The sequence below is a fragment of the Isoptericola sediminis genome, from assembly GCF_013085345.1.
GTDB classification, from domain to species: Bacteria; Actinomycetota; Actinomycetes; order Actinomycetales; family Cellulomonadaceae; genus Isoptericola; species Isoptericola sediminis.
On sequence record NZ_JABFAJ010000024.1, the window covers coordinates 1 to 228,896 of the forward strand.

The 228,896-nt window shown below is 72.9% G+C and carries 210 protein-coding genes, 4 tRNA genes, 1 other RNA gene and 4 pseudogenes (1 of these 219 running past the window's edge); 126 read left to right on the plus strand and 93 right to left on the minus strand.

The features are described from left to right. From HLI28_RS12420 to HLI28_RS12435, 4 genes and pseudogenes are all read left to right on the plus strand, one after another. Positions 1-1,019 (plus strand): annotated as a pseudogene (locus HLI28_RS12420) (hypothetical protein); the annotation flags it as partial. Next, positions 1,016-1,459, plus strand: a complete 444-nt coding sequence (gene rsfS, locus HLI28_RS12425; protein ID WP_171247890.1) for a ribosome silencing factor — start codon at positions 1,016-1,018, stop codon at positions 1,457-1,459. The pseudogene HLI28_RS12420 and the gene rsfS, both read left to right, overlap by 4 nt. Before the next feature lie 4 nt (positions 1,460-1,463). Then, positions 1,464-2,150, plus strand: a complete 687-nt coding sequence (locus HLI28_RS12430; RefSeq protein WP_171247891.1) for a histidine phosphatase family protein — start codon at positions 1,464-1,466, stop codon at positions 2,148-2,150. 66 nt (positions 2,151-2,216) lie between these two features. Continuing rightward, positions 2,217-2,289: transfer RNA gene (locus tag HLI28_RS12435), tRNA-Ala, on the plus strand. 170 nt (positions 2,290-2,459) lie between these two features. Here the strand turns inward: HLI28_RS12435 and paaZ are convergent. From paaZ to paaA, 11 genes are all read right to left on the minus strand, one after another. Further along, complete coding sequence (gene paaZ, locus HLI28_RS12440; RefSeq protein WP_171247892.1) at positions 2,460-4,493, minus strand: phenylacetic acid degradation bifunctional protein PaaZ; 2,034 nt, start codon at positions 4,491-4,493, stop codon at positions 2,460-2,462. A gap of 30 nt (positions 4,494-4,523) precedes the next feature. After that, entirely contained in the window at positions 4,524-5,417 is an 894-nt protein-coding gene (locus tag HLI28_RS12445) for a 3-hydroxyacyl-CoA dehydrogenase family protein (RefSeq protein WP_171247893.1), read from the minus strand. Continuing rightward, on the minus strand, positions 5,414-6,184 hold the full coding sequence (locus HLI28_RS12450) for an enoyl-CoA hydratase/isomerase family protein (protein ID WP_343035823.1): 771 nt from the start codon (positions 6,182-6,184) through the stop codon (positions 5,414-5,416). Before HLI28_RS12450 ends, HLI28_RS12445 begins: the two co-directional genes overlap by 4 nt. After that, positions 6,181-7,386 carry a thiolase family protein gene (locus tag HLI28_RS12455; RefSeq protein WP_171247894.1) on the minus strand — a complete coding sequence of 402 codons (1,206 nt, stop codon included), beginning with the start codon at positions 7,384-7,386 and terminating at the stop codon, positions 6,181-6,183. The genes HLI28_RS12450 and HLI28_RS12455 overlap by 4 nt, the downstream gene beginning before the upstream one ends. A gap of 90 nt (positions 7,387-7,476) precedes the next feature. Further along, a complete protein-coding gene (locus HLI28_RS12460) occupies positions 7,477-7,923 on the minus strand; it encodes a PaaI family thioesterase (RefSeq protein WP_171247895.1) in 447 nt (148 codons plus the stop codon). Continuing rightward, complete coding sequence (locus HLI28_RS12465; RefSeq protein WP_171247896.1) at positions 7,920-8,708, minus strand: enoyl-CoA hydratase/isomerase family protein; 789 nt, start codon at positions 8,706-8,708, stop codon at positions 7,920-7,922. The genes HLI28_RS12460 and HLI28_RS12465 overlap by 4 nt, the downstream gene beginning before the upstream one ends. 24 nt (positions 8,709-8,732) lie before the next feature. Beyond that, positions 8,733-9,842 (minus strand): 1,2-phenylacetyl-CoA epoxidase subunit PaaE, encoded by a 1,110-nt coding sequence (paaE, locus tag HLI28_RS12470; RefSeq protein WP_171247897.1) that lies wholly within the window; start codon positions 9,840-9,842, stop codon positions 8,733-8,735. Between the two features lie 27 nt (positions 9,843-9,869). Then, positions 9,870-10,379, minus strand: a complete 510-nt coding sequence (gene paaD, locus HLI28_RS12475) for a 1,2-phenylacetyl-CoA epoxidase subunit PaaD (RefSeq protein ID WP_171247898.1) — start codon at positions 10,377-10,379, stop codon at positions 9,870-9,872. Then, positions 10,376-11,200: a 1,2-phenylacetyl-CoA epoxidase subunit PaaC gene (gene paaC, locus HLI28_RS12480; protein WP_171247899.1), complete on the minus strand. Its 825-nt coding sequence runs from the start codon at positions 11,198-11,200 to the stop codon at positions 10,376-10,378. Before paaC ends, paaD begins: the two co-directional genes overlap by 4 nt. After that, the gene (gene paaB, locus HLI28_RS12485; RefSeq protein ID WP_171247900.1) at positions 11,197-11,502 is read right to left on the minus strand and encodes a 1,2-phenylacetyl-CoA epoxidase subunit PaaB; all 306 of its coding nucleotides are present in this window, start codon (positions 11,500-11,502) and stop codon (positions 11,197-11,199) included. The genes paaC and paaB overlap by 4 nt, the downstream gene beginning before the upstream one ends. A gap of 40 nt (positions 11,503-11,542) precedes the next feature. Next, complete coding sequence (gene paaA / locus HLI28_RS12490) at positions 11,543-12,511, minus strand: 1,2-phenylacetyl-CoA epoxidase subunit PaaA (protein ID WP_171247901.1); 969 nt, start codon at positions 12,509-12,511, stop codon at positions 11,543-11,545. Between the two features lie 186 nt (positions 12,512-12,697). Between paaA and paaI the strand changes: the two genes are divergently transcribed. The 9 genes from paaI (at position 12,698) to pntB (ending at position 22,964) form a co-directional block, all read left to right on the plus strand. Beyond that, positions 12,698-13,168 carry a hydroxyphenylacetyl-CoA thioesterase PaaI gene (gene paaI, locus HLI28_RS12495; protein WP_216077724.1) on the plus strand — a complete coding sequence of 157 codons (471 nt, stop codon included), beginning with the start codon at positions 12,698-12,700 and terminating at the stop codon, positions 13,166-13,168. A gap of 46 nt (positions 13,169-13,214) precedes the next feature. Beyond that, positions 13,215-14,519 (plus strand): AMP-binding protein, encoded by a 1,305-nt coding sequence (locus tag HLI28_RS12500; protein ID WP_171247902.1) that lies wholly within the window; start codon positions 13,215-13,217, stop codon positions 14,517-14,519. Positions 14,520-14,587: 68 nt separating this feature from the next. Next, complete coding sequence (locus HLI28_RS12505; protein WP_171247903.1) at positions 14,588-15,211, plus strand: TetR-type transcription factor C-terminal domain-containing protein; 624 nt, start codon at positions 14,588-14,590, stop codon at positions 15,209-15,211. A 248-nt stretch (positions 15,212-15,459) separates the two neighbouring features. Next, positions 15,460-16,704, plus strand: a complete 1,245-nt coding sequence (locus tag HLI28_RS12510; RefSeq protein WP_171247904.1) for an aspartate aminotransferase family protein — start codon at positions 15,460-15,462, stop codon at positions 16,702-16,704. A 17-nt stretch (positions 16,705-16,721) separates the two neighbouring features. Continuing rightward, positions 16,722-17,975, plus strand: a complete 1,254-nt coding sequence (gene doeA, locus HLI28_RS12515) for an ectoine hydrolase (protein ID WP_171247905.1) — start codon at positions 16,722-16,724, stop codon at positions 17,973-17,975. An 11-nt stretch (positions 17,976-17,986) separates the two neighbouring features. Next, positions 17,987-19,357 (plus strand): NAD-dependent succinate-semialdehyde dehydrogenase, encoded by a 1,371-nt coding sequence (locus tag HLI28_RS12520; protein ID WP_171247906.1) that lies wholly within the window; start codon positions 17,987-17,989, stop codon positions 19,355-19,357. Positions 19,358-19,361: 4 nt separating this feature from the next. Further along, on the plus strand, positions 19,362-19,799 hold the full coding sequence (locus HLI28_RS12525) for a DUF1801 domain-containing protein (RefSeq protein ID WP_171247907.1): 438 nt from the start codon (positions 19,362-19,364) through the stop codon (positions 19,797-19,799). A 160-nt stretch (positions 19,800-19,959) separates the two neighbouring features. Further along, entirely contained in the window at positions 19,960-21,561 is a 1,602-nt protein-coding gene (locus tag HLI28_RS12530) for a Re/Si-specific NAD(P)(+) transhydrogenase subunit alpha (protein WP_171247908.1), read from the plus strand. Continuing rightward, positions 21,558-22,964, plus strand: a complete 1,407-nt coding sequence (gene pntB / locus HLI28_RS12535) for a Re/Si-specific NAD(P)(+) transhydrogenase subunit beta (RefSeq protein ID WP_171247909.1) — start codon at positions 21,558-21,560, stop codon at positions 22,962-22,964. Before HLI28_RS12530 ends, pntB begins: the two co-directional genes overlap by 4 nt. 61 nt (positions 22,965-23,025) lie before the next feature. Here the strand turns inward: pntB and mqo are convergent, their stop codons facing one another. Both mqo and HLI28_RS12545 read right to left on the minus strand, forming a co-directional pair. After that, positions 23,026-24,594 carry a malate dehydrogenase (quinone) gene (gene mqo, locus HLI28_RS12540; protein WP_171247910.1) on the minus strand — a complete coding sequence of 523 codons (1,569 nt, stop codon included), beginning with the start codon at positions 24,592-24,594 and terminating at the stop codon, positions 23,026-23,028. 129 nt (positions 24,595-24,723) lie between these two features. Then, a complete protein-coding gene (locus HLI28_RS12545) occupies positions 24,724-25,389 on the minus strand; it encodes a pyridoxal 5'-phosphate synthase (RefSeq protein WP_171247911.1) in 666 nt (221 codons plus the stop codon). A gap of 140 nt (positions 25,390-25,529) precedes the next feature. On the opposite strand from HLI28_RS12545, the gene HLI28_RS12550 reads away from it, so the two are divergent. Beyond that, positions 25,530-26,255 carry a hypothetical protein gene (locus tag HLI28_RS12550; RefSeq protein WP_171247912.1) on the plus strand — a complete coding sequence of 242 codons (726 nt, stop codon included), beginning with the start codon at positions 25,530-25,532 and terminating at the stop codon, positions 26,253-26,255. A 4-nt stretch (positions 26,256-26,259) separates the two neighbouring features. Here the strand turns inward: HLI28_RS12550 and HLI28_RS12555 are convergent, their stop codons facing one another. Next, positions 26,260-27,477: a GNAT family N-acetyltransferase gene (locus HLI28_RS12555; RefSeq protein ID WP_171247913.1), complete on the minus strand. Its 1,218-nt coding sequence runs from the start codon at positions 27,475-27,477 to the stop codon at positions 26,260-26,262. Between the two features lie 37 nt (positions 27,478-27,514). Between HLI28_RS12555 and HLI28_RS12560 the strand changes: the two genes are divergently transcribed. Together HLI28_RS12560 and HLI28_RS12565 are read left to right on the plus strand one after the other, a co-directional pair. Next, positions 27,515-28,864 (plus strand): MFS transporter, encoded by a 1,350-nt coding sequence (locus tag HLI28_RS12560; RefSeq protein WP_304604333.1) that lies wholly within the window; start codon positions 27,515-27,517, stop codon positions 28,862-28,864. Positions 28,865-28,866: 2 nt separating this feature from the next. Then, positions 28,867-29,889: a Rossmann-fold NAD(P)-binding domain-containing protein gene (locus tag HLI28_RS12565; RefSeq protein ID WP_216077756.1), complete on the plus strand. Its 1,023-nt coding sequence runs from the start codon at positions 28,867-28,869 to the stop codon at positions 29,887-29,889. Positions 29,890-29,947: 58 nt separating this feature from the next. Here the strand turns inward: HLI28_RS12565 and HLI28_RS15990 are convergent, their stop codons facing one another. Both HLI28_RS15990 and HLI28_RS12575 read right to left on the minus strand, forming a co-directional pair. Then, the gene (locus HLI28_RS15990) at positions 29,948-30,757 is read right to left on the minus strand and encodes a DUF2599 domain-containing protein (protein WP_216077727.1); all 810 of its coding nucleotides are present in this window, start codon (positions 30,755-30,757) and stop codon (positions 29,948-29,950) included. A 121-nt stretch (positions 30,758-30,878) separates the two neighbouring features. After that, positions 30,879-31,802, minus strand: a complete 924-nt coding sequence (locus HLI28_RS12575; protein ID WP_171247915.1) for an NADP-dependent oxidoreductase — start codon at positions 31,800-31,802, stop codon at positions 30,879-30,881. A gap of 139 nt (positions 31,803-31,941) precedes the next feature. Here HLI28_RS12575 and HLI28_RS12580 point away from each other — a divergent pair, with 139 nt between their 5' ends. Together HLI28_RS12580 and HLI28_RS12585 are read left to right on the plus strand one after the other, a co-directional pair. Next, a complete protein-coding gene (locus tag HLI28_RS12580) occupies positions 31,942-32,730 on the plus strand; it encodes a hypothetical protein (protein WP_171247916.1) in 789 nt (262 codons plus the stop codon). Further along, positions 32,730-33,416, plus strand: a complete 687-nt coding sequence (locus tag HLI28_RS12585) for a class F sortase (RefSeq protein ID WP_171247917.1) — start codon at positions 32,730-32,732, stop codon at positions 33,414-33,416. The genes HLI28_RS12580 and HLI28_RS12585 overlap by 1 nt, the downstream gene beginning before the upstream one ends. A gap of 2 nt (positions 33,417-33,418) precedes the next feature. Here HLI28_RS12585 and HLI28_RS12590 read toward each other — a convergent pair whose 3' ends face one another. Then, complete coding sequence (locus HLI28_RS12590; RefSeq protein ID WP_171247918.1) at positions 33,419-35,959, minus strand: ATP-dependent DNA ligase; 2,541 nt, start codon at positions 35,957-35,959, stop codon at positions 33,419-33,421. A 116-nt stretch (positions 35,960-36,075) separates the two neighbouring features. On the opposite strand from HLI28_RS12590, the gene HLI28_RS12595 reads away from it, so the two are divergent. From HLI28_RS12595 to ku, 3 genes are all read left to right on the plus strand, one after another. Continuing rightward, entirely contained in the window at positions 36,076-36,942 is an 867-nt protein-coding gene (locus HLI28_RS12595) for an SGNH/GDSL hydrolase family protein (protein ID WP_171247919.1), read from the plus strand. 69 nt (positions 36,943-37,011) lie between these two features. Beyond that, complete coding sequence (locus HLI28_RS12600) at positions 37,012-37,233, plus strand: SCO4848 family membrane protein (protein WP_171247920.1); 222 nt, start codon at positions 37,012-37,014, stop codon at positions 37,231-37,233. Positions 37,234-37,272: 39 nt separating this feature from the next. Continuing rightward, a complete protein-coding gene (ku, locus tag HLI28_RS12605; RefSeq protein WP_171247921.1) occupies positions 37,273-38,064 on the plus strand; it encodes a non-homologous end joining protein Ku in 792 nt (263 codons plus the stop codon). Positions 38,065-38,073: 9 nt separating this feature from the next. Here the strand turns inward: ku and HLI28_RS12610 are convergent, their stop codons facing one another. Continuing rightward, entirely contained in the window at positions 38,074-38,604 is a 531-nt protein-coding gene (locus tag HLI28_RS12610) for a TetR/AcrR family transcriptional regulator (protein ID WP_171247922.1), read from the minus strand. A 103-nt stretch (positions 38,605-38,707) separates the two neighbouring features. Between HLI28_RS12610 and HLI28_RS12615 the strand changes: the two genes are divergently transcribed. The 9 genes from HLI28_RS12615 (at position 38,708) to HLI28_RS12655 (ending at position 53,354) form a co-directional block, all read left to right on the plus strand. Continuing rightward, the gene (locus HLI28_RS12615; protein ID WP_171247923.1) at positions 38,708-40,258 is read left to right on the plus strand and encodes an MFS transporter; all 1,551 of its coding nucleotides are present in this window, start codon (positions 38,708-38,710) and stop codon (positions 40,256-40,258) included. 57 nt (positions 40,259-40,315) lie between these two features. After that, positions 40,316-42,022, plus strand: coding sequence for a metallophosphoesterase family protein (locus HLI28_RS15810; protein WP_216077728.1), 1,707 nt, complete (start codon positions 40,316-40,318; stop codon positions 42,020-42,022). A 21-nt stretch (positions 42,023-42,043) separates the two neighbouring features. After that, a complete protein-coding gene (locus HLI28_RS12625; protein WP_171247924.1) occupies positions 42,044-42,742 on the plus strand; it encodes a metal-dependent transcriptional regulator in 699 nt (232 codons plus the stop codon). Positions 42,743-42,817: 75 nt separating this feature from the next. After that, on the plus strand, positions 42,818-44,023 hold the full coding sequence (locus tag HLI28_RS12630) for an MFS transporter (RefSeq protein WP_343035824.1): 1,206 nt from the start codon (positions 42,818-42,820) through the stop codon (positions 44,021-44,023). A gap of 14 nt (positions 44,024-44,037) precedes the next feature. Beyond that, entirely contained in the window at positions 44,038-44,694 is a 657-nt protein-coding gene (locus HLI28_RS12635) for a vitamin K epoxide reductase family protein (RefSeq protein ID WP_343035825.1), read from the plus strand. A 112-nt stretch (positions 44,695-44,806) separates the two neighbouring features. Then, positions 44,807-47,770, plus strand: a complete 2,964-nt coding sequence (leuS, locus tag HLI28_RS12640) for a leucine--tRNA ligase (protein ID WP_171248307.1) — start codon at positions 44,807-44,809, stop codon at positions 47,768-47,770. Then, positions 47,757-49,289 carry a DUF3375 domain-containing protein gene (locus HLI28_RS12645; RefSeq protein ID WP_171247926.1) on the plus strand — a complete coding sequence of 511 codons (1,533 nt, stop codon included), beginning with the start codon at positions 47,757-47,759 and terminating at the stop codon, positions 49,287-49,289. Before leuS ends, HLI28_RS12645 begins: the two co-directional genes overlap by 14 nt. Continuing rightward, complete coding sequence (locus tag HLI28_RS12650) at positions 49,282-49,989, plus strand: DUF4194 domain-containing protein (protein ID WP_171247927.1); 708 nt, start codon at positions 49,282-49,284, stop codon at positions 49,987-49,989. Before HLI28_RS12645 ends, HLI28_RS12650 begins: the two co-directional genes overlap by 8 nt. Continuing rightward, positions 49,986-53,354, plus strand: a complete 3,369-nt coding sequence (locus tag HLI28_RS12655; protein ID WP_343035826.1) for an ATP-binding protein — start codon at positions 49,986-49,988, stop codon at positions 53,352-53,354. Before HLI28_RS12650 ends, HLI28_RS12655 begins: the two co-directional genes overlap by 4 nt. A 16-nt stretch (positions 53,355-53,370) precedes the next feature. Here the strand turns inward: HLI28_RS12655 and HLI28_RS12660 are convergent, their stop codons facing one another. Next, on the minus strand, positions 53,371-54,159 hold the full coding sequence (locus HLI28_RS12660; RefSeq protein WP_171247928.1) for a hypothetical protein: 789 nt from the start codon (positions 54,157-54,159) through the stop codon (positions 53,371-53,373). Positions 54,160-54,323: 164 nt separating this feature from the next. Here HLI28_RS12660 and HLI28_RS12665 point away from each other — a divergent pair, with 164 nt between their 5' ends. From HLI28_RS12665 to HLI28_RS12680, 4 genes are all read left to right on the plus strand, one after another. Further along, positions 54,324-56,801 carry a glycogen/starch/alpha-glucan phosphorylase gene (locus HLI28_RS12665; protein ID WP_304604316.1) on the plus strand — a complete coding sequence of 826 codons (2,478 nt, stop codon included), beginning with the start codon at positions 54,324-54,326 and terminating at the stop codon, positions 56,799-56,801. Positions 56,802-56,969: 168 nt separating this feature from the next. Beyond that, a complete protein-coding gene (locus tag HLI28_RS12670) occupies positions 56,970-57,854 on the plus strand; it encodes a DegV family protein (RefSeq protein WP_343035827.1) in 885 nt (294 codons plus the stop codon). 89 nt (positions 57,855-57,943) lie between these two features. After that, a complete protein-coding gene (locus HLI28_RS12675) occupies positions 57,944-58,816 on the plus strand; it encodes a helix-hairpin-helix domain-containing protein (protein ID WP_343035828.1) in 873 nt (290 codons plus the stop codon). Then, the gene (locus HLI28_RS12680; protein WP_171247931.1) at positions 58,813-61,224 is read left to right on the plus strand and encodes a ComEC/Rec2 family competence protein; all 2,412 of its coding nucleotides are present in this window, start codon (positions 58,813-58,815) and stop codon (positions 61,222-61,224) included. Before HLI28_RS12675 ends, HLI28_RS12680 begins: the two co-directional genes overlap by 4 nt. 16 nt (positions 61,225-61,240) lie before the next feature. Here HLI28_RS12680 and HLI28_RS12685 read toward each other — a convergent pair whose 3' ends face one another. Further along, positions 61,241-62,380: a glycosyltransferase gene (locus HLI28_RS12685; RefSeq protein ID WP_171247932.1), complete on the minus strand. Its 1,140-nt coding sequence runs from the start codon at positions 62,378-62,380 to the stop codon at positions 61,241-61,243. Between the two features lie 68 nt (positions 62,381-62,448). Between HLI28_RS12685 and holA the strand changes: the two genes are divergently transcribed. Further along, entirely contained in the window at positions 62,449-63,471 is a 1,023-nt protein-coding gene (holA, locus tag HLI28_RS12690) for a DNA polymerase III subunit delta (RefSeq protein WP_171247933.1), read from the plus strand. Positions 63,472-63,555: 84 nt separating this feature from the next. Here holA and rpsT read toward each other — a convergent pair whose 3' ends face one another. The 3 genes from rpsT to HLI28_RS12705 all read right to left on the minus strand — a co-directional run bounded on the left by rpsT (position 63,556) and on the right by HLI28_RS12705 (position 65,376). Next, the gene (gene rpsT / locus HLI28_RS12695) at positions 63,556-63,816 is read right to left on the minus strand and encodes a 30S ribosomal protein S20 (protein WP_171247934.1); all 261 of its coding nucleotides are present in this window, start codon (positions 63,814-63,816) and stop codon (positions 63,556-63,558) included. Between the two features lie 190 nt (positions 63,817-64,006). After that, positions 64,007-64,537, minus strand: coding sequence for a type II toxin-antitoxin system PemK/MazF family toxin (locus HLI28_RS12700; protein ID WP_171247935.1), 531 nt, complete (start codon positions 64,535-64,537; stop codon positions 64,007-64,009). Between the two features lie 65 nt (positions 64,538-64,602). Next, positions 64,603-65,376 carry a maleylpyruvate isomerase N-terminal domain-containing protein gene (locus tag HLI28_RS12705; RefSeq protein ID WP_171247936.1) on the minus strand — a complete coding sequence of 258 codons (774 nt, stop codon included), beginning with the start codon at positions 65,374-65,376 and terminating at the stop codon, positions 64,603-64,605. Between the two features lie 135 nt (positions 65,377-65,511). Here HLI28_RS12705 and lepA point away from each other — a divergent pair, with 135 nt between their 5' ends. Both lepA and hemW read left to right on the plus strand, forming a co-directional pair. Then, the gene (lepA, locus tag HLI28_RS12710) at positions 65,512-67,389 is read left to right on the plus strand and encodes a translation elongation factor 4 (protein WP_369810815.1); all 1,878 of its coding nucleotides are present in this window, start codon (positions 65,512-65,514) and stop codon (positions 67,387-67,389) included. After that, positions 67,389-68,669: a radical SAM family heme chaperone HemW gene (gene hemW, locus HLI28_RS12715; protein ID WP_171247938.1), complete on the plus strand. Its 1,281-nt coding sequence runs from the start codon at positions 67,389-67,391 to the stop codon at positions 68,667-68,669. The genes lepA and hemW overlap by 1 nt, the downstream gene beginning before the upstream one ends. A 45-nt stretch (positions 68,670-68,714) precedes the next feature. On the opposite strand, the gene HLI28_RS12720 is transcribed toward hemW, so the two are convergent. Together HLI28_RS12720 and HLI28_RS12725 are read right to left on the minus strand one after the other, a co-directional pair. Next, a complete protein-coding gene (locus HLI28_RS12720; protein WP_171247939.1) occupies positions 68,715-69,206 on the minus strand; it encodes a DUF4870 domain-containing protein in 492 nt (163 codons plus the stop codon). Positions 69,207-69,320: 114 nt separating this feature from the next. Continuing rightward, entirely contained in the window at positions 69,321-69,716 is a 396-nt protein-coding gene (locus HLI28_RS12725) for a DUF4870 domain-containing protein (RefSeq protein ID WP_171247940.1), read from the minus strand. A 128-nt stretch (positions 69,717-69,844) separates the two neighbouring features. On the opposite strand from HLI28_RS12725, the gene HLI28_RS12730 reads away from it, so the two are divergent. Next, on the plus strand, positions 69,845-70,339 hold the full coding sequence (locus HLI28_RS12730; protein WP_171247941.1) for a DUF4282 domain-containing protein: 495 nt from the start codon (positions 69,845-69,847) through the stop codon (positions 70,337-70,339). Here HLI28_RS12730 and HLI28_RS12735 read toward each other — a convergent pair whose 3' ends face one another. From HLI28_RS12735 to HLI28_RS12750, 4 genes are all read right to left on the minus strand, one after another. Next, positions 70,340-71,209, minus strand: a complete 870-nt coding sequence (locus tag HLI28_RS12735; RefSeq protein ID WP_171247942.1) for a DUF3097 domain-containing protein — start codon at positions 71,207-71,209, stop codon at positions 70,340-70,342. It lies immediately after the preceding gene. 196 nt (positions 71,210-71,405) lie between these two features. After that, positions 71,406-74,249, minus strand: a complete 2,844-nt coding sequence (locus HLI28_RS15815; protein ID WP_171247943.1) for a helix-turn-helix transcriptional regulator — start codon at positions 74,247-74,249, stop codon at positions 71,406-71,408. A gap of 34 nt (positions 74,250-74,283) precedes the next feature. Continuing rightward, complete coding sequence (locus HLI28_RS12745; protein WP_171247944.1) at positions 74,284-74,490, minus strand: hypothetical protein; 207 nt, start codon at positions 74,488-74,490, stop codon at positions 74,284-74,286. A gap of 169 nt (positions 74,491-74,659) precedes the next feature. After that, the gene (locus HLI28_RS12750; RefSeq protein ID WP_171247945.1) at positions 74,660-77,506 is read right to left on the minus strand and encodes a helix-turn-helix transcriptional regulator; all 2,847 of its coding nucleotides are present in this window, start codon (positions 77,504-77,506) and stop codon (positions 74,660-74,662) included. A 243-nt stretch (positions 77,507-77,749) separates the two neighbouring features. Here HLI28_RS12750 and hrcA point away from each other — a divergent pair, with 243 nt between their 5' ends. The 15 genes and pseudogenes from hrcA to HLI28_RS12815 all read left to right on the plus strand — a co-directional run bounded on the left by hrcA (position 77,750) and on the right by HLI28_RS12815 (position 93,243). Continuing rightward, the gene (gene hrcA / locus HLI28_RS12755) at positions 77,750-78,790 is read left to right on the plus strand and encodes a heat-inducible transcriptional repressor HrcA (protein ID WP_171247946.1); all 1,041 of its coding nucleotides are present in this window, start codon (positions 77,750-77,752) and stop codon (positions 78,788-78,790) included. Positions 78,791-78,839: 49 nt separating this feature from the next. Continuing rightward, the gene (dnaJ, locus tag HLI28_RS12760) at positions 78,840-79,961 is read left to right on the plus strand and encodes a molecular chaperone DnaJ (RefSeq protein ID WP_171247947.1); all 1,122 of its coding nucleotides are present in this window, start codon (positions 78,840-78,842) and stop codon (positions 79,959-79,961) included. A 10-nt stretch (positions 79,962-79,971) separates the two neighbouring features. Next, the gene (locus HLI28_RS12765) at positions 79,972-80,748 is read left to right on the plus strand and encodes a 16S rRNA (uracil(1498)-N(3))-methyltransferase (protein WP_171247948.1); all 777 of its coding nucleotides are present in this window, start codon (positions 79,972-79,974) and stop codon (positions 80,746-80,748) included. 9 nt (positions 80,749-80,757) lie between these two features. Beyond that, positions 80,758-81,111 (plus strand): histidine triad nucleotide-binding protein, encoded by a 354-nt coding sequence (locus HLI28_RS12770; RefSeq protein ID WP_171247949.1) that lies wholly within the window; start codon positions 80,758-80,760, stop codon positions 81,109-81,111. A 2-nt stretch (positions 81,112-81,113) separates the two neighbouring features. Further along, positions 81,114-81,830, plus strand: a pseudogene (locus tag HLI28_RS15615) (PhoH family protein); the annotation flags it as partial. Positions 81,831-82,199: 369 nt separating this feature from the next. Continuing rightward, a pseudogene (locus tag HLI28_RS15620) lies at positions 82,200-82,637 on the plus strand (LAGLIDADG family homing endonuclease); the annotation flags it as partial. Positions 82,638-82,901: 264 nt separating this feature from the next. Further along, positions 82,902-83,240 (plus strand): annotated as a pseudogene (locus HLI28_RS15625) (PhoH family protein); the annotation flags it as partial. Beyond that, positions 83,237-83,689: an rRNA maturation RNase YbeY gene (ybeY, locus tag HLI28_RS12780; protein WP_171247951.1), complete on the plus strand. Its 453-nt coding sequence runs from the start codon at positions 83,237-83,239 to the stop codon at positions 83,687-83,689. The pseudogene HLI28_RS15625 and the gene ybeY, both read left to right, overlap by 4 nt. Before the next feature lie 8 nt (positions 83,690-83,697). Next, positions 83,698-85,017: a CBS domain-containing protein gene (locus HLI28_RS12785; RefSeq protein WP_171247952.1), complete on the plus strand. Its 1,320-nt coding sequence runs from the start codon at positions 83,698-83,700 to the stop codon at positions 85,015-85,017. Next, entirely contained in the window at positions 85,014-85,982 is a 969-nt protein-coding gene (era, locus tag HLI28_RS12790) for a GTPase Era (RefSeq protein ID WP_171247953.1), read from the plus strand. Before HLI28_RS12785 ends, era begins: the two co-directional genes overlap by 4 nt. A gap of 60 nt (positions 85,983-86,042) precedes the next feature. Next, entirely contained in the window at positions 86,043-87,623 is a 1,581-nt protein-coding gene (locus HLI28_RS12795) for an alpha/beta hydrolase family protein (protein ID WP_171247954.1), read from the plus strand. Between the two features lie 106 nt (positions 87,624-87,729). Next, positions 87,730-89,589, plus strand: coding sequence for a DUF7937 domain-containing protein (locus HLI28_RS12800; protein ID WP_171247955.1), 1,860 nt, complete (start codon positions 87,730-87,732; stop codon positions 89,587-89,589). A gap of 294 nt (positions 89,590-89,883) precedes the next feature. Then, complete coding sequence (gene leuA / locus HLI28_RS12805) at positions 89,884-91,674, plus strand: 2-isopropylmalate synthase (protein ID WP_171247956.1); 1,791 nt, start codon at positions 89,884-89,886, stop codon at positions 91,672-91,674. Positions 91,675-91,711: 37 nt separating this feature from the next. Continuing rightward, entirely contained in the window at positions 91,712-92,446 is a 735-nt protein-coding gene (gene recO, locus HLI28_RS12810) for a DNA repair protein RecO (RefSeq protein WP_171247957.1), read from the plus strand. Beyond that, on the plus strand, positions 92,446-93,243 hold the full coding sequence (locus HLI28_RS12815) for an isoprenyl transferase (protein ID WP_171247958.1): 798 nt from the start codon (positions 92,446-92,448) through the stop codon (positions 93,241-93,243). The genes recO and HLI28_RS12815 overlap by 1 nt, the downstream gene beginning before the upstream one ends. Positions 93,244-93,358: 115 nt before the next feature. On the opposite strand, the gene HLI28_RS12820 is transcribed toward HLI28_RS12815, so the two are convergent. The 9 genes from HLI28_RS12820 to HLI28_RS12860 all read right to left on the minus strand — a co-directional run bounded on the left by HLI28_RS12820 (position 93,359) and on the right by HLI28_RS12860 (position 101,174). Next, positions 93,359-94,429 (minus strand): ABC transporter substrate-binding protein, encoded by a 1,071-nt coding sequence (locus HLI28_RS12820; RefSeq protein WP_171247959.1) that lies wholly within the window; start codon positions 94,427-94,429, stop codon positions 93,359-93,361. 61 nt (positions 94,430-94,490) lie between these two features. Then, positions 94,491-95,360 (minus strand): ABC transporter ATP-binding protein, encoded by an 870-nt coding sequence (locus HLI28_RS12825; protein WP_171247960.1) that lies wholly within the window; start codon positions 95,358-95,360, stop codon positions 94,491-94,493. Further along, positions 95,357-96,418 carry a FecCD family ABC transporter permease gene (locus HLI28_RS12830; RefSeq protein WP_171247961.1) on the minus strand — a complete coding sequence of 354 codons (1,062 nt, stop codon included), beginning with the start codon at positions 96,416-96,418 and terminating at the stop codon, positions 95,357-95,359. The genes HLI28_RS12825 and HLI28_RS12830 overlap by 4 nt, the downstream gene beginning before the upstream one ends. A gap of 1 nt (position 96,419) precedes the next feature. After that, positions 96,420-97,454: a FecCD family ABC transporter permease gene (locus HLI28_RS12835; RefSeq protein WP_171247962.1), complete on the minus strand. Its 1,035-nt coding sequence runs from the start codon at positions 97,452-97,454 to the stop codon at positions 96,420-96,422. Continuing rightward, positions 97,454-97,999 (minus strand): DedA family protein, encoded by a 546-nt coding sequence (locus HLI28_RS12840; RefSeq protein WP_171247963.1) that lies wholly within the window; start codon positions 97,997-97,999, stop codon positions 97,454-97,456. Before HLI28_RS12840 ends, HLI28_RS12835 begins: the two co-directional genes overlap by 1 nt. Before the next feature lie 46 nt (positions 98,000-98,045). Beyond that, positions 98,046-98,441 (minus strand): Fur family transcriptional regulator, encoded by a 396-nt coding sequence (locus HLI28_RS12845; RefSeq protein WP_171247964.1) that lies wholly within the window; start codon positions 98,439-98,441, stop codon positions 98,046-98,048. Then, positions 98,438-99,346, minus strand: coding sequence for a metal ABC transporter permease (locus tag HLI28_RS12850; RefSeq protein ID WP_171248310.1), 909 nt, complete (start codon positions 99,344-99,346; stop codon positions 98,438-98,440). The genes HLI28_RS12845 and HLI28_RS12850 overlap by 4 nt, the downstream gene beginning before the upstream one ends. Positions 99,347-99,360: 14 nt before the next feature. Continuing rightward, a complete protein-coding gene (locus HLI28_RS12855; protein WP_171247965.1) occupies positions 99,361-100,164 on the minus strand; it encodes a metal ABC transporter ATP-binding protein in 804 nt (267 codons plus the stop codon). Beyond that, the gene (locus HLI28_RS12860; RefSeq protein ID WP_171247966.1) at positions 100,161-101,174 is read right to left on the minus strand and encodes a metal ABC transporter solute-binding protein, Zn/Mn family; all 1,014 of its coding nucleotides are present in this window, start codon (positions 101,172-101,174) and stop codon (positions 100,161-100,163) included. The genes HLI28_RS12855 and HLI28_RS12860 overlap by 4 nt, the downstream gene beginning before the upstream one ends. Before the next feature lie 272 nt (positions 101,175-101,446). Here HLI28_RS12860 and HLI28_RS12865 point away from each other — a divergent pair, with 272 nt between their 5' ends. The 5 genes from HLI28_RS12865 (at position 101,447) to HLI28_RS12885 (ending at position 113,123) form a co-directional block, all read left to right on the plus strand. Next, a complete protein-coding gene (locus tag HLI28_RS12865) occupies positions 101,447-102,052 on the plus strand; it encodes a hypothetical protein (protein ID WP_171247967.1) in 606 nt (201 codons plus the stop codon). Between the two features lie 57 nt (positions 102,053-102,109). Continuing rightward, positions 102,110-104,425: a LamG-like jellyroll fold domain-containing protein gene (locus tag HLI28_RS12870; protein ID WP_171247968.1), complete on the plus strand. Its 2,316-nt coding sequence runs from the start codon at positions 102,110-102,112 to the stop codon at positions 104,423-104,425. Between the two features lie 84 nt (positions 104,426-104,509). Further along, positions 104,510-110,875 carry an RHS repeat-associated core domain-containing protein gene (locus HLI28_RS12875; RefSeq protein ID WP_171247969.1) on the plus strand — a complete coding sequence of 2,122 codons (6,366 nt, stop codon included), beginning with the start codon at positions 104,510-104,512 and terminating at the stop codon, positions 110,873-110,875. Continuing rightward, positions 110,872-111,270 (plus strand): hypothetical protein, encoded by a 399-nt coding sequence (locus HLI28_RS12880; protein WP_171247970.1) that lies wholly within the window; start codon positions 110,872-110,874, stop codon positions 111,268-111,270. The genes HLI28_RS12875 and HLI28_RS12880 overlap by 4 nt, the downstream gene beginning before the upstream one ends. Positions 111,271-111,728: 458 nt before the next feature. Then, positions 111,729-113,123 (plus strand): glycine--tRNA ligase, encoded by a 1,395-nt coding sequence (locus HLI28_RS12885; protein WP_171247971.1) that lies wholly within the window; start codon positions 111,729-111,731, stop codon positions 113,121-113,123. A gap of 102 nt (positions 113,124-113,225) precedes the next feature. Here HLI28_RS12885 and HLI28_RS12890 read toward each other — a convergent pair whose 3' ends face one another. Both HLI28_RS12890 and HLI28_RS12895 read right to left on the minus strand, forming a co-directional pair. Next, positions 113,226-113,372: a hypothetical protein gene (locus HLI28_RS12890; protein ID WP_171247972.1), complete on the minus strand. Its 147-nt coding sequence runs from the start codon at positions 113,370-113,372 to the stop codon at positions 113,226-113,228. A gap of 115 nt (positions 113,373-113,487) precedes the next feature. Further along, positions 113,488-113,643: a hypothetical protein gene (locus HLI28_RS12895; RefSeq protein WP_171247973.1), complete on the minus strand. Its 156-nt coding sequence runs from the start codon at positions 113,641-113,643 to the stop codon at positions 113,488-113,490. Positions 113,644-113,794: 151 nt separating this feature from the next. Here HLI28_RS12895 and dusB point away from each other — a divergent pair, with 151 nt between their 5' ends. After that, complete coding sequence (dusB, locus tag HLI28_RS12900; RefSeq protein ID WP_171247974.1) at positions 113,795-115,045, plus strand: tRNA dihydrouridine synthase DusB; 1,251 nt, start codon at positions 113,795-113,797, stop codon at positions 115,043-115,045. Between the two features lie 78 nt (positions 115,046-115,123). On the opposite strand, the gene HLI28_RS12905 is transcribed toward dusB, so the two are convergent. The 5 genes from HLI28_RS12905 to HLI28_RS12925 all read right to left on the minus strand — a co-directional run bounded on the left by HLI28_RS12905 (position 115,124) and on the right by HLI28_RS12925 (position 120,680). Next, a complete protein-coding gene (locus HLI28_RS12905) occupies positions 115,124-116,350 on the minus strand; it encodes a Dyp-type peroxidase (protein ID WP_171247975.1) in 1,227 nt (408 codons plus the stop codon). Then, positions 116,350-116,886: a copper chaperone PCu(A)C domain-containing protein gene (locus HLI28_RS12910; protein WP_171247976.1), complete on the minus strand. Its 537-nt coding sequence runs from the start codon at positions 116,884-116,886 to the stop codon at positions 116,350-116,352. The genes HLI28_RS12905 and HLI28_RS12910 overlap by 1 nt, the downstream gene beginning before the upstream one ends. Before the next feature lie 106 nt (positions 116,887-116,992). After that, a complete protein-coding gene (locus HLI28_RS12915; RefSeq protein WP_171247977.1) occupies positions 116,993-117,616 on the minus strand; it encodes a hypothetical protein in 624 nt (207 codons plus the stop codon). A 111-nt stretch (positions 117,617-117,727) separates the two neighbouring features. Beyond that, positions 117,728-119,497 (minus strand): glycoside hydrolase family 13 protein, encoded by a 1,770-nt coding sequence (locus tag HLI28_RS12920; protein ID WP_171247978.1) that lies wholly within the window; start codon positions 119,495-119,497, stop codon positions 117,728-117,730. A 160-nt stretch (positions 119,498-119,657) separates the two neighbouring features. Further along, positions 119,658-120,680: a LacI family DNA-binding transcriptional regulator gene (locus HLI28_RS12925; protein WP_343035830.1), complete on the minus strand. Its 1,023-nt coding sequence runs from the start codon at positions 120,678-120,680 to the stop codon at positions 119,658-119,660. Positions 120,681-120,880: 200 nt separating this feature from the next. Here HLI28_RS12925 and HLI28_RS12930 point away from each other — a divergent pair, with 200 nt between their 5' ends. From HLI28_RS12930 to HLI28_RS12955, 6 genes are all read left to right on the plus strand, one after another. Continuing rightward, complete coding sequence (locus HLI28_RS12930) at positions 120,881-122,119, plus strand: sugar ABC transporter substrate-binding protein (protein ID WP_171248311.1); 1,239 nt, start codon at positions 120,881-120,883, stop codon at positions 122,117-122,119. A gap of 68 nt (positions 122,120-122,187) precedes the next feature. Then, positions 122,188-123,834: an ABC transporter permease subunit gene (locus tag HLI28_RS12935; protein ID WP_171247980.1), complete on the plus strand. Its 1,647-nt coding sequence runs from the start codon at positions 122,188-122,190 to the stop codon at positions 123,832-123,834. Between the two features lies 1 nt (position 123,835). Next, the gene (locus HLI28_RS12940) at positions 123,836-124,741 is read left to right on the plus strand and encodes a sugar ABC transporter permease (protein ID WP_171247981.1); all 906 of its coding nucleotides are present in this window, start codon (positions 123,836-123,838) and stop codon (positions 124,739-124,741) included. A 55-nt stretch (positions 124,742-124,796) separates the two neighbouring features. Then, entirely contained in the window at positions 124,797-125,219 is a 423-nt protein-coding gene (locus HLI28_RS12945; protein WP_171247982.1) for a spore germination protein GerW family protein, read from the plus strand. A 44-nt stretch (positions 125,220-125,263) separates the two neighbouring features. Beyond that, complete coding sequence (locus tag HLI28_RS12950) at positions 125,264-127,159, plus strand: glycoside hydrolase family 13 protein (RefSeq protein WP_171247983.1); 1,896 nt, start codon at positions 125,264-125,266, stop codon at positions 127,157-127,159. Between the two features lie 158 nt (positions 127,160-127,317). After that, positions 127,318-127,830: a mycothiol transferase gene (locus HLI28_RS12955; RefSeq protein WP_171247984.1), complete on the plus strand. Its 513-nt coding sequence runs from the start codon at positions 127,318-127,320 to the stop codon at positions 127,828-127,830. Here HLI28_RS12955 and HLI28_RS12960 read toward each other — a convergent pair. Then, positions 127,827-128,657 carry a MerR family transcriptional regulator gene (locus HLI28_RS12960; protein ID WP_171247985.1) on the minus strand — a complete coding sequence of 277 codons (831 nt, stop codon included), beginning with the start codon at positions 128,655-128,657 and terminating at the stop codon, positions 127,827-127,829. The two genes, HLI28_RS12955 and HLI28_RS12960, sit on opposite strands and share 4 nt — an antisense overlap. Then, positions 128,654-129,145, minus strand: a complete 492-nt coding sequence (locus HLI28_RS12965; protein ID WP_171247986.1) for a GyrI-like domain-containing protein — start codon at positions 129,143-129,145, stop codon at positions 128,654-128,656. The genes HLI28_RS12960 and HLI28_RS12965 overlap by 4 nt, the downstream gene beginning before the upstream one ends. Before the next feature lie 79 nt (positions 129,146-129,224). Between HLI28_RS12965 and HLI28_RS12970 the strand changes: the two genes are divergently transcribed. From HLI28_RS12970 to HLI28_RS12985, 4 genes are all read left to right on the plus strand, one after another. Continuing rightward, entirely contained in the window at positions 129,225-130,022 is a 798-nt protein-coding gene (locus tag HLI28_RS12970) for a metallophosphoesterase family protein (protein ID WP_343035831.1), read from the plus strand. Positions 130,023-130,032: 10 nt separating this feature from the next. Beyond that, on the plus strand, positions 130,033-131,367 hold the full coding sequence (locus HLI28_RS12975) for a deoxyguanosinetriphosphate triphosphohydrolase (RefSeq protein ID WP_171247987.1): 1,335 nt from the start codon (positions 130,033-130,035) through the stop codon (positions 131,365-131,367). Positions 131,368-131,491: 124 nt separating this feature from the next. Further along, positions 131,492-133,447 carry a DNA primase gene (gene dnaG / locus HLI28_RS12980; protein WP_171247988.1) on the plus strand — a complete coding sequence of 652 codons (1,956 nt, stop codon included), beginning with the start codon at positions 131,492-131,494 and terminating at the stop codon, positions 133,445-133,447. Positions 133,448-133,563: 116 nt separating this feature from the next. After that, a complete protein-coding gene (locus tag HLI28_RS12985) occupies positions 133,564-134,550 on the plus strand; it encodes a S1 family peptidase (protein WP_216077729.1) in 987 nt (328 codons plus the stop codon). Between the two features lie 33 nt (positions 134,551-134,583). Here the strand turns inward: HLI28_RS12985 and HLI28_RS12990 are convergent, their stop codons facing one another. Further along, entirely contained in the window at positions 134,584-134,832 is a 249-nt protein-coding gene (locus tag HLI28_RS12990; RefSeq protein WP_171247989.1) for a hypothetical protein, read from the minus strand. Between the two features lie 86 nt (positions 134,833-134,918). Here HLI28_RS12990 and HLI28_RS12995 point away from each other — a divergent pair, with 86 nt between their 5' ends. The 5 genes from HLI28_RS12995 to HLI28_RS13015 all read left to right on the plus strand — a co-directional run bounded on the left by HLI28_RS12995 (position 134,919) and on the right by HLI28_RS13015 (position 138,576). Next, a complete protein-coding gene (locus tag HLI28_RS12995) occupies positions 134,919-135,494 on the plus strand; it encodes a Dps family protein (protein ID WP_171247990.1) in 576 nt (191 codons plus the stop codon). 598 nt (positions 135,495-136,092) lie between these two features. Beyond that, the gene (locus HLI28_RS13000; protein ID WP_171247991.1) at positions 136,093-136,944 is read left to right on the plus strand and encodes a hypothetical protein; all 852 of its coding nucleotides are present in this window, start codon (positions 136,093-136,095) and stop codon (positions 136,942-136,944) included. Between the two features lie 22 nt (positions 136,945-136,966). Next, positions 136,967-137,452: a hypothetical protein gene (locus HLI28_RS13005; RefSeq protein ID WP_171247992.1), complete on the plus strand. Its 486-nt coding sequence runs from the start codon at positions 136,967-136,969 to the stop codon at positions 137,450-137,452. A 450-nt stretch (positions 137,453-137,902) separates the two neighbouring features. Then, the gene (locus HLI28_RS13010; protein ID WP_171247993.1) at positions 137,903-138,406 is read left to right on the plus strand and encodes a hypothetical protein; all 504 of its coding nucleotides are present in this window, start codon (positions 137,903-137,905) and stop codon (positions 138,404-138,406) included. 32 nt (positions 138,407-138,438) lie between these two features. Continuing rightward, on the plus strand, positions 138,439-138,576 hold the full coding sequence (locus HLI28_RS13015; RefSeq protein ID WP_171247994.1) for a hypothetical protein: 138 nt from the start codon (positions 138,439-138,441) through the stop codon (positions 138,574-138,576). A gap of 45 nt (positions 138,577-138,621) precedes the next feature. Here HLI28_RS13015 and HLI28_RS13020 read toward each other — a convergent pair whose 3' ends face one another. The 6 genes from HLI28_RS13020 to HLI28_RS13045 form a co-directional block, all read right to left on the minus strand. Further along, entirely contained in the window at positions 138,622-139,485 is an 864-nt protein-coding gene (locus HLI28_RS13020; RefSeq protein ID WP_171247995.1) for a hypothetical protein, read from the minus strand. Continuing rightward, positions 139,485-139,856 (minus strand): hypothetical protein, encoded by a 372-nt coding sequence (locus HLI28_RS13025; RefSeq protein WP_171247996.1) that lies wholly within the window; start codon positions 139,854-139,856, stop codon positions 139,485-139,487. The genes HLI28_RS13020 and HLI28_RS13025 overlap by 1 nt, the downstream gene beginning before the upstream one ends. Before the next feature lie 118 nt (positions 139,857-139,974). Then, positions 139,975-141,273, minus strand: coding sequence for an AAA family ATPase (locus HLI28_RS13030; RefSeq protein ID WP_171247997.1), 1,299 nt, complete (start codon positions 141,271-141,273; stop codon positions 139,975-139,977). Next, the gene (locus HLI28_RS13035) at positions 141,270-141,491 is read right to left on the minus strand and encodes a hypothetical protein (protein WP_171247998.1); all 222 of its coding nucleotides are present in this window, start codon (positions 141,489-141,491) and stop codon (positions 141,270-141,272) included. The genes HLI28_RS13030 and HLI28_RS13035 overlap by 4 nt, the downstream gene beginning before the upstream one ends. A gap of 2 nt (positions 141,492-141,493) precedes the next feature. Further along, entirely contained in the window at positions 141,494-141,739 is a 246-nt protein-coding gene (locus HLI28_RS13040) for an ATP-grasp domain-containing protein (protein ID WP_171247999.1), read from the minus strand. After that, positions 141,736-142,062 carry a hypothetical protein gene (locus HLI28_RS13045; RefSeq protein ID WP_171247888.1) on the minus strand — a complete coding sequence of 109 codons (327 nt, stop codon included), beginning with the start codon at positions 142,060-142,062 and terminating at the stop codon, positions 141,736-141,738. The genes HLI28_RS13040 and HLI28_RS13045 overlap by 4 nt, the downstream gene beginning before the upstream one ends. 53 nt (positions 142,063-142,115) lie before the next feature. On the opposite strand from HLI28_RS13045, the gene HLI28_RS13050 reads away from it, so the two are divergent. Beyond that, a complete protein-coding gene (locus tag HLI28_RS13050; protein ID WP_171248000.1) occupies positions 142,116-142,778 on the plus strand; it encodes a hypothetical protein in 663 nt (220 codons plus the stop codon). Between the two features lie 26 nt (positions 142,779-142,804). Beyond that, a complete protein-coding gene (locus HLI28_RS13055) occupies positions 142,805-144,013 on the plus strand; it encodes a tyrosine-type recombinase/integrase (protein WP_171248001.1) in 1,209 nt (402 codons plus the stop codon). Between the two features lie 75 nt (positions 144,014-144,088). On the opposite strand, the gene HLI28_RS13060 is transcribed toward HLI28_RS13055, so the two are convergent. Together HLI28_RS13060 and HLI28_RS13065 are read right to left on the minus strand one after the other, a co-directional pair. Then, a tRNA-Asn gene (locus HLI28_RS13060) sits at positions 144,089-144,161 on the minus strand. A 53-nt stretch (positions 144,162-144,214) separates the two neighbouring features. Next, a complete protein-coding gene (locus tag HLI28_RS13065; RefSeq protein ID WP_171248002.1) occupies positions 144,215-144,733 on the minus strand; it encodes a hypothetical protein in 519 nt (172 codons plus the stop codon). Between the two features lie 123 nt (positions 144,734-144,856). On the opposite strand from HLI28_RS13065, the gene HLI28_RS13070 reads away from it, so the two are divergent. Continuing rightward, the gene (locus tag HLI28_RS13070) at positions 144,857-145,030 is read left to right on the plus strand and encodes a CsbD family protein (RefSeq protein WP_171248003.1); all 174 of its coding nucleotides are present in this window, start codon (positions 144,857-144,859) and stop codon (positions 145,028-145,030) included. Between the two features lie 8 nt (positions 145,031-145,038). Here the strand turns inward: HLI28_RS13070 and HLI28_RS13075 are convergent, their stop codons facing one another. Together HLI28_RS13075 and HLI28_RS13080 are read right to left on the minus strand one after the other, a co-directional pair. Further along, positions 145,039-145,401, minus strand: coding sequence for a hypothetical protein (locus tag HLI28_RS13075; protein WP_171248004.1), 363 nt, complete (start codon positions 145,399-145,401; stop codon positions 145,039-145,041). A gap of 153 nt (positions 145,402-145,554) precedes the next feature. Next, a tRNA-Ile gene (locus HLI28_RS13080) sits at positions 145,555-145,628 on the minus strand. 106 nt (positions 145,629-145,734) lie between these two features. Here HLI28_RS13080 and def point away from each other — a divergent pair. Together def and HLI28_RS13090 are read left to right on the plus strand one after the other, a co-directional pair. Beyond that, complete coding sequence (gene def, locus HLI28_RS13085) at positions 145,735-146,220, plus strand: peptide deformylase (protein WP_171248005.1); 486 nt, start codon at positions 145,735-145,737, stop codon at positions 146,218-146,220. 159 nt (positions 146,221-146,379) lie between these two features. After that, positions 146,380-146,880, plus strand: a complete 501-nt coding sequence (locus HLI28_RS13090) for a DUF3145 domain-containing protein (RefSeq protein ID WP_171248006.1) — start codon at positions 146,380-146,382, stop codon at positions 146,878-146,880. A gap of 100 nt (positions 146,881-146,980) precedes the next feature. Here the strand turns inward: HLI28_RS13090 and HLI28_RS13095 are convergent, their stop codons facing one another. From HLI28_RS13095 to HLI28_RS13115, 5 genes are all read right to left on the minus strand, one after another. Next, a complete protein-coding gene (locus tag HLI28_RS13095; protein ID WP_171248007.1) occupies positions 146,981-148,231 on the minus strand; it encodes a beta-ketoacyl-[acyl-carrier-protein] synthase family protein in 1,251 nt (416 codons plus the stop codon). 91 nt (positions 148,232-148,322) lie between these two features. Further along, a complete protein-coding gene (locus tag HLI28_RS13100) occupies positions 148,323-148,571 on the minus strand; it encodes an acyl carrier protein (protein ID WP_171248008.1) in 249 nt (82 codons plus the stop codon). Positions 148,572-148,676: 105 nt separating this feature from the next. Next, on the minus strand, positions 148,677-149,684 hold the full coding sequence (locus HLI28_RS13105) for a beta-ketoacyl-ACP synthase III (RefSeq protein WP_171248009.1): 1,008 nt from the start codon (positions 149,682-149,684) through the stop codon (positions 148,677-148,679). Beyond that, entirely contained in the window at positions 149,681-150,652 is a 972-nt protein-coding gene (locus HLI28_RS13110) for an acyltransferase domain-containing protein (protein ID WP_171248010.1), read from the minus strand. Before HLI28_RS13110 ends, HLI28_RS13105 begins: the two co-directional genes overlap by 4 nt. Before the next feature lie 83 nt (positions 150,653-150,735). Then, positions 150,736-151,899, minus strand: coding sequence for a PucR family transcriptional regulator (locus HLI28_RS13115; protein WP_171248011.1), 1,164 nt, complete (start codon positions 151,897-151,899; stop codon positions 150,736-150,738). Between the two features lie 210 nt (positions 151,900-152,109). On the opposite strand from HLI28_RS13115, the gene HLI28_RS13120 reads away from it, so the two are divergent. Next, positions 152,110-152,691, plus strand: coding sequence for a hypothetical protein (locus HLI28_RS13120; protein ID WP_343035833.1), 582 nt, complete (start codon positions 152,110-152,112; stop codon positions 152,689-152,691). An 82-nt stretch (positions 152,692-152,773) separates the two neighbouring features. On the opposite strand, the gene aceE is transcribed toward HLI28_RS13120, so the two are convergent. Further along, a complete protein-coding gene (gene aceE / locus HLI28_RS13125; protein WP_171248013.1) occupies positions 152,774-155,521 on the minus strand; it encodes a pyruvate dehydrogenase (acetyl-transferring), homodimeric type in 2,748 nt (915 codons plus the stop codon). A 338-nt stretch (positions 155,522-155,859) separates the two neighbouring features. Between aceE and HLI28_RS13130 the strand changes: the two genes are divergently transcribed. From HLI28_RS13130 to HLI28_RS13145, 4 genes are all read left to right on the plus strand, one after another. Continuing rightward, positions 155,860-156,264: a DUF3052 family protein gene (locus tag HLI28_RS13130; protein ID WP_171248014.1), complete on the plus strand. Its 405-nt coding sequence runs from the start codon at positions 155,860-155,862 to the stop codon at positions 156,262-156,264. Between the two features lie 4 nt (positions 156,265-156,268). Continuing rightward, the gene (locus tag HLI28_RS13135; protein WP_171248015.1) at positions 156,269-156,736 is read left to right on the plus strand and encodes a peroxiredoxin; all 468 of its coding nucleotides are present in this window, start codon (positions 156,269-156,271) and stop codon (positions 156,734-156,736) included. A gap of 58 nt (positions 156,737-156,794) precedes the next feature. Next, positions 156,795-156,871: transfer RNA gene (locus HLI28_RS13140), tRNA-Val, on the plus strand. Positions 156,872-156,978: 107 nt separating this feature from the next. After that, positions 156,979-158,010 carry a sodium:calcium antiporter gene (locus HLI28_RS13145; protein ID WP_216077732.1) on the plus strand — a complete coding sequence of 344 codons (1,032 nt, stop codon included), beginning with the start codon at positions 156,979-156,981 and terminating at the stop codon, positions 158,008-158,010. On the opposite strand, the gene HLI28_RS13150 is transcribed toward HLI28_RS13145, so the two are convergent. Then, positions 158,011-158,841: a CPBP family intramembrane glutamic endopeptidase gene (locus HLI28_RS13150; protein WP_171248016.1), complete on the minus strand. Its 831-nt coding sequence runs from the start codon at positions 158,839-158,841 to the stop codon at positions 158,011-158,013. A 170-nt stretch (positions 158,842-159,011) separates the two neighbouring features. Here HLI28_RS13150 and HLI28_RS13155 point away from each other — a divergent pair, with 170 nt between their 5' ends. The 4 genes from HLI28_RS13155 to HLI28_RS13170 all read left to right on the plus strand — a co-directional run bounded on the left by HLI28_RS13155 (position 159,012) and on the right by HLI28_RS13170 (position 164,275). Beyond that, entirely contained in the window at positions 159,012-160,394 is a 1,383-nt protein-coding gene (locus HLI28_RS13155; protein ID WP_171248017.1) for an MBL fold metallo-hydrolase RNA specificity domain-containing protein, read from the plus strand. 157 nt (positions 160,395-160,551) lie between these two features. Then, on the plus strand, positions 160,552-161,058 hold the full coding sequence (locus tag HLI28_RS13160) for a GyrI-like domain-containing protein (RefSeq protein ID WP_171248018.1): 507 nt from the start codon (positions 160,552-160,554) through the stop codon (positions 161,056-161,058). A 30-nt stretch (positions 161,059-161,088) separates the two neighbouring features. Beyond that, positions 161,089-161,613, plus strand: coding sequence for a flavodoxin family protein (locus tag HLI28_RS13165; protein WP_171248019.1), 525 nt, complete (start codon positions 161,089-161,091; stop codon positions 161,611-161,613). Position 161,614: 1 nt separating this feature from the next. Next, the gene (locus HLI28_RS13170; protein ID WP_171248020.1) at positions 161,615-164,275 is read left to right on the plus strand and encodes an HAD-IC family P-type ATPase; all 2,661 of its coding nucleotides are present in this window, start codon (positions 161,615-161,617) and stop codon (positions 164,273-164,275) included. On the opposite strand, the gene HLI28_RS13175 is transcribed toward HLI28_RS13170, so the two are convergent. From HLI28_RS13175 to HLI28_RS13185, 3 genes are read right to left on the minus strand one after another with little or no spacing between them, the layout of a single operon-like run. After that, positions 164,199-165,188 carry a zinc-dependent alcohol dehydrogenase family protein gene (locus tag HLI28_RS13175; RefSeq protein WP_171248021.1) on the minus strand — a complete coding sequence of 330 codons (990 nt, stop codon included), beginning with the start codon at positions 165,186-165,188 and terminating at the stop codon, positions 164,199-164,201. The genes HLI28_RS13170 and HLI28_RS13175 overlap by 77 nt on opposite strands. An 8-nt stretch (positions 165,189-165,196) precedes the next feature. Next, the gene (locus tag HLI28_RS13180) at positions 165,197-166,081 is read right to left on the minus strand and encodes a universal stress protein (protein WP_171248022.1); all 885 of its coding nucleotides are present in this window, start codon (positions 166,079-166,081) and stop codon (positions 165,197-165,199) included. A gap of 11 nt (positions 166,082-166,092) precedes the next feature. Next, positions 166,093-167,508, minus strand: coding sequence for an FAD-binding oxidoreductase (locus tag HLI28_RS13185; protein WP_171248023.1), 1,416 nt, complete (start codon positions 167,506-167,508; stop codon positions 166,093-166,095). Positions 167,509-167,748: 240 nt separating this feature from the next. Between HLI28_RS13185 and HLI28_RS13190 the strand changes: the two genes are divergently transcribed. Then, the gene (locus HLI28_RS13190; RefSeq protein ID WP_425483394.1) at positions 167,749-168,213 is read left to right on the plus strand and encodes a CBS domain-containing protein; all 465 of its coding nucleotides are present in this window, start codon (positions 167,749-167,751) and stop codon (positions 168,211-168,213) included. A 56-nt stretch (positions 168,214-168,269) separates the two neighbouring features. Here the strand turns inward: HLI28_RS13190 and HLI28_RS13195 are convergent, their stop codons facing one another. Then, positions 168,270-170,045 (minus strand): protein kinase domain-containing protein, encoded by a 1,776-nt coding sequence (locus HLI28_RS13195; RefSeq protein ID WP_171248024.1) that lies wholly within the window; start codon positions 170,043-170,045, stop codon positions 168,270-168,272. 213 nt (positions 170,046-170,258) lie between these two features. Here HLI28_RS13195 and HLI28_RS13200 point away from each other — a divergent pair, with 213 nt between their 5' ends. The 5 genes from HLI28_RS13200 to HLI28_RS13220 all read left to right on the plus strand — a co-directional run bounded on the left by HLI28_RS13200 (position 170,259) and on the right by HLI28_RS13220 (position 175,885). Continuing rightward, positions 170,259-172,028 (plus strand): bifunctional 3'-5' exonuclease/DNA polymerase, encoded by a 1,770-nt coding sequence (locus HLI28_RS13200; protein WP_171248025.1) that lies wholly within the window; start codon positions 170,259-170,261, stop codon positions 172,026-172,028. A gap of 79 nt (positions 172,029-172,107) precedes the next feature. Next, complete coding sequence (locus HLI28_RS13205; RefSeq protein ID WP_171248026.1) at positions 172,108-173,526, plus strand: sugar porter family MFS transporter; 1,419 nt, start codon at positions 172,108-172,110, stop codon at positions 173,524-173,526. A 24-nt stretch (positions 173,527-173,550) separates the two neighbouring features. Further along, positions 173,551-174,423, plus strand: coding sequence for a Nif3-like dinuclear metal center hexameric protein (locus HLI28_RS13210; protein WP_171248027.1), 873 nt, complete (start codon positions 173,551-173,553; stop codon positions 174,421-174,423). A gap of 35 nt (positions 174,424-174,458) precedes the next feature. Continuing rightward, on the plus strand, positions 174,459-175,199 hold the full coding sequence (locus HLI28_RS13215) for a zinc ribbon domain-containing protein (protein WP_171248028.1): 741 nt from the start codon (positions 174,459-174,461) through the stop codon (positions 175,197-175,199). Beyond that, positions 175,199-175,885, plus strand: coding sequence for a histidine phosphatase family protein (locus tag HLI28_RS13220; protein ID WP_171248029.1), 687 nt, complete (start codon positions 175,199-175,201; stop codon positions 175,883-175,885). Before HLI28_RS13215 ends, HLI28_RS13220 begins: the two co-directional genes overlap by 1 nt. A 7-nt stretch (positions 175,886-175,892) precedes the next feature. Here the strand turns inward: HLI28_RS13220 and HLI28_RS13225 are convergent, their stop codons facing one another. Beyond that, positions 175,893-176,219: a TfoX/Sxy family protein gene (locus HLI28_RS13225; RefSeq protein WP_171248030.1), complete on the minus strand. Its 327-nt coding sequence runs from the start codon at positions 176,217-176,219 to the stop codon at positions 175,893-175,895. A 45-nt stretch (positions 176,220-176,264) separates the two neighbouring features. Continuing rightward, positions 176,265-177,098 carry a peroxide stress protein YaaA gene (locus HLI28_RS13230; protein ID WP_171248031.1) on the minus strand — a complete coding sequence of 278 codons (834 nt, stop codon included), beginning with the start codon at positions 177,096-177,098 and terminating at the stop codon, positions 176,265-176,267. Between the two features lie 35 nt (positions 177,099-177,133). Between HLI28_RS13230 and HLI28_RS13235 the strand changes: the two genes are divergently transcribed. The 5 genes from HLI28_RS13235 to HLI28_RS13255 all read left to right on the plus strand — a co-directional run bounded on the left by HLI28_RS13235 (position 177,134) and on the right by HLI28_RS13255 (position 179,594). Then, entirely contained in the window at positions 177,134-177,601 is a 468-nt protein-coding gene (locus tag HLI28_RS13235) for a nucleoside deaminase (protein ID WP_171248032.1), read from the plus strand. A gap of 29 nt (positions 177,602-177,630) precedes the next feature. Beyond that, the gene (locus tag HLI28_RS13240) at positions 177,631-178,014 is read left to right on the plus strand and encodes a tautomerase family protein (RefSeq protein ID WP_171248033.1); all 384 of its coding nucleotides are present in this window, start codon (positions 177,631-177,633) and stop codon (positions 178,012-178,014) included. Positions 178,015-178,037: 23 nt separating this feature from the next. Then, an RNA gene (gene rnpB, locus HLI28_RS13245) (RNase P RNA component class A) lies at positions 178,038-178,419 on the plus strand. Positions 178,420-178,484: 65 nt separating this feature from the next. Continuing rightward, positions 178,485-179,081: a GNAT family N-acetyltransferase gene (locus tag HLI28_RS13250; protein ID WP_171248034.1), complete on the plus strand. Its 597-nt coding sequence runs from the start codon at positions 178,485-178,487 to the stop codon at positions 179,079-179,081. A gap of 228 nt (positions 179,082-179,309) precedes the next feature. Continuing rightward, positions 179,310-179,594: an STAS domain-containing protein gene (locus HLI28_RS13255; protein WP_246246732.1), complete on the plus strand. Its 285-nt coding sequence runs from the start codon at positions 179,310-179,312 to the stop codon at positions 179,592-179,594. Between the two features lie 61 nt (positions 179,595-179,655). Here HLI28_RS13255 and ppgK read toward each other — a convergent pair whose 3' ends face one another. Beyond that, positions 179,656-180,420 carry a polyphosphate--glucose phosphotransferase gene (ppgK, locus tag HLI28_RS13260; protein ID WP_171248036.1) on the minus strand — a complete coding sequence of 255 codons (765 nt, stop codon included), beginning with the start codon at positions 180,418-180,420 and terminating at the stop codon, positions 179,656-179,658. A gap of 28 nt (positions 180,421-180,448) precedes the next feature. Between ppgK and HLI28_RS13265 the strand changes: the two genes are divergently transcribed. Next, positions 180,449-180,643, plus strand: a complete 195-nt coding sequence (locus HLI28_RS13265; RefSeq protein ID WP_171248037.1) for an SPOR domain-containing protein — start codon at positions 180,449-180,451, stop codon at positions 180,641-180,643. Between the two features lie 25 nt (positions 180,644-180,668). Here the strand turns inward: HLI28_RS13265 and panB are convergent, their stop codons facing one another. Next, positions 180,669-181,565 (minus strand): 3-methyl-2-oxobutanoate hydroxymethyltransferase, encoded by an 897-nt coding sequence (gene panB, locus HLI28_RS13270; RefSeq protein WP_171248038.1) that lies wholly within the window; start codon positions 181,563-181,565, stop codon positions 180,669-180,671. A 108-nt stretch (positions 181,566-181,673) separates the two neighbouring features. Between panB and glnA (HLI28_RS13275) the strand changes: the two genes are divergently transcribed. From glnA (HLI28_RS13275) to HLI28_RS13290, 4 genes are all read left to right on the plus strand, one after another. Continuing rightward, on the plus strand, positions 181,674-183,011 hold the full coding sequence (gene glnA / locus HLI28_RS13275) for a type I glutamate--ammonia ligase (protein ID WP_171248039.1): 1,338 nt from the start codon (positions 181,674-181,676) through the stop codon (positions 183,009-183,011). Positions 183,012-183,057: 46 nt separating this feature from the next. After that, positions 183,058-186,204 carry a bifunctional [glutamine synthetase] adenylyltransferase/[glutamine synthetase]-adenylyl-L-tyrosine phosphorylase gene (locus HLI28_RS13280; RefSeq protein WP_171248040.1) on the plus strand — a complete coding sequence of 1,049 codons (3,147 nt, stop codon included), beginning with the start codon at positions 183,058-183,060 and terminating at the stop codon, positions 186,202-186,204. 101 nt (positions 186,205-186,305) lie between these two features. Next, positions 186,306-187,364, plus strand: coding sequence for a DUF808 family protein (locus HLI28_RS13285; protein WP_171248041.1), 1,059 nt, complete (start codon positions 186,306-186,308; stop codon positions 187,362-187,364). Positions 187,365-187,418: 54 nt separating this feature from the next. Then, complete coding sequence (locus HLI28_RS13290; RefSeq protein WP_171248042.1) at positions 187,419-188,102, plus strand: haloacid dehalogenase type II; 684 nt, start codon at positions 187,419-187,421, stop codon at positions 188,100-188,102. A 39-nt stretch (positions 188,103-188,141) separates the two neighbouring features. On the opposite strand, the gene HLI28_RS13295 is transcribed toward HLI28_RS13290, so the two are convergent. Beyond that, complete coding sequence (locus HLI28_RS13295) at positions 188,142-188,873, minus strand: DUF429 domain-containing protein (RefSeq protein ID WP_171248043.1); 732 nt, start codon at positions 188,871-188,873, stop codon at positions 188,142-188,144. Positions 188,874-188,897: 24 nt separating this feature from the next. After that, positions 188,898-189,233: a YciI family protein gene (locus HLI28_RS13300; RefSeq protein WP_171248044.1), complete on the minus strand. Its 336-nt coding sequence runs from the start codon at positions 189,231-189,233 to the stop codon at positions 188,898-188,900. 169 nt (positions 189,234-189,402) lie between these two features. Between HLI28_RS13300 and HLI28_RS13305 the strand changes: the two genes are divergently transcribed. Then, positions 189,403-190,020, plus strand: a complete 618-nt coding sequence (locus HLI28_RS13305; protein WP_171248045.1) for a TetR/AcrR family transcriptional regulator — start codon at positions 189,403-189,405, stop codon at positions 190,018-190,020. A 64-nt stretch (positions 190,021-190,084) separates the two neighbouring features. Here HLI28_RS13305 and HLI28_RS13310 read toward each other — a convergent pair whose 3' ends face one another. Then, complete coding sequence (locus tag HLI28_RS13310) at positions 190,085-191,245, minus strand: acyl-CoA dehydrogenase family protein (protein ID WP_171248046.1); 1,161 nt, start codon at positions 191,243-191,245, stop codon at positions 190,085-190,087. Between the two features lie 160 nt (positions 191,246-191,405). Between HLI28_RS13310 and HLI28_RS13315 the strand changes: the two genes are divergently transcribed. The 3 genes from HLI28_RS13315 (at position 191,406) to HLI28_RS13325 (ending at position 194,508) form a co-directional block, all read left to right on the plus strand. Then, positions 191,406-192,182 (plus strand): electron transfer flavoprotein subunit beta/FixA family protein, encoded by a 777-nt coding sequence (locus HLI28_RS13315; protein WP_171248047.1) that lies wholly within the window; start codon positions 191,406-191,408, stop codon positions 192,180-192,182. A 14-nt stretch (positions 192,183-192,196) separates the two neighbouring features. Beyond that, the gene (locus tag HLI28_RS13320) at positions 192,197-193,177 is read left to right on the plus strand and encodes an electron transfer flavoprotein subunit alpha/FixB family protein (protein WP_171248048.1); all 981 of its coding nucleotides are present in this window, start codon (positions 192,197-192,199) and stop codon (positions 193,175-193,177) included. Positions 193,178-193,374: 197 nt separating this feature from the next. Then, a complete protein-coding gene (locus HLI28_RS13325; protein ID WP_343035834.1) occupies positions 193,375-194,508 on the plus strand; it encodes a cytochrome b/b6 domain-containing protein in 1,134 nt (377 codons plus the stop codon). Here the strand turns inward: HLI28_RS13325 and HLI28_RS13330 are convergent. Together HLI28_RS13330 and HLI28_RS13335 are read right to left on the minus strand one after the other, a co-directional pair. Further along, positions 194,495-195,007 (minus strand): TlpA family protein disulfide reductase, encoded by a 513-nt coding sequence (locus HLI28_RS13330; RefSeq protein ID WP_171248050.1) that lies wholly within the window; start codon positions 195,005-195,007, stop codon positions 194,495-194,497. The two genes, HLI28_RS13325 and HLI28_RS13330, sit on opposite strands and share 14 nt — an antisense overlap. A gap of 58 nt (positions 195,008-195,065) precedes the next feature. Beyond that, positions 195,066-197,525 (minus strand): plasma-membrane proton-efflux P-type ATPase, encoded by a 2,460-nt coding sequence (locus HLI28_RS13335; protein WP_216077734.1) that lies wholly within the window; start codon positions 197,523-197,525, stop codon positions 195,066-195,068. A gap of 121 nt (positions 197,526-197,646) precedes the next feature. On the opposite strand from HLI28_RS13335, the gene HLI28_RS13340 reads away from it, so the two are divergent. Beyond that, positions 197,647-198,117, plus strand: a complete 471-nt coding sequence (locus HLI28_RS13340) for an HIT family protein (protein ID WP_171248317.1) — start codon at positions 197,647-197,649, stop codon at positions 198,115-198,117. Next, on the plus strand, positions 198,114-198,923 hold the full coding sequence (locus HLI28_RS13345) for a crotonase/enoyl-CoA hydratase family protein (RefSeq protein ID WP_171248051.1): 810 nt from the start codon (positions 198,114-198,116) through the stop codon (positions 198,921-198,923). Before HLI28_RS13340 ends, HLI28_RS13345 begins: the two co-directional genes overlap by 4 nt. Before the next feature lie 121 nt (positions 198,924-199,044). On the opposite strand, the gene glnA (HLI28_RS13350) is transcribed toward HLI28_RS13345, so the two are convergent. Next, positions 199,045-200,469 (minus strand): type I glutamate--ammonia ligase, encoded by a 1,425-nt coding sequence (gene glnA, locus HLI28_RS13350; protein WP_171248052.1) that lies wholly within the window; start codon positions 200,467-200,469, stop codon positions 199,045-199,047. A gap of 134 nt (positions 200,470-200,603) precedes the next feature. Between glnA (HLI28_RS13350) and HLI28_RS13355 the strand changes: the two genes are divergently transcribed. Beyond that, entirely contained in the window at positions 200,604-201,050 is a 447-nt protein-coding gene (locus tag HLI28_RS13355; RefSeq protein WP_171248053.1) for an RDD family protein, read from the plus strand. 36 nt (positions 201,051-201,086) lie between these two features. Here the strand turns inward: HLI28_RS13355 and HLI28_RS13360 are convergent, their stop codons facing one another. The 4 genes from HLI28_RS13360 to HLI28_RS15630 are packed head-to-tail and all read right to left on the minus strand — an operon-like array spanning position 201,087 to position 204,076. Further along, the gene (locus HLI28_RS13360; RefSeq protein WP_171248054.1) at positions 201,087-201,821 is read right to left on the minus strand and encodes a DUF4191 domain-containing protein; all 735 of its coding nucleotides are present in this window, start codon (positions 201,819-201,821) and stop codon (positions 201,087-201,089) included. Between the two features lie 11 nt (positions 201,822-201,832). After that, entirely contained in the window at positions 201,833-202,843 is a 1,011-nt protein-coding gene (gene lipA, locus HLI28_RS13365) for a lipoyl synthase (RefSeq protein WP_171248055.1), read from the minus strand. A 27-nt stretch (positions 202,844-202,870) separates the two neighbouring features. Then, positions 202,871-203,578, minus strand: coding sequence for a lipoyl(octanoyl) transferase LipB (gene lipB / locus HLI28_RS13370; RefSeq protein ID WP_171248056.1), 708 nt, complete (start codon positions 203,576-203,578; stop codon positions 202,871-202,873). Between the two features lie 9 nt (positions 203,579-203,587). After that, positions 203,588-204,076, minus strand: a complete 489-nt coding sequence (locus HLI28_RS15630) for a MarR family winged helix-turn-helix transcriptional regulator (protein WP_171248057.1) — start codon at positions 204,074-204,076, stop codon at positions 203,588-203,590. A 36-nt stretch (positions 204,077-204,112) separates the two neighbouring features. Between HLI28_RS15630 and HLI28_RS13380 the strand changes: the two genes are divergently transcribed. The 3 genes from HLI28_RS13380 to HLI28_RS13390 all read left to right on the plus strand — a co-directional run bounded on the left by HLI28_RS13380 (position 204,113) and on the right by HLI28_RS13390 (position 208,915). After that, the gene (locus tag HLI28_RS13380) at positions 204,113-206,443 is read left to right on the plus strand and encodes an MMPL family transporter (RefSeq protein WP_171248058.1); all 2,331 of its coding nucleotides are present in this window, start codon (positions 204,113-204,115) and stop codon (positions 206,441-206,443) included. Then, positions 206,440-207,480, plus strand: a complete 1,041-nt coding sequence (locus HLI28_RS13385) for a Gfo/Idh/MocA family protein (RefSeq protein ID WP_171248059.1) — start codon at positions 206,440-206,442, stop codon at positions 207,478-207,480. The genes HLI28_RS13380 and HLI28_RS13385 overlap by 4 nt, the downstream gene beginning before the upstream one ends. Before the next feature lie 82 nt (positions 207,481-207,562). Next, complete coding sequence (locus HLI28_RS13390; RefSeq protein WP_171248060.1) at positions 207,563-208,915, plus strand: hypothetical protein; 1,353 nt, start codon at positions 207,563-207,565, stop codon at positions 208,913-208,915. 89 nt (positions 208,916-209,004) lie between these two features. Here HLI28_RS13390 and sucB read toward each other — a convergent pair whose 3' ends face one another. Next, positions 209,005-210,810 carry a 2-oxoglutarate dehydrogenase, E2 component, dihydrolipoamide succinyltransferase gene (sucB, locus tag HLI28_RS13395; RefSeq protein WP_171248061.1) on the minus strand — a complete coding sequence of 602 codons (1,806 nt, stop codon included), beginning with the start codon at positions 210,808-210,810 and terminating at the stop codon, positions 209,005-209,007. A 292-nt stretch (positions 210,811-211,102) separates the two neighbouring features. Between sucB and HLI28_RS13400 the strand changes: the two genes are divergently transcribed. Then, positions 211,103-211,453 (plus strand): oxidoreductase, encoded by a 351-nt coding sequence (locus HLI28_RS13400; protein ID WP_171248062.1) that lies wholly within the window; start codon positions 211,103-211,105, stop codon positions 211,451-211,453. 140 nt (positions 211,454-211,593) lie between these two features. On the opposite strand, the gene HLI28_RS13405 is transcribed toward HLI28_RS13400, so the two are convergent. Then, positions 211,594-213,099, minus strand: a complete 1,506-nt coding sequence (locus tag HLI28_RS13405) for a leucyl aminopeptidase (RefSeq protein ID WP_171248063.1) — start codon at positions 213,097-213,099, stop codon at positions 211,594-211,596. Between the two features lie 58 nt (positions 213,100-213,157). Here HLI28_RS13405 and HLI28_RS13410 point away from each other — a divergent pair, with 58 nt between their 5' ends. The 4 genes from HLI28_RS13410 to HLI28_RS13425 are packed head-to-tail and all read left to right on the plus strand — an operon-like array spanning position 213,158 to position 215,248. After that, a complete protein-coding gene (locus tag HLI28_RS13410; protein ID WP_171248064.1) occupies positions 213,158-213,517 on the plus strand; it encodes a hypothetical protein in 360 nt (119 codons plus the stop codon). Continuing rightward, entirely contained in the window at positions 213,514-213,963 is a 450-nt protein-coding gene (locus tag HLI28_RS13415) for a hypothetical protein (protein WP_171248065.1), read from the plus strand. The genes HLI28_RS13410 and HLI28_RS13415 overlap by 4 nt, the downstream gene beginning before the upstream one ends. Further along, positions 213,963-215,042 (plus strand): quinone-dependent dihydroorotate dehydrogenase, encoded by a 1,080-nt coding sequence (locus HLI28_RS13420; protein WP_171248066.1) that lies wholly within the window; start codon positions 213,963-213,965, stop codon positions 215,040-215,042. The genes HLI28_RS13415 and HLI28_RS13420 overlap by 1 nt, the downstream gene beginning before the upstream one ends. After that, positions 215,039-215,248 carry a hypothetical protein gene (locus tag HLI28_RS13425; RefSeq protein ID WP_171248067.1) on the plus strand — a complete coding sequence of 70 codons (210 nt, stop codon included), beginning with the start codon at positions 215,039-215,041 and terminating at the stop codon, positions 215,246-215,248. The genes HLI28_RS13420 and HLI28_RS13425 overlap by 4 nt, the downstream gene beginning before the upstream one ends. Positions 215,249-215,284: 36 nt before the next feature. Here the strand turns inward: HLI28_RS13425 and yczR are convergent, their stop codons facing one another. Continuing rightward, the gene (gene yczR, locus HLI28_RS13430) at positions 215,285-216,736 is read right to left on the minus strand and encodes a MocR-like transcription factor YczR (protein WP_171248068.1); all 1,452 of its coding nucleotides are present in this window, start codon (positions 216,734-216,736) and stop codon (positions 215,285-215,287) included. Between the two features lie 168 nt (positions 216,737-216,904). On the opposite strand from yczR, the gene yczE reads away from it, so the two are divergent. Then, a complete protein-coding gene (gene yczE / locus HLI28_RS13435) occupies positions 216,905-217,642 on the plus strand; it encodes a membrane protein YczE (RefSeq protein WP_246246767.1) in 738 nt (245 codons plus the stop codon). A 79-nt stretch (positions 217,643-217,721) separates the two neighbouring features. Here yczE and HLI28_RS13440 read toward each other — a convergent pair whose 3' ends face one another. Continuing rightward, entirely contained in the window at positions 217,722-218,735 is a 1,014-nt protein-coding gene (locus HLI28_RS13440; protein ID WP_171248069.1) for an aldo/keto reductase family protein, read from the minus strand. A 17-nt stretch (positions 218,736-218,752) separates the two neighbouring features. After that, positions 218,753-219,418, minus strand: coding sequence for a DUF3043 domain-containing protein (locus HLI28_RS13445; RefSeq protein ID WP_171248070.1), 666 nt, complete (start codon positions 219,416-219,418; stop codon positions 218,753-218,755). 56 nt (positions 219,419-219,474) lie between these two features. Between HLI28_RS13445 and HLI28_RS13450 the strand changes: the two genes are divergently transcribed. Next, complete coding sequence (locus tag HLI28_RS13450) at positions 219,475-220,854, plus strand: dipeptidase (protein WP_171248071.1); 1,380 nt, start codon at positions 219,475-219,477, stop codon at positions 220,852-220,854. Between the two features lie 4 nt (positions 220,855-220,858). Here HLI28_RS13450 and HLI28_RS13455 read toward each other — a convergent pair whose 3' ends face one another. From HLI28_RS13455 to nadA, 3 genes are read right to left on the minus strand one after another with little or no spacing between them, the layout of a single operon-like run. After that, positions 220,859-221,407: an acyl-CoA thioesterase gene (locus tag HLI28_RS13455; RefSeq protein WP_171248072.1), complete on the minus strand. Its 549-nt coding sequence runs from the start codon at positions 221,405-221,407 to the stop codon at positions 220,859-220,861. A 30-nt stretch (positions 221,408-221,437) separates the two neighbouring features. Further along, positions 221,438-222,034, minus strand: a complete 597-nt coding sequence (locus HLI28_RS13460) for a DJ-1/PfpI family protein (protein WP_171248073.1) — start codon at positions 222,032-222,034, stop codon at positions 221,438-221,440. 25 nt (positions 222,035-222,059) lie between these two features. After that, positions 222,060-223,262: a quinolinate synthase NadA gene (gene nadA / locus HLI28_RS13465; RefSeq protein ID WP_171248074.1), complete on the minus strand. Its 1,203-nt coding sequence runs from the start codon at positions 223,260-223,262 to the stop codon at positions 222,060-222,062. Positions 223,263-223,306: 44 nt separating this feature from the next. On the opposite strand from nadA, the gene HLI28_RS13470 reads away from it, so the two are divergent. Further along, a complete protein-coding gene (locus tag HLI28_RS13470) occupies positions 223,307-223,831 on the plus strand; it encodes a hypothetical protein (protein WP_171248075.1) in 525 nt (174 codons plus the stop codon). Positions 223,832-223,910: 79 nt separating this feature from the next. Beyond that, positions 223,911-224,261: a HesB/IscA family protein gene (locus tag HLI28_RS13475; protein WP_171248076.1), complete on the plus strand. Its 351-nt coding sequence runs from the start codon at positions 223,911-223,913 to the stop codon at positions 224,259-224,261. Between the two features lie 25 nt (positions 224,262-224,286). Here the strand turns inward: HLI28_RS13475 and HLI28_RS13480 are convergent, their stop codons facing one another. Both HLI28_RS13480 and HLI28_RS13485 read right to left on the minus strand, forming a co-directional pair. Continuing rightward, entirely contained in the window at positions 224,287-224,544 is a 258-nt protein-coding gene (locus tag HLI28_RS13480; protein ID WP_171248077.1) for a sulfurtransferase TusA family protein, read from the minus strand. Further along, the gene (locus tag HLI28_RS13485; protein ID WP_171248078.1) at positions 224,541-225,704 is read right to left on the minus strand and encodes an aminotransferase class V-fold PLP-dependent enzyme; all 1,164 of its coding nucleotides are present in this window, start codon (positions 225,702-225,704) and stop codon (positions 224,541-224,543) included. Before HLI28_RS13485 ends, HLI28_RS13480 begins: the two co-directional genes overlap by 4 nt. A 272-nt stretch (positions 225,705-225,976) precedes the next feature. Here HLI28_RS13485 and ctaC point away from each other — a divergent pair, with 272 nt between their 5' ends. The 3 genes in view from ctaC to HLI28_RS13500 are tightly spaced (each overlapping or abutting the next) and all read left to right on the plus strand, a layout consistent with a single transcriptional unit that may run on beyond the window. Further along, a complete protein-coding gene (gene ctaC, locus HLI28_RS13490; RefSeq protein ID WP_246246733.1) occupies positions 225,977-226,900 on the plus strand; it encodes an aa3-type cytochrome oxidase subunit II in 924 nt (307 codons plus the stop codon). Further along, positions 226,900-228,738 carry an aa3-type cytochrome oxidase subunit I gene (ctaD, locus tag HLI28_RS13495; RefSeq protein WP_171248079.1) on the plus strand — a complete coding sequence of 613 codons (1,839 nt, stop codon included), beginning with the start codon at positions 226,900-226,902 and terminating at the stop codon, positions 228,736-228,738. Before ctaC ends, ctaD begins: the two co-directional genes overlap by 1 nt. Next, a protein-coding gene (locus tag HLI28_RS13500; RefSeq protein ID WP_171248080.1) for a cytochrome c oxidase subunit 4 crosses the window boundary here: on the plus strand, positions 228,735-228,896 show its beginning. Its footprint extends 240 nt past the window's final position; only the first 162 of its 402 coding nucleotides appear in the window; the start codon lies at positions 228,735-228,737; its stop codon lies beyond the right edge, outside the window. The genes ctaD and HLI28_RS13500 overlap by 4 nt, the downstream gene beginning before the upstream one ends.

Sequence of the window (228,896 nt, forward strand, 5' to 3'; positions counted from 1 at the left end):
CGTCGCCGGGGCCGGCGCCTGCCCCCGCCACGGGCGACGCGCCGACGCCCCCGCGCGCCGCACCGACGCCGCCCCCGTCCCGCCGGGCGATGCGGGAACGCTCCTCGGCCTCCCCGGCGCCGGCCCCCGCGCCCACCGTCCGCCCGCCGAGCTCGTCCGGCGGTGTGCGCGGTCTGGACGAGACCGGTCGGCTGGCGCCCGTGCAGCGCAACGACGCCGCGCCCCCGCGCGACGGCTCGTCCGCCGCACCCTCGGCGGGCTTCCCGCCCTCCGGTGCGCAGGGCGGTTCGGCCACGGCCCGCCGCGCCTCGACCCGGGCGTTCGGGCAGCCTCCGGAGTCCCGGTCGGCCACCCCGCCCACGCCGGGTCCCGCGCCGTCGGCGCCGCGGAACGACACCCCGCCGACGTCGGCGCCGCCCGCGTCGACCCCGCCCGCGTCCACGCCGCCCTCCCCGTTCGGCCCCGGCCCGTCCGCCGGGGCGGCGTCCGGCTCCTCGCCGGCCCCGGCCCCGTCCGAGGGGACGACGCCCGGGCGCCGGTCGGCCTTCGGCGCCGGCTCTCCCTTCGGGGCGCCCGGCCGGAGCGAGACGCAGGCCGGCACCACGCCTCCGCCCGCCTGGCCCAGCGCCTCCCCGGGACCGGGTGGTGCCTCGCGGCAGGCGCCGGGCACGGACGGGCCCGCGCTGCCGTGGGGCTCGCCGTCGTCGGGGACCGGCGCCGCGCCGGCCTCCGTCCCACCGACCACCGGTTCGCCGTTCGGCGGGCTCGCGGCCCAGCCCCCGGGTCCGGCCGGTCCCCGGTACCTCGAGGACGACGAGGAGGACTGGGACGACGAGCACGAGCCCTCCTACACGTGGCTGCACTACATCATCCTGGTCGTCGTCGCGTTCGTCTTGGGGCTGCTGATCTGGAACCTCGTGCTCAGCCCGCCGGACGACTTCGCCCCGGAGGAGGCGTCCGCGCCGGTGCCGCCGACCCCCGTGGCGACCGCCACGACCGATCTGGGAGGACGTCGATGACCGCGACCGACCGTGCCGTCGAGCTGGCCGTGGTCGCGGCGCGAGCCGCGTCCGAGCGCAAGGCGCAGGAGATCATCGCGCTCGACGTGAGCGAGCAGCTGGTGCTCACCGACGTGTTCCTCATCGCCACCGGGACCAACGAGCGCCAGGTGGTGGCCGTCGTCGACGCCGTCGAGGAGGCCATGCACAAGGCGGGGGCCAAGCTGCTGCGGCGGGAGGGCAAGTCCGAGGCGCGCTGGGTCCTGCTCGACTTCGGCGAGGTCGTGGTGCACGTGCAGCACGCCGAGGACCGGGTCTACTACGCGCTCGAGCGGCTCTGGAAGGACTGCCCGTCCGTGGACCTGCCGCCGGACGCCCGCGGGGGCGACGGCGCCGCGGCCCGCGCCGAGTTCGGGGACGACGGCGCGGACGGTGCGATCCGTCTGCACGGCGGGATGTGAGGCGATGACCGCCCGCACCGTCGTCCTGCTGCGGCACGGTCGGACCGCCTACAACGCCACGATGCGGCTGCAGGGCCAGGTCGACATCCCGCTGGACGAGGTCGGCCGCTGGCAGGCCGAGCAGGGTGCGACCGCGCTGGCGACCTCGCACCGTGCCGCGCGGGTCGTGTCCTCGGACCTCGAACGGGCCGCCGACACCGCGGCCGCCTACGCCGAGCTGATGGGCCTGCCGGTCGAGACCGACCCGCGGCTGCGCGAACGGTCCTTCGGCCAGTGGGAGGGTCTGACCCAGGACGAGATCGTCGACCGCTGGCCCCAGGAGTACGCGACGTGGCGGCGCGGCGGGGAACCCCGCGGCGTGGACGCCGAGACGAAGGCCGAGGTCGCCGCGCGGACGACCGCGGCGGTCCGGGACCACGCCGACCTGCTCGACGGTGACGAGTGTCTCGTCGTGGTCTCGCACGGGGCGGCCATCTCGCTGGCCATCACCGGGCTGCTCGACCTGGACGCGACGGCGTGGCGCGGGATCTCCGGCATGCACAACGTGCACTGGTCCCACCTGCACCGATCCGCGCCCGGAGCGGTCCCGGGGTGGCGGCTGGTGGCGCACAACGTCGGTGCCGGCTACCCGCTGGACCGCTGGCAGGCGGGCCCGCACGCGGATTTGGAACCTGAGCCGAAGTCTGCCTAAGATAACGACGTTCCCGAGGGGGCAAGCCCCCCGGAACTCCACGAATCAGACCTTCGGTCGGTTCACGGGGCTGTGGCGCAGCTGGTAGCGCATCTGCATGGCATGCAGAGGGTCAGGGGTTCGAGTCCCCTCAGCTCCACGTCGCACGAGGCCGGTCCACCATCACGGTGGGCCGGCCTTCGTCGTTCCCGGGGTGCGCCGCCGCGCCCGTCGCAGCGGGGCCCGAAGGGTGGGGACGACCGCCGGCAGGACGTGGACGGGCCCCGGCAGAGCTGGTCTCCGCCGGGGCCCGTCGTGCGCCGTGCCGCGTTATCCCGCGTGGGCGTCCTTGCTGACCAGCGTGAGCACGTCGTAGGTGGCGACGGTCTCGTCGTCCTGGTTGGTCAGCACGGCGTCCCAGTGCACCTCGCCGTAGTCGTCGGTCTCGCGGGGGATGATCTGCTTGGCGGTGAGCGCCACGCGGATCCTGTCACCCGGGGACACCGGCGTCGTGAAACGCAGGTTCTCCAGTCCGTAGTTCGCGAGCACGGGGCCGGGCTCGGGCGAGACGAACAGGCCTGCCGCGAAGGAGAGCAGCAGGTAGCCGTGGGCCACCCGCCCGGGGAAGAACGGGTTCGCGGCCGCCGCCTCCTCGTCGGTGTGCGCGTAGAAGGTGTCGCCCGTGAACTCGGCGAAGTGGGTGATGTCGTCGAGGGTGACCTCGCGCTCCTCCGACACCACCTGGTCGCCCACGCGGAGCTCGTCCAGCGACTTCCGGAACGGGTGCGCGTCGCCGCGGGTCGCCGCGCCCGGGTGCCACACGCCGGTGATCGCCGTGAGCATCTCGGGGCTGCCCTGGATCGCCGTGCGCTGCATGTAGTGGAAGACGCTGCGCACGCCGCCGAGCTCCTCGCTGCCACCGGCACGTCCGGGCCCGCCGTGCACGAGCATCGGCAGGGGAGAGCCGTGCCCCGTGGAGGAGCGTGCCGCGGCGGCGTCGAGCACGAGGATCCGGCCGTTGGCGGAGGCCGCTCGCCGCGTCAGCGTCGCGACGAACCCGGGGTCGGCCGAGGCGACGCTCGTGACGAGCGAGCCACCGCCGCGCACGACGAGCTCCGCGGCCTGCTCGGGGGTGTCGTAGGCGATCACGGAGGACACCGGGCCGAACGCCTCGGTGTCGTGCACCCGCGGGGCCTCCGCGTCCTCGAAGCGCAGCAGGATCGGGGAGAGGAAGGCGCTGTCACGACCCTCCTCCTGCTGGTCACCGACCACGATCTTCCCCCCGCCGTCGGCGAGCCTGCGCACCTGGCGCAGGACCTCGTCGCGCTGGTCGACCGACACCAGCGGGCCCATCGTGACGCCTTCGTCGCGGGGGTCGCCCACGACGACCTTCGCCTCGAGACGCCGTCGCACGGCCTCGACCACGGCATCGGCGCTCGCCGTGGGGACGATCGCGCGGCGGATCGCGGTGCACTTCTGCCCCGACTTCGCGGTCATCTCGGTGACGAGCTGACGCACGTAGGCGTCGAACTCGGCGGTGCCCTCCACCGCATCGGGGCCGAGCACGGAGGCGTTGATCGAGTCGGTCTCGGCGCCGAAGATGACGCCGCCGGACCTGACGGCGTCGTGGCGCCGGAGCAGGTCGGCCGTCGACGCCGAGCCGGTGAAGGCCACGACGTCGCCGAGCCGGGCATGGTCGAGGACGTCTCGGACGGAGCCGGAGACGAGCTGGAGCGAACCCGGGGGCAGCAGACCCGACTCGACGAGGATCCGCACCATGTGCTCGGTCAGGTACGCGCCGGGTGTGGCGGGCTTGACGATCGTCGGCATGCCCGCGAGGAAGGCCGGGGCGAACTTCTCGAGCGGACCCCAGACGGGGAAGTTGAACGCGTTGATCTGCACGACGACGCCCGGCAGGGTCGTGCGGACGTGGCGTCCCAGGAACGACCCGTCCTTCGAGAGCGGCTCGAGCGGCCCGTCGAGCTGCACGGTCGAGTTCGGGAGCTCGCGCCTGCCCTTCCCGGAGTAGGTGAACAGCACCCCGATGCCGCCGTCGACGTCGATCCACGAGTCGGACTTCGTCGCGCCCGTGCGGGAGGACAGCTCGTAGAGCTCGGCCTTGCGCTCGGTGAGGACGAGCGCGAGCTTCTTCAGCAGCACCGCGCGCTGGTGGAACGTGAGCCGGCCGAGGCTCGCCTGGCCGACGGTGCGGGCGTGCTCCATCGCGCCGGCGAGGTCGAGGCCCTCGCTGGAGACGATCGCGACCGGTTCGCCGGTGGCGGCATCGCGCACCTCGGTGCCGGTCGCGCTCGTGGCGGGGCTCCACCAGGTGTCCTCGACATAGCTCTGCAACGTGCGCGTCATCAGTCCTCCGTTCGTGCGGCCGAGCCGCGGTCAGCTGTCGTTCCAGTCGTAGAAGCCGCGGCCGCTCTTGCGGCCGAGCGTGCCCGCGGCCACCATGTCGCGGAGCAGCTGCGGCGGTGCGAAGCGAGCACCGAGGTCCCGCTCCAGCTGCTCGGCGATGCCGAGGCGGACGTCGAGGCCCACGAGGTCGGTGGTGCGGAGCGGGCCGGTCGGGTGCCGGTAGCCGAGCTCCATGGCGAGGTCGATGTCCTGCGCGCTCGCGACGCCCTGCTCCACCATCCGGATGGCCTCGAGCGCGAGCGCGACGCCCAGCCGGCTCGAGGCGAAGCCCGGCGCGTCCGTGACGGTGATCGGGGTCTTGCCGAGCGCGTGCACCCAGCCGCGCGCCAGGTCTGGCAGGCCGGGTCCGCTGCGCCCGTGGACGACGACCTCGACCAGCGTCGAGGCCGGCACCGGGTTGAAGAAGTGCAGTCCGATGAACTGCTCGGGCCGCTCCAGCCCGTCGGCGAGCTGGGCGAGCGGGATCGAGGAGGTGTTCGAGGCGATCACGGCGTCGGCCGGCAGCTGTCGCTCGATCTCGCGGAGGGCCTCGAGCTTGAGGTCGAGCGACTCCGGTACCGCCTCGAGCACGAGCCGGCAGGCGCCGAAGGCACCGATGTCCGGGGCGACGGTGAGGGCTCGCCGCAGTGCCGCGGCGTCTCCGTCGAAGCCGCGTGCGAGGGAGGTGTCGATGCTCCTCTCGATGCGTGCTCGTGCGCCCGCCGCCGACTCGACGTCGCGCTCGACGACGGTGACCGAGGCCCCCGCGAGGAGGAAGGCGTGGGCGATCCCGCCGCCCATGCGGCCACCGCCGAGCACGCCGACGCGCGCGGGGACCGTGCCGTCCGGGCGGGACCGGGGTGCGGGGCGAGGTGCGCTCGTCATCTGCTCTGCTGCTTCCGCTCGAGGAACTCGGTCATGCGGCGCGTCTTCTCGGGGCTCTCGAAGAGGATCGCCTGCTCCGCGAGATCCACCTGGGGGTGCTCGCTCCGCGGGGCTCGCAGCGCACGCTTGGACGCCTGGAGCGCTGCGGGGTCGAGTCTCGCGATCCGGTCGGCCATGCCCGCGGCCGCCACGAGCGCGGCGGCGCCGTCGTCGTGCAGCTGGGTGACCAGCCCGGCGGCGAACGCCTCGGCACCGTCGAGGACACGCCCTGTCAGGAGCATCTCGGCCGCCAGGGGTTCACCGACGAGCTCCGGCAGGCGCCACGTCGCCCCGGCCGCGGCGATGATGCCGAGGCCGGTCTCGGGGTTGCCGATCCGCAGGGAGCGGGTGCCGATGCGGACGTCGGCCGCGTAGGCGAGCTCCGCGCCGCCGCCGAGCGCGAAACCGTCGAGCACGGCGATCACGGGCATCGGGAGGGCACGGACACGCAGGAAGGCGTGGGTGTTGATGCCGGCACGAGCATCTGCCGCTCGTCGGTCTCTCAGCTGCGCGATGTCGGCGCCCGCGGCGAAGTCGCCGCCCTCGCCGCGCAGCACGAGCGTGCGCGGTTCCTCCTCGAGGTCGGCGCACAGCGCGTGCAGGGCGTCGACCAGCTCCTGGTCGATCGCGTTGCGCTTCTCGGGGCGGTCGAGGCTCGCGAGCACGTGGGTCCCGCGGTCCTCGATCCTGAGGGGAGCCGTGCTCCTCACGTCCGTCGCTCGGCTCACGGATCGATCCTCTCGACGACGGTGGCGGACCCCTGGCCGACGCCGACGCACAGGGTGGCGAGGCCGTAGCGCGACCCCTCACGCTCCATGCGGCCGAGCAGGGTCACGAGCAGTCGCGACCCCGAGGAGCCCAGGGGATGGCCCAACGCGATCGCGCCGCCGTCGACGTTGACGGTGGCCGGGTCGAGACCGAGCCGGCGGATCGTGGCGAGCGACTGGGTGGCGAAGGCCTCGTTGAGCTCGACCGCGCCGATGTCGGCGACCGACAGCCCCGTGCGCTCGAGCGCCTTCTGCGTCGCGGGCACGGGGCCGAGGCCCATGATCTCGGGGGCGAGGGCGGCCGACACGCTCGTGAGGATGCGCGCCCGCGGCCGGAGCCCGTACCTGTCGACGGCGTCGCCGCTCGCGACGACGAGTGCCGAGGCGCCGTCGTTGAGGGACGACGAGTTGCCCGCGGTGACGACGCTCCCGCCGGCGACGACGGGCGGCAGGCCCGCCAGCACCTCCGTGGTCGTGCCGGGGCGAGGGCCCTCGTCGGTGTCCACGAGCCGGGCCTCCCTACGGCCGTGCGGAGCCTTGACCGGGACGATCTCGTCGGCGAAGCGGCCGGCGTCGATCGCGGCGATCGCGCGGCGGTGACTCTCCGCGGCGAAGGCGTCCGCGTCGGCACGGCTGATGCCGTCGACGCGGGCGACCTCCTCCGCGGTCTCCGGCATCGAGTAGGTCGCCTTGTCGCGCCGCAGGAGCACGGGGTTGGGGAAGCGCCAGCCGATCGAGGTGTCGAACTGTGCGCCCGGCTTGCCCCAGGCCCGGGCGGGCTTCTCCTGCACCCAGGGCGCGCGGGTCATCGACTCGACACCGCCCGCGACGACGAGGTCGGCGTCACCCGCACGAACGGCCTGCGAGGCGTTGGCGACGGCGGTCATGCCCGACGCGCACAGACGGTTGACGGTGTACCCGGGCACGGAGTCGGGCAGTCCGGCGAGCAGCACCGCCATGCGGGCGACGTTGCGGTTGTCCTCGCCGGCCTGGTTGGCCGCGCCGAGGACGACCTCGTCGACCGCGTCCGCGGGGACGCCCGACCGCTCGAGGACCGTGCCGACCACCAGCGCGGCCAGGTCGTCCGGGCGGACGCCGGCGAGCACTCCGCCGTACCGGCCGACCGGTGTGCGGACCCCGTCGACGAGATATGCCTCGGGCATGGGGATGGACCTTCCTGTCTGCGCGGTGTCACCCCGCGGGGGCGACCGAGCGTTTCGGTGAGGGGGACGAGCGGGCCGTGCGGCGGACCGCTACGGGCCGGGCGCGTCCTTGACGAGATTGGTGATGCGCATCGTGCAGCAGCGCCGGCCGTCGTCGTCGGTGACGACGATCTCGTGCACGGTGAGGGAACGCCCCAGGTGGACGGGCGTGCACACGCCCGTGACGTAGCCCTCCGTCGCCGATCGCGTGTGCGTCGCGTTGACGTCGACACCCACGGCGAGGCGTCCCGCGCCGGCATGGAGGTTGGCGGCCATCGACCCGAGCGACTCGCCGAGGACGACGAACGCCCCGCCGTGCAGGTAGCCCACCGTCTGGCGGTTGCCGCGCACGGGCATCCGCCCGACGGTCCGCTCGACCGTGTACTCGAGGAACTCGATGCCCATCATGTCGGCGAGCTCGCCCGAGCCGTTCTGCGCGACCCAGTTGCCGGCGCCGACCGGAGCGGTCCCGGGGTCCGTCACCCTCGCCGTGCTCATGCGACACCGCCGCGCTCGCCGCCGGTGAACACCGGTGTCCGCTTCTCCTGGAACGCGGCGAAGCCCTCGCGGTAGTCGTCGGTGTCGCACAGGGCGGCCTGCGCGCGGTTCTCCGCGGACATCGACTCCCACAGGCCGACGCGGCGGTCGCGCAGGTCGCGCACGAGCGCCTTCGACGCGAGGAACGCCTGCGTCGCCCCGCGGGCGGCTGTCGCGGCCGCGGCACGCGTGGTGTCGAGCACCTCGTCGGCGGGCATCGCGCGGGAGAACAGGCCCGCCGCCACGGCCTCGGACCCCGACATCAGCCGTCCGGTGTAGACGAGGTCGAGCGTGCGGTGCGCCCCGAGCCGCTCGTGGAACAGCGCGTGACCGCCGGAGTCGAGCGTCGCGCCGAGGTTCGCGAACGGACTGCCGATCTTGGCCGTGTCGGCGACGTACACGACGTCGCTCGCGACGAGCAGTCCCAGACCGACGCCGAGGCAGGCTCCGTGGGCGGCGGCGAAGGTGGGGGCGGGGAACGCGCTCATCTGCTCGAGCAGCGGCTGGATCAGCCCCTCCAGGTACCCGAGCACGTCGTCCTCCCGGGGGTCGACCCCCGAGATGTCCCGGCCCGCGCAGAACGCGCGGCCCTCGCCACGCAGGACCAGCGCGCGCACGCCCGCCTCCGCCGCCTGCGTGTAGGCGGCGGAGAGCTCGCGCACGTCGTCGGGCCCGAGTGCGTTGAGGCGGGTGGGTGCGTCGAGGACGACCTCGGCCACGTCGTCGGCGATCGACAGGGTGATCATGATCGGTCGGTACCTTCTCTCGGGTCAGGCGTCGTAGTCGACGGCCACGTGGTCGGACTGCGGGTGCGACTGGCAGGTGAGGACGTAGCCGTTCTCGACCTCGTCGGGCTCGAGCGCGTAGTTCTCGGTCATCGTCACGGACCCCTCCAGGACGCGGGCCCGGCACGTGCCGCACACCCCGCCCGTGCAGGCGAAGGGTGCGTCCGGTCGCACGCGGAGCGCCGCGTTGAGGATCGTCTCGTTCGCGCTGAGGGGGCTCTCGACCGACGCCGAGGTCCCGTCGAGGTTGATGTCGACGGTGACCGTCCTCTCGCCGGCCCGGACCTCGACGGGACGCGGGCGCGTGGACGGGGCGCCGGGCTCGCCGGTCGTGAACAGCTCGTAGCGCACGTGCGCGGCGTCCACCCCGTACCCGTCGAGGAGGTCGCGACACAGCTGGACGAGCTCGAAGGGGCCGCACAGCACCCATTCGTCCGCCATCTCGACGGGCACGACCGAGGTCAGGATCCTGCGCAGCCGCTCCTCGTCGAGACGTCCCGACATGATCGGGGCCGAGCGCTGCTCGCGCGAGAGCACGTGGTGGATCGCGAAGCGCCGGGGGTACCGGTCCTTGAGGTCGGCGAGCTCCTCGACGAACATCACGTCGTGGGACGAGCGGTTCGTGAACAGCAGGTCGAAGCGGCTCGTCGCGCTGTGCTGCAGCACCTGGTGCGCCATCGTGATGACGGGTGTGATGCCCGACCCCGCCGCGATCCCGACCACGTGCCGCCCCTCGAGCTCCGTGAGGTTCGAGGTGAACGCACCCTGCGGGGTCATCACCTGCAGCGTGTCGCCGGCGCGGAGCTCGTCGTTGGCCCAGGTGGAGAAGAGCCCGCCGTGGTCGCGCTTGACGGCCACGGAGATGCGGCCGTCGGCGGGTGGCCGGCAGATGGAGTAGGAGCGGCGCACGTCCTCGCCCTCGATCGTCGTGCGCAGGGCGAGGTACTGCCCGGCGAGGTAGCGGTACGCGTCAGCGAGCTCCTCGGGCACCTCGAAGGTGACCTCCACGCTCGTCCCGGTGAGGCGCCGCACCTCGGCGACACGGAGCTCGTGGAACGTCGCGCGCTTCTTCGCACCGACGGTGGTGGTGGCCATGGTTTCCCTTCCGGGACTCGTGCGAGATCAGTGGACCTTGAAGTAGTCGAACGGTTCGAGGCAGTCGAGGCACTCGTGGAGCGCCTTGCACGACGTCGAGCCGAAGCGGGCGACCTCACGGGTGCGGGTCGAGCCGCAGCGCGGGCACCTGACCGAGAGCTGCACGAGAACCGGGCCCCTGCGCGAGGCGGCGCGGAAGTCCGGTGGCGCGATCCCGTAGTCGGCGAGCTTGCGCTTGCCGGCCTCGCTCATCCAGTCGGTCGACCAGGCCGGGGCGAGGGTGTACTCGACCACGACCTGCTCGTAGCCCGCGGCCCGGAGCCGGGAGCGGACGTCGTCGCGCATCTGGTCGATCGCGGGGCAGCCCGAGTACGTGGGGGTGAGCACGACCCGGACGGCCCCTCGCTCGTCGGCCTCGGCCGTCCTGAGCACCCCGAGGTCCTCGATCGTCAGGACGGGCACCTCCGGGTCCAGGACCTCCGCGGCGATGTCCCACACGCGGGCCGCGGCGGGCTCGTGAGGTCGGGTGCCCGTCACCAGGTGGCTCCCGGGTGGCGGCGGGCCAGCCACTGCATCTCCGCGAGGAGGTAGCCCATCGACGCCGTGTGCCCGCCACGGCGCCCGTCCCCGCGAGCCGGCTTCACCGCGGGAGTCTCCAGGTCTGCCTCCGCCAGCACGGAGGCCACGGTGCGGTCGAAGCCGGCTCGCAGCGAGGAGGGTCGCGGTGCGACACCGGCGAGACGGTCGGTGAGCTCGTCGTCCTCGAAGAGCTCGTCCACGTACGGGTACAGGTCGCCCAGCGACACGGTGATCCTGCCCCGCGACTCCTCCGTGCCGCCCGCGAGCCGCAGCATCCACTGCGCGGCGTGGTCGAGGTGGTACGCCACCTCGCGCTCGGCCTTGCCGGCGATCGCGCCGAGCGACGGGTCGGTGCTCGTCGCCAGCGCCTGGTAGAGCTCGACCTGGTAGGCCGAGAAGAGGAACTGTCGGGCGATCGTGTCGCCGAAGTGGCCGTTGGGCTGTTCCACCAGCCAGCAGCTGCGGAACTCGGGCTCGTCGCGCCAGAACGCGAGGTCGTCCTCCGAGCGGTCCGACGCCGTGCCGGCGTAGCGCAGCAGCGCGCGCGCATGGCCGATGAGGTCGAGCGCGATGTTGCCGAGCGCCAGGTCCTCCTCGAGCTCGGGCGCGCGCGAGATCCACCCGCCGAGCTGCTGGGAGAGGATCAGGGCGTCGTCCCCCAGCCGCATCGCGTACTCCGCCACCGGGGGCGTCGCCGTGGTGCCGGAGCCCAGCAGCTCCTCGGCAAGGGTCAGCTCGTCGACGCTCACGTCACCGTGCGCCCCGCTGTGCTCGCTCACAGGTGCTTCACCCCCTCCGCGCGGGTGTAGTAGACCGCGTGGCGGTAGTTCTTCCCGGCCGGCGACTCGAAGAAGGCGCCCTTCGCGTCGGGGTCGCTCGTGGTGATCGCGGCGGCGGGCACCACCCAGATCGACACCCCTTCGCTGCGCCGCGTGTACAGGTCGCGGGCGTTGCGCAGCGCCATCGCCTCGTCGGGCGCGTGCAGCGACCCGGCGTGGACGTGGCTCAGCCCGCGGTTCGCGCGGACGAACACCTCCCACAGGGGCCATGCCTCGGTTCCCGTCTCACCCGGTGTCGGCATCCTCGTCTCCTTCGGTGTCCATGGGGCGGGCGGTCGCTGCTCAGACCGCGACGCGCTCGCTGTCATGCTGCTTGCGGGCGTACTCGGCGGCCGCCTCGCGGACCCACGCTCCGTCGTCGTGCGCCTCCCGGCGGTGACGCAGCCGTGCGGCGTTCGCCGGGCCGCGGCCGTCGAGCACGGCGGCGAACTCGTCCCAGTCGATCTCGCCGGTGATCCAGGTGCCGGTCTCCTCGTCGTAGCGGAGGTCCTTGTCCGGGCACTCGAGGCCGAGGGCCTCGAACTGGGGGACGCACATCCCGACGAAGCGCTGGCGCAGCTCGTCGTTGGAGAACCGCTTGATGTTCCAGGCCATCGACTGCGCCGAGTTCGGGGAGGCGTCGTCGCTGGGGCCGAACATCATGAGCGACGGCCAGTACCAGCGGTCCACCGCGTCCTGCGCCATCTGCTTCTGCTCGGGTGTGCCGTGGGAGAGCTCGTAGAGGATCTCGAAGCCCTGACGCTGGTGGAACGACTCCTCCTTGCAGATGCGCACCATCGCCCGGCCGTAGGGCCCGTAGGAGGCGCGGCAGAGCGGCACCTGGTTGCAGATGGCGGCGCCGTCGACGAGCCATCCGATCGCCCCCATGTCCGCCCACGTCGGCGTGTGGTAGTTGAAGATCGAGGAGTAGCGGGCCCGGCCCTCGATCAGCTGCGCGGTCATCTCCTCGCGCGAGATGCCGAGCGTCTGGGCCGCCGCGTAGAGGTACAGCCCGTGCCCGGCCTCGTCCTGGACCTTCGCCATGAGGATCGCCTTGCGCTTGAGGCTCGGCGCGCGGGTGATCCAGTTCGCCTCCGGCTGCATGCCGATGATCTCGGAGTGGGCGTGCTGCGAGATCTGCCGGACGAGGGTCCTGCGGTACTTGTCCGGCATCCAGTCGCGCGGCTCGATGCGCTGGTCCGCCGCGATGAGCGCGTCGAAGCGAGCCCGTCCGTCCTCGTCCTCGGCGAGCTCGGCCGTGGTCGTGACCATCTGCTGCCTCCTTGCGTCAGGGTCCCCGGGGGCCGTCGTCGGCCCTCTCCCGCCGGTGGGGAGGGGTGGTACGGTTCCGGCCAGGAATTACTTACCGACCGTTCATTGAGCATAGCCACGGATCGGGCGGGGCCGCAACGAAGCAGGACGGCGGGCTCCCACCGCGGCCCACGCAACGGAGCGCAGATGAGTTCGACGACGAACCCCCCGACGAGCGGACGTGCCGACGACGCGATCGAGGTCGATCCCACGTGGTCGGCGACGGCGATGTTCCAGGACGACCCCGCGAAGGACGCCCTCGGCATCCGTGTCGAGGTGCTCGAGCGCGGCCGCGTGGTGCTGTCCATGCGCGTCGGCCAGGGGATGGTGAACGGGTTCGGGATCACGCACGGCGGCATGGTCTTCGCCCTCGCGGACACGGCGTTCGCCTATGCCTGCAACGAGGGGGCGACGCCGGTCGTCGCCGCGGGGGCCGACATCGTCTTCACGAGGGCGAGCCGGTCCGGTGACGTGCTCACCGCCACCGCCGAGCGGCGCTGGCTCCGGGGGCGCAACGGCCTCTACGACGTCACCGTGGCCGACCAGCGCGGCGACGTGGTCGCCGAGTTCCGCGGTCGGTCCTTCGCCACCGATCGCCCCGCGCCGCCGGCCTCCTGACCGGTCCTGCCGTCGCCCGACCCGACCGACCCTGCGAGGAAGACCCATGCCCGCGATCCAGAGCCTCACCGACCAGGTGGGACTGCACGCCGAGGAACGCCTCGACCGCGCCGAGCTGGAGGCGCTGCAGCTCGAGCGCCTCCGATGGACGGTGCGCCACGCCTACGAGAACGTGCCCTTCTACCGGCGCAAGCTCGACGAGGCCGGCGTCGCCCCCGGCGACGTCCGCGAGCTCGGCGACGTCGTGAAGCTGCCCGTCACGACGAAGGACGACCTGCGCGACCACTACCCGTTCGGACTCTTCGCCGTGCCGAGGGACCAGGTGCGCCGCGTCCATGCGTCGTCCGGCACGACCGGGAGGATGACCGTCGTCGGCTACACCGAGAACGACCTGGAGCACTGGGCGAACCTCGTCGCGCGCTCGCTGTACGCCTCGGGCGTGCGTCCCGGGTGGACGGTGCACAACGCGTACGGCTACGGGCTGTTCACGGGCGGTCTCGGTGCTCACGCCGGCATCGAGAGGCTCGGCTGCACGGTGGTCCCGATGTCGGGCGGCCAGACGGAGAAGCAGGTGCAGCTCATCCGCGACTTCGAACCGGACGCGATCATGTGCACCCCCAGCTACCTGCTGACGATCGCCGACGCCTTCGAGGAGGCCGGGCTCGACCCGCGGGACACCAGCCTCAAGGTCGCGATCTGTGGCGCCGAGCCGTGGACCGACTCGATGCGGCGCCAGCTCGAGGATCGCCTGGACCTCACGGCCGTCGACATCTACGGACTCTCCGAGATCCTCGGACCGGGCGTCGGCAACGAGTGTGCCGAGACGCAGGACGGGCCGCACCTCTGGGAGGACCACGTCCTGCCCGAGGTGCTCGACGAGAACCTGCGGCCCCTGCCCGACGGGGCGACGGGGGAGCTCGTCCTCACGACGCTGACCAAGGAAGCCTTCCCGATGATCCGCTACCGGACGCGGGACCTCACGTCGCTGCACCCCGGCACCGCGCGACCCGCGCACCGGAGGATCGCGCGGATCACCGGCCGGAACGACGACATGATCATCCTGCGAGGGGTCAATCTCTTCCCCACGCAGGTCGAGGAGATCGTCTGCGAGATCCCGGACCTCACCTCCCACTTCGTCCTCGAGCTCACGACGAGGGGGAGGATGGACCACCTCACGGTGAAGATCGAGGCACGGGACGGGGCCGCGCCGCGGGAGGCCGAGGAGGGGTTGCTGCTGCTCCAGCAGCGGATCAAGGACCGGGTCGGGACGACGCTCGGGGTGGAGCTGGTCGGGACCGGGACGTTGCCGCGCTCCCAGGGCAAGCTCAAGCGGCTGTACGACCTGCGGTAACGTGGGCGACCGGCGCCGGCCCGGTCCGTCAGGGTGCCGCGAAGCGCGCGGAAGGGGAGGTTCGCCAGGTGGAGACCGCCGACGTGCGCGGAGCGCCCCGCCGGGGGAGGCCCGGCCACGACCGGAACAGCATGCTCGAGGTCATCGTGCAGGTGTTCACCGACCACGGCTACGACGCCTCGTCGCTCGAGATGATCGCGAGACGGCTCGGGCTCTCGAAGTCGGCGGTGTACTACCACTTCTCGTCGAAGGCGGAGATGCTGGAGATCGCCCTGGAGCGAGCCCTGGGCGAGCTCGAGCGGGTGTTCGACGAGGCCGAGTCCCAGCCGGGCGACGCGGTGTCCCGGATCGGCTACATCGTGCGGCACGCGGTGCTCGTCGCCTGCGAACGACGGCAGTACCTCACGCTGCTGCTCCGCCTGCACGGCAACTCCGACGTGGAGCTGAGGGCGCTGGAGCGCCGGCGTGTCCTCACGGCGCGGCTCCGGGGGACGTTCGAGGCCGCGCGTGACGAGGGGTCGCTCCGCGACGACCTCGATCCCGGTCTCGCGGCACGTTTCACCTTCGGCCTCGTCAACTCTCTCGTCGAGTGGTACCGGCCGGACGGGCCGATCGATCCCGAGGCGTTGGCCGACGCGTTGCTCTCCTACGTGCGCACGGGTCTGCGCCTGGACGAGACGGACTTCCGATGACCATCCGTGCCCGACACGTCGGGACGGTGCGGGAGCGGGCGTGATCGCGCCGGCCGACAACGCGCGGCCGCGCTCGACGGGCCGGGGCGGACCCGGCCTCGGTGGCGAGGTCGACGGCGCCGGTCGCACCCCTGCGGGCGCCGGGAGCCCGACGGTCGACGACCCCGCGAATCCGGCGGAAACAGAGTTGTTACCCGGCGGACTTCGGACCTCTTGACACCCCCTGGGGGGTCGCGTAGAGATGGTCCATGGAGGCGTTCGAGAAGTGGGAATCCGAGATCCGTGGCTACAGCCGGGCATACCCGACTGTTTTTGCCTCGGCATCCAATGCGCGTCAGGTCGACGAATCGGGACGTAGTTATCTCGATTTCTTCGCGGGCGCCGGCGTGCTCAACTTCGGGCACAACAACCCGCGCATGAAGCGCGCGATGATCGATTTCCTCGAGGCGGACGGCGTCGCGCACAGCCTCGACATGGCGACCACGACCAAGCGGGACTTCATCGAGAAGTTCGCCGCCACGGTGCTCGCCCCGCGCGACATGACCATGAAGATGCAGTTCATGGGGCCGACGGGCACCAACGCCGTCGAGGCCGCGCTCAAGCTCGCGCGACGCGTGACCGGACGCCGCGACGTGGTGGCGTTCAGCAACGGCTTCCACGGCATGACGCTCGGCTCCCTGGCGCTGACCGCCAACGACTACTTCCGCGCCGCGGCGGGGGTGCCGCTCGAGAACGTCGTGCGGCTGCCGTTCGAGACGGCGCCCGGCGGCGGCGTCCAGCAGCTCGCCGACTTCCGTGCGCTCCTGGAGGACTCCTCGAGCGGCCTGCTCCCGCCGGCGGCCTTCGTCGTCGAGACGATCCAGGCCGAGGGCGGTGTGCACGTCGCGAGCGCGGAGTGGCTGCGCGAGGTCCAGCGCCTCGCCCACGACATGGGCGCCCTGTTCATCGTGGACGACATCCAGACCGGCTGCGGCCGGACCGGCAGCTACTTCAGCTTCGACGGCATGGGGCTCGACCCGGACATCATCACGCTGGCGAAGGGCCTCGGCGGGTACGGGACCCCGATCGCCATGAACCTCAACAAGCCCGAGCTCGACGCCCACTGGTCACCCGGTGAGCACACGGGCACGTTCCGCGGCCAGGGGCTCTCCTTCGTGGCGGGCAGGGTCGCGCTGGAGTACTTCGACGACGACGAGCTGATGAACCAGGTGGCGGCCAAGCGCGAGACCATGACGGCTGTCCTGGACGACCTCGCCGCAGGCTCGGACGGACGCTTCGAGGTCCGCGGCCGCGGCATGATGCAGGGTCTCGACATCGGTGACGGCGCGCTCGCCAAGGCCATCGCCAAGAAGTGCTTCGACGACGGACTGCTCATCGGTCCCTGCGGGACCGGGGGACGCGTGCTCAAGCTCATCCCGCCGTTGACGATCCCGGACGCCGACCTGGACGAGGGCCTCGAGGTCCTCGCCAAGGCCGTCCACAGCACCATCTGACCACCCTGGAGGCCGGTGTGAAGCAGCGCGACGACATGACGTTCCCGTTCGAGGAGTACGAGCGGCGCCTGGGTGACCTGCGCCGACGGATGGCCGACCGGCTCCTGGACGCCGTCGTGATCACCGATCCCGAGAACCTGATGTATCTCACCGACTATCAGACGACGGGGTATTCGTTCTTCCAGGCGCTCGTGGTCCCGTTGACCGAGGAACCCTTCATGATCACGCGGAGCATGGAGGAGTCGAACGTCTATGCGCGCACGTGGGTCGAGCTGACCCGCCCTTATCCGGACACCGGCGACGCGATTCAGAGCCTCGTGCAGTCGCTGCGGGAATTCGGGTTGCACACCAAGGACATCGGGTACGAACGCAACAGCTACTATTTCCCGGCCTATCACCAGGACTACATCCACACCTCGCTCACCGAGGGGCGCCTGCTCGACTGCTTCGGCATCGTCGAGGAGGGTCGCGTGACCAAGTCCCCGGCCGAGATCGAGATCATGAGGAAGGCCGCCCGGGCCACCGAGGTCGGCATGCAGGCCGGGCTGGAGGCCTGCGCGCCCGGGGTGACGGAGAACGAGATCGCCGCGGAGATCAGCGCCGCGATGTTCCGTGCCGGGGGCGAGTTCCCCGCCGTCATGCCGTACGTCGCCTCCGGACCGCGCAGCATGATCGGCCACGCCACCTGGGAGGGCCGCGTCGTCCAGCCGGGCGAGCACGTCTTCCTCGAGGTCGGCGGCTGCTTCCGGCGCTACCACACGGCCATGATGCGCACGGCTGTGCTCGACGACCTCTCACCGTCGTTGGCGGCGGCGCAGCACCGGATGAAGACGGCGCTGGCGGAGGTCAAGAAGGCGATCCGTCCGGGGATCACGGTCTCCGACGCGGACAACATCGTGCGCAGCGTGATCACGGACAACCACGTCGGGGCCCGCCTCATCACCCGCTCCGGGTACTCCATCGGGATCGCGTTCCCGCCGAGCTGGGACGAGGGCTACATCGCCAGCCTCAACCAGGGCAACCCGACGATCCTGCGCGAGGGCATGACCTTCCACATCATCCCGTGGATGTGGGGCGTCGACGGGGACAAGACCGTCGGCATCTCGGACACCGTCTACGTCACCGACCGGGGGTGCGAGTCCTTCTTCACCCTCGACGAGGACTTCACCGTGAAGCCCGACCGGGGAGCCGGAGCCCGCGACGCCGAGTCCGGCGAGGAACGGTCCGACGCCCTGGACAACACCACCCCGATCCGACCCGAAGTCGCCTGAGAGGAGTCTCGATGCTCACTGCGATCGACCCGAGCACGGGCAAGGTCATCCGCGAGGTCGAGCCGGCCGGCCCCGAGAAGGTGGAGGAGATCCTCGCCGCGGCCGCGGACGCCGCCGTCGGGTGGGGACGGTTGACCTTCGACCGGCGGGCGGAGGTCCTGCACGCCGTGGCGACCTACCTGCGTCAGCACGTCGACGAGCTGGCGCCCCTCATGACCGAGGAGATGGGCAAGCCCGTCGGCGAGGCACGCGGCGAGGTCGCCAAGGCGGCGCTGTGCTTCGACCACTACGCCGACCACGGGGCCGACTACCTGGCGGACGAGATGCTCCCCTCGGACGCCAGCACGAGCTACGTGCAGCACCTGCCGCTCGGCACCGTGCTCGGCGTGCTGCCGTGGAACGCGCCCTTCTGGCTGTGGTCCCGGTTCGCCGCCCCGGCGCTCATGGCCGGCAACACCTGCGTGATGAAGCACGACCCGCACGTCCCGGGCTGCGCGGCCGCGATCGCGGACGTGTTCACGCAGGTCGGTGCCCCGGACGGTGTCTTCCAGAACCTGCCGCTGGAGACCCCGCAGGTGGAGGCGGTCATCCGCGACCCGCGCGTGCACGCCGTGTCCTTCACCGGGTCGGCCCGCGGCGGGGCCGCGGTCGCGAGCACGGCGGCGGCGGAGATCAAGCCGACGGTGCTGGAGCTGGGCGGTTCGGACCCCTGCCTGGTGCTCGCGGACGCCGACCTGGACGCCGCGGCGGACACGGTGGCGCTGTCCCGGATCATCAACGCCGGGCAGTCCTGCATCGCCGCGAAGCGCATCATCGTGGAGAGCGCGGTGTACCCGCAGATGGTCGACAAGCTGCGCGAGCGGCTGGCACGGCTCACCGTCGGGGACCCGGCCGAGGAGTCCACCGACGTCGGGCCCATCGCCCGCGAGGACCTGCGCGAGACGCTGCACCGCCAGGTGACGGAGACCGTCGACGCCGGGGCGCGGCTGCTGCTCGGCGGCGAGCTGCCCGAGGGGGACGGCTGGTTCTACCCCGTGACGATGCTGGCCGACGTCACCGAGGGCATGACCGCCTGCCGCGAGGAGACCTTCGGGCCGGTGATGGTGGTCATGGAGGCCCCGGACGCGGAGGAGGCGCTGGCGATGGCCAACCGCACCGAGTACGGGCTGGCCGCCAGCGTCTGGTCGACGGCGGAGCGCGGCGTGGCGATGGCCCGGCGGATCGAGGCCGGACAGGTCGCGGTCAACGGCATCGTCAAGACGGATCCACGGCTGCCCAGCGGAGGCGTCAAGCGGTCGGGCTACGGGCGCGAGCTCGGCCCGCACGGCATCCGGGAGTTCGTCAACGTCCAGCAGGTGTGGGTGGGGCCGCGGCAGGACTGAGCCCGTGCGCCGCAGCACCGAGGACGTCGACGCGTACCTGCACGGCGACGACGTGGCCCCTGACCTGGCACGCACCGACGCCGTCGTGCGGGACGTGCTGCCCGGGCTCTCCCGGTCCCTGTGGCGGGGCGTGTTCTGGGGCGGCACCGAGCAGGTGATCATCGGCTACGGCGACATCGTCCAGCCGCGCCCGCGCGGTGCGGACGTCGAGTGGTTCCTGGTCGGCCTCGCCCAGCAGAAGCGGCACCTGAGCCTGTACGTCAACGCCGTCGAGGACGGCGCCTACCTGGGTCGGCGCTACGCCGACCGCCTCGGGCGCGCCAGGGTCGGCGCGGCGAGCATCTCGTTCGCCCGTCTCGACGACCTCGACGAGGCGGTGCTGCGCGAGATGCTCGCGCACGCCGGGCGCACGCTCGACGAGGGGACGCCGCCGACGGCGTGACGTCCGTGCGGGGTCCGGGACGCCGAGCCGTCGGGCGCACGCCGCCCCGGGTGCGTGCCGGTCGGTGGGCGCGGTGTCTCGCTCCGTGGGTGGTCCCTCGTGGTCAGGCCTCAGACCCGGTAGGTTGCTCGTGTCCTCGACCAAAGGAGGTTCGAGCCTCGTGCAGATCGGTGTCCCTCGGGAGTCGCGCGACGGTGAACGGCTGGTCGCCGCCACCCCCGCGACCGTCCAGCGTCTGACCGCGCTCGGCTACGACGTGCTCGTCGAGTCCGGAGCCGGCGAGCGGGCGAGCATGCCCACCCGCGCCTACGTCGAGTCCGGTGCGCGCATCGCCGGCCGGGAGGAGGTCTGGGGGTCCGACGTCGTCACCTGCGTCAACGCGCCGTCCCCGCCGGAGCTGGAGCTGCTGCGTCCCGGCGCCGTGCTGATCTCCCAGATCGGACCGGCCACGCATCCGGAGCTCGTGGACGCGCTCGCCGAACGGCACGTGACCGCTCTCGCCCTGGACGCCGTCCCGCGCATCTCGCGGGCCCAGGCGCTCGACGTGCTCTCCGCGCAGTCCAACGTGGCCGGCTACCGGTCCGTGGTGGAGGCCGCCGAGGAGTTCGGGGGCATGTTCACCGGACAGGTGACCGCCGCCGGGACCACGCCGCCGGCGACGGTCTTCGTCATCGGCGCAGGCGTCGCGGGTCTGGCGGCCATCGGTACCGCCTCCTCGCTGGGCGCCAAGGTGCGCGCCTTCGACGTCCGTCCCGAGGTCGGCGAGCAGATCGAGTCGCTCGGCGCGACGTTCGTCCAGGCCGAGGGCACCGCGCAGGAGGTCAGCAGCGACGGGTACGCCCGCGAGCTGACCTCCGACCAGGAGGCCGCGACGCAGGCGATGTACGCCGCGGAGTCCGCGGGCGCCGACGTCGTCATCACCACCGCGCTGGTGCGCGGGACGGCGCCGACCACCATCACGGCGGCGATGGTCGCCGCCATGAAGCCCGGCTCGGTGATCGTCGACCTCGCCGCGCCGGGCGGCGGCAACTGCGAGCTCACGGTGCCGGGGGAGCGGGTCGTCAGCGACAACGGCGTGATCGTCCTGGGCTACACCGACCTGCCCGGCCGGATGCCGCAGCACACGTCCCAGCTCATCGGCACGAACATCGTCAACCTGCTGACGTTGATGACCCCCGCCAAGGACGGCCGCCCGGTGGTCGACCTCGAGGACGTCGTCATCCGGGGCATGACGGTGTGCCGCGAGGGCGAGGTGCTCTGGCCACCACCGCCCGTCCAGGTCTCGGCGGCACCGGCGGCGCCCGCCGGACCGCCCGCCCCCGAGCCCGCTCCCGGGCCCGACCCGGAGGAGCTGGCCGCCCAGCGCCGTCGCCGCCGGGTCCGGCGCACCGCGCTGGCCGGGCTCGGTGCCGTCGTCGGCGGTCTCGCGATCGCCGCCTCGCCGCCGGAGTCCGTGGGCCACTTCACGGTGTTCGCGCTGGCGGTCGTGGTGGGCTTCTACGTGATCTCGGCGGTCACGCACGCCCTGCACACCCCGCTGATGGCGCAGACGAACGCCATCAGCGGCATCATCCTCGTCGGCGCCCTGCTGCAGATCGGCACGGACGACTGGCTCGTCACCGGCCTGGCGGTCGTGGCCGCCGCCGTCGCGAGCATCAACGTGTTCGGCGGCTTCCTCGTCGCGAACCGGATGATCCGGATGTTCCGCAAGGGGGCGCCCGCCCCGCACGTGACCACGCCGACCGGGGAGGCGACCCGATGACCGTGCTCTCGGCCGTGCAGGCCACCTACGTCGTCGCCGGCGTGCTGTTCATCCTCTCCCTGGCGGGGCTGTCGCAGCAGGAGTCGGCGCGCCGGGGCAACGTCCTGGGCATGATCGGGATGGCCCTGGCGCTGGTCGCCACCATCGCCCTCGCGCTGGAGACCTCCGCCCGACCCTGGCAGGTCACCGCCGGGCTCATCCTGGCGGTGCTCGTCGTCGGGGCCGCCGTCGGCACCTGGCGGGTCCGCCGGGTCGAGATGACCCAGATGCCGGAGCTCATCGCGCTGCTGCACTCCTTCGTCGGGCTCGCCGCGGTGCTCGTGGGCTTCGGTTCGTACCTGTCCGAGCCGCAGTCCGACACCGTGCACCTCGTCGAGGTCTTCCTCGGGGTGCTCATCGGTGCGGTGACCTTCACAGGGTCCATCGTCGCCAACCTCAAGCTGTCGGCGCGGATCCGGTCGGCCCCGCTGATGCTCCCGGGCCGGCACTGGCTCAACCTGCTGATGGTGGTCACCTCCGCCGGGCTGCTCGCGTGGTTCCTCATCGCCTCGGGCGCCGGCGCCGACGGTGCGGCCCTCACCGCGCTGGTCCTCATGACCGTCGTCGCCCTGGCCCTCGGCTGGCACCTGGTCGCCTCGATCGGCGGCGGCGACATGCCCGTCGTGGTCTCGATGCTCAACTCGTACTCGGGCTGGGCGGCCGCGGCGGCGGGTTTCATGCTGGGCAACGACCTGCTGATCATCACCGGCGCCCTGGTGGGGTCCTCCGGTGCGATCCTGTCCTACATCATGTGCCGGGCGATGAACCGGTCGTTCGTCTCCGTCATCCTCGGCGGCTTCGGCGCCGAGCCGGGCAGCCCGGCGGCCGCCGGGGTCGAGGGCGAGCACCGGGAGACGTACGCGGCGGACGTCGCCCAGCAGCTGACGAACGCGACCTCCGTGGTCATCGTGCCGGGGTACGGCATGGCCGTGGCCAAGGCCCAGTACCCGGTGGCGGACCTGACCGACAAGCTGCGGGACCGTGGGGTGAACGTCCGGTTCGGTGTGCACCCCGTCGCGGGCCGTCTGCCCGGCCACATGAACGTGCTGCTGGCCGAGGCCAAGGTGCCCTACGATGTGGTCCTGAGCATGGAGGAGATCAACAGCGACTTCACCACGACCGACGTGGTGCTGGTCATCGGCGCCAACGACACCGTCAACCCGGCCGCGCAGGAGGACCCGGGCTCGCCGATCGCCGGCATGCCGGTGCTCGAGGTGTGGCAGGCGCGTGACGTCGTGGTGTTCAAGCGCTCGATGGCCACCGGGTACGCCGGGGTGCAGAACCCGTTGTTCTTCCGGGAGAACACGGCGATGATCTTCGGCGACGCCAAGGAGCAGGTCGAGCGGATCATCCAGGCGCTGTGAACGACGACGGCCCGGTGCCGCCCCGTCAGGGGGCAGGCACCGGGCCGTCGGGCGACCGCCGTCAGAAGCGGGAGTCCGCCCGGGACTCGTAGACGCTGGCGGGCAGCACGCCGTCGACCGGCTCCGGCAGCCCGGCCGCCGGCTCGTCCGCGGCGCTGGCCGTGGTGTCGATCTCGCGGGCGTCGGCGGGGACCCCGTCGAGGCTGGGCATCATCGCGGCGAGCTGCTGGCGCCAGGAGGGGAACTCCTCCGGGAAGCAGCGGTCGAGCACGTCGACCATCGCCGAGACCGCCGTGGAGGCGCCCGGCGATGCACCGAGCAGACCGGCGATGGAGCCGTCCGCGGCGGCGACGACCTCGGTGCCGAACTGCAGGACGCCCTTGCCGTCGGCGTCGCGCTTGATCACCTGGACGCGCTGGCCCGCGGTGATCTTCTCCCAGTCCTTGGGGTGCGCGGTCGGCATGAACTGCTGCAGGGAGTGGAACTTCGACTCCGGTGCGGCGGCGAGCTGGCCGAGCAGGTACTGGGTCAGGTCGATGTTCTTCAGGCCGGCGCCGAGCATCGAGGTGATGTTGTGCGCGCGCAGCGAGGTGATCAGCCCGAGGTACTTGCCCTTCTTGAGGTACTTCGGGCTGAAGCCGGCGTAGGGACCGAACATCAGGTAGCTCTTGCCGTCGACCACGCGGGTGTCGAGGTGCGGCACGGACATCGGCGGGGCGCCGACGTCGGCCTTGCCGTAGACCTTGGCGTGGTGGCGGGCGACGATCTCGGGGTTGTCGGTGCGCAGGAACTCCCCGGAGATCGGGAACCCGCCGAAGCCCTTGATCTCGGGGATGCCCGCGGACTGGAGCAGGGGGAGAGCCCCGCCGCCGGCGCCCACGAAGACGAACCGGGCGGTCACGGTGGAGGTGCGGCGCGGGGCGTTCCACGACCGGTCCTTGACCTTGAGCCGCCAGCGACGGTCCTTGGTCCGCTTCAGGGAGGTCACCTCGTGCTGCCGCTGCAGCTCGGCGCCGTGGCGCACCAGGTTGTCGACGAGCTGGCGGGTGAGGTTGCCGAAGTCCACGTCGGTCCCGGCCACGGACCGGGTGGCGGCGACGGGCTCGTCGGCGTCGCGGCCCTCGGTCAGCAGCGGGGTCCAGCGGGCGATCTCGGCGCGGTCGGTGGAGAACTCCATGTCGCGGAACAGCGGGTGCGCGGTCATGGTCGCGTGCCGCCGGCGCAGGAACTCCACGTTCTCGGCCCCGCGCACGAAGGTCATGTGCGGGGTGCGCTGGATGAAGGACTGGTCGGCGAGCTGGCCGGTGGCGAGCAGGTGCTGCCAGAGCTCGCGGGAGGTCTCGAACTGCTCGTTGATCTGCACCGCCTTGGAGATGTCGACGGTGCCGTCGGGCTTCTCCGAGGTGTAGTTCAGCTCGCACAGGGCGGCGTGGCCGGTACCCGCGTTGTTCCACGGGTTCGACGACTCCAGCGCCACGTCGTCGAGCCGCTCGATGATGCGGATCGACCAGGTCGGCTCGAGCTGCTGGATCAGGGTTCCGAGGGTGGCGCTCATGATGCCGCCGCCGACGAGGACGACGTCGACGGCGTCCGAGGGCCGCTGGCGGGGGGCTGTTTCGCGCGAAGTCACCGGGCCATGCTAGGTCGTTGGTGAAAACTGTCACAAAGAATGTGAACAACGTCACAAGGCGTCTGACCTGCAGTGATGCACGTCACACCGGGTCGGTCTCGTTCCCGCAGGTCAGGGGCGTGCGGTGCGTCAGGGCCACAGGAGCTCCGTGGTCCAGGCCTCCTCCTGCCCGCCGCGGCGGTACCGCACCCGCGTCTGTCCCGTGCCGCCGCCCGAGCGCCAGAACTCGACGGTCGTCGGCGCCAGGCACCATGCCGTCCACGTCGGCACCACCAGCTCCGGGTCCGCGCGCACCTCCGCCAGTGCGGCGGACCAGGCCTCGCGGTGGTCGGCCAGGTCGTCGAGGACCTCGCTCTGGTGGTCCACCAGCGCCGTGGCGCGGGACCCGGCCGACCGGCTCCGGAAGTCGGCGGCACCGGCCTCCGGGTGCGACGTCACGGCGCCGGTCACCCGGACCTGGCGCCCGACCCCCTGCCAGAGGAAGGTCAGGGCCGCGTGGGGGTTCGCGGCCAGGTCGCGGCCCTTGGGGCTGGTGGCGTGGCCGGCGAACCACCAGCCCGCGGAGCTGAGGTCCGTCAGCAGCACCGTCCGCGCGGCGACGGTGCCGTCGGCACCGGCCGTCGAGAGCGTCATCGCGTGCGGGGCGTGCAGTCCCGCGGCGGCGGCCTCGTCGAACCAGGTCTCGAACAGCTCGTGCGGGGTGCCCGGCAGGACCGAGATGTCGGTGAGCTCCCAGCCGGACAGGCCGTCGGGGAGGACCTGCAGGTCACGGAGTCGCGCGCGGAAGCTCGTCACTCCCTCACCGTAGCGACCGGAGGACCTCCGAGCGGGTGATCCTGCGTCCTTTTCCGCCCGTTGTGCGGTGTTCACTCTTGTGCACGGGTGCGGGACGGGCGACGATGAGGGCAGACCGTGCTGCTGCGCGAAGGAGAGCGATGACGTATCCACCGGGAGCCGTGGGCCGCCCCGAGGGTGGCGGGCGCATCGCGCGCCGCCGTCTCGAGCCGGGCAGCGGTGCCATGACGTCGGTCGCGACCCTCCTGCCTGCCGAACCGCCTCCGGCCCCGGGTCCGACCGGACCGGTCCCCGCCCGCGGCGCAGGTGTCAACGTGCAGATGGTCCTCGTGGCCGCGGCCCTGGTGATCGCCCTCGTGGCCACCGTCGGGGTCGCGATGCTCTGGTCGGCGAACCGCAAGCTCGCGTCCGAGGTGGACGCGGCCGTCGCCCAGTCCGAGCTGGCCGAGGCCGAGTCCGCCCGGCTGCGCGTCGCGCTCGAGGAGGCGCCGGACACGGCGACGGTCGAGGCGCTGGCCGGGCGGGTCGACGGTGTCGAGTCGTGGACCGGGATGCCTCAGGAGCTCGACGGCATGGACGACCTCCAGACGCGGCTGGTCGAGGTGTCCAACGGCATCGACAGCCTCGAGACGAACCTGGAGGACGGTCTGGGCGGGGTGCGCAACGACCTCGCGACGGTGCGCAACGACCTCTCCAGCGGCCCGCAACCGCCGTCCGCGGCGGACGTCGACGCCCTGCGGGGCGAGGTCGGCGCGCTCCGCGGCGACCTCAGCGCGCTGCGGTCCTCGATCGAGGGGATCCGGCAGGACGTCGGGGTGCTGTGCTGGGCGCTGGGCTACCGCAAGGACGTCTCCGCCTCCTGCTGAGCGCTCAGAAGTAGTCGCGCACGTGCACCGGGCGGCCGGTCCACAGCGCGTCCCAGACGGCGTCGTGGCCGTCGGGACCGTGCAGCTGCCCGGCCAGCCGGAGGTTCGCGCACGTCTGCGACCCGGCGTACGACTGCGCGAGACCGCCCGCGGTGAAGACCGGCCGGTCGGCCGGCGTGCGCGGGGCGGCGTCGTCGGGGTCCACCCGCACCGCACCGCCGGAGACGCGCAGGACCCAGGACCCCTCGAGGTCCGGCGTGCGCGGGTCGACCACCGCGAACGGCACCTCGGCGGTCCACGGCGCGAGCCGGGCCGAGCCGAGGGCGCCGGGGACGTCCAGCAGCCGCAGCATGTAGGGGCGTGACGTCGCCGTGGCGGCGTGGTCGGGCAGGACCAGACGGCTCACGTCGGCACCGGACCAGGCGCCCGAGGTCGAGATCCGGGCCGAGCCGACGACGGTGCCGAACGACGCCAGCACGAACCAGAGCGCACGGGCGGCGTCGGGGGAGAGCGCCACCAGGTCGTCGACCTCGAGCACGCCCGCGCGGTCGTACCCGGCGCCGCGGGTCCAGCTCACGAAACCCAGCACGCCGCCGTCGGCCGCGTCGACGGCCAGCGTGACACCGGTGTAGTCGGCGTCGGGGCCGACCAGGTCCTCGGCCTCCACGGCGAACGGTGCCTCGGTCCGGGTCAGCGGGCCGTTCTGCGCCGCGGCCCACCGTTCGTAGACCGCGCGGACCGCGGGGACGTCGGCCTCGGCTGCGCGCCGGGTCCGTACCCCCGGCGGCCGGCGCAGCGCGGCGAGCGCGGAGAGGGGCACGGTGATCTCGTCGTAGGACCCCACGATCTCGTACCCGAGGCCGCGGTAGACGCCCGGCGCGGACGGGTACAGCGTGGAGACCACCTCGCCGTGCTCCCGCGCCTCGGCCAGCGCCGCCGCCACGAGGGGACGCAGCAGCCCCGTCCCGCGGTGCTCCGCGGCGACCGTGACGCCGCCGAGGCCCGCGGTCGGCACCCGTGCGCCGTGGAACCAGGAGGTGAAGGACCGCACGGTGGCGCGGGCGGCGAGCCCGCCGTCCACCCACGCGCCCCACGGCCTCGACCCCGCCGGCGGCCATCCGTCGGCGTCCGGCACCGGGGCCGCGCCGCCGAAGGCCTCCTGCTGGAGCCGGCGGGAGGCCTCGGCATCGGCGAAGGGCAGCCGGCGGACGTCATGGCTCACATCACGACGATAGCCGGGCAGGCGTAGCGTGACGCTCGTGGACACGGCTGTGCAGCGACGCGTGCTGGTCGTCGCGATCCTCGCCTCGTTCGTCTCGTTCCTCGACGGGACCGTCGTCAACGTCGCCCTGCCCGCGATCGCGGACGAGCTCGGCGGTCCGGGCGAGGCCGGGCTCACGCTGCAGCAGTGGGTCGTCGACGGCTACCTCGTGACCCTGGGGTCGTTCATCCTGCTGGCCGGCTCGCTGTCCGACGTGCACGGTCGGCGGCGCGTCCTCCTCGTCGGGCTCATCGGCTTCGCCGCCGCCTCGGTCCTGTGCGCCGTCGCCCCCACCGGCCCGGTGCTGGTGGTGGCGCGGCTGCTGCAGGGCGTCGCCGGGGCCCTGCTGGTCCCGAGCTCGCTGGCGCTGATCATCTCGACGTTCGACGGTCCCGCGCAGGGGAGGGCGATCGGACGCTGGACGGCCTGGACCGGGACCGCGATGATCGTCGGCCCCTTCGTCGGCGGCGGGCTCGTCGACCTCATCTCGTGGCGGTGGGTGTTCTGGATCAACGTCCCCGTCGTCGTCGTCAACCTGGTGCTGCTCCGGCGCGTGCCGGAGGCCGAGGCCACGGTGCGGCGCCGGATCGACGTCCCCGGTGCCGCCCTGGCCGCGCTCGGGCTGGCCGCCGCCGTGCTCGGACTCATCGAGGAGTGGTGGCCCGTCGTGATCGTCGGCGCGGTGCTCCTGGCCGCCTTCGTCGTGGTCGAGCGGCGCGCCCCGGACCCGATGCTCCCGCCGCGCCTGTTCCGGTCGCGGACCTTCGCCTGGGGCAACGTGGCGACGTTCGCCGTGTACGGGGCGCTGGCCTTCGGCGGGTTCGTGCTGACGCTGTTCCTGCAGCAGGTCGCCGGGTACTCGGCCACCGCCGCCGGCGTCGCCCAGCTGCCGACGACCTTCGCGATGCTGGCGCTGTCGACCCTGTTCGGCACCCTGGCCGGGCGGTACGGCGCCCGCTGGTTCATGACGGTCGGGCCGATCGTCGCGGGCGGCGGGTTCCTGCTGATGCTGGGCATGGACGCGGAGGCCACCTACCTCACCCAGGTGCTGCCGGGCATCCTCGTGTTCGGCCTGGGACTGGCGATCACGGTCGCCCCGCTGACCTCGGCGATCCTCGGCGCGGTCCCGAGGGCCGACGCCGGGATCGCCTCGGCCGTCAACAACGCGGTCTCCCGGGTGGCCGGGCTGGTCGTCATCGCCTTCGCCGGTGTCATCCTCGGTGGCGTGCTCGACGTCGAGTCCTTCCACCGGGCGCTGCTGGTGACCGCGGGGCTGCTCGTCGCGGGCGGTCTGGTGAGCATGGTCGGGATCCGGGACACCCGGACCGCCCCGGAGGAGGTCACGTGAGGATGCTCGTGCTCGGCGGCACCGTGTTCCTGTCACGCGCCGTCGCCGCCTTCGCCGTCGCCCGCGGCCACGAGGTCGTCGCGGTGCACCGCGGCCGCTCCGGCACGGTGCCTGACGGCGTGCGCCAGGTCGTGCACGACCGTGCGGACCCGTTCCCGGCGGAGCTCGCGGGCGAGCCGTTCGACGCCGTCGTCGACGTCTCGCGCACCCCGTCGCACGTGCGGCGCGCCGTCGCGGCGTGGCCGGACGCGCACTGGGTGCTCGTGTCGACGATCAGCGTCTACGCGGACGTCGCCGACCCCGGTGGCCCGGGCGTCGGCCGGCTCGTCGAGGCCCAGCCGGAGGACGTCGACCTCGCCGCGGACCCCGCCGCGTACGGGCCGATGAAGGTCGCCTGCGAGGACGCGGTGCGCGACGGTGCGGCGAGCGCCACCGTCGTGCGGCCGGGACTCGTCGTGGGACCCGGCGACCCGTCCGGACGGTTCGCCTACTGGCCCGCCCGGATGCGGCGGGTGCTCGACGCCGGCCCCGACGACCCCGCGGCCGCGGACGTGCTGGCACCCGGGGACCCCGCCGACCGCGTCCAGGTGATCGACGTCCGCGACCTGGCCGTCTGGATCGTCGACCTGGCCGAGCACCGGGCGGTGGGGACGTTCGACGCCGTCGCACCGGCCGTACCGATCGGCGAGCTGCTGGCGGACGTCGCCCGCGGCTGCGGGGCCGCACCGCGCTGGCGCTGGGTGGACGGCGACCGCCTCACCGCGCTCGGTGTCCGCCCGTGGGCCGGGGAGCGGTCGCTGCCGCTGTGGCTGCCCCGCCCCGGGTACGACGGCATGGTGACCCACGCCGCGGACCCGGCGCTGCTGGCGGGTCTGTCCGTCCGACCGGTCGAGGAGACCGCTGCCGACGTGCTCGACTGGTTGCGCGCCGACCCCGAGGCCGCGGTGACCGGGCTGACCGCGGCGCAGGAGGCGGACGTGCTGGCCCGGTCGGGAGCCGACGAACCGGGCGCCCCGCACCGCTGACCGGGCACAGGAGCATCGCCTGCGCGCGCACCTGAGCGCCGCGACGGCCGGCGGTCGCTCAGGAACCCTCCACGGGGTTGCACCGGGCGGCCAGCACTGCGACCAGCCCGACGTCGGGTCGCCACGGCTCCAGGTTCCACGTGTCCTTGTCGGGGGCGCCGAGGGCGTGGCAGCGCAGCTGGTCGTGCATCGTGGCGGTGTCCGCCTCCGGGTCGGCGGCCGCGAGCTCCGCCCGCACGAGCTCGACGCCCGCCACCCCCGCCGACCGGGCCCACGCCGTCGGGTCGACGGCCAGGGACCGCCCGCCCTCGCGCTCGCCCCACGTCGCGTCGACGAGACCCCTGGTGCCCACCGTGGTGCTCACGTCGCCGGGATCGGACGTCCCGCCGTCGCCGGTCCGCACCAGCTCCACGTGCCGGGTGTCGACCTGCCGGAACACGGCGGGCCCGTCGGGCGCGCTCAGCCCGGCGACCGGCGTGCCGCCGTCGGGCGCGCCCAGCACGCCGACGCTGCCGTCCGCGTGCCGGACGAAGCCGCCCTCCGGCAGGGCGAAGGTCAGCGGGAGCGCGCCGGACGGGACGGTGAGCGCCGTCGTCGTGCCGGAGCCCTCGGGACGCGGTGCCGTGGAGTCCGTCCAGCGGCCCGCGAGCTCCAGCGGGAGCTCGCCGACCACGAGCTCGAGACGTGCCACGGGCGAGGGCGACGAGGGACTCGGCGCGGGCGGTGTGCTGCTCGTCGCGGGCGGTGAGGCCCGGGCGCCGTCGTCCTCCGGCCCGCCGTCGTTCCCCGGCGCGCACGACGTCAGCAGCAGGGCGAGGACGGCCGTCGCGGCCACGGGGCCGGGGACACCGCCGGGGGAGAGGCGCACGGTGCCAGTGTGCGGGGTCGTTCGCCCGACCTCGCGCCGACCGGCGGGTCGTGGCTCCGGACGCACGACGGCCCGGGGACGCACTGTGGCGTCCCCGGGCCGTCCGCGGGTGGTCGGGAGATCAGACCTTCACGACGATCTTGCCGCGCACGTGGCCGGTCTCGCTGGCCCGGTGCGCCGCGGCGGCGTCCGCCAGCTCGTAGATCTCGGCGACCTCGACGCCGACGGTGCCCTCGTCGATCAGCGCACCGAGCTCGGCGAGGTCCTCCGTCGAGGGACGGACCCACACGTACTGACCGCCGTGCTCGTCGCGGGCGGCCGGGTCGGCGATCGAGGAGATGGTGCCGCCGGGGGCGAGCACGTCCGCGCTGATCGCCACCGCGTCGCCGCCGACGTAGTCCAGCGCGACGTCGACGCCCTCGGGGGCCAGGGCCCGGACGCGGTCGGCCAGGCCGTCGCCGTACGTCACGGGCTCGGCACCGAGCGACCGCAGGAAGTCGTGGTTGCCCTCGCTCGCGGTGCCGATCACGCGGGCCCCGCGGGCCTTCGCGATCTGGACGGCGAACGAGCCGACGCCACCGGCCGCGGCGTGCACGAGCACCGTCTGGCCGGAGGTGACGCCGGCGCGCCGGATCGTCTGCAGCGCCGTCAGGCCGGTCAGCGGCACCGCGGCCGCCTCCTCGAAGCTGAGGGTCGACGGCTTCGGCGCCAGGGTGCGCACCGGAGCGGCGACCTTCTCGGCGAAGGTCCCGCCGTGCACCCAGTCCTTGCGGACGTAGCCGTAGACCTCGTCGCCCACGGAGTACTCGGGGGTGTCCAGGCCGACCTGCTCGACCACGCCGGCCACGTCCCAGCCCGGGACGACCGGGAACTGGGTGTCCAGCAGACCGTCGAGGTAGCCCTCGCGGACCTTCCAGTCGACGGGGTTGACCGAGGCCGCCTTCACGCGGACGACCACGACGTCCGCACCCGGGTGCGGGTCGGGCTGCTCGGTGAGCTCGAGGACGTCGGCGCTTCCGTACTGGGCATAGGTGATGGCTCGCATGTCACGGGCAACCGGGCACCTGCCGCGAGCATTCCGTGGCCTCGCGCACACCGGTCCGGATCCGGACCCATCCGCGGCGCGGGGTGCTCCGAACCCTCGACAGGTCGCGAACGCCGCGACCCGGACGAAGGGATTGATCATGAAGGCACGTACCCGCGCAGCGCTCGTCGCGCCCACCCTCTCGCTCGCCGGCCTGCTGGCCGTGACCGGACCGGCCGCCGCGGCTGACGGCACCGCCTCCGGCGACCTCACGCCGGTGCCGCTGAACGGCGTCGACGGCGGCGGCGACGCGATGGTCTGGGTCGACGGCACGACGCTCACGGTCGAGTTCGCGGCCTCGGGTCTGCTCGCCGGCAGCCCGCACGCCGCGCACCTGCACTACGGCGAGGACGCCGCGAACCAGTGCCCGACCGAGGCCGACGACGCCGACGGCTCGGGCACCATCACCACCACCGAGGGCGTGCCGTCCTACGGCTCCGTCCAGGTGTCCCTGACCACCGAGGGCGACACCTCCGGCGACTCGGCGCTCGCCGTCGACCGCTTCGACACCGCCGCGGGCGGCAGCATCGACTACCAACGCGGTGAGATCGAGGTCTCGCCGGACCTCGCCGACGACATCCTCGCCGGTGACGTGGCCCTGGTCGTCCACGGCGTCGACCACGACGGCAGCGGTGCCTACGACGGCGACACCCCCTCGGACCTCGACCCGTCGCTGCCGGCCGAGGCCACCGACCCGGCCCTGTGCGGCATCCTGGCCGCCTCGCAGATGGACGAGATGCCCGCCGGCGGCGTGCAGACCGGGACCGGCAGCACCGCCGGGACCGGGAACGCCGCCCTGATCGCCGGCGGTGGCGTCGCGCTGCTCGCCGGTGCGGGCGTGGGTGCCGGTCTGGTGGCCCGCCGTCGTCGCACGGCGCAGGACTCCTGATGCGTCGCCGACGCGTGGCCGTCGTCCTCGCCGCCGGGCTGGTGCTCGGCGGCGGGACGGCGGTCGCCGTCGGGTTCGGCGTCCAGGACGGGGAACCGGCCCCGGGCCCGGCCGCGGCGCCCGGCACGGCGGTCGCGGCGTCCCCGGACCCGGTCACGTCGTCTCGAGCGGTCCCTGCCCCGACGTCCGCGGCCCCGTCCGCGGCGTCGCCGTCGGCCGAGCCGCCACCGCAGGAGCGTGCCGCGCTGCCGGAGCGGGTGCGGATCCCGGCCGTCGGCGTCGACTCGGACCTGCTGTACCTGGGGCTGAACGACGACGGCACGATCGAGGTCCCCGCCGGGGACGACATCGACCGCGCCGCGTGGTTCGACGGTTCACCGCGCCCGGGCGAGGACGGCCCCGCCGTCATCGAGGGGCACGTCGACAGCCCGAACGGGCCGTCGGTCTTCTACCGGCTCGCGGAGCTGGAACCCGGCCAGGAGATCCACGTCGACCGCCGGGACGGCTCCACGGCGACGTTCGTCGTCGACCGGGTGGAGCAGTACCCCAAGAAGCAGTTCCCGACGCGCGCGGTGTACGCCAACACCGACGGGGCCGAGCTGCGGGTCATCACCTGCGGCGGGGCCTGGGACGCGGACTGGGGGCACTACGTGGACAACACGGTGGTCTACGCCCACGAGGTGTGAGCTCACTCGACCCGCACCGCGCGCGGGTCCTTGTCGCCGCGGATCCCGCGCCACACGGCGTGGCGCAGGCTCCCCTCGCCGGGGGCGTCGCCCGTCCAGCCCGTGTGGCGCACCTCGACGACCACGTCGGGGGAGACCCACCGGGCGCCGGCGGCGTCGATCGCCGGGACGTCGCCGACCGGCGCCGTCGGGCGCTCCTGCCCGGCGAGCCGGTCGGCGAGCTCGCGGCGCACGCGGTCGGAGAACCCGGTGCCCACCCGGCCCACGTACCGCCACCCGTCGTCCTCGACGGGCAGGGCCAGCAGCAGGCCACCCACGGAGCGGGGGTCCTCGGTGGGCGTGCCGACCCGCAGCGGACGCCAGCCGATCACCACGGCCTCCTGGGTCGGCGTGTGCTTGATCTTGAGCCATTCCCGCGACCGGTGTCCGGCCGTGTAGCCGGCGTGGCGCCGCTTGGCGACCAGGCCTTCCAGGCCGAGCCGGCGGGACTCGGCCAGGGCCTCCTCGGCCGTGCCCTCCAGCGCCGTCGGCACGTGGACGGGGGAGCGGGGGGAGACGACCCGTGCCAGGGCGGCGCGCCGCTCGTCGTAGGGGTGGTCCGTGATGTCGACCCCCGCGACCCGCAGCGCGTCGAAGAGCACCAGGTCGACGCCGACCCGCCGTCGCGCCCGGTCGACCTCGCGGGGCTTCGCGAGGTTGGCACGCTGCTGCAGACGACGGAAGCTCGGTCGCCCGTCGGGGTCCAGGGCGACGACCTCGCCGTCCAGGACGAGCGGGAGGTCCTCGGCGCGGACCATGCCCCCCACCGCCTGCAGCTCGGGGAAGGTCGGGGTCAGGTCCCGGCCCGACCGGGAGGTCAGCCGCACCCGCATTGGTGGTGCCCCGTGCCCGGCTGACGCCTCGTCCTCGGCCGACGCACGGTCCCCGTGCTGTGCGGACGCCTCGGGCGGCAGCACCTCGACGATCGTGCGGAAACCGTCCCACTTGGCCTCGAACGCCCAGTCGTCCGGGGTCAGCCGGGCCAGCTCCGCCTCGCTCGCGCTCGTCGCGAGCATCGGACGGGGCGCGGCCAGGGGTGCGGCCGACGGCGGCGGTGCGGCGGCGGACCCGCCGTCGGACGTCACCGGTGCGGCGTCGCCGGGCTGGGCCTTGGTGCGGTGGATCAGCCACGACTTCTCGTCGGCCCCGCCGCGTCCGCCGGTGCGGATCAGCGCGAGCCGCCGCGACCCGCGGCGCTCGCTGTGGAGGGTGACGATGACCTCGGCGCCCTCGCGCCACTTCTCCAGGTCGTAGGTCCCGGCGTCCCAGATCGTCACCTCCCCGGCGCCGTACTCGCCGGCCGGGATCGTGCCCTCGAAGTCGCCGTAGGCCAGGGGGTGGTCCTCGGTCTGCACGGCGAGATGGTTCTGCGCGGGGTCGGTGGGTTCCCCCTTCGGCAGCGCCCAGCTCACCAGGACACCCTCGTGCTCGAGCCGGAAGTCCCAGTGCAGACGGCGGGCGTGGTGCTCCTGGACGACGAACCTTGGCGGCGCGTCGGCGGGGCGGTCGGTGTCGCTGTCGAACGGTTCCGGGGTACGTCCCGGGTCACGTTTGGCGCGGTAGGTCTCCAGCCGCTCGAACGACGCCAGGTGCTCCGGCGTCGGCTCGAGGCGGTCCAGGTGACCGGCCAGCAGCGGGGCCAGCAGGTCACCGTCGCGGTCGACGCGCTCCAGCACCTCGGGGTAGGTGAGCTGGCCGAGGTCCGGGTCGTCGAGCTCGTCCCAGGTGCGGGGCGCGGCGACGGTCGGGCGTTCCCGGCCGCGCAGCGAGTACGGCGTGATGGTGGTCTTGGACCCGTTGTTCTGCGACCAGTCGACGAACACCTTGCCGGCCCGCAGCGACCGCTTCATCTCGGCGACCACGTGGTCGGGGTGCTCGGTGGCGAGGTGCTGCGCGAGCTCCTTGGCGACGGCGGAGACGTCGTCGCTGGTGAGGTGACCGTGCGGTCCGGTGAGCGGTGCGTACAGGTGCAGGCCCTTGGACCCGCTGGTCACGGGCAGCAGCTCCAGGCCCATGCCGGCGAGGATGTCGCGGGCCCACCGGGCGACCCGGGCGCACTCGGGCAGCCCGACGCCGGGACCCGGGTCGAGGTCCAGCACCAGGCGGTCCGGGGGCAGCGGGTCACCGGTGCGCCCGAACCGCCACTGCGGGACGTGGATCTCCAAGGTGGCGGTCTGGCCCAGCCAGGTGAGCGTGGCCAGGTCGTCGACGAGCACGTAGTCGTTGACGGAGTGCCGGTGCCGGATGGTGCGCCGCGGCACCCAGTCGGGGGTGGAGGCGTCGAGGTTCTTCTGGAAGAACGACTGGCCCTCGACGCCGTCGGGCCACCTCTTGCGGGTGGCCGGCCGGTGCGCCGCGTGCGGGACGAGGACGTCCGCGACCCGGGCGAGGTACTGCAGCACCTCGCCCTTGGTGGTGCCGGTGGCGGGGTACAGCACCTTGTCCAGGTTCGTCAGGGTCAGGCTGCGCCCCTCCACCGACACGCGCTGGGGCTGCCGGCTCACGTGTTCATCCTGGCCATGGATCTGCCGCGATGCCTTGTGGACGGAGTCGCAGATCGTGATACTCGGTACCGGTGCTCACCGTCGAGCGCCGGACGAAACAACGAAGGAGTTGTCTCATGCCCCTCGCCCCCCGTCGACGGTTGGCCGCCGCGCTCGCGTCCGCCACCGTCCTCGTCGCCGGCTGCCTCGTCCCGGCGGCCGCGGCCGCCCCGCCCCCCGAGGAGTACGTCGCCCTCGGCGACTCCTACTCGGCCGGGTCCGGCATCCTGCCGCTGGCCCCCGACGCCCGACCGGTCTGCCTGCAGAGCACCCGCAACTACCCGCACCTGGTGGCCGACCGGATCGGTGCGGACCTGACGGACGTGAGCTGCTCTGGTGCCGAGACGGGGGACCTCTACCGGAACCAGCACCTGTTCGTGCCCGCCCAGCTCGACGCGCTCACCTCCAAGACCGACGTCGTCACGCTGACCATCGGCGGCAACGACAACAGCACGTTCATCAGCGCCATCCTCAAGTGCGGGTCGCTGGGCGCGCTCACGGTGGGCTTCGGCAGCCCGTGCAAGAACACCTACGGGAGCCACTTCACCGACCAGGTCGAGCAGGTCACCTACCCCGCCGTGCGGCAGGCCCTGCTGGACATCCAGGAGCGCGCGCCGAAGGCCGAGGTCGCCATCGTGGGCTACCCCTGGATCGTGCCGGCGGAGAAGGGGTGCTTCGCCAAGATGTCGATCGCGCAGGGTGACATCCCCTACCTGCGCGACCTGCAGGCCACCCTCAACGGCGTGATCGAGCAGGCCGCCGCCGAGACGGGGGCGACGTTCGTCGACATGGCGGAGCGCAGCGAGGGCCGTGACGCCTGCGCGCCGTACGGGGAGCGCTGGATCGAGCCGATCCTGTTCGGCACCAACGTCGTGCCGGTGCACCCGAACGCGCTCGGCGAGGCGGGGATGGCCGAGGCCGTCCTCGCGACGCTCGGGCGCTGAGGAACCGCGGGGCGGCGCGCTCACCGGCGCGTCGCCCCGCGCCCTGCCCCGGGTGGGATACTCGTCGCCGTGGAGATCCCCGTCGCCTGGTCGCTCGTGCTCGTCGTCGCCGCCGTGTGGAACCTCGTGGTGTGGCCGCCGTTCTGGAAGCGGGTCACGCGCGACCCGCGGGCCCGTGACGACGCCGGGCGGCCCACCCGCTTCTACACCGTCCACGCCGTGCTGGTGGGGATCTCCCTGCTCCTGGGTGTCCTCGTCGGTGTCGTGGGGGTCCTCGGCCTGCTCGGCTGACCGGTCGCGTCCGGTGACCGCCCGCGTGACCATGGGGTGATGAGGGCGATCTGGAAGGGCGCCGTGACGTTCGGGCTCGTGAACGTCCCGGTGAAGATCTACAGCGCCACCGAGGACCACGACGTGTCGCTGCACCAGGTGCACGACGCCGACGGCGGCCGCATCCGCTACCGGCGCGTGTGCGAGGTGTGCGGCGAGACGGTGCCGTACGAGCACATCGACAAGGCCTACGACGACGGCGAGCACGTCGTGGTGCTGACCCGGGCGGACTTCGCCGCGCTACCGGCGGAGTCGAACCGCGAGATCGAGGTCGTCGAGTTCGTCCCCAGCGACCAGGTCGACCCGATCCTGCTCGACCGGTCCTACTACCTCGAGCCGGACTCGAAGAGCCCGAAGGCCTACGTGCTGCTGCGCCGCACGCTCGAGGAGACCGACCGCACCGCGATCGTGAAGTTCGCGCTGCGTCAGCGCACCCGGCTGGCGGCGCTGCGCGTGCGCGAGGAGGTGCTCACGCTGCAGACGCTGCTGTGGGCCGACGAGATCCGGGCGGCGGAGTTCCCCGCGCTCGACGGGTCGACGTCGGTGAGCGACAAGGAGCTGGCGATGTCCGCCCAGCTCGTGTCGGCCTACGAGGCGGACTTCGCGCCCGAGGAGTACACCGACGAGTATCAGGCCCAGCTGCGGCAGCTCATCGACGCGAAGATCGAGCAGGGCGACACGATGGACGCCGCCGAGACCTTCGGCGAGCAGCCGGAGGGTGAGGGGGCCGAGGTCGTCGACCTGATGGAGGCGCTGCGCCGCTCGGTCGAGGCCCAGCGCCGGACGGGCTGACGGCCGGCGTCAGCCCGTGGTCGTCCGACGCAGGCTGTCGACGAGGGTGAGCAGCTCCTCCAGCGGCGGCGGTGCGGCGCCCAGCGACGTGCGGTGGTAGATCCCGTCGGACAGCAGCACGACCGCCCGGGCGACGGCGGGGTCACCGACCTCCTCGACGACGGCGTCGGTCCACGCCTGCTCGGCCGCGTCCAGCGCCCCGCGGGCCCGGGGGTACGCACCGCGGGCCAGCTCGGCGACCGCGAGGTAGGCACGGTCGAACTCGTGGCCGACGTCGGAGGAGGTGCGCAGCAGGTAGTGCACCGGGCCCTCGCGATCCGCGCGCATCGCGGCCGCGTCGGCGGCGATGAGGTCGGTGAGATGCTCGACGAGCCCGTCGACCAGGGCGTCCTTGGACCCGAAGTGGTAGAGCAGGCCGCCCTTGGAGACGCCGGCGTGGTCGGCGACCGCGTCGAGGGTGGCGGACCGTTCCCCGGAGGTGACGAGGAGGTCGGTGAACGCCTCGAGCACCTTTGCTCGAGCTGCGGGAGGGGGAGGCATGGTTGCACCCTACCGGCGGAATCGTTACTGTACCGACTAGACGGTGCAGAAGTCCGACGCGACGCGTCGCCCTGGCCGTCCCGTGCTCGTGAAAGGCCTCCCCATGGCTCAGATCCTCACGGCACCGGCCTCCTCGACGACGACCCCCGCCACCGTTCCCGCGGCCACCCCGGCCGCCCCGGTGCGGCGGTGGGTCGCGCTCGCCGTGCTCATGCTGCCGGTGCTCCTCGTGTCCATCGACAACACCGTCCTCAGCTTCGCGCTGCCGCAGATCTCGGCCGCGCTCGAACCCGGCGGCACCCAGCTGCTGTGGATCGTCGACGTCTACTCGCTCGTGCTGGCCGGCCTGCTCGTCCCCCTGGGCTCCGTCGCCGACCGCGTGGGCCGCCGCCGCCTGCTGCTGACCGGGGCCGCCGGCTTCGCCGCCGTGTCCGCCCTGGCCGCCTTCGCGCCCAGCGCCGGAGCGCTCCTGGTCGCCCGGGCGGGCCTCGGGTTCTTCGGCGCCATGCTCATGCCCTCGGTGCTGTCGCTGCTGCGCAACGTCTTCACCGACCGCACCGAGCGCCGGCTCGCCGTCGCCGTCTTCGCGTCCACGTTCACCGTGGGGTCCGCCGTCGGCCCGATCGTCGGTGGCGTGCTGCTCGAGCACTTCTGGTGGGGCTCGGTCTTCCTGCTCGCGGTGCCGGTGCTCGCGCTGCTGGTCGTCCTGGCACCCGTGTTCGTGCCCGAGTCCCGCGACCCGGCGCCCGGCCGCGTCGACCCGGTGTCCATCGCGCTCGTCATGGCCGCGATGCTGACGGTCGTGCTCGGGATCAAGACGCTGGCCAAGGGCGACCTCCTCGGTCTCGCGGAGCTCACCGTGGGCCTGGGTGTCGGGGCGGTGTTCGTCCGTCGCCAGCTCCGGCGGCCGGACCCGATGCTCGACGTGCGGCTGTTCGCCCACACCGCGTTCACCGGCAGCGTGCTGGTCAACCTGCTGTCCGTCTTCGCGCTCGTGGGATTCCTCTTCTTCGTCTCCCAGGACCTGCAGCTCGTCCTCGGTCTGTCCCCGGTCCAGGCCGGGCTCGTCCTCGTGCCGGGCACGGTGACCACGGTCGCGGCGGGGCTGTCGGTGGTGCGTCTCGTGCGGCGTGTCCGGCCCGCGGTGATCGTCGCCTCCGGGCTCGCGGTGTCGGCCACCGGCTACCTCGTGACCGCTCTGGTCGCGGGGCGCGGCGAGGCGGGCTGGATCGCGCTGGCGTTCGTGGTGCTCGCGCTCGGTGTCGGGATGGCCGAGACGATCTCGAACGACCTCATCGTCTCCAGCGTCCCGGCCGAGAAGGCCGGCGCCGCCTCGGCGATCTCCGAGACGGCGTACGAGCTGGGCGCGGTGCTCGGCACGGCCGTGCTCGGCGGAATCCTCACGGCCTCGTACCAGGCGGGCGTCCGGGTGCCCGACGGCGTGGCGCCCGGCGCCGCGGCGCGGGCGACCGAGACGCTCGGCGGGGCGACGAACGTCGCGGCGACGCTGCCCCCCGGCCAGGCCCGTGCCCTGCTCGACTCGGCGCACGCCGCCTTCGGCAGCGGGGTCGTGACGACCTCGGTCATCGGCCTCGTCGCGGTGCTCGCCGCCGCCGGCGTCGCCCTGGTGACGTTGCGGCGCGCCACCGCCTGACCGGCCGGCGGGGCCGTGGACGGAACGCCGCGGGATCGGTGTCAGGATGGTGGCACGATGACCGATCGCCGTGAACCGCCCCGCTGGCTGCGTTGGACCCTGGTGGCCTCCGCGGCCGTCCTCGCCTGCCTCGTCTACGGGGTCACGACCGCGTCGGCCGAGCTCAACCTCGGCCCGCACGAGGCCCTCTACGAGGTCGACACCGACGGCCTGGTGGTGACCGACCTGGGCCCGCTGGGCACCCTCGAGATCGACTCGCCCCTGCCGCTCGGCCTGGGGGCGGACATCACGGTCAAGGAGATCCCGGCGGACCTCACGGCCGTCGACCAGGCCTCGACGCTGGACCGCCTGGTCGGCGACCTCGACCGCTACCTGCAGTTCTACGACAGCCCCGAGATCACCATCGACGCCGCCACCCGGGCGCTCGTGGCCTCGGCGATCCGCCGGTCCGTGGCGGCGCTCGTCGTCGTGGGGCTGGCCGGGTGGGGCCTGAGCGCCCTGCTGGGCCGACGCCGTCGGAAGGAGCTCTCGGCGGTGCTGGTGCCGCGGACCTGGCAGCTCACCGCCGGGGTGGTCGTCGTGGCGGTCGTGGGGGCGACGGTCGTGTCCGGCGACGAGGCACCCGTGCGGTCCGGTCGTCCGGCGTCCGAGGTGTTCGCCGGGACGGCGCTGGAGGGCGCGCGCATCACCGGGCGGCTGGCGTCCGTGGTCGACACCTACGGCGGCCAGCTCCTGGAGCTGTACGACGACAACGAGGCCTTCTACGCCGCCGCCGACGACGACCTGCACCAGGCGTGGCGGTCCTGGCTGATCCGGGACGCGGTGCGGACCAACCTCGGCGACGTGGCCGCGCCCGGCGACGAGGTGGTGACGATGCTCGTGGTCTCCGACCTGCACTGCAACACCGGCATGTCGACCCTGATCAACTCCGCCGCGACGCTGGCCGGCGCCGACGTCGTGCTCAACGCCGGGGACACCACGATGAACGGCACGGCCGTCGAGAAGGCGTGCGTCGACTCGTTCGCCGCGGCGGTCCCGGACGGCGTGCCGATGATCGTCGCGGACGGCAACCACGACTCGGTCCTGACCTCCGAGCAGGAGGCCGCGCACGGCCAGACGGTGCTCGACGGGTCCGTCGTCGAGGTGGCGGGCGTGCGCATCCTGGGCGACCGCGACGCGCTGGAGACCCGCATCGGCGAGGGGACGTCGGTCGCGCGCGAGCGGACCCCGGCGGAGCAGGCGGAGGACCTGGCCGAGACGGCGTGCGAGGACGGTGACGTCGACCTGCTGCTGGTGCACACGCCGGTGGTGGGGACCCCCGCCCTGGAGTCCGGCTGCGTGCCGTTCCAGGTCTCGGGGCACACGCACCGTCGGGCCGGTCCGGAGCAGGTGGGGCAGGGGATGCGGTACGTGTCCGCCAGCACGGCGGGCGCCGCGTCGGGCCAGGCGACCGTCGGGCCGCTGCGCGGGACGGCCGAGATGACGCTGCTGCGCGTCGATCCCGAGGAGGGTCGCGTGATCGACGTCCAGGTCATCACGGTGGACCCGGACGGCCAGGCCACGGTGCACGACCGGGAACCGGTGCCGCCCGTGGTGCCCGCCGTGGGCCAGCTCGACCGCACGACGCCGTCGGAGGGTCCGTTCGACACGTCGCAGGACGACGCCTCGTCCTCCCCGGACCCGACGGAGACGGGCGGCGCGACCGGGGACGACGAGGTGCGGCCCTCGCCCTCGGCGAGCCCGGTCGGCCCGATCGCGCCGTAGGCCACCACGTAGGCTGCGGGTGTGAACGACACCGACACCGCCGGCCCGGCCGACCTGACGCCGGTGGCGCAGGACTACCTCAAGGCGATCTGGTCCGCGCAGGAGTGGACCGACGACAAGGTCACGACCGGCCTGCTCGCCGACCGCCTCGGTGTCGGGCCGTCCACCGTCTCCGAGACCGTCCGCCGCCTGACGGCGCAGGGGCTGCTCGGCCACGAGCCCTACGGCGGTGTCTGGCTCACCGAGGAGGGGAGCCGCCACGCGTTGACGATGGTCCGGCGTCACCGGTTGCTCGAGACCTGGCTGGTCCGTGAGCTCGGCTACGGCTGGGACGAGGTGCACGACGAGGCCGAGGTCCTCGAGCACGCGGTCTCCGACCGCCTGGTCGAGCGGATCGACGCCCGGCTGGGCCACCCCGTCCGTGACCCGCACGGCGACCCGATCCCGACCGCGGACGGGCGCGTGGTGCGCCCCGACGCCGTCCCTCTGGCGGACCTGGCCGAGGGGGAGCGGGGTGCGGTGGCCCGGATCTCGGACGCCGACCCGGACGCGCTGCGCTACCTCGCCGGCCTCGGCCTGGAGCTCGACGTCGAGGTCACGGTCGAGCGACGCCGTGACTACGCCGGGACGCTCTCCCTGACCTGGACCGGTCCGGACGGGCCGGTGGCGGTGGACCTGGGTCACCTCGCGGCCTCGCGCGTCCGGGTGGTCCGCGCGTAGGCTGGTCGGCATCCCCGACGACGTGCACCCCGTGAGGCGTGCGGCGTCGTCGAATCGTTTCGAGAGGATGTGATCGTGACCGTCGCACCGCCCCGCAGCCCCACTCGCGGTTCGGTCCAGGGCGCCGGCTGGGCCCTGTTCGCGCTGGCCCTCGGTGGCTTCACCATCGGCACCACCGAGTTCGCCACGATGGGTCTGCTGCCGCAGATCGGGTCCGACCTGCAGGCCAGCGACCCCGTCGTCGGGCACGCCATCACCGCCTACGCGGTCGGCGTCGTGGTCGGCGCACCGCTGCTCACGGTGGCCGCGGCACGGATGTCCCGCCGTCGGCTCCTGCTGCTGCTCATGGGGTCGTACACGGTGGCGAACGTGCTGTCCGCCGCCGCCCCGAGCATCGAGTGGCTGGTGGCCGGGCGGTTCCTCGCCGGACTTCCGCACGGCGCCTTCTTCGGCGTCGGGGCCGCCGTCGGGTCCGCGGTCGCGGGGCCGGGCCGCCGGGGACGCGCGGTGGCGATGATGATGACGGGACTCACCGTGGCGAACGTCGTCGGGGTGCCGATCTCCACCGCCGTCGGCCAGGCGTTCGGCTGGCGCGTGGCGTTCGTGCTCATCGGCGTCCTCGGCGGGATCACGCTGCTGGGGCTGTGGCGGTTCGTGCCGGAGCAGGGGCCGGTCGAGAGCAGCGTCCGCCAGGAGCTGGGCGCGCTGGCCAACGGCCCGCTGTGGGTCGCGTTCGTCGGTGGGGCCGTGGGGTTCGGCGGGCTGTTCGCGGTCTACACCTACGTCGCACCCACCGTGACCCGCGTGGCGGGCATGAGCGAGAGCTCCGTGCCGTGGGTGCTCGCCGTCATGGGCGTGGGGATGACCGTCGGCACCCTGCTCGGCGGCCGGCTCGCCGACCGGTCCGTGGTGGGCACCGTGCTGGGCGGCTTCGTCAGCACCGGGTTGTCGCTGGTGCTGTTCGCGCTCACCGCGACGAGCCCGGTCGGGGCCGTGGCCGGGCTCTTCCTGCTCGGGGTCACCTCGCAGGTGCTGGGGCTGGCCATGCAGACCCGGTTGATGGACCTCTCGCCGCGAGCGCAGTCCCTGGGCGCGGCGCTGTGCCACTCGGCCCTCAACGTCGGCAACGCCGGCGGTGCGTTCGTCGGCGGGCTGGTCATCGCCGGCGGCTGGGGGTACGTGGCGCCCGCGTGGGCCGGCCTGGGGCTGACCGTCGTCGGTCTGGCCGTCGTCCTGGTCTCGCTGCGCACGCCCCGCCCGGCTCCGGCCCGCACCGTGTGAGGTACCGTCACCTCGTGACCGAGATCTCCGCGGACGCGACGGGCGGCAGCCCGGGCGCCGACGACGCCGCGGCTCCCGCGACGGGGCCGCGCCCGCTGGCCACCCGCACCTACGCCCTGCTCCTCGTGGTGCTCGGGGCGGTCGGCTTCGGCGGAGCGCTCTGGCTGGCCATCGAGCGGATCCTCAAGCTGCAGGACCCCGACCGGGTGACCTCCTGCTCGATCAACCTGTTCCTCGACTGCGGCGTCGCCATGGAGTCGTGGCAGGGGTCCCTGCTCGGGTTCCCCAACCCCTTCATCGGCGTGGCGGCGTTCCCCGTGGTGATCACGACCGGTGTCGTGCTGCTCACCGGTGCCCGGCTGCCGCGCTGGTACCACCTGTGGCTGCTCGGCGGCACCGTGCTCGGCCAGCTGCTCGTGTTCTTCCTCATGTGGACGAGCTTCTACGTGCTCGTGGCGCTCTGCCCGGCCTGCATGGTCGTGTGGACCGCCATGTGGCCGCTGCTGTGGTTCCAGGTCGTGCGGGCCGTCCAGGAGGGGGACCTCCGGGTGGGGGACGGGCTGCGCCGCATCGTCGTGGGCAACCGCGGCGTGATCCTCGTCATCGGCTACGTCGTGGCGGTCGCCTGGCTGCTCGTCGCCGTCGGCGCCGCGCTGGTCGCCTCGTTCTGAGCCGGGCCGCCGCCCGAGGGCGAGGTCCGGACCGGCGAAAAGGCCGCGGGTCCCGGACGGCCCGGCCGGTAGACTCGCCCGGGTGAGCACGCCGAACGCCGACACCACGGACATGCCCGTCACCCCGCAGCGCCCGGACGAGCCGGTGCACCGGTACACCCCCGCCCTCGCGCAGGAGATCGAGCTGCGCTGGCAGGACCGGTGGGACGAGCGCGGCACCTTCCACGCCGCGAACCCGACCGGAGACCTCACGGGGGCGGGCGGTGCCCGGCCGTCGGGTCGGCCGTTCTTCATCATGGACATGTTCCCGTACCCCTCGGGCGCGGGTCTGCACGTCGGCCACCCCCTGGGGTTCATCGCCACCGACGTCGTGGGCCGCTTCCGCATGATGTGCGGCGACAACGTGCTGCATGCCATGGGCTTCGACGCCTTCGGGCTGCCCGCCGAGCAGTACGCGGTGCAGACCGGTGAGCACCCCCGCCTGGTCACCGAGCGCAACATGGTCACCTACCGGCGTCAGCTGCGCCGGATGGGCCTGGGGCACGACCCGCGGCGCAGCTTCGCCACCATCGACGACGACTACGTGCGCTGGACCCAGTGGATCTTCCTGGAGATCTTCGACTCCTGGTACGACGCCGACGCCGAGCCGGTCGACGGCGGCACGCAGCGCGGCCGCGCGCGGCGGATCGCCGAGCTGCGCGACGAGCTGGCCGCCGGCGCGCGTCCCGTGCCCGGCCACGACGGCGACAACACGGGCGGTGCCGTGTGGTCCGCGCTGGACGCGAACGCGCAGCGCGACGTGCTGGACTCCCAGCGGCTCGCCTACGTCGACTCCTCCCCGGTCAACTGGTGCCCCGGCCTGGGCACCGTGCTGGCCAACGAGGAGGTCACGGCCGACGGCCGCTCCGAGCGCGGCAACTTCCCGGTGTTCACCAAGAACCTGCGCCAGTGGAAGATGCGGATCACCGCCTACGCCGACCGCCTCGTCGACGACCTGGACCTGATCGACTGGCCGGACAAGGTCAAGGCGATGCAGCGTAACTGGATCGGCCGCTCGACGGGCGCCAACGTGACCTTCCACGTGGTCGGCGCCGGGGACGCGGACGCCGACGCCGCGGGCGCCGGCGGCGCGATCGAGGTCTTCACCACCCGCCCCGACACCCTGTTCGGCGCGACCTTCATGGTCGTCTCCCCCGAGCACCCGCTGCTGGACGAGGTGCCGGCCACCTGGCCCGACGGCACCCGCGAGGTCTGGACCGGCGGGCACTCGTCCCCGGTCGAGGCCGTCGCCGCCTACCGCCGCCAGGCAGCGGCCAAGACCGCCGTCGAGCGCCAGGCGGACGCCGGCAAGAAGACCGGCGTGTTCACCGGTCACCTGGCGGTCAACCCGGTCAACGGCGAGACGGTCCCCGTCTTCACCGCCGACTACGTGCTCATGGGGTACGGCACCGGCGCCATCATGGCCGTCCCGGGCGGTGACGACCGTGACTTCGCGTTCGCGACGGCCTTCGAGCTGCCCGTCGTGCACACCGTCGAGCCCGCGGGCGGTCTGCCCGAGGGGCACGAGGGCGCGTGGACCGGCGACGGCGTCACGGTGCGCTCGGCCAACGACGAGATCTCCCTGGACGGGCTGGGCGTCGCCGACGCCAAGGCGCGCATCATCGCCTGGCTCGAGGAGAAGGGCACCGGCCGCGGCACCACCACCTACCGCCTGAACGACTGGCTGTTCAGCCGGCAGCGGTACTGGGGCGAGCCGTTCCCGATCCTGTGGGACGCCGAGGACCGCCCGGTCGCCATCCCCACCGACCGGCTGCCCGTGAGCCTGCCCGAGGTGCCGGACTACGCCCCCCGCACGTTCGACCCGGACGACCGCGACTCCGAGCCGGAGGCGCCGCTGGGCCGCAACGACGACTGGGTGCACGTCACCCTCGACCTGGGCGACGGCCCGCAGCGGTACCGCCGTGACACGAACACCATGCCCAACTGGGCCGGCTCGTGCTGGTACTACCTGCGGTACCTGGACCCCACGTGGGGCTCCGACGACCGTGCCGACGGCAGCCGCCCCGTGGTCGACCCGGCCCTGGAGGAGTACTGGATGGGGCCGCGGCACAACGACACCACCGGCCCGGCCGGCGGCGTCGACCTGTACGTCGGCGGCGTGGAGCACGCGGTGCTGCACCTGCTGTACGCCCGGTTCTGGCACAAGGTCCTGCACGACCTGGGCCACGTCAGCTCGATCGAGCCGTTCGGCAAGCTGTTCAACCAGGGCTACATCCAGGCCTACGCCTTCACCGACGCCCGCGGCGCCTACGTGCCCGCCGCCGACGTCGACGGCGACGAGCAGGAGGGGTGGACCTACGAGGGCCGCCCCGTCGAGCGCGAGTACGGCAAGATGGGCAAGTCGCTGAAGAACGTCGTCACCCCCGACGACATGTACGCCGAGTACGGGGCGGACACCTTCCGCGTCTACGAGATGGCGATGGGCCCGCTGGACCTGTCCCGTCCGTGGAACACCCGTGACGTCGTCGGGTCCCAGCGGTTCCTGCAGCGGCTGTGGCGCAACGTCGTCGACGAGACCGACGGCTCCCTGGTGGTCACCGACGACGAGCCGGACCGGGAGACGCTGAGGGCGCTGCACCGCACCATCGCGGACGTCCGCCTCGAGATGGAGCAGATGCGCCCCAACACGGCCATCGCCAAGCTCATCACCTACAACAACCACCTCACCGGGCTGGACTCCGTGCCGCGGGCCGCCGTGGAGCCGCTGGTCCTCATGGTGGCGCCCATCGCGCCGCACATCGCCGAGGAGCTGTGGGAGCGGCTGGGGCACCCCGACTCGCTGGCGCGGGAGCCCTTCCCGACGGCGCAGGACGAGTACCTGGTCGCGGACACCGTCACCTGCGTGGTCCAGGTCAAGGGCAAGGTGCGCGGCCGCATCGAGGTCTCGCCCTCGATCTCGGACGACGACCTGACGGCGGCGGCGCTGGCCGAGCCCAACGTCATGCGGGCGATCGACGGTGCCGAGATCCGCAAGGTGATCGTCCGGGCGCCGAAGCTGGTGAATGTCGTCGTCTGAGGTGGCGTCGGCACCGGGATCACGGCTGGCCGGGGCGCTCGCAGGGGTCGAGCGCGCCTTCGCCGCGCCCACCCTCGGGCTGCTGCACAAGGCCGAGGCGCCCCTGGTGGTCGCCGTGCTGCGCTGCGTCTTCACGCCGGACCGTCCCACCGTGGGCACCGAGCAGCTGCACGTGGAGGTGGACGACCTGCTCGCGGGGTTCCGGGCCGAGGCGGGGCCGCAGGCTCCCCGGGTGCCCGGCGATCCGGCGCGCGTGGTCTGCACGCGCTGGGTGCGCGAACGCTGGCTGGTGCGGGCGCTCGACGACGACGGGACCGAGCGCTACCAGCTGTCGAGCTACGCCACCGAGGCGCTCGACGTCGTCGCGCGCACCCAGGGCGGCCGGGGCCTGGTCAGCGAGTCGCGGATCCGCACCCTGCTGGTCGCGCTCGACGACCTGGCCCGGGACGCCTACCCGGACCGCGAGGCGCAGATGCGCCGGCTGCGCGCCCGGATCGACGAGGCGCAGGGCGAGCTCGCGCGGCTCAAGGCCGGGGGAGAGGTCGAACCCGTCCCCGACGAGCGCCTCGGCGAGCAGTACGACCACCTGCTGTTCCTCGTGCGGGAGCTGCCGACGGACTTCGCCCGCGTCGTGGAGTCGCTGTCGGTGCTGCAGCGCGACCTGGTGACCCGGCTGCGCCAGGACGAACGGTCCACGGGCGTGGTCGTCGCCGAGTACCTGGACGCCTCGGAGAACCTCCTCGACGGCACGCCGGAGGGACGCGCCTTCGCCGGGGCCATGGAGCTGCTCGGTGACCCCGAGCTCCTGGACTCGCTCGAGCAGCGTGTCCGGCAGATCCTCGAGCACCCGTTCGCCGCCGAGCTCCCGGCAGCGCAGCGCGTCGCCCTGCAGGGGCTGCGCGCCCAGCTCGTCTCGGCGATCGAGGTGGTCCTGGCGGCCCAGGCCCGGGTCTCGCGCACGGTCACCGCCCAGATCCGCCACCACAACCCGCTGCGGGACCGGGAGGTCGACACCGCGCTGCGGGAGGCGACCGCCGCCATGGCGGACTGGTTCCCGGCCAGCGCGCGCGCCGCCCGCGTCGAGCCGTTGCGCTGGTTCGAGCGTGCCGTGCCCGGCCGGCTGCGTACCACGCTGCACGACCTGCGACCCGAGACGCCGCCCGAGGAGCTCGACCCCGGGGCCGCCGACGACGTCGGCGACACCGACGGGGCGATCGACGACCTGCGGGCCATGGGCGGCCCGCACCACCTCGACCTCGCCGCCCGGCTGGCCGCCCTGACGGCACCGAGCACGGTCGGGGCGGTCTTCGCGCAGGGGCCGGCCGCCCTGCGGCGCCCGGTGGAGCTGCTCGGCTACCTGGACCTCGTCGCCGCGGACGGCGACGCCGACGCGACCGCAGGAGCCGGCACCGGCGACGTCCCCGCGGCCGACCTCGAACGCGTCACCGCCACCCGCGCCGACGGCACCACCCGCGACTTCGTGCTGCCCCGTACCCCGATCAGGAGGACCGATGACTGACGTCGCCGAGACCGAGGTGCCGCCGTCGGGCACGGGCGCCGACGAGCCCTTCGTGGAGGCCTGTGCGATCGAGGACGAGGACACCGCGCTGTTCGCCGGCGACACCGGTGTGCTGCCGTTCGAGGCCCGCCGCGTCCTGGCGCTCGTCATGCAGCGGCGGTACCTGTCGGCGGCCGAGCACCCGGCCGAGTGGACGGCGCTGCTGACCCACCAGCAGGTGCTGTCGTCCCGCCTGCACGACCTCTTCGTCGAGCTGGTCGTGGACCGCGACTACGAGATCGCGTACAAGCGCCAGGTGCGCCCGGACGGCCTCGCGGTCCCGGTGCTGCTGCGGGACGAGCCCTTCAAGCGGGTCGAGACGTTGCTCATGCTCTACGTGCGCAACCGGTACCACCAGGAGCAGGGCGCCGGGCACCCGGCCGCCTACGTCGACGCCGAGGAGATGACCGACTACGCGCTCGGGTTCCTCGCCCACGACGAGACCAACCTGGCGGCTCGGCACCGGGAGATCGACAACGCCGTCGCCGCCCTGGTGCGCGAACGCGTGCTGGAGGAGGTCGCGACCGGGCGCTACCGTGTCGGACCGGTCGTGGAGATCCTGCTGCCGGTCGACCGGCTGCGCGAGCTGACGGCCTGGCTGAGCGGTCAGGACGGAGCCGACCGGCACGACGGCACGGCGGGGACGGGGGAGGACGCGTGACCACCACGACGACGGTCCGCATGAACGACTCGCTGTTCGGGCTGATCCCCGCGGCCTCGGACGGGCGCCAGTGGACGGCCACCTCGATGCAGCTCGTCAACTGGGGCGGCTACCACGGGCACCACGAGGTGCGCTTCTCCCCGCGGGCGACGCTGCTGTCCGGGGCGTCGGGCTCGGGCAAGTCGACGCTGCTGGACGCCTACATCGCCCTGATGATGAGCCACACCACCCCGTTCAACGGGGCGTCCAACGGTGCGGCCGCGGGGCGGGCCCGCGGGCGCGAGCAGCGCAACGTCCTGTCGTACGCCCGCGGCAAGCAGGACGAGTCCCGGGCGGACGGCGCCACCAGCCGCGAGCAGGTGCTGCGCGGCGACGGCGTCGACACGTGGACGGCGATCGCGATGTCGTGGACGGACCAGTCCGGGGAGGTCTACACCGCGTTGCGTGCCTGGTACGTGCCGCGCGGCGCGACGCGCAACGAGGAGTGCGTCGTCGTGCGGGCCACCGCCGACGGCGCGTTCGACCTGCGGGACCTGGAGGCCCTGGCGCCGGGGCGGTTCGCGCGCCCCGGGCTGGCGGAGGCCGGGCTCACGCCGTTCGACACCGACATCGCCTTCGCCACCCGGCTGCACGCCGCGCTCGGGATCGGGGCGGCCGGGGACGGGCACCGGGCGATGCAGCTGCTCGGACGCATCCAGGCCGGACAGGCGATCACCACCGTCGACGCCCTGTACAAGGCGATGGTGCTCACCGAGCCGGAGACGCTCGAGGTGGCCGACCGCGCCGTGGAGCACTTCGACGAGCTGAGCGCCGTGCGCACCGAGATGCTCACCGCCACCCGCCAGGTCGAGGTGCTGCGTCCGATGCGCGAGCTGCGCGAACGCGTCGACGAGGCCGAGGAGTCGGTGGCGCTGCTGGACACGCTCGGGGTGCCGGGCTCCGGCGCCGAGGCCACCACGACGCCGTTCAGCGTGTGGCGCGACCGCCGCCGGCTCGCGCTCGTCCGTGCCGAGGAGGAGGTCAACCGGGCCGCGCACCGTGCCGCCGAGGAACGCCGCACCGCCGCCGCCGCGCGGATCGCCACCGCCGAGTCCGACCTCGAGGAGACCCGGGCCGCGCTGCGACGCCAGGGTGGTGACGCCATCGAGGCGGCGGAGCGGGAGATCCGCCGCCGGTCCGAGGAGCTGGCGCAGGTGCGCACGGCCCGCGCCGGCCTGGAGACGCAGCTCGCCGTGCTCGAGGAGTCGGTGGGCTCCCGCCGTGACTTCGACCGTGTCCGGCGTGCCGCGCACGACCTGGTCGAGCACCGCGCCGAGCGGTCCGCCGAGCTCGAGGACGCGGTCTACGGCGCCCGTCGTGCGGTCACGGACGCCGAGCAGCGGCTGGCCCGGCTGGAGCAGGAGGCGGCCTCGCTGTCCCGGCGTCGCGGCAACGTCTCCGCGGAGGACCACGCCGCCCGGGTCGCGCTCGCCGAGGCGGCCGGCCTCGACGCCGACGAGCTGCCGTTCGTCGGCGAGCTGCTCGAGGTCCGCGGCGAGTACGAGCCGTGGCGTGACGCCATCGGTCTGGCCCTGGGCGGCTTCGCCACCACGCTGCTCGTCGACGCCGAGCGCCTGGCGGACTTCCGGTCCGCGATCGACCGCGTCCCGCTGCGCCGCCGGTTGCGCTTCGAGGGCGTCCCCACGCACCGGCCCATGGGGGAGGACGCCGACCCGCGCACCCTGCCGGGACGGCTCGAGATCAAGGCCGGACCGTTCGGCGGATGGCTCGCCGACCGGCTCGCGGACCGGTTCGACCACGTCTGCGTCGACGACCCGTCGGAGCTGCGCGAGCACCGCCGGGCCCTGACCCGCACGGGACAGATCGCCGACGGCAGCCGGGGTGCCCACGGCGGCAGCCCGCGGGGTTCCGTGCTCGGGTTCTCCAACGCGCGACGTCGTGACCGGCTGGCCGTCGACATCGAGTCCGCACGCACCGCGCTGCACGACGCCGGCGCGGCGCTGGAGGGGGCACGGCTGCGGCAGGCGGCGCACACCGACGAGTTCGTCGCCGCCGGCCAGCTCCTGCGGCTGAGCTGGGAGGACGTCGACGTCGACGGGGCCGAGGAGGCCCTGGCCGTGCGGCAGGCGCGTCTCGCGTCGTTGCGCGACGGGTCCGACGTCGTGCGCGCCCTCGGCGACGACGAGCAGGAGCTGCGGGCCCGGCTGACCGCGCTGTACCGCGAGCGCGCCGACGCCGAGAACCGTGTCCGCGAGCTCGCCGAGCAGTGGGCGGCCATCACCGACCTCGTCGACCAGGTCACCGACGCCGTCGAGGGGGCCGAGGAGTCGGGCGTGGGGTGCACTGAGGTGCAGGAGCGCCGGCTCGAGTCGGCACTGACGGCGGTGGCGCCCGGCGACCCCGACCGGCTGCCGCTGGCCGCGCTGGACCAGGCGACCACCGCCGTGGCCCGCGAGCTGGTCCGCGACCGGGAGGCCTCCGTCGCGGCCGCGGAGGCCGCCCGGGCGGGTCTGCGCGGCGTGTTCGAACGGTTCTGCGACGCCTGGCCGCACCCCGACCTGGGGACGGACCCGGACGCGTCCTACGACGACTTCGCCCGGATCCTCGCCGAGATCGAGGACCAGCGGCTCTACGAGCTGACCGAACGGTGGTCGCGGACCCTGGGGCGGCTCAGCGGCCACGACCTGACCCTGCTCGGCAACGTGATGAGCCGTTCCGTCGCCCAGATCCGCGAGCGCATGGAACCGGTCAACCAGATCCTGGCGACCCTGCCGTTCCGCGACGACGCCCACCGGCTGCGCATCACCGCGCAGGTGACCGAGGCGCGGGACGTCGTGTCCTTCAGGCGTCGCCTGCGCGAGCTGGCCGCGGACCCGGGGGAGCAGACCCCCGCCGAGCGGCAGCGGCGCTACGAACGGATGGCACGGCTCGTCGACCGTATCCGCCCCGACTCCCCGGAGCGGCGGAGGCTCGTGGACGTGCGCGAGCACGTGCGGATCAGCGCCGAGTGCGTCGACCTCGACGGGAACCACGTCTCGGTGTACGACCACATCGCCGGCAAGTCCGGCGGGGAGTCGCAGGAGCTCGTGGCGTTCATCGTGGGCGCGGCCCTGCGGTACCAGCTCGGTGACGCCGGGGCCGAGCGCCCCCGGTACGCGCCGGTGTTCCTCGACGAGGCGTTCATCAAGGCCGACGCCCGGTTCGCCGGACGCGCGGTCGGGGCCTGGCAGGGGCTGGGATTCCAGCTCGTCATCGGCGCGCCGCTGGACAAGGTCAGTGCGCTGGAGCCGCACGTGGACGTGGTGCTGCAGGCGGTCAAGGACCCGGTGGGCCGCTCCCGGCTGGTCACGCTCGTGGGGGCGTGACCGGCCGCGGACCGGGTCAGCGGCCGATCGGCCAGACAAACCGGATCTTGACCGGGGCCTCGGTGCGGGGCACGAACCGGATGCGGCCGGTGCGGGCGTCCTCCGCGGGCACGCGGATCGTGATCGTGCGCCACCGACCGGTCGAGGACCGGGCGTCGATCGTCCCGAGGCGCCGGCTGCCGACGTAGACCGTGGCGCGCCCGGCCTTCGGGCCGGTGCGCACCCGCAGGCGGACGCCGCGGACGTCCGTGAACCTGTCCTCGGTCTTCGTCGGGCCGCCCCACGTGGTGGTGAGGTAGGCGTACGGGTGGGTGAGTGCGCCGTCGTCCTTCACCAGGGTCGTGTCGACGAAGTCCATCAGGGGTGTCAGCGGCGCGGTGGTGCAACGGCGCTTCGACCCCCGGCTGACGTTCCCGGCGGCGTCGCGGGCGCGGACGCGCAGGCAGTCCTGCTCACCGGGCTCGAGCAGGAGCCGGTACCTCAGCCTGTCGGGCGACCTCCACGTGGTGGAGCCGGGCGTGTGCCAGTGGCTGCCGGGGTGCCGCACCTGGACCTGGTAGCCGGTGACCCCGCTGTCGTCCCGGGACGCCGTCCACGTGGCCCGCGGCTTCCACCACCAGATGCCGGAGAAGTCGGGCTCCTTCGGCGGGAGCCACCGCTTCAGCGTGACCTGGGGAGTCGTGGGCGGGGTGTCGTCGGCCGCCGTCGCGGCGGGCGCCGCGACCAGCGTCCCGGAGAGCGCCACGACGACGCTGAGGAGCACGCCGAGCAGGCGTCGGCGAACAGGACGGGGACCGGCGGCCATGGCTGCTCCGAGGGGCGCGACATCAGGATGAGCAGGACTATAGCGACATCCGTCACGACCACCGCCGAGCGGATGTGTCGGGCATGGTTCGCGGACGTGACGATCCGGGGTCCGCCGAGCACCACCCGAGGACAGCGCGCGGACGCGTAGGTAGTGTCACCCGTGTGACCGAATCGACCCCGCTGATCGCCAGCCCCGAGCCCTCCGTCGAGGGGTTCGTGCGGGAGTACCTGCGCGAGCTCAACTTCACCCAGGGCACGGTCCTGGAACGCGCCAGCACGAACGACAAGTACCTGGCCCTGGCCCGTACCGTCCGCCACTACCTGATGGCGAGCTGGATGCGGACCACGAGCGAGCACCTGCGCACCCAGCCCAAGGCCGTGGCCTACCTGTCCGCGGAGTACCTGCTGGGCAGGCAGCTCGACAACGCCCTCATCGCGGCCGACCTCACCGACATCGCCTCCGAGGCGCTCGCCTCCCTGGGCATCGACGTGGCCGAGCTGCGCGAGGCCGAGGTCGAGCCGGGGCTCGGCAACGGCGGCCTCGGCCGGCTGGCGGCGTGCTTCATCGACTCGCTGGCCACGATGGCGATCCCGGCGATCGGCTACGGGATCCGCTACGAGTACGGCATCTTCCGGCAGAAGTTCGAGGACGGGTGGCAGGTCGAGAAGCCCGACCGCTGGCTCGACAACGGCTCGCCCTGGGAGTTCGCCCACCCCGAGCACGAGGTCACCGTCAGCTTCGGCGGTCACGTCGAGACGGTCTCCGAGGGGGAGGGTGCCGACGCCGTCGAGACGTCGCGCTGGGTGCCCGGCTGGGAGGTCCTCGGCGTGCCCTACAACTACATGGTCCCCGGCTACCGCAACGGGTGCGTCAACACGCTGCGGCTGTGGAGCGCCCGGGCCACGCACGCCTTCAACCTGGAGACCTTCAACTACGGCGACTACGCCGAGGCGGTGCGCGCCCAGACGTTCGCCGAGAACATCTCCAAGGTGCTCTACCCGGAGGACTCGACACCGCAGGGCAAGGAGCTGCGGCTGCAGCAGCAGTACTTCTTCGTGGCCTGCTCCCTGCGGGACTTCATCGACCAGCTCCTGCCGCAGGGGTTCGACCTGCACCGGCTGCCGGAGCGGGTCTGCTTCCAGCTCAACGACACGCACCCGGTCATCGCGGTGCCCGAGCTCATGCGGATCCTCGTCGACGAGGAGGGCTTCGCCTGGGACGAGGCGTGGGAGGTCACGCAGGGCTGCTTCGCCTACACCTGCCACACCCTGCTGCCCGAGGCGCTCGAGGTCTGGCCCGTCGACCTGCTCGGTCGGCTGCTGCCCCGGCACCTGGAGATCATCTACCGCATCAACGACGAGTTCCTCGAGGAGGTCCGCGAGGCCTCCGGCGACGACGCGGTCCTCGTGCGGCGGATGTCGATCATCGCCGAGCACCCCGGACGGGCCGTGCGCATGGCGCACCTGGCCACGGTGGCCGCGACGAAGGTCAACGGCGTCGCCGAGCTCCACTCGCAGCTGCTCCGCGACAAGGTGCTGGCGGACTTCGCCCGGCTGTGGCCGGAGAAGTTCACCAACGTCACCAACGGCGTGACCCCGCGCCGCTTCGTGCGGATGGCCAACCCGCGGCTGTCGGAGCTCATCACCGAGGCGATCGGTGACGGCTGGGTCACCGACCTCGACCGCCTGCGCGAGCTGGAGCCGCTGGCCGACGACCCGGAGTTCCGGCGTCGGTTCCGTGAGGTCAAGTCGGCGAACAAGGAGCGGCTCGCCGACTTCCTCGCACGGCGCGACGGGATCGAGGTCCCGGTCGACACGATGCTCGACGTCATGGTCAAGCGTCTGCACGAGTACAAGCGCCAGACGCTGCAGATCCTGCACGTCATCACCCTCTACGACGGGATCGTCTCCGGCCGCCTCGCGCTCGAGGACGTGGTGCCGCGCACCGTCGTCTTCGGTGCCAAGGCCGCCCCGGGGTACGCCATGGCCAAGCAGATCATCGGGCTGATCAACCACGTCGCGGCGGTGGTCAACAACCATCCGGAGGTCTCCCGCGTGCTGCGCGTGGCCTTCCCGGCGAACTACAACGTCACGGTGGCGGAGACGCTCATCCCGGCCGCCGACCTGTCGGAGCAGATCTCGCTGGCCGGCAAGGAGGCCTCGGGCACCGGCAACATGAAGTTCGCGCTCAACGGTGCGCTCACGATCGGCACCGACGACGGGGCGAACGTCGAGATCCGCCAGCTCGTGGGGGACGACCACTTCTTCCTGTTCGGTCTGACGGAGCCCGAGGCCGCCGCCGTCGCCGAGGCCGGCTACCGGCCGGCCACGTACTACGAGGAGAACGCGACGCTGCGGCGGGCGCTCGACCTGATCGCCCGCGGCGAGTTCTCCGGCGGGGACCGGCAGACGTTCGAGCCGATCGTGTCCAACCTGCTCGGCGAGGACCGCTTCATGGTCCTGGCGGACTACCAGTCGTACCTGGACGCCCAGCAGCGCGTCGAGGCCGCCTACCGCGACCCGGACGCCTGGAGCCGGTCCGCGGTGCTCAACGTCGCGCGGTCGGGTTTCTTCTCCTCGGACCGGTCGATGCGCGACTACCTCGACCGGATCTGGCACGCGGAGCCGCTGGAGTCCTGAGCGCCGCCTCCCCGTCGGGCACCGGTGCGTCACCGGTGCCCGACGGCGGACCCGGCCCGCGCGGGCGGGGAAGAGACCCCGCAGGTCCACGGCCCGGCCCGGCGCGACCCCACGGGTGCCTGTGGCTACACTCGTGGCGACATGCGTGACCTACCGGCCGTCCGCGTCGTGACCGACTCGACCGCCTGCCTGCCCGGCCCAGGAGACCCGCCCACCGACTCGTTGCTGCCCGCAGAGCTGGCGCCCGTCGTCGTCCCCCTGCACGTGGTGACGGACGACACGGACCTGCGCGAGGGCGTCGACGTCCGCGCCGCCGAGGTCGCGGCGCGGATCGCCGAGGGAGAGCGGCTGACGACCTCGCAGCCCAGCACGGCCGAGTTCACCTCGGTCTACGGGGACCTCGCCGCCCAGGGCGCCCGCGCGGTGGTGTCGGTGCACCTGTCCGGCAAGCTGTCGGGCACCGCCGGGACCGCCGAGCGTGCCGGGCAGCGGGCGATGCTCCCCGTGCGCGTCGTGGACTCGCGCACCGCCGCGATGGGGCTCGGGTTCGCCGCGGACGAGGCGGCCCGCTGCGCGGCCGCGGGCTGCGACGCGAGCCACGTGGCACGGCGGGCGGCCGAGGTCGCCGCCTCCGCGCGGACGACGTTCCTCGTGGACTCCCTCGACCACCTGCGTCGTGGCGGACGGCTCTCCGCCCCGGCCGCCGCTCTCGGCACCGCCCTGGGCGTCCGGCCCATCCTCACCCTGGACGACGGCGCGATTGAGCTGACCCAGCGGGTGCGGACCCGCCGGGCCTCGGTGGCCCGGCTCGTCGGGCTGGCGCTGGAGCAGGTCCGTGCGGCCTCGCGGCCCGCCGTGGCGGTGCACCACCTCGGAGCACCCGAGCAGGCGGCCGAGGTCGCCGCCGCGCTCGCCGACCGGCTCGGGTTCCTGCCGGTCGTCACCCCCGTCAGCGCGGTCCTCGGTGCGCACGTGGGGCCGGGAGCGCTGGCCGTGGTGGTCGTCGACCGCGGCGGCCACGTGCACGACCTGGAGCCCGGCGGCCCCTGGTAGCGGGCGCCGCGGCTATCCACACCCACGCCCGTCCACAGCAGCGGGTCGGTGAGCGTCGGCAACACCGGAGGCGGCCCTAGCGTCGCGCCGTGACCACGGCACCTCCCGATCTCCCCGACGACCGGTTCGACCCGGCGGCGGGCCGCCGCGAGGCGTTGCGCGCGGCGCTCGCCACCCCGCCCGACACCGCTGCACCCGACGAGCTTGTCGAACGACTGCGCTCCCGGCGCTCGGCCGGCCACGTCGCCGCCGCCTACAGCGCCGCCCACGGGCACCCGGTCGACTTCGAACCCGCCCCCGGGCGGAGCCGCTGGGCGCTCGCCGGGCCCGCCGGGACCGCGGCAGCCGCCGTCCTGCTCCTCGTCGCCCTGATCGCGGGCGCCGTCGCGCTGTGGCCCCGCGAGACCCTCGAACCGCTGCCCGTGCCGGCCGCGACCGCGACCCCCACCGCACCGGCCGCCGCCGGTGGCGACGGCTCGTCGGACCGGACCGTGCCGGCGGTCGCGCCTCCGCCGGGTGCCGACGACCCGGGACCGGCCGTCGTCGTGCACGTCATCGGGCAGGTCGCCGCACCCGGGCTGGTCACCGTGCCGGCGGGATCACGGGTCGCCGACGCCGTGGAGGCCGCGGGCGGTGCCGGTCCGGAGGCGGACCTCACCGCGCTCAACCTGGCCCGTCCGGTCGTGGACGGCGAGCAGGTGCACGTGCCGGCGCCGGGGGAGGAGCCGCTCGTGGCCGACCCGCCGGCCGGCGGGTCCGGCGCGGACGCCGGGCCGGTTCCGCTCAACACCGCCGACGCCGTGGCCCTGACCGCTCTGCCCGGCGTCGGACCCGTGCTGGCCGACCGGATCGTCGCCTGGCGTGACGAGCACGGGCCCTTCTCCCGGCTGGACGAGCTCACGGAGGTGTCGGGGATCGGCCCGGTGCTCCTCGAGGGACTGCGCGACCGCGTGGTGCTGTGACGCGGGACCTGCGGCTCGCGCCGGTGCTGGCCGCGGCGTGGGTCGCCTCCTGGGCCCTGACGGGGACGTCGTCGGCGTGGGCCGGACCGGTGGTCGCCGTCGGCGCGGCGGTGCTGCTCGCGATCGGCGCGGCGCTCGCGGCCGACGACGCCCGGCGGCGTGGGCGCCCGGTCGTGACCCGCCCGGCGGTGACGCGCCCGGTCGTGACGCACGGCGTGCTCGTGACGGCGTGCCTGGTCGCCGTGGCCTCCTCGGTGGCGGTCCAGAGCGACGCCCGCGGTCCGCTGAGCGGGCTCGCCGCGGACGGCGCGGTCGTGACGCTGCACGGCGAGGTGGTCTCGTCGGCCCGTCCCGCCGCTCGCGGTGACGGCGAGCGGTGGGTGCTGGCCGTCGACGAGGTGATGACCCGCGACGTGCTCGTCCCGGCGGTGGGGCACGTCATGGTGACCGCTCCGGGGCCGGCGCCGCGCGTCGGCGCCACCGTGCGCCCCCGGGGCCGCCTGGCACCGCCCGCGTTCGGTGCCGGGGTGGTGGCGGCCGCGCAGGTCCCGTCCGCGGTGCCCGAGACGGCAGCGCCCGGACCGGTCGGGCGGCTGACGGACCGGCTGCGTTCCGAGCTGCTCGTCGTCACCGGGGGGCTGTCGCCGCAGGCCCGCGGTCTGGTGCCCGGGGCCGCGGTCGGGGACACCTCGCGGGTGCCCGCCCCGATCGACGAGGCGATGCGCGTGACCGGTCTGACCCACGTCACCGCCGTGTCGGGCAGCCACTTCGCGATCGTCCTGGCGGTCGCCGGTGCCGGGTGCGTGGCGCTGCGGATCCCCCGGGGCGCCCGGGTGCTGCTGCTGGCGCTCGTGGCGGTCGGCTTCGTGCTGCTCGTCCGTCCCGAACCCAGCGTCCTGCGGGCGGCCTGGACGTGTGCCGTCGCGCTGCTCGCCCTCGCGCTGGGACGGCCCTCGGCGGGCTTCTCGGCGCTGGCGACGGCCGCCACCGTGCTGCTCGTCGTCGACCCGTGGCAGGCACGCTCCTTCGGTTTCGCGCTGTCGTGCGCGGCCACCGCGGGGATCGTCCTGCTGACCGGACCCCTCGCCCGGCGGATGGCGCCGTGGTGCGGCCGTGGACCCGCCTTCGCGGTCGCGGTGCCCGTCGCCGCCCAGGCGGCCTGCGGGCCGGTGCTGATCCTGCTCGACCCGGTGGTCCCGACCACCGCCGTCGTGGCCAACCTGCTCGTGGCGCCGGCCGTGGTGCCCGCCACGGTGCTCGGGCTGGCGGCCACGCTGACGGCCCCCTGGGCCCCGGGGCTCGCCGGGGGGCTGGCCTGGCTGGCCGGGCTGGCGACGGGATGGATCGCCTCCGTCGCCACCGCGGCCGCTGCGGTGCCGGGGGCCGGTGTGCCGTGGCCGGCTGGCCCGGCCGGCGCCGCGCTGCTCGCGCTGGCGACGGCCGCCGCCCTCCTGGCGGTGCTGCGACGTCCGCCCGGGCGCGGCTGGCCGGCGGGCCGGGACCCGGCGTCCTGGGTGGCGCGAGCCCGGCGCCGGGCGCGACCGGGCCGGAGGACGGTCACGGTGGGGCTCCTCGGGTGCGCGGCCGGCACGGTCGTGCTCGTCGTGCTGCTGGTGCTGGTCCGACCCGTCGGCACGGGGGCCCCGGCGGACTGGCAGGTCGTGGCCTGCGACGTGGGGCAGGGCGACACCCTGGTGGTGCGCAGCGGGCAGCGCGCCGCGGTCGTCGTCGACGTGGGTCCGCCGGGGCAGGACGCGGCCCGCTGCCTGGACCGCCTCGGGGTCGACCGGGTCGACCTGCTGGTCCTGAGCCACTTCCACGCCGACCACGTCGGTGGCCTGCCCGCCGTCCTCGCGGGCCGTGCGGTGACGGCGGCGCTGGTGTCCCCGGTCGACGACCCGCCGGAGGGTGCCGAGCGGACCAGGGCGACCCTCGAGCTCGCCGGCGTGCCGGTGGAGGTGGCCGGGCGCGGCCGGCACGGGACCGCCGGTGACGTGACCTGGACCGTGCTGGGCGCCGACGTGACCGCTACGTCCGCGAACGACGGCAGCGTCGCGCTCGCCCTGCGCACGGCGGGCGGCGTGGACGTCGTCGCGCTCGGCGATCTCGAGGTGCCGGGGCAGCAGCGGCTCGTCGCCGACCTCGCGTCGACCGGGTACCCGGCCGACCCCGTCGAGGTGGTCAAGATGGCGCACCACGGGTCCGCCGCGCAGTCGGCCGAGCTCGCCCGGCTGCTCGACCCCGCCGTCGCCCTGGTCTCCGTCGGGCGCAACGACTACGGGCACCCGACCGACACGGCGACGCAGATGTACCGCCGGGTCGGCGCGCGCGTGGTGCGCACGGACCGCTGCGGCGCGACCTCGCTGGTCGTGCGGGACGGTGCGCCGGCCCTGGTGTGCGAGCGGTGACGCCAGGGCCGCGGCGTCAGTGCGCGAGCAGTCCCCGGAGGATCTCGAACCGCTGGTCCCACGTCCAGGCACCCTCGACCCAGGCGGGCCCGGCCGCCCCCATCCGGGCCCGTCGTGCGGGGTCCTGCAGGAGCTCGAGGAGGCGGGCGGCGACGTCACCGGGGTCGGTGCCGTCCACGACGAACCCGGTCACACCGTCGTCCACGGCGTCGGGGGCGCCGCCGGAGTCGCCGACGACGACGGGCAGCCCGGCCGCCTGCGCCTCCAGGTAGACGATGCCGAGACCTTCGACCTCGAGACCGCCCCGTCGCGTCCTCGAGGGACCCGCGAAGACGTCCGCGGCACTGTAGAAGGCGGGCATCGCGGTGTGCGGGTGGCCGCCGCCGAGGACGACGCGGTCCCCGAGGCCGTGCGCGTCGACGAGCCGCCGCACGCGGTCGGCGTAGGGGCCGTCGCCCACCAGGAGCAGGTGCGCGTCCGGCACGGCACGCAGGACCTCCGGCATGGCCCGCACGAGGGTGTCCTGCCCCTTGCGCTCCACGATCCGTGCGGCGCAGAGCACGACGGGTGCGTCCGACGGGATCCCGTAGCGGTCGCGCACCGCACGGCCCCCGGCCGGGTCGGTACCGGCGAAGGCCGACGGGTCCACGCCGGGCGAGAGCCGCACGGCGCGGGACGCGACCTCGGGCCCGACGGCCGCGGCCAGGACGTCGACCGTCCGGTCCGACAGGTAGGTGAGGTGGTCGACCGAGCGACCGATGCGCCGCAGCGCCGCCCGGGTGCCGGGCACCCGCGCCCACCACAGCTCGTGGCCGTGGGTCGTGGCGACGAGGCGCCGGACGTCGGTCCGCCGGCGCAGCGTCGGTGCCATGAGGCCCAGCGGGGCCGCCGCCCCGAACCAGACGGCGTCGCACCGGTACTCCTGCACGAGGCGGACGACCTCCCGGGTCCGCGCCGGGGTCGGCAGCAGCATCCGCGTGCGCGCCCGGACCACCGGGTGGGGCAATGTGCGGTCGTACTCCTCCTGGCCCGGCGTCGAGGACGTGTGGACGACCACCTCGTCGGGGTCGAAGCGGGAGGTCATCGCGTGGACGAACGTCTCGATGCCGCCCTGGCGGGGAGGGAAGTCGTTGGTCACGACGAGGGTCCGGGGCACCGGGCCAGGCTACCGGGCACCTCACCGGACCGGGACGCCGTGTCGGTCGGGTCTGGCAGGCTGTCCCCGTGCCCTCCACCAACCGGTCCCGCTCGTCCCGCCGCTCGGGGGCGTCGGCGAGCACGCGCCCCTGGAACGACCCGACGCTCGCGCCGGTGATCGTCGTCCGGGGCCCGGAGGACCTGCTCGCCGAGCGCGCGGTGGACGGCGTCCTGGCGCTCGCGCGCGAACAGGACCCCGCGGTGGAGAAGGCCGAGCTGGACGCGCCCACCTATGCGGCCGGCCAGCTCACCGTGGCGGCCAGTCCGTCACTGTTCGGCGAGGCCAAGGCCGTGGTGGTGCGCGGTGCCGAGGCGTGCACCGAGGACCTCGTGGCCGACGTCGTCGACTACGTGGCCGCCCCGGACCCGGAGACGATCGTCGTCGTGGTGCACCGCGGTGGCAACCGCGGCAAGAAGATGCTCGACGCGATCGTGGCCACCGGGGCGCCGGTGCTGCAGTGCGACGCGATCACCAAGGACGCGGACAAGGTCGCGTTCGTCGCCGGGGAGTTCCGGGCGGCCCGGCGACGGGCCGAGCAGGCGGCGGTGCGGGCGCTGGTCGACGCGCTCGGGAACGACCTGCGCGAGCTGGCGGCCGCGTGCTCCCAGCTGGTGGCGGACACCGCCGGGACGATCTCCGCCGAGACCGTCGACCGGTACTACGGCGGTCGCGTCGAGGCCACGGGCTTCAAGGTGGCCGACGCCGCGGTGGCCGGCGACGCCGGCGCGGCGGTGGCCCTGCTGCGGCACGCCCTCGCCACCGGGGCGGACCCGGTGCCCGTGGTGGCGGCCCTGGCGCTGCGCCTGCGCACCCTGGCCCGCGTGGCCGCGATCCGGGGCGGGTCGACGACGGCGCGGGAGCTCGGTCTGCAGGACTGGCAGGTGCGCAACGCCCAGCGGGACCTGTCCCGGTGGACGCCGGAGGGACTGGCCGCCGCGATCTCGGCGGTGGCCCAGGCGGACGCGGACGTCAAGGGCGGCGGCCGGGACCCGGTCTACGCGGTCGAGCGGGCGGTCCTGACGATCGCCCGGTCCGGCGGGCGGTCCTAGCCCCGGGCACGAGAACGCCCCCGCACCCGACGGGGGTGCAGGGGCGTTCGGCGGCCAGCGGTCGCGCGGGGCGACCGGGCGGCGTCAGAGCTTGTCGACGGCCTTGGCCAGCGCCGACTTGCGGTTCGCAGCCTGGTTGGGGTGGATGACACCCTTCGAGACAGCCTTGTCGAGCTTGCGCGAGGCGTCGCGGAGCGCCGAGGTGGCGGCGTCCTTGTCACCGGCGGCGACGGCCTTGCGGACCTTGCGGACGTACGTCTTGAGCTCCGACTTCACGGAGCGGTTCCGCAGGCGCGCCTTCTCGTTCTGCAGGTTGCGCTTGATCTGAGACTTGATGTTTGCCACGAGAGAACTTCCTGGTGTGTTCGCCTGTCGGCGAGCGGATAGGTCGTAGAGGGCGGCCGCACTTCCGGGACTGGGGGTGGGGAACCCGTGGAGAGGAACTGCGGCGGTGTCCGCCGACCTGGGCGGACACGCAAGGATCTACGGTACCAGCCGGGATCGGGACGTGGTAACCGGTGTGACCGACGCCGCGTCAGCGGCGGGCGCGTCCCATCGTGTCGACCACCTGGCGGAACGTCGCGGCGTCCAGGACCGCGCCCTCGCGGCGCACGTCGTCCGGTGCCACCCGCACGACGCGGTTGACCCGGACCTCGCTCGGCCGGCCCCGGGCGTCCCACGGACCCGACCCGATGTCCATCCACAACCGCCCGAACCGGGCCTCCTGGGCCGCGTCGCGGTCGTGGTTCTTGCTGGTCAGCTGCAGACCGAGCAGCCAGGGTCCGTCGTGGCCGACCAGCAGCACGGGGCGGTCCTTGCCGCGGGTGTGGTCCTCCTCGAACGGCACCCAGGTCCACACGATCTCGCCGGGGTCCGGGGCGCCGTCCGGGTGCGGGGAGTACACGGGGCGCACGACGCCGGTGAAGTCACCCGGGTAGGAGGGCGCCCGCTCCGGTCGCCCGGGGGCGGGACGTCCCGCAGGCGGGCGGCGTCGGGCACGCCCGAGGACCGCCGCGAGGGCGCGGCCCGCGTCGCGCAGGAGTCTCGTCCACCGGTGGCTCGCCATGACGGACAGCCTACGGCGCGACACACGGAGGAGACCTCGGCGGAACACGCCGGACGGGCGCCGGGTCAGGGCACGAGACGCGCCGCGAGCAGGTCGGCCACCAGCCGGGCGTCGCCGTCGATCTGCGCGCCCGCCTCGACGGGAGTGAGCCGGCGCCAGAGCACCAGCGCCAGCTCGCGGGCGGGCGCCTGCAGCACGGCGGCAGGTCCGGGTGCCTCCGGTCCCAGGTCCCAGGACCAGCCGAGGTCCGTGGCGGTCAGGCGCACGGGGGCGGCCGGCGCCGTCATCCGTCCGAGCTGGACCTGCCGCGGGGCGAACATCCGCACGACCTCGTCCACGGCGTCGGCCCACACCGGCGGGCCGGCGTCGATCGGGCGCTCGGGCGCGACGAGCCGCCCCGATCCCAGCACGGACGCCCGCAGGTCGTGCAGGTGGACCAAGGTCTCGTGCGCCTGCCGGCGGTGCCAGAACGACACCGGGCCGGTACCGAGCAGCGTCCACGACGGCGTGTCCGGGGGCAGGTCGGCCAGCGTGCTCCGCAGCTCGGCGGCCTGCGCGGCGTAGAAGGGCGCGAGGTCGAAGGGGCCGCGCCCGAGCGGCGTCTCCTGGTGTCGACGCGCCTGGCCGGCGGCCCAGTGGTGGATCCTGCCCACGTGGGTGACCAGCTGCGCGACGGTCCAGCGGCCGCAGGCCGGGACGTGCGCGCGGGGGTCGGCGCCCGGCACGTCCGCGAGGAACGCCTCCTGCAGCGCGGCGAGGTGGTCGAGGTGGTCGAGGTCCGCTCCGCCGTCGGTGCGGCGTCCGGAGCCCGGGTCGACGACGGGTGTCGGGCTGGTCATGACGGGCAACGTAGCGTGCCGGGGACGTGACGGGCAGGGGTCCGGGGCGACGGGTGCCGCCGGGGTCCGCCGGGGCGCCGTCGGGCTCGTGGGACAATGACGAGGCCCGCAGTCCAGCCTCGACCCGACGGAGACGTGTTGCCCATCCCGTCCGCCGCCCTGAGCGAACGCATCCAGCCGAACGCGACCCCGCCCGAGCTGATCCGCAACTTCTGCATCATCGCGCACATCGACCACGGCAAGTCGACGCTGGCGGACCGCATGCTCCAGCTCACCGGTGTGGTGCAGCCGCGTGACGCCCGTGCGCAGTACCTCGACCGGATGGACATCGAGCGGGAGCGGGGCATCACGATCAAGTCCCAGGCCGTGCGCATGCCGTGGCAGCGCGGCGAGGAGCCCTACGCCCTCAACATGATCGACACCCCGGGCCACGTGGACTTCACCTACGAGGTGTCCCGGTCGCTGGCGGCCTGCGAGGGCGCGATCCTGCTCGTCGACGCCGCGCAGGGCATCGAGGCCCAGACCCTCGCCAACCTGTACCTGGCGATGGAGCACGACCTGGAGATCATCCCGGTCCTGAACAAGATCGACCTGCCGGCCGCGCAGCCCGAGAAGTACGCGGCCGAGCTGGCCGGTCTGGTCGGCGGAGAGCCGGAGGACGTGCTGCGGGTCTCCGGCAAGACCGGTGACGGCGTCACCGAGCTGCTCGACCTCATCGTCGACCGCGTCCCCGCGCCCGTGGGAGACCCGGACGCCCCGGCGCGCGCGATGATCTTCGACTCCGTCTACGACACCTACCGCGGCGTGGTCACCTACGTGCGGGCGGTCGACGGCGACCTCAACCCGCGCGAGCGGATCGAGATGATGTCGACCAAGGCCACCCACGAGCTGCTCGAGATCGGTGTCATCTCGCCGGAACCGATCAAGACCAAGGGTCTCGGCGTGGGGGAGGTCGGCTACCTCATCACCGGCGTGAAGGACGTGCGCCAGTCGAAGGTCGGCGACACGGTGACGAGCGCGCAGCACCCCGCCGCCGAACCGCTGGGCGGCTACGACGACCCCAAGCCGATGGTGTTCTCCGGCCTCTACCCGATCGACGGGTCGGACTACCCCACGCTGCGCGACGCGCTGGACAAGCTCAAGCTCAACGACGCCGCCCTGAACTACGAGCCGGAGACCTCCGTGGCGCTCGGGTTCGGGTTCCGCGTCGGGTTCCTCGGCCTGCTGCACCTGGAGATCGTGCGCGAGCGCCTCGAGCGCGAGTTCGACCTCGACCTCATCTCGACGGCCCCCAACGTCGTCTACGACGTCACGATGGAGGACGGCACGACGGTCAAGGTCACCAACCCCTCGGAGTTCCCCGCCGGGCGCATCAAGGAGGTCCGCGAGCCGATCGTCAAGGCCACGGTGCTCGCCCCGAGCGAGTTCGTCGGCGCGGTCATGGGGCTGTGCACCGACCGCCGCGGCCAGATGGAGGGCATGGACTACCTCTCGGAGGACCGGGTCGAGCTGCGCTGGACGCTGCCCCTGGCCGAGATCGTCTTCGACTTCTTCGACGCGCTGAAGTCCCGCACGCGCGGGTACGCCTCGCTGGACTACGAGCCCTCCGGCGACCAGGCGGCCGACCTGGTGAAGGTCGACATCCTGCTGCAGGGCGACCAGGTCGACGCCTTCAGCGCGATCGTGCACAAGGACGCGGCCTACGAGTACGGCGTCAAGATGACGGCCAAGCTCAAGGAGATCATCCCGCGCCAGCAGTTCGAGGTGCCGATCCAGGCCGCCGTCGGGGCGCGCATCATCGCCCGCGAGACGGTGCGCGCGATCCGCAAGGACGTGCTCGCCAAGTGCTACGGCGGCGACATCTCCCGGAAGCGCAAGCTGCTGGAGAAGCAGAAGGAGGGCAAGAAGCGGATGAAGAACATCGGGTCCGTCGAGGTCCCGAAGGAAGCCTTCATCTCCGCGCTGTCCTCCGACGGCTCCGGCGGCAAGGAGACCAAGGACAAGAAGAAGTAGTGCCCGCCCTGCCCGACGGCGAACCGGTCCCGGCGGACGGCTCGCTGCCCGACCTCGTCACCCGGTCGGCCGACGACGCGACCGGTGTCCCGTCGTCGCGCTCCCGGTTCGGGGTGTACGTGCACGTGCCGTTCTGCTCGGTGCGGTGCGGCTACTGCGACTTCAACACCTACACGGCCGCCGAGCTGGGCGGGGGCGCCTCCCAGCACCAGTACGCCACGACGGCGCTCGGCGAGGTCGACCTGGCCTCCCGGGTGCTGGCGGACGCCGGGCTCGGCCACCGGCCGGTGCGGACGGTGTTCTTCGGCGGCGGGACCCCGACGATGCTGCCGGCCGCCGACCTGGTGCGGATCCTCGACGGGATCCGCTCCGCGTGGGGGCTGGCCCCCGACGCCGAGGTCACCACCGAGGCGAACCCCGACTCGGTCACGCCCGAGTCGCTGGCCACGCTCGCCGCGGCGGGGTTCACGCGGGTGTCCTTCGGGATGCAGTCCGCCGTGCCGCACGTGCTGGCCACGCTCGAGCGCACCCATGACCCGGCGCGTCTGCCCGACGTCGTGCGGTGGGCCCGCGAGGCCGGGCTCGCGGTGTCGGTGGACCTCATCTACGGCACGCCCGGTGAGTCCCTGGACGACTGGCGCACGTCGGTCGAGGCCGCCCTGAGCACGGGTGTCGACCACGTGTCCGCGTACGCGCTGGTCGTCGAGCCGGGCACGAAGATGGCGGCGCAGGTGCGCCGCGGCGAGCTGACGCTCCCGGACGACGACGACCAGGCCGCCAAGTACGAGCTGGCGGACGACCTGCTCACCGCGGCCGGTCTGTCCTGGTACGAGGTGAGCAACTGGTCGCGCGGACCGGAGCAGGCGTGCCGCCACAACCTGGCCTACTGGCGGGGAGACGACTGGTGGGGCATCGGCCCCGGCGCGCACTCCTACGTCGGGGCGCCCGACGGCGACGCCACCGACGACGGCGCGGGAGTGCGCTGGTGGAACGTCAAGCACCCCCGGCGTTACGCGGCGCTGCTGGCCGACGGCCGGTCGCCCGGGGCGGGACGTGAGGTGCTCTCCCGCGGTGAGGCGCACCTGGAGCGGGTCATGCTCGGGGTCCGGCTCGCCGAGGGGCTGGACCTGGACGTGCTGGACCCGCCCGGCCGGCGCGCGGTGGCCGGGATGGTCGCCCGCGAGCTCCTCGACGGGGCGGCGGCCGTGCGCGGCCGCGCGGTGCTCACCCGCCGTGGGCGCCTGCTCGCCGACACGGTCGTGCGGGAGCTCACCGCCTGACCCACGGACCGCCCGCGGGGCGGGCGGTCCGTGCCGGTCAGCGGGTCACTTGATGAAGCGGATCTTGAACGGGTAGCGGTACCACTCGTCGCGCGAGGCGGCCATCGCGCCGAGGATGCCGAAGATGATCGTGCACACCCAGGCGGCGAACACGATGAGCCCGCCGATGACGATCATCGTCAGGATCCAGCCCACGACGTAGGCGATGAGGATCGTCAGCTGGAAGTTCAGGGCTTCCTTGCCCTGGTCGTCGAGCCGTGCGCTGCGGTCCTTGTAGATCAGCCACACGATCAGCGGGGCCAGGAACCCGACGAGGATCCCGCCGGCGTGGGCGACGATCGACCAGGTCCGCTCCTCCGAGGGCGCGACCGGCGGAAGGGCCTGCCCGCCCTGCGGGGGCTGTTGCGGGTAGCCCTGCGGGGGCTGCTGGGCCTGCCCCTGGCTCGCACCCGTCGGCGGCTGCTGGGGGAAGCCCTGCTGAGGCTGACCCGGGGGCGGGTGCTCCTCGGGGTGTGGTTCCGGAGTCGACTGGCTCATCTGCTTCTCCTTCGAGGTAGGGCGCGCTGGGCGCACCGGACACGTCCGGCGAAACTACCGGTGAGGAGCTCGCCGACGCCGTGTCCCTGACGGTCGCTACGGGATTTCACCCGGTCACCTGACCACTCGCAGGTTCACGGGATACCGGTAGGCCTCGTACCGGTTGACGGTGACCGCGGCGATGATCGCGAAGACGATGCCGATCACCCACACGGCCGCCAGCACGAGCCACCCGACGAGCAGCCAGACGGTCAGCCACCCGACGACCTGGCCGATCAGCAGGGTGATCTGGAAGTTGAGGGCCTCTTTCGCCTGGTCGGCCACGAAGGCGCTGCGGTCGCGCAGCGCCAGCCAGATGATCAGCGGCGCCACGAAACCCAACGACCCGGCCGTGACGATCCCGATCAGCAGCGGACCGATGTGCGCCATGATCGCCCAGGTCCGTTCGTCGGGCTGGGAGAGCGGTCGGGGCCCCGGGGGCGGGCCCGTCGGCGGGGGAGTCTGCGTCATGTCCCCATCCTGGCAGCGTGCAGGACGGGTGCGCACCGTCTGCGCCGGAACTCGTTCCCGGTGGCGAGGCGGCACGGGCGGTTCGACAGTGGTGTCGCTCGGCCATGACGTCCCGACCAGGAGGAACGATGAGCGAGAACCCCCCGAACCCGCCCGGACGACCCGAGGACCCCTACTCCGAGCGGCCCGCGCAGCCGCCGCAGCCGTCGACACCGCCGCCCTCCGAGCACGCGGGCGGCGCCACCGGCTACCAGGGCGGCCAGCAGCCGTTCTACTCGGCCGCCGCGTCGTCGGCGGCCGGTGTGGCCCGGGACGACACGAAGGGGCTGCTGGGTTCCCTCTTCGACTTCTCGTTCTCGAACTACGTGACCCCCAAGATCGTCAAGATCGTCTACGTGATCCTGACGGTCCTCATCGCGATCGGGTGGTTGTTCTCCTTCATCGCCGGTGTCGTCACGCTGTTCTCGGACCAGTGGTACGTCGGCCTGGTCACCATCCTGTTCGGCTGGATCGCCGCGTTGGTCTACCTGGCGGTCTGGCGGATCGGGCTGGAGGTCTTCCAGGCGGTGGTGAACATCTCCGAGAAGATGAACCACTACGCGCGGCGCGACGGGATGGTCTGATCAGGCCGTCACGAAGTCGATGAGCTCCTCGACCCGGCCCAGCAGGGCCGGGTCGAGGTCGCGGTAGTCCCGCACCGCGCCGAGGATCCGCTGCCAGGCGCGCCCGACGTCCGCCGTCGAGTCCGCGGGCCAGCCCAGCTCTCGCAGGATGCCGCGTTTCCACTCGGTACCGCGCTCGATGGTCGGCCACGTCTCCAGACCGACCCGGGCCGGCTTCACCGCCTGCCACACGTCCACGTAGGGGTGCCCGAGCACCAGGACGGTGCCGTCCGGCACGCTGCGCAGCGCCTCGGCCGCGATCCGCTGCTCCTTGGCGCCGGGCACCAGGTGGTCGACCAGCACCCCGACGCGCCGCTCGGGCGTGGGTGCGAACTCGGCCAGGGCCTCGGCCAGGTGGTCGACGCCGTCGAGCATCTCGACGACGACCCCCTCGATCCGCAGGTCGTCGCCCCAGACCTTCTCGACGAGCTCGGCGTCGTGCTTGCCCTCGACCCAGATCCGCGAGCCCCGCGCGACGCGTGCGCGGGCCCCGTGCACGGCGACCGACCCGGACGCGGTGCGTGCCGGGGCGGCCGGGGCGCGGGAGGTGACCGGTGCGGTGAGGGCGACGGGTCGTCCGTCGACCCAGAACCCCGGCCCGAGCGGGAAGGACCGGACCTTCCCGTGCCGGTCCTCCAGCACGACCAGGTGCACGCCGCCGGACTTCTCCACGCGGACGACGGCGCCCACCCAGCCGCTGGTGACCTCCTCCACGACGAGACCCGGCTCGGCGGGTTGCGGTCGCGACACGGGGCGCCGGCGGTGGTGGGCGGACCCGCCGGACGCGCCGGGGGAGGAGGACAGGACGTCGGAGCCGTAGCGATCGTGCACGGCGTGAGCCTAGGCAGGCGTGGGCCGGTGCCGGGGGACCGACACCCGTCCGACCACGGGTCGATCCCGGGGCGCCCCCACCCGGACCCCGCGGTCGTACCTCCCGTCCCGTGGTCGTACCCGCGGGGTACGACCACGGGACGGGAGGTACGACCGCGAGGGCTCCGGGTCGTGGTGGCGGCGTGGTCGGGTGCGGCTACGGCCGGTGGGGGACCGGACGGACCGCGGTGGCCTCGTGCGCGCGGACGGCGGCCTCGGTCCGGCTGGTGACGCCGAGCTTGCGCAGGATGGCCGAGACGTGCACCGACGCCGTCTTGCGGGAGATGAACAGCCGCTCGGCGATCTGCCCGTTCGTCAGTCCCTCGGCGACCAGCTCCAGCACCTGGCGCTCCCGGTCGGTGAGACGGTCGGCCGGGTCGTGCGGTTCCCGGCGCGACGGCGACGCGGTGCCGGCCCCCGCCAGCAGCGCGGCGGCGTGCCGGGCGACGAGCCCGCACCCGATCGCCTCGGCGTCCCGGACCGCCGCACCCAGCGCGGCACGGCCGCCGGGCCGGTCCCCGGCGGCCAGGAGGCGGGCCCCCTCGCGGTACTCGGCGTAGGGCCGCAGGTGGGCCGGTGCGCCGTCGTCGGGCCCGAGAGAGGCCACCGCGGACCACGGGCCCTCGCCGAGCTCGGCCGCGAACAGGGCCGCCCACACGCCGTGGGTCGGCCACCCGGCGCAGTCGGCGAGCGCCTCGCGGTAGGGCGTGCTGTCCACCTCCTGCCCGGCGGCCCGCGCGGCGGCCAGCGCCCGGGCCGCGATCCCGAGGATCGGCAGCAGCGACGACGCCGACCGGCGTTGCAGGGGGTCGGCCACGGCGTCCGCCACGGCACCGAGGGCCTCGTCCACGTCCCCGCGCTCCAGGGCCAGGTCCGCCAGCGTGGTGGTGAGCAGCGAGCGCACCTGCAGCTCGATCCGGCCGTGCCGTTCCCAGGACGCCCGGTAGGTCCGGACCACGGACTCCGCCTGCTCGACCTCCCCGCGCCACAGCAGGAGCCAGGCCCACAGCTCGGTGAGGGTGACGGTGAAGACGCTGCGGCCCATGAGGGGGACGGTCCGCTCGAACCAGGCGGCCGCCTCGTCCCAGCGGCCGAGGTCGATCAAGGCCTCGATGCCGTTGCCCTCGATGCGCGACCGCATCCCGATCCCGGTGCCGCGCTCGCGCGCCCGGGCGGCGCCCTCCTCGGCGATCTCCAGCGCCCGGTGCGCCCTGCCGACGCGCAGGGTGGCCTCGGAGGCGTTGACGAAGTGCTTCATCAGCGCGTCCCAGTCGTCGCCGGCGAGCTCACGGTCGAGGGCGAAGTCCGCGAGCCCGTCCAGGTCGCCGGTGATCACGCGGCTGACCGCACGGATGTTGACGCACCGTGCCTGCAGGCGGCGGTCCCCGGCCTCCTGGGCGGCGGCCAGACCCTGGTCGGCGAGCTCGATGGCCCGCTCCTCGTGCCCTTCCATCATCGCGCCCCGGGCGGACTCGGTGAGCAGGGCGGCGCGCCCGGCGACGTCGTCGTCCGGGATCTCCTCCAGGGCGTGGTCGAGCAGGCGCCGCCCCTCGTCGGACCCGGTGACCTCGGCGGCCGTCGACAGCGTCACGTAGGCGGAGACGCGGCCGGCCGGGTCGTCCGGCGGCCACTCGGCGAGGGCCTGGCGGGCGAGCGCGAGCGCACGCTCGGCCTGGGACCCGACGTGCAGGGCCCAGGCCACCCGTCGCATGAGCTCGGCGTGGGTGGTGCCCGTGACCCCCTCGGGGTCCGCGACCAGGTCCCACAGCTCGAGCGCCCGCTCGCCCAGGGCGACGGCCGTGGACGTCGCCGCGTACTCGCCGGCCGCGGCCTGGCCCGCCACGCACGCGGCGAGCGCCCGGTCCGGCACGCGGGCACGCCACCAGTGGTCCGCGATCTCCGCGAGGCGGGCGATGGTGGCCGGCCGGGTCTCCAGGGCGCGGGCGTAGGCGGTGTGCAGGCGTCGGCTCTCGCTGGGCAGCAGCTCGGTGGCCACGGCCTCCTGCATGAGGGCGTGCCGGAACCGGTAGCCGTCGGCGTCGACGACGAGGACCCCGGCCTCGACGGCCTCGCGGGCGGCGGGCTCGGTCTCCCGGACGGCCTCGTCGCCGAGGGCCGCGGCGAGCAGCTCGTGCCCGACGCTCTGCCCGGCGGCGGCCACGGTGCGGCAGAACTCCTGCGCCTGGCGGCCGAGGCGTGAGTACCGCAGGAGCATCAGGTCGCGCACCGAGTCCGGCAGGGTGACGCCGCCCCCGGTGGCGAGCTCCTCGACGTAGAACGGCACACCCTGGCTGCGGTCGACGACCTCCTCGAGGTCGACGGCTCCGGCGTCGAGGTGCGCCCGGAACAGGGCGACGACGTCGTGGGCGGCGAGCCGCGGGACCTCGATCCGGGTGGCGAGCCGGGCCCGCTCGATCTCCGCGAGCAGGGTCCGCAGGGGGTGGGTCCGTCCGACGTCGTCGCTGCGGTACGTGACCACCACCAGCAGCCGGCGGCCCGGGGCGGTGCGCGCGAGGCGGGCCAGGCAGCCGCGGGTGGCGTCGTCGGACCAGTGCAGGTCCTCGATCACGACCACGACGGGCCGTCGCCCGGCGAGCGTGGTGAGCAGTGCGGCGAAGGCTTCCGGGAGGCGTCCGGCCTCCCCGTCCGCCCGGACCTCGACCAGCTCGGGGAGCACGACGCCGAGGGCGTCGGCCGCCGGTCCGGCGGCCTCCAGCGTGACCTCGGCCCCCAACGCGGCGACGGCGTCGCGCAGCAGACCCGCGAGCCCGGCGTAGGGCACGGGACCGGCGCCGGAGTCGGCGCACTGGCCCCGCAGGACGAAGGCCGGGTCGGCAGCGGACCCGTCGAGGAGCTCCTCGACGAGGCGCGTCTTGCCGATCCCGGCCTCGCCACCCACGACCACGCACTGACCGTCGCCGTGCGCGGCCTCGTCGAGGAGGCCACGCAACGTCGCGAGCTCGCTCTCGCGGCCGATCAGCGGGACCCGGCTGACCCTCATGGAGTCATGCTGCCAGCCCCCGGGGCGGTACGCCTCAGGCTGCGCGGACCGCACGGGCCCGGGCCATGCGCAGGCGGTCGAGGGCCACCAGCACGCGGGGGCGCGGGGCCGTGGCGGGGTGCCGGCGGTGCGCCGGTGCCGTCCGATCGCCGCGCTCGGCCGCCTGACGGCGGTGCTCGGCCTCGCGGACGACCTCGGCCTCCTGCAGGCGGTACATCTGGTGGAACTGCTCCGGGGACATGGTGACCCTCCTTGGTCGGCGGGCCGGGGTGGCTCGCGATGACTCCAGGTTCGGTCCCTGAGGTAGGGGCGTGGATCGGGCATCCGTCCGGTCTTCGCCGGCGCGTCGCTCGGCAGGCCTGAGGTACCCCCGGCCCGGGGCGGCGCGCGTCTGAGGTACCCCGGTGGGTTCAGGCGGGGTGCGCCGCGGACCGGGCCACGACGGCGGCCTCGGTCCGGCTGGTGACGCCGAGCTTGCGCAGGATGGCCGAGACGTGCACCGACGCCGTCTTGCGGGAGATGAACAGCCGCTCGGCGATCTGCCCGTTCGTCAGCCCCTCGGCGACCAGCTCCAGCACCTGGCGCTCCCGGTCGGTCAGCGGGTCGGCGCCGGCCTCGCCCGGCCGGCGCCGGGTCGGTGCCGCGAGTCCCGCGTCGTGCAGCAGCGACGTCGCCCGGGCCAGCAGGGAGCCGGCACCGACGTCGCGCGCGGCCTCCGCGGCGTCACCGAGCAGCTCGCGCGCGCGAGCCTTGTCACCGGCCGCGAGCCGGTGCTCGCCCTCGCGCACGAGGGCGTAGGGGCGCAGGTGCGCCGGGGCGCCGTCGTCGGGACCGAACGCGCTGACCTCGGGCCACGGGGTCCGGCCCAGCTCGGCGGCGAACACCGTCGCCCACAACCGGTGGGTCGGCCAGAAGGCGGCGGCGGCCAGGGCCTCCTCGTACGGTCCGACGTCGACCGTCCGGCCGGTGGCGCGGGCCCGGGCGAGCACCCGGGCGGCGACCGCCAGCACCGTCAGGGCGTACGCCCCGGACAGCCGACCGGGGTCGGCGGCGTGGCGGACCAGGTCGAGCGCGTCGTCGACGTCGTCGCGCGCGAGGGCCAGCTCGGCCAGCGTGGCCGGGGCCCGACCCCGGACCTGCATCTCCACCTCGGCGAACCGCAGCCACACGGCCCGGTGGCGTCGCCCCATCGCCTGGGCGGTCTCGACGTCCCCGCGCCACAGCGTGAGCCACGTCCATCGTTCGGCCAGGTAGACGGCCCAGGCGCTCGGCGAGACCTCGTTCGTGGCCCGCCGGTACCAGGCGTCGGCCTCCTCCCAGCGGCCGAGCCCGATGAGGGCCTCGGCGACGTTGCCCTCCAGCATCGCGCGGCTGCTCCAGCCGGATCCCCCGGCGCGGCCGACCTCGGCACCGGCCGAGGCGGTCCGCAGCGCCTCGGCGAACCGGCCGAGCCGGAGCTGGTGGTCGGAGAGGTTGGTGAAGTAGTGGGCCCGCCCGGCCCAGTCGTCCCCGGAGAGGCGGCGGGACTCCTCGAGCTCGTCGAGGCCGCCCGGGTCGCCCGCGCTCAGCCGGGCGAGACCGCTGGTGTTCAGCAGCAGCGCGGCGGTGGAGCGGTCGCCCGCGGCCGTCGCGGCCTCGTAGCCGCGCCCGGCGGCCGCCACCGCCTCCTGGAAGCGGCCGGCGAGCATCTTGGCGCGGGCGTCCAGGCGCAGCAGCCCGGCGAGCGTCCCGAGGTCGTCCTGCGGTGCCGCCGCGAGCGCCTCCCGGGTCCGGTCCAGGCCCGCGACGTCGCCCGCGCGCAGCTGCTGCACCGCCACGAGCCCGAGGGTGCGGGCCCGGCCCGCGGGGTCGTCGGCGGGCCACTCGTCCAACGCCTGACGCGCCAGCGCCAGGGCCCGGTCGACGTGGGTCGCGACGGTCTCGGCCTCGGCGACCCGCACGAGCAGGTCGTGGTGCGTGGTGCCGGTGACGTCCGCCGCGTCCGGCACGGTGTCCCACAGCTCGAGAGCCCGTTCCCCGAGCCGGACGGCGGCCGCGGGGGCGACGTCGTTCGCGGCGGCGTCCAGGCCGGTCACGGCGGCGGCCAGGGCGCGGTCCGGCACGCGGGCGTGCCACCAGTGGTCGGCCTGCTCGACCAGGCGCGGCACGGTGGCCGCACCGGTGGCCAGCGCCTCGGCGTAGGCGGCGTGCAGCCGCCGCCGCTCGGTCGGCAGCAGCTCCGCCTCGACGGCCTCCTGCATCAGGGCGTGACGGAACCGGTAGCCGTCGGGGTCGGCCTGCAGGACCAGGGCGTCGACGGCCTCGCGCGCAGCGGGTTCGGCCTGCTCGAGCGCCTCGTCGCCCAGGACGGCGGCCAGCACGTCACGTCCGGCGCGGACCCCGCCGGCGGCGACGACCCGGCAGAACGCCTGCGCGGCCTCCGACAGGCCGGCGTAGCGCAGCAGCAGGACGTCACGCAGCGAGACGGGGATGTCACCGTCGTAGCAGCAGGCGAGCTCCTCGACGTAGAAGGGCACGCCCTCGGCACGCTCGACCAGCTCGTCCAGGCCCCCGGCGCCGGTCCGGTCCGCGCCGGCCGGTGCGTCGGGGAGCACGGCGCGTGCGAGCTCGACGACCTCCGGGTCGGCGAGTCGCGGCACCTCGACCCGTTCGGCGAGCCGAGCCCGGTCGAGCTCGGCCAGGGTGGTGCGCAGCGGGTGGCGCCGGCCGACGTCGTCGCTGCGGTAGGTGACCAGCACGAGCAGGTGGGTGGACGGGGCGGCACGGGCGAGCCGTGCGACGGTGGTCCGCGTGACGTCGTCGGACCAGTGCAGGTCCTCGACGACGACCACGACCGTCCGGCGGGCGCAGAGCGTCGTCAGCAGGTCGGTGAGCACCTCCGGTACGCGGCCGCCGTCGACGCCGGGCCGCACGGTCACCAGCCGGGGCAGGATCACGCCGAGGGCGTCCGCCGCGGGGCCGGCGGCGTCCAGCACCGCCTCCTCACCGAGCGCGCCGACCAGGTCCCGCAGCACGCCGTCGAGCCCGGCGTAGGGCACGGGCCCCGCGCCGGAGTCGGCGCACTGGCCCCGAGCCACGAGGGTCGTGCCGGTGTCGACGCCGTCCAGGAGCTCCTCGACGAGGCGCGTCTTGCCGATCCCGGCCTCACCGGCCACGACGAGGCACCGCCCCGCGCCGCGGGTGGCACCGTCGAGGGCGTCGCGCAGCGCGGCGAGCTCGGGCCGGCGCCCGACCAGGGGGACCTGGCTGACCCTCATGGGGTCATGCTGCCAGCCTCCGGGGCGGTACGCCTCGGGCGGGGCGGACGCCCCGGGCCGGCGGCGTCGCCGGTGGGTGAGCGTCGCGAGCACGGGGGACGAGGCCCGGCCACGGGGCCGGGCATGACGTACCTCACCGGTGACGGCGGGTGACGCCGGACCGTCGCACGAACCGCGTAAGATGGCACTCAGCCCTGGAGAGTGCTAAACCCCCCGGGGCGCCGAGCGAGGGGAGGTCGAGAAGTGAGCGAGGAACGTCGGCTCGAGGTGCTGCGCGCCATCGTCGAGGACTACGTCACCACGCGCGAACCCGTCGGGTCGCGCATGCTCACCGAGCGTCACCGTCTCGGTGTCTCCCCGGCCACGATCCGCAACGACATGGCCGCGCTGGAGGACGCCGGGTACATCGCCCAGCCGCACACGTCGGCCGGCCGGGTGCCCACGGACGCCGGGTACCGGGTGTTCGTCGACCGGCTCGCGGAGGTGCGCCCGCTCAACGTGCCCCAGAAGCGGGCCATCGAGACCTTCCTGTCCGAGGCGATCGACCTCGACGACGTCCTGACCCGTGCCGGGCGGCTGATCGCCCAGCTCACCGGCCAGGTCGCCGTGGTGCAGTACCCGTCGCTGCGCCGGTCGGGCCTGCGTCACCTCGAGCTCGTGCCCGTGGCGGACTCCCGGATCCTCGTCGTGGTCATCACCGACACCGGCCGCGTCGAGCAGCGCTACTGCGAGCTGCCGGTGCGACCGGACGGGACCGATGCCGGCACGGACCTCGACGAGGGCACCCTCGGCGAGCTGCGGGCCCGGTTCAACGCCGCCGCCGCCGGCAAGCGCCTCGCCGACCTCACCGGCGTGTTCGCCGGCGTGGTCGAGTCCGTGGGCCCGCGCCTCAGCGGCGTGGCCCAGGCGGTGGCGGACCTCGTCGTCGAGACGCTCGGGGAGGAGAACGAGGAGCGGATCGTGCTGGCCGGCACGGCCAACCTGGCCCGGTCCGGCGCCACGTTCGAGCAGGGGCTGAGCCCCGTCCTCGAGGCGCTCGAGGAGCAGGTGGTGCTGCTCGGGCTCCTTACCGAGATGGCGACCGACGGGGTCGGGGTGCGGATCGGGCACGAGAACCGGCTCGACGGTCTCACCGAGACCTCCGTCGTCGCCTCCGGTTACGGTAGCGACGGCGACACCGTCGCCTCCCTCGGGTCCATCGGCCCCACCCGCATGGACTACCCGGGCACCATCGCCTCGGTCCGCGCCGTGGCACGCTACCTGTCGCGCGTGCTGCCGAACTGACCACCGGTATCCCTGACCAGACTTTCTCCACGTCACCGAAGAGAGACCTGTGACCGACTACTACGAGATCCTCGGCGTCGAGCGTGACGCCACTCCCGAGCAGATCAAGAAGGCCTACCGCCGCATGGCGCGCGAGCTCCACCCCGACGTCGCGGGTGCCGAGGGCGAGGAGAGGTTCAAGGACGTCGCCCGGGCCTACGAGGTGCTGTCGAACCGCGAGAAGCGCGAGCAGTACGACATGGGCGTCGACCCGAGCGCACCCGGCGGAGGCGCCGGAGCCGGCTTCGGCCAGGGCTTCGGCTTCCAGGACATCTTCGAGACGTTCTTCGGCGGCGGCCAGGCCAGCGGTCCCGTGCCGCGGGCCCGGCGCGGCCAGGACGCGTTGGTGCGCATGGACATCGACCTCTCCGAGGCCACGTTCGGCGGCAAGCGCGAGCTGCAGGTCGACACCGCCGTGGTGTGCGGCACCTGCGGCGGCAACGGCTGCCGGCCCGGGACCGACGTGCGCACCTGCGAGGTCTGCCACGGCCAGGGCAACGTCCAGCGCGTGGCCCGGTCGTTCCTCGGCCAGGTCATGACGACGGCGCCCTGCGCGGCCTGCCAGGGTTTCGGCACGATCATCCCCGAGCCCTGCGCGGAGTGCTCCGGCGAGGGCCGGGTGCGCTCGCGCCGGTCGCTGACGGTCAACGTCCCCGCGGGCGTGGACACCGGGACCCGGATCAAGCTCGCCGCCCAGGGCGAGGTCGGGCCCGGCGGCGGCCCGGCGGGCGACCTGTACGTCGAGATCCGGGAGAAGGCCCACGACACGTTCGTGCGCCGCGGCGACGACCTGCACTGCACCCTGCCGGTGCCGATGACCGCGGCCGCGCTGGGCACCGTGCTCGAGCTGTCCACCCTCGACGGCCAGCAGGAGATCGACCTGCGTCCCGGCATCCAGCCGGGCGAGATCGTCACCCTCAAGGGCCTCGGCGTGGGGCACCTGCACGGCAACGGTCGCGGCGACCTCAACGTCCACGTCGAGGTCCAGGTGCCGACCTCCCTCGACGAGGAGCAGACCGAGCTGCTGCGCCGGCTGGCGAACCTGCGCGGCGAGGAGCGCCCCGACCCGCGGCTGGCCGCGGCCCACCCGGGCGTGTTCTCGCGGCTGCGGGACAAGTTCGCCGGGCGCTAGGCGAGACGTCGTGAGCGCACCGGTCTTCGTCGACCACGGCGTGCCGGCCTCCCTGGCCCCGGAGGCGACCTACGTCCTCGGCGGGGCGGAGGGGCGGCACGCCGGCGTCGTCCAGCGACGGCGTGCCGGGGAGCGGGTCGACGTCGTCGACGGCGCCGGCACCCGCGTGCTGGGCGTCGTCGAGACGGTCGACGGCGGCGAGGTCACGCTGCGCGTCGAGGACGTGCGGCACGAACCGGCGCCGACGGTGCGCCTCACCCTCGTGCAGGCGCTGGCCAAGGGCGACCGCGACCACCAGGCGGTCGAGGCCGCGGTCGAGGTCGGGGTCGACGCCGTCGTGCCCTGGCAGGCCGACCGGTCCGTCGTCGTGTGGCGCGGGCCGCGCGCCGAGAAGGCTCGTGCCAAGTGGTCCGCCACGGTGCTCGCCGCCGTCAAGCAGTCCCGCCGCGCCTGGCTGCCGCCGGTGGAGGAGCACGTCACCACCCGGGCCCTCGCCGCCCGGGTGCGCGACGTCGTCGCCGCCGGTGGGACCGTGGTCGTCCTGCACGAGGAGGCCACGACACCGCTCGCCGACGTCACGCTCCCGGAGCCGGCTCTCGGCGCGGACGCGCCTCCCGAGCTGGCGCTCGTCGTCGGACCCGAGGGCGGGATCTCTGCGGACGAGGTCGCCGCGCTGACCGACGCCGGCGCCGTGACGGCACGGCTCGGCCCGCACGTGCTGCGGACGTCCACGGCCGGCCCCGTCGCCGTGGCGCTCCTGAGCGACCGGCTGGGCCGCTGGCGGTAGCGTGGACGCATGACGACGGAGACCGAGGCGGACTGCCTCTTCTGCAAGATCGTCGCCGGCCTGCAGCCGGCCGACGTCGTGGCCGACACCGAGCGGGTCCTGGCGTTCCGGGACATCGACCCGCAGGCGCCGGTGCACGTGCTCGTCGTGCCCAAGGAGCACCACGGCGACGTGTCCGTCCTGGCCGCCGCCGACCCGGAGCTGCTCGCCGAGGTCGTCGCCGTCGCCGACGAGATCGCGCACGATCTCGCCGACGGCCAGTACCGGTTCATCTTCAACTCCGGCCCGCGCGCGGGTCAGAGCGTCTTCCACGTGCACGGCCACGTCCTGGCCGGCACCCAGCTGGGATGGAGTCCCGCCTGAGCATGACGTCCCCCGCCTCCGACCGCTCCCTGACCGACCACCCGCGGCACGCCACCGAGCATCGCGTCGTCGTCCCCCCGCACGTGCCGATGGTCGCGCTGCTCGGCAGCGGCGACTCCGTCCTGCGAGCGATCGAGGACGGGTTCCCCGGCGTCGACGTGCACGCCCGCGGCAACGAGATCTCCGTGCACGGCCCGGCCGGCGACGTCGCCCTGGTGGCACGGCTGCTCGACGAGCTCGTCGAGGTCGTCGAGGCCGGCACCCCGCTCACCCCCGAGGTGGTCTCCCGCTCGGTGTCGATGCTGACCTCCGCCGCCGCCCAGCGGCCTGCCGAGGTGCTCACCCACGACATCCTCTCCGGGCGCGGCCGCACGATCCGCCCGAAGACCGTCGGCCAGAAGCGCTACGTGGAGGCCATCGCGGCCAACACGATCACCTTCGGCATCGGCCCGGCGGGCACCGGCAAGACCTACCTGGCGATGGCGAAGGCCGTGCAGGCCCTGCAGGCCAAGCAGATCAACCGGATCGTGCTCACTCGGCCCGCCGTCGAGGCGGGGGAGAAGCTCGGCTACCTGCCCGGCTCTCTCAGCGAGAAGATCGACCCCTACCTGCGACCCCTGTACGACGCGCTGCACGACATGCTCGACCCCGACGCGATCCCGCGGCTGGTCGAGTCCGGCACGATCGAGGTCGCGCCGCTGGCCTACATGCGCGGCCGTGCCCAGCCCTACGACGCCAAGGTCCTGACTCCCGACGGCTTCCGACCGTTCGGATCGCTGCGTGTGGGCGACCTGGTCGTGGGGTCCGACGGGCGGCCGACACCCGTCGTCGGCATCTACCCGCAGGGGCCGAAGCAGACCTATCGGGTGACAGCGTCGGACGGTTCCTCGACCGTCTGCTGCGGCGAGCACCTGTGGACCGTCCGGACGCAGTCGGACAAGCGTCGGGGTCGGAGCCGGACCGTGGAGACGCAGGAGATGATCGGTCGCGAGTGGTACGGACACACCCGCAGGTTCGAGCTACCGGTCGTCGACCCGGTCGAGATGCCGACGCGCGACGTGCCGATGGACCCGTACGCGCTGGGGCTGATGCTCGGCGACGGCTCCTTCTCGTCGCGTGCGACGCCGTCGTACACGACGGCGGACCCCGAGCTTGCCGACGCCCTGGAGTCCGCGCTGCCTGACATCGAGCTGGTTCCGGACGGGGAGTACGGCTACGTGCTGCGGCACGTCCACGGGCACCGCGGTGGGGTCATCGTGGCGAACCCGGTGAAGACGATCCTGCGCCGGCTGGGTCTCGACGGTCGGAAGTCGGCCACGAAGTTCGTGCCCGAGGTGTACAAGGTCAACGCCGTCGAGGTGCGCCTGGCGGTCCTCCAGGGACTCCTGGACACCGACGGCGGGCCGGTGGCACAGACCGGGCGGACCTGCCGGGTGCAGTACACGACCACGTCGCGTCGACTCCGGGACGACGTCGTCCATCTCGTCCGGTCGCTCGGTGGTGTCGCCACGACCAGCGTGCGGGAGGCCGAGGGACGGACGCCCGGACGTGTCCGCGGACGACCGGTCCCGTATCGCCGCGACGCCTACGTCGTCGAGATCCGGCTGCCCGACGGCGTCCCTCCGTTCCGCCTCACCCGCAAGGCGCGGAGGTACGCCGCGCTCGGAGGGGGACGTCCGATGCGCACCGTCGACTCGATCCTGCCTGCGGGCGTCCAGGACACGATGTGCATCCAGGTCGCCGCCGAGGACTCCCTGTACGTCACCGACGACTTCCTCGTCACGCACAACACCATCAACGACGCCTTCATCATCCTGGACGAGGCGCAGAACACCTCCGCCGAGCAGATGAAGATGTTCCTCACCCGGCTCGGGTTCGGCTCGACGATGGTCATCACCGGCGACGCCACCCAGGTCGACCTGCCCGGCGGCACGGCCTCGGGCCTGCGGGTGGTCGAGGACATCCTCACCGGGGTCGACGACGTCGAGTTCTGCCGGCTGACCAGCACCGACGTCGTCCGGCACCGCCTCGTGAGCGACATCGTCGACGCCTACGCCCGCTGGGACAGCACCCGCCCGGCCGACGACCGCCGACGGCCCGGACGCCACGACCGAGGAGGACGCCGGTGAGCATCGAGGTCAACAACGAGTCCGGCGTCGAGGTCGACGAGGCCGAGTTCGCCGCCCTGGCGCGGTTCGCGCTCGACGAGCTGCACGTCCACCCGGCGGCCGAGCTGTCGATCGTGTTCGTCGACACCGCCACCATGACCGACCTGCACGTGCAGTGGATGGACGAGCCCGGGCCCACCGACGTGCTGTCCTTCCCCATGGACGAGCTGCGTCCCGGTCGCGAGGGCGAGGAGACCCCGCCCGGGACCCTGGGGGACATCGTGCTGTGCCCCGAGGTGGCCGCCACCCAGGCCCGCGCCGCCGGGCACTCCACGGTCGAGGAGCTGCTGCTGCTCACCACGCACGGGATCCTGCACCTGCTCGGCTACGACCATGCCGACCCCGACGAGGAACGAGAGATGTTCGCCCTGCAACGACGGCTCCTGCTGACCTTCCTGGCCGGGCGGTGAGCGGCGCGGTGGACGCTCCCGACCTCGTGCTGTGGGCCACGCTCGTCGCGGCGCTGGGCCTGTCCGCGTTGCTCAGCGCCGGCGAGGCCGCCGTCGAACGGGTCACCAAGGTCTCCCTGGCCCTCGCGCTCGAGGAGCCCGGACCGGACGGCGGGACGCCGGCCCGACGCCGACGGCGCAACATCCGCCGGGCGCAGGCGCTCGCGTCCGACTCCCGTGCCGCCGGGTCGTTCGCCCTGGTCCGGGTGCTGTCCGAGACGGTGTCCGTGGCGTCGGCGACCTTGCTGCTGGCCCACTGGTTCGACCGGTGGTGGGAGGTGCTGCTCGCCGCCGCCGTCGTCGGGGTCCTCGCGGGGATCCTCGTGGTGCGGCTCAGCCCGCGCACGTGGGCCCACCACCGCCCCACCACGGCGCTGGTCATGCTCGCCGGCCCCCTGTCCGTCGTGCACCGGGCCGTGGCCTGGGTGCCGCGACGGGACCGGGCCGCCGACGTCGCCGTGCCCGAGACCGACGAGCTGCAGGACATGGCCGACCGGGTCCGCGAGAACGAGGCGATCGAGGAGCCGGAGCGCGAGCTGCTGCGCTCGGCCCTCCAGCTCGGCGACACCCTCGCCCGCGAGGTGATGGTGCCGCGCACCGACATGGTCACCGCCGGCGCCGACACCTCGCTGCAGAAGGCCATGCGGTTGTTCCTGCGCTCGGGCTTCTCGCGGATCCCGGTCGTCGGCCGCACCGTCGACGACCTGCTCGGCGTGGTCTACCTCAAGGACGTGGCGCGGCGGCTCGAGAACGACGCCGGGGCGGCGGACTGGCCTGTCCGGGACGTGGCACGCGAGGCGGTGTTCGTGCCGGAGTCCAAGCCGGCCGACGACCTGCTGCGCGAGATGCAGGCCCGGCGTTCCCACATCGCGATCGTCGTCGACGAGTACGGCGGGGTGGCCGGGCTGGTCACCGTCGAGGACATCATCGAGGAGCTCGTCGGGGAGCTGACCGACGAGCACGACACCGTCGCCGAGCCCGAGCCGGAGGACCTCGGCGACGGGCTCTGGCGGGTGCCCGCCCGGATGCCCGTGGACGAGCTCGGCGAGCTGTTCGACCTGCGCCTGGACGACGACGACGTCGACACCGCCGGTGGTCTGCTCGCCAAGGCGCTCGGCAAGGTGCCGCTGGCCGGGTCCTCCGCCGACGCCGGGGCGCTGCGGCTCGAGGCCGAGCACGTCGAGGGTCGCCGCAAGAAGCTCGCCAGTCTCCTGGTGCGACGGATCGCACTCCCCGCAGTGGACGAGGACGACGACGTCGTGCCGCACGACCAGAAGGACGCCGTATGACCCACGAGAACCCGCACCGCTCCGGCTTCGCCTGCCTGGTGGGGCGCCCCAACGTCGGCAAGTCGACGCTGACCAACGCGCTGGTGGGGGAGAAGGTCGCGATCATGTCCGCCCGGCCGCAGACGACCCGGCACACCATCCGCGGGATCGTCCAGCGCGAGGACGCCCAGATGGTGCTGGTGGACACCCCCGGCCTGCACCGGCCCCGCACGCTGCTCGGCGAACGGCTCAACACGCTCGTGCTGGACACGCTCAGCGAGGTCGACGTGGTCGCGTTCTGCCTGCCCGCGGACCAGAAGATCGGACGGGGTGACCGCTACATCGCCAACCAGCTCGCCCCGCTGATGGAGGGCCGCCGGTCGGCGGTCCCGGTCGTGGCCGTGGTGACCAAGGCCGACCTCGTCGGCCGGGGCCAGCTGGCCGAGCACCTGCTGGCGGTGGACCAGCTCGCGCGGTCGATCGACCGCGACTGGTCGGCGATCGTGCCCGTCTCCGCGAAGGGCGGCTACCAGGTCGAGGAGCTCACCGAGGTTCTCGTGGCGCACCTGCCCGAGGGGCCCGACCTCTACCCCGGGGGTGAGCTCACCGACGAGCCCGAGGAGACGATGATCGCCGAGCTCGTACGCGAGGCGGCCCTGGAGGGCATCCGGGACGAGCTGCCCCACTCGCTGGCCGTCGTCGTCGAGGAGATCGTGCCGCGGGAGGGCACCGGGCAGGACCAGGGCACGGACGGCGCCGCCGGTATTGCCCCGCTGCTGGACGTGCGCGTCAACCTGTTCGTCGAGCGCGAGAGCCAGAAGGGCATCATCATCGGCCGGGGCGGGTCCCGGCTGCGCGAGGTCGGGTCCCAGGCACGGGAGGGGATCGAGAAGCTGCTCGGCGCGCGGATCTACCTCGACCTGCACGTCAAGGTGGCCAAGGACTGGCAGCGCGACCCCAAGCAGCTGCAGCGGATGGGGTTCTGAGAGCGCCGTTCCGGTGCGTCCCGGCGGCCCCGCACAGGGTCGCCGAGTAGCATCCGAGAGGTGGTCTTCCGGACGTTCGCGGCCAGCCTGGCCCTGCTGGTCGGGCTGGCCGTCGTGGGATCCCTCGCCGGACCGCAGTGGCACCCGGTCCCGGTGCGGGACCACATCGTGCCGACCCGCGTGGACACCACGATCGAGAGCAACGACCCCGTGTCTCTCGCCGACGCGGGACAGGTCGGGGACCACGAGGTGCGCAGCACCGTGGTCCCGGTCGACCTCGGCGACACCACGGTCGAGGGCCTCCTGCGCCGCCCCGTCGACGAGGACGGCATGCTGCTCGAGGACCGCCCGGGTGTCGTGTTCGTGCACGGTGCCGGGACGGGCCGGGCGCAGGAGGCGTTCGTCCGGACCGCCCGGATGCTGGCCAGCGCCGGGATCGTGACCCTCGTGCCCGACAAGCGCCTGGACACGTACTCCACCCGCGAGCGCGACTACGAGGCCATGGCCGAGGACTACCTGCGGTCGGTGGACCTGCTGCGTACCGTCGAGGGCGTCGACCCGGCGCGCGTGGGCGCCTACGGCGAGTCGGAGGGGACCTGGATCGTCCCGGTCATGCAGGTCGACGACCCCACGCTCGCCTTCACCGTCCTGGTCTCCGCACCGGTGGTGCCCCCGCGCGAGCAGGCGGCGTTCGCCGTCGACAACTACCTGCGCAACACGGGGGTGCCCGGGCAGGTGTTCCGGGCGATCCCGCGCGCGGTCGGGATGCAGCTGCCGGGCGGCGGCTTCGACTACGCGGACTTCGACGTGCGCCCGTGGCTGGAGCAGCAGACCGCGCCGATCCTCGTCGTCTACGGCACCGCCGACCCGTCGATGCCCATCGAGCAGGGGGTCCGGCTGATCCTGGCCGACACCGGCGTGGGCACCGACGCGCCCGTGACGGTGCGGTACTACGCCGGGGCTGACCACGGCATCCGCCTGCGCGGCGAGCAGTCGACGGACGGAGCCGGGTCGCCGCTGCACCCCGACTTCCCGCGGGACCTCGCCGCCTGGATCCAGGGGCTGCCGGGGACCGCCGACGCCGCGCCCCGGGTCGCCGGCGACTCCCCGGAACAGCTCTACCTGGCGGCGCCGGTGCCGCGGCCGCAGTGGTGGGGCAACGGTGACGTCGTCGTCGCCGTGGTCGTGGCCGGGACCGGCCTGGTGGTGCTGGCCCTGGTGGCCTGGGGCGTCGCGGCGCTGGCCCACCGGCTCCTGCACCGGCCGGCGCCGCACGGCGGCCGCTTCGCGCCCGGGGTGGGGCCGCCGCTGGTCGTGCTCGGGGTGGTGTCCGTCGCCACGGTCGTGGGTCTGGCGCTCTACCTGGCCGCGGTCGCCCGTCTCGCCGTGGACTACGAACGTGACGCCCTCGTGGTCCAGGGCGGCTGGATCACCGTGCGGGTGCTCGGCGTCGTCGCGGCCGTGGCCGCCGCCGTGCTGCTGCGACGGGTCGGCGACGTGCGGGTGCACCGTCGGGCCGACCGCGACGTGGCCGTCGCCCACGGGGCGGTGGCGCACGTCACGTTGTGGGCCGTGGTGCTCGGCTCCGCGTTGTTGCTGGTCACGGCCGCTTACTGGGGGGTGTACCAGCTCGGGATCTGACCGTGCCGCGCCCCGGGGAGACGGGAGGCGGTCCGGTCGGGTAGAAACGTCCAGGTCCGGTCCCGGTTCCCCGGTCCGGGGAGGCCAATCGCAAGGAGTCACCGTCATGTCCGACGCCGTCGCCGTCGACCAGCGCCGATCGCCCTTCGCGGGGGTGCCCACCCGCGAGATCGTGCGCGACGCCGTCGCCGTGGGCGCCCTGCTCGTCGCGCTGCCGTTGCCGTGGGCGATGCTGCTGCGGGGCAGCGACCTGCTCTGGGTCGTGCTGGCCACGGTCGCCGCCCTCGTGGTGATCGTCGCGCCCTACGCCGAGCGCGCCGGTGTGCTGTCGGAGGGCTGGAAGCGCCTGGCCGAACCCGCCACCCGGTGGTGGGGGCTCGCCCCCTACGGCCTGGTGGCGCTGCTGTACCTGGTGCTCGACGTGGTCAGCCCCGGGGACCAGGAGGGCTTCGTCGGCGGGGGGCTGGCGGTCGGGCTGGCCGGCGCCGTGCTGGCCGCCGCCATGACCGGCACCCGGCCGATGGTCGTCTCCGCGCTCGTCCTCGCCGCCGGTGCCGTGCTGAACCCGCTGCTGAACCTCGTCGGCGACACGTCGGCGAACGGCGTCCTCGGCGCACTGCTCGGTGCGGTCCTGGTGCTCGGTCTGCTCTGGGCCACGGTGCGCCGCTTCCTGCGGGGGGACGACGCCGCCGGGATCGTGCTGCTCGTCGTCGGCGGTGCGGTGATGCTGGAGATCGTCATGCTCGGTGGCGGTGTCGGCACCGCCTGGTTCGACTCGGTCCACGGGAGCCGCTTCGGGCTCCTGCTGCTGCCGGTCGTGTCCGCGGCGGCGGCCGTGCCGGTCCTGACGCGCATCGACGCCCTGGCCGACGAGCCCGTGGAGGCCGCCTCGGCACGCTGGGTCCGGGTCGCGGTGCAGTCCTTCGAGCTGATGACCCTCGTCGCGGGCTTCGTCGCGGCCGTCGCCCTCGTGCGGCTCGTGGGGGTCGGGGTCAGCGCCGAGGTCATCGTGCGGCTGATCGTCGGGGTGCTCGTCGTCGTGGTCGCCGTGCTGGCCCGCCGGGCCCTGCTGCGGAACCCGAAGGACGGGCATGCCACGGCGGTCGGGGCGGCCTGCGTCGTGGTCGTCCTCGGCGTGATCATCGTGGTGGCACGCGCAGGCGTCGGCACCGCGTCGCGGGTGGAGGAGCTGCTGCTGGCGCTCGCGCTGCCGGCCCTCGTGCTCGTGGCACTCATCGTGCCGCCCTCGGTCCGCGCCCTCCTGGGCAGCGAGCCGGCCGCCGCCCCGGTCCACGGTCAGGCGGAGCACGGCCAGTACTCCCAGCCGGAGTACGGCCAGTACGCCGGGCCGGACCACGATCAGCCGGAGTACGGCCAGTACGCCCAGCCGGACTACGGCCAGTACGCCGGGCCGGACCACGATCAGCCGGAGTACGGCCAGTACGCCCAGCCGGAGTACGGCCAGTACGCCCAGCCCGAGCACGCGCAGCAGTGGTCGGGCGAGGAGAGCGGGCACAGCGCCTCCTCCGCGGTGTCGCGGAAGCCGTCGTCGGGCTCGGAGCCGGGGGCCCGGTGGCGTGGCACCTGGGCCGACGGCACGGACGCGACGCAGCACATGTCGCCGGTCCGCTCCGCCCCGTCGGGCGAGCAGCCGCAGGCCGCCGGGAGCAGCTCCCCGGTGGACGCGACCGCCGTGCAGCAGCCCGTGCGTGCCCAGGCGGAGGCCACGCGGGCCGAGAGCACGCAGATGATGTCGCCGGTGGCCGACGCCCCGGCGGGGTCCTGGACCGCCGAGCAGGCGATGGACCCCCACACGCCGCTGGAGCAGCTCGCGCAGATCGTCCAGGAGGCTCCCCACCTGCGGCCGCACGTCGCCGCCAACCCCGCGACCTACCCGGCCCTGCTCGACTGGCTCGGGGCGCTGGGCGACCCGGCGGTGGACGCCGCGCTGCGCAGCCGGCGCTGACCACGCGGGCGGGCGCCCCGACCCGCGGTCGGAGCGCACGCCCCCCGGGGGGGCGGACCCGGTCGGGTCGCGGCGTCCCGGCGTGGGGTGGCGCCGCCGGGTGCGGTCGCGGTACACAGTGTGGACGTCAGGGTGACCTCGGCCACAAACGGTGTACGGTGTGAGGATGCAGCACGTGGTGAGCCTCCTCCTTCGGTGCCGCGGCGAGGCCTAGTACAGGCCGGTTCCTCGCCGCGGGGAACGTTGGTGCGCCGGCCGTCACCGAGCCGAACCACCCCGAAGGACGACCTCCCGATGATCGCCGAGCACACCCACTCGACCAACGGCATCGCGGCGCACAACCCCCAGCGCCCCTCGCAGATGCCCTACCACCGCTACGTGCCGTTCCACGAGCAGATCCAGGTGGACCTGCCGGACCGCACCTGGCCCGACCGCCGGATCGAGAAGGCCCCGCGCTGGTGCGCGGTGGACCTGCGGGACGGCAACCAGGCCCTCATCGAGCCGATGAACGCCGAGCGCAAGCTGCGGATGTTCGAGCTCCTCGTCCAGATGGGCTACAAGGAGATCGAGGTCGGGTTCCCGTCCGCCTCGCAGACCGACTTCGACTTCGTGCGGACGCTCATCGAGACCGGACGCATTCCCGACGACGTCGTCATCCAGGTGCTCACCCAGTGCCGCGACCACCTCATCGAGCGCACCTACGACGCGATCCGCGGTGCCAAGCAGGCGATCGTGCACATTTACAACTCGACGTCGATCCTGCAGCGCGAGGTCGTCTTCCGCACCGACCAGGACGGCATCATCGACATCGCCCTGCAGGGCGCGCGGCTGTGCCGCAAGCTCGAGGAGACGGTGCCGGAGACGACCGTCTACTACGAGTACTCCCCGGAGTCGTACACCGGCACCGAGCTCGAGTACGCCGCCCGCATCTGCAACGAGGTCCTCGAGGTCCTGGAGCCGACGGCGGAGCGCCCGGTGATCGTCAACCTGCCGGCGACGGTGGAGATGGCCACGCCCAACGTCTACGCCGACTCCATCGAGTGGATGAGCCGGAACCTCAACCACCGCGAGCACGTCGTGCTGTCCCTGCACCCGCACAACGACCGGGGGACGGCCGTGGCGGCGGCCGAGCTGGGCTACCAGGCCGGCGCGGACCGGATCGAGGGCTGCCTGTTCGGCAACGGCGAGCGCACCGGCAACGTCGACCTCGTGACCCTCGGCCTGAACCTGTTCGGGCAGGGCATCGACCCGCAGATCGACTTCACCGTCGGCGGCGGCATCGACGGGATCCGGCGCACGGTGGAGCACTGCAACCAGCTGCCGGTCCACGAGCGGCACCCGTACGCGGGCGACCTGGTCTTCACGGCGTTCTCCGGCTCGCACCAGGACGCCATCAAGAAGGGCCTGGAGCACATGGCGGACCGCGCCGTGGCCGAGGGCAAGGACGTCGACGAGCTGACCTGGGGCGTGCCCTACCTGCCGATCGACCCGAAGGATCTGGGCCGCACCTACGAGGCGGTCATCCGGGTCAACTCCCAGTCCGGCAAGGGCGGCGTGTCCTACCTGCTGCGCACCGAGCACCAGCTGGAGCTGCCGCGCCGGCTGCAGATCGAGTTCTCCGGGGTCGTGCAGAAGTACTCCGACACCGCGGGCAACGAGGTCACCGGCGCCGACATCTGGCGCATGTTCACCGACGAGTACCTGCCGTTCGACGAGTACGGTCACTCCGACCTCAAGCCGTGGGGCCGCCTCCGGCTGCGCGAGATCCGCACCCGGGCCGCCGAGGACGGGACCACGACGCTCGAGGTGGACGTCGTGGACCAGGGCACGGAGCAGACGCTGGTCGGCACCGGCAACGGACCGCTGGACGCCTTCGTCACGGCGATCGCGGGTGTCGGCGTCGACGTCAAGGTGCTCGACTACGCCGAGCACGCGATGAGCGCGGGCGGCGACGCCGAGGCCGCGGCCTACGTGGAGTGCGCCGTCGGCGACGACGTGCTGTGGGGCGTGGGCATCGACCCGTCGATCACCACCGCCTCGCTCAAGGCCATCGTCTCGGCGGTGAACCGCACCGAGCACGCCTGAGGTCCTCGCTGACAGGGGCACCTGGGACAATGGCCAGGTGCCCCTGTACCGAGACGACGCGATCGTGCTGCGCACCCAGAAGCTGGGCGAGGCCGACCGCATCATCACGCTGCTGACCCGCGAGCACGGAAAGGTCCGTGCCGTCGGTCGCGGTGTGCGGCGGACGTCCTCACGGTTCGGCGCCCGGCTGGAACCCTTCATGGCGGTCGACGTCCAGCTGCACACCGGCCGCAGCCTCGACTCGGTGACGCAGGTCGAGACGATCGGCCCGTTCGCCCGGCAGATCAGCGCCGACTACGCGTTGTACACCGCCGGGGCGGCCATGCTGGAGACCGCCGACCGCCTGGTCTCCCAGGAGCACGAACCGGCCGTCCAGCAGTACTGGCTGCTCGTGGGCGCGCTGCGAGCGCTGTCCGAGCGGGCGCACGCCCCCGGGCTGGTGCTGAACTCCTACCTGCTGCGCGCGCTCGCCGTCGCCGGCTGGGCGCCGTCGTTCACCGAGTGCGCCCGCTGCGGCGAGCCCGGGCCGCACCACGCCTTCGCCGTCGCGCAGGGCGGGGCGGTGTGCACGCGCTGCCGCCCGCCCGGGTCGCCGTCGCCGGCCCCGGAGACGTTCGTGCTGCTGGCCGCGCTGCTGGCCGGCGAGTGGGACGTCGCCGACGCCGCCGAGCCGCGCCACCGCCACGAGGCGGACGGCCTGGTCGCCGCCTATTCGCAGTTCTACCTGGAGCGCACCCTGCGCTCCTTGCGCCTGATCGAGAGAGAGGCCTGATGCCCCGCGCCCCCCGTGAGTACGCCGAGCCCTACCCGCACCCCTCCGGTGCCACGCCGCCGGACATCCCCGCCCAGTTCGTGCCGAACCACGTCGCCGTCGTCATGGACGGCAACGGCCGGTGGGCCAACGCGCGCGGGCTGTCCCGGATCGAGGGGCACAAGGAGGGCGAGAAGTCGCTGCTCGACGTCGTGGCGGGCGCGGTGCAGATCGGGGTCAAGCACGTCTCGGCGTACGCGTTCAGCACGGAGAACTGGAAGCGGTCGCCGGAGGAGGTGAAGTTCCTCCTGGGCTTCAACCGGGACGTCATCCGCCGGCGCCGGGACGAGATGGCGTCCTGGGGCGTGCGGATCCGCTGGGCGGGGAGGCGTCCGAAGCTGTGGGGCTCGGTGATCGACGAGCTCCAGCGGGCCGAGGAGATGACCAAGGACAACGACCGCTGCACGCTGACCATGTGCGTGAACTACGGCGGACGCGCGGAGATCGCCGACGCGGCGGCGGCGATCGCGCGGGACGCCGTGGACGGGAAGATCAACCCGGCGCGCGTGACCGAGAATACGATCCAGCAGTACCTCGACGAGCCGGACCTGCCGGACGTCGACCTGTTCCTGCGGTCCTCGGGCGAGCAGCGCACCAGCAACTTCATGATCTGGCAGGCCGCGTACGCCGAGCTGGTGTTCCTGCCCGAGCCGTGGCCGGACGTGGACCGGCGGCACCTGTGGAGGGCGGTCGAGGAGTTCGCGCGCCGCGACCGGCGCTACGGCGGGGCCGTGGACGTCCCGGGCGCGTCGGCCTGACGCCGAACAGGTGACGCCCGTCCGAGATCGCGTTCACGGGCCCCCAGGGGGCCCTCCACTTCGGGATCGACGACCTCGGACGGGCGTCATCTGTTCGACGACGTGTCGTGACGACTCAGCTCTCGTCGTACAGCGCCGCGAGCTGGTCGACGATCGCGGGGACGCCGTCCGGCCAGTCGTAGGACAGGGCCGTGGGCGGCGAGACGGAGGAGACGGCGACGTTGCCGACGACCTTGACGACGTTCCCGTCGGCGATCGCCGGGACCGCCTGGAGCTCGTCGGACTCGCCGAACGTCTCGGCCTCGGACTCGGTGTACGTGTAGGCGATGACGACGTCCGACTCGAGCTTGTCCAGCTCCTCGTAGGACAGCGCGTAGAAGAACCCGCCGTCGGAGGTGTCGAGCTCCGCCACGGCCGGTGCGGACTCGATGCCCAGCTTCTCCAGGATGCTCACCCGGGGGTCGGCCGGCGTGTAGACGTACACCTGGCCCTCGGAGGGGGAGTCGACGATCGCGGCGAACGTCTCGCCCTCGAGCTCGGGGTGCTCGGCGGCGAGGTCGGCGAAGTAGGCGTCGATGTCCGACAGGACCTGCTCACCGGCCTCGGAACGGCCCAGGGCCTCGGCGGTGATCGTGATGGTCTCGTCCCACGGGGTGGTCCACGGGTTCTCGGGGTAGGCCACGACGGGGGCGATGTCGGAGAGCACGTCGTACTGCTCCTCGGTCAGGCCCGAGTACGGGGCGAGGATGAGGTCGGGGTCGGCCTCGACGAACTCCTCGTAGGGCACGGAGGCGCCGGCTTCCGGGTCGGTGAAGATGACCGGCTCCTCGGCGCCCAGGGCCTCGTACTCCTCGGCGACCCAGGGCACGAGCGCCTGCTCGCCCACGGTGAAGACCTGCTCGGCGACGCCGACGGGCGCGACCCCGACGGCCAGGGCCGCCTCGGTGGAGCCCCAGCCCCAGGTGGCCACCCGCTGCGGCTCGGACTCGATCGTGGTTTCGCCGAAGGCGTGGGTCATCGTGACCGGGAACTCGTCGGTGGCGCCCGCGGAGCCCGCCGACTCCTCGGCGGCGGTCTCCTCCCCGGAGCCGGCCTCGAGCTCGGCGTCGCCGGAGCAGGCGGTCAGCATCAGGGTGCCCACGGCGGCGAGGCCGACGGCGGTGGTCAGGGAGCGGCGACGACGCACAGGTTCTCCTCGGTGTGCTCACGGCGAACCGTGAGGGCGGGTAAGTGAGGCAAGGCTAACCTCATTTGTCGACCGAGTGGAAGGGAGTGTGACGTCGCCCACGCGGGTGCCGGCCCACCGGGACGACCATCGGGGTGCCCGAGACCGGGTCGGGCACGACCTGCGCGTCGAGGCCGAACGCGTCCAGGACCGTGCGGGCGTCGAGCACCTCGGCCGGCGGTCCCTCGGCCACGACCCGCCCCGCGCTCATCACGACCAGGTGGTCCGCGTAACGGGCGGCCAGGTTGAGCTCGTGCAGCACCATGACCACGGTGGTGCCCCGCTCCGCGTTGAGGTCGGCGAGCAGGTCCAGCAGCTCCACCTGGTGGGCGACGTCCAGGAACGTCGTGGGCTCGTCCAGGAGCACGACGCCGGTCTCCTGGGCGAGCACCATCGCCACCCAGACGCGCTGCCGCTGACCGCCGGAGAGCTCGGCCACCGGCCGGTCGGCGAGGTCGGCGACGCCGGTGGCCTCCAGGGCCCGCCGCACGACGGCGTCGTCGTCGCTGGAGTGCCGGCCGAACCAGCCCTGGTGCGGGTAGCGGCCCCGGCCCACCAGCTCGGCCACGCGGACGCCGTCGGGCGCGACGGAGGTCTGAGGCAGGACGCCGACGGACCGGGCCAGCTCCTTGCGGGGCATGGTGGTGACGTCCCGGTCGCCGAGGGTGACCCGCCCGGCCTCGAGCGGGTGCAGCCGGGCCAGGCCGCGCAGCAGCGTCGACTTGCCGCACGCGTTCGGCCCGACGACGGCGGTGACCCGGCCCGCGGGCAGCGTGAGGTCGAGGTCCTCGATGACGCGGTGCCCGTCGTACCCGATCGAGACCCCGTGCGCGACGAGCGCGCCGGTGGTGCCGTGCGCCGGGCGGGTGTCGGTGTGCGGGACGTCGATCATGCGCGGGTTCTCTTCTCGTGGGTGGCGAGCAGCCACAGCAGGTACGGGGCGCCGACCAGGCCGGTGACGATGCCGGTCGGGGCGGCCACACCGAGCACGGCGTGCTCGGCGACGATGTCGGCGGCCAGGACCAGGGTCGCACCGGTGGCGACGGACACGGACAGGGCCGGGCCGCCGTCGTCCACCAGACGACGGGCGATCGCCGGGGCGACGAGGGCGACGAACGCCAGCGGCCCGACGACGGAGGTCGCCAGCGCGACGAGGCCGACCGCGGTGAGCAGCGTGCCGACCCGGGCGGCGTCGGTGGGTACGCCGAGCCCACGGGCGTGGTCGTCGCCGAGGGCGAGCGGAGCCTGCCAGCGGGAGATCGCCGCGACCACCACGGCCAGGACCGCGAGACCCAGTCCGAGCACCCCGAGCTCGGTGCCGCGCACGTCGGCGACGCTGCCCACGGTCCAGACCAGGGCGGACGCGGCGTCGCGCTGGTCGGCGCTCGCGAGCATCCAGGCGAGCACCGAGGAGGCGAGATAGGCGAACCCGACGCCGACGAGCACGAACCGGATCGAGTGCAGGCCCTGGCGCCAGGCGAAGAACCAGATGAGCAGCGCGATCACCCCCGCGCCGACGAACGCCCCGGCCGAGACGGCCAGGCCCGTCAGCCCGAGGCCGAGCATCGCGACGACCGCTCCGACCGAGGCGCCGGTGGCGATCCCGAGGATGTCGGGGCTGGCCAGCGGGTTGCGCAGGGTCGACTGGAACAGGGCCCCGGCGAGGCCGAACGCGGCGCCGGCGAGCAGGGCCGCGGCCAGCCGCGGCAGCCGCAGGCGCTGCACGATGAACAGGTCGCCGTCGTCACCGACACCGACGGCGGCCAGCAGCGCCCGGCCGGGGGTGAGCGAGGCCGCGCCGAGCGTGAGGGCCAGACCGGCCAGCGCCACCGCGAGGACCGCGAGCGCGCCGAGGACGAGGGCGAGGCGCCGTCGGCGGCGGCGGCGCAGGGAGCCGACGGGGTCGGTGGCCGGGGTGGCCGACGGGGTGGCGGGGAGCGTCGTCGTCATCTCACACCCCCGCGATCTTCCGGCCGCGGGCGACCGCGACGAGGACGGGTGCGCCGAGCGCTGCGGCGACCACGCCCGCCTCGAGCTCGCTGTGCGGCAGGACGAGCCGGCCGATGACGTCGGCCCCGAGCAGCATCACGGGTCCGAGCAGCGCCGACATCAGCAGCACCCAGCGGTAGTCGGTCCCGACCAGGCGGCGGGCGGCATGCGGGACGGCCAGACCGACGAGGGCGATGGGGCCGGCGAGCGACGTCGCCGCGCCGGCCAGCAGCACGATGGTCAGCCCGGCGACCGCCCGGGTGACACCGACGCGCTGACCCAGGCCCCGGGCGATGTCGTCACCGAGGGCGAGCATGTTGAGGCGGTGCGCGAGGCCGGCGGCCAGGACGGCGCCGACGGCGATGAACGGCAGCACCACGAGGAGCGTCTCCGTCCCGCGGCCCGTGAGCGACCCGACGGCCCAGAACCGGTAGAGGTTGAACGCCTGCTGGTCGCGCAGCAGCACGAGCGTGATGAGCGGCGTGATGAGTGCGGTGACGGTCGCCCCGACGAGAGCGAGCTTGACCGGCTGCCCGGAGCCGATGGAGAACACCAGGGCGGCCGCGGCCGCGGCGCCGAGGAAGGCGAACCACACGAACTGCGACGGTGCGGTGAGCCCGAGCAGCCACACGGCGCAGACGACGGCGAACGACGCGCCGGAGTTCAGCCCGAGCAGACCGGGGTCGGCGATGGGGTTGCGGGTGACGCCCTGGATGACGGCACCGGCCACGCCCAGGGCCAGGCCGGCGGCGATCCCGACCAGGGCGCGCGGCACCCGCTGGCCGGCGATCACCTGGTGGTCGACGTCGCCCGCGACGGGGTCGGTGAGCGCCTGCCACACGACGGGCAGGGACACGTCCCGCACCCCGAGCACCAGGCTCGCCACCACGACCGCGGCGAGGGCGGCGAGGGCGAGCAGGCAGGCGAGGACCCGGCGCCGGGTGCGGCGGGCGACCTGCTCGGCAGCAGTCGGCACGGTGGCTGGCGAGGTGAGCATCAGACCTCGTCCGGCTGGGGTGCGGCGGTCCGGTGCCGGGACCGGCGACGGAGCAGCAACCACACGGTGAGGCCCGCCGCCAGCACGGCCAGGGCGGCGAGCACGGCCGGCTGCTCGAGGAACAGCAGGACGGCGCCCCAGACGACCGCGGTGCCGACCGTGGTCCAGATCGCCGCCCAGATCAGGGAGCCGAAGGTCAGCGCCACGAGGTAGCGGCCGAACGGCATCCGCAGGTAGCCGGCGGCGAGGTTGACCACCGTCTGGATGCCGACGGTGAAGAAGGAGAAGGTCACCGCCGGCGGGCCCCACCGATGGATCCGGTCGATGACCCGGGTCGCGCGGTCGCCGGTCAGGAGCTCGGCGGCGCGGGTGCGCACCGTGCCGCGGGCGACGCCGCGGCCCAGCCAGTAGGTGGCCCCGGCGCGCACCATGACGAGGCAGAACGCGGCCAGGTACACGATCCAGAAGGGGAATCCGTCCAGCGTGAACACACCCTGGCGCTCGGCGTCCTCGGACGCGGCGACGACCAGGTGAGCGGTGACCATGGCCCCATTGTGCCCTGTGAGGTATGCCTGTCCTTAGTCGACTACGTCACAGTGCGCGGCAGTCGGCGCAGGTGCCCCAGAGCTCGATCGTGTGGTCGATGTCCGAGAAGCCCTGGGAGGCGCCGACCTCGGCGGCCCAGGCCTCGACCGTGGGGCCGTCGATCTCGACGGCTCGGCCGCACGAGCGGCACACCAGGTGGTGGTGGTGCTCGGTGCGGGCGCAGCGGCGGTACAGCGCCTCGCCGTCGTCCGTGCGTAGCACGTCGACGTCGCCGCCGTCGGCGAGCGCCTGCAGCGTCCGGTAGACCGTGGCGAGGCCGACGGCGTCACCGCGGTCGCGCAGCAGCTCGTGCAGCTGCTGCGCGCTGCGGAACTCGTCGCTGGCGTCGAGCGCCTCGGCGACGGCTGCCCGCTGCTTGGTCATGCGCAGCGGTGTGTTCATTCGCAGTCTCCTTGCGCGGACGTCCGGGCGGCCACCTGGACGTCGTCGGGGATGTCGGGGTGCGGGTCGCCGGCGGGACGGCGACGGGCGAGCAGCGGGTGCAGCCCCGCGACCAGGGCGTAGACGCCGATCGCGAGCACCACGATGAGGGCACCGGGGGACAGCGGGTACCAGTAGGTGATGCTGAGCCCGGTGACGCACACCGCCACGCCCGTGACCGAGCCGACGGCCATGGTGCGGCGGAAGGAGTGTGTCACGAGCTGCCCGATCGCCACGGGCACGATCATCAGGGCCGAGACGAGCAGCAGCCCCACCACCCGCATCGCCACGGTGACGGTCAGGGCCGCCAGGACCGCGACCGCCATGTTGAGCGCCCAGACGGGCAGGCCGGAGGAGATCGCGAACTCCTCGTCGTGGCTGACCGAGAACAACGCGGGACGCAGCCCGACGCCGAGCACGAGGATCAGCAGGCACAGGACCACGGTGAGGACGAGGTCGGTGGTCGTGACCGTCGAGATCGACCCGAACAGGTACGACATGAGGCTGCCGGACGACCCGCCCGCGATGCCGATGATCAGCACACCGCCCGCGATGCCGCCGTAGAACATGATCGCCAGCGCCAGGTCGCCGGAGGTGCGCCCGCGGCGTCGGACGACCTCGATGAGGACCGAGCCGATGACGGCGGCGACGACGGCGCCCGGGATGGCCAGCACGTCGTTGGGCGCCAGACCCATGGCCGACCCGATGAGCCAGCCGAGGGCGACGCCGGTCAGGGCGACGTGGCCGATGCCGTCGCCGAGCAGGGCGAGGCGTCGCTGGACGAGGTAGGTGCCGACCACCGGGGCGGCCGCGCCGACGAGCAGGGCGGCCAGCAGGGCGCGCTGCATGAGGGGGTCGGTGAGCATGAAGGCGATCTCGGTCACGGCCGCGCCTCCTGCTCGCTCTCGAACGGGGTGTCGGTCAGGCCGAGCCCGGATCCGCTGACGGCGGGCACCTCGGAGGTGTGAGGGTGGATGTGCTCGTGCCCTTCCGTGCCGTGCTCGCCGTGCGGGCGCGGGGGAGCGCCGTCGTGCACGACGCGTCCGTGACGCAGCACGACCGCCCGGCTGATGAGCCCCGCGAGCTCGCCGAGCTCGTGCAGCACCACCAGGACGGTCAGGCCGTCGTCGACGAGTCGGGCCATGGTGGCGGCGAACGCCTCCTGGCTGGGCCGGTCGACGCCGGCGACGGGTTCGTCCAGGACCAGCACCTCGGGGCTGCGCACCAGCGCCCGGGCGATGAGGACCCGCTGCTGCTGGCCGCCGGAGAGCCGGTTCGTGGCGTCGTCGGCGCGGTCGGCCAGACCGACCTGGGCCAGCGCCTCGCGCGCCTGGCGTCGCCAGCCGCGTGGCAGGGTGAGGCGACCCCGGTGCAGCAGCCCGGAGGCCACGACCTCGGCGGCGGTCGAGGGCACGCCGGCGGCTGCGCTGACCCGCTGCGGCACGTAGCCGATGCGGTCCCAGGGGACGTCGGACCCGCGCCGGTGGCCGAGCAGGTCGACCTCGCCGCGGGTGGGTTCCAGCACGCCGACGACGGTGCGGACCAGGGTGGACTTGCCCGACCCGTTGGCACCGAGCAGGGCGACGACCTCGCCGGGGTCGACGCGCAGGTCCACCCCGCGCAGCACGTGGCTGGCGCCGAGGTGGACGTGCAGGTCGCGGACGTCGATCGCGGGGGCCGTCATGCACACCCCAGGCCGTCGCGGAGGGTCGCGAGGTTCTCGGTCATGACATCAACGTAGTCGGCACCGGCGTCGACCTCCTCCGTGGTGAGGCCCTCCAGGGGGTTGAGGACCGCGGTGCCGACGCCGAGGTCGGCGGCGAGCGTCTCGGTGACCTTGGGGCTGGTGAGGGTCTCGGTGAAGAGCGTCTGCACGCCCTCGTGCTCGACGACCTCACCGATCTCGCGCAGCCGTGCGGGGGACGGCTCGGTCTCGGGGTCGATCTCGGCGACGCCGACCTGCGTCAGGCCGTAGCGCTCCGCGAGGTACCCGAAGGCGGCGTGGCTCGTCACGAGCGTCTCGCCCGCGCACGGTTCGAGGGCGGTGGCGAAATCGGCGTCCAGGTCGTCGAGCGTGCCCTGCAGCGCCTCGGCGTTGGCCGCGTAGGTGTCGGCGTTGTCGGGGTCGGCTGCGGCGAGCTGCTCGGCGACGGCGTCCGCGACCGGCTCGAGGAGGGTCGGGTCGAGCCAGAAGTGCGGGTCGAGGGGGCCGTGGCCGTGGCCGTCGTCCTCGGCGTGCTCCTCCTCCTCGTCCGCGTGCTCGGCGTGCTCCTCGGCGGTCTCGCCCTCGTGGCCGTCCTCGATCGTGCCCGGGCTCTCCTCGAGCTCGACCATCTCGGCGGCGTCCACCACGTGCTCCGGTGCGCGGGACTCGACGGCCTCGTCGACGGCCGGCTGGAAGCCCGACTGGTACACAACGACGTCCGCCGTGCCGACGGCGCGCACCTGCGCGGGGGCGAGCTCGAGGTCGTGCGGCTCGGCGGCCGGGGGCGTGAGGTTCTCGACGTTCACGAGGTCGCCGCCGACCTGCTCCGCCACGTACTGCAGCGGGTAGAAGGAGGCGAGGACCTGGACGCCGTCGCCGTCGCCCGAGCCTCCATCCGTGGCGCCCGAGCCTCCGTCCGTGGCGCAGGAGGCGAGGACGAGGCTGAGGGGGAGCGCGGCGGCGAGGCCGAGGGTGGCACGACGAGTCATGAGAACGATTCTCACCGTAGTTGAGAACGAAAGTCAAGATCAGGGCCGGTGGCCCGGGGCGCTGAATTCTGCCGATCGGGCAGAACGGTCGATCCGGGGTGGTCGTGACTTCTGTCACGAAGAGGTCACGATGTCTACCTGAACGTTGACTGGGTCAAGCCTGTGGTCAAGGTTTAGCCATACAACTGGGCGAGGTTTGACGAGGTATGTGTGCGATGAGTTATTTGCGGTTGACCCCTTCTCGGGCAACGACGTCGGTGGGCCTGGCCCTCGTGCTGGCGGCGCTCCCCGGCGTCGCTGCTGGTCTAGGAGGTGCGGACTCCTCGTCCGCGCTCGTCAGCGAGGCGTCGTGCGCCGCGGAGGCGGCTACCGACGCTGCCGCCGCGTCCCTCGCAGCAACATGCGGGTATGACGTAATCATCACGGACGCGTTGACCGAGTGGGCCACGTCATACGTGCGCCCTGACGGTGCAGTCGTCCTCGAGACGTCGGCGAGAGCCGTGCGTCAGGACTCCGACGGTGACGGGCGCTGGGCACCGGTCGCCGTCGAGGTTCTTGCCACCCCGGTGGCCGCGGGTGAGGTCGAGGGCGTCCCCGCCGGCATGCTCCCGGTCACCGGAGGCGTGGAGCCGATGTGGCTCAACCCCGGTGGAGACGCCGGAGCCGACCTGCCGCTGGCGATGATCGGGCACCCCGACGAGCGCGTCAGCATGCATTCCGAGTCCCTGCCGGTCACGGCTGACGCCGCACTGAGCGATGACCGTGTGTCCTATGACTTCGGTGACGGTGTCTCACTGACCGTCGATGTCAACACCGACGGGACGATCGTCACGCCCGTGGTCCGGGTCGAGGACCGGGCTGCCCTGGACCACCTCTAGAACGACCTGCTCGTCGACGGCCCGGGGGCGGCGCCCGGGCTGGACCTCCAGTTCAGGATGGAGACGTCGCCGGGGCTCTCCGTGGAAGCGAGCGCGGTGGGCTTCCAGGTCCGCAACGACGCCGGCAAGGTGGCCTTCGAGTCGAACCCGGTCGTGATGTGGGACTCGGCCGGCGGGCTCGACTGGGACGAGGTCGGCACCGCCGAGGGCCCGACGTCCGGGACTGACTCGAGCACTGACGCCCACCCGTCGAGCGGTGGGTCGGATGCCACGGCCGAGCTGACCACACGGGCTGACAAGGCTGCCGATGCCGCCGTCGCCGACCGAGAGGGAGCACCGGCCACCGGGGACCGGGTCGAGCTGATGGACGTCACGGTCGGGGACGGTGTCGTCACCGTCCGTCCGGATGCCGCCGTCCTTGCCGATCCCGAGCTGGAGTTCCCGCTGTACCTCGACCCCAGCATCGGTGCGGACAGCCCGACACGATGGGGGACGATCCGCTCCGCGTGGCCCACGGGGAACGTCTGGAAGAACGGTGACGACCAGGGCCTCGGGTTCTGCGACGCGTCGTGGGTGTCCTCGTGTGACCAGGACAGCAAGCACCGCCTCCTGTGGCGTTTCAGTGCGCTGCGGTACGGGTCTGACGGGGTTCTCCTGAAGAACCTCGACAGCGCGGACATCATCAGCGCCGACTTCAGCGTCTACGGCACGCACTCGTGGGACTGCACGCCGCGGGACGTCAAGGTGAACGGCATCGACGACGTCGACAACACCGTCACCTGGAACAACCAGCCGGACTGGATGGGAGTGCAGGAGGTCAAAACCGTCTCGCACAAGGCCGCGTGCGACAACAAGCGGCGGATCGTCTGGGACGTCACCGCGCGCACCAAGACCTCCACGAGCCGGGACCAGTCCTGGGTCGCGCTCGGGATGAGGGCGGTCGACGAGTCGACGATGACGCACTGGAAGCGGTATCAGGCGGATACCGCCAAGCTGACCATCGTCTTCAACCGCGCTCCTGACGTGCCGTCGAGCTCGTCCATGACCACCGAGGGTCTGTCCACGTGCGCCTCGAGCAGCAACCCGCTGGACGTCCGGACGCTGGAGCCGACTCTTCAGGCCAAGGGCACCGATCCGGACGGGCAGAAGGTCGGCATGGAGTTCCGGGCCGTCCAGTCCGGCGGCAGTGAGGTCTACAACTCGGCCTGGACGAGCGAGCAAGCTTCGGGACAGACCCACACCAAGAAGGTGGCGTCTGGCAAGCTGCAGTCCGAGAAGGTCTACTGGTGGAGCGCTCGGGCCAAGGACAGCGACGGCAAGATCTCCGACTGGTCGGGTGCGAACTGCTACTTCCGGCCGGACGTGACCCCGCCGGCGACGCCGACGGCGACGTCGAGCGTGTACGGCCGTGACGCCGTGGGCGGCGGCGCCGGTGTGGCGGGTTCCTTCACCTTCGACGACGCGGGTTCGGGCGACGTGGTGAAGTACTGGTACTCGTTCGACTCCGACGCCATGCAGGACTCCGTGACGGCGTCCGGCGGGACGGGCACGATCTCCTTCACGCCGCAACGCACCGGGTCCCACGTGCTGTACGTGCAGGCGGAGGACAAGGCCGGCTATAAGTCGGGCGACCCATTGGTCTACCGCTTCAGTGTGGACCAGCCATCGGCGATCTGGTGGAACTTCGACGAAGGCTCGGGGACCGTTGCCGCGGATTCCGGGGCGCTGGAAGGCGGCCCTGGCGGTCATGACCTGACCGTGTCGGCGCCGTGGCTCCCATACGGGTACAACGGATCGGGCAGCGCTCTGGACTTCGGTGGTACCGCCGAGACGTGGGCTCGGTCGACCGAGATCGTGCTTGACCCGTCCGAGAGTTACACCGTGTCTGCCATGGTGATGCCAGGTGCGGTGAACCTCGGACATCGAATGGCTGTCAGCCAGGACGCCGCAACCGGGAGCGCCTTCAAGCTGGGCTATCTCGACGTCGGGTCCGAGTGTTCGGCCGAGGCGATCCAAGGCTGCTGGGCCTTTCTCATGTACGCCGACGAAGGCGCGCCGGAAACTGCCGTGACGTCGACGCTACCGGTCCGCACCGCGGAACCCACGCGACTCACCGGCGTGTACGACGCCGCGACGACTCAGATGAAGCTCTACGTGTGCAATTACAGCGACACAGGCTTCAAGGCCGAGCTTGTCGGAACGACGAGCTTCGAACCGACGAGTACCGAGTGGACCGCTGGCGGAAGCCTGCAGATTGGCCGCGCCAAGGTCGGCGGGTCGGCAAGCGAGTTCTGGGACGGAATGGTCGACGACGTCCGCATCTATGACCAGGCTCTCGATGCAGATGCCGTCTCTCGAATCTGCGGGGGTTAGACGGCGATGCCGTAGAGGTTCCTGTAACTGGCACGAGAAACGTAATGGATGAGGGATTGGCGAGGGTGGGCGGAGATGGGTCGGTTGGGATCGCGTGGACGGTGGCTGGGTCTCGGGTTGTGTCTGGTGCTGGTCGGCACCGGCTTGCCGGCAGCGGCGCAACCGGGTGAGGACGACGGGCCTTCACTGGCCGAGCGAGAGGGATGGACGCTCGCCGAGCGTGCCGCCTACGGGGAAGAGCTGTGGGGAGACCCTGACAAGGTCGACCCGGTCACGTCCACCGACGCCGATCCCGTCCCGCTGACCGACCAGGCGGACGTCGAGGGCACCACCGAGTGGGCGACAGCCCATGCCGCCGAGGTACTCGCCGGCAAGGACATCGCCGGCGGTCGGGCCGACGTCGCCGTGCCCGGCAAGGGGAGCGCGAAGGCCCAGGCCGGTGGCGTGCCGATCCAGGTGCGGGCGAAGGACAAGGTCGCCCGGTCCGCCGCTCCCGATCTCGTCGTGGAGACGGCGAGCAGCGACCAGGCGCGCGCGGCGGGTGTTCACCTGCTCGTCGGCGCGCAGGCCCAGGGGAAGCGGGAGGCAGGCAAGCCGAACCACGGCGGCCGGGTCGAGCTGACGGTGGACGCCGCTGCGCTCGGTGACATGGGCGGGGACTTCTGGCAGCGTGCCCGTGTCGTGGAGCTTCCTGCGTGTGCTCTGCAGACTCCCGCGAAGCCGGAGTGCTCGACGCAGACCGTGGTGGAGGACGCGGTGGTGGACGCCGAGTCACGCACCTTCACGGCCACGGTGGATCTCGAGACATCCGATGAGCCGGTTGTCACCGAGCAGGAGCCCCTGACGCTGTTCAGCAGCGACCAGCAGTCCCTGTCGCTGTCGTCGAGCACGACCACGACCATGACGGTGATGGCCCTGTCCGCCGGACCCTCGGGCTCGAGCGGGGACTGGGCAGCGACCCCGCTGAGCCCCTCGGCGTCGTGGGACGTCTCGACGCAGTCGGGCAGCTTCTCGTGGAGCTATCCGCTGCGGGTGCCCTCCACCCCGGGAGGTCTGCAGCCGGATCTGGCACTGTCCTACGACTCCGGTTCCCTCGACGGGCGGGTCGCGTCGACGAACAACCAGTCGGGGCCGGTCGGTGACGGGTGGAGCCTCACGGGTGGTGGCTACGTGGAGCGCAAGTACGCCTCGTGCTCGGAGGACACCGACCCGGTCGACGGCAAGGAGCCGAACAACGCCAGTCACGAGACGGGTGACCTGTGCTGGTTCGACGACAACGCCACCCTGGTGCTGAACGGCCAGGCCAACGAGCTCATCCGTGACGGGTCGTCGGGCACGTGGCGGCTGGAGAGCGACGACAACACGAAGGTCGAGAAGCTCACGGGCGGCTGGAACGGGGACAACGACAAGGAGTACTGGAAGGTCACGACGTCCGACGGGACCCAGTACTGGTTCGGGCGGGGCAAGCGATCCTCGACCGACGGCAAGGCGTACTCCGACTGGACGGTGCCGGTCTACGGCAACCACCCGGGCGAACCCTGCTACAACACGTCCTTCGCCTCCTCGAAGTGCACCCAGATCTGGCGGTGGAACCTCGACTACGTCGTGGACACCTCCGGGAACTCGATGACGCTGCAGTACCAGCGCGAGTGGAACCGCTACGGCTACAACAACAATGCCGGGACTCAGTCGTACGTGAGTGGTGGTGTGCTGAGCCGGATCGACTTCGGGACGCGCACGGGCTCGGACGTCGGGGGCACGGTTCCGGCACGGGTGTGGGTCACGCGCTCGGAGCGCTGCCTCGACAGCACCGGTTGTGACTGGGCGTCCGCTCCCGACAACCCCTCGAAGTGGCCCGACGTCCCGACCGACCTCGTCTGCGACTCGACGACGTCATGTCCGGATGTCACCTCGCCGGCCTTCTTCTCGCACCGTCGCATCTCGAAGATCACGACCCAGCTGCGCACCAGCTCGGGCGCCTGGCGTGACGTGGACCGCTGGGACCTGACCCACACGCAGCCGGACCCGGGTGACGGGTCGAACGCGACCCTGTGGCTCGACAAGGTCCAGCACCTCGGTGTCGGCAGTGGCACGACCGTCACGCTGCCGGCCACGACGTTCACCGGTGTCCAGATGGCCAACCGTGTGGACTCGCGGGACGACGGACGCTTGGCGATGAACCGGTACCGCATGAGCTCGATCCAGTCGGAGTCCGGGTCAGTCACGTCGATCTCGTACACCGGTACGGGGGACTGCACCCCGACGTCCGTGCCGAGCGAGCCGGCGACGAACGACCAGCGGTGCATGCCCGTGTGGTGGTCGCCGGAAGGGGCGACCGAGCCGGAGCTCGAGTACTTCCACAAGTATCTGGTCACGGCCGTGACGGAGAACGCCCAGGACGGCACCTCCGACCCGGTGGTCAGCACCTACTCCTACGTCGGGTCGCCGGCGTGGCACTACGACGACAACCCGCTGGTGCCCAAGAAGCGCCGTACGTGGGGGCAGTGGCGCGGTTACCAGACGGTCGACGTCCGGGCAGGTGACCCGGAGGCCCCGGGCCAGCCGCAGACCCGCACCCGCTACCGGTACTTCCGGGGCATGGACGGTGACCGGACGGCCTCTGGCGGCAGCAAGTCCGTGACGGTCGACGGCATCACCGACCGGGACCAGTTCGCCGGGATGTTGCGTGAGTCGATCGTGTACGACGGCTCTGACGTAGTGGAGCGCACCAAGAACGTCCCGTGGCGGTCGCCGGCGACGGCCACCGACGCGGACGGCGAGAAGGCGTTCCACGTCGGCATCAAGCAGACGACGACCGAGACGACGTTGGCCTCGGGGGGTGTGCGCACCTCGGAGGTCACCACCGAGTTCGACGACACCTACGGCATGCCCGTCAGCGTCAGCGACACCGGGGACGCCGCGACTGCGGCCGACGACGTCTGCACCCGGACCTGGTACGCACGCAACACGGCCAAGAACATCCTCGAGCCGGTCCAGCGGACCGAGACCGTCTCGGTGAAGTGCAGCGCGACCCCGTCACGTCCCGCCGACGTGGTCTCGGACCAGCGGTTCGCCTACGACGGCCAGGCGGTGGGTGCTGCGCCGACCAAGGCGAGGATGACCCGCCAGGAAGAGGTCGACCGCTATGCGTCGGGCTCACCCGTCTACCAGACCGTCTCGAAGCTCGGCTACGACACGTTCGGTCGGGTGACGAGCAGCGAGGACGCCCTGGGCCGCAAGTCCACGACGGCCTACACGGACACCGAGGGCCTGACGACGAAGGTGACGACCACGTCGCCGGACCCCGATGGTTCCGGCTCGTTGTCGGCCCACGTGACCGCCGCAGAGGTCGACCCGGCCTGGGGTACGCCCACCAAGGTCACCGACGCTGCCGGCAAGGTCGCCACCGGCACCTACGACGCCCTGGGCCGGCTGACGCAGGTGTGGTTGCCTGGGCGCACGCAGGGCACGGACACCCCCACCATGAAGTACGCCTACGCGGTGCGGTCGAACGGGCAGAACGCCGTCACGACCTCCGTGCTCAACCACGACGCGTCGGCCTACCAGACGTCCACGGTGCTCTACGACGGCATGCTCCGCCAGAGGCAGACGCAGTCACCGTCGGCGGACAAGAACAACCCGGGACGTATCGTCACGGACGTGTTCTACGACTCCCGGGGCCTGGTCGAGGTGACCAACCGTCCGTGGTTCACGACCGGTTCGCCCAGCACCACACCGGTGACGACGACGTCGACCGTTCCCGGGTCGACGGTGACCGAGTACGACGGCGCCGGCCGAGCGGTGAGCGAGATCTTCCGCGTGCACGAGGTCGAGGAGTGGCGCACGGAGACGACCTACGGCGGCGACCGCGTCACGGTCGACCCGCCGTCGGGAGGGACGGCGACGACGACGTTCGTCGACGTCCGGGGCAACACGACGACGCTGCGGGAGTTCCTGGGCCACAACCCCACCGGTTCGTCCCAGGACACGACGTATGACTACGACGCCGGCGGTCGCATGGTCGGTGTGACCGACCCCGCCGGCAACGACTGGACCTACACCTACGACCTGCGCGGGCGCCAGACCGCCTCGTCCGACCCGGACAAGGGCACGACGTCCAGCACCTACGACGCGGCCGGCCAGCTGGTCACGACCACCGACGCCCGCGGCGAGACGCTGGCCTACACGTACGACAACCTGGGCCGACAGACCACGATGCGTGACGACTCACCGACCGGGGCTGTGCGCGCCCGCTGGGTGTACGACACCCTCGTCAAGGGTCAGCTCACCCGGTCCGAGCGCATCGCCGACGGCGAGACGTACACGGTGGCCGTCACGGACTACGACGACGGCTACCGGCCGCTGGGACAGACCGTCACGGTGCCGGACGGCCACGGGAACCTGTCCGGTTCGTACACCACCGATTACAGCTATACCGACGACGGGCGCATCGAGCAGATCCTCTTCCCGGCCGCCGGAAACCTCCCGGCAGAGGAGGTGAACACCTTCTATGACGAGGCGAACCAGGCTCATCGCATGGGGACGGTGTTCAAGCCCTACAACGCTCCGTTCGGTGCGGTCGTCGCCGGCAGCGACCACTCGCCGTACGGGGAGCTCCTGCGCGCCGACCTGGGATCGAACTACTCGGTCATGTGGCACCAGCAGTTCGCCGAGGGCACCCGCCGGCTCGAGACCTCCTGGGTCCAGCGTGGGGGGCAGAGCGGCTACGACTACGACGCGGCCTACTCCTACGACGATGCCGGCAATGTGCTCAAGGTTGCTGACACCCCCGATGGCAGCACCAGTGACGTGCAATGCTTCGCCTATGACGGGCTGCGGCGGATGACGGAGGCATGGACGCCGTCGTCGGGCGACTGCGCGACGGCGCGGTCGGCCACTGCCCTCGGTGGAGCGGCGAAGTACTGGAACTCGTACTCCTTCGATGCGGTCGGCAACCGGACGGAGCTGGTGGAGAGGGGCTCGGGCACGACGACGAGCACCTACAACTACCCGGCCGCCGGTAGCGCTCGACCTCATGCCGTGACGCAAGTGACGGCCACCGGAACGGATGCCGGTACGTCCTCGTACGCCTACGACGAGGCGGGGAACATGACGACCCGCGATGCTGCGGGCCGCGCTGCCCAGACGCTGACATGGGATCCGGAGGGTGAGCTGTCCACGGTCAAGGAGGGCTCGACGACCGTCGGCGAGTACGTGTACACCGCCGACGGCGAGCGACTGCTGCGCACCGAGGGCGGAACCACGACGCTGTACCTGCCGGGTGGTCAGGAGGTGACGCTGGCCGGGTCGAGCATGACGGCCAAGCGGTACTACTCCTTCGAGGGCAACACCGTCGGGGTGCGTACCGCCGGCGGTCCGTCCGGGATGACCACGATCGTCTCCGACCATCACGGCACCGGGGCGGTGCAGGTGGACCAGTCGTCCAGCACGATGGTGCGCCGCTACACCACACCGTTCGGAGAGGATCGTGGACCGCAGGCGTCCTGGACGGGAGACCACGGGTTCCTGGACAAGCCGACGGACTCCACAGGGCTGGTGGCGATCGGAGCGCGCTACTACGACCCGGAGCTGGGCAAGTTCATCAGCGTCGACCCGGTGATGGACCTGTCCGACCCTCAGCAGTGGGCGGCCTACACCTACGGGAACAACAACCCCGTCACGTGGGCGGACCCGACGGGCGAGCTCCCCATGGGGGCCGGCCACACGGGCTACAACCCGAGGACGGACAAGAAGGGCGGCGACCCCTGCTCGAAGGCGAACTCGTGCGTCAAGCGGGAAGAACGCAAGGGAAAGATTGTGCGGGTCCGCTACAACTACACCGCCCGCGCCGTGCAGTACTTCACATCACGCCCAACGCGCTCCTACGCCGATGTTCAGGTCAACGCTACCTACAAGAAGCACAACGAGCGCGCAAAGGCCCGAGAGAGAGGCAAGAACCGTCGGTCTGAGGAGAAGGAATCGCCAAAGGACTTCCTTGGGGACGTGAATGAGTGGATTAAGTCGGATGAGGTTAAGGATGGGTTGGTTGTCGCAGCAAAAGTTGCGGGTGTCGCGGCGATGGGTGCCTGTATCTTGGCAACCGCAGGCGTGTGTGGAGCTGTCGGTGTCGCCGCAGTTGTCGTCGGGGCGACCTCGAATGCAGTTCAGGCTTATCGTGGCGACCAAAGTTGGGTAACTGCTGCGAGGAAGACCTCGACCGATGCGGTCTTGAATCGAATTCCAGGCGTTCGAACGATTCGAAGAGCCGACATTCTGCGCATGGGGCGACATTCAGGGTTGGCGGGCTTTGCTCGCAGGACCTCTGACCTTAATGCGGAGTTCAGCTTGTCTCTCAATGCGGCATTTCGGTTCCGCCCGGATCAGACTGCAGTTCGTCTGACGGGACAAGGGTTTGCCGGATTGAACGCATTGAATGGTTGGATCTCGTGAGGGCGCTCCTGGGCTTCCTTGGAGCGATCTCTCTTCTCGCGGTCGTAATGAACGGGACCTGGCTAACCCACTTCGTAGGAATGTCCGAGGCCTATCCAAGATTCCTCCGGGAGTTTTTCCGATCGGGGAGTCTCGCGCTTGGCGGGTTTGGGATGATGATGAGTCTGGCCGCTGGCTTGGCTGTTCCGGAGGACGATGCGATAATGCTCGCATTATGGCTGGGACTCGCCTTTGTGGTGACTGCTATTGCACTCTACCCGCTCATCCGGCGCTACTATGACCCTTCCGCACCATTCGCGCGAAAAGACCTGTTTTCAGCAGCACGGACCGCGATTGGCTTGTTGCTTGGTGGCGCTTGTTGTGCGGGCGCAGCTTTGATCGCACTTGTGCAGTGATCGAATCCGCCGCCAATTGTTTAAGCGAAGGAATAGTGTGAGCGCTGACCCGGAGGTGCAGGCCTGCAATTAAGCCGAGGGGATCGGGTTCATGTTGCGTCAAAAATATCTCGGTTAAGGTATGTTGCGCGAACGTGCCGGGCGGATCGGATATCATGGTTTAGCAATAGGAGCGTCGTGCCCGCGCGGTTGGGTCTCGTCGTAATCCGCGACTCTCGCGCAGGGCGTATCGCCGTCGTCGATGCCTTTGGCGTTTGGTGTGCCTCCCGGAGCGTAGGTGGACCGGCTGAGGCTGAAGGGGGAGCGTGATGACATGCTGGGTACTGCAGGTGGCCGAACATACCTAGCGGTAGTGGACGGGTACGCTGGACCACTGGCGCCCCCGCCGTGGTGCCGACCCCACCGTGAACGTACGCCCCGCCGGAGCCACCGGCGGGGTCGACACCCAGGAGTGATCCGTGGCAGCACCGTCCGCGCACGCCAAGCTCGACGCCGTCGTCTCCCTCGCCAAGCGCCGGGGATTCGTCTTCCAGTCCGGCGAGATCTACGGCGGTACCCGCTCCGCGTGGGACTACGGCCCGCTGGGCGTCGAGCTCAAGGAGAACATCAAGAAGCAGTGGTGGAAGGCCATGACCCGTCGGCCCGACGTGGTCGGCCTGGACTCGTCGGTCATCCTGCCGACGCCGGTCTGGGAGGCCTCCGGCCACCTCGGCGCCTTCACCGACCCGCTGACCGAGTGCCTGAGCTGCCACAAGCGGTTCCGCGAGGACCAGATGATCGAGGAGTTCGAGGAGCGCAAGGGCCGTGCGCCCGAGGGCGGCCTCGCCGAGGTCGCCTGCCCGAGCTGCGGCACCCGCGGTGAGTGGACCGAGCCGCGCGACTTCAACATGATGCTCAAGACCTACCTCGGCCCCGTCGAGGACGAGTCCGGCCGGCACTACCTTCGCCCGGAGACGGCCCAGGGCATCTTCGTGAACTTCGCCAACGTGGCTGCCGCCGCGCGGCAGAAGCCGCCGTTCGGCATCGCCCAGATCGGCAAGTCGTTCCGCAACGAGATCACGCCGGGCAACTTCATCTTCCGCACCCGCGAGTTCGAGCAGATGGAGATGGAGTTCTTCGTCGAGCCGGGCAGCGACGCCGAGTGGCACCAGTACTGGATCGACACCCGCATGGCCTGGTACACGGGTCTGGGCATCGACCCGGAGAACCTGCGGCTGTACGAGCACCCGGCCGACAAGCTGTCGCACTACTCCACGCGCACCGTGGACATCGAGTACCGCTTCGGATTCACCGGCGGCGAGTGGGGCGAGCTCGAGGGCATCGCGAACCGGACGGACTTCGACCTGTCCACGCACGCGGAGCACTCCGGCAAGGACCTGATGTACCGCGACCCGGTGACCAACGAGAAGTACTTTCCGTACGTCATCGAGCCGGCCGCCGGACTGACCCGCTCCCTCATGGCGTTCCTCATCGAGGCCTACTCCGAGGACGAGGCCCCGAACACCAAGGGTGGCGTCGACAAGCGCACGGTGCTGCGGCTTGACGAGCGCCTGGCCCCGGTCAAGGCGGCCGTGCTGCCGCTGTCCAAGAGCTCCGAGCTGCTGCCGACGGCGGAGAAGCTGGCCGAGGAACTGCGCCAGTACTGGAACGTCGACCACGACATCACCCAGGCGATCGGCAAGCGGTACCGCCGTCAGGACGAGATCGGCACGCCGTACTGCGTCACCGTCGACTTCGACACGCTCGAGGACCAGGCTGTGACGATCCGTCACCGCGACACGATGGCCCAGGAGCGGGTGTCGCTGGACAAGGTCGCCGGCTACCTCGCCGAGAAGATGCCCGGCGTCTCCTGATCCCGGCGCACTCGTGCGCGCACAGCAGTAAGGGGGCCGTCCCGGTGGGGACGGCCCCCTTACTGCTCCCGCGTCAGCGGGTACACCAACCCAGAGGGGAGTTCAGGATTTCGCGCGGTTCATCAGCGCCAGAACCAGGCTGACGACCAGGATGGCGACGCCGATCCAGAGCAGGATCTCCGCGATGCCGCTGAGTCCGAGGATCAGGAGCACGACGCCGATGATGATCAGGATGAGCCAGAGAGGCACAATTCCTCCTTCATGTGCCGAGGCATTCTTGGGCCCCGACAGCGGGATGACAATGGCATGAACAGATGCCGTGCCTGACGGCGGGCGAGAAGGGTCCTTCCTTCCCGCCCGATGGTCAGGCGACCTTCTTCTTGCCCTTGTTCATGAGCACCAGCACGACTCCGACGACCATGGCGACCACACCGATCCAGACGAAGGTCTGCCCGAGGACGGTCAGACCGAGGATCAGCGAGATGAGACCGGCAATGAGGATAATCAGCCAGAGGGCCATGTCTTTCCTTTCGTCGAGGTGGTGCCACATTGGCAGCGGGTGAAAAAGTTCGCGACTCGAAAGGGCCCGAATGTGACGAGCGTCACACTGGCGCGTCTCTGATCCGCGCGGTAGTGGAGGTCACAGCGGCTCGTGCAGCGCCGGTGGGACAATGTCCGACGTGACTTCCGTGTTCGACCCCGCCCGCACGCCGCTGCAGCCCGCGCCCGCCCCGGACGCTCCGGCGGCGGGCAGCCGTGTGCTGCCGCCCCTGCAGATCGGGCCCCTCACCGTGGACACCCCGGTGGTGCTGGCCCCCATGGCCGGGGTGACCAACCGCGCCTTCCGCACCCTGTGCCGCCAGGCGGGGGAGTCGACCGGGTACGACCCCGGCCTGTACGTGGCCGAGATGGTGACCTCGCGGGCGCTCGTCGAGCGCAACACCGAGGCCCTGCGCATCGTGACCTTCGGCGAGGACGAGACGCCGCGCTCGGCGCAGGTCTACGGCGTCGACCCGGCGACCGTCGGCGAGGCCGTGCGGATCATCGCCACCGAGGACCGTGCCGACCACATCGACCTCAACTTCGGCTGCCCGGTGCCCAAGGTGACGCGCAAGGGCGGCGGCGCGGCCGTGCCCTGGAAGCGCGAGCTGTTCGCCGGCATCGTGCGTGCCGCCGTCCAGGCGGCCGAGCCGCACGGCATCCCGGTGACCGTCAAGATGCGCAAGGGCATCGACGACGACCATCTGACCTACCTCGAGGCCGGGCGCACCGCCGAGTCCCTTGGCGCGGCAGCCGTCGCGCTGCACGCCCGCACGGCCGCCCAGCACTACTCCGGTACCGCCGACTGGACCGCTGTCGCGCGCCTCAAGGAGGCCGTGCGGACCGTGCCCGTGCTGGGCAACGGCGACATCTGGGCCGCCGAGGACGCCGTCCGGATGGTGCGCGAGACCGGTGCCGACGGCGTCGTCGTGGGCCGTGGCTGCCAGGGGCGCCCGTGGCTGTTCGCCGACCTCGCGGCCGCGTTCAACGGGTCCGACGCGCGGGTGCGGCCCGGTCTGCGCGCGGTCGCCGACACGATCTACCGCCACGGCGAGCTCATGATCGAGTACTACGACGGCGACGAGGACAAGGGCATGCGCGACCTGCGCAAGCACATGGCCTGGTACCTCAAGGGGTACGCCGTCGGCGGAGACGCCCGCCGCGGGCTGGCGATGGTCTCCACGCTCGCCGAGCTGCGCGAGCGGCTCGACGGCCTCGACCTCGACCTGCCGTACCCGGGCGAGGACGCAGAGGGTCCGCGCGGTCGTGCCGGCTCGCCGAAGAAGCCGCACCTGCCGTACGGCTGGCTGGACTCGCGCGAGCTCGACGCCGCGTTCGAGGCGAAGCTGCGCGAGGCCGAGCTCAGCGTCTCCGGCGGCTGACCACCCCGCGTCCCGTTGTGGGCATGAAATTTGCGGTTCCGGCACGGTCTTGGGCCGCAGATTTCATGCCCACAACGGCTAGGTGAGCAGGGTGTCGCCGACGAACCCGCCCGGCTCGCACCCCGGCGGGATCGCGAACACCGACGACCCGATCGGCGTCGTCCACCGGTTGAGCAGGTCCAGCTCGGCGAGCCGTCGCTGCATCGGTGTGAACTGCCGGTCCACATCGGCCTGGAAGCAGGCGAAGATCAGCCCCGCGTCCGACACGTGGTCCCCGGACGGGGTGTCGTCGTAGTTATAGCCGCGCCGGAAGATCCGGTCGTGCCGGCCCTCGTCGACGCCGCGGGCTCGCCGCACGTGCGAGAATTCCGGGATCACGGAGAAGCCGGCGTCGGTCCGCGCGGTGAAGTCCGGCTCGTCGTGCTCCGCGGTGCCGGTCAGCGGGGCGCCGGACGCCTGGGTGCGGCCCACCGCCTGCTCCCGGCCGGCCCGTCCGACCGTGTCCCACTCGTCGAGGTCCATGTGGATGCGCCGGACGACGGCGCTCGTCCCGCCGGCCATCCAGCCCTCGGTGGCCCACACGACCTCGTCGAAGTCGGGCGTGCCCGGCACCGGGTTCGCGGTGCCGTCGACCTGACCGAAGAGGTTGCGCATCGTCGTCCCGGGCGCGACCGACCCGTGGGCGCGCCGGAACCCGCGCTGGGTCCAGCGCACGTCGGCGAACCCGCGGGCGTCCTTGAGCAGCATCCGCGTCGCGTGGGACACGGTGAGCTGGTCGTCGGCGGCGACCTGCAGCAGCATGTCTCCGTCGCTGAAGCCGGGCTCCAGCCGGTCGACGGCGAACGCGGGCAGCGGGTGCAGCCACGACGGCGCCTCGCCGCCGGCGCGTTCCACGAACCGCGGACCGAACCCGAAGGTGACCGTGAGCCGTGCCGGCACGACGGCGAGCTCCGGCTCGGTGTCCGCCAGCGCGGCCTCGCCCTGGGTGAGGCGGGCGGCGTCGTCGGACAGGACGCGCATCAGGCGCCCCAGCGCCTCGCGGTCGACGCCGTCGTGCAGGTCCAGGGCGACGAACGTGGCGTACGCCTGGGCGTCGGTGGCGATGCCGGCCTGGTGGGCTCCGTGGAACGGGACCGTCTCGGTGCCGTGCAGGGGAGCGGGCTCCGCCCCGGCGGCGGGTCGGTCGAGGGTGTGCTCGGCGCTCAGCGCGGCGACCGCGCCGAACCCGGCGGCAGCACCTCCGAGGAGGAACTGCCGCCGGGTCGACCCGGTCCGACCGCGGGCGCCCTCGTCGGACGCCGCCATCAGGAGTCCTCGTGCTCCGCGCCGGAGGTGCCGTCGTAGCTCTCCTCGGCGCCGGTGAAGTCCTTGACCGGCGCTGTCAGCTCGGCCGTCGAGCCGTCGCCGAACGTCAGCGTGAACGTCACCTCGTCGCCGGCCCGGATCGGGTCGGTCAGGTCCATGAGCATGAGGTGGTGCCCGCCCGGTTCGAGGACGAGGGTCTCGCCGGCCGGGACGACGAACCCGCCCTCGACCTCGGCCATGGACATCTCGCCCGAGGCGTCGGCGGCGGTCTCGTGCAGCTCGGTCATGGCCGCGGCCTCGGTGGAGGCCGACACGATCGTCAGCTCAGCCTCCCCGTCGTTGGTGATCTCGCCGAAGCCGGCGGTCATGCCCGCGTCCGCGGCCTTGACCCAGGCGTCGTCAATCGACACCGCGTCGGCGGCGGTCGTGTCCGCCGTCGTGGGCGCGGCGGCGTCCTGGGTCGCGCAGCCCGCCAGGCCCAGGGAGCCGGCGGCGAGCAGGAGGGTGAGCGTCGTGGTGGTGCGTCGGGTGGTCACAGGGTGCCTCTCAGGTTCTCTGGCGTCGGGCGCGCCGGCGCCGCCGCACGGCAGTGCGGGCGCGGCGCGACCGGGGTCCGTCGTCGGACGGACCCGGGACAGGGGGTCAGGACGCTGAGAGGGCGGGAGGGCCACGCCGTTGGAGCGGGCGCAGCTGAGGACGTGGACGTGCCGGCCGGTGGTACCGGACCGGGACGAGGGCGGGCGCCGTCGGGACCTCGATGGCCGCGGCGGGGACGACAAGGCGCGGTGGTGCCAGGCGTGTGACGACCGTGCCGGCGGCGCGGAGCAGCCGGTGGAGGAGCAGCTCGCCGCGGTACAGCAGGGCGGCGGTGGCGACGGCCGCCGCAGCGTGCCAGCCCCCCATGCGTGCGTCGGCCTGGAGCAGGTCGACGGTGGCCGACGTCGGCGTGAACGGCGTCAGCACGGCGTGGCCGGCGTGGGGGTCGGAGGCGGCGGGCGCCCCGACGGGGGTGCCGAGCACGAAGAGGGTGTGGAACAGCACCTGTCCGACGACGACCGAGGAGGCCGTGCGCCAGCGGGCGACGTGGCGCCCCGCCAGCAGGGTGGAGAGCCACACCGTGATCGCCCACGGTGCGACGACGCCGAGCCAACCGGGCACGGGAGCGCCGCCGGCGACGTGCGACGCCAGCGCGACCCCCGTCGCGACGGTCGCGGCGACGGCACCGCGCAGCACGCGAACCTGATGCGACGACCCGGTGGTACCCATCGGGGACGAGCCTAAGCCATACCCCCGGGGGAATTCGTTACGCCTGTGGGCATGAAATCTGCCGCCCGGGGGTGACCCCGGACGGCAGATCTCATGCCCACAGCGGTGAGGTCAGGCGCGCAGCCAGACCGTGGTGTCGGCGGGCAGCTCGTCGGTCACCGGACCGGAGGTCAGCAGCACCTCGGCGCCCACGGGCAGGGCGACCGGCGCGGTGCCGAGGTTCGCCATGACGACGACGTCGCCGTTGCGGAAGGCGACGACGTCGGCGGAGTCCTCCCACGCCTCCAGCCACGCCATGCCGCCGTGCCCGATGCCCTCGGCGCGCCGGGTGGCCAGGGCCGCCCGGTACAGCTCGAACGTCGAGCCCTCGACGCCTTCCTGGACGTCGGCGGCGTAGCGCGCGTACGACGCCGGCTGGGGCAGCCAGGGCTCGCCCGCCGGGCCGAAGCCGAAGCCCGGGGCGTCGGCGTGCCAGGGCAGGGGCACGCGGCAGCCGTCACGGCCGGCCTCGGAACCGTGCGTCCGGAAGTGGGCCGGGTCCTGGCGCACCTCGTTCGGCATCGTGGTATGCTCGGGCAGGCCGAGCTCCTCGCCCTGGTACAGGTACGCCGAGCCGGGCAGGCCTAGCATGAGCAGCGTGGCGGCGCGTCCGCGGCGCAGGCCGAGCTCCTCGTCGGGCTGGGGGTCCGTGGCGAAGACGCCGTTGGGCCGCACCCCGACGTCGGGCAGGCCGAGCCGGGTGACGTGACGCACCACGTCGTGGTTCGACAGCACCCACGTGGTGGGCGCGCCGACCTCGTCGTTGGCCTGGTACGACGCCGCGACGACGCGACGCAGGGCGGCGGCGTCCCACGCGGTGGTCAGGAACGAGAAGTTGAAGGCCTGGTGCATCTCGTCCGGGCGCACGTACCGCGCCAGGCGGGACAGCGGCTCCACCCAGGCCTCGGCGACGAGGCAGCGGTCGCCGTCGTACTCGGCGAGCACGTCGTGCCAGGTCCGGTAGATCTCGTGCACGCCGTCCTGGTCGAACATCGGGCCCTGGTTGCCGGCGCCGGTGGAGCCGTCCTCCGGGGCGCCCGGGTCGTCCTCGGCGTCGTCGGAGGTGCCGCCGTCGACCATGGACACGTGACCGTGCCAGTCGGGCAGCCCGTCGGCCTTCACCAGGCCGTGGGCGACGTCGACGCGGAAGCCGTCGACGCCCTTGTCCAGCCAGAACCGCAGCACGTCGGTGAACTCGGTGCGCACCTCGGGGTGGTCCCAGTCGAGGTCGGGCTGGGTGGAGTCGAACAGGTGCAGGTACCACTGCGGGCCGAGGGGGCCGTCGTCCTCGCGGGGCTCGAGGCGCGTCCAGGCCGGGCCGCCGAAGATCGAGTGCCAGTTGTTCGGCGGCTCCTCGCCGGCCGGGCCGCGACCGTCGCGGAAGATGTACCGCGCCCGCTCCGGCGAGCCCGGGGCGGAGGCCAGCGCCTGCTGGAACCAGACGTGCTGGTCGGAGGTGTGGTTGGGCACGAGGTCGACGATGACGCGCATGCCGCGGGCGTGGGCGCCGGCGAGCATCGCGTCGAAGTCGGCCAGGGTGCCGAACAGCGGGTCGACGTCGCGGTAGTCGGCGACGTCGTAGCCGGCGTCCTTCTGGGGGGACCGGTAGAACGGGGACAGCCACACGGCGTCGACGCCGAGGGTCTGCAGGTGGTCCAGGCGGGACGTGATGCCCGGGATGTCGCCGATGCCGTCGCCGTTGCCGTCGGCGAAGGAGCGCGGGTAGACCTGGTAGATGACGGCGTCACGCCACCATTCGCGGGCGGTCTCGGACCCGACGTGGACCGTGGCGCCCGTCGACAGGGGCTCCGTGGTCGGGATGGTCGGCTCGGTGGTGGCCATGAAGAACCTCAGCAGTGGTCGGTGGGGGTACGGCGGTCGAGTGTAAGGGTCTCTGCAAGATTCTTGCAGGAATCGCCGACCGGCGGGGTCGCGGGGGTGTCGCGGTGCGCCCTCAGCCTGCGACGCGCGCGCTCGGACGGCAAGCCGCGCGGGTGCTGGTTCAGTCGCGCGGCGCGGGGCCCGTCGAGCCCCGGACGACGAGCTCGGGGGAGAACAGCAGCTCCGTGCGCGGGGCGCGGTCCCCGCCGATCTCGGTGAGCAGGGCGCTGACGGCGGCGTCGGCCATCGCGTCGACGGGCTGGCGCACGGTCGTCAGCGGGGGCTCGGTGAAGGCGATGAGCGGGGCGTCGTCGTAGCCCACGACGGAGACGTCGTCGGGGACCTTCAGGCCCTGGGCGCGGGCCGCCCGGACGGCACCGAGGGCCATGAGGTCCGAGCCGCACACCACGGCCGTGTGTCCCGAGGTGTAGAGCTCGGCGGCCGCGGCCTGCCCGCCCTCGAGGGTGTACAGCGTGTTGACCACGTGCGCCCGGGCCGCGGCCTCGTCGGCGGCCAGCCCGTGCCGGACGAGAGCCGCGGCGAACGCCGCCGCCTTGCGCTGGGCGGGCACGTACCGTTCGGGGCCGATGGCCAGGCCGATGCGCCGGTGCCCCAGCGTGACCAGGTGCTGGACCGCGACGTCGATGCTCTCGGCGTCGTCGGGGGAGACGAACGGGGCGTCGATGCCCGGTGCGTAGCCGTTGACGAGCACGATGGGCACGCCCTGGCCGCGCAGCAGCTCGTAGCGCGAGTGGTTGGCGCGGGTGTCGGCGTGCAGGCCGGAGATGAAGATGATGCCGTCGACGGAGTGGTCCACGAGCGTCGAGACGTACTCGTCCTCGGTGGTGCCGCCGGGGGCCTGGGTGCACAGCAGCGGCGTGTAGCCCCGCTGGGCGAGGATGGACTCCACCGCCTGGGCGAACGCCGGGAAGACGGGGTTGGTGAGCTCGGGCACCACGAGGCCGACGAGACCGGCGGACCGGCCGGCCAGCGCGGAGGGGCGTTCGTAGCCCAGCACGTCCAGGGCGGCCAGCACGGCCTGGCGGGTGGAGCTGGCGACACCGGGCTTCCCGTTGAGCACGCGCGACACGGTCGCGGTGGAGACCCCGGCCTGGTCGGCCAGGTCGCTCAGTCGGGTGCGCACGCCTGCGATCGTAAGGGACACGGGACCTCCTCGTCCTCGGGCGACCGCGGGTCGGACGCTGCGGTGGATCGTCGGTTGCAGAAACGTTATTGCAACATCTTGCAAATCGCGAACATCCTGTCCTAGATTCATCCTCCAGCAGGGCCCACCGGCGTGCATGCCGGCGGGCCACCACCCCGAAAGATGCTGGGAGAATGACGATGCGACGGAGCATCCTTATCGCGTCCGCCCTGGTGACGACCCTCGCCCTGTCGGCGTGCGGGTCGTCCGAGGACGCCGGTGACACCACCGAGGGCACCGAGGAGAGCACGGCCGAGGCCACCGAGGCGACCGGCTCGCTGACCGTCTGGGTCGACGAGACGCGCGAGACCGCGGTCGAGTCCGCCGCCGAGGCGTTCGAGTCCGAGACCGGCGCCGAGGTCGAGATCGTCCTGAAGAACTTCGAGGACATCCGTTCCGACTTCATCGCCCAGGTGCCGACGGGCGAGGGCCCGGACGTCACCGTCGGTGCCCACGACTGGCTCGGCGAGCTCATCACCAACGGGGTCGTCGCCCCGGTCGAGCTCGGCGCCACCGCCGACGGGTTCGAGGACGTCGCCGTCGAGGCCTTCACCGCCGACGGCGCGGTCTACGGCATGCCGTACGCGATCGAGAACATCGCCCTGATCCGCAACACCGAGCTGGCCGACAGCGCCCCCGCCACGTGGGACGACGCCATCTCGATGGGCGAGGACGCGGACACCAAGTACCCGTTCCTCATCCAGACCGGGACCGAGGGTGACCCGTACACCTACTACCCGTTCCAGACGTCGTTCGGCGCTCCCGTGTTCGAGCAGAACGAGGACGGTTCCTACTCCCCGGAGCTCGCCATGGGTGGCGACGCGGGCACGGCCTACGCCGAGTGGCTCGCCGAGCAGGGCGAGGCCGGCACGCTGACCACCGACATCACCTACGACATCGCCGTCGAGGCCTTCGCCAAGGGCCAGTCGCCGTTCATCGTGGGCGGTCCGTGGATGCTCGAGCAGTTCGCCGACCTGGACCTGGCGATCGACCCGATCCCGGCCGCGGGTGACGAGGCCGCGCAGCCGTTCGTCGGCGTGCAGGGCTTCTACGTCAGCGCCCAGAGCGAGAACGCTCTGCTGGCCAACGACTTCCTCGTGAACTACCTGTCCACCGAGGAGGCGCAGACCGCGCTGTTCGAGGCCGGCGGCCGCCCGCCGGCGCTCACCGCCGCCGCGGACGCCGCGTCGTCGGACCCGATCGTGGCGGGCTTCCGTGAGGTCGGCGCCGAGGCCGTGCCGATGCCGTCCATCCCCGAGATGGGTTCCGTGTGGGCCTTCTGGGGCGTCACCGAGGCCAACATCATCTCCGGCAAGGCCGACCCGGCCAAGGCCTGGGACAAGATGATCTCGGACATCGAGGGCGCACTCGACTCCTGACGTCCTGACCTCTCGCGACGGGCCGTGGTGCCACCACGGCCCGTCGCGCGATCCCGGAAGGCTCTTCGATGACCGACCTGCAGCAGTCCCGCACCGCCTCGCGCGAGGCCTCGGACGACGCTCCCGCACCCCCCGGCCGCCCCTCGCGCCGCTTCCGGCTCGGACGCCGCGACGAGTCGCCGGCCGGACGCTACGGCGCCGGCTTCCTCGCCAAGCTCGCCCTCATGGCCGTCGTCGACGCGTTCGGCGTCTACGTCGTCTGGTCGGCCTACCTGGCCGAGTCGTGGTTCATCCTCGGCGCCATGGTCGCCATGCTGGTCGTGGCGAACTGGGTCTACTTCTCGCGGCGCGTCGTCCCGCTGAAGTACGTGCTGCCCGGTCTGATCTTCCTGTTCACCTTCCAGATCTTCACCATCGGCTACACCGGGTGGGTGGCCTTCACCAACTACGGCGACGGTCACAACTCCACCAAGGAGGACGCCGTCGCGGCGCTGCTCGTGCAGAACGAGCGCCGTGTCGAGGGTTCGCCCGCCGTCCCGCTGACCGTGGTGGCCGACGGCGACGAGCTCGGGTTCGCCGTCGTCCAGCCCGACGGCACGACGGCGGTCGGCAGCGCCGAGGAGCCGTTGGAAGCGGCGGACGCCACCGTCACCGAGGGGCGGGTCACCGCCGTCGACGGCTGGGAGGTCCTCGACCGCGCCGAGGTGCTGGCCCGCCAGGGCGAGGTCACCGACCTGCGGGTGCCCGTCTCCGACGACCCGGCCGCCGGGTCCGTGCGCACCCAGGACGCCCGCACCGGGTACGTCTACGAGTCCACGCTCGTCTACGACGAGGCCGCGGACACGATGACGGACACCGCGACCGGGACGGTCTACACACCCAACGACGAGGGGCAGTTCGAGGCCGCGGACGGCTCCACGCTGAACGTCGGCTGGCGGGTGTTCGTCGGGTTCGACAACTTCACCACGGCGTTCTCGGACTCGCGGTACTCCGGGCCGTTCTTCCAGATCGTCGTGTGGACCTTCGTCTTCGCCTTCGCCTCGGTGGCCACGACGTTCCTGCTCGGGATGTTCCTGGCGTCGGTGTTCAACACCCCGATGCGCGGGCGCAAGATCTACCGGACGCTGCTGATCCTGCCGTACGCGATCCCCGGGTTCGTCGCCCCGCTGCTGTGGTCCGGTCTGCTCAACCGCAGCTTCGGGTTCGTCAACCAGGTGCTGCTCGGGGGCGCGGCCATCCCGTGGCTGACCGACCCGTGGCTGGCCAAGCTGTCGATCATCGGGGTCAACCTGTGGCTCGGGTTCCCGTACATGTTCCTCATCTGCACCGGTGCGCTGCAGTCCCTGCCCACCGACGTGCTCGAGGCCGCGAAGATCGACGGCGCCGGCCGCCTGCGCACCTGGCGCTCGGTCGTCATGCCCCTGCTGCTCGTCTCCACGACCCCGCTGCTCATCTCGAGCTTCGCGTTCAACTTCAACAACTTCGCCCTGGTGTACATGCTCACCGGAGGCGGTCCACGGTTCGAGGACGCCTCCGTGCCGTTGGGTCACACCGACATCATGATCACGATGGTCTACTCCGTGGCCGGTCTGGACGGGAACGCCCCGAAGGACTTCGGCCTGGCCAGCGCGCTGTCCATCGTCATCTTCGTGATCATCGCGACGATCTCGGCCATCGCCTTCAAGCGGACCCGCTCGCTCGAGGAGATCAACTGACATGACTGCCACCTCGACCGCCCCCGCGGTGCGCACCCCGTCGACGCCGACCCGTCGCAGGACGGCCGGGCGCTGGTTCTCCGAGCTCGGCTGGCGGCACGTCGTCGGCGTCGTGTTCGTCGTCTACGCCGCGTTCCCGATCGTGTACGTCCTGTCCGCCTCCGTGGCCGAGGGCGGCACCCTGACCGGGTCCAACCAGCTCTTCGACACGTTCAGCACGGAGAACTACGCCCGGCTGGCCGACACGGTGTACTGGTCGTGGTTCGCCAACTCGGTGCTGATCGCCGTGGCGACCTCGATCGGTACGGTGCTCATGGGCGCCGCCGCGGCGTACGCCTTCAGCCGGTTCCGCTTCACGGGGCGCCGCGTGGGCCTGACGACGCTGCTGATCCTCCAGATGTTCCCGCAGATGCTCGCATTCGTCGCGATCTTCCTGCTCCTCATCAGCCTCGGCGAGGTGGTTCCGGCGCTCGGCCTGAACTCCCGGGTCGCGCTCATCTGCGTGTACCTCGGCGGCGCGCTCGGCGTGAACACGTTCCTCATGTACGGGTTCTTCAACACGGTCCCGCGCGAGCTGGACGAGGCGGCCAAGATCGACGGCGCCACGCACGCCCAGACGTACTGGACGATCATCCTGCGCCTGGTGACCCCGATCCTGGCGGTCGTGGCGCTGCTGTCGATCATCGCCACCTTCGGCGAGTTCGTCATCGCCCGCGTGCTGCTGCAGTCGGAGTCCAACTGGACGCTCGCGGTCGGTCTCTACTCGTGGGTCTCCAGCCTCCTCGAGGCCAACTGGGGGCTCTTCGCCGCGGGCGCGGTGATCTCCACGATCCCGATCCTCGCGCTGTTCCTGTTCCTGCAGAAGTACATCGTCGGCGGCCTGACGGCCGGCTCCGTCAAGGGCTGACGGCGTCGGTCGCGTGCCCGTGGCGGGGCTCCGGTCCCGGTCCTAGCCTGGGTGCATGAGCGAGAAGCGCAGCTTCGGCCCGGACCTGGCGCGTCTCACCGACGCCGCCGACCAGTCGTTCACCGTGCGCCGCGCGTTCGGCGAGGCGTACGAGCACGACGGCCAGCTCGTCATCCCGGTCGCCCGGGTACGGGGTGGTGTCGGCACGGGGTCCGGCGGCGGGGCGGGCCCCGCCTCCCACGCGACGGACGGCGCGAGCGACGCCCCCGACGGGGCGCACGGCGAGGCGTCCGGCGAGGGCGGCGGCGGGGGCGGCGGCTACGGGCTGCGGGTCACGCCGCTCGGCGTCTACGTCGTCGGCGCCGCGGGCACGCGCTGGCAGCCCGTGCTCGACCTGAACAAGGTGATCCTCGGCGGACAGATCGTCGGGATCGTGATCGCGCTCGCCACCGGGTGGGCGATCGGCCGCCGCCGCTGACCGGACCTCGGTCGGTGGTGGCCGCCACCGACCGAGAGGACCGCATGCACCCTGCACCCCACCTGCTCGACCTGCCCCACCACGACGGGTCCGCCGTCCACGTGCCCCCGGGCACCCCGCGGCTCGGTGACTCGGTGCTGGTCCGGGTCCGCGTGCCCCGCGACTCCGGCGTCGAGCGGGTGTGGGTCCGCAGCGTGCGCGACGGCGAGCCGCGGCTCACCGAGGCGACGCCCGACGCCGGCACGGACGCCGACCGGTGGTTCACCGCGGACGTCGTGGTGCACAACCCCGTCACGCCGTACCGGTTCCTGCTGGACGGACCCGGCGGCTACCGGTGGCTGAACGGCCGGGGAGTGCACGACCGCGACGTCTCGGACGCCGGGGACTTCCGGCTCACGACGCACGCCCCGGGCCCCGCGTGGATGGGCGAGGGACTCGTCTACCAGATCTTCCCCGACCGGTTCGCCCGCTCGGCGGCCGCCGACGCCCGCCCGGTCCCGGACTGGGCCGTGGCGGCGCAGTGGGAGGACGAACCCGCCGGCACCGGCGTGCTGGCCGGCACCCAGTACTACGGCGGCGACATCGACGGCATCGTCGAGCATCTCGACCACCTCGCCGCGCTCGGCGTCGGCACCGTCTACCTCACCCCGGTGTTCCCGGGCCGGTCCAACCACCGCTACGACGCCTCGACGTTCCACGAGGTGGACCCCCTGCTCGGTGGCGACGAGGCCTACGCGCGGCTCGCCGAGGCCGTGCACGCCCGCGGCATGCGGCTCATGGGCGACATCACGACCAACCACACCGGCGAGGGCCACGAGTGGTTCGCCACCGCGCTCGCCGACCCGGACTCGCCCGAGCACGCCATGTACGTGTGGGCGGACCCGTCCGGCGACACCACGGACGTGTCGACCACCGCCTCGGGGGAGCACTACGCGAGCTGGCTCGGGTTCGGCTCCCTGCCCAAGCTCGACTGGGGCGCGCCCGAGACCTGGCGCCGCATGGTCACCGACCCCGACGCCCCGATCGGTCGGTACCTGCGCCCGCCCTTCGAGCTCGACGGCTGGCGGGTCGACGTCGCCAACATGACCGGTCGGTGGGCCGACCAGGACCGCACCCACGCGGTCGCGCGCGAGCTGCGTGCCGCCATCGAGCGGGAGCGCCCCGACGGCGCCCTCATCGCCGAGCACTTCCACGACGCGATCGAGGACCTGCGCGCCGGCGGCTGGCACGCCAACATGAACTACACGGGGTTCACCCGACCCGCGTGGTCCTGGCTGGCCGCCGAGGGGTCCCCGGCCGCCGCGCACGGTCTGCCCGTGGCGGGCGCCCGCCGCCCCGGCGGTGCCATGGTGGCCGCGATGCGCGAGTTCGACTCCGCCGTGCCGTGGTCCGTCACCGCCCGGCAGTGGAACATGCTCGGCTCCCACGACACACCGCGGCTGCGCACCACCGTCGACTCCGACGCCGCGGCCGAGGTCGCGGCCGCCCTGCTGTTCACCTACCCGGGCACGCCCGTCGTCTTCGCCGGGGACGAGATCGGCGCCACCGGGGACAACGGCGAGCACGCCCGCACGACCATGGCGTGGGACGAGGAGGCTCGCGGGGGAGGGCCGCGCTGGGACGCGGAGATCCTCGAGCGCTACCAGCGGCTCTCGGCGATGCGGCGCGGGTCGGCCGCCCTGCGCGACGGCGGGCTGCGCTGGGCGGTGGTCGAGGACGACGCCGTCGTGTTCCTGCGGGAGACGCCGTCCGAGCGGGTGCTCGTCGTGCTCGCCCGTGGACCCTGGGCCGGGACGGTGCTGCCGGGCCACCTGCTGGACCCGGGTGCGCAGCGGGAGCGACTGTACGGCGACGTGGGTCTCGACGTCGGGCCGGACGGGCTGACGGTCGACGGCGCGGGGCCGGGCGTGGGCGTGTTCCGCCTGTCCACCGCTGCGTGACGGCGTCGTCGGTCAGGCATCGGGTGGCCGATGCCTGACCCGGAGGTCCGCCAGGGCTGCCGCGGCCGCCAGAGCGTCCACGGAGCCCGGTCGCGCCGGCCGGCGGTCCACGGCACGGTGGGCTGCGGGACCACCGACCCCGACCCGACGGAGGAATCATGCACGGCATCGCGGTGCTGCAGGACCTGTACTCCCGGATCTTCCCGACGGTGCGGCGTGCCGTCGCGGGGCTGCCGGAGGCCGCGCTCGTCGAGCGGCTCGACCCGGCGGCGAACACCGTCGCCTGGCTGACCTGGCACATCGGCCGCGACCAGGACGTCCAGGTCGCCGACGCCGTCGGCCGCGACCAGGTGTACGCCCGCGGCTGGGCGGACCGGTTCGACCTCCCGTTCGGGCTGCACGACACCGGCTACGGGCACACCGCCGACGACGTCGCGAGGGTCCGTGCACCGGCCGACCTGCTGCTCGGCTACGTCGAGGCGGTGGCGGCGGAGTCCCTGGACGTGCTGGACCACCTGAGCGACGACGACCTCGACGAGGTGGTCGACGACGCCTGGGACCCGCCGGTCACCCGCGGAGCGCGGCTCGTGAGCGTCGCGAACGACTCCCTGGAGCACGCGGCGCAGATCGCCTACCTGCGCGGCGTCCTGGAGCGCACGGGACGGGCCTAGCCACCGGCGGCGCCCACGCGGGTCACGGCATACGGCTGAGCCACCTCGCAGCGGAACGGGTCGCCCTGCCGGTAGATCTCCCGTGGCGGGCCGAGCGGTCGGCGGTCCTGGACCGTCGCGGCAGCCCGGACGGCGTCGAAGGCGCCGAGGATCGTCGGGAACTGGACGTCGCCGTACGGTACGGCGACGAACAACTCCGACCCGGCCGGTTCGACCTCGGTGCCGTCCACGCCGGAGTCGGGGTGCACGGGCACGCGCACGTCGATCGGCCCGTCGGACTCCCAGCTCACCTCGCCGTGGTAGACGACCACGAGGGGTCGGTCCTCGTCGCGGGAGGAGCCTGCCCGCCGTGACAGATCGGTCGCAGCGACCTCGACGTGCCGGGGAAGGTCGGCGGCCGTGGTGGCCACGGTGCGGGAGAGGAACACCTGCGCCGGGACGTCACGTCTCTCCACCGGGGGATGCGACCGCGTCGGGTGCGAGCGGTCGCCGTCGAGGTGGTCGACGAGGTCGTCGAGCAGCGCGGCGGTCCGCGCGTGCTGCCGGGCGGTGTCCTCCCGGTACGCGGCGACGAGGTCCGAGCGACGGCGCGGGTCGGCGTCCAGGACGTCGCCGATCCGGTCCAGAGGCATCCCCGCCCGGCGCAGCAACGCGATGAGCCGGGCACGGTCGGCCTGGGCGATCCCGTAGTAGCGGTAGCCCGTGAACTGGTCGACGACCTCGGGCGCCAGGAGGCCCCGGCGTTCGTAGAGGCGCAACGCCCGCGGCGAGAGCCAGGTGACGCGGCCGAACTCGCCGATGGGCATCCGGGTGCGGTGCTCGCTCACCTCAGCAAGTATGCGACCTCGACCGCCCACCTGCTCCGGTCCGGCTCCGTCTGCGGGTCCGTGAGGAACTGCTCGGTACGGACGTGCCACCGGATGCTGTCGGCCTCCTCGTCGACGGCGAGCTCCAGACCCTGCTGGTTCGCCCAGTCGCCCATGTCCCGGTGGGTCTGGGCCAGCGCGTCCGGTCCGCCGTGCGGCCGAGCCACGAGGTAGTGGCCCGCCGGGAGCGTCCCGGTGTCGAAACCCGTACCGAGCTGCACGGGGGCCGCGACCGGGACGGACACGGTGACGTCCATCGGGTCGGCCACCGTCCGCAACCGGTGGTACTGGTAGATCGGCCCTCCCAGCGGCTCGTGGCCCGCCGCCGCCAGGGCGGCGAAGACGTGCGGCACGAGAGCGTTGACGCGGTCCCACCGCGAGAGCTCGGCCGTCACGGGGATACCGACCCAGTGGCGCTCGGACCACTGCTCGATCGTGCATGTCGTCATCGTCGTTCCTCCTGGTCGCCGTGCGAGTCTCGAACGGGCCGGCACCAGAAGACTCCTTGACCCAGGGGAAAGGTCAAGCGTGACGGCCCGCACCCTGTGGGAGGCTCGGGGCGTGGCCACCGAGCAGATCGCGATCCTCTCCGACGTCCACGGCAACCTCACGGCGCTCGAGACCGTCCTCGCGGACATCTCCGCCCGCGGGATCACCCGGATCCTCAACCTCGGGGACGACGTGGGCAAGGGCCCGCGCGGCAGCGCCGTCGTGGACCGGACCGAGCAGGTCTGCGAGGTGAACGTCCGCGGGAACTGGGACGAGTTCCTGCCCGACATCTCCGACGACGGCCCGCTGGAGATGGTGTGGTGGCGTGACGAGCTGCGGCCCGACCAGCGCGAGCTGATCCGCCGCAGACCTCTCTGCCACGACCTGCTGCTCTCCGGACGGCGGATCCGTCTCTTCCACGCCTCGGCGGCGAGCGTGCACACGCGCGTGCACGTCGACCACACCCGTGAGGAGTTCGCCGGCATGTTCGCCGCCACGGACCTGACGGGTCCGGGGCCGGAGCCCGACCTGGTCGGATACGGCGACGTCCACGCCGCCTATCAGCGCACCCGGCGCGGCCGCACCCTGTTCAACGCCGGCAGCGTCGGCAACGCCCTCGACGAGCCGTCCGCGGCCTACGTCGTCCTCGCGGGAGTCCCCGGACCGGACCCCGCGCCGTTCGGCCTGCAGGTCGTCCGCCTGCCGTACGACGTCGAGTCGGAGCTCGCCGTCGCCCGCGACCTGGACATGCCGCAGTACGGGCCGTGGGAGCGCGAGCTGCGCACCGCCGTCCACCGCAGCCGGCACGCCGTCGAGCCCGTGGGCGGCGCTCGGTAGGCTTCCCCTCGTGCAGACGTTCTCGCAGGAGGCCTTCGACCCGGACGTGGTCGGCACCGGGCCGCGTCCTGCCCCCGGCGAGGAGGGGCCGGCGTCGTACACGGACGCCGATACCGAGCGCTGGGCCGCCGAGCCGCCCAAGTCCAAGGACCGCACGCCGTTCGAGCGTGACCGGGCCCGGGTGGTGCACTCCTCGGGTCTGCGTCGCCTGGGTGCCAAGACCCAGGTGCTCACCCCGGGCAGCGACGACTTCGTGCGCACCCGGCTGACGCACTCCCTGGAGGTGGCGCAGGTCGGCCGCGAGATGGGCCGTGCGCTGGGCTGCGACCCCGACCTCGTCGACACCGCGTGCCTCACCCACGACCTGGGGCACCCGCCGTTCGGGCACAACGGCGAACGCGTGCTGGCCGAGCTCGCCGCCGACATCGGCGGTTTCGAGGGCAACGCCCAGACCCTGCGGCTGCTCACCCGGCTCGAGCCCAAGATCCTCGACGACGACGGCGCACCGCGCGGCCTCAACCTGACCCGAGCCTCGCTGGACGCCTCGGTGAAGTACCCGTGGCGGCTGCACGAGGGGCCGCCGCGCCCCGACGGGTCGACGACCGGCAAGTTCGGCGTCTACCCCGACGACGCCCCGGTGTTCGACTGGCTCCGTCAGGGCGCGCCGCGGTCGATGGTGCGCTGCATGGAGGCGCAGGTCATGGACCTCGCCGACGACATCAGCTACTCCGTGCACGACGTCGAGGACGCCGTCGTCGGCAGCCGCCTCGACCTGCGCCTGCTCGACGACGAGTCCGAGCGGGCGCGCATCGTCGAGCACGTGCGGTCCTGGTACGGCACGTGGCACGACGCCGACGCCCTCGACGCCGCGCTGTGCCGGCTGCGGGACACCGGCTACCTGGTGACCGACTTCGACGGGTCGCGGGGAGCGCTCGCCCGGCTGAAGGATGCCACCAGCCAGCTCATCGGGCGGTTCAGCGGATCCGCCCAGCGGGCCACTCGCGAGGAGTACGGGGACGGGCCGCTGACGCGGTACTCGGCCCAGCTCGTCGTCCCGCCGGAGACGGCCGACGAGATCCTCGCGCTCAAGGGCGTCGCGGTCACCTACGTCATGGCGCCGCGGGAGTCCGAACCGCTGTACGCCGCGCAGCGCGAGATCGTCGCCGACCTGGTCAAGGTCCTCGGTGACCGTGCCCCGACGGCGCTCGAGCCGCACTTCGCCGCGGACTGGCGCGACGCCCCCGACGACGACGCCCGGCTGCGGGTCGTCGTCGACCAGGTGGCCTCGCTCACCGACGTCTCGGCGGTCCAGATGCACGGCCGCCTGGTGCGCGGCGACGACTGACCGTCCGCCACCCGTCGCCCCGTCCGCCCCGTTGTGGGCATGAAATCTGCAGGTCCCACCTGGGGGAAGGCTGCAGAAATCATGCCCACAACGGGGAGCGGCGCGGGGGCATAGACTCGCGCCCGTGGCAGGCCTGATCAAGCGAGACGACGTGGACGCCGTCCGCGACCGCGCACGGATCGACGAGATCGTCGGCCAGCACGTCACCCTCAAGAACGCCGGCGTCGGCTCGATGAAGGGGTTGTGCCCCTTCCACGACGAGCGCACCCCCTCCTTCCACGTGCGTCCGGGCGTGGGCCGCTGGCACTGCTTCGGGTGCGGCGAGGGAGGCGACGTCATCTCGTTCGTGCAGAAGATCGACGGGATGGGGTTCACCGACGCCGTCGAGTACCTGGCGGACAAGGTCGGCGTCGAGCTGCACTACGAGGACTCGCGCACCGGTGCGGCGGCGCAACGGGGCCCCCGCGAGGAGCCGGGCCGCCGGCAGCGCCTGCTCGAGGCGCACCGGGTGGCGGCGCAGTTCTACGCCGAACAGCTCTTCGCCCCCGGTGCCCAGGCGGCACGGGCGTTCCTCGCCGAGCGCAGCTTCGAGCGGGCCGACGCCGAGACGTTCGGTCTGGGCTACGCCCCGACCGGGTGGGACGCCCTGCTGCGGCACCTGCAGAGCCGCGGGTTCACCCAGGCCGAGCTCGTCGCCTCGGGGCTGGTCAGCCAGGGCCAGCGCGGCATCTACGACCGGTTCCGCGGCCGACTGGTCTGGCCGATCCGGGACGTGACCGGTGCGGTCATCGGCTTCGGGGCCCGCAAGCTGTTCGACGACGACCCCGGCCCCAAGTACCTCAACACCCCCGAGACGAGCCTGTACAAGAAGGCGCAGGTCCTCTACGGCATCGACCTGGCCAAACGCGCCATCGCCCAGAACAAGCGGGTGGTCATCGTCGAGGGGTACACCGACGTGATGGCCGCCCACCTGTCCGGGGTGGACACCGCGGTGGCGACCTGCGGGACCGCGTTCGGCGCCGACCACGCCAAGGTGGTGCGACGACTGCTCGGCGACACCACCGCCGGCGGCGGTCTGCAGCTCGCCTCGGGTGCGTCGCTGGGCGGCGAGATCATCTTCACCTTCGACGGCGACGCGGCCGGTCAGAAGGCCGCGATGCGCGCGTTCGGCGAGGACCAGCGCTTCCACGCCCAGACCTTCGTCGCCGTCGAACCGACCGGCCTGGACCCGTGCGACCTGCGCATGCAGCGCGGCCCCGACGCGGTGCGCACCCTCGTCGACAAGCGCGTCCCGCTGTTCGAGTTCGTCATCCGCACCACGCTCGACGGTTTCGACCTCGACACGGTCGAAGGGCGCGTCAACGCGTTGCGGGCCGCGGCACCGGTGGTCGCGGGGATCCGTGACCGGTCGATGCAGCTCGGCTACGCGCGTCTGCTCGCCCGGTGGATCGGCATCGACACCGACGAGGTGCGCCGCGAGGTCAGCCGGGCGCACAGCACTCCGGGCCCCGCCCGACGGCGCGAGGAGCGGACCGCACGGCCCGAGCGTGCACTCGGCCCCGCGGACGGCGAGTCGGTGGTGTCCGGCCCGGTGCTCAGCGCCCCCGACCCCGCCGACCCGGTGGCACGCATCGAGCGGCTCGCCCTCGTGGTGGTGCTGCAGTACCCGCAGCACGTGCCGGTGACGTTCGACGACCTGGGCCCCGACGCCTTCGCCACCCCCGCGTGGCGGGCGGTGCACGCCGCGATCCGCGCGGCCGGGGGAGTGCGTACCGGCGCCGGTCTGGGCGGGAACCGGTGGGTCGAGACCGTCGTGGAGGAAGCCGGCGACGCGGTGTCGCCGCTGGTGACCGAGCTGGCGGTCGCGCCCGTGCCCGAGGACCGCGAGAGCGCCATCGCCGCGTTCGTGGCCGACGTCGTGCGCAAGGTCGCCGACCTGGGGCTGACCCGGCGGATCGCGGACGCCAAGAGCCGCGTGCAGCGGCTCGACGCCACGGCGGACCCCGACGCCTACCGTGCCGCGTTCGAGGAGCTCGTCGCGATCGAGAAGGAACGCCGCGAGCTGCGCGAGAGCGTCTGATTCACCCCCGTCCCGGGTATCGGGACACCCGGGGGTCCGCTCCTTCCTGCTAGGGGTGCCGGAGCGACGTCGCGGCCCACCCGGGCCGGCGTTCCGGGCTCCTCGGGGAGGGAATCATGAACGACGAGATGTTCGACCTCGAACCGGACGTACCGGAGGCGCTCTCCGGCATCGCCTCGAAGCGGGACTCGGCCGAGGACGACCTGCTCGCCACGGAGAACGTGGTGGGGGTGGGACTCGGCTTCAAGATCACCGGCGGGACCCAGACGGACAAGCCGAGCGTGATGGTGCTGGTCGAGCAGAAGCTGCCGGCCGAGATGCTGTCCGGCAAGGGAGTCCCGAAGACCGTCGGGGGTGCGCCGACCGACGTGCTCGAGGTCGGCCCGCTCGTCGCCGGGGGAGACGCCGAACCCGCCATGGAGGCGGGCGTGCAGAAGCTGGCCAAGCGGGTCCGTCCGGTGCGGCCCGGCTACAGCATCGGGCACCTGAAGGTCACGGCGGGCACGCTCGGTGCCGGTGCCTACGATCTGCGGAACACCGTGCCCGGCAAGCCGCCGCGCTACTACGCGCTGAGCAACAACCACGTGCTCGCCAACTCCAACGACGCCCGGATCGGCGACCCGATCATCCAGCCGGGGGCGTACGACGGCGGGACCTACCCGGCCGACGTGGTCGGCCGGCTGGCGCGCTACGTGCCGATCCGCTTCGACGGGACCGTCAACTACGTCGACGCGGCGATCGCGGAGATCCCGTTCGACACCATCGACCGGGACATCTACTGGTCCGGCTACCCGCGGTCGCTCGTCAAGGCGGCGGAGGTCGGCATGCTGGTGAAGAAGACCGGTCGCACGACGCACTTCACCACCGGCCGGGTCACCGCGCTCAACGCCACCGTGAACGTCAACTACGGCGGGGGCAAGGTCGCGAAGTTCGGCAAGCAGATCGTCACCTCGGACATGTCGGCCGGCGGTGACTCGGGATCGCTCGTGCTCGACCTGGACAACAACCCCGTGGGGCTGCTGTTCGCCGGGTCCAGCACGGCGACGATCATCAACCCGATCGCCTACGTCCAGATCCTGCTGGGTGTGCGCATCTGGCCGTGAGGAGGCCGCGCGGCGCCGTCGGTCCCGGACTCGCTACTCCGCGAGGAAGGGGCCGCCGGCCTCGACGCGCACGGGGATGTCGTTCAGCGAGGAGGGCAGCTCGCGCACGGCCGGCGACTCCGGGTCCGGCGCGTAGACCACGACGCACGGTTCACCCTGGGCCGTCTCCCCGACGGCGACGCCCTGGATCTCCGCGCCGATCCACTCCTCGGCGGTGGCCAACGCGTCACGCACCGCAGGATCCTCCTGGGGGATGCCGGCGATCAGGTCGTCCTCGCTCATACGTTCACCGTACGCCTGTCGTCCTCGGGTCGCGGTCGATGGGTCGGGGGGCCAGCATGGGGGGACGACCGAGCGAAGGAGATCAGATGGCTGACGGTACTCACGACCCCACCTACACGGTGCCCTCGATGACCGCCGAGAACGGTGCCCGGGTCGCTGACATCCTGCAGGACCGGCTCAACTCGTTGACGGACCTCCACCTGACGCTCAAGCACGTCCACTGGAACGTCGTCGGCCCCCACTTCATCGCCGTGCACGAGATGCTCGACCCGCAGGTCGACGCCGTGCGGCTGATGGCGGACGACGTGGCCGAACGGATCGCGACGCTGGGCGGGGTCCCGCAGGGCACACCGGGCGCGCTGGTGGCGCACCGCACCTGGGAGGACTACCACCTGGGACGGGCCACGACCATCGAGCACCTCGGGGCGCTCGACGAGGTCTACCAGGGTGTCATCGCCGCGCACCGTCAGGCTGCCGAGACGACGGCCGAGCTCGACGACGTCACCAACGACCTGCTGATCGGCAACCTGCGTGAGCTGGAGCAGTTCCACTGGTTCGTCCGGGCCCACCTGGAGACCGCCGGGGGAGAGCTGTCCACCGCCGGCGCGACGTCCGAGATCGACGCCGCACGTCAGGCCCGCGAGGCCGAGCGCACGGGCTGACCGACCGGCGCACAGAGCACGAGAAAGGCCCCTGACCTGCAGGTCAGGGGCCTTTCTGCGGGGCTCCCGCGACTGGACTTGAACCAGTGACCGTCCGATTAACAGTTGCAGGTCGCTTGGTCGGCATGGTCCGGTCAAGGGTCCTGGACCGCTGCAACAGTGGGCCTGGGGGGACATCGGGAGTCGGCAAGAGTCGGCAAGGATCGTGCTAGGGATGGAAGTTTCCCTAGCACGATCCCTAGCACCCACCCCGGCACCCCCGCCGTTTCGTAGTGCGCTCCGGGCGACGCTTGCTGACCCCCTGTATGGATGACTGTGGTCTGTGGGAGATCGGGTCTCGATAGGTCCCTGGATCCTCGGTTCGACCCGGACGACGGCATCTGGCACCTAGTACCGGAAGCATGCGTGCCGATCCCCGCTGCGTCCTGAGCGGCTTTGTGAGGCTCGTCTGGCTTTGTCTGGCGCGCCTGTGGGAGTGGGTCGGGTGGCGCCAGTCGCAGGCGCGTTTCGGCAGTGCGGTAGGGGTCGGCGCAAGCAGTTCGTGTCGGTCGCCTGCTCTAGGGTTCCGAGGAACCTCTAGACGAGTGGAGCGGTCCTGATGGACAACAGAGAGTTGGCGTCCCTGATCGTCGTTGCGGCGTTCGTGGTTCTTGCCGTCGCTGTCAGTCAAAAGCGTTTTGGCCTGCTGAAGTCGTTTCTCGGAGTGGTCCGTGGGACCTTCCATCCTCGCCTCCTCGGCCTCTGGGTCGCTTATCTCCTCTACGCCGCCGCTGTCATGTGGGGTGCCTACCGGCTCGGGGTCTGGACTCCGGACCTGGTCACGTCGACCGTACTTGTCGTGGTGTTCACGGGGCTCCCTCTCGTCGGTTCCTCCATCAGTGACAAGGGGGACCACATCGTGCGACCGGTGCTGAAGAAGACGTTCGGCGTCGCTGCGATTCTGTCCGCGTACGTCTATTTGGAGTCGTTTGCACTCGGCTGGGAGATCTTCTGGCAAGCGATCCTGGCGATGCTGTCGATGGCCGCCGTGCTTGGTGACGCTCGCGTGGTCAAGTTGTTCAACAGGATCGCTCTGATCTACGCGCTCGCCTCAGTAGTGCACACGACTACGACTCTGGTCGGCGGTGCTGATCAGGTTGAGTGGCTGGCGCTCGCTCAGGCGGTGGCCCTTCCATTCTGGTACCCGGTGGCGCTGATACCGCTCCTGTACGTGGTCGGGTACTACTCGGCGGTTGAGTTGGCTGCGTGTCGTGTACAGGTCTCGCGGCGGCGGCTGACCAAGTGGCGTTGGGGGGCGATCCTCGCGGTCGGCCTCCGCCTTCGTGTCTCGTATGCGCGGCGCTTCGTGGCGCCCTGGGTGTTCGAACTTGCCGACGCCTCGTCTCGGCACGAGCGTCGTAGCGTGCTCGCAGATTTTCGTCGGACACACTCGCGGAGTGTCAACAGGTAGGCCCGGAGCCTGCGCTTGACGCATGGTTCAGTGGGGAACGGTTGGAGAATGGGCGGGCCTGCTCGGTGTCGTCGTGCCCTCGGTGTTCTGGTTCATCGAGCGCCGCCAGCGACGGGCCGCTGAGAAGCGACTCCAGGAGAACCAAGTTCGAAGGGTTACGTACCAGGAGATCACGTTTCAGCGGCCGGACCCGCCGCGTAGGTACCGAACATGGGTCCTGCGGAACGACTCAGACGAGCCTCTGCATTTCACCGCTATTCGGGTCCGGCTGGAAAATCCTGGCCCAAACGAAAATCCGTACCAGACCGCAGCGCCGTCCGGCACAGGCCCCCTGGCCGCAGGTGAACAGAGAGAGTTCATCTGGCCGTACGAGCATGGCGAGAAGGAAATCAACGAGGTGCGTGCGATGGTTCTTGATCCAGACGGGTTGTGGTGGCTGCTGGACGACATGGGCAACCGCGCGGTCATGCCTGACAGCGATGCGCCCAAGGACCCCGACACCCTCTAGTGGCCGACGTGGCGGCACGTCAGAGGTCGCGCTGGAAGGGTGACACCTTGTCGGCGGTGCGAACTACATTGGCTCGACATGTGGCATGAGATCACCCCGGAGGGTTGCGGAGTCCTCGCAACCCTCATCCCTGTCCTCTTCGCGTCTGCGTGGCTCACTGGCGGCAGGTCCGTCCTGGCTAGAGACGCCATCTACGCTCCCAGTCCTGTGACTCGATGGTCCGCGCGAGTCACGATCGGAACAACCGTTGCCTACGCGGCCGGGTCGGTTTGGGTCGCAACCAACGGCGCGGCCACCGGTGCCGGCCTCAGTGGCTTCCCGGCAAGTTTCGTCGCGATCGGCTTCTGTTCCACAATGGGCGCGACTGTCGTGGCATGGTTCGCTGGCATGTTGAGTCGACCTGCCGCGTTTCCGGGGGGCCGTGATTCGGACGAAACATAGGATCGGCCTATGGGCGATGCCAACAACGCGCCTACGAAGGCGCTCAACAGCAAGGTCAGCGCAGAGGTTCGTGCCCAACGGGCGTGGACGGCACGCGTGGCTGGGGCGACCTGGGACCAGGTGGCGCAGGTGACCGGCTACCACGACCGGGCCACGGCACACCGGGCCGTGAAGGACTACTTCGGTCAGGTGCCACGTCAGGACGCGGAGATGACGCGCGCGATGTGGCGCGAGCGCATGGAAGTGCTGTGGCGCCAGGTCGTCCGGGACGCTTCGCAGCAGAAGCCGGGGGCGATCCGGGCTGGTGTGGCGGTCGCGCAGCGGGCGGCGGCGATGGATGGTCTGGACGCCCCGCAGGAGGTCCGGGTGGGGCCGATGGGCGACGCGGCCATGTACGGCGGGGATCCGGTGGAGTTCATCCGTCAGGGTGGCGCTCTGACGGCTGCGGACATGGAGCGGTACGGGATCACTGAGGATCAGGTGCGGGCGATCCGGGCCGGGGAGGACGTGTGATGCGCGAGCCGTCGAGTGCTGAGGTGCAGCGGATGGCTGAGCGCCTCGTCGCTGAGATCCGGGCGGGATGGACCCCGCCGTTGCGGTTCCGCATGTCGTACCGGCTTGATGAGGCGGCTCTGGCGTCGCTGCGTGACCGAGAGCCGGAAGCGTTCCCCATGGACGAGTGAGACGCCCGCCGGGTGCCCTGCGTGGGCTTTCCCGCTGTGGGTCGATCAGCCGAGGTTCCAGAGGGTCGGGTAGTCCTTGGCGTGCTGGTCGGCGCGAGCCTTGGCGCGCTTCTTCTCCAGGTGGCGGTGGCACTTGATGGCCATCCGCGCCTGCCACTGGTCGGGGGCGTACTGCGGCCACTGGCCCCAGATGGTCATGCGGGCTTCGGACAGCGCCTGGCGGTCCAGGTGGCTCCACGGCTTGCCGTCACCCCCGCCGATCTCGGCGTGAGCGCGGATGGCGTCGGCGATGGCTCCGGCGGACGTGCCGCCGTAGCCGGTGGCGGACTCCAGGAGCATGCGGCGCTGGTCGCCCCAGGTGGTCGCGATCTCCAGGCCGCGACGGTCGGCGATCTTGTCGCAGTCGGTGCAGAGCGGGGCCGGGGTGCCATCGTGGCGGCGGTGACCCCAGCTGGTCCAGTGCAGGGACATGTCCCGTCCGCACCAGGCGCAGGGACCGTCGGTGCAGCGGCGCAGTCCGACCGGCTTGGTGGCCTGGATGGCGCGCTGGACACCCTCGGCGATGCGGTCCCGGTCGGTGTCGTCCAGGTGGCTCCAAGCGTCGTCGTCGCCACGGTTGGCCTGGTGGACGTACGCGATTCCGGGATTCTCGTGGGCGGCGATTTCTGCCTGGCGCGCGGTCAGGTCGTAGCCGAGTTCAGAGAAGATGCCCTGCCAGGAGACATAGTCGCGCTGGTGCTTGTTGCACTCGGGCCATCCCTGAGCGTCGCGGGTGACCCCGTCGTTGGGCTTGCCGCCGACCTGAGTGTTGTTGCCGACACGAACGCCGCAGATGCGGCAGTGGTTCGAAGCCTGGACGCGGGTCGAGCCGCGCCGACCATTCGGGGTTGCCATGCTCGCGTTGCTCATCAGTGGCTCTCCATCTCGTTGTTGCAGGTCGGGCACCAGCGCATCAGGAACCGGACGTCGTCCGACTCCATGTAGGACAGGACCGACTCGTGCGGGTGAGTGATCGGGTCGCCGCAGACCAGGCAGTGGTCCGGCTTGTCGGCGCTCATGTGGCCGCGAGCGCAGGACAAGCACCAGATGCGGGTGTCCGGGGCGATGACGGTCCAGGTGGTCGGCAGACGCTGGGCGTGCGGGCATCCGAACGTGCGCGTCAGGGACCACCAGCGGTCCAAGTAGTGGGCTTCGGGGCTGTCGTTGCAGATCGGCATGGGCGGCTGTCCCAAGACGTCTGCGAGCGCCCAGAGGGCGTCGGAGCCGGTGGGGGTGGTCACGGGTTCTTCCTTTCGTTGGGTCGGTGGTCGTCGCAGGGGCGGGCGCGACAGGGGCCGCGACCTGGGTCGGTGCGGGTGTGGTGGATGCGGCGGACGTGGCCGCGGTGGCACGTGGCGTTCAGGGCCGTCGTGCGGCGTGCCCGGTGCAGTCGCCGTGGTCGGTGTAGCCCTGGTCGATCAGGACAGGGTCGAGTGCTTCGCCACAGCAGCGGCAGACTGGCGAAGGGGGCGGTGAAGAGTGCGAAGAGGGCGGCGGCTGGGTGCCCGCTCCCTTCGCGCCCTTCGTGCTCCCTTCGTGGGTGCGCGGGTCGAGTCGCCAGACCCAACCGCCACTCATGCCGGACTTGGCCGACCGGGCGCCAGCGCGCTTCTTGGCGCGCTTCAACTGGTCCTGCGACCAGCCGCCCACCGCGCGACCGGTGCGGAAGACGTCGGATGCTGAGGCTTCGCCTCCGTTGTCCATCAGGTAGTCGGTCAACCAGGCGGTGCAGGCGTCCCGGTCATCGCCGTCGTCGTCAGTCGGGATCTGGAGCAGAGCAGCCGCCGTGACGTCCAGGGGGGTGTCCTCCCATTCGATCCGGGCGCACCCCAGGGAGCCGTGCGAAGTGAGTCGATAGGCCAGCGCCGGCGGTTCGGCGGCGATGTTGAGTTTCGAGACGGCGAACACCCGCCGGTCGGGGTCCTCGGGATCGCGGGCGACGATGTAGGCCGCGCGCGCGGCGCCGATGATGCCGATAGACCCGCCGCCCCGGTAGAGGGGGCTGTTGGCGCCGCCCTTGTTCAGGTGGCGCACCAGAACAATGCAGGCTCCGGTGCGTTCGGCCATCGCGGCGAGCAGGTGGAGCACGCCGCGCACGTCCTGGTCGCGGTGGGAGTCGACGCCGCCGTTGAGGTAGGCCATCAGCACGTCGACAACGACCAGACCGACGTCGTGAGACTCGATGGTGCGTTCGATGTGTCCGATGTCGCGAGGGAGGGACGGCGGGACGCGTCGGACATCGTCGCCGTCGATCACGGGAACGTCGATCAGGGCGTGGACGCGGGACCGGTCGGCTCCGGCGGCGGTCAGACGTGGTGCGATGGTGTCGGCCAGCCCATCCTCTGCCGAGAGCAGCAGGACGCCCCGAGGACGGTCGTTCCTCGCTCCGTCGGGCCAGGTGGAGCCTGTCGAGACGCGTGCGGCCAGATCGAGGGTGAGCGTCGACTTTCCGGCGGACGGGTCGCCGTCGATGAGGACCAACTTCCCGGCGGGCAGGCGTCCCGGCCAAAGCCAGGACACCTGCTCAACGTTGACGTCGGCGAGGGTGCGCACGATGGGTGCCAGGGGGTCGGTGTCGGTCGGCACCCCCGCAGCCGCGAGCGCCTGGGAGGTGATGCACGGGTCGTAGGGGTCTTCGATGGTGGGGTCATAGGTCACGACGTGACTCCGTTCTCGGCCAGGCGGCGACGGGCGCGCTCGGCGCGATCGTGCTCGCCTGCCATGTCGCAGCGCTGGGCGTACGAGGGCCGTTCGGCGTGAGTGCGGGCGGTCTGTGCGCACACAGCCCAGATCACGGCCTGTTCGTCTTCGACCTGTCGACGCCCCAACTCGATGCCGTGAGCAAGTCCCGCCTGGTACCAGTCGTGGTCGCCCACGTTCACCACCCCTCCCGGGTGTTCGGGATCAGCCGTCCGTCCTCGTCGCGGCGGACCTCGTGCATGCCGGGGACGTGTCCGGGGGAGTGGCGGTGGCGGACCTCCGGCCCCAGGGCGTCCAAGCGACGTTCGATGGCGAGCAGCCAGTCCAGAACAGTCAGCCAGTCGGCCCGGTCGTACGGTGACGGCGTGGCCCCCTCAGCGGTGTCTGCCAGGACCGTTGCGCTGAGGGGGTCGTTCCCGCTCACAACGCCTCGCTGGAGTCGGTGGGAGCCTGCGAAGGGTGCGCCGAAGATCGCGAAGCGCGCGGCTCTCCGGGGCCTGCTTCCTTCGCTCCCTTCATGCTCCCTTCGACATCGAGGCTGACGCCCAGGGCGTCCGCGAGCGCCGCCTGGGTGACGACGTAGCGCGCGCCGATGCGCAGTACGGGGACCGGGAAGTCGTTGGCCTGGATCAGGCGGTACGTGCCTTCCTTGCCGATGCCGAAGTAGCGGCCCGCAACGATGGCGGGGACTGTCGCGGGCAGGTCGCGGACCGTTTCGGCCCGGGGTATCTGTCGTGAGGTCTTCATGGCCCCAACTCTCAGACCTGGCCACCCGCTGCGCAATAAAGTATTTTGTTGTCATGCAGCAAGACGAGAAGCCTGGGGTGCGCGTGGAGCCCTACACCGCCTTCCTGTCGTCGGCGCCTTACGTCATCGCCTACAAGGCCAGTGAGCCGTTCAGGGCCTCGGTCGACATGGACGACGAAACGAACGATCTCGTGCGGCGGGCGCGCCTGCCCGAAGACGTCAAGATCGCCCGATCCGAGCGCAAGCCTGCGAGTGCCACCCCGAGCGGGTTCACGGTCCCGACCGGCTCGAAGCCGCCCAGGGTCTACAGCGGTGCTCGGGTGATCGACGATGCGACACGCGTGACCTACGAAGTAGGCGTGGACAGCGACGGAGGCATCCGCAGCCTCACCCTCATCCCTCACGAGGGCGCAGACCTCTCGACGGACGGCCTGGACCTGGACTATCTCCGTCGCGCAGCAATCCAGCAGGCGACCAACGACGGGGTCCCTCTGGGGTCCGCCACGAGTCCGAAGTCTCCAGAGCGACCGGGTCATGCCACTGTCGCTGCCCTGGCGCGCGAGGCCGTCGCTTGGGGGCAGACCCCGCGTCACTACCTCAGCGATCGATACCAGCGTTCTCCTGAGCGCATGGACGTCTGGCTACGGGAGGCGCGGCAGGCGGGCTACGACGTGCCCAAGATGAAGCCTGGACGCCCGCCGAAGAAGTCGAACTAGCCTCAACACCGGGAGGAACACCGAGGATGGCCAAGACCTCAGGCGTCTATCAGCGCCACCGCAAGACCTGCGACCGCACCAAGACTCGGTGCGACTGCCCGTGGTCGTACCTGATCGAAACGCCCGCAGCAGCCGGCGGCAAGCGTCGCCAGTTCACCAAGTCCGGGTTCGCCTCCAAGACGGAAGCCAAGCGCGCCCGCGAGGAAGCCCTGGTCGAGCACCGAGCCGGACGGGTCGACGTCGACCGCAAGATCACCGTCACCGACTACCTGAACCGGTGGATCGACGGCAAGGAAGCGGCAGGCTCCGTGCGTCCGTCCACGGTGCGCGGCTACCGCGACGTGATCGGCAAATTCGTCGCACCACACATCGGCAACGTGCGGCTCGTCGACATGACTCCTGGGCACCTTGACCGCATGTACTCGGCGATCCGCCGCGAGCGCCCAGACGTCACCCCGTCCACGATCCGCCGCATCCACGCCACCCTGCGCTCGGCGTTCCGTTCGGCGGTCAAGCGTGGAGAGATGAAGCATGACGTGACCGCTCACGTCGAACTTCCGGCGCACCGTCGTCCCCGCGTCACGCCGTGGGAGCCTGCCGAGTACGCCGCCTTCATCGGCTCTGACGTCGTCCGTTCGCACCGGCTGCGGCCCGTGTTCATCCTCGCGGCGATGGGCGGCCTGCGGCGCGGCGAACTGGCGGCGTTGCAGTGGGACGACGTCGACCTGGACCGGGCCGTTCTCGTCGTGCGCCGTCAGGCAACCCAGGTGGGCGACACCATCAGCATCACGGCGCCCAAGACGGCGGCAGGGACAGACCGCGTCGTCGACCTGGACCAGCAGACCGTGAGCGTGCTGCGTGAGCACCGCGCCGCCCAGGCTCGCGAGCGCCTGAAGTTCGGCCCCGCCTATGAGGACAACGGCCTGGTGTTCGCTCGCGAGGATGGCGCGATGTACCGGCCCGACCACCTGGCCAAGACGTTCACGCGTCTGATCGCCCGCGTGAGTGTCGACGGCGAGCCGCTGCGTCGGGTCCGCTTCCACGACCTGCGCCACCTTCAGGCGTCACTCATGCTCGCCGCCGGGGTGCCGATGGCCGTGGTGTCCAAGCGGCTCGGCCACTCCAACGTGGCCGTCACCAGCGACACGTACTCACACCTGCTCGGGGGAGTCGGGGCGTCCGCCGCAGAGGCTGCGGCAGCACTCATCCCGACTGGCTCTGAGGGTCGTCCCTAGCAAATCCCTAGCATCCGACCCTAGGAACGACTCTGCGGCCCCATCCCGGAGGATGAAGCCGCAGGTCAGAAGGTGCTCCCGCGACTGGACTTGAACCAGTGACCGTCCGATTAACAGTCGGATGCTCTGCCAGCTGAGCTACGCGGGATCGAGGGCCCGAGGCTCCTCCGGAGCGCCGAACCGTGAAGAACCTTACCAGGTCTACCCGGGTAGTCCGCACGCCCCTCGGACCCTCGATTCCGTGGCGTCCACCACGTTCGCCACGTCGGCGCGGGACAGGTCGACACCGTCGCCCGCCACCGCCTGGGAGAACAGGGTGCCGTCGAGACGGCGGCGTACCGCGACGCGCACCGTGCCGCCGGGGACGTCGACGGTCTCGGCCAGCACCACGGACCACAGGACCCGCTCGCGCACGACGGCGGGCAGGTTCGAGCCGGCCGCGTCGGAGAGCATCGGGCGGAGGTCCGGTGCCGCGTCGACCCACTCGACGGTGAGGATCGACCGCTCGGGGTCGAAGGCCGCCCGGTCGACGTCGCACCAGGGGCGGCGCAGCGACACGGCGGGGCCGTCGTCCGCCGCCGCGACGACGACGAGGTCCGCGGTCGTGCCGACCACCCAGCCGCCGTCGGAGGTCTCGGCGCTCGCGAGCAGGCGCTCGCCACGGGTCAGGGGCACGACCTGGCGCACCGAGGGCGGCTGCTGGCGACGGCTGGCGAACATGCGCCCACGGTACTGGTCGAGCGGCCTGTGCCCGAGGTGCGACCCGGTCAGGGTGCGACCGTCCAGGTGCGACGGTCCGTCGGCGCCCGTATCGTCGGACCTCCGAGGACGAGGAGGTCCGACATGAGCAGGGGACACAAGGCCAAGCACATGGCCGAGGAAGCGGCGGGCAAGGTCAAGGAGTCCGTCGGCAAGGCCTCCGACGACGAGGAGATGCGTGCCGAGGGCGAGGCCGAGCAGTCGCAGGCCAACCTCAAGCAGGCGGGCGACGACGTCAAGGACGCCTTCAAGAAGTAGTCCGCGGCTCAGTCCGGCGCGGGTGGGACGAGGAATCCCACCAAGTTGGCTACGAGGAAGAACAGCACCAGGGCGACCAGGATCCAGCCGGGCAGCCGGGTCAGCACGTCGCCGTGCGCACGTCGCGCTACCACCCGTGCGCCCACGGCCGGCACCGCGACGACGGACAGGGCGACGACCAGCACGAGGAGCTCTCGCCAGGTGAACCGGGACACGTCGCCCTCCACAAGACCGAGCAAGGCGGACAGCCCCTCGCCGGCGGCGAACGCCACGACGAAGAACACCGGGGCACTGGCGAACCACAGCCACGCGCGTCGCCGCGCACCGGGCGCCGACTGCCGGTGTCGAGGTGGGGACGGCATGGTGGACATGGCGCGCCTCAGGGTGAGCCGGGGACCCCTCCAGGGGATCGTCTCCATGGTATGACCGGTTGCCGCCGCCGGCGCGGACGGGGAGCGGCTGCATGCTCGGCGCGACGCCGCCGGCCGGGCCAGGCGTGCCTGCTGACCGTCGCCCGGGGACCGTGCCCCGTGCCGGACTTGAACCGGCGACCGATCGATTATGAGTCGACTGCTCTGACCGACTGAGCTAACGGGGCGCGGCGGTGAGCCTACCGGAAGCGCCGTGTGGAGCCCTTGTGACGGCGGCCCGCCCGGAGTCCGTGGCGGCGCTGGTCAGCGTGGCGCCGTGGAAGAATGTCCGCCATGGCGATGCGAGAGATCCGGGTGGTGCCCGACCCCGTGCTGCGGACGGCGTGCGAAGAGATCACGACGATCGACGACCGCGTGCGGGGACTCGTCGCGGACCTGCTCGAGACCGTGGACACCGAGGGTCGCGCCGGCCTGGCCGCGAACCAGATCGGCGTCAACCTGAGGGCGTTCGCCTGGAACGTCGACGACGACCTCGGCTACGTCCTCAACCCGCGGTTGGTCGACGTCTCCGAAGAGCAGCAGGACGGCGACGAGGGCTGCCTCTCGGTGCCCGGCCTGTTCTACCCGACGACACGCGCCTGGTACGCCCGGGTCGAGGGGATCAACCTCGACGGCAACGAGGTCGTCGTCGAGGGGACCGACCTCATGGCCCGTGCCCTGCAGCACGAGTGCGACCACCTGGACGGCAAGCTCTACCTGGACCGGCTGGAGCGCAGCGTCCGGAAGAAGGCGATGCGGGAGCTGCGCGAGCGCCTCTGAGCGGCCTCAAATGTCCGAATCACTCTCGCGTGTTCCCCGACGCTGCGGCAGTATGTCTCCGAGAAGCAAGTCGACACGCCGCAAAAGATGGCCTGACCAGGAACTTCGTGGCTACCGAGGACGTAGGGGAAGACGGATCTCGGAACCAGGGAGGACAACATGGCTGGTGTCATCACCCGCGGTGTGCTTTTCGTGCACTCGGCGCCGCGCGCGTTGTGCCCCCACCTCGAGTGGGCGGCGGGCAACGTGCTGAGCACTGACGTCTCGTTGGACTGGACCCCTCAGCCCGCCGGGCGAGGTCTGTACCGCGCCGAGCACGCGTGGCAGGGAGCCCAGGGCACCGGTGCCCGCCTGGCGTCCGCGCTGCGCGGCTGGGAGCACCTGCGCTACGAGGTCACCGAGGAGGCGAGCCACGGCAGCGACGGCGCCCGCTGGTCGCACACCCCGGACCTCGGCATCTTCCACGCCGTCACCGACGTGCACGGCAACGTGGTCCTGCCCGAGGACCGCGTCCGCAGCGCCATGGAGTCCTCGCCCGACCCGCGCGCCCTGCGCGAGGCGATGGACCTCGCCCTCGGCAGCGCCTGGGACGACGAGCTCGAGCCGTTCCGCTACGCGGGTGCGGGTGCTCCCGTGCGCTGGCTGCACCGCGTCGGGTAGTCCCGCGCGCCCGCCCCTGGCGGGTTCGGAGGTTCCGTGCACGACGGCGCCCCAACGGTTCGCTCGAACCGGTGGGGCGCCGTCGTGGGTGGGGGGACGCTCAGGCGTTGGTCACGGTCAGCGCCACGTTGTGCCCGCCGAACCCGAAGGAGTTGTTGACGGCGGCGATGTCGCCGTCGGGCAGCGTCGCCGGCTCGTCGCGGACGAGCGGGACCTGCAGCTCCGGGTCGGGGGTGACGACGTTGATCGTCGGCGGGGCGAGGCGCTCGTGCACCGCCTTGATCGTGAACAGCGCCTCCAGGGCACCGGCGCCGCCGAGCAGGTGGCCCGTCATCGACTTCGTCGCGGACAGCCGCACGTGGTCGGTGTCGTCGCCGAGCACGGTGCGGATCGACCGCGTCTCGGTGAGGTCGCCGACCTTCGTGGACGTGGCGTGGGCGTTGACGTGCACGACCTCCGCCCCGTCGACGTCGGCGTCCGCCAGCGACCGGCGCATCGCCGCGACCTGGCCCTTGCCCTCCGGGTCGGGGGAGGTGATGTGGTAGGCGTCGGAGGACAGTCCCACGCCGGCCATCTTCGCGTAGACGCGGGCGCCGCGGGCGGCAGCGTGCTCGGCGCTCTCCAGCACCACGACCGCCGCGCCCTCGCCGATGACGAACCCGTCCCGGTCGACGTCGTACGGGCGTGACGCGCCCTGCGGGTCGTCGTTGCGCAGCGAGAGCGTGCGCGAGGCCGCGAACGCGGCGATCGGCATCGGGTGGATCGTGGCCTCGGTGCCGCCGCAGACGACGACGTCGGCCCGGCCCGCACGGATCATGTCGATGCCGTAACCGATCGCCTCGGCACCGGACGCGCAGGCGGAGACCAGCGCGTGCGCACCGGCCTGGGCGCCGAGCTCGAGGGAGACGTAGGCGGCCGGGGAGTTCGGCATGAGCATGGGGACCGTCATCGGCAGCACGCGACGCGCGCCCCGCTCCTGCAGCGTGTCCCAGGCGTCCAGCGTGGTCCAGATGCCACCGATGCCGGAGGACACCACCGCACCGAGCCGCTCGCCGTCGACCTCGGGGGCGCCGGCGTCCTGCCAGGCCTCCCGCGCGGCGATCATCGCGTACTGGGTCGAGGGGTCCATCCGCTTCATCTCCGGGCGCGACAGCTTCTCGGAGGGGTGCTCCTTGATCGTCGCGGCGAAGGTGACGGGGATCCCGTACGTCTCCGACCAGTCGTTGTCCATCGTGCGCGCACCGGACTCGCCGGCGAGCGCGGCCGCCCACGTCGAGGGTGCGTCCCCGCCGAGCGGGGTGGTGGCGCCGAGGCCGGTGACGACGACGTCGCGCGAGGCTGGGGCGGTCATGACGGTGCTCCTGAGAACGAAGGTCGGCGGTGGACGGGCGGCGCGGGCAGACCGGCAGGGCCGGCCTGCCCGCGCGGGCGGGGGAGCCGGGTCAGCTCTGCGCGCCCTCGATGTAGGTGACGGCGTCGCCGACGGTGGTGAGGTTCTTGACCTCGTCGTCCGGGATGCGGACGCCGAACTTGTCCTCGGCGTGGGTCACGATGGTCATCATCGACAGCGAGTCGATGTCGAGGTCGTCGGTGAAGGACTTCTCGGCCGTGACGGTGTCCGTCGGCAGGCCGGTCTCCTCGGCGACGATCTCGGCGAGGCCGTCGAGGATCTCGGAAGAAGTGTGAGCCATGGGGTGCTTCTCTCCTTGAACGGGGTACCGGTCCTCCGGCACCAGGTCGGGATGCGGCGGTGCGATTCTTGCGCACCACCAGGGTCGGACTCTACGGGGCGGGTGTCACGGCAGCACGACCACCTGCGCGGCGTACACCAGGCCGGCGCCGAAGCCGATCTGCAGCGCCAGGTCGCCGGAACGGGCCTGGCCCTCCGCCAGGAGGCGGTCCAGGGCCAGCGGGATCGAGGCGGCCGAGGTGTTGCCGGTCTCGGCGATGTCCCGGGCGACCACGACGTGCTCGGGCAGGCCGAGCTGCTTGACCATCTGGTCGATGATCCGCATGTTCGCCTGGTGCGGGGCGAAGACCTGGATGTCCTGCGGCTCCACGCCGGCCTCGGCCATGGCCTTCGCGGCCACGGGCGCCATCTGGAAGCTCGCCCACTTGAAGACGGTCGGGCCGTCCTGGCGCAGCGTGGGCCAGCCGAGGTCGGGGTCCTGGCGCAGCTCCTTCCAGGAGTGCGTCTGGCGGATCGCCTGCGAGCGGGAGCCGTCCGACCCCCACACCGTCGGGCCGATGCCCGGGGTGTCGGAGGGGCCGACGACGACGGCCCCGGCGCCGTCACCGAGGAGGAACGAGATCGACCGGTCGGTGGGGTCGATGATGTCGCTCAGCTTCTCGGCACCGATGACCAGCACGTGGCGCGCCGCCCCGGCACGGACCAGCGCGTCCGCCTGCCCGACGCCGTAGGCGTACCCGGCGCAGGCCGCCGAGATGTCGTAGGCGGCGGCCGGCGAGGCGCCCAGCCGGTCGGCCAGCACCGCCGCGCCCGAGGGTGTCTGGTGGTAGTACGTGATGGTCGACAGGATGATCGTGTCGATCTCCGCGCCGGTCACGCCGGCGGCGTCCATCGCGCGGCGGGCCGCGGCCTCGGCCAGGTCCAGGACCTCGACGTCGTCCGTGGCGCGTCGGCGCGTGACGATGCCGGTGCGCTGGCGGATCCACTCGTCCGAGGAGTCGATCGGGCCGGCGACCTCGTCGTTCGTGACGGCGCGGCTGCCGCGCTCGCCGCCGATGCCCAGGATGCGCGAGTGGAGCACCGGCGCGCCCTGGCGCAGCGCCCGTGCGCTCATGCCGCGCCGCCGACGGCCGAGTGCCGGGCGATCAGGTCGCGGGCGGCCTCGACGTCGTCGGGGGTCTTCACGGCGACGGACTCGACGCCCTTCAGCGAACGCTTGGCCAGGCCCGCCAGGACACCGCCGGGGGCCAGCTCGAGCAGTCCCGTCACGCCGCGGTCGGCGAGGGAGGCCTGGCACAGGTCCCAGCGCACGGGCGCGGTGATCTGGGCGGTGAGGCGGGCGAGCAGGTCGGCGGAGCGGCCGTGGCCGTGCGAGCCCTCGCCCAGGGAGCCGTAGTCGGCGCCGTCCGCGTTGCTGAGCAGCGGCAGGCGCGGGTCGGTGGCCAGCCACGTGGTGGCGACCTGCTCGAAGCGTCCGCGGGCCGGCTCCATGTACGGGGTGTGGAACGCGCCGGCGACCGGCAGCGGCACGACGCGCGTCCGGGCCGGGGGCTGCTCGGCCAGCGCGGCGAGCGCCTCCCGGGACCCGGCGGCGACGACCTGGCCGCCGCCGTTGACGTTGGCGGGGAACAGGCCGGCCGCCTCGATGGCGGCCAGGACGTCCTCGGGGTCGCCCCCGACGACCGCGCTCATGCCCGACGGCGACGCGGCCGCGGCGTCCGCCATGGCGCGTCCGCGGTGGGAGACCAGCCCGACCGCCCCGGCGTCGTCCAGCGCGCCGGCGACGGCGGCGGCGGCCAGCTCACCGACGGAGTGCCCGGCCGTGACGTCGACGACCTCGGCCGTGTCGCGGCCGTCGAGGATCGCGCGCAGCGCGAGCAGGGAGGCCGACACGATCAGCGGCTGGGCGACGGCGGTGTCCCGGATCGTCTCCGCGTCCGACGTGGTCCCGTGCCGGGTCAGGTCGGTCCCGGCCGCGGCCGAGAAGGAGTCGAGCAGGTCGGCGGTGCCGGGCAGCTCCAGCCAGGGGCTGAGCATCCCGGGGTTCTGAGAGCCCTGTCCAGGGCAGACGACGGCGAGCACGACACCACGGTGCCACCTGGGTTCTGACCCCGAGCGTCGCGACGTGCACCAACCTGGCCACCGCCGGTTGTGGGAATCGGCAATCAGGGGGCGTCGTCGAGCTGTCCCAGCGCCAGGGCGATCTGCAGCACGAACGACTCGCGGGCGTCCAGGGGGTCCCACCCGGTGATCTCGGACACCTTGCGCAACCGGTAGCGCACGGTGTTGGGGTGGACGTACAGACGACGGGCCGCCGCCTCCAGGGAGCGGCCGGTACCGAGGTAGGCAGAGAGCGTCTCCAGGACCGCACCCGTGGCCTGCTGCAACGGCAGGTACGCCTGGGCGACGAGGGTCCGGCGGGCCTCCTGGTCCCCGGTGAGCACCCGCTCGGGCAGCAGGTCGTCGGCCAGGACCGGCCGGGGGGCCTGCGGCCAGGCGGCGGCGGCGGCGAGTCCGGCCAGGGCGGAGCGCGCCGACGCCGTGGCCTCGGCGATCGTGGGCACCACCGGCCCGAAGACCACGGGTCCGGGCCCGAACCGGCCGATGAGGCTGGTGGCGGCGGCGACCAGGTCGGTGTCCCCGCCCAGGACCAGCACCAACCGGTCGCCGTGGATGCCGACGAGCGTGTCGCCCGCGGCCCGCCGGGCGGCCCGGCGCAGCTCGGCGGTGCCGACGTCGTCCAGCCCGTCGAGCGCCTCGCCGACCACGACCAGCACCTGGCCGCGCCCGCTCCACCCCAGCGCGGAGATGCGCGAGCGCAGCGCGTCGTCGGTGTCCCCGCGCACGAGCGCGTCCACGGCCAGGGCCTCCAGACGGGCGTCCCAGGCGCCGCGGACCTCGGCGGCGCGGGCGTAGACCTCGGCCGCGGAGAACGCGACCTCGCGCGAGTAGCGCAGGACGGCCTCGCGCAGCTCGCGCTCGTAGCCCGGGGCGGCGATCTGGTCCGAGTAGGACTCCACGACGTCGACCATCAGGCGCACCAGCTGCAGGGTGTGCTGCAGCGAGATCGACCTGGTCAGCTCCGGGGGAGCGGCGGCGAACATCTCGCCGACGCCGTGCGGCGTCTGGGTCGGGTCGGCGAACCAGGTCGCGAACGCGTTGATGCCGCTCTGGGCGACGAGCGCCACGTAGGAGCGGTCCTCGGCCGGCAGCTGGCGGTACCAGCTCACCTCCTCGTCGAGGCGGCGCATGGCGGCGTTCGTGAGCAGCCCGAGGCCTTCACGGACGCGCTGGACGTTCTCGTCGCGCGAGACGGTCGTGGTCGACATGCTCCCGAGGATAGGGCCATCGTTGTGGGGATTGCACAAATGGTGGCCGTCGTGTGCCCGGGGCGCGTTCGCCCGGCCCCGAGGAGGCGCAGGCGATAGGGTCGGTTCATGGCCATGATGTCTCGGCTCCGCCAGCTCATCCGGCGGACACGGTCCACCTCCACGGTGGGTGTCCGCAGGCCCACCGAGACCCGACGGCGAGGTGACACCGTGCACGAAGACTCTTTGCGGGCGATGCTCCACGACGACCCGAACGACGAGCGCGCCTTCAACGCGCTCGCCGATCTCGTGCGTCGTCACGCGTCCGAGCCCGACAACCCCGACGACCCCCTGACCGCCGAGCCGGAGGAGGAGCCGATCCAGGCCGGTGACCTGGCGCTGTGGTCCCTGGCCGAGGAGCTCGCCGGCCACCCTCGCGCCTGGCGCCCGCTGGTCGAGCTCGGCCGGCTCTCCGTCAACGACGACCCCGAGGGTGCGGTGCGTCGTTTCACGACGGCGACCGAGCGCGACCCGTCCGGGGTAGCGCTGGCGAAGAGCCTCGAGATCCTGCGGGACGCGCACATGCCCGTCGAGGCGCTCGGTCTCGGCATCGGCCACTGGCGCACGCGCGAGCAGGTGCCCGAGGTCGGCCGCCAGCTCGTCCTGGCCGCGCTCGAGGCCGACCGGGTGTTCGAGGCCAGGCAGCACCTGGAGGCGCTGGAGGCGCACCCGGACCACGACCAGGTCGAGGCGATGCGGCACGACCTCGTCGCCGCGATCGACGAGGCGGAGGCGCGCCAGGCCTCCTCCTGAGCCGGACAGTCCCGCCACGACGACGGCCCCGCCACCGGACAGGTGGCGGGGCCGTCGTCGTGCTGCGGTCGGCCGCGGTGGGTCAGGCGTCCCCGCCCGCGACACCGGAGGTGCCGGCGTTGACGTCGGTGAGGCGGTACTTCTCGACGGCCTTGGCCACGACGTCCTGGGCGACCTCGCCCCGGCGGGCGAGCTGCTGCAGGGTCTTGACGACCATGGACGGCCCGTCGATGAGGAAGTACCGGCGTGCGGCGGCCCGGGTGTCGGAGAACCCGAAGCCGTCGGCGCCGAGCACCGCGTAGTCACCCGGCACCCACGCCCGGATCTGGTCGGGGACCAGGTGGTCGTAGTCGCTGGTGGCCACGAACGGACCCTCGGCGTCGGACAGCTTCTGCGTCACGTACGGCACGCGGGGCTCGGCGGCCGGGTCGACGAGGGCGTCGTGCTCGGCGGCGAGCGCGTCGCGACGCAGCTCGTTCCAGCTCGTCACCGACCAGACGTCGGCCGAGACGCCCCAGTCGGAGCGCAGGAGCTCCTGCGCCTCGAGCGCCCACGGCACCCCGACGCCCGACGCGAGCAGCTGGGCCCGGGGGCCGTCGCCGCTGTCCGCGGAGACGCGGTGGATGCCGTGCAGGATGCCGTCGACGTCCACGTCCTCCGGCTCGGCCGGCTGGACCATCGGCTCGTTGTAGACCGTCAGGTAGTACATGACGTTCTGGTCGCGACCGTCCGAGCCGTCGCCGTACATGCGCTCGATACCGTCGCGCACGATGTGGCGGATCTCGTAGCCGAAGGCCGGGTCGTACTGCACCATCGCGGTGTTGGTTCCCGCGATGAGCGGCGAGTGCCCGTCCGCGTGCTGAAGCCCCTCACCGGTCAGCGTGGTGCGGCCCGCCGTGGCACCGATGATGAACCCGCGGGTCATCTGGTCACCGGCCGCCCAGAACTGGTCGCCGGTGCGCTGGAACCCGAACATCGAGTAGAAGATGTAGACGGGCACCATGTGCTCGCCGTGCGTGGCGTAGGCGGTGCCGACCGACTGGAACGCGGCCGCGGACCCGGCCTCGTTGATGCCGGTGTGCATGATCTGCCCGGACTCGGACTCCTTGTAGCTCAGCATGAGCTCACGGTCCACGGCCAGGTAGTTCTGCCCGGCGGTGTTGAAGATCTTCGCGCTCGGGAAGATCGAGTCCAGGCCGAACGTGCGGGCCTCGTCGGGGATGATCGGCACGATGCGCCGGCCGAACTCCTTGTCCTTGATGAGGTCCTTCAGGAGGCGGACGAACGCCATCGTCGAGGCGACCTGCTGGCTGCCCGAGCCCTTCTTGAGGATCTCGTAGGACTTGTCCTGCGGCAGCGACAGGGCCTTGGGCGACGAGCGCCGCTCGGGCACGAACCCGCCGAGCTGACGACGGCGCTCCAGCATGTACTGGATCGACTCGTCCTCCATGCCCGGGTGGTAGTAGGGCGGCAGGCCCGGCTCGGCGTCGATCTGCTCGTCGCTGAGCGGGATGCGCAGGTTGTCGCGCAGCGCCTTGAGGTCCTCGTTCTTGATCTTCTTCATCTGGTGCGTCGCGTTGCGGCCCGCGAAGCTTGACCCGAGCCCGTAGCCCTTGACCGTCTGGGCGAGGATCACCGTGGGCTGGCCCGTGTGCGACCGCGCCGCCGAGTAGGCGGCGAAGATCTTGCGGTAGTCGTGGCCGCCGCGGCGCAGGTTCCAGATGTCCTCGTCGGTCATGTTCTCGACGAGGGCCTTCGTGCGCGGGTCGCGGCCGAAGAAGTGCTCGCGGATGAACGCGCCGGACTCGGCCCGGTAGGTCTGGTAGTCGCCGTCCGGGGTGGCGTTCATCAGGTTGACCAGGGCGCGGTCCTTGTCCGCGTTGAGCAGGGCGTCCCACTCACGGCCCCAGACGACCTTGATGACGTTCCAGCCGGCGCCGCGGAACTGGGCCTCCAGCTCCTGCATGATCTTGCCGTTGCCGCGCACCGGGCCGTCGAGGCGCTGCAGGTTGCAGTTGACCACGAACGTCAGGTTGTCGAGCCCCTGGTGGGCGGCCTGCTGCAGCATGCCGCGCGACTCCGGCTCGTCCATCTCGCCGTCGCCGAGGAACGCCCACACGTCCTGCTGGCTGGTGTCCTTGATGCCGCGGTTGTGCAGGTACTTGTTCGTCCACGCCTGGTAGATCGCCGAGGCCGGGCCGAGACCCATCGAGACGGTCGGGAACTCCCAGAAGTCCGGCATGAGCCGGGGGTGCGGGTAGGAGGGCAGCCCGCCGCCCTCGTGGGACTTCTCCTGGCGGAACCCGTCCAGCCGGTCGGCCGACAGCCGGCCCTCGAGGTAGGCGCGGGCGTACTGGCCGGGGGAGGAGTGCCCCTGGAAGTAGACCTGGTCGCCGCCGCCCGGGTGGTCCTTGCCGCGGAAGAAGTGGTTGAGCCCCACCTCGGTCAGCGTCGCCACGGAGGCGTAGGAGGAGATGTGGCCGCCCACCGAGATCTCGGGGCGCTGGGCGCGGGTCACCATCACCGCGGCGTTCCAGCGGATCCAGGAGCGGTAGCGGCGCTCCATCGTCTCGTCGCCGGGGAAGTACGGCTCCTCGTGCACCCCGATCGTGTTGACGTACGGCGTCGCGACCGACGTCGGGATCTGGACGTTGCGCTCGCGAGCGCGCCGCAGCAGGTTGAGCATCACGTAGCGGGCGCGCGGGCCGCCCTTGTCGTCGATCAACCCGTCGAGGGACTCCACCCACTCCGAGGTCTCGGACGGGTCGATGTCCGGCACAGCGCTGAGCAGACCGTCGATCAACGGTCCGGTCTCGTCGTACGAAGCCACCAGCAACCTCTCTCTTCTGCGGGCGGTCGCCGAGGGTCCGGCGCGCGCCCGTGTCAGGCGTCCCGTGCGCGTCGCCTGCGTCGTCGGGATCGCGACGGCGCGGGAGCACCCACAGGGGGTCACTACACATTGTGTCCCCACTTGCTCCGCACTGACACCAGGGAGCGGTCAAGAATCCGTGATCTACGTCATGTCACCCCGTGCTGAAGTGGTCAGGTGGGCCCATGCGGGGGGCTGGGCGGGCATCCGGGGCGCGCGTGCACTACGTTGACGCACAGCAGGAAGCAGACAGGGCGCCGGGCGGCGCCGACGGCATGACGGAAGGAACGTAGGTCCTCGTGGGACAGCAGGCGGACAACCTGGCGGCACGCTTCGGGTTCACCACCGGTCAGGTCGTGCAGGAGTTCGGGTGGGACGACGACGTCGACGAACCCCTGCGCGGGGCGATCGAGGCGGTCGTCGGCGAGGAGCTCGCCGACGAGGAGTACGACGACGTCGTGGACGGCGTCATCATCTGGTGGCGCGAGGAGGACGGCGACCTGACGGACATGCTGGTCGACGTCCAGACGGCTCTCGACGACGGCGGCCAGATCTGGCTGCTCACCCGCAAGCCCGGCCGCGACGGCCACGTCGGCCACAGCGAGATCCAGGAGGCGTCGACCACCGCGGGCCTGCACGCCACCAGCACGTTCGCCGCCGGCGAGGACTGGTCCGCCACGCGGCTCGCCTCCCGCGGCCGGTAAGCAGATGGCCGACGGCACCGTGCCGGGCGCCGACGACCCGGCCCCCGACTTCACGCTGCCCGACACCCACGGCACCCCGACCCACCTGGCCGACCTGCGCGGCGAACCGGTGCTCGTGGTGTTCTTCCCGTTCGCCTTCTCCGGCACCTGCACCGCGGAGCTCGGCGAGCTGCGCGACCACGCCGGCGAGTTCGAGGCCGCGGGAGTGCGGATCCTCGCGGTCTCCACCGACCCGGTGTTCACCCTCAGGGCCTGGCAGGAGGTCGAGGGCTTCGGGTTCGACCTGCTCAGCGACTTCTGGCCGCACGGCCGTGCCGCCCAGGCCTTCGGCGTGTTCGACCGGGCCACCGGGCACGCGCTGCGCGGCTCGTTCCTCATCGACGCCGACGGCCTCGTGCGCTGGTCGACGGTGCTGCCGCGGGGTGCCCGGCGCGACCTCGACGACTACCTGGCGGCGCTCGCGGAGGTCTGAACCGCACGGCGGATGTTCGGCGTGACGGCGCGGCCGGGTATCCTGTCCTGCGCTACCGGGGCCTGTAGCTCAGTTGGTCAGAGCGCCACGTTTACACCGTGGATGTCGGGGGTTCGAGTCCCTCCGGGCCCACCACCAGGTCTTCCCCGCTTCCTGGCTTCCTGGCGACCAGGGGCCTGCCCGCCGGGCGACCGGTGCCCCTCGGCGAGAGCGAATCGATCTGCCCGGGTAGCGTCAGGCCGATGTTCAGCATGCCGTGGGACCTGTTGCCCAGCCTCGTGACCCTGGCGGCCATGTCCGGGGTGATCGTGCTGGCGGGTGTGCGGCTGACGCGGGTCGCCGACACGCTGTCCGAGCGGACCGGGCTCGGCGACGCGGTCGGCGGCGCCCTGCTCCTCGGGGCGGTGACCTCGCTGCCGGGCCTGGTCACCGTGCTCACGGGGTCCCTCGGCGGTGACGCCGGGTTCGCGCTCGCCAACCCCGTGGGCGGCGTGGCGGTGCAGACCGTGTGGCTGGCCATCGCCGACCTCGTCTACCGCCGGGTCAACCTCGAGCACGCGGCCGCCTCCCTGCAGAACGTCCTGCAGTCGCTGATCCTCGTCGCCCTGCTGGCGGTGCCCGTGGTCGCCGCCGCCACCCCGGACCTGACGATCGGGTGGGTGCACTGGCTGACGCTGCTCATCCCCGTGCTGTACGGCTACGGGCTGGTGCTGCTGCGCCAGATGCACAAGGCGCCGATGTGGCAGCCCATCCGCACCCCGCAGACGGAGGACGACGACGGGGGCGACGGGGACGACGGCCACGAGGACGGTCGCTCGACCCCGCGGCTGTGGTGGTCGCTGGCCGGGCTCGGCGTCGTCGTCGGCGTCGCGGGCTGGCTCGTCGGCCGGGCGGGTCTGTCCGTGGTCGAGGCGACCGGGCTCGACGGCGGGGTCGTGGGCTTCACGCTGACCACGGGGATCAGCTCCCTGCCCGAGCTCGTGGTGCTGGTGACCGCGGTCCGGATGGGCCAGTTCACCCTCGGTATCGGCAACATCATCGGCGGCAACGTCTACGACATGCTCATGGTGTCCGTGGCGGACGCGGCGTACCTGCCCGGGTCCGTCTACACCGACGCGGGGTCGACCGGCCTGGTGCTGGTCGGCGGGACCCTGCTGATGACCGCCACCCTGGCCGCCGGGCTCGTCGTGCGCGACCGGCGGGGGATCGGCTTCGAGGGTGTCGCGATCCCGGCGATCTACGTCGGCACCGTGGCGCTCGCGGTCTGGGGCTGATCACCGCCGCCGTCGCCGGTCCGCGACGACGACCACCACCGCGGCGACCATGACGACGGTCGAGCTGATCGCGGCGACGGTGCCCGCGGTCCCGGGGGTCCCCGAGGTGAGGTTGAAGGCGACGTGCCAGACCGCGACGAGCAGGATGCTGCCCGCGGAGCCGCGGTAGAGCCACGTGAGCACCACCGATCCCGCGGTCAGGCCGATCACCCAGCCGAGGACCTCGGGGACGGTGAAGCCCGAGAACGAGGCCATCACGACGAACAGCGGTGCATGCCACGGCGCCCAGGCCGCCGCCACCAGCAGGGCCGTGGTGGTCAGGCCGTGCCGACGGAGCAGACGGTCGGCCAGGAACCCGCGCCACCCGGTCTCCTCACCGAGTCCGTTGACCACGAGGGCCAGGACGACGGTCACCACGGGGCCGGCCGCCGCGTCGATCCCGCTGTACCGGGTCAGGTCGCCCGGGTCGTCGACGGCGCCGACGACCGCCAGCCCGACCGCGCCGACCGCCAGGACGGCGACCACGGACAGCCACCACCAGCCCACGCGCCACCGGGTCATGCGGCGGCCCAGGTCCGCCAGGCCGGCCCGGCCGTCGACCAGGGCGGTGACGACCACCGCGGCAACCAGCGGGCCGAGCAGTCCCGGGAGCTGGCTCGGCCGGCCGACGCCGGCCTCGACGGTCTGCCCGCCGAGGGCGAGCGGGACCCAGTACCCCCACGACAGCACGTAGGCGAGGACGACGTAGGCGGCCGGCGGGTGGGCGACGACCCACCGGCCGAGACGGGACCGTCGCCGCACGGCCGGCGGCTCGGTGTCCGCGGTGCCCATGGTGCTCTCCTCGGATCCCTCGTCCTCCCATCGTCCGCCCCGTGGCGGCGACCCGCTGCGGGAGAGCCGACCCCAGGGACCTCCGGCCGACCCGATCGGGACCATCGGCCCTGCTGCCCGGGGCCCGAGGGGTGGACGGTGGAGAGGACGGGACGACCCGAGGAGTGCGCATGAGCGAGGCAGCATCGGTCGCACTGACCTTCCTCGGTGGCGCCGGGACCGTCACGGGGAGCCGGTTCCTGATCGAGTCCGCAGAGCGGCGGCTCCTGGTCGACTGCGGCCTGTACCAGGGGGAGCGGCGGTGGAGGCGGAAGAACTGGGACGCCTTCCCGGTCCCGCCGCGGACCATCGACGACGTCGTGCTGACGCACTGCCACCTGGACCACTGCGGGTTCCTCCCGGTCCTCGTGCGTGACGGCTACGAGGGGTCGATCCGGATGACCGAGGGGACGGCCGCGCTGACGGCGATCGTCCTGCGGGACAGCGCGAACCTGCAGGAGCGGGACGCGGACCTGGCCCGTGCCGGAGGGTGGTCCCGTCACGACCCGCCCCTGCCCCTCTACACGGTCGCGGACGCCGAGCGGGCGATCGAGAGGTTCGAGACCGTGCCCTTCGACGTCGACGTCGACCTCGGGAGCGACGCCGACGTCCGGCTGTACCGTGCCGGGCACGTCCTGGGCTCGGCCAGCGTGCTGGCTCGTGCCGGGTCCGCCCGGGTGCTCTTCTCCGGAGACCTCGGTCGTACGGAGCACCCGGTGCTGCGACCGCGCGCGGACCCGCCGTCGGCACGCACGGTGGTGATCGAGTCCACCTACGGCGACCGGGAGCACCTCGAGCCGTCCCGGGCGCACGCCGCGTTCGCGGACGCCGTGCGGCGCACGATCCGTCGAGGCGGCGTGGTGCTCGTACCGGCCTTCGCGGTCGACCGCACGGAGCTGGTCCTGCACGCCCTGTCCGCGATGGTCCGCGAGGGGCAGATCCCTCCGGTCCCGGTCTTCGTCGACAGCCCGATGGCGCTGGCCGCCCTCGACGTCTACGGGCGCGCCGAGGTGGCCGGAGAGCTGCGCGAGGGCATGTCGAGCTTCGTCGACCTCCCGTCGCTGCACGCGGCGCGGACCCCGGAGGAGTCGATGCGGCTCAACTCGCCGCGGCAGCCCTGCATCATCGTGTCCGCCTCGGGGATGGCGTCCGGCGGCCGGGTCGTCCACCACCTGCGCCACCTGCTCCCGGACCGACGGAACTGCGTGGTCCTGACCGGCTACCAGGCGGTCGGCACGCGCGGCAGCATGCTGCGCGACGGTGCCCGCGAGGTGAAGATGATGGGCCGGTACGTGCCGGTCAAGGCCGAGATCGTCGAGGACCAGGAGTTCTCCGTCCACGCCGACGCGAGCGAGCTGGTCGACTGGCTCCGGCAGATGCCGGAGCCGCCCGAGGTCGTCTACGTCGTCCACGGCGAGGAGCAGGCGTCGGCCGCCCTGGCCGGACGCATCCGTGACGAGGTCGGCTGCGTCGCCGTCGTCCCGCGGTCCGGCGAGAAGGTCCTGGTGGACTGACAGCCCGGGTCGGTCCCGGCCCCGGAGTCCGAGGCGGCCGGGACCTCCGGCCGACCTCTCCGGGACCATCGGCCCTATCCGGGCGGACTACCCCGGCCGATCGTGGGAAGCAGCGGGCGACGGCGCACCGCGCGGACCGCCGGGAGGTCGAGGAGCCATGGCCGAGACGCGAGAGATCCATCTCATCGAGTCGCTGGAGCAGCCCACGTTCGGACTGCGCCAGATGGTGAGCCAGGAGGACATGCCCGCGCTCTTCGCGCGCGTCCTGCCCGTGCTGACCGCGGCGATGGAGCACGGTGGGGTGCAGCCCGCCGGGCCGCCGTACGCCCGGTACCGCGGCCGGATGGCCGGCGGCTTCGACGTCGAGGTCGGCTTCCCCCTCGCCGAGCCGGCGACGCTCACGATCGACGACCCCGGGCCGGGCGAGCCCACCGCCGACGTGCTGCCGGAGGCCCGCGTCGTGGAGACCGTCCACCACGGCGGCTACGACGGGCTGGCCGCGACGTACGCGGACCTGGAGTCGTGGATGGCCGAGCGCCACCTGGAGCCGCTGGACCAGTCCTGGGAGTTCTACGAGGCCGGCCCCGAGTCCGACCCCGACCCGGCCACCTGGCGGACCCGGATCGTCATGCCGGTCCACGGCCCCGAGGTCGAGGCCGGCTGAGAGCGCGCACGCGCCGAGGAGATGAGCACCATGTCCGCACTCGTGGTCTACGAGTCCAGCTTCGGCAACACGGCCCTGGTGGCACGGGCCGTCGGCGACGGGATCGCCGAGCACATGCCCGTCCGCGTCCGGTCCGTGACCAGCCTGGGCGACGACGAGTCCGACGGCGAGGACCTCGTCGTCGTCGGCGGTCCGACCCACGCCTTCGGGATGAGCCGGCCGCAGACCCGGCACGAGGCCCAGGAGCGGATGGGTGACCGCCCGACCGACTACCCGGGGATCCGGGAGTGGATCGACCGCCTCGAACCGGACCGGGAGGGGCGTCTGTACGCCACCTTCGACACCCGCGTGGAGAAGGTGCGCCACCTGCCCGGGTCCGCCGCGCACGCTGCCGCGCGGGCGCTGCGCAACGAGGGGCACCGGGTCGTGGACCGCGGCGCCTCGTTCTACGTCGCCGACGTCGAGGGGCCGCTGCTGCCGCACGAGCGGGACCGCGCCCGGCAGTGGGGCGAGCGCCTGGCCCGTCGTGCCCTGGAGATGCTCCAGCGGGCCTGACGTGCCTTCCCTCGGCGGCACCGGACTGTCGTCAGCGGAGGCCGCGCACCGACTCCTGCTGACGGGCGCCAACGTGGTGCCGAGGCCGCGGCCGATCTCGCCGGTCCGACTGCTCGCCGTCCAGTTCACCCACTTCTTCGCGATGCTCCTCTGGGGCGCCGCGGCCCTGGCCCTCGTCGCCGGGATGCCCGAGCTCGCCGTCGCCGCGGTGGTGGTCGTGGCGATCAACGGCGTCTTCGCCTTCGTCCAGGAGTACCGGGCGGACCGTGCGGGGCACGCCCTGCTCGAGCTCGTCCCGGCCCGGGCGACCGTCGTGCGTGACGGGCGGCGACGGTCCGTCCCGGCGGAGGACGTCGTCGTGGGCGACCTGCTCGTGCTCGAGGCGGGGGACGGGGTGAGCGCCGACGGACGCGTGGTGGTGACGGCCGGTCTCGCGGTCGACGAGTCCCTGCTGACCGGCGAGAGCACGGCCGCGCACCGGGACGTCGGCGACGTCGTGCGCACCGGGACCTTCGTCATGGAGGGTGAGGCGGAGGTCGAGGTGGAGGCGACGGGGCTCGGCACGCAGTTCGCCGACGTCGTGAGGCTGGCGCGGCGAGCCCGACGTCCCCCGAGCCCGCTGGCGGTCCGCCTGCGGCGGGTCGTGCACGTCGTGGCGGGTGTCGCACTCGCGGCCGGGGGCACGTTCTTCGCCGTCTCCTGGGCGCTGGGCATGCCGCTGTCCGACGGGTTCCTCTTCGCCGTCGGTGTCACGGTCGCGCTGGTGCCCGAAGGGCTCCTGCCCACGGTGACGCTCTCCTTGGCTCGTGGTGCCCAGCGCATGGCCCAGCGGGACGCGCTCGTCCGTCACCTCGAGTCGGTCGAGACCATGGGGTCGACGACGGTCGTCTGCACCGACAAGACCGGGACGCTGACGCGCAACGAGATGTCGGTCGTCGAGGTCTGGACCCCGCAGGGTTCGGCGTCGGTCGTCGGTCACGGGTACGCGCCGACCGCTCGGGTCACGGTCAGCGACGACGCCGCGGCGAGCGCCGTGCGGGAGGTGGCGCTCGCGGCCGCGCGGTGCTCGACCGGCCGCGCGGTCCGCAGCGCCGAGCGGTGGACCACGCACGGAGATCCCATGGAGGTGGCCCTGCACGTGCTGTCGCTCCGGACCGGCGTCGCGCTCGAGCGCGAGGAGGTCGACCGCCCGCTGCGTCGTCGGCTGCCCTTCGACGCTCGCCGCCGGCGCATGTCCGTCGTCGCGGGTGATCGCGTCTACGTCAAGGGCGCCACGGACTCGGTCCTGCCCTTGACCGACGACGACGGAGCGGCGGCCGACGCCGTGGCGCGGCTCACCGAGCGTGGCCTGCGTGTCCTCGCCGTGGCGTCCCGAGCGGTCCGGCCCGGGGACGAGGACGGTGCCGTCTCCGCGGTCGAGACGGACCTGCACCTCCTCGGGCTCGTGGGCCTGGACGACCCGGTCCGCGACGACGCCCCCGCCGCGGTGGCGGCCTGTCGGGCGGCGGGGGTCATGCTCGTCATGGTGACGGGGGACCACCGCGGGACTGCGGCGCACGTGGCCCGTGAGGTCGGGCTCTCCCGGGACGGTGCGCCGCTGGTCGAGGGAGCGGACCTGCCCGCCGACGACCGCCGGCTGGCCGAGCTCGTCGACCACGACGGTGCCGTCTTCGCCCGGGTCACCCCCGAGGACAAGGTGCGGATCGCCCGGGCCCTGCGGGCGCGGGGCCACGTCGTGGCGATGACCGGCGACGGGGTGAACGACGGGCCGGCGCTGCGCGAGGCGGACGTCGGTATCGCGATGGGCCGCAGCGGGTCGGACGTGGCGCGCGAGGCGGCCGACCTGATCCTGCTCGACGACAACTTCGCCACGATCGTGGATGCTGTCGAGCTGGGGCGCTCGACGTTCTCGAACATCCGCAAGTTCCTCACGTACCACCTGACCGACAACGTCGCCGAGCTGACGCCGTTCCTCGTGTGGGCCGTCTCGGCAGGTCAGGTCCCCCTCGCGCTGACCGTGCTGCAGGTCCTCGCCCTCGACATCGGCGCCGACCTGCTGCCGGCGCTGGCACTGGGAGCGGAGCCTCCCGACCGCACGGTGATGCGCCGCGGGCCGCTCACCGGCGAGCTCGTGGACCGGCGTCTGCTCGGTCGGGTCTTCGGGGTGCTGGGACCCGCGGAGGCGGTGGTGGAGATGGCGGCGTTCCTGGCCGTCCTCGGTGCGGCCGGCTGGGCTCTCGGCGTCGAGCCGTCCGCGCCGGTGCTGGCGACCGCTTCCGGCGCGGCGTTCACCGCGGTGGTGCTCGGCCAGCTCGCCAACGCGTTCGCCTGCCGGAGCGAGCGCTCCTGGGTCGGCGCGCTCCCGGTCCTGGGGAACCGCCTGCTCCTGGTGGCGGTCGCGGTCGACGTGGTCCTGCTGGGCCTCTTCCTGTCCCCGCTCCTGGCCGGTGTGCTCGGCGGCAGCCCGCCCAGCGAGGTCGGATGGGCGGTGGCCGTTCTCGCACCGGTCGCCGTCCTCGTCGCCGACACCGCGGAGAAGGCCTGGGCGCGCCGCGGCCGTGGCCGGACCGAGGTGCCCGGCGGTCTCAGTCCGGCTCGAGCACCAGCGAGCCCGAGGCGCGTCCGGCACGCAGGTCGTCCAGCGCCGCGTCCGCAGCGGTGAAGGGGTAGCGCGTGACGGTCGGCGTCAGCCGTAGCGTGGTCGCGAGCCGGAGCAGCGCGGCGCCGTCCGCCCGTGTGTTCGCCGTGACGGTGCGCAGGTCGCGTTCGTCGAACAGGTTCTCCTGGTAGCCCATGGCCGGGATGTCGGTCATGTGGATGCCGGCCAGCACCACCGTGCCGCCCCGCTCGGTGGCCTGCAGCGCGCACGGCACCAGCTCGCCGGCGGGGGCGAACACGATCGCGGCGTCGAGCCGCACCGGGGGCACGTCGGTGGCACCGCCGACGAAGGCGGCCCCGGCGTGCCGTGCGAGCTCCCGGTTCTGCTCGCCCCGCGTCATGACGAACAGCTCCGCGCCCCGGGCGGCCGCCACCTGGGCCGTGAGGTGCGCGCTGGATCCGAAGCCGTAGATCCCCAGCCGTCCGCCCGGCGGGAGCGCAGCTCGCGTCAGAGCCCGGTAGCCGATGATCCCCGCGCACAGCAGGGGAGCCGTCGTCACCGGGTCGTGGTCGGACGTCAGCGGGTACGCGAAGGCCTCCGGCACGGTCGTGCACTCCGCGAACCCGCCGTCGGCGTCCCACCCGGTGTATAGCGAGTCGGGGCAGAGGTTCTCGCGCCCCTCCCGGCACCAGCGGCAGGCTCCGCAGGTGCGGCGCAGCCAGGCGACCCCGACACGGTCACCCGGTCGCAGCCGGCGGACGGCCGGTCCCGTGCCCTCGACCGTCCCGACGACCTGGTGCCCGGGCACCACGTGCGGCCGGTGGACCGGGAGCTCCTGGTCCACGACGTGCAGGTCGGTCCGGCACACCCCCGAGGCCTCGACGCGCACGAGCACCTCGTCGGCCCCGGGCTCCGGGACGGCGACGTCGGACATCGTCAGGCGAGCGGGCTCGGTGCCGGTCGTCCAGGCCCGCATCGACGTCGTCAGTCCTCGTCGTGGTGCGGGCGGCCGGTGTGGGCCACGACCACCACGCAGGGCGCGTCGCCGAGCAGGGCGTCCGGCACCGACCCGAGCAGCCGGCCGACGAACCGGGGGTGCCGGTGCCCGCCGACGACCAGCAGGTCCGAGGCCGTCACCCGGGTGAGCAGCGCGTCCGCCGGGTCGCCCTCGGCCACCTCGACCTGGCACTCCACGTCCGGGTGGAGCACGGACCAGCTCTCGGCCAGACCGCGCAGCGCGGCCCGGACGTCCTCGTCCCGGCCCGAGCCGGCCTCCCGGGCGGCACGGGTCGAGGGCTGCACGGCGTGCACGAGCACGACGGGACTGCCGCACCGGTGCGCCTCGGAGAACGCCAGGTCCAGCGCCGCGGAGGGGTCGTCGTCGAACCCGATGCCCACGACCACCCGTTCCGGGGCCGTGCCCTGGGCGGCCGTCGGCACGACCGCGACCGGCCCCCGGGCGTGGGCCGCGGTCGCCGCGGACACCGATCCCAGCGCGTGCCGGGTCTCGCTCCGGCCCCGGCGACCCACCACCACCAGGTCGACGTCGCGGGAGTACCCGGCCAGGACGGCGTCCGCCGCCCCGACGCTCGGTGCGGAGCGCACGGGCGGTGCGCCCTCGCGGCGCGGTCCGACCCGCGAGAGGACCTCGCTGAGGATCCGCTCGCCCTCGTCGCGCAGGAGCTCGGGGTCGTAGGCGGGCACGGGGCTGATCGGTCCCGCGGGCACCGTGCGGGCATGGGTCACCGTCAGCGTGGCGTGGTGACGCTCGGCCGCGGCCAGGGCCCAGTCGAACGCGTGGTAGCTCTCGTGCGACCCGTCGACGCCGACGACGACCCCGCGCGACCAGATCTCGCTCTTCTCGATCATCGTTCCTCTCCTCAGGGCGCGACGTTCTGGTGCAGTCGGAACAGGTTGTCCGGGTCCATGCGCTGCTTGAGGGCGCGCAGCCGGGCGTAGTTCGCCTCGCCGTGGGCCGCCCGCAGCGTCGCCTGGCCGCCCTCCTGGAACCCGGGAAAGTTGAGGTACTCGCGTCCCGTCGACAGGTCGTCGAGGTCGGCCGCGCACGCCCGGGCCCACCGCACGTTGGCCTCGTCGTCACCGGGGTCCGTCCAGTTCGCCTCGATCCCCACCAGGTAGGGCGCGCTGCGGTCACCGAACGCCGTGTCCTCCGGCGCGACCCGGGACATCGCGCCGCCCATGTGCCACAGATCGATGGTGGACAGCGCCGAGGGACGGCGGTACGTCTGGTCGACGGCGCGCCGCAGCGCCTCCTCCGAGAGCTCGGGCAGGTGCACCGAGCGCCAGTAGTAGCGCATCCCGTTCGGGTAGTCGGCGTCGAAGATCTGCTGCAGCTCGACGTAGGGCATCGGGCCGCTGAGGTCGGCCGCCGGGTCGGGCAGGTCGCGGATCGGAGCCAGCAGCTCGGGACCGCGCGCGGGGTCGGTGACGCAGGCCAGCACGATGACGCACGGCTGCCCGGTGAGCTCGGCGGGGATCGCGTCGTCCTCGGGAGCGGCCCCCAGCACGGCCATCGAGGAGACCTCGTCGGGCAGGTCGGCGGACCAGTCGCGGTAGGCGTGCAGCACCTCCATGGCGCGTTCGGCCCGGTGGACGACGAACCCTGCGTAGACCTCGGGCCCGACGGGGTGCAGCCGCACCACGAACTCGGTGACCACGCCGAGGTTCCCGCCCCCGCCGCGCAGCCCCCACAACAGCTCGGGGTCGGACTCCTCGTCGACGTGGTGCACCGACCCGTCGGCGGCGACGATCGTGGCACCGACGATGTTGTCGCAGGTCAGGCCGAACCGGCGGCGCAACCAGCCGATCCCTCCGGTCAGACCGAGCCCGCCGAGACCGGTGTCGGAGAACACCCCGGCCGGCGTCGCCAGGCCGTGCTCCTGGGAGGCGGCGTCCAGGTCGCCGAGGCGGGCGCCGCCGGCCACCCGTGCCAGCCGGGCCCCGGGGTCCACCGAGACGTCCCGCATCTCGCCGAGGTCGATGACGAGCCCGCCGTCGACGCCGGCGGTCCCGGCCACGTTGTGCCCGCCCCCGCGGACGGCGACCAGCAGGTGGTGCTCGGCGGCCAGCAGGACGGTGCGACGGACGTCCTCGGTGGTGGCGCAGCGCACGATCGCGGCGGGACGCCGCTCCGTGACGCCGTTCCACAGGGCCCGGGCCGCGTCGTAGTCGTCGTCCTCGGCGCGGACCAGGCGGCCGGTCAGGGCGGCGGCGAGCGCGTCCAGCTCGGCGTCGAGCCGTGCGGTGCCGCCCTCGAGCGTGGTGAGCTCGGTCATCACCGCTCCTTCGTGGTGTGGTGCCGGCGACCTCGCCGCGCCCGCAAGGTCCTGGCCGCCGCGGGACGCCCTCCTGGTGTCGAGCGTAGCCACGGTTCACCCGCTCGCCGGGTGGGCGCCGCCACCCCGTCGGGTGAATCCCTGCCGGGGCGGGACACCCCGACCGGCGCGAGGCCGCAGAGCGAGCGCGGGCCGATGTCGTAGCGTCGTGGCAGGAGGCCGGGACGACGAGGTCCCGGCGTGCACACCACGGAGGTGTCCGGGATGCGGGTGACAGAGACGTTGCGGCACAAGGGCGAGGGCGTGGTCACCATCGCGCCGGGATCGACCGTGCGCGAGATGCTGGCGCTGCTCGCCGAGCACCGGATCGGCGCCGTCGTCGTGTCCGTCGACGGCATGCACGTCGACGGCATCGTCAGCGAGCGCGACGTGGTCCGCCGGCTGCACGCCGACGGTGACGAGGTCCTCGACGGTCCGGTGACGCGCATCATGACCGTCGACGTCCACACCTGCACCCCCGGGACGTCCCTCGACGACCTCATGCTCGTGATGACCGAGCGCCGCATCCGGCACGTCCCCGTCCTGGACGACGGCAGGCTGGTCGGCATCGTCAGCATCGGGGACGTCGTCAAGCGCCGGATGGCCGAGGTCCAGGCCGAGCGGGACCAGCTGACCGACTACATCGCCGGCGGCCCCGGGGTGTGACGCGGCAGGGCCGCGCCCGCGCCGTGGCGCCCGGGAGGTTCCGGTCGCCCCCCCCGTCAGGGGGTGGGCGAGGCGCTGCGGCTCGGTGCGGCGATCGGGTCCGCGTCCTCGCTGGGTGCCGGCGCGGGATCGGGCGTGCTGGTCTGGGTGGCGGTCGGTTCCGGCGCGGGCGTGCTGGTCTGGGTGGCGGTCGGTTCCGGCGCGGGCGTGCTGGTCCGGGTGGCGGTCGGTTCCGGCTCCGGTGCGGTGGTCGTCGGGTCGTCCGTCGGCGAGGGGTCGTCGGTCGGCGAGGGTGAGTCCGTCGGCTCCTGCGTCGGCTCCTCGGTGCGGGTCGGTGCCGACGTGGGCTCCGACGTCGGCGCCTCCGGCTCGGAGGTCGGGCCGCTCGTCGTCGGTGACGGCGACGGTTCCGGCGTGGGCGACGGCGACGGGCTCTGCAGGACCGGCACGACCGGTGCCGCGTCCTCCCCGTCCAGCAGGGGCCAGGTCATCATCGCCCCCACGGCGGCCGCGAGGACGAGGGCTGCCGCCCCGACGAGGACCCACCGCCGACGTCGTCCCGCAGGGGCCGTCCCGGCACCCGTGCCGGGGCCGTCGGCGCCGGTCCCTCCGGCACCCGGGTCCGCCGCGGCAGCATCCGCGCCGAACGCCGAGCCGGCACCGGCGCCTGCGCCGAGGGCCGCGGCGGCAGCCGTCCCGGTCGTGGCGGCCGCGGTGTCGCCGCCGTCCTCGGCCGCCACCACGACGTCGTCCTCGGTCGCGGCGGCGTCTCCGTCCTCGACCGCGGCGATCTGCCGTGTCCGCTGCAGCTCCGCACCCAGGTCGTTCACCGCGGCCGCGGCCGCGGCGGCGCCGACCGCTCCGAGCGCGGCGGTCCGGTGCGGGTCGTTCTCGTCGACGCGGTCCAGGTCCATCGTCTGGTCGGGGGACGACCCGCCCCCGGGCGCCGCGACGGCGGCGGACCCGCCGAGCAGCGACGCCACCGCCGCACGCATGGCGGCGGCCGAGGCGAAACGTCGTGCCGGGTCCTTCGCCATCGCCTGCGCCACGAACCGGTCCACGGCGGCCGGCACGGTCGCTCGTCGGGCCGACGGCGCCGGGACCGGGGCCCCGACGTGGGCGCGCAGCACGTCGTCCGGTGTCGCCCGCTCGTACGGCGGGTGCCCGGTCAGGACGTAGTACGCCAGGGCGCCCACCGCGTACACGTCGCTGCGCTCGTCCAGCGGCCTGCCACGAGCCTGCTCGGGGGACATGCCCAGGGCCGAACCCGTCACGACACCCGCGTCGCCCTCCGCGTCGCCGGGAGTGGCGAGCCCGAGGTCGATCAGCCCCACCGTGGGGACGCTCTCCTCGTGCCGCGAGACGACGACGTTGCGCGGGCTCACGTCCCGGTGCACGAGTCCGGCGGCGTGCACGGCCGCGAGCGCACCGAGCACCCCGTCCACGACGACCAGGGCCTCCCGCCACGGCAGGCCGGTGCCGGCCACCGTCTCGGACAGAGGGGCGCCGGGGAAGCGCCGGGTCAGGACCCACGGCACGGTCGCCCCGGCGACCTCGTCCTCGCCGGAGTCGAGGACCGTCGCCACGTGCGGGTCGTCGATCTGCTGTGACGCGGCGATCTCGCGGTCCATCGCGGCGCGCGCGGCCTCGTCGTCGACGAGGTGCGGGTGCAGGGTCTTGACGAGGAGCGCGGGTTCGGCGTCGTCGGGTCCCGCGTCCACCCGGGTGGCCTCGTAGGCGGTGTAGGTCCCACCCGTGCCGAGGACGTCCCCGAGCACGTACCGGCCGCCGAGGATCACTCCGCCGCCGGAGCGGCCGTCGTCCGGTGCCACCTCACGCACCGCCGTCGGGGCGGGACGCCTGGTCGGGTGCGGCGATCGGCGGCACGGCGTCGACGGGCTCGGTGTTCTGACTCATAAGCCTTCACAGGATACGCGGGGAACGCCGCGCGGTCGCGGCCACACGGGCCGTCCGGCGCGTGACGCGCGTCGCCCCCTGCGGGACCGCGCCCGCGCGGTGTCGGAGGGACGCGCGAGGATGCTCCCGTGCACATCGTCCTGGCCCGGCAGGCCTCCGGGGTCGTCCAGGCCGTCCGACGTCCGGAGGGAGCAGGGAGCGACCCCGACGACGCCTCGCCGTGGCGGCTGGCGCCGGGCGAGCTCTCCGCCGCCGTGCACGCCCGGGAGTCCGTGGAACCGTCGCGCTGGACCTGGGTCGACACCAACCGCTGGTACCCCGCCCTGCTCGCCGACGGGGTCCGGGTCGAGCGGGCCCACGACCTGCGCCTCGCCCACCGGGTGCTGCGCGGCTCGCGGTTCGCGCACGGCTCCGACCTGGCCGGTGCCCCGTCGGGTCCCTGGGACGCCCTGGAACCCACCGTCGCCGGGGGAGCGGTCGACCGGGTCCGCCCGGAGCAGCAGGCCGAGTCGCTGTTCGACCTCGGCGACGTGGGTGGACCGGCGCGCGACGTCGGCCCGGGGCGTGCCGACGCCGACGACCTGGATCCCGTGGCCGAGCTGGCCGCCCAGCAGACCGCGGTCGCCGGTGCGTCGGAGCCCGGCCGGCTGCGGCTGCTGCTGGCCGCGGAGTCCGCCGCGGCGCTCGCGGCCGCCGAGATGCACCACGCGGGCCTGCCGTGGCGCGCGGACGTGCACGACGCGATCCTCACCGAGGCCCTCGGGCCCCGCCCGGCGCCCGGCCTGCGCCCGGACCGGCTGGAGGCGCTCGTCACCGAGATCCGCGCCGCCCTCGACGCCCCCGCGTCCCTGAACCCCGACTCCCACCCGGACCTGCTGCGTGCCATGGAGTACGCCGGCGTGGGGGCGCGCAGCCTGCGCAAGGGGGAGCTCCAGCGCCTCGAGCACCCGGTGATCGCCCCGCTGCTGGAGTACAAGAGCCTCTACCGGCTCTACACCGCGAACGGCTGGCACTGGCTCGACCAGTGGGTCCGCGGCGACCGGTTCCGCACCGACTACGTCGTCGGCGGCGTCGTCACCGGCCGCTGGTCCTCCACCGGCGGGGGAGCCCTGCAGCTGCCGAAAGGTGTGCGCGGCGCGGTGCGGGCCGACCCCGGCTGGGTGCTGGTGGTGGCCGACGCCGCCCAGCTCGAGCCGCGGGTGCTCGCCGGGATGGCGCGGGACGAGGCCATGGCGCGCGCCGGCCGCGACGGCGACCTGTACGCCGGCATCGTGGCCGGCGGTGCCGTCGCCTCGCGCGAGCACGCCAAGGTCGGCATGCTCGGCGCGCTCTACGGCGGGACCACGGGTGTCAGCGGTCAGGTGCTCCCGCGGCTGCGCAGCGCCTTCCCGCGGTCGATGGGACTGGTCGAGGAGGCCGCCGCGACCGGCGAGCGCGGGGGCGTGGTGACCACCTGGCTCGGGCGGTCCTCCCCGCCGCCGGGGCAGGCCTGGGACGACGCGCAGTCCGGTGCGCTCGGGGACGACGCCGCCCCGGACGCCGCGACGCTCGCCCGGTCCTCGGCGCGCGCGTGGGGGCGGTTCACGCGGAACTTCGTCGTGCAGGGCACCGCGGCCGAGTGGGCGGACTGCTGGCTGGCCTCGATCCGCCGCCGGCTCTGGGCGCTCGGCACCGCAGCGACCGACGGTCGCGCGCCGGCGCCGTTCACCGATCGCCCGCACCTGGTGTTCTTCGTCCACGACGAGGTCGTCGTGCACGCGCCGGCCGAGCTCGCCGACGCCGTCGCCCACGAGGTGCGCGAGGCGGCCGCGGAGGCCGGACGGCTGCTCTTCGGCGAGTTCCCCGTCGCGTTCCCCCTGACGGTCGCCGCCGTGCCGGCCTACGACGAGGCGAAGTAGCGCCCCGACTCCGGCAGGCGCCCGACGGCGTGCGGGCCTAACCTGGCCGGGTTCTGACGACAGCGGCGGAAGGGGCACCATGTCAGGCACGGCACAGACCCAGGAGCAGGGGTTCCACGCGGGGCGTGTGATCCAGCTCGCGGTGACCGCGGCGCTGGGCGGCTTCCTGTTCGGCTTCGACACGGCGGTGATCAACGGCGCCGTCACGCCCATGCAGGAGGCCTTCGGCATGGGCGCCGGGGTCACGGGCTTCGTCGTGTCCTCGGCGCTGCTCGGCTGCATGGTCGGCGCGTACTTCGCCGGACGGCTCTCCGACAAGATCGGCCGCGTCCGCGTCATGGTCATCGCCTCGGCGCTGTTCACGATCTCCGCCATCGGTTCGACGTTCGCCGTCGGCCCGGTGGACATGATCCTCTGGCGCGTCATCGGCGGCCTCGGCGTCGGGGCGGCGTCGGTCATCGCGCCGGCCTACATCGCGGAGATCTCTCCGGCGCACATCCGCGGGCGCCTCGGCTCCCTGCAGCAGATGGCCATCGTCACCGGCATCTTCATCGCCCTGCTGTCCGACTACGCCATCGCCGCGGCGGCCGGCGGGGCCGGCAACGAGTTCTGGTTCGGCCTCGACGCCTGGCGCTGGATGTTCTTCACCGAGGTCATCCCCGCCGTCATCTACGGCGCGCTCGCGCTGTCGATCCCGGAGTCCCCCCGGTTCCTGGTGCACCAGGGCCGCGAGGACGAGGCCCGCAAGGTGCTGTCCAGCGTGCTCACCGAGGGCGTCGACGACCGCATCAGCGAGATCCGCCGCACGATCATCCGCGACCGCGCCACCTCGCTGCGGGACCTGCTCAAGCCCACCGGCGGTCTGCTGCCGATCGTCTGGATCGGCATCGCGCTGAGCGTCTTCCAGCAGTTCGTCGGGATCAACGTCATCTTCTACTACTCCTCGACGCTGTGGCAGGCGGTCGGGTTCACCGAGGACGACGCCCTGCAGCAGACCGTCATCACGTCGGTGACCAACATCGTCGTCACGGTCGTGGCGATCCTGCTCATCGACCGGATCGGCCGACGTCGCCTGCTCACCATCGGGTCGGCCGGCATGTTCGTGGCCCTCGGGACGATGACGATCGTGTTCAGCCAGGCGCCGCTCGTGCCCAACGACGCCGGCGAGCTCGAGCCGGTCCTCAGCGACAGCGCCGGCATCGTCGCCCTCGTGGCCGCCAACCTGTTCGTCGTCTTCTTCGGGATGTCCTGGGGTCCGGCGGTGTGGGTGCTGCTGGGGGAGATGTTCAACAACAAGATCCGTGGCACGGCCCTCGGCATCGCGGCGGCGGCCCAGTGGCTGGCCAACTTCGCGATCTCCAGCTCCTTCCCGTCCATGGCGGAGGTCGGGCTGTGGTTCGCCTACGGCTTCTACACGATCGCGGCGCTGGCGTCGCTGTTCTTCGTGCTGCGGTTCGTCCCCGAGACCCGCAACAAGGAGCTCGAGGACATGGAGTGACCGGCACGTCCTAGGCTCGGGGCCATGAACGCCGAACACCCCACGCTGGCCGACGTCGTCTCCGTCCTGGAGGACCTCTACCCGCCGTCGACGGCGGAGGGCTGGGACGCCGTCGGTCTGGTCGCCGGCGACCCGTCGCGGCCGGTGCGCCGGGTGCTGTTCGCCGTCGACCCGGTGGCCGACGTCGTCGCCGAGGCCGTGGAGTGGGAGGCGGACCTCGTGGTGACCCACCACCCGCTGTTCCTGCGCGGCGTGCACTCGGTGGCGGCGACCACGTTCAAGGGCGCCGTGGTCCACCGGCTGCTGGCGGCGGGCTGCGGGTTGTACGTGGCGCACACGAACGCCGACGCGGCGCCGCGGGGGGTCGCGGACGCCCTGGCCGACCTCGTGGGGCTGAGCGACCGCCGTCCGCTCGTCGCGCACGTCGACGACACCGAGCGCGGGCTGGGACGCGTGGGCACCCTCGACCACCCCACGACCCTGGGAGAGTTCGCCGAACGCGTCGCCCAGGTGCTGCCCACCACCGTCCAGGGTGTCCGCGTGGCCGGCGACCTCGAGGCCCCGGTCACGACGGCCGCGGTCGTCGGCGGGTCGGGCGACTCCCTGTTCGACGCCGTGCGGGCGACGGCCGCCGACGTGTACGTCACCGCCGACCTGCGTCACCACCCGGCCTCCGAGCTGCGCGAGCGGGCCGTCTTCGAGGCGACCGACCCGGAGCGGCGCGAGGCGGGCACCCCGTTCCTCGTGGACGTGGCGCACTTCGCTTCCGAGTGGCCCTGGCTGGCCTACGCGGCCACGGATCTCTCCGCCGGTCTCGGAGACGGTACGGTGACCACGAAGGTCAGCACCCTGGTGACCGACCCGTGGACGCACCGCGTGGGCGGCGTCGGGCGCTGACCGGCATCAGGAGAGCAGACCGAGAGGACCCGTCCATGGCTACCGCACCCGTCGAGGACCAGCGTCGTCTGCTCCAGGTCCAGGCCCTGGACACCCGCCTCCAGCAGCTCGCCCACCAGCGCAGCAAGCACCCGTCGCTGACGACGCTGGCCGAGCTGGACAAGCGGCTCGCGGACCTGCACTCCTCGCTCGTGGACTCCCGGACCGCCGTCGCGGACCTCGAGCGCGAGGTCGCCAAGGCCGAGGCCGACGTCGAGCAGGTGCGCACCCGCGCGAACAAGGACCAGCAGCGGCTCGACAGCGGCGCCCTCGGTGCCAAGGACGCCCAGGCCGTGGTGAGCGAGCTCGAGTCGCTCGCCCGTCGGCAGAACGTCCTGGAGGAGACCGAGCTCGAGATCATGGAGCGGCTGGAGGCCCACCAGGAGTCGCTCGGGCAGGTCGAGGCCGCGCACGGCGAGCTCGTCGCCGCCCAGGAGAAGGCCGCCGCCGAACGGGACGCCGCCTACGCCGAGATCGACGCCGCCGCCCGCGAGGTCCAGGCGGAGCGTGCCCAGCTGGCCGAGGGGCTCGACGCCGGTCTCGTGACCCTCTACGACCGCCTGCGCGCCCAGCTCGGCGGTCTCGGCGCCGCTGCCCTGCGTGGCAACCGCTGCGAGGGCTGCCGCCTCGAGCTCAACCCGGGTGACCTCGCCGCCGCGCGCGGAGCCGCCCCGGAGCAGATCGTCCGGTGCGAGGAGTGCGGCCGGATCCTCGTGCGCGACCTCGACGGTTCCTGATGCACCGCCGACCCGCCCCCGGAGCCCTGGCGCGCTACGACGGCGCGGTCCCGGCCACGCTCGTGCTGGTGCGGCACGGCGTGACGCACCTGACCGAGGCCGGGGCGCTGTCCGGCGGCGACGTGCCCGGGCCGTCGCTGACCACGGCAGGTCGCCGCCAGGCGGCCCAGGCCGCGGACGCCGTCTTCCGGCTCGGCACCGAGCGCTGGGCCGACCTCGCCCGGCCCGACCTGCTGGTCGCCTCCCCGATGGTGCGCACCCAGGAGACCGCCGCCGCGATCGGCCGGCGGCTCGGGGTGCACGTCACGACGGACGAGCGCTTCGCCGAGGTGCGCTTCGGCGTCTGGGAGTCCCTGACGCCTCAGGAGGTCGAGGAGACCTGGCCGGGCGACCTGGCCAAGTGGGTCACCAGCGGATCCTTCGCCCCGCCCGAGGGAGAGTCCTACGCGGACCTGGGCGAACGGGTCGGCCCCGCGGTCGACGAGCTGGCGGCGGGCACGGTGGGCCGCACCGCGGTCGTGGTCGCCCACGCCGCCGTGATCCGGTCCGTGATCGGCCGGGCGCTCGATGCGCCCCCGGCCGGGTGGGGGCGCCTCCGCGTGCCGCCGTGCTCGCTGTCCATCGTGCGGCTGTGGCCGGACGGGGACCGCGAGGTCACCGCCGTCGGGCACCCCGCCGCGGACTGACGACCGGTCACTTCGGCGGCAGGGCGGCGGCGTGGTCGGCGCCGCGGGCCACCCAGGCGTCCAGCGTGGCGGGGTCGGTGAGCTCGTCCCGTCCCACCGAGACGAACCCCCGCATCTGGCGGTGACCCCTGCTCATCGGGGCGGCGCCTGCGGCCAGGGCGTCCTCGTACCCGTCCGGGCCGACCCGCACCATCAGCGCGTCGCGCAGGACCCCGGCGGCCATGTTCCCGGAGAGCATGAACGCGATGCCGCCGAACATCTTCCGTTCGGTGAGACCCTCCCACCGGGTGAGGGACTCCCGCACGCGGTCGGCCAGCTCCTCGTCGTAGGCCATGGCGCCAGTGTGCGCCGGCGGCACGCGCCCCGCCCGGGAGACCGGTCAGGCGATGACGAGCTCCAGGGTGTGCGGGCGACGCGCGCCGGTGGCCTCGTGCAGCTCGGCCGCGACCATCCGGTAGCTGAGCCCGGTGCCGACCTGCGTGCCGATCACCTCGCCGTCGAGCTCGCGGGCCGCGGCGAGCAGCCCGGTCGCCGAGGTCGGGGGAGCGGCTCGGCGACGCAGCAGGTGGCCCGTGAGCACGCCACGGGTGTGCTTGGCGTTGTGCGAGACGACGGTGCGCTCGCCGTCCGCCTCCCGCACCACCCGGACCGTCACCCACTCGGCGGCGTGGTCGCCGGTGGTGGCCGGCTTCCAGGCGGAGACGTAGGCGGACGAGCGGCAGTCGACGACGACGTCGCCGGCGGCCCGCTCGGCCAGCGCGGCGGTCAGGTGCGGCCGCCAGGCGGTGGCCAACCCGCCGACGCCCGGCAGCGTGACGCCCATGGACAGCCGGTAGGCGGGGATCCGGTCGGACGGCGCGACGACGCCCCACAGGCCCGAGAAGATCCGCACGTCGTCCGCCGCACGGGCCGCCGCCTCACCGGCGAGGTCGCCGAGGCCGGCGGCCGCGTACAGGACCCCGGTGTAGACGTCGGTCGCCGGTGCCGTCGGGGCGGTGCGCAACCGGGTGTTGCGGGCGACCTCCTCCGCCAGGCCCGCCCCCACCTTGAGGACCGCGGTGGCGTCGTCGCGGGCGCTGGCGGTGGCCAGCGCGTCCAGGACGGCCTCGCGCTGCGCGGTGAGCTCCGGCGCGGTGAGCGCCGCGAGGTCGACAGGTGCGCCGTCGTCGGGCGCGGGGGTCTTGCCCTCGGAGGGCGGCAGGCAGATCAGCACCCGGACACCTTAGGCAACCGTGGGACGATCTCGGCATGACGAACGACGTGCACTGGCTCACCCGGGCCGTGGAGCTGGCGACGCGCAGCGTGCCGGCCGGTCACGGGCCCTTCGGCGCGGTGGTCGTCCGCGACGGCGAGGTCGTGGCCGAGGGGACGAACCGTGTGACGACGGACACGGACCCGACCGCGCACGCCGAGGTCGTCGCGCTGCGGCAGGCGTGCGCACGGCTCGGCGTCTTCGACCTGAGCGGCGCGGTGCTGTACAGCTCGTGCGAACCGTGCCCGATGTGCCTCGGGGCCGCCCTGTGGGCGCGCGTCGACCGGGTGGTGTTCGCCGCCGACCGCGACGACGCCGCCCGTGCCGGCTTCGACGACCGGCACTTCCACGAGGTGCTCGCCGGCCGGCAGCCCTCGGAGGTGCCGATGGAGAACCTGCGGATCGACGCCGCGCTCGCCCCGTTCGAGGCATGGCACGCCTATCCGGGGCGCACCGCCTACTGACGGACCGCCCCGGGCGGTACGGTCCCCTCATGGCGCAGGTGAAGATCTACGGAAACCGGACCATCTGGGGCGAGCGTCGTGAGGAGGTCTCCGACGCCGTGCACGACGCGCTGGTCACGGCCTGGCGGATCCCCGAGGACAAGAGGTTCCACCGGTTCCTGCTGCTCGAGGACGGGGACCTCGTCGCGCCGCGGTCGGACGCGTACCTCCTCATCGAGGTCGTCTGCTTCTCCGGCCGGTCGACCACCGCGAAGAAGGCTCTGGTCAGGGCCATGTACGACGAGGTCGCGCCGGCCCTGGACCTCGCGGACGACGACCTGGAGGTCGTGATCCTCGAGAGCCGGCCGGAGAACTGGGGGATCCGCGGCCGGACGGCGGACGAGCTGGTGCTGACGTACCCGGTGGAGGTCTGAGGCCGTTATCCTTGCCGGGCGGACGAGTCGGTCGGACGGTCGCGTCGGCGGTGCTCAGGCGCCGTCGCCGAGGAACGTCCGGGCTCCGAAGGGCAAGGTGGTGGCTAACGGCCACCCGGGGTGACCCGCGGGACAGTGCCACAGAAAACAGACCGCCGCCGGGAGACCGGCGGTAAGGGTGAAACGGTGGTGTAAGAGACCACCAGCGTGTCCGGTGACGGGCACGGCTCGGTAAACCCCACCTGGAGCAAGGTCGGACAGGGGACGTTCGAGGGCTGCCCGCCCGATGTCCCCGGGTAGACCGCTGGAGGCCTGTGGCGACGCAGGTCCTAGATGGATGACCGTCGCCCGTGCGGGGGTGACCCGGCACGGGAACAGAACCCGGCGTACAGACCGGCTCGTCCGCACCCCACCGCACCGGCGCCGGCTGTCCGGCGGCGAGCGTCGGGGGTCGCCCGTAGGGTCACGGCGTGGCGACGCTCACCGCACGGCCCGCGAACCAGGTCCCCTTCGAGGACCTCCAGACGGTGCTCGGTACCTCCCAGGCCGGTCGGTGCCAGTGCCAGCGGCAGGTGCTCGGCGACGGCGAGTGGTGGGACATGCCGGTCGAGGAACGGCGGCTCCGGCTGGCCGAGCAGACGTGTGCCGACGACCCGACCTCGCCGGTGACCAGCGGCGTCGTGCTCTACGACGGCGACGAGCCGGTCGGCTGGGTGGCCGTCGGCCCGCGCCCGACGTACCGCCGGTACTACGGGCGCAGTCCCGTGGCGTGGCGCGGGCGTGCCGAGGAACGCGACGACGACGGCGTGTGGCTCGCGGCCTGCTTCGTCGTCCGCGCGGGGTACCGGGGCCAGGGGCTGATGTACGAGCTGGCCCGCTGCGCCGTCGACTTCGCCCGGGAACGGGGTGCGCGGGTCCTCGAGGGGTATCCGATCGTCGCCGCGGACGGCGGCGAGGTGATCTGGGACGAGGCGAGCGTCGGCGTGCCGCAGATCTTCTCGGCCGCCGGCCTGGAGGAGGTCGCGGCCCCGACGTCGCGCCGTCGCGTCCTGCGCCTCGAGCTGTGACCGACGGGCGCTCAGGCGCCCCGGTCAGAACGTGAAAGTTCGGTCAAGAACGGTTCCGGAAACGGGTTCCCGTGGGGGTCGGAGTGGTGTAGGTTGGCGGCATCGCGACGACGAGGTCGCGAGTCTCGAACGCCGGTGCCGCGCCCGCGGCACGCAGGGGGCGAGGACACCAGGGACGAAGGTGGCACAGTGACCCTCATCCATGAGGTTCGGGCCGGAGGGATCGTCTTGAACGAGACGCCCGAGGCCAGTGTGGTGACCCTGTGGGGCGAGATCGACATCGCCCTGCGCGACGAGGCCTCGGCTGCTCTGGCCGGGGCGTTCCAGCGTGACCTTCCCGTGATCGTGGACGCCTCCGAGGTGACGTTCCTCGACTCCGCGGGTATCGCCTTCCTCGTCCAGCTCTGCCGCATCGGGCAGGACGAAGGGCTCTCCGTCACGTTGCACGACCCGCCCGCCGTCGTCAGCGAACCGCTGGGCACGTTGCACGTCGACGTCCCCGTCGCCCACTGACCCGACACGACGACGCCGCACCCCCCGGTCGGGGGGTGCGGCGTCCTCGTGTCCGGAAGGATCAGTGGGGGTCGGCCGCGAGGGAGGCGGCGCCGACGATCCCGGCGCGGTTGCGCAGGGTGGCCGGGACGATCTCGGCGCGCAGGTCCAGCAGCGGCAGGAACTTCTGGTGGTGCTTGCTCACGCCGCCGCCGACGACGATGAGGTCGGGGGAGAGCAGCATCTCCACCGTCTCGAAGTAGCGCTGCAGGCGCTTCGCCCACTTCTCCCACGACAGGTCCTCGCGGTCCCGCGCGGCCTCCGACGCCTTCGTCTCGGCGTCGTGCCCGTCGATCTCGAGGTGGCCGAGCTCGGTGTTCGGCACGAGCACGCCGTCCACCAGCAGGGCTGACCCGATCCCGGTGCCCAGGGTCGCCATGAGCACCACGCCGCCGTGCCCGGCGGCCGCCCCGTAGCGGTCCTCCCCGACCCCGGCCGCGTCCGCGTCGTTGACCGCCGTCACGTCACGGCCGGTCGCCTCGCGGACGAGCTGCGGCAGGTCGACGCCCTTCCAGGACTTGTGCAGGTTGGCGATGAACCGGACGATCCCGCGGTCCAGGGGCGCGGGGAACGCGACGCCGACCGGCGCCTCGTCGGGCAGGTCGAAGCCGGCGACGAGCTCGGCGAGCACGTCGGCGACCGCGTCCGGGGTGGACTTGCTCGGGGTGGGGATCCGCAGCCGGTCCGCGGCGAACTCGCCCGTGGTCAGGTCGACGGGGGCGCCCTTGATCCCGGACCCGCCGATGTCGATACCGAAGGCCACCTGGTGTCCGCTCTGCTCAGCCATGGACCCCATCTTGCGGCAGGATCGAGTCATGAGCGAGTACAGCAGCAGCACACAGTATTGGTTCAACACCGAGACCGGGCAGGTGGAGACCGCGAAGGAGAAGTCGAGCTGGACGCACCTGCTGGGTCCGTACGCCACGCGCGAGGAGGCGCAGCACGCCCTGGACAACGCCGCGCGGCGCAACGAGGAGTGGGAGGCCGAGGACGAGGACTGGCGGCGCTGAGGGGCTCGGCGCCGCCGGTCCCGCGTCACTGGTCGAAGGTGTGCTCCTCGGTCGGGAAGGACCCGTCGCGCACCTCGGCCGCGAAGTCCGCGGCCGCCTGCTGCAGGGCGCGGCCCAGCTCGGCGTAGCGGCGGGCGAAGCGCGGCGACCAGTCGGTCATCCCGGCCATGTCGGTCCACACGAGGACCTGGCCGTCGACCTCGGGGCCGGCGCCGATGCCGATCGTCGGGATGACCAGGAACTCGGTGATGCGGGCCGCCACGGCGCGGGGCACCATCTCCAGCACGACCGCGACCGCGCCGGCCTCCTGGACGGCGAGCGCGTCCTGGCTGAGCTCCTCGGCCGCGTCGTCGCCCCGGCCCTGCACGCGGGGGCCGCCCAGCGCGTTCTCGGACTGCGGGGTGTAGCCGAGGTGGCCGACCACCGGGATCCCCGCCTGGGTGATCGCGCGGATCTGCTCGGCCGAGCGGCGGCCGCCCTCGAGCTTGACCGCCGAGGCGCCGGTCTCCTTCATGATGCGCACGGCGGAGGCGAGGGCCTGCTCGGGGCCCGCCTCGTAGCTGCCGAACGGCAGGTCGACGACGACGAACGCGTGCTGCGCCGCCGAGGCGACCGCCCGTCCGGCCCGCACCATGTCGTCGAGGGTGACGGGCAGCGTGGTGGCGTGCCCGAGCATGGTGTTCCCGACGGAGTCGCCCACGAGCAGCGTGTCGATGCCGGCGGCGTCGAGGATCGCGGCCGTGGGGGCGTCGTAGGCGGTGAGCATGGTGATGCGCTCACCACGCTCCTTGGCGCGCTGCAGGTGGTGGACGCGGACTCGGCGGGCGCCGGCGGCGATGCCGGCGGCGTCGTCGTCGGTGACCGACCTCACAGCGGAGTTGTCAGCGGGCGTGACCGAGGGGTTGTGGCCTGCGGGTTCCATGGTCGATAGCGTAGGCGACAGCCGGTGCGGGCCCAGGTCCCGGACCGGTGCGACGGACCGTCGACGGTCCGTCACCCACGGTTAACAGGTATCGGGCAGGATGAGGTCATGGACAGGCAGCAGGAGTTCGTGCTTCGCACGGTCGAGGAGCGCGACATCCGCTTCATCCGACTCTGGTTCACCGACGTGCTGGGGGTGCTCAAGTCCGTCGCGGTCGCCCCGGCGGAGCTCGAGCAGGCCTTCGTCGAGGGCATCGGCTTCGACGGCAGTGCGATCGAGGGGCTGACACGGGTCTACGAGGCGGACATGATCGCCAAGCCCGACCCCACGACGTTCCAGGTGCTGCCCTGGCGCGGTGAGCGCCACGGCACCGGTCGCATGTTCTGCGACCTGCTCACCCCCGAGGGCGAGCCCTCGCGTGCCGACTCGCGCAACGTCCTCAAGCGCACGCTCGCCAAGGCCGGCGACAAGGGCTTCACGTTCTACACCCACCCCGAGGTCGAGTTCTACCTCTTCAACCAGATGGGTTCCTCGGACGGGCCCCTGGTGCCGGTCGACGAGGGCGGCTACTTCGACCACCTGGCCCGCGGCAGCACGCACGACTTCCGGCGCGCGGCCATCTCGATGCTCGAGTCGATGGGTATCTCCGTGGAGTTCTCCCACCACGAGGCCGGGCCCGGGCAGAACGAGATCGACCTGCGCTACGCCGACGCGCTGACCACCGCGGACAACCTCATGACGTTCCGCACCGTGGTCAAGGAGGTCGCGCTCGAGCAGGGTGTGTTCGCCTCCTTCATGCCCAAGCCCTTCGCGGACAAGCCGGGGTCGGGCATGCACACCCACATGTCGCTGTTCGAGGAGGACTCCAACGCCTTCCACGAGCCGGGGGCGCAGTTCGAGCTGTCCAAGACCGGGCGTCAGTTCATCGCCGGGCTGCTGGTGCACGCCGGGGAGATCACCGCGGTGACCAACCAGCACGTCAACTCCTACAAGCGGCTGTGGGGCGGCTCCGAGGCGCCCAGCTACATCTGCTGGGGCCACAACAACCGCTCCGCGCTGGTGCGCGTGCCCATGTACAAGCCGGGCAAGGGCAACTCCTCGCGGATCGAGTACCGGGCGCTGGACTCGGCGGCGAACCCGTACCTGGCGTTCGCCGTGCTGCTGGCCGCCGGGATGAAGGGCATCGAGGAGGGGTACGAGCTGCCCGAGGCCACCGAGGACGACGTCTGGGAGCTCACCGGGGCGGAGCGCCGAGCGCTCGGCATCGCGCCGCTGCCGGAGTCCCTCGACGAGGCCATCGAGCTCATGGAGTCCTCCGAGCTCGTCGCCGAGACCCTGGGCGAGCACGTCTTCGACTACGTGCTGAAGAACAAGCGCAACGAGTGGGACGCCTACCGCGCCCAGGTCACCCCGTACGAGCTCAAGACCTCCCTGCAGTTCCTCTGAGCGGACGGCCGCCGCACGCTCCGGCGGCGGCCGATAGGGTCGAGAGGTGAGCCCGACGACCTCCGGCACCGGTAGACCGCAGACCCCGACCCGGAGGCTGCTCCGGGCAGGGTTCGCCGACCTGACCCGGTCGGCGACGCTCTGGCAGGACGCCGAGCTGCAGCGCCGCCTCCCCGCCGACGCGGGCGGGGACGACGGCGTGCTGCAGGCCCTCGGGGTCACGGCCGACCCGGACCTCGCGCTGCTGCACCTCGTGCGGCTGGCCTCGGTGCCCGCCGCGCAGCAGACCGTCGAACGGCTGCTCGCGGCGGACCAGCGTTCGGGCGAGGGCGTGGCCCGGGGACGGCTAATGGCCGTCCTCGGCGCGTCGACGGCGCTCGCGGACGAGATCGTCCGCCGTCCCGCGCTCCTGGACGTGCTGGGCGACGGCGACGGCGGGCTCGGGGCCGACCCGCGGGACGTGCGCGCGGAGCTCCTGCGCGCCGTCGGCGCCGACCCGGAGTCGGCGGATCCCGTCGCGGCCCTGGAGCCCGAGGGCGCCGACGCGCCGGGGTGGCCCGACCGGGACGCCCCCACCGCCACGGACGCGCTGCGGCGCGCCTACCGCGAACGGCTGCTGCGCATCGCCGCCACGGACCTGACGGCGCCGGACCCCTCGGCCACGCTGCCGGACGTCGGCGCCGCGCTGGCCGACCTGGCCGCCGGCGCGCTGGAGGCGGCGTTGGCGGTGGCGCGCTCCCAGATCCCCGACCACGGCGCCGGGGCCCGCCTCGCGGTGATCGGGATGGGCAAGACCGGCGGTCGCGAGCTCAACTACGTCTCCGACGTCGACGTCGTCTACGTGTGCGAACCCGCCACGGACGAGGCCGGGGAGCCGGTCCTGGACGAGTCCGCGGCGATGCGGATCGGGACCCAGCTCGCCACCCGGCTGCAGAAGGTGTGCGGCGGCACCTCGCTCGAACCGGCGCTGTGGGAGGTCGACGCGGCGCTGCGTCCCGAGGGCAAGCAGGGGCCGCTGGTGCGCACCCTGGCCAGCCACGTCGCCTACTACGAGCGCTGGGCCCAGACGTGGGAGTTCCAGGCCCTGCTCAAGGCCCGCCCGGTGGCGGGGGACGCCGCGCTCGGCGCGGCCTACCGCGAGGCCGTCGACCCGTTCGTCTGGGCGGCCGCCAACCGGGACCACTTCGTCGAGGACGCCCAGGCGATGCGGCGCCGCGTCGAGGCGCACGTGCCCAACGCCGAGGCCGACCGGCAGATCAAGCTCGGCAAGGGCGGGCTGCGGGACGTCGAGTTCACCGTCCAGCTCCTGCAGCTCGTGCACGGCCGCACCGACGACGCCATCCACGACGGCAACACGCTGGCCGGACTGTCCGCGCTCGCGGCCGGGGGGTACGTCGGGCGCGAGCACGCCCTGCGCATGGGCGCCTGCTACCGGTTCCTGCGGTCCCTGGAGCACCGGGTCCAGCTCTTCGGGCTCAAGCGCACGCACCTGCTGCCGACCGAGGACGAGGACCTGCGGCGCCTCGCCCGGTCGCTGGGCATGCGCGGCCAGGGCGCCGAGGACCTGCGCCAGCGCTGGCGGGCCACCCGGCGCGAGGTCCGTGCCCTGCACGAGGCCGTCTTCTACCGCCCGCTGCTGCCGGCGTGGGCGCAGCTCTCGGAGGACGAGCTCTCGCTCGCCCCGGACGCCGCGCGCGCCCGGTTCGCGGCGATCGGCTACCGCGACCCGGACGGGGCGATGCGGCACGTCGTGGCACTCACCGAGGGCACCTCACGCCGGGCCAAGCTGCAGCGCCAGCTCCTGCCGGTGATGCTCGGCTGGTTCGCCGAGGGCTCCGACCCCGACGCGGGCCTGCTGGACTTCCGCAAGCTGTCCGAGAACCTCGGCGCCACGCCCTGGTACCTGCGGCTGCTGCGCGACTCCGGGAACGCCGCCTACCACCTGGCCCACCTGCTGTCCTCCTCGCGGTACCTCGCCGAGGCGCTGGCCCGCTCACCGGAGTCGGTGCAGTGGCTCGCCGACACCTCCCGGCTGGAACCCCGCGGTCCCGAGCGGCTCGCCGCGGAGGCGGACGCCGTCCTGACCCGGGCGGACGACCCCGGTCCGGCGGCGACCCGGCTGCGCGCCCTGCGGCGCCGCGAGCTCGCCCGGACCGGCGCCGGCGAGGTGCTCGGCGTGCTCGGGCCCGTGCAGGCCCAGGCGGCGATCTCCGACGCCGCGGACATGGTCGTCGTCGGCGGCCTGCGCGTGGCCGAGTTCGCCGCCCGGGACCAGATGGGGCTGGGACCCGACCCGGCGGCGAACCCCACCCGCATGCTCGTGGTCGCCATGGGTCGCCTCGGCGGACGGGAGATGGGCTACGGCTCGGACGCCGACGTCCTGTTCGTGCACGACCCGCTGCCCGACGCCGACCCCGAGCAGGCCAAGGCGTTCGCCGAGCTCACCGCGCGCACGCTGCAGAAGCTGCTCTCCGCCGTCGGACCCGAGCCCCCGCTGCCGGTGGACGCCGACCTGCGTCCCGAGGGGCGGCAGGGGCCGCTGGTGCGCACGATGGCCTCGTACACCGAGTACTACGAGCGCTGGGCGAGTGTGTGGGAGCAGCAGGCGCTGCTGCGCGCCCGCCCCGTGGCCGGCGCGACCGGCACGGCGGTGGACCTGGCCGAGCGCTTCGACGCCGTCGTCGACCCGTTGCGCTACCCGCCCGGGGGGCTCGCCGAGCCCAAGCTGCGCGAGGTGCGGCGCATCAAGGCCCGCGTCGAGTCCGAACGGCTGCCACGGGGCACCGATCCCAGCCGCCACCTCAAGCTGGGGCGTGGGGGAGTGTCCGACGTCGAGTGGACGGTCCAGCTCCTGCAGCTCCAGCACGCGCACGAGGTGCCGGGACTGCGCACCACCGAGACGGTCGCGGCGCTGGCCGCGGCCGAGGGGGCCGGACTCGTCGAGGCCGAGGAGGCCGAGTGCCTGCTCGACGCCTGGCTGCTCGCGTCCCGGCTGCGGTCCGCCCTGGTGCTGTGGTCCGGCAAGGTCGGCGGCCTGCGCGCGGACGTGCTCCCGGCGGACGCCTGGGCGCTGACCGGGTTGGCGCGGCTGCTCGGCGACGTCGACACCGGCCAGGAGCTGGAGGAGCTGTACCTGCGCACCGCACGACGCGCCCGCACGGTGATGGAGCGGCTCGTCTACGGCGACGACTGACCCGGTCTGGGGCACGATAGGCCCATGCGATCGTGCCTGGAGTCCTCGTCCGTCCTCGCGGCGCCCTGCCCGCGCCACGCCGGCATGCCGGGGGCGGCCGCGTGAGCGCCGGGCTGCTCGGGCTCCTCGACGACGTCGCGGCCATCGCCAAGCTCGCGGCCGCCTCGCTGGACGACGTCGGGGCGGCGGCCGGCCGGGCGACGGCCAAGGCGGCCGGCGTCGTGGTGGACGACACCGCCGTGACGCCGCAGTACGTGCACGGGGTCGCGGCCGAGCGCGAGCTGCCGATCATCAAGAAGATCGCGTGGGGCTCGATCCGCAACAAGGTGCTCATCATCCTGCCGATCGCGCTGGTGCTGAGCGAATGGCTGCCGTGGTTGCTGACGCCGATCCTCATGCTCGGCGGCACCTACCTGGCGTTCGAGGGCGCGGAGAAGATCTGGCGCCGGGTGCGCGGGCACACGGACCACGACCGGCCGGCCGCCGCGGTCGGCCCCGAGGCCGAGAAGACGATGGTGTCCGGGGCGATCCGCACCGACCTCATCCTGTCCGCGGAGATCATGGTCATCGCCCTCGACGAGGTCGCCGACGAGGGGTTCTGGTCCCGGCTGGTGATCCTGCTCGTCGTGGCTCTCGTCATCACCGTGATCGTCTACGGCGCCGTGGCCCTCATCGTGAAGATGGACGACGTCGGGCTGGCGCTCGCACAGCGCGAGTCCGACCTGTCGCGCCGGGTCGGGCGCGCCCTGGTGACCGGGATGCCCAAGGTGCTGGCCACGATCTCGGTGGTGGGCACGGTGGCGATGCTCTGGGTCGGCGGGCACATCCTGCTGGTCGGGGTCGACGAGCTCGGCTGGCACGGGCTGTACGACCTGGTGCACCACGGCGAGGAGGCGATCGCCGCGGCGGTCCCGGGCATCGGCGGGTTCCTCGCCTGGTGCTTCAACACGCTGTGCTCGGCCCTCATCGGCCTGGTCGTCGGCGCGGTCGCGGTGGCCGTGATGCACGTGCTGCCGTTCGGCGACGACCACGACGCGCGCGACGCCCACGACAGCCCGGCCACGCCGCGCCCCGCGGCCGAGCACGACCCGGACGCCGAGTCAGGGCGGTCGGGCGGCGAGTCAGCGGGGACGGGCGCGAGCCGGCACGACGAGCACTGAGTCCGCCCGCCCCGTCGGATTGCTGGAACCGGCGACCCGGGCGACGGTAGGGGGATGTCGATCCCACGTCCCGACCTGGTCGTCCTCGACGTCAACGAGACCCTGTCCGACCTGGCGCCGCTGGCCGACGCCTTCGGTGACGTCGGCCTGGACCCGGGCGACGTGGAGGCCTGGTTCGCCGGCGTGCTCCGGGACGCCTTCGCGCTCGGCATGCTCGGTGACAACCCGTCGTTCGCGGAGATCGGCGGCGCGCTGCTCCGCGCTCGCCTGACGGCGGCCGGCCACCCCGATCCGTCCGAGGGTGCCCAGCAGGTCCTGGGACGGTTCGTCGCCCTGTCCCCGCACCCGGACGTCGTCCCGGGGCTCCTGGCCCTGGCGGAGCTCGGCTGCCGGATCGTCACGCTGAGCAACGGGTCCGCGGACGTGGCCCGCGCCCTGCTCGCCGACACCGCGGCGGGCAAGGTCGTCGAGGACTATCTCGCGGTGGCCGAGGCGGACGCCTGGAAGCCCGACGCCCGTGCGTACGCCCATGCGCTGGCGGCCGCCGGCGTCGCCGCCGAGCGGGCGGTCCTCGTCGCCGTGCATCCCTGGGACGTCGAAGGGGCGCGACGCGCCGGTCTGCAGACCGCGTGGGTCAACCGCACCGGCGCCGTCTACCCGGACCACTTCGGCCCGGCGGACCGGGAGGTCGCGTCCGTCGTCGACCTGGCGGCGGTGCTGGGGGAGCTGCCGCGCTGAGCCGGGCCGTCGCGCCGAGCCACCGCGGCCGGTGAGACGTCAGTCGTGTCCGGCACGGGGCAGCACGATCCAGCCCTCCCGGGACGCCAGGTCGCGCAGGTCGGCGGGCACGGGTTCGCAGCGGCCCTGCCGGGCCCGTCCGGCGATGACGGCGCACAGCACGGCGTCGAGGGCGTCGTCGGTGTCGCGGCACAGCGGCGCGAAGGTGTCGAGGTCGAGCCACGGGAACGCGATCGCCAGGTGGTCGACGAGGTCCGCGCGGGCGCGGGACGACTGCGGGTCGCGGCCCTTGTACCCGCGGTGGGGCAGCCCCCAGATCTTCAGTGCCGCTGCGGGGTAGACCTCGATCACCGGCCCGCTGCCGGCGCGGTCGACGACGGTCCCGGACCGCGTGAGCATCGCGAGGATCGCCGCGCAGCGCATCGCCGCGGCGCCGATCCGCTCGGCGGAGACCGCGAGCGGGCGCACGCCGGTGCGCTGCCAGACGTGCAGGTCGGTGGCCCGGTAGGTGAGAGGGCGACGCGTCTCGGGGACCACCAGGTCGTGCCCGCCGTCGCGGTGGGCGACGACGTAGTCGACGAACGCGTCGGGCCAGCCGATCGGGCAGTCGATCCCGGTGGTCGCGGCCGCCCGGACGACGTCGCAGAGCGCGGCGTCGTCGTGCTCCCCGACGGCGAGCGCGGTGACCCGGGCATCGTCGTCGGACCACTCGATCGTCGCCACGCCGGTCTTGCGAGGGTTCGCCGACAGGTCGATGCCCGCGGTGATCATGGCCGGTCGCAGCTGGTCGGTCGGCTACATCCCGGGCAGGGGCTGGGCCTCGTGGACCTCGATCGTGCACCCGCCCGGCATCTGCAGGTGCGGGTGCGTGCGCGCCAGGGCGACCGCGGCGTCCATGTCGTCGGCCTCCAGGATCGTGTAGCCCGCCACGTCCTGGGTGCTCGGCCGCTCGCCGTCCGGGGTGACCTGGACGCCACCGGCGAGGGGCGTGCCGAAGTCGATCATCCGTTCCCCGACCTGGTCGGCCCAGGCCATCCAACGGCCCATGACCTCCTGTGTCTCCTCGGCTGTCGGCGGCGTGGCGTCGTCCGGCGTCATCGGCGCGTGGTAGACGAACATGAAGCGTGCCATGGTTCTCCCCCTCGAGATCACCGGCCGTCCACCGCCGGTCTGCCGTCACCGTAGGTCGCCGCCACCCGGCACGCATCCGTGCGCGACGGCGACCCGCCGTCCCGACCCGGCGGCCAGGTCCGGGCGCCCGTGACCCGGGCGATTCTCTAATCTGGCTTAGAATCGAGGGATGGACGTGACCGAGCCTGCCCCGTCGCGCGCGGCGTCGAAGTCGGCGCAGACCCGGCAGCGCATCCTCGACGCGGCCGCGGAGGTGCTGTCGCGCAAGGGCTACGCCGGCACACGTCTCGCGGACGTCGCGGCCGTGGCCGGCGTGCAGGCACCGGCGATCTACTACTACTTCGCCTCCCGTGACGAGCTCGTCGAGGAGGTGATGTGGGTCGGGGCGCACCGCGTCCGGCTCCACGTCGAGGAGCGGTTGGCCGCCGTGCCGGAGGGCGCCTCGGCGATGGACCGCCTCATGGTCGCCGTCGAGGCGCACCTGCGGTTCGAGCTGCAGCTGTCGGACTACGCGACCGCCTCGGTCCGCAACGCCGGGCACGTCCCCGAACAGCTCCGGGTCCGGCCGGCCGCCGAGGAGGCCCAGTACACCCACCTGTGGCGGGACCTGTTCGTGGCCGCCCAGCAGGCGGGGGAGGTGCGGGCCGACCTCGACATCAACATCCTCCGGCTCCTGCTGCTCGGCGCCATGAACTGGGTCGTCGAGTGGTGGAACCCGCGGACCCGGTCGCTCGACGACCTGGTGGCCACCGCCCAGGGGATGATCCGGCACGGCGCCGGGACGTGACCGACCCGGCGTGCCGCGCCCCCGGGGGACCGCGTGGTGGAGGAGTGCCTCGGCGACGGGATCCTCACAGCCCCAGGCCGCGGCCGACGATCTCCTTCATGATCTCGGTCGTGCCGCCGTAGATGGTGGTGACGCGGGCGTCCTCGTAGTCCCGGGCGATGCGGTACTCGCGCATGTACCCGTAGCCGCCGTACAGCTGCAGGCAGCGGTCGACCACGTCGACGTACTGCTCGGTGGCCAGGAACTTGGCCCCGGCGGCGTCCTCCGCGCTGAGCCGACCGGCGTTGTGCTGGACGAGGCAGGCGTCCATGTAGGCCCGGGTGGCCCGTACGGCGGTGACCATGTCGGCCAGCTCGAAGCGGGTGTTCTGGAACGAGCCGATGGGCTGGCCGAACGCGTGCCGTTGCTTGACGTACTCGAGGGTCCGCTCCAGCACGCCTTCGCTGGCGGCGACGGCGGCGGCGGCGATGGAGACGCGTTCCTGCGGCAGGTTGCGCATGAGGCTCGCGAAGCCGGACCCCTCGGGGCCGAGCAGGTTCGCCGCCGGCACGCGGACGCCCTCGAACGCGAGCTCGCTGGTGCCCTGGGTGTGCAGGCCGATCTTCTCCAGCAGGCGGCCGCGGGAGAACCCGGGGGAGTCGGCGGGGATCACGAGCAGGCTCAGCCCCCGGTGCGGGTCCGGTCCGGTGCGCACGACCGTGACCACGAGGTCGGCGTCCTGCCCGTTGGAGATGAACGTCTTGGATCCGTCGACGACGTAGTCGTCGCCGTCGCGCACGGCCGACGTGCGGATCCCGGCGAGGTCGCTGCCGGCGCCGGGCTCGGTCATCGCCACGGCGACGAGGCTCTCCCCGGCCGCGATCCCGGGCAGCCAGCGCTGCTTCTGCTCGTCGTTCGTCAGGTCGGTGAAGTACGGGATGACGACGTCGTTCGCCAGGGGGATGTTGGCCACGCCGTCCGACACCGGGTGGCGGGAGAGCTCCTCGCCGACGACGGCGTTGAAGCGGAAGTCGTCCGACCCGCCGCCGCCGTACTCCTCCGGGATGCCGAGGCCCAGGATCCCTGCCTCGGCGGCCTGGGTGAACAGCTTGCGGTCGACCCGGCCCTCGCGTTCCCACCGCTCGACGTGGGGGCGGACGTTCTGCTCCACGAAGTCGTGCACCATCTCGCGCAGCTGCTCGTGCTCCTCCTCGTAGAGGGAGCGCGGCCCGAAGATCTGGCTCATGTCGTCTCCGATCGTCCTTGATCTCGACCTCCGTCTTTCTATAGCGTATTAGAAACGTCGCTGGCGCGCTGCTGGTCCCGTCGAAGATTTCTCGCCGTCAGGTCCAGGGATTGAACCGAGGTTAAGCATCGCGCCAGGGGAGCCCGGCAGAAGGAGGACCATGAGGATCGCCGTGCTGGTGAAGGTGGTGCCGGACACTTACGTGGACCGCACGTTGTCGCTCGAGACGGGGCTGGCCGACCGTGCCACCGCCGACCTGGTCCTCGACGAGATCGACGAGCGTGCCCTGGAGGTCGCGCTCCGCCATGCCGACGACCACCCCGACACCGAGATCGTGGCCGTCGCGATGACCCCGGAGGCCGGCGTCACCAGCCTGCGCAAGGCCCTCGCCCTCGGCGCCACGTCCGCTCTGCAGGTGGTCGACGAGCGACTCGTCGGCGCCGACGTCGTCCTCACCGCCGAGATCCTGGCTGCGGCGGTCCAGCACGTGGGCTTCGACGTGGTCCTGGCCGGGGACGCGTCCACCGACGGGTCCGGGGGAGCGGTGCCGGCGGCGGTCGCCGAGCTTCTCGCCGTCCCCGCCGCCACGGCGCTGTCCGAGGTGCACCTCTCGGACACCGAGGTCACCGGTGTGCGTGCCTCCGACGGTGCCGCCGTGCGTGTCGGCGCACCCCTGCCGGCGGTCGTGTCCGTCACCGAGGCGCTGCCCGAGGCCCGCCTGGCCGGGTTCAAGGGGATCATCGCCGCCAAGAAGAAGACCATCGAGACCGTCTCCGCGGCCGACCTCGGCGTCGACCCGGAGCCCGCCGACGCCGCCCGCTCGATCATGATCGCCGTCTCGGAACGTCCCCCGCGCACGGCGGGGACCAAGATCGTGGACAGCGGTGACGCCGCCGAACGGCTGGCGGACTTCCTGGTCGAGAACCGGCTGGCATGAAGGGGAACACGACCATGACCGACGTCCACGACGCGCCGATCCTGGTGCTGCTCGACCGTGACCCCGACGGCGCCCTCGCGGGCTCCAGCGCCGAGCTGCTCGGCGCGGCCGCCACGCTCGGCAGCCCCGTGGCGCTGATCCTCGGACCAGACGCCGACACCGAGGCCGCGTCGGCCGCCGTGCTGGGAGCACGGCGCGTGCTGACCGTCTCCGCGCCCGTCAAGGCCCTCGGGGTGCCCCGCGTCGACGCCCTCGCGGCCGCCGCGGAGCGCGTCCGCCCCGCCGCCGTGCTCGCCGCGCACTCGGTGGAGGGCCGGGAGGCCGCCGCCCGCTACGCCGTCCGGTCGCGGTCGGCGCTCGCGGTCGACGCCGTCGGCGTCTCGCGCGACGAGGAGGGGATCGTCACCCGCCACTCGGTCTACGGCGGCACCTACCTGGTCGACGCGGCCGCCACGTTCGGCGCACCGGTCGTCACGCTGCGCGTGGGGGAGATCGACGACCGTGCGTCCGCCGTCCCCGACGCCTCCGTCGAGGAGCTCGCGGTCACCGAGTCGGGGATCCCCGGCGCCGAGATCGTGGCGGTCGAACCCGTCGAGGTGACGTCGTCCCGCCCCGCGCTGCGCGGGGCCGAGAAGGTCGTCTCCGGCGGTCGGGGTCTGGGCTCCGCAGAGGGTTTCGAGCTGGTCGAGCGACTCGCCGACGCCCTCGGCGCCGCCGTCGGCGCGTCGCGGGTCGCGGTCGACAACGGGTACGCCCCGTCGTCGGCCCAGGTGGGCCAGACCGGCGTGTCGGTGTCGCCCCGGCTGTACGTCGCCCTCGGCATCTCCGGCGCCATCCAGCACCGCGCCGGGATGCAGACGGCTCAGACGATCGTCGTCGTGAACAAGGACGCCGACGCCCCCCTGTTCGAGATCGCGGACTTCGGCGTGGTCGGCGACGTGTTCGAGGTCGTGCCCCGGCTCGTCGCCGCCCTCGAGGCGCGGAGGAATTCATGACCGCCCTGCGGCGAGGACTGCCGCGCCGCCCGGGGGGCCCACCGTGGCCCCCGGCCGGCGAGGCCCCCGCCGACGCGTCCGCGGCGGCGGGCACCACCGTCGCTCCGGAGGCCTCCGTGGCCACCGGGACCGTCGAGCGTTCGGAGGCGGTGACCGCTGCGGGGGCGCCCGCGGAGGCATCCACAGGGTCGCCCGCCGTGCCGACCTCGCCCGAGACCGCCCTCGACGGCGTCCCCCTGCGCCGCGGCCTGCCCCGGGTGCCCGGGGGAGAGCCGTGGCCCCCTGCGGGCATGGCGCCGGCGTGGGCCTATCGGCCGCCGGAGCCGGAGCCGGAGCCCGTGCCCGAGCCGGCCACGCCGCCGCTCGTCGGGGCGGACCACGCGCCGGCCGCTGCGCAGCAGACGGGCACGGCCGCCGAGGACGAGCAGCTCCCGGCCGCCCGGCCTCGGCCGCCGCGCTGGGCCGGTCGTGCCCTCGTCCTGGTGGCCGGCGCCGTCGTCCTGGTCGGTGTCGCCGTCCTGGTCGCGCGGTGGCTGGTGCACCTGGAACCGGTGCAGGGCTTCCTGACCACCTATCCCGGCGACTACCCGCTCCCCGAGGGCTCCCCGGTGGGCATCCCCGCCTGGCTCTCCTGGCAGCACTTCTTCAACGTGTTCCTGCTGGTGCTGATCGTGCGCACCGGCTGGATGGTGCGCCGCCAGCAGCGGCCGGCCGCGTACTGGGCCCGGCGGGTCGCACCGCAGGAGCGCATCAGCATCATGTCCTGGGCCCACCAGGCGCTGGACGTCTTCTGGGTCGCCAACGGCGTGCTCTACGTCGTGCTGCTGTTCGCGACGGGGCAGTGGGTGCGGATCGTGCCGACGGACTGGAGCGTGTTCCCGAACGCGGTGTCCGCGGGTCTGCAGTACCTGTCGCTGAGCTGGCCCACGGACAACGGGTGGGTGCACTACAACAGCCTCCAGCAGCTGGCCTACTTCACCACGGTGTTCGTCGCCGCCCCGCTGGCGATCGCCACCGGCGTGCGGATGAGCGTCTCCTGGCCCTCGCGGCCCCGGCGGGACCGCCTGTTCCCCGTGGAGGTCGCGCGCCGGATCCACTTCCCGGTGATGCTGTACTTCGTCGCGTTCACCGTCGTCCACGTGTCCCTGGTCTTCGCCACGGGGGCGCTGCGCAACCTCAACCACATGTTCGCCGCCCGGGACGAGGTGAGCTGGGTCGGCTTCTGGCTGTTCGTCGCGGCGGTCGTGGTGATCGCCGGGGCGGCCGCCCTCCTGCGTCCGCTCTTCCTGGCCCCCGTCGCCCGCCGGTTCGGCACCGTCAGCCGGCGCTGATCGCGGACCGGTTGGGGACCGTGACGTCCGGGGCGTGGCCGTGCTCCTCCGCCAGCCTCGCCACGAGCTCGGCCAGGTCGGTCTCCCCGAGGTGCCCCTCGTCGAGGACCTCGCCGTCCGGTCCGAAGACCGTGTAGGTGCTCATGCCCGTGACCTCGCGCTGCTGCCACAGCGTGCCTTCGGAGCCGACGACGTAGGTGACGTGCGGGACCACCCGGGCGGCCACCTCGATGGTCTCGAGGCCGTCGGGGCCCTCGAAGGCGATGACGGCGAGCTGGTCCGCGTGCTGCTCCGCCAGTCCGGACAGGTGCGGGTCCGGGGCCTGGCAGGTGGGGCACCACGGCGCCCAGAACCAGTGCACGGTCGGAACGTCGGGCGCGACCGCGGCGTCGGCAGCCCCGACGACGTCGTCCCCGACGGACACCGACGAACCGGGCTCCTGCCCGGTGCACGCGGTCAGGACGGCCCAGGCGATGACGAGCGCGGCCAGGCGCCTCATGACCCCAGTATGCCCAGGACCGCGTGCGGTCGCTCCGGACCGCCGGCAGCCCCGGGGGTCAGCCCTCGGCGCGGAGCAGGGCCACTCGGTCGCGAGCTGCGCGCCGAGCCGCCCAGCGGTCCACCAGCGCGTGGGCGGCGAGCTTGACCCGGTCGTTGACGAGGAACCACACGAGGGCGTAGGCCCAGACGAGCCCCGCGCCGGCCCAGCCGATCGGGGCCATGAGGAACCCGGTCGCGGCGATCACGGTGGCGATCGCCTGGGTGCCCAGCACGGCGGCCACCAGCACCGGGGCCGGAGCCGGACGCGACCAGAACGGGCCGCGGGTGCGGGTGACGAAGATCGTCAGGTGCCCGGCCACGGACAGCTTGAGGTAGATCAGCGTCTGGATCAGCTCGCGGTCGAGGTCCAGCGCGAGGTCCGCCACGAGGAACAGCAGGAACGACGCCACGACACCGGCGAGCCCGAGCGCGGTGGCGACCGTCAGCACGGACCCCATGCGCCAGCGCGCGGGGCGGTCCGAGCCGCGGACGTGGTCGTAGGCGATCGTCAGGATGGCCGCGTCGTTGAGCACGGCGAGCAGGACGATCATCACGGCCGTCACGGGGAAGAAGTCGAGGAACACGATGGCCAGCGTGATGAGCAGCAGCACCCGGATCGTCTCGGCGATGCGGTACGTCGCGTAGCTGGTCATCCGCGCGAAGATCTCCCGCGCCATGCGGATGGCGTCGACGATCACCGACAGACCAGGGGCCATCAGCACGACGTCGGCGGCCGACCGGGCGGCGTCGGTCGCGTCGGAGACGGCGATCCCGGCGTCGGCCTGCTTGAGCGCGGGGGCGTCGTTGACGCCGTCGCCGGTCATCGCCACGATGCGGCCGCGGCGCTGCAGCAGCTCGACGATGCGGTACTTGTGCTCGGGGAACACCTCGGCGAACCCGTCCGCCTCGGCCACGAGCCGCGCCCGGGTGTCCTCGGGGGTGTCCTCGTCGCCCAGCGCGGACGCCGGCAGGATCCGGTCGCCGAGCCCGACCTGCCGGGCGATCTCCGCCCCGATGGCGACCTGGTCCCCGGTGACCATCTTGACCTCGATGCCGAGGTCGCGGGCGGCGCCGATCGTCTCCCGGGAGTCCTCCCGCGGCGGGTCCGCGAGCGGCAGCACCCCGAGCAGATGCCACCGGTCGGCCCGGTCGGTGCGGGCCACGGCCAGGGAGCGGTACCCGCGCCGGGCGAACTCGTCCACCTGCCGGGCGGACTCCGCCACGGCCGGGTCGTCGCCGCACAGCGCGGCGATCATCTGCGGGGCTCCCTTGCTGACCCGGAGGGTGCGGCCGTCCTCCTGCTGCACGGTGGCCTCGGTGCGCTTGCTCACCGGGTCGAACGGGGTGAAGTGCAGCAGCCGACCGGCCGAGGTCTCGTCCGGGTGCTCGGCGGCGGCGAGGACGGCGAGATCGATCGGGTCCCGGTCCTCGGCGCGCGAGGCCAGAGCGGCGGCGGCGAGGAGCTCCGCCGCTTCGACGCCGGCGGCGCACCACGGCTCGCCGACGGCGAGCCGGTTCCTGGTCAGGGTCCCGGTCTTGTCCGAGCACAGCACGTCGATCCCGCCGAGCTCCTCGACGGCCGGCAGGTGGCTGACGACGGCCTGGCGGCGGGCGAGCGCGCGGGCGCCGACCGCCATCGTCACCGACAGCACGGCCGGGAGCGCGACGGGCACGGACGCGATGACGACCACCAGGGCGAACTGGAGGATCTCGGCGAGGTCGTTGCCGCGCAGCAGTGCGACGACCGACGTCAGCGTGACCAGGGTGACCGCGATGACGATGAGGTACCGGCCGATCCGCAGCACCGCGCGCTGGAAGTGGCTGACCACCCCGGCGCTCTCGACCAGTGTCGCGGTCCGGCCGAAGTAGCTGTCCTCACCGGTGGCGTAGACCACCGCGTCCGCCTCGCCGCGCGTGATCACCGAGCCGGACCACGCGGCGTCACCCTCCCCCCGGGTCACGGGGAGCGACTCGCCGGTGAGCGCCGACTGGTCGACCTGGAGCTCGGCGTCCTCCAGCAGCCGGACGTCGGCGGGGACGACGTCGCCGAGCCGGAGGCGGACCACGTCGCCGGCCACGACCTCGCGGACCGGCACCGTGGTCCACGCACCGTCCCGGCGGACCCGGGCCGACGTGGCGAGCCGCTCCTGGAGCGCTTCGATCGCCCGCGTCGCCTGGTGCTCCTCGCTGAACGCCACCGCCCCGTTCATGGCCAGCAGCACCCCGATGATCACCGCGTCGGACCAGCTGCCGAGGACGAGGGAGAGCACCAGGGCGGCCTCGATCATCCAGGGGATCGGACCCCAGAAGTACCCGGCCAGCACCAGCAGCGGGTTCTTCCGTCGCTCGATGATCTCGTTGGCCCCGTACCGGTCCAGCCGCTCCGTGGCCTCCGCGGTGGTCAAGCCGGACGGGGTGGCCCCCAGCTCCTCGAGGAGGTCCTCCAGGGGAAGGCTGGAGAGGTCCGCCGTGCTCACCGCGCCTCCTGGTCTCGAACCTGGTGGTTCTCGGATAGTGGGCACGTCCGTCGTGACTCGCACTCGGGTGGGTACGTCCCGGCGGTGCCGTTGCGACCGGTACCTTGTCCCCGTGTCGACGATGGAGAACGACTGCCTCTTCTGCCGGATCGTGAACGGTGACCTCGAGGCCTCGGTCGTGCACCGCGACGCCATGATCATGGCGTTCATGGACCTCATCCCCGTCTCGCCGGGCCACCTCCTCGTGATCCCGGTCGAGCACCACGAGGCGATCACCGATCTGCCTGCGGAGGTCGGGGCGCGGATGTGGTCGTTCGCCCACCGTGCCGCCTCGGCCGTCGTCCACGTGGGCAAGGCGACGGGCGTCAACCTGTGGATGGCGCAAGGGCGTGACGCGCAGCAGTCGGTGTTCCACTCGCACCTGCACGTGATCCCGCGCGTGGCCGGTGACGGGATGGTCGTCTCCGCACCGGACCGGGTCGCCGATCGGGCAGCGCTCGACACGGTCGCCGAGGCGCTGCGCGTACGGCTCGCGGGCTCGGACCCAGGAATCAGCTCCCACACCCCCCGAGAAACGAGGGCACCAAAGTGACCGACGCACGCTTCGACCTCACGCGGGACGACGGAGTCGTCACCGTCGAGCTCGCCGGACGGGACGGGAAACCCGTCATGGATCCGGAGTTCTTGACGGAGCTGCACGACACGTTCGTCGAGCTCGACCAGGACGACGAGGCGCGGGTGATCGTGCTGCGGGGCACGCGCGGCAACTTCTCCTACGGGCTCGACCTCGCGGCGGTGGCGGGGATGTTCGGCCACTTCCTCAGCAAGGACGACGCCGACACGCGGCAGCAGGTTCACGCCACGGTCAGGCGTTGGCAGGCGGCCATGACCGCCGTCGCCTCGTGCCGCAAGCCCACGATCGCCGCCATCGAGGGATGGTGCCTGGGCGGGGGCGTCGACCTGGCCGCGGCCTGCGACATCCGGGTGGCCTCGGCGGACGCGACGTTGAGCATCAAGGAGGCGAGGCTCGCGATCGTGGCGGACCTCGGAAGTCTGCAGCGACTCGTGGGGGTGATCGGTGACGGCCATCTGCGGCAGCTCGCGCTGACCGGCGAGGACATCACCGCCGAGCGCGCCGCACGGATCGGCCTGGTCAACGACGTCTATCCGAGCTCCGAGGAACTGATGGCTGCCGCCCACGCGCTCGCCTCGACCATCGCCCGCAACAGCGCGCTGACCATGCGCGGGATCAAGGATGTGCTGGACGCCGAGCGTGGTCCGCGCGTGGAAGCCGGCCTGCGGTACGTCGCAGCCTGGAACTCGGCCTTCCTCGCCAGCGACGACCTGCTGGAGGCCATGGCAGCCATGCGGGAAGGTCGCGAGCCGACGTTCCGATGACGCAGGACGCCCTGGCGCCCACCGTGGAAGGTGGGGCCAGGGCGTCCGCGTGACGTCCTCGTGTCGGTGTCAGCAGCGTGTCACGTCCAGACGTGTCACCTGCTGCGACCTGCGAGACCGATCAGATGTCGTAGTACAGCTCGAACTCGTGCGGGTGCGGGCGCAGACGGATCGGGTCGATCTCGTTGGTGCGCTTGTAGTCGATCCAGGTGGCGATGAGGTCCTCGGAGAAGACGTCGCCCTGGGTGAGGAACTCGTGGTCCGCCTCGAGGGAGTTCAGCGTGCCCTCGAGCGAGCTCGGGACCTGGGCGATCTCCGCGTGCTCCTCCGGGGGCAGCTCGTAGAGGTCCTTGTCGACCGGGGCCGGCGGCTCGATGCGGTTCTTGATGCCGTCGATGCCGGCGAGCAGCATCGCGGAGAACGCGAGGTAGGGGTTGCTCGACGGGTCCGGCACGCGGAACTCGACGCGCTTGGCCTTCGGCGAGTTCCCGGTGATCGGGATGCGGATGCAGGCCGAGCGGTTACGGGCCGAGTAGACCAGGTTGACCGGCGCCTCGAAGCCCGGCACCAGGCGGTGGAAGGAGTTCGCCGACGGGTTGGTGAAGGCGAGCAGCGACGGGGCGTGCTTGAGCAGACCGCCGATGTACCAGCGGGCCATGTCGGACAGGCCGCCGTAGCCCTTCTCGTCGTAGAACAGCGGCTCGCCGTTCAGCCACAGGGACTGGTGGGAGTGCATGCCCGAGCCGTTGTCGCCGAAGATCGGCTTCGGCATGAACGTCACCGACTTGCCGGCCTCGAAGCCGACGTTCTTGATGACGTACTTGAACTTCATCAGGTCGTCGGCGGCGTGCAGCAGGGTGTTGAACTTGTAGTTGATCTCCTGCTGGCCGGCGGTGCCCACCTCGTGGTGCGCACGCTCGACGTCCAGGCCCACCTGACCGAGGGTGGCGACCATGTCGTCACGCAGGTCGGCGAAGCGGTCACCCGGGGAGGTGGGGAAGTAGCCACCCTTGTAGCGGGTCTTGTAGCCGAGGTTCCCGCCCTCCTCGTCGCGGCCGGTGTTCCAGGCGGCCTCGACCGAGTCGATGCTGTAGAAGCCGGACTGCGACGAGGTGCCGAACTTGACGTCGTCGAAGATGTAGAACTCCGCCTCGGGGGCGAAGAACGCGGTGTCCGCGAGGCCGGTGGAGGCGAGGTAGGCCTCAGCCTTGGCGGCGATGTTGCGCGGGTCGCGGGCGTAGGGCTCGTCCGTGAACGGGTCCACGATCGAGAAGTTCATCACGAGCGTCTTGCGCTTGCGGAACGGGTCGATGAACGCGGTCTTCACGTCCGGCACGAGCTTCATGTCCGACTCGTGGATCGCCTGGAACCCGCGGATCGAGGAGCCGTCGAACATGAGGCCCTCGGTGAAGGAGTCCTCGTCGAACTGCGCCACGGGGATGTTGAAGTGCTGCATGACGCCCGGAAGGTCGATGAACCGGACGTCGATGAACTCCACCCCCTCGTTGCGGGTGAAGGCGATTGCCTCCTCGGCATTGGTGAACATGCATGCGCTCCTTGATGGGACGGTGCCAGGTGGCTCGGCTCCCTCGACGCTAGAGCCGTGGCATTACTCTTGCATAGCGCCGGTGTTTCGTCCGCGTTACGTAGACGGCCGAAACCCCGACGTAGAGTGTGTTCATGCCGTCACGCGAGGAATTCGGGTCGTGGTTGACCGGTCGGGGCGTCCCGAGGGATGAGACGTCCGGGACCGATTCCCTGGGTCTGCCCACCTCCGGGCCGGGGTCGCCGGCCCGGATCGGGCGGCGCGTCGTGGCGCTCGTCGTGGACTGGGCGGCCGCCGGCGCCATCAGCTACGCGTTCTTCTCCTACGACGCCGGTGCGACCCTGGCGATCTTCTTCGCCATGAACCTGCTGCTGGTCAGCACGGTCGGCACGACGCTCGGGCACCGGCTGCTCGGTCTGCAGGTGCGCCGGCTCGGCGTCGAGGGCCCGCACCTGGTCGGGTTCGGGCGCGGGGCGATCCGCGCGGTGCTGGTGTGCCTCGTCATCCCGGCCGTGGTCTGGGACACCGACGGCCGGGGTCTGCACGACAAGGCGGCCGGGACCGTCATCGTGCGTCGATGAGGGTCCCGGCCGCCTGACGGTGGTCCGGAGGGGGTGTCAGCGCCCGCGCATGCCCTTGCGGTCGGGGCGGGCGTTCATCGGGTCGACGCCCTTGGGCACCGGCAGGCGCATGCCGCCGAGGGACTTGAGACGCTTGCCGACCTCCGCGGCCTCGGCGCGGGTGAGCTGCTTCTTCATCCGCTGGACCTTGCGGGCGACCTTGGGCAGCGGGACCTGACCCTCCTCGTCACCCACCTGGATGGTCGTGACGGGGACGTTCGGCAGGATGCGCGCGGCGCGCTTGCGCTCGTCGGCGAGCATCCGCTCCACGCGGTGCGACGGCCCCTCGGAGACCAGCACGACGCCGGGGCGCCCGACGCCGCGGAACACGAGGTCCTGCTGCCGGTTGACCGCCACGGGCTCGTCGTCGAAGTTCCAGCCGCCACGGACGGTGCCCAGCGCGGCACGGACGGCACCCGGCTGCCCGGCGATCTGGGTGTACGCCGCACGCTCCGCCTTGCGCGTCAGGACGAACATCGCGGCGAGCAGGGCGAACGGCAGGCCGATGATCCCGGCGTAGATGACGTTGTCGGTCAGGGCGCCGATGAGCAGCGCCACGGCGAGGATGCCGATGAAGACCGCCAGCATGATCCAGGTGACCAGCGGGTCCTGACGTCGGGTCATCTGGTACGCCGACCACACCTGGTGGTACCAGCGCTGCTTCTTGGGCTTCTTCTGCTTCTTGGTGGACGCGTCGGCGGGCTCGCCGGCGTCGGACTTCGTGCGGGCCATGGTGGTCGATTCTACTGGGCGCGCGGGGCGACGAGGCTCGCCGCCTCCTGCCGTGCGGTGGTCGGTTCGGTCAGATGAGCGAGGGCGTCCGGCACGGCCTGGCCGCGCTTCGTCATCGCCTGGCCCCACAGGCGCCCGGCCCGGTAGGAGGAGCGCACCAGCGGGCCGGCCATGACCCCGAGGAACCCGATCTCCTCGGCGTAGTCGCTCAGCTCGACGAACTCCTCGGGGCGCACCCAGCGGTCGACGGGGTGGTGGCGCACCGACGGCCGCAGGTACTGGGTGATCGTGATGAGGTCGCACCCGGCGGAGTGCAGGTCGTCCAGCGCGGACTTCACCTCGTCGATCGTCTCGCCCATGCCGAGGATGAGGTTGGACTTGGTGACCAGCCCCGCGTCGCGCGCCCGCGTCAGCACCGACAGGGAGCGCTCGTAGCGGAACGCGGGCCGGATCTGCTTGAAGATCCGCGGCACGGTCTCGACGTTGTGCGCCATCACCTCGGGGCGCGACTCGTTGACCTGGTCGAGCAGCTCGGGGATCGCGTTGAAGTCCGGGATGAGCAGCTCGACGCCGGTGCCGGGGTTGAGCTCGTGGATCTTGCGGACCGTCTCGGCGTACAGCCAGGCGCCGCCGTCGGGCAGGTCGTCACGGGCGACACCGGTGACGGTGGAGTACTTCAGCCCCATCTCGCGGACGGACTCGGCCACGCGGCGCGGCTCGTCGGCGTCGAAGGCGGCGGGCTTGCCGGTGTCGATCTGGCAGAAGTCGCACCGGCGGGTGCACTGGTCACCGCCGATGAGGAACGTCGCCTCGCGGTCCTCCCAGCACTCGAAGATGTTGGGGCAGCCGGCCTCCTCGCAGACGGTGTGCAGGCCACCACCCTTCACCAGGCCCTTGAGCTCCTTGTACTCCGGGCCCATGACCGCACGGGTCTTGATCCACTCGGGCTTCTTCTCGATCGGGGTCTCGGCGTTGCGGGCCTCGACGCGCAGCAGGCGGCGGCCCTCGGGTGCGATGGTCACGGCGTCGTTCCCTTTCGTCGACGTCTGTCAGCCTACGACGGCGCCACGCGGCTCCGGCGCGACGTCGACGGGGGCGGTGGTGACTTCGGTCACCAGCGGGGTCAGGTGGGTCAGGAGGGCGTCGGTCAGGGCGTCGCGCACGTCGTCGACGGTGATCCGCCGCCCGGTCTCGGCCGACAGCGAGGTGACGTCGGCGTCGTCGATGCCGCAGGGCACGATCGCGTCGAACGCCGCCAGGTCGGCGTCGCAGTTCAGGGCCAGGCCGTGCATGGTCACGCCGCGGGCGACGCGTGCCCCGATGGCGCAGACCTTGCGGGCCCGGCGGGGTGTGCCGTCCGGTCCGCCGTCGTCGGCCGCGAACCACACCCCCGAGCGTCCCTCGACCCGGATCGGGTCGAGGCCGAACCCGGCGCACACCTCCATGACGGCGGCCTCGAGCGTGCGCACGTAGACCACGACGTCGACGGGGGAGCGCAGGGGCACGATCGGGTAGGCGACGAGCTGGCCGGGGCCGTGCCAGGTGATCTTCCCGCCGCGGTCGACGTCGACCACGGGGGTGCCGTCGGTGGGGTACTCGTCCCGGCGGGTCCGGCGTCCGGCGGTGTAGACGGAGTCGTGCTCGAGCAGGAACAGGCGACCGGGGTCCTCCCCGGTCTGCACGGCGGCGTGCGTTCGGCGTTGGAGCTCCCAGGCCTCGTGGTAGTCGACGGTGCCCGGCAGCGAGACGACGTCCATCCCGGCAGCCTACTGCCCCACGGAGGTGCCGGGTTCCGCGCGCTGGGCACGCACCATGTCCACGAGGATCTCGCGCAGCGTCGCGACCTGCTCCTCGTCGAGGCCGCGGGAGGTGAGGTCCTCGGCGGGCTGGAACTGCGCGGCCTCCAGCGCGACGCGCCGGCCGGTGTCGGTGATGGTCACGGCCCGGCGGCGTCGGTCGCGCGGGTCGTCGGCGCGGACGACGTAGCCGGACCGCTCCAGGCGCGCGACGATGCGGCTCATCGTCTGCTCGGTGACGCCGTTGCGCGAGGCGATCTCGCGCTGCGTGAGCGGCCCGGCCAGGAGGTGCAGGAGCACGGGGTGCCCGGCGTGGTTGAGGTCCCAGGTGGCCAGGTGGGCGTTCCAGTCCTGCTCGATCCGGCGCGCGACCGTGAAGAGGAGCCGCCCCGTGGGCCACTGGCCCGGCTCCTCGCTCGTGGGGTCCGGCTCCCCGGGCCGGCGCGTCTCGTTCTTCACTTGCGTGATGTCCTCCGATTCCCCATCATACTCAGCATGCTGAGTAAAAGGTGGGCGGGCATCGCCCGCGGTCTCGTCATTCTTGCAGCGATCGGCGTCTGGCTCGCCGTCGGAGCCTTCGGAGGGCAGGCCCAGGGCAACCTGAGCAGCGTCCAGGAGAACGACTCCGCCGCGTTCCTGCCCGAGAGTGCCGAGTCGACCCGTGCGGGCGAGCTCGCCGCCGAGTTCACCGACGACACGACGCTGCCCGCCCTCCTCGTGGCCGAGGCCGGTGACGGCGCGACGCTGACCCCCGAGCAGCTCCAGGACGCGCAGGCGTACGCCGAGGCCGTGCCGGACGCCCCGCTCGAGGGCGCCACGGGCGACGAGCCCGCCACGGTCGGGGAGGCCAGCATCGCCGACCCGGTGGTCATCCCGTCCGAGGACGGCGAGGCGGTGCTGGTGCTGGTCTCCCTCGACGCCTCGCTCGCCGACGAGGCGATCGGCGAGGAGGAGGCCAGCGTGGCCGAGGCCGCCGTCACGGCCATGCGCGACCTCGCCGAGCAGGGCTCCGGCGACGGCGGGCTGGCCGACTCCGGGCTCGAGTCCTGGGTGACCGGTCCGGCCGGCTTCATCGCGGACCTCACCAGCGCGTTCGGCGCCATCGACACCGTGCTGCTGCTGGTCGCCCTCGGCGCCGTGCTCATCATCCTGGCCCTGGTCTACCGCTCGCCGTTCCTGCCGTTCGTCGTCATCTTCACCTCCGTGCTCGCGCTGTCCCTCGCGGGCCTGGCGGTCTACCAGCTCGCGGCGAACGACGTGCTGACCCTCAACGGCCAGTCCCAGGGCATCCTGTCGATCCTCGTGGTCGGCGCCTCCGTCGACTACTCCCTGCTCGTCGTGGCCAGGTACCGCGAGGAGCTGGGACGGCTGCAGTCGCCCTACACGGCCCTGCGCCGCGCCGTCCGCGCGTCGTTCGAACCCATCACGGCCAGCGCGGTCACCGTCATCGCCGGTCTGCTCTGCCTGCTGCTGTCCGACCTGTCGTCCAACCGGAGCCTGGGTCCGGTCGCCACCATCGGCATCGTCGCGGCGTACCTGTCCGCGCTCACGCTGCTGCCGGCCCTGCTGCTCGTCGGCGGGCGCCGCGCCCGCTGGGTGTTCTGGCCCCGGATCCCCCGGGTGCCGGCCGGTGCGACGGCCGACGGCTCCGCCGCGGAGTCCGCGCCCGTCGCGGAGCAGCCGGCGAAGCCCGGCCGTGGGCGTCACGGCGCCGAGGACGACACCCCGGCGGTCGCCGGGCACGGGCTCTGGTCCCGTGCGGCAGGCTTCGTCGGTCGCCACGACCGACCGGTCTGGATCGTCACCGCGCTCGTGCTCCTCGCCGGTGCCGCCTTCGTGCCCACGCTGAACGCCGGGGGGACGGGCGACTCCGAGGTGTTCCTGACCCAGGTCGACTCGGTCGACGGCGAGGAGGTCCTCACCGCCCACTTCGAAGGTGTCTCCACCCAGCCCGTCACCGTCATCACCCCCGAGGGAGACCTCGATGCCGTCGTCGAGGCCGCGGAGAGCACCGAAGGGGTCTCGGAGGCGACCCCGGTGACCGACCAGCCGGCGCCGGCCCCGGGCGCGCCGGCCGGAGGCGACCCGCTCGTGGTGGACGGCCTGGTCCGCGTGGACGTCATCACCGACGCCCCCTCGGACAGCCAGGAGGCCACCGAGGCCGTCGCGGCGCTCCGGGACTCGGTGGAGGGCGTCTCGCCCGACACGCTCATCGGTGGTGCGGCCGCCGAACGCCTGGACACCCAGCAGGCCGGTCAGCGTGACCTGCGCGTCATCGTGCCCGTCGTGCTGATCGTCATCCTGTTCATCCTCATGCTGCTGCTGCGCTCCGTGCTGGCCGCCGCGCTCCTCATGGGTGCCAACGTGCTGTCCTTCGGGTTCGCCCTCGGCATCTCGGCGATCCTGTTCAACAACGTCTTCGACTTCCCCGCGACCGACCCCAGCGTCCCGCTGTACGCGTTCGCGTTCCTCGTCGCGCTCGGTGTCGACTACTCGATCTTCCTCATGACCCGGGTGCGGGAGGAGAGCCTGAAGATCGGGACGCGACCGGGGGTGCTGCGCGGGCTCGCGGTCACCGGGTCGGTGATCACCTCGGCGGGCGTCGTGCTCGCGGCGACGTTCGCCGCCCTCGGGGTCATCCCGCTGGCGTTCCTCGCCCAGCTCGCCTTCATCGTCGCCTTCGGCGTGCTGATCGACACCCTCGTGGTGCGCAGCCTCCTCGTGCCCGCGCTCGTCCACGACATCGGCGACCGCACGTGGTGGCCCTCCCGACTGGCGCGTCGCCCGGTGGCGGCCGAGCAGGGGTCCGGCACCATGGGCACATGATCACGCCACGCGTCGCCATCATCGGGTACGGGGGAGCGGGCCGGGGCATCCATGCGGCCCTGGCCCGCGAGGCCGGGCTCCCGGTGACCGGTGTCGTCACCCGCGACCAGGGCCGCCGGACCCAGGCCGCGGGTGACTGGCCCGGTGCCCGGCTGTACGACGACCTCGACGACCTGCTGGCCGCCCGCTCGACCTACGACGTCGTCGTGGTCGCCAGCCCCAGCCAGCTGCACGCGAAGCAGGCGGCGGCGCTGGCCCGGGCCGGGGTGCCGTTCGTGCTGGACAAGCCCATCGGGGTCGACGCCCACGAGGCGCGAGCCGTGGCGGCCGAGGCGGACGCCACGGGCACGCCGTTCACGGTGTTCCACAACCGCCGCTGGGACCCCGAGCAGCTCACGCTCGCCGCGCTGCTGGGGCGCGGCGAGCTGGGCGACGTGCACACCTTCGAACGGCACTGGGAGCGGTGGCGGCCGGTCCCGCGCAAGCGGTGGAAGGAGAACGACCCCGACGGCGGCGGCCTCCTGCTGGACCTCGGACCGCACCTGGTGGACTCCGCCACACGGCTCTTCGGCCGGGTGACCGACGTGTGGGCCCAGCTGCGAGCGCTGACCACCCCGACGGAGGACGACGTCTTCCTCGTGCTGACCCACGAGGCCGGCGGCGGGCTCGCCGCCAGCCGGCACCCCGTGGTCTCTCGGCTCTGGGCTGGTTCCGTCGTCGCCGCGCCCGGCCCGCGCACCCGGGTCCTCGGCAGCGAGGGCGCCTACCTGGTCACGACCTTCGAGCAGGACGCCTCCCCGCTCGAGCGGTTCGACGACGAGGCCCCGGCGGGCACCCACGGCTGGTTCACCCGCGGCCGCGACCGGCGCCCCGTGCCGACCGCCCCCGGCGGGCACGCCGACTTCTACCGGGCGCTGGGTCCCTGGCTCGACGGGGAGGAGCCGGCACCCGTCGACCCGGCCGACGCGGTGCGCACCGCCGAGGTGCTCGACGCGGCGCGGGTGGCCGCCCGCCAGGGGCGCCGCGTCGAGCTCTGACCCGGGCCGTCCCGCTGCTGGTCGCCGCGGAGCCTGTGGACGACGCCTGCGGGCGGGTGCTCCCGGGGTGTTGCATGACCTCGTGCAGACCGACACCGTCCTCGCCGTGCCGCCCGACGCCGCTGCCCGCGACGCCCTGCTGGACCGGTTGCGACGGCTCGCCGACATCGATGCCGCCCGCGTCGAGCCCGTCGGCGCCGCCGTCGCCCGTCCCGACGGAGCGTTGGTCGTGCCGCGCGGTGCCGCGTCGGCGACGGACCTGGCCACCGTGCTCGCCGTGCGGGGCCGGTGCGACGGTCCCGAGGCCGCCGGGCTCGCGGCCGACCTCGCCCAAGGGCTCGCGACCCTGCACAGCGCCGGTGTCGTCCACGGGGGCCTCGACGTCGGGGACGTCGTCGTCGACCTGAACGGCCGGGCGCTGCTGCGGCCGCGGCTGACGCCGCCGCACGACGCCGACCGCGCCTCCGAGAGCGAGGACGTGCACGCCCTGGCCCGGCTGGTCGAGACGCTGTGCGCCCGGGCCGGGTCGGATACGGACACCGCGCTGCGGGCCGTCCTCGCCCCCGCGCTGGCCGACGACCCGCGCGTCCGTCCGGAGGCCGGGACGCTCGCCGCGCGCGTGCACGACGAGCTGGACCCGGAACCGCTGCGTCTGCCCGAACCGGCGGCCCTCGCGGCCGCCGCGCTCGCGAGCGGCCGGCAGCGTCCGGGGACCGACCCCTCGGACGGCGAGCCGCGGCACCGCCGGGCCCGGCGCCCCGGTGAGGACGGGGCCGGTTCCGCGCCGGTGCCCGGCACCCGGGCGACGCGGCGGTCGCATCCCGCCGGGAGGGCTCGGCACCGGCCGGCGTCGGTGTGGCGTCCGGCGCTGGCCGGCGCCGGTGTCCTCGTCGCGGTGGCCTTGCTGGTCGGCGGAGGGCTGGCGTTCACCGCGGCGCCCGGACCGGGGGAGGACCGCGGAGCCCGGGCGGGCCTCGCGGCCGCGAGCACGCCGTCGGCCGCGGTGGCGGCATCTGCCGGCCCGGCACCGGGCGCCGGCACGGGGGCCGAGCAGGTGACGACTGACCGGGAGGACCCGGCCGCTGCCGCCGCCGAGCTGACCCGGCGCCGCGCGGGGCTGCTGGCGGGGGAGCACGACGTGGCGGAGGTCGCGGTGCCGGGCACCCCCGCCCACGCGGCGGACACGGCGTGGCTGGAGCGTGCGAGGGCGTCCGGGACCCGGCTGGTGGACGCGCGGGTCACCGTCCTGTCCGTGCGGCTGGCGGGGGCTCCGACGCCGGACCGGGCCGAGGTCGTCGTGCGCTACGTCGTCGAGGAGCACACCCAGGTCGGCGCGGACGGCGAGGTCGTGACCGTGCCGGCCGGTGAACCGAGGACCGACACGCTGCGCCTGGCGTGGACGCCGGACGGCTGGCGGGTGACCGACGTCGTGTGACCGGACCGCGACGGCGTGTCCGGGCCCAGGACGACGTCAGGGGCGAGGACCGTGCGGTCCTCGCCCCTGACGGGTGGTGCGTCAGCCGGTCAGAGACCGACCTCGGACTCGAAGGCGCCCTCCTCGATGCGGTTCTTCACCGCGGTGAGGAAGCGGGCGGCGTCGGCGCCGTCGACCAGGCGGTGGTCGTACGAGAGGAACAGCATCGCCATCTGGCGGATCGCGATGGTCTCCTCGCCGTCGGCGGTCGTGATGACCACGGGCTTCTTCGTGATCGTGCCGGTGCCGAGGATCGCCACCTGGCCGACCGGGACGATCGGGGTGTCCCAGAGGGCACCGCCGGAGCCGGTGTTCGTGATGGTGAACGTGGCGCCGCTGAGGTCGTCCGGACCGATCTTGTTGTCGCGGGTACGGGCCGCGAGGTCGCCGATCTGGCGGGCGATGCCGGCCAGGTTGAGGTCACCGGCGTTCTTGATGACCGGGACGACCAGGCCGCGCTCGGTGTCGACGGCGATACCGACGTTCTCCGAGCCGTGGTAGGTGATCTCGCCCTTGTCGGTGTCGATGGAGGCGTTGACCTTCGGGAAGGCCTTGAGGGCCTCCACGGCCGCCTGCGTGTAGAACGGCAGGAAGGTCAGGTTCGCACCCTCGCGGGCCTTGAAGTCGGCCTTGGCCCGCTGACGCAGCTTGGCCACCTTCGTGACGTCGACCTCGACGGCGGTCGTGAGCTGGGCCTGGGTGTGCAGCGCCTCGTGCATGCGCTCGGCCACGACCTTGCGCAGACGCGACATCTTCTCCGTGGTGCCGCGCAGCGGCGAGACCTCGGGCACGGTCGGCTTCTTGGGCTCCGACGACGCCGGGGCGGACGCGGCCGGGGCGGAGGCCTTCTCGGCCGCCGCCAGGATGTCCTCCTTGCGGATGCGGCCACCGACGCCGGTGCCCTGCACCGTGTCGACGTCGACACCCTTCTCCGCGGCGAGCTTGCGCACCAGCGGCGTCAGGTAGGAGCCGCGGCCACCGGCAGGCTTCTCCGCGGCCGGCTCGGCCTTCGGCTCGGGCTTCTTCTCCGGAGCCGGCTTCTCGGCGGGCTTCTCCGCCGCGGGCTCGGGCTTCTTCTCGGGCTCGGGCTTCGGCTCGGGCTTCTTCTCCGGCTCGGCCTTCGGCTCGGCCTTCTTCTCCGGCTCGGGCTCCGGCTTCTTCTCGCTCTTCTCGGCCGCGGGGGCGGCACCCGAACCGACGATCGCCAGGACGGCGCCGACCTCGACGGTCTCGTCCTCCTCGACCTTGATCTCCTGCACGGTGCCCGCCACGGGGGAGGGGACCTCGGTGTCGACCTTGTCGGTGGAGACCTCGAGCAGGGGCTCGTCGACCTCGATGCTGTCCCCGACCGCCTTGAGCCACCGGGTCACGGTGCCCTCGGTGACGGACTCGCCCAGGGCCGGGAGCGTGACCTCGGTGCCCTCGCCGCCACCCGATGCCGGCTGGGAGGACTCCTCCGTCTCGGCGGGAGCGGACTCCTCGGCGGCGGGAGCGGACTCGGCGGGGGACTCCTCCGCGGCGGGGGCGGACTCGGCGGGGGACTCCTCCGCGGGCGCCGACTCGGCGGACTCCTCGGCCGGGGCCTCCTGGGACCCGCCGTCGGAGGACCCCGAACCCGAGCCGTCACCGATGACGGCGAGCACGGCGCCGACCTCGACGGTCTCGTCCTCCTCGGCGAGGATCTGCTCGACGACGCCGGCCACGGGGGAGGGGACCTCGGTGTCGACCTTGTCGGTGGAGACCTCGAGCAAGGGCTCGTCGACCTCGACGGTGTCGCCGACGGACTTGAGCCATCGCGTGACGGTGCCCTCGGTGACGGACTCGCCGAGCGCCGGCAGCTGCACGTTCTCAGACATGACCTGTGGAGTCTCCTTCGATCAGTGGGTCGAGCGAGGCGCCGGAGCCGGTCGGCCGGAGGCTCGACCGACTCCTGTCCGGTAGCCGCGTTCCTGGGTCACTGCGTGCCATCTTGTCACTACCTGCGTCCGCCCCCCAATCGGGCGCCTGCGCAGAGCTGTGATGCTGGGTACATCGTGGTCCACCACGGTGTCTTTGCTGGCGTCGACACCCGGAACGTCGTGAAACGGCTGCTCCGCGCGGCACCGCCGGCTCCCCCGTCGTCCGCCCGGGGCGGGTAGTCTCGCGAACATGTCGTTGAGGTCTGCTCTGGACCGTCTGCTCGGTCGGTCGGAACCGTCGTCGCCGGCCCCGTCCGGCGGGGGTGGACGCGCCGCCGCCGTCGCGCACCTCGAGGAGTTCGTCCGCACCCGCGTCGGTGTCGAGGCCTATGTCGAGCCCCCCAACGCCCAGACCCCCAGCACGGTGCTGCTGGTGGCGACCACGGGGGAGTGGACGCGCCGCCGCGTGCCCGACGAGCGCACGGGGTTCGAGGTGGCCCGGTCCCTGGGCGTCCCGGTCTACAACGTCCGGTTCACCGGCTACCCCCAGCGCATGCGCGACTGGAACTCCGCGCAGCGCCAGGAGCGCAAGGGGCGATAGGACCCCGGGCAGCACGAAGGGCCGGACCGACAGCTCCCCCGGTCGCGCTCACGGGCGCTGGGCGCCCTCCGCTTCCGGTCTGACGACCGGGGGAGCTGTCGGTCCGGCCCTCGTCGCTCGGTGCGCCGGAGCCGGTCCGGTCAGTCGGTGGTGATGCCCCGGCCCTCGAGGAAGCCCACCAGCGTGCGCAGCCCCACACCGGTGCCGCCGGCCGGGGTGTAGCCGAAGGCGGCGGAGTCGTTGAACGACGGGCCGGCGATGTCGAGATGGGCCCACGGCGTGTCCTCGACGAACGACCGCAGGAAGATGCCGGCCGAGAGCATGCCGCCCCAGCGCTCGCCCACGTTGGCGATGTCGGCGGTCTTGGACTTGAGGCCCTCGGCGAGCTCCTCGGGCAGCGGCATCGGCCAGAACTGCTCACCGACGGTGTCGGCGGCGACCTTGACCTCGTCGCGGACGTCGTCGGTGCCCATGACGCCGCCGACCCGCTTGCCGAGCGCCACCATCTGGGCGCCGGTCAGCGTGGCGATGTCGAGCACGACGTCGTGACCGTCCTCGACGGCCGAGACGAGGCCGTCGGCCATGACCAGGCGGCCCTCGGCGTCGGTGTTGAGCACCTCGACCGTCTTGCCGCCGCGGATCGTGATGACGTCGCCGGGCCGCTGGGCGTTGCTGCCGGGCATGTTCTCGGCGAGGCACAGGTAGCCGGTCACGGCGACCGGGAGTCCGAGCCGGGCCGCGGCGAGCACCGCGTGCAGCACGGTGGCCGCACCGGCCATGTCCGACTTCATCGCGTCCATGTTGGCGGCGGGCTTGATCGAGATGCCGCCGGTGTCGAACGTGATGCCCTTGCCCACGAGCGCGATGCGGGTGGCGGGCTTGGAGGGGGAGTAGGTGAGCTTGACCATCCGCGGGCCGCGGGAGGAGCCCTGGCCGACGCCGGTCAGGCCGCCGTAGCCGCCGGCGGCGAGCTGCTTGTCGTCCAGGACCGTGATCTTGACGCCCTTGACGCCGAGGTCCTTGACGGCGGCCTTGGCCGCGTCGACGAACGACGCCGGGTAGAGGTCGTTCGCGGGGGCGTTGACGAGGTCGCGCGTGCCGTGCACGGCGGCGGCCAGCACCTCGGCGCGGGCCGCCGCGGCCTTGGCGCGGGCCGAACGGGCGAACGGCGTCGCGACCTGCAGGGTGGTCACCGGGGCCAGCTTCGCCGACGCCTTGTCGTCGCGGTAGGTGGTGTACGCGTACGCCCCGAACAGCGCACCCTCGACGACGGCGCCGAGCTCCTCCTCGTCCACCGCCGGCAGGGCGACGACGGCCGACGTGGAGCCGGCCAGCGAGCGCACGGCCGCACCGGCAGCACTCCGGAGGGTCTCGCGGTCGAAGGTGCCGTCCGCGTCCCGCTCGCCGAGGCCGGTTAGGACCAGCACGTCCGCCGCGACGTCCTTGCCGGCGGGCACCGTGCGCACCTCCTGCCGGGCGCCGGTCACGCCGAGGCGCGGTGCGAGGGTCTCGAGCTGCTCGACCAGCGAGGCGGGCAGCTGGTCGGCCACGACGGCCACGCCGTCGGAGGTCGAGCAGGTGCCCACGACGAGCGCGTCGGCAGCGAGGGAGGTCGGATTCTTTCCGGTCAGAGTGAGGTCAGCCACGCGCACCAGGCTAACCGGTCGCCCCCACCACCGGGTACGCGACGGGTAGTCTGCCGACGTGGTCCTTCCGCTCCTCGTCCTCGCCCTGGTGCTGTGCGGGCTGCTCGCCGGCTGGGCCGCCTGGTTCGTCGTGCGCGACCGGGCGGTCATCCTCAAGCAGCTCTTCGGTGCGGCCGCGGTCGAGGCGGTGCTCCTGGTCCAGGCCGTCGTGGCGGCGATCCAGCAGGCCGGCGGCCACGCGGTGGACGGGCCGCTGTTCTGGGGGTATCTGCTCACCGCCGCGATGCTGCTGCCGCTGGCCGCCCTGTGGGCCTTCGCCGAGCGGACCAAGTGGTCCTCGGTCGTGCTCTGCGTCGCCGCGCTGACCGTCGCGTTCCTGGAGTGGCGCCTCTGGGTGATCTGGGAGGCCGGCCTGTGAGCGACGAGCGGCCCACCACGAGCGGCGGCTTCGGCCGGTTGCTCGTGTCCGTGTACGGCATCCTCGCCCTGGCCGCGCTGGGCCGCTCGAGCTACCAGGTGCTGACCAAGCTCGCCGAGGCGCCCGCCGCCTATCTGCTGTCCCTGGTGGCCGCCGTGGTGTACGTCGTGGCCACCGTCGCGCTCGCGCTGGGCGGACGGGGGACGGGCTGGCGAGGTGTCGCCTGGGGCGCCGTCGTCGTCGAGGCGGCGGGTGTGCTGACCGTCGGTACGCTGTCTGTGACCCACCCGGAGTACTTCGCCGAGGCGACCGTGTGGTCGGGCTTCGGTCAGGGCTACGGGTACGTCCCGCTCGTCCTGCCGTTCGTGGGTCTGTGGTGGCTCTGGCACACTCGCCCCGGACGCACCGCCCCGGAGTCCGCGCCGGTCCGACCGACGGAGGCCTGATGACGCCGTACACCCTGCTGTTCCAGACCGTCCTGCGGCGGATGGACCCCGAGCGTGCGCACGACCGCGCCTTCCGCGCGATCGAGGTCGCCGGCAAGGTGCCGCTGCTGCGCGACGTCGTGCAGGGCGCCCTGGCCCCCTACCTCGGTCGCGGCATCGGCGGTCCCGGCAGCGTGGAGGTGCTCGGCCGGACCGTGCCGGCACCCTTCGGCCTGGCCGGCGGGTTCGACAAGAACGCGCGGGCCGTGCGCGGGCTGACCATGCTGGGCTTCGGGTTCGTCGAGGTCGGCACCGTCACCCCGCGCCCGCAGCCGGGCAACGAGCGGCCGCGCATGTGGCGCGAGCTCGACGTGCGCGGCGTGCGCAACCGGATGGGGTTCAACAACGACGGCGCCGTGGAGATGGCCGAGCGGCTGCGGGCGCTCCGCTCCACCCGGGCGGGTCGCGCCGTCATCGTCGGGGTGAACATCGGCAAGAACAAGTCCACCCCCGCCGCGGACGCGGCCGGTGACTACGCGCGGTGCGCGCGGATGCTCGCCGAGCACGCCGACTACCTCGTCGTCAACGTCTCCTCGCCCAACACGCCGGGGCTGCGCGACCTGCAGACGGCCGACGAGCTGCGCCCGATCCTGACCGCCGTCCGTGCCGCGGCGGACGAGGCGACGGCGCTCGCCCGCGTCGGCCGGACCCCGCTGCTGGTCAAGATCGCCCCGGACCTGTCCGACGAGGACGTCGACGCCGTGGCCGACCTCGTCACCGAGCTCGGCCTGGACGGCGTCGTCGCCGTCAACACCACCGTCGGCCACGACCGCGGACCCGGCGGGCTGTCCGGCCCGCCGCTGCTCGCACGCGGGCTGGAGGTCGTGCGCCGGCTGCGCGGACGGCTCGGACCCGACCCGGTGGTGATCGGCGTCGGGGGTGTCACGGACGCCGACGACGTGCGTGCCTACCTGCGCGCCGGCGCCGACCTGGTCCAGGGCTACACCTCGTTCGTCTACCGCGGGCCCTTCTGGCCGTCCAGGATCAACCGCGCCCTGACGCGGTCCCCGGGGTCGTCCAGCGCCGGGACGATGGCATGATCCGGCCCCGTTGGGAGTGGGCCCTCGACGACGACACCGGTGCGCCGCTGACGGCGCCGCTCAGCCCCGCGTTCACGACGCAGTACGACGCCGAGGAATGGCTCGGCGAGCACTGGCGCACGCTGGCCGAGACCGGTGCCGCCCGGGCGCGGCTGCTGCACGACGGGGCGCAGGCCACGCCGACCGTCGAGCTGCGCAAGCCCTGAGGTCCCTCGGCGCGGCGGCGTCGCCGGCGCGGCTCCTCACCCGCCGACCCGGGCCCACGCCCGTCGCAGGCGGTCGACGACCTCCTCGTACTCCCCGACCGGCCGCGTGAAGGTCAGGCGCACCCGGTCCTGTCCCGACCCGTCGGGTGTGAACAGGGGCCCCGGGGCCAGGCGGAGGTCCTCGGCGACGGACGCGGCGGCCACCGCCCGCCCGAGGGGGCGGCCCAGCCCGACCCACAGGCACAGCCCGCCGTCCGGGCGGGGCACGTCCCACGCCGGCAGCCGTTCGTGGAGCAGGTCGACGAGGTCGTCGCGCCGGGCGCGCAGGTCCGCGACCCGCTCGGGAAGGATCCGGTCGCGGCGTTCCAGCAGGTCGGTCACGGCCAGCTGCTCGAGCACCGGGGTGGCCACGTCGAGGACCTGGCGGGTGTGCGCGAGCCGGCGCACGAGCTGGGGGTCGGCCCGCACCCAGCCCACGCGCAGGCCGCCCCAGAACGACTTCGAGGCCGACCCCACCGCGACGAGACGTGGGTCGGTCCCGTCCCCGACGAACGGGGCGGGCACACCGGCCCCCGTGAGGTCGACGTCGGTCAGCGTCTCGTCCCCGACGACGGTGACGTCGTGGCGGGCGGCGAGCTCCGCGACCGCGTCGCGCTCGTCGCGGGTCATCGTGCGCCCGGTCGGGTTGTGGAAGTCCGGCACCAGGTAGACGAACCGTGCGCCCGTGCGCCGGACGACGGACTCCATCGCCTCGACGTCCCCGACCGGGACCCCGACGACGCGGGCGCCGGCCCGGCGCAGCGCACCCAGCGCGTGGACGTAGGTCGGCGACTCGACGACGACGTGCTCGGTCCGGGCCACGAGCGTGGTCGTCAGCAGCGCGATCGCCTGCTGGGCTCCTGTCGTGACCAGGATCTGGTCCGGGTCGGTTGGGGCCCCGCGGGCGGTGTACCGCGCGGCGACGGCGGCACGCAGGGGTTCCACCCCGAGGTGGGCGTAGCCCCCGCCGTCCAGGTAGCCGGGCAGCATCTCCAGCGCCCGGGTGTAGGCGCCGTGCAGAGCACGGGAGGCGGACGGCGTCGCCTGCGACATGTCGATCGTGCGGTCGGAGGCGGGGCGTGCGGGGTCGGCCGACGGCGCGTCACCGGCCGGGGGCGGTGTCCCGACGGGGCGTCCGGTGTCGCGCGGCAGCACGGCGACCGTGCCGGAGCCCACGCGGCTCGCGGCGAAGCCGAGGTCCCGCAGCCGGGCGTAGGCGGCCGACGTCGTCGCCCGGGACACGCCCAGCGCGCGGGCCAGCTCGCGCTCGCTCGGCAGCCGGGTCAGGACGGGGAGCGCCCCCGCGAGGACGGCCGCGCGCAGCGCGTCGGCGAGCGCCTGGTAGGCGGGGCCGGTCGTGTGCCAGGTCCCGAGGAGCCGGACGGTGCCCTGCGCCGTCAGGGAGCGCACCGCCCCGGTGGCCGGTGGTCCGGGCGTGGTGGTGGTCACCGGTCCACTCTTGCGCGATTGGCTATGGAAGTCCAGGCCAATCATGGCGAGGGTGAGGCCATGACTCTCGCACCTCCGCAGCCGACGCCACGCCAGGGACGCCCGGTCGGCCGTCGTCCCGCACACCGCGTGACCGACCGCCGGTCCCCGGGGCCGCGCACCCCGGAGATGGGGGTGACGCGCCGCGCGGTCCAGCTCCTGCTCGGCCTGGCCGGCTATGCGGCCTCGATGGCCATGGTGGTGCAGGCCGGCCAGGGCGCGATGCCCTGGGACGTCCTGCACCAGGGCGTCGTCCGCGCCACGGGCTGGTCGTTCGGCGTCGCCGTGCTGGTGGCCTCGGTCCTCGTGCTCGCCGCCTGGGTGCCGCTGCGCCAGCGGCCCGGGATCGGGACCGTGGCGAACGTCGTCGTCATCTCCGCGCTCATCGGGCCGGCCCTGGTCGTCGTCGACCGGCTCGCGCCCGAGCCCGGACGGACGGCGCAGGTGCTGCTGGTGGTGGGCGGCATTGTGCTCAACGGCGTCGCGACCGCCGCCTACGTGGGCGTCCGCCTCGGGCCGGGACCCCGGGACGGGCTGCTGACCGGTCTGGTGGCCCGCACCGGCTGGTCCGTCCGGGCGGTCAAGACGGGGATCGAGGTCACCGTCGTCGCGGTCGGCGTGCTGCTCGGCGGCACGTTCGGCTGGGCGACGATCGCCTACGCCCTCGGGGTCGGCCCCGTGGTCCAGGCGGCCGCGCGGTGGCGCCCGCTCGTGCCCGCGGGGCTGACCACGTCGGCACCGCCGCGGGCCCGCGGGAGTCGGCCGGCACCCGAGCCCGTCCTGCCCGCGGCGCACCCGGACCAGGTGCGCCGTCGGGCCGCCCGGATCGCGCGGGCCCTGGCGTCGTTCGGCGACCAGCACCGCTGACCGCCGCGGTCGGTCCCGGACGCACGTCAGGCCCTGCCCCGCCGAGATGGCGGGGCAGAGCCCGACGGGGCGAGGGGCCTCAGACGACGCGCGTCGTCGGTGCACCCTCGAGGGTCTTGGCCGGGTCGCGCTCGACCACGTCACCCAGCGCGTCGTCGATCCGTGTCATGAGCTCGGCGGGGATCTCCACGCCGGAGGCCTTGACGTTCTCGGCGACCTGCTCGGGGCGCGACGCGCCCACGATCGCGGCGGCGACGTTGTCGTTCTGCAGCACCCAGGCCACGGCGAGCTGGGCCATGGTCAGGTTCAGCTCGTCGGCGACCGGCTTGAGCTGCTGCACCCGCTCGAGGACGTCGTCGTTCATGAACCGCTGGATCATCTTCGCCCCGCCCTTGTCGTCCGTGGCGCGGGACCCGGACGGCAGCGGCTGGCCGGGGACGTACTTGCCGGTCAGCACGCCCTGGGCGATGGGGGACCAGACGATCTGGGACAGACCGTTCTCGCGCGAGGCCGGGACGACCTCGTCCTCGATGACCCGCCACAGCATCGAGTACTGCGGCTGAGAGCTGATGAGCTGGAAACCGAGGTCCTTCGCCATCGCGGCGCCGGCACGGATCTGGTCCGCCGACCACTCCGAGACGCCGATGTAGAGCGCCTTGCCCTGGCGCACGATGTCGGCGAACGCCTGCATCGTCTCCTCGAGCGGCGTCTCGGTGTCGTAGCGGTGCGCCTGGTAGAGGTCGACGTAGTCGGTGCCCAGACGCTTCAGGGAACCGTTGATCGACTCCATGACGTGCTTGCGCGACAGGCCGGTGTCGTTCGGACCGCCGGGCCCCGTGGGCCAGTAGACCTTCGTGAAGATCTCCAGGCTCTCGCGGCGCTGCCCTTTGAGGGCGTCGCCGAGGACCTGCTCCGCCTTGGTGTTGGCGTAGACGTCGGCGGTGTCGAAGGAGGTGATGCCCGCGTCCAGGGCGGCGTGCACGCACTGCGTGGCGACGTCGTTCTCGACCTGGGAGCCGTGGGTGAGCCAGTTGCCGTAGGTGATCTCGGAGATCTTGAGACCACTGTTGCCGAGGTAGCGGTAGGTGACCATCCGGCCACCCTAGGCGCTCACTCCGGCCAGTGCCCGTGCTTCTTGTGCATCGGCTTCGGCAGCCGGGAGCGACGGATCTGCAGCGCCCGCATCGCGGCGTACATCATCGTGCCGCGCGGGACGTAGTACTCCTTCTTGCCGTCCACGCCCAGCGTGCCGAACTTGTCGCGCAGCCGGCGCTTGAGGCGCTGCCACATGACGACGACGTCGATGAGCGTGATGAACACGACCGCGTACAGGGCCAGCAGCACGAGGGACGCCATGGTCGGGTTCTGGATGAAGAGCAGGTTCAGGAAGATGAACACGAACGCGACCGGCAGGAAGAACTCGCCGACGTTCCAGCGGGCGTCGACGTAGTCCCGTACGTAGCGGCGCACGGGGCCCTTGTCCCGGGCCGGCATGAACCGCTCGTCACCGGTCTGCATCGCCTGGTACTCGCGGTTGCGCTCCGTGCGCGCCTTCTCCCGGTTCGCCTTGCGCGCGGCCTTGCGGTCGTTCGGGACCAGCGGGCGCTTGTTCTTCGCCTGCGACTCGCTGCGCTTCGGCGTGGGGCGTCCCTTGGAGCCCGGGCGCGACGGCGAGTCGGAGCTGTCGGCGGCGGAGGACGTCCCCGCGACGTCGGCGGAGGAGGCGGACGGCCCCGTGGCAGGGGAATCGGCGAGATCACGCTTGCGGGAGAACACGCCTCCAGGGTAGTTGAGACACGGGGTGCCTTCGAACACCCCGTTACCGTGGGCGCATGACCCACACCGAGAGCGACGTCGCCGCGCTGCGCGCGCACGTCGACGAGCTGTTCCCCGCGGTCCAGGCCGACCTCGAGTCCCTGGTCCGCATCCCGAGCGTCTCCGCGAGCGCCTTCGACCCCGCGCACGTGGAGACCAGCGCCAAGGCCGTGGCCACGCTGCTGCGCGACGCCGGCATGCCCGAGGTGCAGATCCTGCGCTCGGAGCGGCCCGACGGCGAGCCCGGGGCCCCGGCCGTCGTCGCACGCCGTCCCGCGCCCGCGGGGGCGCCGACCGTGCTGCTGTACGCCCACCACGACGTCCAGCCGCCGGGGGACCCCGCCACCTGGGACACCGAGCCGTTCGAACCCGTCCAGCGCGGCGAGCGACTGTTCGGGCGCGGCGCGGCCGACGACAAGGCCGGGGTCATGGCGCACGTGGGCGCCCTGCGCGCGCTGGCCGCCCTGGGCGAGGAGCCGGGCGTCGGCGTGACCGTGTTCGTCGAGGGGGAGGAGGAGGCCGGCTCGCCGAGCTTCTCCCGGTTCCTGGCCGACCACCACGAGCTGCTCGCCGCCGACGTCATCGTCGTGGCGGACTCGACCAACTGGAAGGTGGGCGTGCCCGCCCTGACGACGTCGCTGCGCGGCCTCGTCGACGGCGTCGTGAGCGTCGACGTGCTCGACCACGCCGTGCACTCGGGGATGTTCGGCGGTCCCGTCCTCGACGCCAACCTGCTGCTGGCCCGCCTGCTGGCCACGCTGCACGACGACGCCGGGAACGTGGCGGTCGAGGGCCTGACCAGCGCCGCCGAGCCCGACGTGGACTACGCCGAGGCCGACTTCCGGGCCGACTCCTCGGTGCTGGACGGCGTCGAGCTGGCCGGGGAGGGCACGATCGCGGGCCGGATGTGGACCAAGCCGGCCATCGCCGTCATCGGTGTCGACGCCACCGACGTCGCGCACGCCTCCAACACGCTGGCGCCGCGGGCCGCGGCCAAGCTGTCGGTGCGGATCCCGCCGGGGCTCGCCCCGCAGGCCGCCGAGGACGCGCTGCAGGCGCACCTGACCGCCCACGCCCCGTTCGGCGCCCGCGTGACCTGGACGCCGGGGGAGCAGGGCAAGGCCTTCGGCGCGCCCGACGACTCGGAGGCCATGCGGGCCGCGCGCTCGGCCTTCGCCGCGGCGTGGGGGACGGATCCCGTGGACATCGGGGTCGGCGGGTCGATCCCGTTCATCGCCGACCTGCTCGAGGCGTTCCCCGAGGCGGCCGTGCTGGTGACCGGGGTGGAGGACCCGGACTCGCGCGCCCACGGCGCCAACGAGTCGGTGCACCTGGGCGAGCTGCGCAAGGTCCTGGTGGCCGAGGCGCTGCTGCTGCGGGGGCTGGCCACCCGCTGAGCGCTCAGGCGCGGTCGACGTCGCGGTGCGCGACGTCGACCGCCCGGGCCCAGGCCGCGACGTCCTCGGGCAGGTCGGGGCTGACCAGGTCCGGGTCGTCGCCGAGCACCGCCACGACGTCGTGCGGGGCCACCCGGATGCCGTCCCTGCCCAGGAACCGCGCGGCGATCCAGCCGCGGGCGCAGAGCTCGTCGTCGCGCCGGGTCATCCTCTGCTCGAGGAAGACGACGCGCTGGTCCCAGCCCATCACGCGGCTGGTGATGGTGACGCGGTCGAAGAGCTTGAGCGACCGCTTGTACGTCATCGTCGAGGCCGCCACCACCGGGTACCAGCCCTGCGACCGGAGCTTGGCCAGACCGCTGATGTCGGCGAGGAAGTTGGACCGGGCCACGTCCATCATCTGCAGGTACGAGCCGTTGTTGACGTGCAGGTAGAAGTCCAGGTCGCCCGGCTTGACGCGCATCACCGTGGTCGAGGCGTCGAACGGCCCCATCCCGGGGCGCTGGCGGCGGGGCAGGAGCGTGGCCGTGGCGAGCTGGATCATCCGCGTCATACGGCGACGGTATACCAGCGACCTGCGGTATCAGATACCTGGGTACTCCAGGGTGTGCCGCACCGCCCGGGCGACCTCCACCGACTCCAGGCGCTCCACCAGGTGCAGGGCCATGTCGATGCCGGCCGAGGCGCCGGCGGAGGTGACCACGTCGCCGTCGTCCACGAACCGGGCCTCGGTGTCGATGACCGTCGACGGGTCGATCTGCGCCAGCTCGTCGTAGTGGTCCCGGTGCGTCGTCGCGGGTCGCCCCGCCAGCAGGCCCGCCGCGGCCAGCACCAGCGCCCCGGTGCACACGCTCGCCACCACCGGCGTCTGGGTGTGCACCTGGCGCAACCACTCCAGGTGCCCGTGGTCGGCCACGAGGGCACGGGTGCCCCAGCCCCCCGGGTGGACGAGGACGTGCAGGGGGCCGACGTCGTCCGCCGAGCGGGCCGGCACGATCCGCATGCCCTTGGCCAGCCGGACGCCCTCGCCGTCGCGGGAGAAGGTGCTCACGTGCGGCCGCAGGGGCGACGCGGAGTGCTCCTCCCACGCGGCGAGGACCTCGAACGGTCCGACCGCGTCGAGCTCGTCGGCGTCGTCGAACAGCAGGATCCCGATGTGCAGCCCGCCGTCGGTGCTCACTCGCGTCGCCTTCCCGCGCCCCGGGTCAGAGTCCCGGCAGCGCCAGCATCTGGTCGAGGGCCACCCGGGCCCAGTGGGCGTCGTCGGAGTCCACCACGATCCGGTTGACCACGCGGCCCTCGGCCAGCGACTCCATCGCCCACACCAGGTGGGGCAGGTCGATCCGGTTCATCGTCGAGCAGAAGCACACCGTGGAGTCGAGGTAGTGGACCTGCTTGTCGGGGTGAGCCCTGGCCAGCCGGCGCACGAGGTTGAGCTCGGTGCCGATCGCCCACGTCGACCCGGGCTCGGCGGCGTCGAGGGCCTTGATGATGTACTCCGTCGAGCCGACGCGGTCCGCCGCCGCGACGACCTCGTGGCGGCACTCCGGGTGGACCATGACGTTGACGTCCGGCGCCTTGGCGCGGATCGCCTCGACGTTCTGGACCGAGAACCGGCCGTGCACCGAGCAGTGGCCGCGCCACAGGATCATCCGCGCGTCGCGCAGCTCGGCGTCGGTCAGGCCGCCGTTCGGCTTGCGCGGGTCGAACACGACGCAGTCGTCCAGGGACAGCCCGAGCTGGTTCACCGCGGTGTTGCGGCCCAGGTGCTGGTCCGGCAGGAACAGCACCTTGCCCGTGCCGTCGACGCCGCCGACCTGGTCGAAGGCCCACCGCAGGGCGACCTGGGCGTTCGACGACGTGCACACGGTCCCGCCGTGCCGGCCGGTGAAGGCCTTGATCGCGGCGGAGGAGTTCATGTACGTCACCGGCACGGTGTCGCCGGCGACGCCCGCGTCGGCCAGCACCTCCCAGGCCTCCTCGACCTGCGAGATCTCGGCCATGTCCGCCATCGAGCAGCCCGCCGCCATGTCCGGCAGGACCACCTGCTGGGTGTCCGCGGTGAGGATGTCGGCCGACTCGGCCATGAAGTGCACGCCGCAGAAGATGACGAACTCGGCCTCGGGCCGCGCCGCCGCCCGCTGGGCGAGCTTGAAGGAGTCCCCGGTGACGTCGGCGAAGTCGATCACCTCGTCGCGCTGGTAGTGGTGGCCCAGCACGAAGGCGCGCTCGCCCAGCGCCGCCCGCGCGGCGCGCGCACGGTCCACCAGGTCCGGGTCCGAGGGCGCCGGCAGCGCGCCGGTGCACTCCACCCCGCGCTCGGAGGCGAGGTCGCGGCCCTGACCGAGCAGCAGCAGCGCCGAGGGCGCCGGCTCGGTGAAGTTCGACGTCTCGTTCAGCACAGTCACGGCAACATCTTCCCACGGTCCCGACGTGTGCCACGATCGGTGACGTGCACGTACTGCTGGTGACAGCCGCCGACGACGGCGACGCCGACCGCGAGCCCTGGACGCCCCTGGCCGCGGCCTGGACCGAGGCGGCGCCGCGCTGCGTCGTCGAGCCGATGGTCCTGCCCCCGGGACCGGTGGCCGCGACCGCACCCCCCGGCGAGGCTCCGGCGCCCGGTGTCTTCGTCCCCACGACGAGCCTCGGGCTGACGAGCGTCACGCCGCCCCCGCCGCCGCCCGAGGTCCGTCTCCTGCAGGACCGTGTCGCTCACGCCGACCTCGTCGTCGTGCACACGCCCGTCCTCGACGGCTCCGCCCTGCGCGCCGGCCCGGTGCACCGGGCCGCGGAGGCGGCCGCCCCGTACGCCGTGCCCGTCGTCGTGCTCGCCGGGCGGGACGAGACGACCCGTCGCGAGCTCTCCGGGGCGGGGGTCGCCGGGGCGCACGAGATCGGCGAGCCGCCGTCGGGTGAGGCCGTGGGCCGGGTCGCGCGCACGTGGGCGCCGGCCTGGGCCGCCCCCGAGGAGTGACGTCCCTCACATCGCCGGGGGCGGGGGATTCGGGCGTAGGATCGGGAACAGCCGTACCGGCCCACCTGTTGGAGGAAGCATGACCGACACCACCGAGATCGCCACGCACGGCGTCGAGCTCTCCGAGGTCGCCGCGAACAAGGTCCGCAGCCTCCTGGAGCAGGAGGGGCGCGACGACCTGCGCCTGCGCGTCGCCGTCCAGCCCGGCGGCTGCTCCGGGCTCATCTACCAGCTCTACTTCGACGAGCGCCTGCTCGACGGGGACGCGCTGCGCGACTTCGACGGCGTCGAGGTCGTCGTGGACCGCATGAGCGTGCCCTACCTCGACGGCGCGAAGATCGACTTCGCGGACACCATCGAGAAGCAGGGCTTCACGATCGACAACCCGAACGCCGGCGAGTCCTGCGCCTGCGGCGGCTCCTTCGGCTGATCGACGTCCCGGCTCGCGCGAGCCGCTAGTCCTCGAGACGGACGGTCAGGGCCCACCAGGTCCGGCCGTCCGTCTCGTCGTTCCCGGGGTGCTGCTCCTCGGCCACCATGGCGTGCCCCCGCAGCCGCGCCCACGCCGGCACGTCGTACCGGGCGGCCGGGTCCGTCGCGAGCACCGTGATCTCCGTTCCCCTGGGTCGCTCCTTCGCGTGGGCGGCCAGCCGCACCACGGGCAGCGGGCAGCGCAGGCCCCGCGCGTCCACGACCTCCGGCCCGGCGCTCACAGCCCGGACACCCCCAGGGCGTCCCGGACGCGGGCGACCGCTCCCGGCAGCACCGCGAGGAAGCGCTCGACGTCCTCGGCCGTGGTCGAACGGTCCAGGGCCAGGCGGACGTTGCCGTGCGTGAGCACGCCCATCGCGGCCAGGACGTGCGACGGCTCCAGCGTGCCCGCGGTGCAGGCCGACCCGGAACCCACGGCGTACCCGGCGCGGTCGAGCTCGGTGACCAGCGCCTCGCCGTCGACGTAGAGGAACGAGAACGTCACCACGTGGGGGAGGCGGTCCTGCGGGTCGCCGACCACCTCGACGTCCGGCACGCCCGCGACGCCGTCGCGGATCCGGTCGACCAGCGCACGGCGCCGCTCGTCCTCCGCGGCGAGGTCCTGGGCGACCGCCTGCAGGGACACGGCCGCGGCGAACGCGGCCGGGACGCTGACGCCGCCGGGCGCCCAGGGGTCGGGGTCCTCCGGGCCGGCCGGGACCGTGCGCGTGCGGTGGCGCACCGCGAGGATCCCCAGGCCGCGGGGCCCGCCCCAGTCCGCGGGGTCGGCCGCCAGCAGGTCCCACGCCGTCGGCAGCGGGGCGTGCCCCACGGAGGCACCGGCGTCCACGAGCAGGGGGACCCCGGAACCCTCGAGCGCGGCGTGGACCCGGGCGACCGGCTGGCGGGTGCCGACCTCGCCGTTGGCGTCCTGCAGCGCCGCCAGCGCGACCCCGTCCGCGAGGGCCGCCGAGGCGAGCTCGTCGGCGTCCACCCGCCCGACCCGGTCGACGGGGACCGTCGTGCGGCGGCCCTGCCCGGTGGCCGCGACGTGGTCGGCGGCGTGCAGGACCGCTGCCCGCTCGACCGCGCCGACCACGACGTCGCCGCCGTGCCGCCGTCGGGCCCGGGCGACCTGGGCCATCGCCGCGTGCAGGGACGCCGTGTGCGAGGGCGTGAACCGGACCTCCTCGGTCCGGGTCCCCAGCACGCCGGCCACGGCCTCGCGCGCCCCGTCCAGCAGGGCGGCGGCGCGCCGCCCCTCGGCGTGCAGCCGGCGGGGGTCCGCCCATCCCTCGTCCAGGGCCTGGACGAAGGCCTGCCGCGCCGACGGGTGCAGGGGCGCCGACCCGCCGTTGTCCAGGTGGGTGCGGGCGGGCGTCGGCGAGGTGGGATGTGTCACAAGGGCCTCTCGGTGGGCGTCGAAGCGTGGTGACCATCATGCCGCCGGGGGCTTCGGTGTCGCGAAAGCGGCGGCCGATCTGACACCGGTTCGGCAGGCGTCGCGAACATCGCGGATGGCGACGTCCAAGGTGATCCCGTCACGTAGGAAGGGGGATCTTCTGGCGTCGGAACGGTGAAGGTCGCGCTAGGCTGCTCCCATCGAGGACGAAGGTCCCACCCGTGCGCCCTGCCTCAGGACGCAGCGGTCGGACGAGACGTGAAAGGCCTCCCTTGCACTCGAAGAGCACCACCCGCACCCGGCGGTCGATGGCGCTGCGTGCGACGGCGCTCGCCGTCGCGGTCGCGGCCTTCGCCACCGGCTGCGCCAGCGACGCCGTCCAGCGCGGCTACCTCCCGGGCTACACCGACGGCCAGGTGACCAACCAGACCGAGCGGATCATGAATCTGTGGAACGGTTCCTGGGTCGCCGCGCTCGCCGTCGGCGTCATCACCTGGGGCCTCATGCTCTGGTGCGTCGCCGCGTACCGGAAGCGCCGCGGCGACGACCGGCTGCCGGTCCAGACCCGCTACCACATGCCGCTCGAGATCATGTACACGATCGTGCCGACGCTCATGATCCTGGTGCTGTTCTTCTACACGAACCGCGACATGACGGCGATCCTCGACACGAGCGAGGAGCCGGACGTCAACATCCACGTCATCGGCAAGCAGTGGAGCTGGGACTTCAACTACCTCGACGACGACGTCTACGAGACCGGCCAGCAGCTGCTCGAGCCCGGCTCGGTGACCGCCGAGGACACCGTCGACGGCGCGCCCGGCACGGCCGAGGAGCTGCCGACGCTCTACCTGCCCGTCGGTGAGCGGGTCGAGTTCACGGTCGACTCCCGCGACGTCATCCACTCGTTCTGGATCCCGGCCTTCCTGTTCAAGATGGACATGATCCCCGGCAAGACGAACACGTTCCAGGTCGTCCCCGAGCGTGAAGGCACCTACGCCGGCAAGTGCGCCGAGCTCTGCGGTGAGTTCCACTCCGGGATGCTGTTCAACGTCAAGGTCGTCGACCGTGCCGAGTACGACGCCCAGATGGAGGAGCTGCGCGCCCAGGGCCAGACCGGCGAGCTCGGCCTGGACCTGAACCGCCAGCAGAGCTCCGAGTACTCCAGTGAAGAGACGATCCCGGAGGTCGAGGGCTGATGGCCACCACCGAGACCGCCTACGGCGCCGCCGAGGCCATCCCCGGCCTGCAGCCGAGGCGACAGACGCTGGGTCGCACCGTGGTCAAGTGGATCACCTCCACCGACCACAAGACGATCGGCTACATGTACCTCATCACGTCGTTCTTCTGGTTCGCCGTGGGAGGCATCCTCGCGCTGCTCATCCGCGCCGAGCTCTTCGCGCCGGGCATCCAGCTCGTGCAGAGCAAGGAGCAGTACAACCAGCTCTTCACGATGCACGGCACGATCATGCTGCTGCTGTTCGCGACGCCGCTGTTCGCCGGCTTCGCCAACGTGATCATGCCGCTGCAGATCGGCTCGCCCGACGTCGCGTTCCCGCGGCTGAACATGCTGGCCTACTGGATGTTCCTGTTCGGCGGGCTCATCGCGGCCGGCGGCTTCTTCACGCCGCAGGGGGCCGCCTCGTTCGGCTGGTTCGCCTACGCGCCGCTGTCGAACACGACCTTCAGTCCAGGGCTCGGCGGTGACCTGTGGGTCTTCGGCCTCGCCCTCGGTGGTTTCGGCACCATCCTCGGTGCCGTCAACTTCATCACCACGATCATCTGCATGCGCGCCCCGGGCATGACGATGTTCCGGATGCCGATCTTCACCTGGAACACCCTGGTGACGAGCCTGCTGGTCCTCATGGCCTTCCCGCCGCTGGCCTCCGCGCTCTTCGCGCTCGGTGCCGACCGCCGGTTCGACGCCCAGGTGTTCAACCCGGACAACGGGGGAGCGGTGCTCTGGCAGCACCTCTTCTGGTTCTTCGGCCACCCCGAGGTGTACATCATCGCGCTGCCGTTCTTCGGCATCGTCTCCGAGATCTTCCCGGTGTTCAGCCGCAAGCCGATCTTCGGCTACAAGGGCCTGGTCTACGCGACGATCGCGATCGCGGCCCTGTCGGTCACCGTGTGGGCCCACCACATGTACGTCACCGGTGCGGTGCTGCTCCCGTTCTTCGCGTTCATGACGATGCTCATCGCCATCCCGACCGGTGTGAAGTTCTTCAACTGGATCGGCACCCTGTGGCGCGGCAAGCTCACCTTCGAGACGCCGATGCTCTGGTCGATCGGCTTTCTGGTGACCTTCCTCTTCGGCGGTCTGACCGGCATCATCCTGTCCAGCCCGGCGCTCGACTTCCACCTGTCGGACTCGTACTTCGTCGTCGCCCACTTCCACTACGTCGTCTTCGGCACCGTGGTCTTCGCGATGTTCGCCGGCTTCTACTTCTGGTGGCCGAAGTTCACCGGGCGGATGCTCAACGAGCGCCTCGGCAAGATCCACTTCTGGATCCTGTTCGTCGGCTTCCACATGACGTTCCTCGTCCAGCACTGGCTCGGCGTCGAGGGCATGCCCCGCCGCTACGCCGACTACCTGCCCGAGGAAGGCTTCACCTGGGAGAACCAGCTCTCGACGGTCGGGGCGTTCATCCTCGCCGCGTCCACGCTGCCGTTCCTGTGGAACGTGTACACGACCTGGCGCAACGCGCCGAAGGTCACCGTGGACGACCCGTGGGGCTACAGCCGCTCCCTCGAGTGGGCGACGTCCTGCCCGCCGCCGCGGCACAACTTCACCTCGCTGCCGCGGATCCGTTCCGAGTCGCCGGCGTTCGACCTCCACCACCCGGAGGTCGCCGCGATGGAGGACCCGCACCTGAACCAGGGCGCCCTGGACCAGGTCTACGGCGGCGCGGACCGGACCGGCCAGTACGAGATGGTCGAGGAGCTCAGCTGGAAGGACTACCCGGAGAAGCACCAGTCGAGCACCACCGTCGTCGACGCTGACCGCCCCGCCGAGGGCGAGGAGGACACCAAGTGAAGATCGAGATCCGCCTCTTCGTCTGGACGGCACCGTTCTTCGTGCTGGTCGGCGTGGTGTACGGCCTCTGGAGCGGCTTCACCGAGCCGGTCGGGTACCTCGGTATCCCGCTCGTCGGTGCTCTCATGGCGATGATCGGTGCCTACCTGGTCGTCCAG

Coding starts and splice junctions, on each gene's coding strand:
- rsfS (WP_171247890.1), top strand. CDS start 1,016: ATGACCGCGACCGACCGTGCCGTCGAGCTGGCCGTGGTCGCGGCGCGA.
- HLI28_RS12430 (WP_171247891.1), top strand. CDS start 1,464: ATGACCGCCCGCACCGTCGTCCTGCTGCGGCACGGTCGGACCGCCTAC.
- paaZ (WP_171247892.1), bottom strand. CDS start 4,493: ATGACGCGCACGTTGCAGAGCTATGTCGAGGACACCTGGTGGAGCCCC.
- HLI28_RS12445 (WP_171247893.1), bottom strand. CDS start 5,417: ATGACGAGCGCACCTCGCCCCGCACCCCGGTCCCGCCCGGACGGCACG.
- HLI28_RS12455 (WP_171247894.1), bottom strand. CDS start 7,386: ATGCCCGAGGCATATCTCGTCGACGGGGTCCGCACACCGGTCGGCCGG.
- HLI28_RS12460 (WP_171247895.1), bottom strand. CDS start 7,923: ATGAGCACGGCGAGGGTGACGGACCCCGGGACCGCTCCGGTCGGCGCC.
- HLI28_RS12465 (WP_171247896.1), bottom strand. CDS start 8,708: ATGATCACCCTGTCGATCGCCGACGACGTGGCCGAGGTCGTCCTCGAC.
- paaE (WP_171247897.1), bottom strand. CDS start 9,842: ATGGCCACCACCACCGTCGGTGCGAAGAAGCGCGCGACGTTCCACGAG.
- paaB (WP_171247900.1), bottom strand. CDS start 11,502: ATGCCGACACCGGGTGAGACGGGAACCGAGGCATGGCCCCTGTGGGAG.
- paaA (WP_171247901.1), bottom strand. CDS start 12,511: ATGGTCACGACCACGGCCGAGCTCGCCGAGGACGAGGACGGACGGGCT.
- paaI (WP_216077724.1), top strand. CDS start 12,698: ATGAGTTCGACGACGAACCCCCCGACGAGCGGACGTGCCGACGACGCG.
- HLI28_RS12500 (WP_171247902.1), top strand. CDS start 13,215: ATGCCCGCGATCCAGAGCCTCACCGACCAGGTGGGACTGCACGCCGAG.
- HLI28_RS12510 (WP_171247904.1), top strand. CDS start 15,460: ATGGAGGCGTTCGAGAAGTGGGAATCCGAGATCCGTGGCTACAGCCGG.
- HLI28_RS12520 (WP_171247906.1), top strand. CDS start 17,987: ATGCTCACTGCGATCGACCCGAGCACGGGCAAGGTCATCCGCGAGGTC.
- pntB (WP_171247909.1), top strand. CDS start 21,558: ATGACCGTGCTCTCGGCCGTGCAGGCCACCTACGTCGTCGCCGGCGTG.
- HLI28_RS12550 (WP_171247912.1), top strand. CDS start 25,530: ATGACGTATCCACCGGGAGCCGTGGGCCGCCCCGAGGGTGGCGGGCGC.
- HLI28_RS12565 (WP_216077756.1), top strand. CDS start 28,867: ATGCTCGTGCTCGGCGGCACCGTGTTCCTGTCACGCGCCGTCGCCGCC.
- HLI28_RS12575 (WP_171247915.1), bottom strand. CDS start 31,802: ATGCGAGCCATCACCTATGCCCAGTACGGAAGCGCCGACGTCCTCGAG.
- HLI28_RS12580 (WP_171247916.1), top strand. CDS start 31,942: ATGAAGGCACGTACCCGCGCAGCGCTCGTCGCGCCCACCCTCTCGCTC.
- HLI28_RS12585 (WP_171247917.1), top strand. CDS start 32,730: ATGCGTCGCCGACGCGTGGCCGTCGTCCTCGCCGCCGGGCTGGTGCTC.
- HLI28_RS12595 (WP_171247919.1), top strand. CDS start 36,076: ATGCCCCTCGCCCCCCGTCGACGGTTGGCCGCCGCGCTCGCGTCCGCC.
- ku (WP_171247921.1), top strand. CDS start 37,273: ATGAGGGCGATCTGGAAGGGCGCCGTGACGTTCGGGCTCGTGAACGTC.
- HLI28_RS12610 (WP_171247922.1), bottom strand. CDS start 38,604: ATGCCTCCCCCTCCCGCAGCTCGAGCAAAGGTGCTCGAGGCGTTCACC.
- HLI28_RS12615 (WP_171247923.1), top strand. CDS start 38,708: ATGGCTCAGATCCTCACGGCACCGGCCTCCTCGACGACGACCCCCGCC.
- HLI28_RS15810 (WP_216077728.1), top strand. CDS start 40,316: ATGACCGATCGCCGTGAACCGCCCCGCTGGCTGCGTTGGACCCTGGTG.
- leuS (WP_171248307.1), top strand. CDS start 44,807: ATGCCCGTCACCCCGCAGCGCCCGGACGAGCCGGTGCACCGGTACACC.
- HLI28_RS12645 (WP_171247926.1), top strand. CDS start 47,757: ATGTCGTCGTCTGAGGTGGCGTCGGCACCGGGATCACGGCTGGCCGGG.
- HLI28_RS12650 (WP_171247927.1), top strand. CDS start 49,282: ATGACTGACGTCGCCGAGACCGAGGTGCCGCCGTCGGGCACGGGCGCC.
- HLI28_RS12660 (WP_171247928.1), bottom strand. CDS start 54,159: ATGGCCGCCGGTCCCCGTCCTGTTCGCCGACGCCTGCTCGGCGTGCTC.
- HLI28_RS12700 (WP_171247935.1), bottom strand. CDS start 64,537: ATGGCGAGCCACCGGTGGACGAGACTCCTGCGCGACGCGGGCCGCGCC.
- HLI28_RS12705 (WP_171247936.1), bottom strand. CDS start 65,376: ATGACCAGCCCGACACCCGTCGTCGACCCGGGCTCCGGACGCCGCACC.
- HLI28_RS12720 (WP_171247939.1), bottom strand. CDS start 69,206: ATGAGCCAGTCGACTCCGGAACCACACCCCGAGGAGCACCCGCCCCCG.
- HLI28_RS12725 (WP_171247940.1), bottom strand. CDS start 69,716: ATGACGCAGACTCCCCCGCCGACGGGCCCGCCCCCGGGGCCCCGACCG.
- HLI28_RS12730 (WP_171247941.1), top strand. CDS start 69,845: ATGAGCGAGAACCCCCCGAACCCGCCCGGACGACCCGAGGACCCCTAC.
- HLI28_RS15815 (WP_171247943.1), bottom strand. CDS start 74,249: ATGAGGGTCAGCCGGGTCCCGCTGATCGGCCGCGAGAGCGAGCTCGCG.
- HLI28_RS12745 (WP_171247944.1), bottom strand. CDS start 74,490: ATGTCCCCGGAGCAGTTCCACCAGATGTACCGCCTGCAGGAGGCCGAG.
- HLI28_RS12750 (WP_171247945.1), bottom strand. CDS start 77,506: ATGAGGGTCAGCCAGGTCCCCCTGGTCGGGCGCCGGCCCGAGCTCGCC.
- HLI28_RS12770 (WP_171247949.1), top strand. CDS start 80,758: ATGACGACGGAGACCGAGGCGGACTGCCTCTTCTGCAAGATCGTCGCC.
- era (WP_171247953.1), top strand. CDS start 85,014: ATGACCCACGAGAACCCGCACCGCTCCGGCTTCGCCTGCCTGGTGGGG.
- HLI28_RS12800 (WP_171247955.1), top strand. CDS start 87,730: ATGTCCGACGCCGTCGCCGTCGACCAGCGCCGATCGCCCTTCGCGGGG.
- leuA (WP_171247956.1), top strand. CDS start 89,884: ATGATCGCCGAGCACACCCACTCGACCAACGGCATCGCGGCGCACAAC.
- HLI28_RS12815 (WP_171247958.1), top strand. CDS start 92,446: ATGCCCCGCGCCCCCCGTGAGTACGCCGAGCCCTACCCGCACCCCTCC.
- HLI28_RS12825 (WP_171247960.1), bottom strand. CDS start 95,360: ATGATCGACGTCCCGCACACCGACACCCGCCCGGCGCACGGCACCACC.
- HLI28_RS12830 (WP_171247961.1), bottom strand. CDS start 96,418: ATGACGACGACGCTCCCCGCCACCCCGTCGGCCACCCCGGCCACCGAC.
- HLI28_RS12835 (WP_171247962.1), bottom strand. CDS start 97,454: ATGCTCACCTCGCCAGCCACCGTGCCGACTGCTGCCGAGCAGGTCGCC.
- HLI28_RS12840 (WP_171247963.1), bottom strand. CDS start 97,999: ATGGTCACCGCTCACCTGGTCGTCGCCGCGTCCGAGGACGCCGAGCGC.
- HLI28_RS12845 (WP_171247964.1), bottom strand. CDS start 98,441: ATGAACACACCGCTGCGCATGACCAAGCAGCGGGCAGCCGTCGCCGAG.
- HLI28_RS12850 (WP_171248310.1), bottom strand. CDS start 99,346: ATGCTCACCGACCCCCTCATGCAGCGCGCCCTGCTGGCCGCCCTGCTC.
- HLI28_RS12855 (WP_171247965.1), bottom strand. CDS start 100,164: ATGACGGCCCCCGCGATCGACGTCCGCGACCTGCACGTCCACCTCGGC.
- HLI28_RS12860 (WP_171247966.1), bottom strand. CDS start 101,174: ATGACTCGTCGTGCCACCCTCGGCCTCGCCGCCGCGCTCCCCCTCAGC.
- HLI28_RS12870 (WP_171247968.1), top strand. CDS start 102,110: ATGGAGACGTCGCCGGGGCTCTCCGTGGAAGCGAGCGCGGTGGGCTTC.
- HLI28_RS12895 (WP_171247973.1), bottom strand. CDS start 113,643: ATGGCCCTCTGGCTGATTATCCTCATTGCCGGTCTCATCTCGCTGATC.
- dusB (WP_171247974.1), top strand. CDS start 113,795: ATGTCCGACGTGACTTCCGTGTTCGACCCCGCCCGCACGCCGCTGCAG.
- HLI28_RS12905 (WP_171247975.1), bottom strand. CDS start 116,350: ATGGCGGCGTCCGACGAGGGCGCCCGCGGTCGGACCGGGTCGACCCGG.
- HLI28_RS12915 (WP_171247977.1), bottom strand. CDS start 117,616: ATGGGTACCACCGGGTCGTCGCATCAGGTTCGCGTGCTGCGCGGTGCC.
- HLI28_RS12920 (WP_171247978.1), bottom strand. CDS start 119,497: ATGGCCACCACCGAGCCGACCATCCCGACCACGGAGCCCCTGTCGACG.
- HLI28_RS12930 (WP_171248311.1), top strand. CDS start 120,881: ATGCGACGGAGCATCCTTATCGCGTCCGCCCTGGTGACGACCCTCGCC.
- HLI28_RS12935 (WP_171247980.1), top strand. CDS start 122,188: ATGACCGACCTGCAGCAGTCCCGCACCGCCTCGCGCGAGGCCTCGGAC.
- HLI28_RS12940 (WP_171247981.1), top strand. CDS start 123,836: ATGACTGCCACCTCGACCGCCCCCGCGGTGCGCACCCCGTCGACGCCG.
- HLI28_RS12945 (WP_171247982.1), top strand. CDS start 124,797: ATGAGCGAGAAGCGCAGCTTCGGCCCGGACCTGGCGCGTCTCACCGAC.
- HLI28_RS12950 (WP_171247983.1), top strand. CDS start 125,264: ATGCACCCTGCACCCCACCTGCTCGACCTGCCCCACCACGACGGGTCC.
- HLI28_RS12955 (WP_171247984.1), top strand. CDS start 127,318: ATGCACGGCATCGCGGTGCTGCAGGACCTGTACTCCCGGATCTTCCCG.
- HLI28_RS12965 (WP_171247986.1), bottom strand. CDS start 129,145: ATGACGACATGCACGATCGAGCAGTGGTCCGAGCGCCACTGGGTCGGT.
- HLI28_RS12985 (WP_216077729.1), top strand. CDS start 133,564: ATGAACGACGAGATGTTCGACCTCGAACCGGACGTACCGGAGGCGCTC.
- HLI28_RS12990 (WP_171247989.1), bottom strand. CDS start 134,832: ATGAGCGAGGACGACCTGATCGCCGGCATCCCCCAGGAGGATCCTGCG.
- HLI28_RS12995 (WP_171247990.1), top strand. CDS start 134,919: ATGGCTGACGGTACTCACGACCCCACCTACACGGTGCCCTCGATGACC.
- HLI28_RS13000 (WP_171247991.1), top strand. CDS start 136,093: ATGGACAACAGAGAGTTGGCGTCCCTGATCGTCGTTGCGGCGTTCGTG.
- HLI28_RS13005 (WP_171247992.1), top strand. CDS start 136,967: ATGGTTCAGTGGGGAACGGTTGGAGAATGGGCGGGCCTGCTCGGTGTC.
- HLI28_RS13010 (WP_171247993.1), top strand. CDS start 137,903: ATGGGCGATGCCAACAACGCGCCTACGAAGGCGCTCAACAGCAAGGTC.
- HLI28_RS13015 (WP_171247994.1), top strand. CDS start 138,439: ATGGCTGAGCGCCTCGTCGCTGAGATCCGGGCGGGATGGACCCCGCCG.
- HLI28_RS13020 (WP_171247995.1), bottom strand. CDS start 139,485: ATGAGCAACGCGAGCATGGCAACCCCGAATGGTCGGCGCGGCTCGACC.
- HLI28_RS13045 (WP_171247888.1), bottom strand. CDS start 142,062: ATGAAGACCTCACGACAGATACCCCGGGCCGAAACGGTCCGCGACCTG.
- HLI28_RS13050 (WP_171248000.1), top strand. CDS start 142,116: ATGCAGCAAGACGAGAAGCCTGGGGTGCGCGTGGAGCCCTACACCGCC.
- HLI28_RS13055 (WP_171248001.1), top strand. CDS start 142,805: ATGGCCAAGACCTCAGGCGTCTATCAGCGCCACCGCAAGACCTGCGAC.
- HLI28_RS13065 (WP_171248002.1), bottom strand. CDS start 144,733: ATGTTCGCCAGCCGTCGCCAGCAGCCGCCCTCGGTGCGCCAGGTCGTG.
- HLI28_RS13070 (WP_171248003.1), top strand. CDS start 144,857: ATGAGCAGGGGACACAAGGCCAAGCACATGGCCGAGGAAGCGGCGGGC.
- HLI28_RS13075 (WP_171248004.1), bottom strand. CDS start 145,401: ATGTCCACCATGCCGTCCCCACCTCGACACCGGCAGTCGGCGCCCGGT.
- def (WP_171248005.1), top strand. CDS start 145,735: ATGGCGATGCGAGAGATCCGGGTGGTGCCCGACCCCGTGCTGCGGACG.
- HLI28_RS13090 (WP_171248006.1), top strand. CDS start 146,380: ATGGCTGGTGTCATCACCCGCGGTGTGCTTTTCGTGCACTCGGCGCCG.
- HLI28_RS13095 (WP_171248007.1), bottom strand. CDS start 148,231: ATGACCGCCCCAGCCTCGCGCGACGTCGTCGTCACCGGCCTCGGCGCC.
- HLI28_RS13100 (WP_171248008.1), bottom strand. CDS start 148,571: ATGGCTCACACTTCTTCCGAGATCCTCGACGGCCTCGCCGAGATCGTC.
- HLI28_RS13105 (WP_171248009.1), bottom strand. CDS start 149,684: ATGAGCGCACGGGCGCTGCGCCAGGGCGCGCCGGTGCTCCACTCGCGC.
- HLI28_RS13115 (WP_171248011.1), bottom strand. CDS start 151,899: ATGTCGACCACGACCGTCTCGCGCGACGAGAACGTCCAGCGCGTCCGT.
- HLI28_RS13135 (WP_171248015.1), top strand. CDS start 156,269: ATGGCCGACGGCACCGTGCCGGGCGCCGACGACCCGGCCCCCGACTTC.
- HLI28_RS13145 (WP_216077732.1), top strand. CDS start 156,979: ATGTTCAGCATGCCGTGGGACCTGTTGCCCAGCCTCGTGACCCTGGCG.
- HLI28_RS13150 (WP_171248016.1), bottom strand. CDS start 158,841: ATGGGCACCGCGGACACCGAGCCGCCGGCCGTGCGGCGACGGTCCCGT.
- HLI28_RS13155 (WP_171248017.1), top strand. CDS start 159,012: ATGAGCGAGGCAGCATCGGTCGCACTGACCTTCCTCGGTGGCGCCGGG.
- HLI28_RS13160 (WP_171248018.1), top strand. CDS start 160,552: ATGGCCGAGACGCGAGAGATCCATCTCATCGAGTCGCTGGAGCAGCCC.
- HLI28_RS13165 (WP_171248019.1), top strand. CDS start 161,089: ATGTCCGCACTCGTGGTCTACGAGTCCAGCTTCGGCAACACGGCCCTG.
- HLI28_RS13175 (WP_171248021.1), bottom strand. CDS start 165,188: ATGCGGGCCTGGACGACCGGCACCGAGCCCGCTCGCCTGACGATGTCC.
- HLI28_RS13180 (WP_171248022.1), bottom strand. CDS start 166,081: ATGATCGAGAAGAGCGAGATCTGGTCGCGCGGGGTCGTCGTCGGCGTC.
- HLI28_RS13185 (WP_171248023.1), bottom strand. CDS start 167,508: ATGACCGAGCTCACCACGCTCGAGGGCGGCACCGCACGGCTCGACGCC.
- HLI28_RS13205 (WP_171248026.1), top strand. CDS start 172,108: ATGTCAGGCACGGCACAGACCCAGGAGCAGGGGTTCCACGCGGGGCGT.
- HLI28_RS13210 (WP_171248027.1), top strand. CDS start 173,551: ATGAACGCCGAACACCCCACGCTGGCCGACGTCGTCTCCGTCCTGGAG.
- HLI28_RS13215 (WP_171248028.1), top strand. CDS start 174,459: ATGGCTACCGCACCCGTCGAGGACCAGCGTCGTCTGCTCCAGGTCCAG.
- HLI28_RS13220 (WP_171248029.1), top strand. CDS start 175,199: ATGCACCGCCGACCCGCCCCCGGAGCCCTGGCGCGCTACGACGGCGCG.
- HLI28_RS13225 (WP_171248030.1), bottom strand. CDS start 176,219: ATGGCCTACGACGAGGAGCTGGCCGACCGCGTGCGGGAGTCCCTCACC.
- HLI28_RS13235 (WP_171248032.1), top strand. CDS start 177,134: ATGACGAACGACGTGCACTGGCTCACCCGGGCCGTGGAGCTGGCGACG.
- HLI28_RS13240 (WP_171248033.1), top strand. CDS start 177,631: ATGGCGCAGGTGAAGATCTACGGAAACCGGACCATCTGGGGCGAGCGT.
- ppgK (WP_171248036.1), bottom strand. CDS start 180,420: ATGGCTGAGCAGAGCGGACACCAGGTGGCCTTCGGTATCGACATCGGC.
- HLI28_RS13265 (WP_171248037.1), top strand. CDS start 180,449: ATGAGCGAGTACAGCAGCAGCACACAGTATTGGTTCAACACCGAGACC.
- panB (WP_171248038.1), bottom strand. CDS start 181,565: ATGGAACCCGCAGGCCACAACCCCTCGGTCACGCCCGCTGACAACTCC.
- glnA (WP_171248039.1), top strand. CDS start 181,674: ATGGACAGGCAGCAGGAGTTCGTGCTTCGCACGGTCGAGGAGCGCGAC.
- HLI28_RS13290 (WP_171248042.1), top strand. CDS start 187,419: ATGTCGATCCCACGTCCCGACCTGGTCGTCCTCGACGTCAACGAGACC.
- HLI28_RS13295 (WP_171248043.1), bottom strand. CDS start 188,873: ATGATCACCGCGGGCATCGACCTGTCGGCGAACCCTCGCAAGACCGGC.
- HLI28_RS13300 (WP_171248044.1), bottom strand. CDS start 189,233: ATGGCACGCTTCATGTTCGTCTACCACGCGCCGATGACGCCGGACGAC.
- HLI28_RS13305 (WP_171248045.1), top strand. CDS start 189,403: ATGGACGTGACCGAGCCTGCCCCGTCGCGCGCGGCGTCGAAGTCGGCG.
- HLI28_RS13310 (WP_171248046.1), bottom strand. CDS start 191,245: ATGAGCCAGATCTTCGGGCCGCGCTCCCTCTACGAGGAGGAGCACGAG.
- HLI28_RS13315 (WP_171248047.1), top strand. CDS start 191,406: ATGAGGATCGCCGTGCTGGTGAAGGTGGTGCCGGACACTTACGTGGAC.
- HLI28_RS13320 (WP_171248048.1), top strand. CDS start 192,197: ATGACCGACGTCCACGACGCGCCGATCCTGGTGCTGCTCGACCGTGAC.
- HLI28_RS13330 (WP_171248050.1), bottom strand. CDS start 195,007: ATGAGGCGCCTGGCCGCGCTCGTCATCGCCTGGGCCGTCCTGACCGCG.
- HLI28_RS13340 (WP_171248317.1), top strand. CDS start 197,647: ATGGAGAACGACTGCCTCTTCTGCCGGATCGTGAACGGTGACCTCGAG.
- glnA (WP_171248052.1), bottom strand. CDS start 200,469: ATGTTCACCAATGCCGAGGAGGCAATCGCCTTCACCCGCAACGAGGGG.
- HLI28_RS13355 (WP_171248053.1), top strand. CDS start 200,604: ATGCCGTCACGCGAGGAATTCGGGTCGTGGTTGACCGGTCGGGGCGTC.
- HLI28_RS13360 (WP_171248054.1), bottom strand. CDS start 201,821: ATGGCCCGCACGAAGTCCGACGCCGGCGAGCCCGCCGACGCGTCCACC.
- lipB (WP_171248056.1), bottom strand. CDS start 203,578: ATGGACGTCGTCTCGCTGCCGGGCACCGTCGACTACCACGAGGCCTGG.
- HLI28_RS13380 (WP_171248058.1), top strand. CDS start 204,113: ATGCTGAGTAAAAGGTGGGCGGGCATCGCCCGCGGTCTCGTCATTCTT.
- HLI28_RS13385 (WP_171248059.1), top strand. CDS start 206,440: ATGATCACGCCACGCGTCGCCATCATCGGGTACGGGGGAGCGGGCCGG.
- sucB (WP_171248061.1), bottom strand. CDS start 210,810: ATGTCTGAGAACGTGCAGCTGCCGGCGCTCGGCGAGTCCGTCACCGAG.
- HLI28_RS13400 (WP_171248062.1), top strand. CDS start 211,103: ATGTCGTTGAGGTCTGCTCTGGACCGTCTGCTCGGTCGGTCGGAACCG.
- HLI28_RS13420 (WP_171248066.1), top strand. CDS start 213,963: ATGACGCCGTACACCCTGCTGTTCCAGACCGTCCTGCGGCGGATGGAC.
- HLI28_RS13425 (WP_171248067.1), top strand. CDS start 215,039: ATGATCCGGCCCCGTTGGGAGTGGGCCCTCGACGACGACACCGGTGCG.
- yczE (WP_246246767.1), top strand. CDS start 216,905: ATGGGGGTGACGCGCCGCGCGGTCCAGCTCCTGCTCGGCCTGGCCGGC.
- HLI28_RS13440 (WP_171248069.1), bottom strand. CDS start 218,735: ATGGTCACCTACCGCTACCTCGGCAACAGTGGTCTCAAGATCTCCGAG.
- HLI28_RS13450 (WP_171248071.1), top strand. CDS start 219,475: ATGACCCACACCGAGAGCGACGTCGCCGCGCTGCGCGCGCACGTCGAC.
- HLI28_RS13455 (WP_171248072.1), bottom strand. CDS start 221,407: ATGACGCGGATGATCCAGCTCGCCACGGCCACGCTCCTGCCCCGCCGC.
- HLI28_RS13475 (WP_171248076.1), top strand. CDS start 223,911: ATGACCGACACCACCGAGATCGCCACGCACGGCGTCGAGCTCTCCGAG.
- ctaD (WP_171248079.1), top strand. CDS start 226,900: ATGGCCACCACCGAGACCGCCTACGGCGCCGCCGAGGCCATCCCCGGC.